The organism is Paenibacillus sp. NN59 (genome assembly GCF_057597225.1).
In genome coordinates, this window is record NZ_CP199678.1 from 634,385 (window position 1) to 865,070 (window position 230,686).

Annotated in this window: 198 protein-coding genes, 6 rRNA genes and 4 riboswitches (2 of these 208 cut by a window edge); of the genes, 152 read left to right on the forward strand and 52 right to left on the reverse strand. The window is 47.3% G+C overall.

Translation table 11 applies throughout. From position 1 onward, the window contains the following. A protein-coding gene (locus tag ACT89M_RS02890; protein WP_253498157.1) for a RidA family protein crosses the window boundary here: on the forward strand, positions 1-136 show its 3' portion. Its footprint begins 263 nt before the window's first position; the window shows 136 of its 399 coding nt (coding positions 264-399); its start codon lies beyond the left edge, outside the window; its stop codon occupies positions 134-136. A 239-nt stretch (positions 137-375) separates the two neighbouring features. Here ACT89M_RS02890 and ACT89M_RS02895 read toward each other — a convergent pair whose 3' ends face one another. Beyond that, positions 376-1,437, reverse strand: coding sequence for a copper amine oxidase N-terminal domain-containing protein (locus ACT89M_RS02895; protein ID WP_487344987.1), 1,062 nt, complete (start codon positions 1,435-1,437; stop codon positions 376-378). A gap of 250 nt (positions 1,438-1,687) precedes the next feature. Between ACT89M_RS02895 and ACT89M_RS02900 the strand changes: the two genes are divergently transcribed. Together ACT89M_RS02900 and ACT89M_RS02905 are read left to right on the forward strand one after the other, a co-directional pair. Next, positions 1,688-2,164: a GNAT family N-acetyltransferase gene (locus ACT89M_RS02900; protein WP_154891364.1), complete on the forward strand. Its 477-nt coding sequence runs from the start codon at positions 1,688-1,690 to the stop codon at positions 2,162-2,164. 38 nt (positions 2,165-2,202) lie between these two features. Then, a complete protein-coding gene (locus ACT89M_RS02905) occupies positions 2,203-3,273 on the forward strand; it encodes a Gfo/Idh/MocA family protein (RefSeq protein ID WP_154891363.1) in 1,071 nt (356 codons plus the stop codon). 107 nt (positions 3,274-3,380) lie between these two features. On the opposite strand, the gene ACT89M_RS02910 is transcribed toward ACT89M_RS02905, so the two are convergent. Continuing rightward, positions 3,381-3,614 (reverse strand): hypothetical protein, encoded by a 234-nt coding sequence (locus tag ACT89M_RS02910; protein WP_154891362.1) that lies wholly within the window; start codon positions 3,612-3,614, stop codon positions 3,381-3,383. 92 nt (positions 3,615-3,706) lie between these two features. On the opposite strand from ACT89M_RS02910, the gene ACT89M_RS02915 reads away from it, so the two are divergent. Beyond that, positions 3,707-4,423 (forward strand): hypothetical protein, encoded by a 717-nt coding sequence (locus ACT89M_RS02915; protein ID WP_154891361.1) that lies wholly within the window; start codon positions 3,707-3,709, stop codon positions 4,421-4,423. Positions 4,424-4,554: 131 nt separating this feature from the next. Here ACT89M_RS02915 and ACT89M_RS02920 read toward each other — a convergent pair whose 3' ends face one another. Together ACT89M_RS02920 and ACT89M_RS02925 are read right to left on the reverse strand one after the other, a co-directional pair. Continuing rightward, complete coding sequence (locus ACT89M_RS02920) at positions 4,555-4,923, reverse strand: hypothetical protein (RefSeq protein ID WP_253498148.1); 369 nt, start codon at positions 4,921-4,923, stop codon at positions 4,555-4,557. A 116-nt stretch (positions 4,924-5,039) separates the two neighbouring features. Beyond that, the gene (locus ACT89M_RS02925) at positions 5,040-7,745 is read right to left on the reverse strand and encodes a UvrD-helicase domain-containing protein (RefSeq protein WP_487344988.1); all 2,706 of its coding nucleotides are present in this window, start codon (positions 7,743-7,745) and stop codon (positions 5,040-5,042) included. Positions 7,746-8,100: 355 nt separating this feature from the next. Between ACT89M_RS02925 and ACT89M_RS02930 the strand changes: the two genes are divergently transcribed. Both ACT89M_RS02930 and ACT89M_RS02935 read left to right on the forward strand, forming a co-directional pair. Continuing rightward, the gene (locus ACT89M_RS02930) at positions 8,101-8,919 is read left to right on the forward strand and encodes a zinc ribbon domain-containing protein (protein WP_154985310.1); all 819 of its coding nucleotides are present in this window, start codon (positions 8,101-8,103) and stop codon (positions 8,917-8,919) included. A 60-nt stretch (positions 8,920-8,979) separates the two neighbouring features. Next, entirely contained in the window at positions 8,980-9,783 is an 804-nt protein-coding gene (locus ACT89M_RS02935; protein WP_090918573.1) for a TrmB family transcriptional regulator, read from the forward strand. A 600-nt stretch (positions 9,784-10,383) separates the two neighbouring features. On the opposite strand, the gene ACT89M_RS02940 is transcribed toward ACT89M_RS02935, so the two are convergent. Further along, positions 10,384-11,178, reverse strand: a complete 795-nt coding sequence (locus tag ACT89M_RS02940; RefSeq protein WP_308722961.1) for an NUDIX hydrolase — start codon at positions 11,176-11,178, stop codon at positions 10,384-10,386. Between the two features lie 79 nt (positions 11,179-11,257). On the opposite strand from ACT89M_RS02940, the gene ACT89M_RS02945 reads away from it, so the two are divergent. Next, the gene (locus ACT89M_RS02945) at positions 11,258-11,560 is read left to right on the forward strand and encodes a hypothetical protein (protein ID WP_090918571.1); all 303 of its coding nucleotides are present in this window, start codon (positions 11,258-11,260) and stop codon (positions 11,558-11,560) included. Between the two features lie 281 nt (positions 11,561-11,841). Here the strand turns inward: ACT89M_RS02945 and mscL are convergent, their stop codons facing one another. After that, positions 11,842-12,336, reverse strand: a complete 495-nt coding sequence (gene mscL / locus ACT89M_RS02950) for a large conductance mechanosensitive channel protein MscL (RefSeq protein WP_090918569.1) — start codon at positions 12,334-12,336, stop codon at positions 11,842-11,844. A gap of 263 nt (positions 12,337-12,599) precedes the next feature. After that, positions 12,600-12,699: riboswitch (purine riboswitch) on the forward strand. Positions 12,700-12,933: 234 nt separating this feature from the next. Here mscL and ACT89M_RS02955 point away from each other — a divergent pair. Together ACT89M_RS02955 and ACT89M_RS02960 are read left to right on the forward strand one after the other, a co-directional pair. Then, positions 12,934-13,521, forward strand: coding sequence for a xanthine phosphoribosyltransferase (locus tag ACT89M_RS02955; protein ID WP_090918567.1), 588 nt, complete (start codon positions 12,934-12,936; stop codon positions 13,519-13,521). Position 13,522: 1 nt separating this feature from the next. Next, positions 13,523-14,884: a nucleobase:cation symporter-2 family protein gene (locus ACT89M_RS02960; RefSeq protein WP_336121236.1), complete on the forward strand. Its 1,362-nt coding sequence runs from the start codon at positions 13,523-13,525 to the stop codon at positions 14,882-14,884. A 346-nt stretch (positions 14,885-15,230) separates the two neighbouring features. Here ACT89M_RS02960 and ACT89M_RS02965 read toward each other — a convergent pair whose 3' ends face one another. Together ACT89M_RS02965 and ACT89M_RS02970 are read right to left on the reverse strand one after the other, a co-directional pair. Beyond that, positions 15,231-15,569, reverse strand: a complete 339-nt coding sequence (locus ACT89M_RS02965; protein WP_090918563.1) for a DUF4870 domain-containing protein — start codon at positions 15,567-15,569, stop codon at positions 15,231-15,233. 71 nt (positions 15,570-15,640) lie between these two features. Further along, positions 15,641-15,913: a transposase gene (locus ACT89M_RS02970; protein WP_090918561.1), complete on the reverse strand. Its 273-nt coding sequence runs from the start codon at positions 15,911-15,913 to the stop codon at positions 15,641-15,643. Between the two features lie 395 nt (positions 15,914-16,308). On the opposite strand from ACT89M_RS02970, the gene ACT89M_RS02975 reads away from it, so the two are divergent. The 9 genes from ACT89M_RS02975 to ACT89M_RS03015 all read left to right on the forward strand — a co-directional run bounded on the left by ACT89M_RS02975 (position 16,309) and on the right by ACT89M_RS03015 (position 24,000). Continuing rightward, positions 16,309-16,497: a hypothetical protein gene (locus tag ACT89M_RS02975; RefSeq protein ID WP_017690840.1), complete on the forward strand. Its 189-nt coding sequence runs from the start codon at positions 16,309-16,311 to the stop codon at positions 16,495-16,497. Positions 16,498-16,715: 218 nt separating this feature from the next. Continuing rightward, positions 16,716-17,459 carry a type I methionyl aminopeptidase gene (gene map, locus ACT89M_RS02980; protein ID WP_445260131.1) on the forward strand — a complete coding sequence of 248 codons (744 nt, stop codon included), beginning with the start codon at positions 16,716-16,718 and terminating at the stop codon, positions 17,457-17,459. A 566-nt stretch (positions 17,460-18,025) separates the two neighbouring features. Further along, positions 18,026-19,078 carry a cytochrome c oxidase subunit II gene (coxB, locus tag ACT89M_RS02985; RefSeq protein WP_154892194.1) on the forward strand — a complete coding sequence of 351 codons (1,053 nt, stop codon included), beginning with the start codon at positions 18,026-18,028 and terminating at the stop codon, positions 19,076-19,078. A gap of 71 nt (positions 19,079-19,149) precedes the next feature. Next, complete coding sequence (ctaD, locus tag ACT89M_RS02990) at positions 19,150-21,000, forward strand: cytochrome c oxidase subunit I (RefSeq protein ID WP_445260158.1); 1,851 nt, start codon at positions 19,150-19,152, stop codon at positions 20,998-21,000. Continuing rightward, positions 20,997-21,623 carry a cytochrome (ubi)quinol oxidase subunit III gene (locus ACT89M_RS02995; protein ID WP_090918554.1) on the forward strand — a complete coding sequence of 209 codons (627 nt, stop codon included), beginning with the start codon at positions 20,997-20,999 and terminating at the stop codon, positions 21,621-21,623. The genes ctaD and ACT89M_RS02995 overlap by 4 nt, the downstream gene beginning before the upstream one ends. A 3-nt stretch (positions 21,624-21,626) precedes the next feature. After that, a complete protein-coding gene (locus ACT89M_RS03000) occupies positions 21,627-21,947 on the forward strand; it encodes a cytochrome C oxidase subunit IV family protein (RefSeq protein ID WP_090918552.1) in 321 nt (106 codons plus the stop codon). A gap of 171 nt (positions 21,948-22,118) precedes the next feature. After that, complete coding sequence (ctaG, locus tag ACT89M_RS03005) at positions 22,119-23,051, forward strand: cytochrome c oxidase assembly factor CtaG (RefSeq protein ID WP_090918550.1); 933 nt, start codon at positions 22,119-22,121, stop codon at positions 23,049-23,051. A gap of 32 nt (positions 23,052-23,083) precedes the next feature. Continuing rightward, entirely contained in the window at positions 23,084-23,548 is a 465-nt protein-coding gene (locus ACT89M_RS03010) for a DUF420 domain-containing protein (protein ID WP_090918548.1), read from the forward strand. Positions 23,549-23,628: 80 nt separating this feature from the next. Further along, complete coding sequence (locus ACT89M_RS03015; RefSeq protein WP_154960588.1) at positions 23,629-24,000, forward strand: hypothetical protein; 372 nt, start codon at positions 23,629-23,631, stop codon at positions 23,998-24,000. A 121-nt stretch (positions 24,001-24,121) separates the two neighbouring features. Here ACT89M_RS03015 and ACT89M_RS03020 read toward each other — a convergent pair whose 3' ends face one another. Then, positions 24,122-24,481 (reverse strand): hypothetical protein, encoded by a 360-nt coding sequence (locus ACT89M_RS03020; protein WP_487344989.1) that lies wholly within the window; start codon positions 24,479-24,481, stop codon positions 24,122-24,124. A gap of 218 nt (positions 24,482-24,699) precedes the next feature. Between ACT89M_RS03020 and ACT89M_RS03025 the strand changes: the two genes are divergently transcribed. The 6 genes from ACT89M_RS03025 (at position 24,700) to ACT89M_RS03050 (ending at position 29,395) form a co-directional block, all read left to right on the forward strand. Further along, on the forward strand, positions 24,700-25,413 hold the full coding sequence (locus ACT89M_RS03025; RefSeq protein WP_221787954.1) for a hypothetical protein: 714 nt from the start codon (positions 24,700-24,702) through the stop codon (positions 25,411-25,413). A gap of 92 nt (positions 25,414-25,505) precedes the next feature. Then, complete coding sequence (locus ACT89M_RS03030; protein WP_090919013.1) at positions 25,506-25,895, forward strand: GntR family transcriptional regulator; 390 nt, start codon at positions 25,506-25,508, stop codon at positions 25,893-25,895. 12 nt (positions 25,896-25,907) lie between these two features. Continuing rightward, positions 25,908-26,810 (forward strand): ATP-binding cassette domain-containing protein, encoded by a 903-nt coding sequence (locus ACT89M_RS03035; RefSeq protein ID WP_336121233.1) that lies wholly within the window; start codon positions 25,908-25,910, stop codon positions 26,808-26,810. Positions 26,811-26,830: 20 nt separating this feature from the next. Further along, entirely contained in the window at positions 26,831-27,733 is a 903-nt protein-coding gene (locus tag ACT89M_RS03040) for an ABC transporter ATP-binding protein (protein ID WP_090918540.1), read from the forward strand. Then, positions 27,726-29,024: an ABC transporter permease gene (locus ACT89M_RS03045; protein WP_308722956.1), complete on the forward strand. Its 1,299-nt coding sequence runs from the start codon at positions 27,726-27,728 to the stop codon at positions 29,022-29,024. The genes ACT89M_RS03040 and ACT89M_RS03045 overlap by 8 nt, the downstream gene beginning before the upstream one ends. Before the next feature lie 188 nt (positions 29,025-29,212). Then, entirely contained in the window at positions 29,213-29,395 is a 183-nt protein-coding gene (locus tag ACT89M_RS03050; RefSeq protein ID WP_145407867.1) for a hypothetical protein, read from the forward strand. Between the two features lie 297 nt (positions 29,396-29,692). Here ACT89M_RS03050 and ACT89M_RS03055 read toward each other — a convergent pair whose 3' ends face one another. From ACT89M_RS03055 to ACT89M_RS03070, 4 genes are all read right to left on the reverse strand, one after another. Continuing rightward, a complete protein-coding gene (locus tag ACT89M_RS03055; RefSeq protein ID WP_487344990.1) occupies positions 29,693-31,111 on the reverse strand; it encodes an MDR family MFS transporter in 1,419 nt (472 codons plus the stop codon). Positions 31,112-31,261: 150 nt separating this feature from the next. Next, positions 31,262-31,732 carry a MarR family transcriptional regulator gene (locus ACT89M_RS03060; protein WP_154892201.1) on the reverse strand — a complete coding sequence of 157 codons (471 nt, stop codon included), beginning with the start codon at positions 31,730-31,732 and terminating at the stop codon, positions 31,262-31,264. A gap of 323 nt (positions 31,733-32,055) precedes the next feature. Continuing rightward, a complete protein-coding gene (locus ACT89M_RS03065; protein ID WP_487344991.1) occupies positions 32,056-33,762 on the reverse strand; it encodes a CocE/NonD family hydrolase in 1,707 nt (568 codons plus the stop codon). A gap of 25 nt (positions 33,763-33,787) precedes the next feature. Then, on the reverse strand, positions 33,788-35,020 hold the full coding sequence (locus ACT89M_RS03070; protein WP_154892203.1) for an MFS transporter: 1,233 nt from the start codon (positions 35,018-35,020) through the stop codon (positions 33,788-33,790). A 200-nt stretch (positions 35,021-35,220) separates the two neighbouring features. Here ACT89M_RS03070 and ACT89M_RS03075 point away from each other — a divergent pair, with 200 nt between their 5' ends. From ACT89M_RS03075 to rrf (ACT89M_RS03100), 6 genes are all read left to right on the forward strand, one after another. Then, complete coding sequence (locus tag ACT89M_RS03075) at positions 35,221-35,970, forward strand: IclR family transcriptional regulator (protein WP_308722953.1); 750 nt, start codon at positions 35,221-35,223, stop codon at positions 35,968-35,970. A 140-nt stretch (positions 35,971-36,110) separates the two neighbouring features. Then, entirely contained in the window at positions 36,111-36,974 is an 864-nt protein-coding gene (locus ACT89M_RS03080) for a DUF421 domain-containing protein (RefSeq protein WP_308722952.1), read from the forward strand. Between the two features lie 200 nt (positions 36,975-37,174). Further along, entirely contained in the window at positions 37,175-38,398 is a 1,224-nt protein-coding gene (locus ACT89M_RS03085; RefSeq protein WP_154892206.1) for a TraB/GumN family protein, read from the forward strand. Between the two features lie 605 nt (positions 38,399-39,003). Then, positions 39,004-40,559: ribosomal RNA gene (locus ACT89M_RS03090) — 16S ribosomal RNA — on the forward strand. Positions 40,560-40,900: 341 nt separating this feature from the next. After that, positions 40,901-43,829: ribosomal RNA gene (locus ACT89M_RS03095) — 23S ribosomal RNA — on the forward strand. Positions 43,830-43,982: 153 nt separating this feature from the next. Then, positions 43,983-44,099: ribosomal RNA gene (gene rrf / locus ACT89M_RS03100) — 5S ribosomal RNA — on the forward strand. The 16S, 23S and 5S rRNA genes sit together here, the layout of an rRNA operon. 185 nt (positions 44,100-44,284) lie before the next feature. On the opposite strand, the gene ACT89M_RS03105 is transcribed toward rrf (ACT89M_RS03100), so the two are convergent. Next, positions 44,285-45,640: an MATE family efflux transporter gene (locus ACT89M_RS03105; RefSeq protein WP_308723471.1), complete on the reverse strand. Its 1,356-nt coding sequence runs from the start codon at positions 45,638-45,640 to the stop codon at positions 44,285-44,287. Between the two features lie 162 nt (positions 45,641-45,802). Here ACT89M_RS03105 and ACT89M_RS03110 point away from each other — a divergent pair, with 162 nt between their 5' ends. The 10 genes from ACT89M_RS03110 (at position 45,803) to ACT89M_RS03155 (ending at position 54,157) form a co-directional block, all read left to right on the forward strand. Further along, positions 45,803-46,537, forward strand: coding sequence for a class I SAM-dependent methyltransferase (locus ACT89M_RS03110; RefSeq protein WP_154892168.1), 735 nt, complete (start codon positions 45,803-45,805; stop codon positions 46,535-46,537). Between the two features lie 161 nt (positions 46,538-46,698). After that, positions 46,699-47,280 (forward strand): RNA polymerase sigma factor, encoded by a 582-nt coding sequence (locus tag ACT89M_RS03115; RefSeq protein ID WP_154892169.1) that lies wholly within the window; start codon positions 46,699-46,701, stop codon positions 47,278-47,280. After that, positions 47,277-48,650 carry a hypothetical protein gene (locus tag ACT89M_RS03120; protein WP_154892170.1) on the forward strand — a complete coding sequence of 458 codons (1,374 nt, stop codon included), beginning with the start codon at positions 47,277-47,279 and terminating at the stop codon, positions 48,648-48,650. The genes ACT89M_RS03115 and ACT89M_RS03120 overlap by 4 nt, the downstream gene beginning before the upstream one ends. 185 nt (positions 48,651-48,835) lie before the next feature. Further along, positions 48,836-49,513, forward strand: a complete 678-nt coding sequence (locus ACT89M_RS03125; protein ID WP_154892171.1) for an NAD(P)H-dependent oxidoreductase — start codon at positions 48,836-48,838, stop codon at positions 49,511-49,513. 436 nt (positions 49,514-49,949) lie between these two features. Then, positions 49,950-50,372, forward strand: coding sequence for a MarR family winged helix-turn-helix transcriptional regulator (locus ACT89M_RS03130; protein WP_221791533.1), 423 nt, complete (start codon positions 49,950-49,952; stop codon positions 50,370-50,372). A gap of 39 nt (positions 50,373-50,411) precedes the next feature. Further along, on the forward strand, positions 50,412-50,993 hold the full coding sequence (locus ACT89M_RS03135; RefSeq protein ID WP_154960752.1) for an NAD(P)H-dependent oxidoreductase: 582 nt from the start codon (positions 50,412-50,414) through the stop codon (positions 50,991-50,993). Between the two features lie 102 nt (positions 50,994-51,095). Further along, positions 51,096-51,407, forward strand: coding sequence for an ArsR/SmtB family transcription factor (locus ACT89M_RS03140; RefSeq protein ID WP_123066816.1), 312 nt, complete (start codon positions 51,096-51,098; stop codon positions 51,405-51,407). Continuing rightward, positions 51,397-51,543 (forward strand): hypothetical protein, encoded by a 147-nt coding sequence (locus ACT89M_RS03145; RefSeq protein WP_221791523.1) that lies wholly within the window; start codon positions 51,397-51,399, stop codon positions 51,541-51,543. Before ACT89M_RS03140 ends, ACT89M_RS03145 begins: the two co-directional genes overlap by 11 nt. Before the next feature lie 117 nt (positions 51,544-51,660). Then, positions 51,661-52,686 (forward strand): LLM class flavin-dependent oxidoreductase, encoded by a 1,026-nt coding sequence (locus tag ACT89M_RS03150; RefSeq protein ID WP_308723472.1) that lies wholly within the window; start codon positions 51,661-51,663, stop codon positions 52,684-52,686. A gap of 295 nt (positions 52,687-52,981) precedes the next feature. Then, positions 52,982-54,157, forward strand: coding sequence for an AI-2E family transporter (locus tag ACT89M_RS03155; protein ID WP_090924907.1), 1,176 nt, complete (start codon positions 52,982-52,984; stop codon positions 54,155-54,157). 97 nt (positions 54,158-54,254) lie between these two features. Here ACT89M_RS03155 and ACT89M_RS03160 read toward each other — a convergent pair whose 3' ends face one another. Further along, positions 54,255-54,626: an ArsR/SmtB family transcription factor gene (locus ACT89M_RS03160; protein WP_090924908.1), complete on the reverse strand. Its 372-nt coding sequence runs from the start codon at positions 54,624-54,626 to the stop codon at positions 54,255-54,257. Positions 54,627-55,197: 571 nt separating this feature from the next. Between ACT89M_RS03160 and ACT89M_RS03165 the strand changes: the two genes are divergently transcribed. From ACT89M_RS03165 to ACT89M_RS03195, 7 genes are all read left to right on the forward strand, one after another. Beyond that, positions 55,198-57,498, forward strand: coding sequence for a heavy metal translocating P-type ATPase (locus ACT89M_RS03165; protein ID WP_308723473.1), 2,301 nt, complete (start codon positions 55,198-55,200; stop codon positions 57,496-57,498). A 118-nt stretch (positions 57,499-57,616) separates the two neighbouring features. Continuing rightward, on the forward strand, positions 57,617-57,973 hold the full coding sequence (locus tag ACT89M_RS03170) for an SdpI family protein (RefSeq protein WP_251511690.1): 357 nt from the start codon (positions 57,617-57,619) through the stop codon (positions 57,971-57,973). Positions 57,974-58,264: 291 nt separating this feature from the next. Continuing rightward, on the forward strand, positions 58,265-58,714 hold the full coding sequence (locus ACT89M_RS03175; protein WP_308723474.1) for a MerR family transcriptional regulator: 450 nt from the start codon (positions 58,265-58,267) through the stop codon (positions 58,712-58,714). 254 nt (positions 58,715-58,968) lie between these two features. Continuing rightward, on the forward strand, positions 58,969-60,189 hold the full coding sequence (locus ACT89M_RS03180) for an MFS transporter (RefSeq protein ID WP_154892178.1): 1,221 nt from the start codon (positions 58,969-58,971) through the stop codon (positions 60,187-60,189). A 93-nt stretch (positions 60,190-60,282) separates the two neighbouring features. Beyond that, positions 60,283-60,705 carry a universal stress protein gene (locus ACT89M_RS03185; RefSeq protein WP_253497672.1) on the forward strand — a complete coding sequence of 141 codons (423 nt, stop codon included), beginning with the start codon at positions 60,283-60,285 and terminating at the stop codon, positions 60,703-60,705. A 177-nt stretch (positions 60,706-60,882) separates the two neighbouring features. After that, on the forward strand, positions 60,883-62,307 hold the full coding sequence (locus tag ACT89M_RS03190; RefSeq protein WP_308723475.1) for an aldehyde dehydrogenase family protein: 1,425 nt from the start codon (positions 60,883-60,885) through the stop codon (positions 62,305-62,307). A gap of 355 nt (positions 62,308-62,662) precedes the next feature. Continuing rightward, positions 62,663-63,430: a MerR family transcriptional regulator gene (locus ACT89M_RS03195; RefSeq protein WP_090924914.1), complete on the forward strand. Its 768-nt coding sequence runs from the start codon at positions 62,663-62,665 to the stop codon at positions 63,428-63,430. A gap of 183 nt (positions 63,431-63,613) precedes the next feature. On the opposite strand, the gene ACT89M_RS03200 is transcribed toward ACT89M_RS03195, so the two are convergent. Further along, positions 63,614-64,093 (reverse strand): GAF domain-containing protein, encoded by a 480-nt coding sequence (locus ACT89M_RS03200; protein ID WP_154892181.1) that lies wholly within the window; start codon positions 64,091-64,093, stop codon positions 63,614-63,616. A 187-nt stretch (positions 64,094-64,280) separates the two neighbouring features. Here ACT89M_RS03200 and ACT89M_RS03205 point away from each other — a divergent pair, with 187 nt between their 5' ends. The 4 genes from ACT89M_RS03205 to ACT89M_RS03220 all read left to right on the forward strand — a co-directional run bounded on the left by ACT89M_RS03205 (position 64,281) and on the right by ACT89M_RS03220 (position 67,790). Beyond that, positions 64,281-64,577 carry a hypothetical protein gene (locus ACT89M_RS03205; RefSeq protein WP_145336608.1) on the forward strand — a complete coding sequence of 99 codons (297 nt, stop codon included), beginning with the start codon at positions 64,281-64,283 and terminating at the stop codon, positions 64,575-64,577. 233 nt (positions 64,578-64,810) lie between these two features. After that, positions 64,811-65,383 (forward strand): GNAT family N-acetyltransferase, encoded by a 573-nt coding sequence (locus tag ACT89M_RS03210; RefSeq protein WP_308723476.1) that lies wholly within the window; start codon positions 64,811-64,813, stop codon positions 65,381-65,383. 247 nt (positions 65,384-65,630) lie between these two features. Then, positions 65,631-67,139 carry a DHA2 family efflux MFS transporter permease subunit gene (locus ACT89M_RS03215; protein ID WP_308723479.1) on the forward strand — a complete coding sequence of 503 codons (1,509 nt, stop codon included), beginning with the start codon at positions 65,631-65,633 and terminating at the stop codon, positions 67,137-67,139. Between the two features lie 159 nt (positions 67,140-67,298). Next, positions 67,299-67,790, forward strand: coding sequence for a hypothetical protein (locus ACT89M_RS03220; protein ID WP_221791508.1), 492 nt, complete (start codon positions 67,299-67,301; stop codon positions 67,788-67,790). 98 nt (positions 67,791-67,888) lie between these two features. Here the strand turns inward: ACT89M_RS03220 and ACT89M_RS03225 are convergent, their stop codons facing one another. Then, positions 67,889-68,350 (reverse strand): MarR family winged helix-turn-helix transcriptional regulator, encoded by a 462-nt coding sequence (locus tag ACT89M_RS03225; RefSeq protein ID WP_090924920.1) that lies wholly within the window; start codon positions 68,348-68,350, stop codon positions 67,889-67,891. Positions 68,351-68,813: 463 nt separating this feature from the next. Here ACT89M_RS03225 and ACT89M_RS03230 point away from each other — a divergent pair, with 463 nt between their 5' ends. From ACT89M_RS03230 to ACT89M_RS03265, 8 genes are all read left to right on the forward strand, one after another. Next, a complete protein-coding gene (locus tag ACT89M_RS03230; protein WP_154892185.1) occupies positions 68,814-70,145 on the forward strand; it encodes an MFS transporter in 1,332 nt (443 codons plus the stop codon). A 200-nt stretch (positions 70,146-70,345) separates the two neighbouring features. After that, positions 70,346-71,731 (forward strand): hypothetical protein, encoded by a 1,386-nt coding sequence (locus ACT89M_RS03235; RefSeq protein ID WP_487344992.1) that lies wholly within the window; start codon positions 70,346-70,348, stop codon positions 71,729-71,731. 49 nt (positions 71,732-71,780) lie between these two features. Next, complete coding sequence (locus ACT89M_RS03240) at positions 71,781-73,211, forward strand: hypothetical protein (protein ID WP_487344993.1); 1,431 nt, start codon at positions 71,781-71,783, stop codon at positions 73,209-73,211. A gap of 187 nt (positions 73,212-73,398) precedes the next feature. After that, a complete protein-coding gene (locus ACT89M_RS03245) occupies positions 73,399-74,136 on the forward strand; it encodes an ABC transporter ATP-binding protein (protein WP_487344994.1) in 738 nt (245 codons plus the stop codon). Between the two features lie 16 nt (positions 74,137-74,152). Then, entirely contained in the window at positions 74,153-75,409 is a 1,257-nt protein-coding gene (locus tag ACT89M_RS03250; protein WP_487344995.1) for an ABC transporter permease, read from the forward strand. Positions 75,410-75,619: 210 nt separating this feature from the next. Next, positions 75,620-76,030 carry a hypothetical protein gene (locus ACT89M_RS03255; RefSeq protein ID WP_154892191.1) on the forward strand — a complete coding sequence of 137 codons (411 nt, stop codon included), beginning with the start codon at positions 75,620-75,622 and terminating at the stop codon, positions 76,028-76,030. Between the two features lie 352 nt (positions 76,031-76,382). After that, entirely contained in the window at positions 76,383-76,712 is a 330-nt protein-coding gene (locus tag ACT89M_RS03260) for a transposase (protein ID WP_221789174.1), read from the forward strand. A gap of 5 nt (positions 76,713-76,717) precedes the next feature. Then, complete coding sequence (locus ACT89M_RS03265; RefSeq protein WP_308723561.1) at positions 76,718-77,623, forward strand: IS3 family transposase; 906 nt, start codon at positions 76,718-76,720, stop codon at positions 77,621-77,623. Between the two features lie 141 nt (positions 77,624-77,764). On the opposite strand, the gene ACT89M_RS03270 is transcribed toward ACT89M_RS03265, so the two are convergent. Together ACT89M_RS03270 and ACT89M_RS03275 are read right to left on the reverse strand one after the other, a co-directional pair. Beyond that, a complete protein-coding gene (locus ACT89M_RS03270; RefSeq protein ID WP_341181552.1) occupies positions 77,765-77,989 on the reverse strand; it encodes a hypothetical protein in 225 nt (74 codons plus the stop codon). 117 nt (positions 77,990-78,106) lie between these two features. Next, complete coding sequence (locus ACT89M_RS03275) at positions 78,107-79,375, reverse strand: BaiN/RdsA family NAD(P)/FAD-dependent oxidoreductase (protein ID WP_154891892.1); 1,269 nt, start codon at positions 79,373-79,375, stop codon at positions 78,107-78,109. Between the two features lie 194 nt (positions 79,376-79,569). Between ACT89M_RS03275 and ACT89M_RS03280 the strand changes: the two genes are divergently transcribed. From ACT89M_RS03280 to nadE, 3 genes are all read left to right on the forward strand, one after another. Continuing rightward, complete coding sequence (locus tag ACT89M_RS03280; RefSeq protein ID WP_186809851.1) at positions 79,570-81,264, forward strand: two-component system sensor histidine kinase NtrB; 1,695 nt, start codon at positions 79,570-79,572, stop codon at positions 81,262-81,264. A 221-nt stretch (positions 81,265-81,485) separates the two neighbouring features. After that, positions 81,486-81,920, forward strand: coding sequence for a BrxA/BrxB family bacilliredoxin (locus tag ACT89M_RS03285; protein ID WP_090924929.1), 435 nt, complete (start codon positions 81,486-81,488; stop codon positions 81,918-81,920). A 162-nt stretch (positions 81,921-82,082) separates the two neighbouring features. After that, a complete protein-coding gene (gene nadE / locus ACT89M_RS03290; RefSeq protein ID WP_090924930.1) occupies positions 82,083-82,892 on the forward strand; it encodes an NAD(+) synthase in 810 nt (269 codons plus the stop codon). Between the two features lie 36 nt (positions 82,893-82,928). On the opposite strand, the gene ACT89M_RS03295 is transcribed toward nadE, so the two are convergent. Then, on the reverse strand, positions 82,929-83,066 hold the full coding sequence (locus ACT89M_RS03295; protein ID WP_308723482.1) for a hypothetical protein: 138 nt from the start codon (positions 83,064-83,066) through the stop codon (positions 82,929-82,931). A gap of 115 nt (positions 83,067-83,181) precedes the next feature. On the opposite strand from ACT89M_RS03295, the gene acpS reads away from it, so the two are divergent. Both acpS and mutY read left to right on the forward strand, forming a co-directional pair. Further along, positions 83,182-83,592 carry a holo-ACP synthase gene (gene acpS, locus ACT89M_RS03300; protein ID WP_308723483.1) on the forward strand — a complete coding sequence of 137 codons (411 nt, stop codon included), beginning with the start codon at positions 83,182-83,184 and terminating at the stop codon, positions 83,590-83,592. Between the two features lie 89 nt (positions 83,593-83,681). Beyond that, a complete protein-coding gene (gene mutY / locus ACT89M_RS03305; protein ID WP_221791452.1) occupies positions 83,682-84,953 on the forward strand; it encodes an A/G-specific adenine glycosylase in 1,272 nt (423 codons plus the stop codon). A 61-nt stretch (positions 84,954-85,014) separates the two neighbouring features. Here the strand turns inward: mutY and ACT89M_RS03310 are convergent, their stop codons facing one another. Next, complete coding sequence (locus ACT89M_RS03310) at positions 85,015-85,626, reverse strand: superoxide dismutase (RefSeq protein WP_123066845.1); 612 nt, start codon at positions 85,624-85,626, stop codon at positions 85,015-85,017. Positions 85,627-86,043: 417 nt separating this feature from the next. Between ACT89M_RS03310 and ACT89M_RS03315 the strand changes: the two genes are divergently transcribed. The 9 genes from ACT89M_RS03315 to ACT89M_RS03355 all read left to right on the forward strand — a co-directional run bounded on the left by ACT89M_RS03315 (position 86,044) and on the right by ACT89M_RS03355 (position 95,498). Next, positions 86,044-86,469: a GNAT family N-acetyltransferase gene (locus tag ACT89M_RS03315; RefSeq protein ID WP_090924581.1), complete on the forward strand. Its 426-nt coding sequence runs from the start codon at positions 86,044-86,046 to the stop codon at positions 86,467-86,469. A gap of 315 nt (positions 86,470-86,784) precedes the next feature. Next, positions 86,785-87,369: a signal peptidase I gene (lepB, locus tag ACT89M_RS03320; RefSeq protein ID WP_186812458.1), complete on the forward strand. Its 585-nt coding sequence runs from the start codon at positions 86,785-86,787 to the stop codon at positions 87,367-87,369. A gap of 185 nt (positions 87,370-87,554) precedes the next feature. Beyond that, on the forward strand, positions 87,555-89,471 hold the full coding sequence (queG, locus tag ACT89M_RS03325) for a tRNA epoxyqueuosine(34) reductase QueG (RefSeq protein ID WP_308723484.1): 1,917 nt from the start codon (positions 87,555-87,557) through the stop codon (positions 89,469-89,471). A 21-nt stretch (positions 89,472-89,492) separates the two neighbouring features. Beyond that, complete coding sequence (locus ACT89M_RS03330) at positions 89,493-90,518, forward strand: HD-GYP domain-containing protein (RefSeq protein WP_090924579.1); 1,026 nt, start codon at positions 89,493-89,495, stop codon at positions 90,516-90,518. 177 nt (positions 90,519-90,695) lie between these two features. Then, on the forward strand, positions 90,696-90,959 hold the full coding sequence (locus ACT89M_RS03335; RefSeq protein ID WP_090924578.1) for a YneF family protein: 264 nt from the start codon (positions 90,696-90,698) through the stop codon (positions 90,957-90,959). Positions 90,960-91,015: 56 nt separating this feature from the next. Further along, positions 91,016-91,609 carry a GTP cyclohydrolase I FolE gene (folE, locus tag ACT89M_RS03340; protein ID WP_090924577.1) on the forward strand — a complete coding sequence of 198 codons (594 nt, stop codon included), beginning with the start codon at positions 91,016-91,018 and terminating at the stop codon, positions 91,607-91,609. A 236-nt stretch (positions 91,610-91,845) separates the two neighbouring features. Next, a complete protein-coding gene (locus ACT89M_RS03345) occupies positions 91,846-92,598 on the forward strand; it encodes a lipoate--protein ligase family protein (protein ID WP_373323335.1) in 753 nt (250 codons plus the stop codon). Positions 92,599-92,670: 72 nt separating this feature from the next. Beyond that, complete coding sequence (locus ACT89M_RS03350) at positions 92,671-92,895, forward strand: hypothetical protein (RefSeq protein ID WP_090924575.1); 225 nt, start codon at positions 92,671-92,673, stop codon at positions 92,893-92,895. Positions 92,896-93,101: 206 nt separating this feature from the next. Further along, positions 93,102-95,498: an S-layer homology domain-containing protein gene (locus ACT89M_RS03355; RefSeq protein WP_308723486.1), complete on the forward strand. Its 2,397-nt coding sequence runs from the start codon at positions 93,102-93,104 to the stop codon at positions 95,496-95,498. 80 nt (positions 95,499-95,578) lie between these two features. Here the strand turns inward: ACT89M_RS03355 and ACT89M_RS03360 are convergent, their stop codons facing one another. Together ACT89M_RS03360 and ACT89M_RS03365 are read right to left on the reverse strand one after the other, a co-directional pair. Further along, the gene (locus ACT89M_RS03360; RefSeq protein ID WP_308723487.1) at positions 95,579-96,877 is read right to left on the reverse strand and encodes a Fe-Mn family superoxide dismutase; all 1,299 of its coding nucleotides are present in this window, start codon (positions 96,875-96,877) and stop codon (positions 95,579-95,581) included. Positions 96,878-97,043: 166 nt separating this feature from the next. Beyond that, positions 97,044-98,063, reverse strand: coding sequence for an alpha/beta hydrolase (locus ACT89M_RS03365; protein WP_090924572.1), 1,020 nt, complete (start codon positions 98,061-98,063; stop codon positions 97,044-97,046). Positions 98,064-98,486: 423 nt separating this feature from the next. Between ACT89M_RS03365 and ACT89M_RS03370 the strand changes: the two genes are divergently transcribed. Further along, positions 98,487-99,230, forward strand: a complete 744-nt coding sequence (locus tag ACT89M_RS03370; RefSeq protein WP_090924571.1) for an IclR family transcriptional regulator — start codon at positions 98,487-98,489, stop codon at positions 99,228-99,230. 161 nt (positions 99,231-99,391) lie between these two features. Continuing rightward, positions 99,392-99,505: riboswitch (TPP riboswitch) on the forward strand. 396 nt (positions 99,506-99,901) lie between these two features. Continuing rightward, the gene (gene thiC, locus ACT89M_RS03375; RefSeq protein WP_308723488.1) at positions 99,902-101,725 is read left to right on the forward strand and encodes a phosphomethylpyrimidine synthase ThiC; all 1,824 of its coding nucleotides are present in this window, start codon (positions 99,902-99,904) and stop codon (positions 101,723-101,725) included. 78 nt (positions 101,726-101,803) lie between these two features. Here thiC and ACT89M_RS03380 read toward each other — a convergent pair whose 3' ends face one another. From ACT89M_RS03380 to ACT89M_RS03400, 5 genes are all read right to left on the reverse strand, one after another. Then, a complete protein-coding gene (locus ACT89M_RS03380; protein ID WP_090924569.1) occupies positions 101,804-102,247 on the reverse strand; it encodes a hypothetical protein in 444 nt (147 codons plus the stop codon). A 103-nt stretch (positions 102,248-102,350) separates the two neighbouring features. After that, positions 102,351-103,025 (reverse strand): aspartate/glutamate racemase family protein, encoded by a 675-nt coding sequence (locus ACT89M_RS03385; RefSeq protein WP_308723489.1) that lies wholly within the window; start codon positions 103,023-103,025, stop codon positions 102,351-102,353. Positions 103,026-103,163: 138 nt separating this feature from the next. Then, positions 103,164-103,331, reverse strand: coding sequence for a hypothetical protein (locus ACT89M_RS03390; protein ID WP_161557043.1), 168 nt, complete (start codon positions 103,329-103,331; stop codon positions 103,164-103,166). A 500-nt stretch (positions 103,332-103,831) separates the two neighbouring features. Then, a complete protein-coding gene (locus tag ACT89M_RS03395; protein WP_487344996.1) occupies positions 103,832-104,674 on the reverse strand; it encodes a zinc ribbon domain-containing protein in 843 nt (280 codons plus the stop codon). 81 nt (positions 104,675-104,755) lie between these two features. After that, on the reverse strand, positions 104,756-105,706 hold the full coding sequence (locus ACT89M_RS03400) for a helix-turn-helix transcriptional regulator (RefSeq protein WP_251511595.1): 951 nt from the start codon (positions 105,704-105,706) through the stop codon (positions 104,756-104,758). 305 nt (positions 105,707-106,011) lie between these two features. Here ACT89M_RS03400 and ACT89M_RS03405 point away from each other — a divergent pair, with 305 nt between their 5' ends. The 7 genes from ACT89M_RS03405 (at position 106,012) to ACT89M_RS03435 (ending at position 111,222) form a co-directional block, all read left to right on the forward strand. Further along, positions 106,012-106,710 (forward strand): response regulator transcription factor, encoded by a 699-nt coding sequence (locus tag ACT89M_RS03405; RefSeq protein ID WP_090924565.1) that lies wholly within the window; start codon positions 106,012-106,014, stop codon positions 106,708-106,710. Beyond that, positions 106,703-107,809, forward strand: a complete 1,107-nt coding sequence (locus tag ACT89M_RS03410) for a HAMP domain-containing sensor histidine kinase (RefSeq protein WP_308723491.1) — start codon at positions 106,703-106,705, stop codon at positions 107,807-107,809. The genes ACT89M_RS03405 and ACT89M_RS03410 overlap by 8 nt, the downstream gene beginning before the upstream one ends. 79 nt (positions 107,810-107,888) lie before the next feature. Beyond that, a complete protein-coding gene (locus ACT89M_RS03415; RefSeq protein ID WP_308723492.1) occupies positions 107,889-108,758 on the forward strand; it encodes a M15 family metallopeptidase in 870 nt (289 codons plus the stop codon). Between the two features lie 53 nt (positions 108,759-108,811). After that, a complete protein-coding gene (locus ACT89M_RS03420) occupies positions 108,812-109,453 on the forward strand; it encodes a VanZ family protein (protein ID WP_308723493.1) in 642 nt (213 codons plus the stop codon). 155 nt (positions 109,454-109,608) lie between these two features. After that, positions 109,609-109,803, forward strand: a complete 195-nt coding sequence (locus ACT89M_RS03425; RefSeq protein ID WP_154891907.1) for a hypothetical protein — start codon at positions 109,609-109,611, stop codon at positions 109,801-109,803. 684 nt (positions 109,804-110,487) lie between these two features. Then, positions 110,488-110,895 (forward strand): hypothetical protein, encoded by a 408-nt coding sequence (locus ACT89M_RS03430; RefSeq protein WP_154891908.1) that lies wholly within the window; start codon positions 110,488-110,490, stop codon positions 110,893-110,895. Between the two features lie 12 nt (positions 110,896-110,907). Further along, positions 110,908-111,222, forward strand: coding sequence for a hypothetical protein (locus ACT89M_RS03435; RefSeq protein WP_154891909.1), 315 nt, complete (start codon positions 110,908-110,910; stop codon positions 111,220-111,222). Positions 111,223-111,360: 138 nt separating this feature from the next. Here ACT89M_RS03435 and acnA read toward each other — a convergent pair whose 3' ends face one another. Further along, a complete protein-coding gene (gene acnA / locus ACT89M_RS03440; protein ID WP_154891911.1) occupies positions 111,361-114,075 on the reverse strand; it encodes an aconitate hydratase AcnA in 2,715 nt (904 codons plus the stop codon). A gap of 341 nt (positions 114,076-114,416) precedes the next feature. Here acnA and ACT89M_RS03445 point away from each other — a divergent pair, with 341 nt between their 5' ends. The 14 genes from ACT89M_RS03445 to ACT89M_RS03510 all read left to right on the forward strand — a co-directional run bounded on the left by ACT89M_RS03445 (position 114,417) and on the right by ACT89M_RS03510 (position 130,932). Next, positions 114,417-115,436 (forward strand): amidase domain-containing protein, encoded by a 1,020-nt coding sequence (locus ACT89M_RS03445; protein WP_090924557.1) that lies wholly within the window; start codon positions 114,417-114,419, stop codon positions 115,434-115,436. A 138-nt stretch (positions 115,437-115,574) separates the two neighbouring features. Then, entirely contained in the window at positions 115,575-116,675 is a 1,101-nt protein-coding gene (locus tag ACT89M_RS03450; RefSeq protein ID WP_154891913.1) for a D-alanine--D-alanine ligase, read from the forward strand. Between the two features lie 59 nt (positions 116,676-116,734). Beyond that, positions 116,735-117,058 (forward strand): hypothetical protein, encoded by a 324-nt coding sequence (locus ACT89M_RS03455; protein ID WP_090924555.1) that lies wholly within the window; start codon positions 116,735-116,737, stop codon positions 117,056-117,058. A 193-nt stretch (positions 117,059-117,251) separates the two neighbouring features. Next, positions 117,252-118,253, forward strand: coding sequence for a UV DNA damage repair endonuclease UvsE (gene uvsE / locus ACT89M_RS03460; protein WP_090924554.1), 1,002 nt, complete (start codon positions 117,252-117,254; stop codon positions 118,251-118,253). Between the two features lie 109 nt (positions 118,254-118,362). Next, a complete protein-coding gene (locus ACT89M_RS03465; protein ID WP_244159478.1) occupies positions 118,363-119,226 on the forward strand; it encodes an inositol monophosphatase family protein in 864 nt (287 codons plus the stop codon). 291 nt (positions 119,227-119,517) lie between these two features. Next, positions 119,518-119,835: a hypothetical protein gene (locus ACT89M_RS03470; RefSeq protein WP_154891919.1), complete on the forward strand. Its 318-nt coding sequence runs from the start codon at positions 119,518-119,520 to the stop codon at positions 119,833-119,835. Between the two features lie 269 nt (positions 119,836-120,104). Continuing rightward, entirely contained in the window at positions 120,105-121,430 is a 1,326-nt protein-coding gene (locus ACT89M_RS03475) for an SGNH/GDSL hydrolase family protein (protein WP_308723495.1), read from the forward strand. 487 nt (positions 121,431-121,917) lie between these two features. Beyond that, positions 121,918-123,654 carry a sensor histidine kinase gene (locus ACT89M_RS03480; protein WP_487345299.1) on the forward strand — a complete coding sequence of 579 codons (1,737 nt, stop codon included), beginning with the start codon at positions 121,918-121,920 and terminating at the stop codon, positions 123,652-123,654. Continuing rightward, positions 123,629-125,182, forward strand: a complete 1,554-nt coding sequence (locus ACT89M_RS03485; RefSeq protein ID WP_253497587.1) for a response regulator transcription factor — start codon at positions 123,629-123,631, stop codon at positions 125,180-125,182. The genes ACT89M_RS03480 and ACT89M_RS03485 overlap by 26 nt, the downstream gene beginning before the upstream one ends. Positions 125,183-125,438: 256 nt before the next feature. Further along, a complete protein-coding gene (locus tag ACT89M_RS03490; protein ID WP_090924549.1) occupies positions 125,439-126,728 on the forward strand; it encodes an ABC transporter substrate-binding protein in 1,290 nt (429 codons plus the stop codon). A 139-nt stretch (positions 126,729-126,867) separates the two neighbouring features. Beyond that, entirely contained in the window at positions 126,868-127,770 is a 903-nt protein-coding gene (locus ACT89M_RS03495; RefSeq protein ID WP_090924548.1) for a carbohydrate ABC transporter permease, read from the forward strand. A 2-nt stretch (positions 127,771-127,772) separates the two neighbouring features. Then, positions 127,773-128,612, forward strand: a complete 840-nt coding sequence (locus tag ACT89M_RS03500; protein ID WP_090924547.1) for a carbohydrate ABC transporter permease — start codon at positions 127,773-127,775, stop codon at positions 128,610-128,612. A 182-nt stretch (positions 128,613-128,794) separates the two neighbouring features. Then, positions 128,795-129,979, forward strand: coding sequence for a rhamnogalacturonan acetylesterase (locus ACT89M_RS03505; protein ID WP_308723511.1), 1,185 nt, complete (start codon positions 128,795-128,797; stop codon positions 129,977-129,979). A 557-nt stretch (positions 129,980-130,536) separates the two neighbouring features. Beyond that, positions 130,537-130,932, forward strand: a complete 396-nt coding sequence (locus tag ACT89M_RS03510; RefSeq protein WP_154891926.1) for a sensory rhodopsin transducer — start codon at positions 130,537-130,539, stop codon at positions 130,930-130,932. 141 nt (positions 130,933-131,073) lie between these two features. Here the strand turns inward: ACT89M_RS03510 and ACT89M_RS03515 are convergent, their stop codons facing one another. The 4 genes from ACT89M_RS03515 to ACT89M_RS03530 all read right to left on the reverse strand — a co-directional run bounded on the left by ACT89M_RS03515 (position 131,074) and on the right by ACT89M_RS03530 (position 135,858). Continuing rightward, complete coding sequence (locus ACT89M_RS03515) at positions 131,074-132,228, reverse strand: Ger(x)C family spore germination protein (protein WP_154891928.1); 1,155 nt, start codon at positions 132,226-132,228, stop codon at positions 131,074-131,076. After that, positions 132,228-133,703 (reverse strand): spore germination protein, encoded by a 1,476-nt coding sequence (locus ACT89M_RS03520; protein WP_090924543.1) that lies wholly within the window; start codon positions 133,701-133,703, stop codon positions 132,228-132,230. Before ACT89M_RS03520 ends, ACT89M_RS03515 begins: the two co-directional genes overlap by 1 nt. Further along, complete coding sequence (locus tag ACT89M_RS03525) at positions 133,678-134,793, reverse strand: GerAB/ArcD/ProY family transporter (RefSeq protein WP_308723497.1); 1,116 nt, start codon at positions 134,791-134,793, stop codon at positions 133,678-133,680. Before ACT89M_RS03525 ends, ACT89M_RS03520 begins: the two co-directional genes overlap by 26 nt. A 129-nt stretch (positions 134,794-134,922) precedes the next feature. Further along, positions 134,923-135,858 (reverse strand): DMT family transporter, encoded by a 936-nt coding sequence (locus tag ACT89M_RS03530; RefSeq protein WP_154891934.1) that lies wholly within the window; start codon positions 135,856-135,858, stop codon positions 134,923-134,925. 189 nt (positions 135,859-136,047) lie between these two features. Between ACT89M_RS03530 and ACT89M_RS03535 the strand changes: the two genes are divergently transcribed. After that, positions 136,048-137,409 carry an aminotransferase-like domain-containing protein gene (locus ACT89M_RS03535; protein ID WP_487344997.1) on the forward strand — a complete coding sequence of 454 codons (1,362 nt, stop codon included), beginning with the start codon at positions 136,048-136,050 and terminating at the stop codon, positions 137,407-137,409. A gap of 68 nt (positions 137,410-137,477) precedes the next feature. Here the strand turns inward: ACT89M_RS03535 and ACT89M_RS03540 are convergent, their stop codons facing one another. After that, positions 137,478-138,794 carry a glutamate-1-semialdehyde 2,1-aminomutase gene (locus tag ACT89M_RS03540; RefSeq protein ID WP_154891938.1) on the reverse strand — a complete coding sequence of 439 codons (1,317 nt, stop codon included), beginning with the start codon at positions 138,792-138,794 and terminating at the stop codon, positions 137,478-137,480. A gap of 185 nt (positions 138,795-138,979) precedes the next feature. Next, positions 138,980-140,020: an LCP family protein gene (locus ACT89M_RS03545; protein WP_090924539.1), complete on the reverse strand. Its 1,041-nt coding sequence runs from the start codon at positions 140,018-140,020 to the stop codon at positions 138,980-138,982. 228 nt (positions 140,021-140,248) lie between these two features. Here ACT89M_RS03545 and ACT89M_RS03550 point away from each other — a divergent pair, with 228 nt between their 5' ends. From ACT89M_RS03550 to bcp, 4 genes are all read left to right on the forward strand, one after another. Beyond that, positions 140,249-141,295 carry an ABC transporter ATP-binding protein gene (locus ACT89M_RS03550; protein ID WP_154891940.1) on the forward strand — a complete coding sequence of 349 codons (1,047 nt, stop codon included), beginning with the start codon at positions 140,249-140,251 and terminating at the stop codon, positions 141,293-141,295. A gap of 1 nt (position 141,296) precedes the next feature. Further along, positions 141,297-142,091, forward strand: coding sequence for an ABC transporter permease (locus ACT89M_RS03555; protein ID WP_154891942.1), 795 nt, complete (start codon positions 141,297-141,299; stop codon positions 142,089-142,091). Positions 142,092-142,095: 4 nt separating this feature from the next. Next, on the forward strand, positions 142,096-142,881 hold the full coding sequence (locus ACT89M_RS03560) for an ABC transporter permease (RefSeq protein ID WP_308723498.1): 786 nt from the start codon (positions 142,096-142,098) through the stop codon (positions 142,879-142,881). Between the two features lie 69 nt (positions 142,882-142,950). Then, positions 142,951-143,415: a thioredoxin-dependent thiol peroxidase gene (gene bcp, locus ACT89M_RS03565; protein WP_308723499.1), complete on the forward strand. Its 465-nt coding sequence runs from the start codon at positions 142,951-142,953 to the stop codon at positions 143,413-143,415. Positions 143,416-143,528: 113 nt separating this feature from the next. On the opposite strand, the gene ACT89M_RS03570 is transcribed toward bcp, so the two are convergent. The 6 genes from ACT89M_RS03570 to ACT89M_RS03595 all read right to left on the reverse strand — a co-directional run bounded on the left by ACT89M_RS03570 (position 143,529) and on the right by ACT89M_RS03595 (position 149,616). Then, positions 143,529-144,653 carry a GerAB/ArcD/ProY family transporter gene (locus ACT89M_RS03570; RefSeq protein ID WP_308723500.1) on the reverse strand — a complete coding sequence of 375 codons (1,125 nt, stop codon included), beginning with the start codon at positions 144,651-144,653 and terminating at the stop codon, positions 143,529-143,531. 25 nt (positions 144,654-144,678) lie between these two features. Continuing rightward, a complete protein-coding gene (locus tag ACT89M_RS03575; protein ID WP_308723501.1) occupies positions 144,679-145,788 on the reverse strand; it encodes a GerAB/ArcD/ProY family transporter in 1,110 nt (369 codons plus the stop codon). Between the two features lie 19 nt (positions 145,789-145,807). After that, entirely contained in the window at positions 145,808-146,044 is a 237-nt protein-coding gene (locus tag ACT89M_RS03580; protein WP_308723502.1) for a hypothetical protein, read from the reverse strand. Positions 146,045-146,050: 6 nt separating this feature from the next. Further along, positions 146,051-147,250: a Ger(x)C family spore germination protein gene (locus ACT89M_RS03585; protein WP_308723503.1), complete on the reverse strand. Its 1,200-nt coding sequence runs from the start codon at positions 147,248-147,250 to the stop codon at positions 146,051-146,053. A 20-nt stretch (positions 147,251-147,270) separates the two neighbouring features. Then, a complete protein-coding gene (locus ACT89M_RS03590) occupies positions 147,271-148,785 on the reverse strand; it encodes a spore germination protein (protein WP_308723504.1) in 1,515 nt (504 codons plus the stop codon). Between the two features lie 174 nt (positions 148,786-148,959). After that, positions 148,960-149,616, reverse strand: a complete 657-nt coding sequence (locus tag ACT89M_RS03595) for a DedA family protein (RefSeq protein WP_308723505.1) — start codon at positions 149,614-149,616, stop codon at positions 148,960-148,962. 273 nt (positions 149,617-149,889) lie between these two features. Here ACT89M_RS03595 and ACT89M_RS03600 point away from each other — a divergent pair, with 273 nt between their 5' ends. From ACT89M_RS03600 to ACT89M_RS03650, 11 genes are all read left to right on the forward strand, one after another. Beyond that, positions 149,890-151,173: a polysaccharide deacetylase family protein gene (locus tag ACT89M_RS03600; protein ID WP_487344998.1), complete on the forward strand. Its 1,284-nt coding sequence runs from the start codon at positions 149,890-149,892 to the stop codon at positions 151,171-151,173. Positions 151,174-151,277: 104 nt separating this feature from the next. After that, complete coding sequence (locus ACT89M_RS03605; protein ID WP_308723507.1) at positions 151,278-152,270, forward strand: AAA family ATPase; 993 nt, start codon at positions 151,278-151,280, stop codon at positions 152,268-152,270. Beyond that, positions 152,267-153,652, forward strand: coding sequence for a DUF58 domain-containing protein (locus ACT89M_RS03610; protein WP_308723508.1), 1,386 nt, complete (start codon positions 152,267-152,269; stop codon positions 153,650-153,652). The genes ACT89M_RS03605 and ACT89M_RS03610 overlap by 4 nt, the downstream gene beginning before the upstream one ends. After that, complete coding sequence (locus tag ACT89M_RS03615) at positions 153,594-156,254, forward strand: DUF4129 domain-containing transglutaminase family protein (protein WP_308723509.1); 2,661 nt, start codon at positions 153,594-153,596, stop codon at positions 156,252-156,254. Before ACT89M_RS03610 ends, ACT89M_RS03615 begins: the two co-directional genes overlap by 59 nt. Positions 156,255-156,977: 723 nt before the next feature. Next, positions 156,978-158,516 (forward strand): glutamine-hydrolyzing GMP synthase, encoded by a 1,539-nt coding sequence (gene guaA, locus ACT89M_RS03620; RefSeq protein ID WP_154891960.1) that lies wholly within the window; start codon positions 156,978-156,980, stop codon positions 158,514-158,516. A 167-nt stretch (positions 158,517-158,683) separates the two neighbouring features. Then, positions 158,684-160,564, forward strand: coding sequence for a flagellin family protein (locus ACT89M_RS03625; RefSeq protein ID WP_308723512.1), 1,881 nt, complete (start codon positions 158,684-158,686; stop codon positions 160,562-160,564). A 558-nt stretch (positions 160,565-161,122) separates the two neighbouring features. Beyond that, positions 161,123-161,222, forward strand: a riboswitch (purine riboswitch). Between the two features lie 187 nt (positions 161,223-161,409). Beyond that, positions 161,410-162,786 (forward strand): NCS2 family permease, encoded by a 1,377-nt coding sequence (locus tag ACT89M_RS03630; RefSeq protein ID WP_308723510.1) that lies wholly within the window; start codon positions 161,410-161,412, stop codon positions 162,784-162,786. 601 nt (positions 162,787-163,387) lie between these two features. Further along, positions 163,388-164,943, forward strand: a 16S ribosomal RNA gene (locus tag ACT89M_RS03635). A gap of 309 nt (positions 164,944-165,252) precedes the next feature. Next, a 23S ribosomal RNA gene (locus tag ACT89M_RS03640) occupies positions 165,253-168,180 on the forward strand. A 140-nt stretch (positions 168,181-168,320) separates the two neighbouring features. Then, positions 168,321-168,437, forward strand: a 5S ribosomal RNA gene (gene rrf, locus ACT89M_RS03645). Between the two features lie 209 nt (positions 168,438-168,646). Further along, positions 168,647-169,645, forward strand: coding sequence for a ketoacyl-ACP synthase III (locus tag ACT89M_RS03650; protein WP_308723348.1), 999 nt, complete (start codon positions 168,647-168,649; stop codon positions 169,643-169,645). Positions 169,646-169,782: 137 nt separating this feature from the next. Here the strand turns inward: ACT89M_RS03650 and ACT89M_RS03655 are convergent, their stop codons facing one another. Together ACT89M_RS03655 and ACT89M_RS03660 are read right to left on the reverse strand one after the other, a co-directional pair. After that, positions 169,783-171,039, reverse strand: coding sequence for an S-layer homology domain-containing protein (locus ACT89M_RS03655; RefSeq protein ID WP_186809872.1), 1,257 nt, complete (start codon positions 171,037-171,039; stop codon positions 169,783-169,785). A 327-nt stretch (positions 171,040-171,366) separates the two neighbouring features. Further along, positions 171,367-173,304, reverse strand: a complete 1,938-nt coding sequence (locus tag ACT89M_RS03660; RefSeq protein ID WP_308723347.1) for an amidase family protein — start codon at positions 173,302-173,304, stop codon at positions 171,367-171,369. A 437-nt stretch (positions 173,305-173,741) separates the two neighbouring features. Here ACT89M_RS03660 and ACT89M_RS03665 point away from each other — a divergent pair, with 437 nt between their 5' ends. Next, the gene (locus ACT89M_RS03665; protein WP_308723346.1) at positions 173,742-175,874 is read left to right on the forward strand and encodes a DNA topoisomerase III; all 2,133 of its coding nucleotides are present in this window, start codon (positions 173,742-173,744) and stop codon (positions 175,872-175,874) included. 148 nt (positions 175,875-176,022) lie between these two features. Here ACT89M_RS03665 and ACT89M_RS03670 read toward each other — a convergent pair whose 3' ends face one another. After that, complete coding sequence (locus ACT89M_RS03670; protein WP_308723345.1) at positions 176,023-177,201, reverse strand: AraC family transcriptional regulator; 1,179 nt, start codon at positions 177,199-177,201, stop codon at positions 176,023-176,025. Positions 177,202-177,334: 133 nt separating this feature from the next. On the opposite strand from ACT89M_RS03670, the gene ACT89M_RS03675 reads away from it, so the two are divergent. The 26 genes from ACT89M_RS03675 (at position 177,335) to ACT89M_RS03800 (ending at position 205,922) form a co-directional block, all read left to right on the forward strand. Continuing rightward, complete coding sequence (locus ACT89M_RS03675) at positions 177,335-178,231, forward strand: ROK family protein (RefSeq protein WP_308723344.1); 897 nt, start codon at positions 177,335-177,337, stop codon at positions 178,229-178,231. Between the two features lie 89 nt (positions 178,232-178,320). Further along, a complete protein-coding gene (locus ACT89M_RS03680; RefSeq protein WP_167375798.1) occupies positions 178,321-178,458 on the forward strand; it encodes a hypothetical protein in 138 nt (45 codons plus the stop codon). Positions 178,459-178,572: 114 nt separating this feature from the next. Then, a complete protein-coding gene (locus ACT89M_RS03685; protein WP_308723343.1) occupies positions 178,573-178,836 on the forward strand; it encodes a DUF1294 domain-containing protein in 264 nt (87 codons plus the stop codon). Between the two features lie 168 nt (positions 178,837-179,004). Further along, positions 179,005-179,439: a universal stress protein gene (locus ACT89M_RS03690; protein ID WP_090923374.1), complete on the forward strand. Its 435-nt coding sequence runs from the start codon at positions 179,005-179,007 to the stop codon at positions 179,437-179,439. A 316-nt stretch (positions 179,440-179,755) separates the two neighbouring features. Beyond that, positions 179,756-179,857, forward strand: a riboswitch (purine riboswitch). Positions 179,858-180,014: 157 nt separating this feature from the next. Beyond that, entirely contained in the window at positions 180,015-180,500 is a 486-nt protein-coding gene (gene purE, locus ACT89M_RS03695) for a 5-(carboxyamino)imidazole ribonucleotide mutase (RefSeq protein WP_090923373.1), read from the forward strand. Continuing rightward, positions 180,497-181,702, forward strand: coding sequence for a 5-(carboxyamino)imidazole ribonucleotide synthase (purK, locus tag ACT89M_RS03700; protein WP_308723342.1), 1,206 nt, complete (start codon positions 180,497-180,499; stop codon positions 181,700-181,702). The genes purE and purK overlap by 4 nt, the downstream gene beginning before the upstream one ends. Beyond that, positions 181,699-182,997 carry an adenylosuccinate lyase gene (gene purB, locus ACT89M_RS03705; RefSeq protein WP_145335839.1) on the forward strand — a complete coding sequence of 433 codons (1,299 nt, stop codon included), beginning with the start codon at positions 181,699-181,701 and terminating at the stop codon, positions 182,995-182,997. The genes purK and purB overlap by 4 nt, the downstream gene beginning before the upstream one ends. 242 nt (positions 182,998-183,239) lie before the next feature. Next, positions 183,240-184,112: a phosphoribosylaminoimidazolesuccinocarboxamide synthase gene (locus ACT89M_RS03710; protein WP_154892153.1), complete on the forward strand. Its 873-nt coding sequence runs from the start codon at positions 183,240-183,242 to the stop codon at positions 184,110-184,112. A 194-nt stretch (positions 184,113-184,306) separates the two neighbouring features. After that, on the forward strand, positions 184,307-184,501 hold the full coding sequence (locus tag ACT89M_RS03715; protein WP_308723341.1) for a hypothetical protein: 195 nt from the start codon (positions 184,307-184,309) through the stop codon (positions 184,499-184,501). A 232-nt stretch (positions 184,502-184,733) separates the two neighbouring features. Then, positions 184,734-184,979 (forward strand): phosphoribosylformylglycinamidine synthase subunit PurS, encoded by a 246-nt coding sequence (gene purS, locus ACT89M_RS03720; protein WP_090923368.1) that lies wholly within the window; start codon positions 184,734-184,736, stop codon positions 184,977-184,979. A 4-nt stretch (positions 184,980-184,983) separates the two neighbouring features. After that, positions 184,984-185,673, forward strand: a complete 690-nt coding sequence (purQ, locus tag ACT89M_RS03725) for a phosphoribosylformylglycinamidine synthase subunit PurQ (RefSeq protein ID WP_090923362.1) — start codon at positions 184,984-184,986, stop codon at positions 185,671-185,673. Continuing rightward, positions 185,651-187,894, forward strand: a complete 2,244-nt coding sequence (gene purL, locus ACT89M_RS03730) for a phosphoribosylformylglycinamidine synthase subunit PurL (RefSeq protein ID WP_308723339.1) — start codon at positions 185,651-185,653, stop codon at positions 187,892-187,894. The genes purQ and purL overlap by 23 nt, the downstream gene beginning before the upstream one ends. Next, positions 187,879-189,357, forward strand: a complete 1,479-nt coding sequence (gene purF / locus ACT89M_RS03735) for an amidophosphoribosyltransferase (RefSeq protein ID WP_090923359.1) — start codon at positions 187,879-187,881, stop codon at positions 189,355-189,357. Before purL ends, purF begins: the two co-directional genes overlap by 16 nt. A gap of 12 nt (positions 189,358-189,369) precedes the next feature. Then, positions 189,370-189,813, forward strand: coding sequence for an immunity 26/phosphotriesterase HocA family protein (locus tag ACT89M_RS03740; RefSeq protein WP_308723338.1), 444 nt, complete (start codon positions 189,370-189,372; stop codon positions 189,811-189,813). Positions 189,814-189,882: 69 nt separating this feature from the next. Further along, positions 189,883-190,923 (forward strand): phosphoribosylformylglycinamidine cyclo-ligase, encoded by a 1,041-nt coding sequence (gene purM, locus ACT89M_RS03745; RefSeq protein WP_308723337.1) that lies wholly within the window; start codon positions 189,883-189,885, stop codon positions 190,921-190,923. Continuing rightward, positions 190,923-191,540, forward strand: coding sequence for a phosphoribosylglycinamide formyltransferase (gene purN, locus ACT89M_RS03750; RefSeq protein ID WP_308723336.1), 618 nt, complete (start codon positions 190,923-190,925; stop codon positions 191,538-191,540). The genes purM and purN overlap by 1 nt, the downstream gene beginning before the upstream one ends. A 296-nt stretch (positions 191,541-191,836) precedes the next feature. Next, complete coding sequence (gene purH, locus ACT89M_RS03755; RefSeq protein ID WP_154892158.1) at positions 191,837-193,384, forward strand: bifunctional phosphoribosylaminoimidazolecarboxamide formyltransferase/IMP cyclohydrolase; 1,548 nt, start codon at positions 191,837-191,839, stop codon at positions 193,382-193,384. 219 nt (positions 193,385-193,603) lie between these two features. Next, complete coding sequence (purD, locus tag ACT89M_RS03760) at positions 193,604-194,869, forward strand: phosphoribosylamine--glycine ligase (RefSeq protein WP_308723335.1); 1,266 nt, start codon at positions 193,604-193,606, stop codon at positions 194,867-194,869. 811 nt (positions 194,870-195,680) lie between these two features. Then, entirely contained in the window at positions 195,681-197,018 is a 1,338-nt protein-coding gene (locus ACT89M_RS03765) for a hemolysin family protein (protein ID WP_154985875.1), read from the forward strand. A 47-nt stretch (positions 197,019-197,065) separates the two neighbouring features. Then, positions 197,066-198,148 carry a hemolysin family protein gene (locus tag ACT89M_RS03770; RefSeq protein ID WP_154892161.1) on the forward strand — a complete coding sequence of 361 codons (1,083 nt, stop codon included), beginning with the start codon at positions 197,066-197,068 and terminating at the stop codon, positions 198,146-198,148. A gap of 343 nt (positions 198,149-198,491) precedes the next feature. Beyond that, positions 198,492-199,439 (forward strand): ring-cleaving dioxygenase, encoded by a 948-nt coding sequence (locus tag ACT89M_RS03775; RefSeq protein ID WP_373323304.1) that lies wholly within the window; start codon positions 198,492-198,494, stop codon positions 199,437-199,439. A gap of 14 nt (positions 199,440-199,453) precedes the next feature. Further along, positions 199,454-200,059: an alpha/beta hydrolase gene (locus ACT89M_RS03780; RefSeq protein WP_090923416.1), complete on the forward strand. Its 606-nt coding sequence runs from the start codon at positions 199,454-199,456 to the stop codon at positions 200,057-200,059. A 328-nt stretch (positions 200,060-200,387) separates the two neighbouring features. Beyond that, positions 200,388-202,688, forward strand: a complete 2,301-nt coding sequence (locus ACT89M_RS03785; RefSeq protein WP_308723334.1) for a beta-glucosidase family protein — start codon at positions 200,388-200,390, stop codon at positions 202,686-202,688. A 264-nt stretch (positions 202,689-202,952) separates the two neighbouring features. Further along, a complete protein-coding gene (locus ACT89M_RS03790) occupies positions 202,953-203,819 on the forward strand; it encodes an alpha/beta fold hydrolase (protein ID WP_308723333.1) in 867 nt (288 codons plus the stop codon). Positions 203,820-204,062: 243 nt separating this feature from the next. After that, positions 204,063-205,295, forward strand: coding sequence for a threonine ammonia-lyase IlvA (gene ilvA, locus ACT89M_RS03795; RefSeq protein ID WP_253500345.1), 1,233 nt, complete (start codon positions 204,063-204,065; stop codon positions 205,293-205,295). A gap of 21 nt (positions 205,296-205,316) precedes the next feature. Beyond that, the gene (locus tag ACT89M_RS03800) at positions 205,317-205,922 is read left to right on the forward strand and encodes a GNAT family N-acetyltransferase (RefSeq protein ID WP_253497460.1); all 606 of its coding nucleotides are present in this window, start codon (positions 205,317-205,319) and stop codon (positions 205,920-205,922) included. A gap of 595 nt (positions 205,923-206,517) precedes the next feature. Here ACT89M_RS03800 and ACT89M_RS03805 read toward each other — a convergent pair. Continuing rightward, positions 206,518-207,492: a hypothetical protein gene (locus ACT89M_RS03805; protein ID WP_308723332.1), complete on the reverse strand. Its 975-nt coding sequence runs from the start codon at positions 207,490-207,492 to the stop codon at positions 206,518-206,520. A gap of 306 nt (positions 207,493-207,798) precedes the next feature. On the opposite strand from ACT89M_RS03805, the gene ACT89M_RS03810 reads away from it, so the two are divergent. Together ACT89M_RS03810 and ACT89M_RS03815 are read left to right on the forward strand one after the other, a co-directional pair. Then, the gene (locus tag ACT89M_RS03810) at positions 207,799-210,939 is read left to right on the forward strand and encodes a stalk domain-containing protein (RefSeq protein ID WP_308723331.1); all 3,141 of its coding nucleotides are present in this window, start codon (positions 207,799-207,801) and stop codon (positions 210,937-210,939) included. 216 nt (positions 210,940-211,155) lie between these two features. Then, entirely contained in the window at positions 211,156-212,058 is a 903-nt protein-coding gene (locus ACT89M_RS03815; protein WP_308723330.1) for an AraC family transcriptional regulator, read from the forward strand. Between the two features lie 117 nt (positions 212,059-212,175). Here ACT89M_RS03815 and ACT89M_RS03820 read toward each other — a convergent pair whose 3' ends face one another. Then, a complete protein-coding gene (locus ACT89M_RS03820; RefSeq protein ID WP_308723329.1) occupies positions 212,176-212,967 on the reverse strand; it encodes a hypothetical protein in 792 nt (263 codons plus the stop codon). A gap of 411 nt (positions 212,968-213,378) precedes the next feature. Here ACT89M_RS03820 and ACT89M_RS03825 point away from each other — a divergent pair, with 411 nt between their 5' ends. From ACT89M_RS03825 to ACT89M_RS03835, 3 genes are all read left to right on the forward strand, one after another. Beyond that, complete coding sequence (locus ACT89M_RS03825) at positions 213,379-213,612, forward strand: hypothetical protein (protein WP_090923327.1); 234 nt, start codon at positions 213,379-213,381, stop codon at positions 213,610-213,612. Between the two features lie 285 nt (positions 213,613-213,897). After that, positions 213,898-214,728, forward strand: coding sequence for an alpha/beta hydrolase (locus ACT89M_RS03830; protein WP_090923326.1), 831 nt, complete (start codon positions 213,898-213,900; stop codon positions 214,726-214,728). Between the two features lie 113 nt (positions 214,729-214,841). Next, entirely contained in the window at positions 214,842-215,627 is a 786-nt protein-coding gene (locus ACT89M_RS03835; protein WP_308723328.1) for a DODA-type extradiol aromatic ring-opening family dioxygenase, read from the forward strand. Positions 215,628-215,771: 144 nt separating this feature from the next. Here the strand turns inward: ACT89M_RS03835 and ACT89M_RS03840 are convergent, their stop codons facing one another. Both ACT89M_RS03840 and ACT89M_RS03845 read right to left on the reverse strand, forming a co-directional pair. Then, a complete protein-coding gene (locus ACT89M_RS03840) occupies positions 215,772-215,984 on the reverse strand; it encodes a hypothetical protein (RefSeq protein ID WP_090923324.1) in 213 nt (70 codons plus the stop codon). A 231-nt stretch (positions 215,985-216,215) separates the two neighbouring features. Next, on the reverse strand, positions 216,216-216,755 hold the full coding sequence (locus tag ACT89M_RS03845; protein WP_090923322.1) for a DoxX family protein: 540 nt from the start codon (positions 216,753-216,755) through the stop codon (positions 216,216-216,218). Between the two features lie 346 nt (positions 216,756-217,101). Here ACT89M_RS03845 and ACT89M_RS03850 point away from each other — a divergent pair, with 346 nt between their 5' ends. From ACT89M_RS03850 to corA, 4 genes are all read left to right on the forward strand, one after another. Further along, complete coding sequence (locus ACT89M_RS03850) at positions 217,102-218,175, forward strand: DUF3048 domain-containing protein (protein WP_308723327.1); 1,074 nt, start codon at positions 217,102-217,104, stop codon at positions 218,173-218,175. A 357-nt stretch (positions 218,176-218,532) separates the two neighbouring features. Beyond that, a complete protein-coding gene (locus ACT89M_RS03855) occupies positions 218,533-219,150 on the forward strand; it encodes a DUF47 domain-containing protein (protein WP_154891600.1) in 618 nt (205 codons plus the stop codon). 14 nt (positions 219,151-219,164) lie between these two features. Beyond that, positions 219,165-220,154, forward strand: coding sequence for an inorganic phosphate transporter (locus ACT89M_RS03860; RefSeq protein WP_308723326.1), 990 nt, complete (start codon positions 219,165-219,167; stop codon positions 220,152-220,154). Between the two features lie 317 nt (positions 220,155-220,471). Then, entirely contained in the window at positions 220,472-221,431 is a 960-nt protein-coding gene (corA, locus tag ACT89M_RS03865; RefSeq protein ID WP_308723325.1) for a magnesium/cobalt transporter CorA, read from the forward strand. Positions 221,432-221,617: 186 nt separating this feature from the next. Here corA and ACT89M_RS03870 read toward each other — a convergent pair whose 3' ends face one another. Further along, the gene (locus ACT89M_RS03870) at positions 221,618-222,706 is read right to left on the reverse strand and encodes a DNA alkylation repair protein (RefSeq protein ID WP_308723324.1); all 1,089 of its coding nucleotides are present in this window, start codon (positions 222,704-222,706) and stop codon (positions 221,618-221,620) included. Positions 222,707-222,831: 125 nt separating this feature from the next. After that, entirely contained in the window at positions 222,832-223,467 is a 636-nt protein-coding gene (locus tag ACT89M_RS03875) for a tyrosine protein kinase (RefSeq protein ID WP_308723323.1), read from the reverse strand. A gap of 474 nt (positions 223,468-223,941) precedes the next feature. Between ACT89M_RS03875 and ACT89M_RS03880 the strand changes: the two genes are divergently transcribed. Both ACT89M_RS03880 and ACT89M_RS03885 read left to right on the forward strand, forming a co-directional pair. Continuing rightward, positions 223,942-224,232, forward strand: coding sequence for a YerC/YecD family TrpR-related protein (locus tag ACT89M_RS03880; protein WP_017690665.1), 291 nt, complete (start codon positions 223,942-223,944; stop codon positions 224,230-224,232). Between the two features lie 3 nt (positions 224,233-224,235). Continuing rightward, positions 224,236-225,015, forward strand: coding sequence for a sirohydrochlorin chelatase (locus tag ACT89M_RS03885; protein WP_487344999.1), 780 nt, complete (start codon positions 224,236-224,238; stop codon positions 225,013-225,015). 113 nt (positions 225,016-225,128) lie between these two features. Here ACT89M_RS03885 and ACT89M_RS03890 read toward each other — a convergent pair whose 3' ends face one another. Next, a complete protein-coding gene (locus tag ACT89M_RS03890) occupies positions 225,129-225,827 on the reverse strand; it encodes an NPP1 family protein (protein ID WP_308723350.1) in 699 nt (232 codons plus the stop codon). A 566-nt stretch (positions 225,828-226,393) separates the two neighbouring features. Between ACT89M_RS03890 and ACT89M_RS03895 the strand changes: the two genes are divergently transcribed. Together ACT89M_RS03895 and rlmD are read left to right on the forward strand one after the other, a co-directional pair. Continuing rightward, the gene (locus ACT89M_RS03895) at positions 226,394-227,278 is read left to right on the forward strand and encodes a diacylglycerol kinase (protein WP_090923311.1); all 885 of its coding nucleotides are present in this window, start codon (positions 226,394-226,396) and stop codon (positions 227,276-227,278) included. A gap of 282 nt (positions 227,279-227,560) precedes the next feature. Beyond that, positions 227,561-229,186, forward strand: coding sequence for a 23S rRNA (uracil(1939)-C(5))-methyltransferase RlmD (gene rlmD, locus ACT89M_RS03900; RefSeq protein ID WP_308723321.1), 1,626 nt, complete (start codon positions 227,561-227,563; stop codon positions 229,184-229,186). A 380-nt stretch (positions 229,187-229,566) separates the two neighbouring features. Here the strand turns inward: rlmD and ACT89M_RS03905 are convergent, their stop codons facing one another. Further along, positions 229,567-230,686: the 3' portion of an MFS transporter gene (locus ACT89M_RS03905; protein WP_308723319.1), read on the reverse strand. The gene runs 236 nt beyond the window's last position; only the last 1,120 of its 1,356 coding nucleotides appear in the window; its start codon lies off the right edge, out of view; its stop codon occupies positions 229,567-229,569.

Consider the following 230,686-nt stretch of genomic DNA (forward strand, 5'->3'; position numbering starts at 1 on the left):
TGGCAAAGCACATGGCGAATTCTTCGGACAGATCCAGCCTGTAGCGACGATGGTCGAAGTCAATGCGCTCATTGATCCTTTGCTAATGGTGGAGATCGAGGCTGAAGCAATTATAGAATCTTCAGATGAGGCTTGATCATATTTTCTCTATCCGGAAAACAGAAGAAATATAACAGATAACAGATACTTACCTTAGAATGCATACTTTAGAAGTTTTGATACTTACTCATTTGTGAAAAAACCTTTCCACGCCCTGGCAGAAGACAGGAGGGAAAGGTTTTTAGCTTTTCTAGCCTTTACGCGTCATTCCACATGTACTCTACTTTACTTGCCTATAGGCTAATTCTAACTTCCTATCGGCACATCCTACCGCCTTTACTCGGCTTTGGGCTGAACTGCCGGAATCTCTACAACCACTTTCCAAGCTGTCCCGATTGGAGGCAGGCTGCGAGTCAGCATCGGGCTATAGAAACCCATCACTTTGGCACCTTCAGTCAGTTGCTCGGCTTTTACAATTTCGCCCCTCTGGTTCACTAGCGAAGTTTCTTTTTCGATATTCAAAATGACATGATCTGGTGCAGTCTCAGCCAGACGTGTACCTTTAATCTCAATCTGGGATACCGTGCCGTCCTTCATAATTACATTTTCAATCGCACCAGAGGTTCCAAAAAGTTTTTGAGGTTGCGCTGCTGTTTCAGCTGCTGTATCCAGTACGGTTACTTTATATGTCGGTGTTTGTGGAGGCAGACTTTTGGTCATCATCAAGGAGTGCTCAGCTTCTACCATCATACCGATAGACAAATCGGCTAGTTTAATCTCTTTTCCCTCTGCGGAAATGAAAGTTGTTTTCTCGCTTAGGTTCAGCACGATACCATCTGGCCCTGCGCCACCAATCTGAATGGATTGATATTTATCCTGATTTGAAATCCGGGTAATCACACCGCGCTCTGTAACCGTTTTGATGTCCTCCTCACTTCTAATCTCCACCTGATTTCCCGTTGTACTTACTTGGGCATGTAGGACTTTCTCCGCAAAAACAGCAGGTACGTAAAGTGTTCCGTCCTTGATTTCAGGTGCTGTACCGAGGGTCAGCAGCATTTTGTTTACAGAGTAACGATCTTTACCCGCAAAAACCTGAGTCCACAAGGCACCGCGAGTCAGCTCTGCGGACTTGTCTTCCTTATGCCATTTCAATTCGATTCCGAGAGCTTCGGTTAGCGCTCGAAGCGGGATCATGGCAGCCTTATCGTCTTGAGTCCAATATCCGTTAGCAACCGCTGCACCATTGACGGATACATGTACAACTCCTGTAGTACTGCTCGGGGCAGAAGTGACGGTTTCCTGCATAGGTTGTACCGTGTTATCTACTGAAGCAGCATAAGCAGCCCCGCCGCTTAGTGCCATTGATAGAGCCATGATGGTGCTTACCTTTTTCATGTTGTTTTTCATTCGTAATCATCCCTTCTCATCTGCGTTGTGTCGCGGTAAACTTTTATACAGATCACCGCATCTCATCTTTACTGACGGGATAACCTGTCTCAGTGTTGCAGTAGGATATAAACACTGTAAGCGCCGTATGTTCGTTTCAATTCGGAATATTGCGCAAGAAGCAGGTTATCAGCAGTAGGATTAGGTTAATTTCAAAGTATGCGGATCATTCCGTGCCAGATGAGGAGGAAACGAACCGATGAGTGATATGTTGGTTGCGCTTTATCGTCTGCCTGAGCAACACGGCGGGCTGGAAAAACTGAAGGCCGCATCCATTGTCATTCGCAGAGCTATTGCTCCGGAGAAACAGCAGGTGCTGAACTGGGTGAGAACCCATTTTAACCAGCATTGGGTAGATGAATGTGATGTCGCCTTTGCCCGACAACCTGTGACCTGTTATATTGCGCTGGAGCATGGAAGAATGATTGGTTTTGCCTGTTATGAAGCGACCTGTCGTAATTTCTTCGGCCCTACTGGCGTAAGCCTGGATGCCCGTGGAAAGGGTGTTGGGACTGCCTTGCTACTGGCTTGTATGCATGCGATGAGAGCAGATGGCTACGGTTACGCGATTATTGGATCGGCTGGGCCGATGGACTTCTACAAACGAACGCTGGGCGCGGTGGAGATTGAAAATTCAACACCAGGTATTTACGAAGGCATGCTGCGGGCAGACTAGACGTTAACGAAGTTTTGGAAAAGGGAGGGAGGACGAAGATGAGCACCAAGCAAATGCTGCATATCGGTATGATTGGCACAGGTTCGATCTCGGATCTTCATATGAGGTGTTATGCCAAAAATGAGGATGCCGTCATCTATGCCATCTGTGATCTGAACGAGGAACGGGCCAAAGCAGCCGCACAGAAGTATGACGCTCAGTCCGTGTATACGAACTATCGTGAGATGCTGGAAGACCCGCATGTCGATGCGGTCAGTATCTGTACATGGAATAATACGCATGCGGAATTTGCCATTGCGGCGTTGGAAGCAGGTAAACATGTATTATTGGAAAAGCCGGTGGCTACGAATGTGGAAGATGCGCTACGGATTGAGGAAGCGGTGAAAAAAAGCGGACGGACCTTTGTTGTCGGCTTTGTACGCCGGTATGATAACAACATGCAGATGCTGCGCAGATTCATTGATGCCGGCGAGTTTGGCGAGCTTTATTATGCGAAAGCGTCGATTTTGCGGCGCCTGGGTAACCCGGGCGGCTGGTTTGCGGACAAGGCTCGTTCCGGAGGTGGCCCATTGATTGACCTGGGTGTACATATCATCGATCAGTGCTGGTATCTTATGGGTAGACCGAAGCCTGTTTCCGTCAGCGGGAATACGTATCGTAAACTCGGCAATCGTGCGAATGTGGAACATCTCTCATTTTACAAAGCGGCAGACTACAGTGCTGCGATTAATAATGTCGAAGATATGGCCAATGCCCTGATCCGTTTTGAAAATGGTGCTTCTCTGGCGGTAGATGTGAGTTTTACCCTCCATGCCCGTGAGGATGAATCCTTTGTTAAGCTGTACGGTGAGCGCGGTGGATTTGAACTGGAGCCCAAAACACTGATTGTCACCGAGAAACATGATACCATCATGAACATCGAACCTCAGACAGATCATTCCGGTCTGGATATACACGGTGCATTCCAGAATCAGATCGATCACTTTGTAGAATGTTGCCTGAACGGTACGCCGCCCATCAGCCCGATTGCGGATGGGGTGACCTCCACGCGTATGCTGTGCGCCATCTACGAGTCTGCCGAAAAAGGGCAGGAAGTACGTTTGGGTTAATAGACATGTAAAATACATTTAAAAAAATGGTATATTATTTGATTTAATAATACTACCGACAAAAGAGTTCTGATGGGCATATATTCCCACAGAACTCTTTTTTAGTGCTAATCATTTTTTTTAATTACAAAATCAATAATAAATAAGATTGATCCTAAAAAAATGAAAATCGGAACAAATAGATTATCGAAGAACCCAGGATAGAGCACTGTTAAATCAACAGATACCCCAGTTTTTCCAATAGTTATAATGTAGGTGGATAAATAAGCGATAATTCGCTCTAAAGTATAAAAAAATCCAGCCGCAATCCAAAGAATTAAGCCCATTGTTCGTAATTTCATTATATTCCTCCTTTTAATAAAATTTTACATTTTTTAATTTTCCTTTATTATGAATTATGTACCAAATTATACAGGAAAAGAGGTAATATGTGTTGGATATTAGAAAAAAATTTTTGATCCCTGCTGTTGTAGCTTCTATGCTTGTGGGAGGCGCGTTTTCTTCGGTTGCTATGGCTCAGCAAAATCCTGATTTAACCGTCTCAATTAGTAAAACAGAAAAAGTAATAGATGGGCAAAGCTTTTTAATTTCTCCTGAAGCAGTTGGTAAAATAACTGACGAAGAATTGAAAGCGATATCAAAGCAAGCTAGTGGTAGTGGAGATATAATAATCTCTAATGTAACAGAAAGTACTACCTCAAATGTATCTTCTCAGCAAAATGTTATAACTCCAAATGCTTGGTATGACCTTTATATTATCTGGGATATTTCCAAACAAGTAACCCAGAGAGATACTCCTTTAGCAGCCCAACAGATAACAAGTGTGGGGCAATCGCAAGAAAGAACTATTAATACCACCTTTAAACTTAGTGCAAATGTCTCTGCCAGTGTAACGGTTCCGGCTAGTTTGAAAACTTCGATAGAAGCAGGATTGGCAAGTGAAATATCTCAAAGCATAAGTACAAAATATTCAGGACCTAAAGTAGGGAGTGGTATTTCCTCCTATGTTTTCTGGATAACGCCTTTTGTAAACCGTGGAACATGGAATGCAACTGGTAAAGGGAATTTGTCGGGGGACCCTCACGGACCATATTCTGGATCATGGCAGGAACCAAATAAATTTGTAGAATGGACTCAAGTAATTAGATAATAAATACTTAGAAAATAACCTCTCCCTAACACAAACGTGTGTTTCGGAAGAGGTTATTTTCATTAACTTTTGATTGAGGTTTAATAGGAGAATCTTTATGTGCCAAGAGCCATACATTTTTTCTAGCTCAGTCATTTATTCATCGGTGAGTTTTCATATCCCGGGTCATCGTAGTCCGTATTCTGAAGTTTTGGAAGCACGTCCATGTCCTCTATAGCCTGTCTGGTCTCCGTTGTACCATGATCGTAGAGGAAGGTGTACAGCATCGTCACGCCGTCTGTTAATCGTTCATTTCCATCGTCGTGGTCTGCCGATTTGTAAGGTACGGGTGCTCGCTGTAATGAGTAGTCGTCCCCATCCTCAAGCACTTTCATCAGATCTTGTAATGTTGCCAATTGTCCATCATCCACAAGGACTTCGAACGGAGTAGATTCGTTTCTCGTTCGTTCAATAAGGTTATGAGTTACCGACACATACAGATGTTGTTTGCTTTCCTGCATAATCCAACCCCCATTTCAATATTGAAAAAAAGACCATTTTACTGTTGAATTGGAAAAAAGACGCTTCTACTGTTAATAAACAGCAGCAAGCGCCCTGAAACGAAGAAGATGCTTCTCTATTTTCCAAATCGATTCGTCATTGGAACCTGCCGGGTGCCGGCAATCATCGTTCCTGAACATAGTGGACAGACAGGAGGGCCAGAGTTGGCCTTTTTCGACGTTTTACCGGACGCTACAGCCGGTTTCTGCCTCAACCATGCTTTGCATGTAACAGAACTACATTTCCAGACGGCCACCGTTTCTGTCCGCTCGGCTTTGTTCACACCAGATCGAGTAGAATCAGCATGCGTGGAAGCGCTGGAAGTGGAGGTTGTAGAGGCAACTTTTGGATGAAGACTTGGTGTACTAAAAGCTTTATGATCTCGAATAATTCCGCTGCCGCGTTTCTCGCTGAGGCGATCCTCATCCCGCTCATCCAGCATTTCCATTTCCCGATGATCCTTATGGTTAATTGCACTACGCTGCCGATCGTGCTGCACATAAGATGAAGTTTGATGTGCAGTACCACCCTTACCATTTTCACGTCTGCCGGCATCTTTAGCGTTACCGATGCTTTTCCAGTTTCCGTTGCTGCTTCGGTTGTTGCTATTTCCGTTGTTGTTCCTGTTATAGCTTGCGTGTCCATCATTACTAGATGACGACGTGCTGCCGCTGCGTGCCTCTTCCCGTGTTTTACGTTTGTCTGGAACCTCCATGCCAAAGGCTTCAAGCAAGAAACGCGACACATCAGCAGGTTTGCCGTGATGGCTTGCGGGTGATGTCACATATAAGTGTTGTTTCGCACGGGTAATGGCTACATAAGCGAGTCTGCGTTCTTCCTCCAAAGCCATATCCAATTCAGCATCCGTCTGCTGCACGGTGAGTGCTGCCTTCTGATCTTCCGGAATATCCTGACGCAAGGCGGTACTGTGCGGCACAATGCCTTCACTGGCTCCGATCCAGTACACACATGGGAACTCCAGTCCTTTGGCCCGGTGAATGGTCATGAGCTGCACCGCATCACTATCCTGCGCCCGGCGCAGTGATTCCATCTCGCGATGTCTGCGGGACAACTCGTCTGCGAATTGCACGAATTCTTCCACGGTTTCGAACTTTTTGACAGCCGCTTCGAATTCATCCAGTGTTTCCAGCATCGTTTCCTTATAATGAGTAAAAATAGTCGGGTCGCCGCTCTCCATATACTTATCGTAGAACTGGCGGCGCATCTCCTGAATCGCGATAATCGGCTTCAGCTTGTGCAGAGATTTGATCAGCTTGATGCGTTCCTTGACCTGCTCCTGTTGAAACGGCTTCAACTTGTCCCATTTGCTCAGATGGATTAGCGGATATTTCTTGGCCTGTTCCTGCTCACAGCGCTGGATATACTCCAGTCCTGCATCACGGGACACATACAGCGGACCGAGTGCGCTTGGCAGAGCATCCATCGCTCGTGGGTTCAGAGACAGGCGCATATGATCCATTAACGGCTTGATCAGTGACTGATCATAGAAGACCGGAGCGGCCCCGTGTTGTACAAAGGGCACATCCTTCAGCACCAATTGCTCAAATACCGCCCGGCTGCTACTGGCAGTCCGGTGCAAAATAGCTATGTCCCGATATGGAAACTGCCCTTCCTCCACCTGCTCACAGATCTGATTCACGACCCAGGCGGCTTCTTCCTCGGCGTTAGATGGTGTAGCGAACCGGGGCGCATCCCCGCGTTGTCCTGCCGCACGCAGCCGTTTGTCACGTCTGCGTTTGTTGCGTGCGACCAGCTCGCTTCCAAGTCCCAGAATACGCGCATCACTGCGGTAATTAATATCCAGCGTCACGATGCGTGCACCTGGGTATACTTTATCGAATTCCAAAATCGATTCCTGCCGTGCGCCGTTGAACGTATAGATCGTCTGGTCATCGTCTCCAACAACCATCAGATTGCGGTGTGCTCCAGCGAGCATCTGTACAATCTCGTATTGCAGTCGGTTTGTATCCTGAAATTCATCAACCATAATGTATTGAAAACGCCGCTGCAGCGGCTTTAACACCGCCGGATCCCGAAGTAGCGCAGCCGCGCGCAGCAGGATATCATCAAAGTCCATTTTGCCGCGATCCTGTTTCCAGCTTTCGTATCCGAGCAATACACGCTTGGCATCGCGCTCATCTTGCGTTTTCTCCGGCAAGTCTGCCGTGTCTGAACCTTGCATCTTCCAGGCGGACAGCATCGCCAGCAGACTCTCCGGCTGAAATGCCTCGCTCATGCCATTTTGGCGAAGAAGCATTTTCAGCACCGTATGCTGGGCCCGCGACTCACCAAAAATGTCTTCCTGTACCCCGTAATGGCGTAGCAAAGTCAGCGCAAACGAGTGAAAGGTGCGGGCCTGTACCGCTCTTGCTGCAGCAGGTCTAATCCCTGGCAAAGCAGCAATCCGGTCCTTCATCTCCGCAGCGGCCTTGTTGGTAAACGTTACGAGCAGAATGCTGCCCGCGTGTACACCGCTGACTTCCATCAGGTAGCCTGCTCTCGCAGCGAGTACAGTTGTTTTGCCGCAGCCAGCACCGGCGAGGGTGAGAATAGGCCCTCTGCCATGACGAACAGCCGAGATTTGCGGACCATTGAGTTTAATGCCGGCTTCTTCAAGCGAGCGGAAATAATAGGCGTCCTGCTGATCATCACCCACAAGCTGCCGGCTGGTTTCCAGCGGCGCCGAGGGAGATTGAGGCAAGGAGGACGCGGGGGTCACCCCGAGCGGACGGGGGTAGAACGTTGAGTTCGGACTTAACATGTTTCATCCACCTCTGTATACATTCAGGGATTGAATAATCCCGTTCAAGAGTAAAGAATTTGCCCTTTTCACAATCGCATTGTAAATTGGTAAGATAGAGTAAGTTGCGAATCCTGCGTGTTCCATTCATATGGAGTCAAAGTTCCATTATACCGAACGTATGGTCTTGACGAAAGCCCCTGTTTTGATCCAATATCCGCATAAAATGGGGTACCAGCGCGATTTTTCGCAACTTTTTGGCTTCATATCGTATAAGTTATATATCCAGAGCATCTCGCATGTTGCGAATTGCTCACCTACTAACTAATGAAGAATAATAATGATATTGTTTTGACGGGACAGAGGAGGAATTGTGATGAAACTGCTTCAGCGCATCAAAAACGGAGCAAACAAAGCAACAGAGCGTGCACAGCACGCCGTTGAGATTGGCAAACTGAACAATCAGATTGTGGGCTTGCAACAGGAACAGGAAGTCCATTTTACCGATATGGGCCGCATCTTCTATGAAGGTTATCGTGCACAGGATATGACGCTCGCTGAAAAGGAAATGGTAGATCTGTCTAATCTGTGTGACGAGTTACAGGATGAGATCGACGCTCTGCGCAGCAAGATTGCCGAGTTGAAAAATGAACGCCTGTGTGAGTGTGGACACGTTGCATCACTGGATGCCAATTTCTGTCCGAAGTGTGGACGCAAATTGGGCGAATCCAAACCGGGTGCAGCTGCATCGGGAACGGCCGGAGCGGCAGGGGTTGCCAAAACGGCAAATCATGAGACGGCAGCTGCGCAGAACCCGGTTACGGAGCAGTCGATTTTTGATGCACCGCCGGCTGTGGAAGAACATGAAGAGACCGAGCCGTATCATACGGTTATCCCTTCGATTGCGGATCTGGATACGGAACCGGGATATAACAGCACCGAGTTTACGCTGGAAGAGAAGGAAGCGTTCGATGCAGAGTGGGAACGCCGCAGAGAAGAGGAAATGCAGCGGGAACGTGAGCGTCAGCAGGAGCTGGATGAGCGTATTCGTTATTGGAAAGAAAACAATCCGATCGTGAACACCGTAGATGTGCAGACGGAAGTGCCACGCGAAATGGTGAAGTGTCAGATTTGTGCATCCGAATTGCCAAAAGGCTCCAAGTGGTGCCCGCGTTGCGGAGCCGAGCAGATTTGATGCAGTAGACGTGCTGCCGTCAGGCAGTGCTGGTTGCTGACAGCATGGGGGGACAGAAATATGGACCAACTGCTGCATCATCTACGTCATCTCGGGTTCACCGAGATGGAATCTAAAATTATGGTGGAATTAGCCCGCCAGGGATCAGCCTCTGGATATGAGGTAGCCAAACGGCTGGGTGTGTCCCGTTCCAATGTATATGCAACCTTGCAACGACTGGAATCAAGAGGATTTCTCCGGTGCAGTCCGGGAGAACCTGCGAAGTACAGCATGTTGAAACCGGAAGAGATGACACGCATGATCTCTGATCAGATGCATACTTCTCTGGATTACGTCGAGCGAAGCATGCCGAAGAGCGAACCGGAGAAACCTGTGTTTTACAATGTCGAAGGCGACAAAAATGTTCTGGAGAATCTGAGTCGTGAACTTGCCGCAGCGCAGCACGAGATTGTAGTGGATGTGTGGCGCGAGGAAGCAGAACTGCTTCGAGAGGAGTTGCAACAGGCTGAGGCTCGGGGTGTACGCTTATTGTGGTCCTGTGAAGGTGGGGAAGGTATGGTAGATCAGCCGCTTCCTTTGCCGGGATTGCCCTCACATGGCATGGGTAACGGGCGTAAGTTCTCGCTCGTTGTAGATCGCCGCTGGTGCATGCTGGGCATGCGTGGGGAGTCATGTCCTACGCAGGCCGTGGTCACAGCTCATCCGGTAATGACCGGATTGCTACTGAATCATTTTGCACAAGAACTGGTGCTGTATGAACTGGAGCAGGATATCGGCGAGGAGTTGGAGGATCGCTACGGACGTCGGTACGCAGACATTGCTGCACGGTACTGGTCTACCCCTGCACCAGATCATGAACAGTAACACTACAGTAGCAGGAGAGCTCTTACGGGAGAAATAAGAAATACCAAAAAGGACGAGGCGCGAACAGAAGGGTTCGTTGCGGCTTCGTTCTTTTTGTGTTGTTTTGTGTTACTGATCGTGGCACCTTATAGCCTCTTTGTCTAGCACATACTCGAAAACCTACGGCTTGAGCGCTAACGATCACCACAAGCCTTATTTTGGAGAAATCAACCTCTTTCAGATTCTAACGATCCTCAGGAACGCTATTTCGTCCAAAAAACATCTTTTCACCGCCAATAGAGCCATTTTTGCCTAAATAACGTCTCTGGTGATCGTTACATTTCACGAGACCCCGAAATGGGGCAAATAACGTTCCCTGTGATCGTTAGAATTTTTCTGAGCCCAAGCTCGCGCACATTCGCTTTAGGTGGTTCATGGGTACAACGATACAATTCAGAACCCAAATGCAGTGATGCTTGTTACAGCATTGGTTTGCCATCCGGTTGATAGTAAAGGAATGCTCCTGGAATACCTAAAGGGTAATGTGATTGGGAATAATGAAGGTAATCGTCTAGGGATGAGTTAAACGTATGAAGTAATGCTATTTTTGAGAAAATGAAGTTAGACCCCATGTACTCGTTTCAAAGCTTTGAGTACGTCGATATAATACGTGGAGCCATGCGGCACAAAATCCGCCGTGCTTACTTCGCATATGAGGCGTGCAGCACTGGCGGAATGCTCATAATCGCCATGATTGGACGAAAGGTCGGTTGATGTCATTGTGATTTCTTGGGTGCACTCAGACAGTGACTCACCAGTTCGTAGGGATGCGGTTAAGGGTGTGTCATCCTCTAATGGGGTAGATAACGCTTCACCTTCTTGCACGAATGTCTGTTGCGCACGCACACCAGATGCCTGCACGGCATCTTTCTCTTGGCGGAACAGGGCGAGCAAGTCATCCAGTGGCGCTTCATAGAGACTATCCACTTCGCTAGCCTGAAGAACATAGGACTCCAGTGGCTGGTTCAGGCACAGACCGTAGACAGCACTGAATTCCCGATCCAGAAACGGAATACCACGCACCTCACCCTGTAGCTGTTGCCTAGCCGTGAACAAATAAGTCAGTGCATCGAATGAGGTATGCACACCGAGCTCTTCTTCGAGTTCACGATGTGCATCCTGTAGCTGTTCACCGGCTACGAGGTGGCCTGCCGCTGTGATATCATAATATCCGGGAAAAGTATCTTTAATATCCCGTCTTCGCTGAAACAGAACCATGCGCTTGTCGCCTTCGTCACGCACGATCCAGCAATGAAAGGAACGATGCCAATATCCTTTGGCATGGACCTCGTTTCGGGGTGCTGTACCGATCCATTGTTGCTGATCGTCATAAATGTCGAAACGTTCTGGGGTCATGAAACGTATCTCCTTATATAGCAGAATTTAAAGTTCAAAATTTCACAAAGTATCTTTTTAACGAAAGGGGAACGATTGTATGGAATGCATTGTACACTTTCAGGTGATTTATCCGCAACCTCAGGAGCGTAAAGCGCTTAGGGGACTTATCTTTGTAGGGCAAGGTCAGGAGCCGGCCACGAGTCAGCTTACGACGATGTTCAAAGACATGGGATTTCATGTTCGTTTGGAAGACGAAGCACAGTTGTTGTTTAAACCGACGGATGCCAGCGCCAATTTTGAATACATTCGGGTTACTGAACTGGATACCGGGGAAGAGGTCTACAAGGAAGACAAAGATCTCAAATCGATTCTGGAACACTTGCTGCCAAAACGTTTCTAAATAAGAGACGCATGACCAGCATACAGCAATCACAGTAAATAAAAAAAAGGTCCCACCATTAAGGTGGAACCTGAACATTTGCAGGTTTGATGTACTTTATACGCGTATGCATAGCTAAAATAGTTTTCGATCAAACAAGAATGAGTATGCTTAAATGCTCTATAGATGCAGACAATAATCATTACATAAGCGTACATTGGCTTAGATGTCATTGCTGTATCAAGAATCAAACCTGCATTTGCTTTATTTATATTTGCTCTACACATTAATAGATCAGACCCTTATGCCGGAGCGTTGCTTCCTTCAGCCTCGAGCTGGGAAGTGCATTGGGAACAACGAGTAGCTGCAGCAGGAATTTCAGACAGACAGTACTTGCATGCTTTCGTTGTTTTTTTCGGTTCAGGCTTGGCATGCTCTTTACGTTTCAGATAGTTAATGCCTTTAACCAGCATGAAGATACAGAACGCCACGATAATGAAATCAATCATCACATTGATAAATTGACCGTAAGCAATGACGGTGGCGCCAGCTTCGTTGGCTTGAGCCAGTGTCGTGATGTCTTGTCCACCGGCTGTCTTTACGTCAGGGTCAAGGTTAATGATCTTTTGGCTGAAATCGATTCCGCCGAGCAGTTTCCCAACCGGTGGCATGATGATATCATTCACAAGGGACGTAACGATTTTTCCAAAAGCAGCTCCGATAATTACACCGACCGCCAGATCAATGACGTTGCCGCGAACAGCAAACTCCTTAAATTCTTTCAGTATGCCTTTCATGTAACAATCTCCTTTAACGACTAGATTCGGAACGCATCCTCCAAGGTAAGTCCCGTCAGGATACGCTTTTGTTCTCATATTGTACATAAAAAATGAAAATCAATCATCCCCCATTATGCAAAAGAAACATCGTTTCCGCAAATTCCATGAAAATACCTCTTTATTTCAAGCCGCCAATTCGGTATACTTCTAACATTGTCAGTGAGATTACACTTTTACATTCAGGTTCGCAATTATACATGGATACGAATCGTGAAGCCAAAATGAATTGAATAGCCGTTACTCGTATATGTGCAGGAATAGGCCTGCATGTCTCTACCCGATCACCGGAATGATTGGACTACGGGAAGGATGCTTCTACGTTCTGCGTGGGTTAAGGTAAGGTCTGCCTAAATACATAGGTATGGCTTCCTGAGCCTCGCCCTGTGGCGTATGCAGTGTTCGAGCGGCTTGTGTCCGTACAGGAACAAGTCCGTCTTTCCCGTCTCCGGTTCATGCCGCAGGTGTGGACAGGCGGGCTTTTTGTTTTTTTACCCGGGAGAGATATTGTGGAGCAGACTGTACATGGCGGTAGAGGGCATTTGGGAGGAAAAAACGATGCAATTGTTAAAAGACAAAGTAAGACAGGAAGGCATTGTCCTGTCCGAGCAGGTACTCAAAGTAGACTCATTCCTGAACCACCAGATGGACCCCGTGTTGATGAAGGAAGTTGGCAAAGAGTTCATTCGTCGGTTTGAAGGGGAGAACATTACACGTGTGCTGACGATTGAATCATCCGGCATTGCGCCGGGTATTATGACCGCACTGGAACTCAATGTTCCGCTGATCTTCGCCCGTAAGCAGAAGTCACTTACCCTAACGGAAGATATTTTGGTGGAGAAAGTGTATTCCTTTACCAAGCAGGAGACGAATGAAATCACGGTAGCGAAGAAGTTTATGAATCCCGGCGACCGCGTGCTGATCATTGATGATTTTCTGGCGAACGGCGAAGCTGCATTTGGCCTGGCTCGTATTGTAGAACAGGTTGGCGCGGAAGTCGTTGGGATCGGGATCGTGATTGAAAAAGCATTCCAGCCGGGAGGCCGTCTGTTGAAAGAAGCGGGTTACCGCGTGGAATCTTTAGTTCGTATTGGAGCACTGTCCGATGGACAAGTAACCTTTGCAGATGAGGAGGGCACGAACTAGTATGGCACGCGAACGTATTTTTCAACGTCACCGGCATCCGGCCAAAACCTTCTCACTTGGCTTGCAGCACGTACTTGCGATGTATGCAGGAGCTGTCATTGTCCCGCTTATTGTTAGTAGCGCACTTGGATTCACACAGGAGCAACTTACCTATTTGATTGCGATCGACCTGCTTGCTTGCGGTGTAGCTACACTGCTTCAGGTCTGGGGCAATAAATATTTCGGCGTTGGCCTGCCAGTTATGCTGGGCTGCGCCTTCCAGGCCGTATCTCCGATGATTATGATCGGGAAGAGCAGCGGCGTATCTGCCATTTACGGTGCCATTATTGCCTCCGGTCTGTTCGTTCTCATTTTCTCTGGTTTGTTTGGCAAACTCATTCGGCTCTTTCCGCCAGTGGTTACAGGTTCCGTGGTTACTATTATTGGTCTGACCCTGATTCCGGTAGCATTTACCGATTTGGGTGGGGGTCAGAATGCGGAGGACTTTGGCAGCGGTGTACATCTGTTGCTCGGTTTCGGTGTATTCATCTTCATTATTTTAATGACTCGTTTCACTACAGGTTTTGTACGCTCCATCTCTGTATTAATCGGTCTGTTCGTTGGTACAGTCGCTGCTGGCTTCATGGGTGAGGTGAAGTTTGCTCCCGTTCTTGATGCAAGCTGGTTCCATATGGTTCAGCCATTTTATTTCGGAAGACCGACCTTTGAGATTGTTCCTATTCTGACGATGATTCTGGTCGCGATTGTCAGTGTGGCCGAATCTACGGGCGTATTTATGGCTCTGGGCAAAATGTTGGACAAGGATCTGACCTCCAAGGATTTGGCGCGTGGATACCGTGCAGAGGGACTGGCTATTGTGCTTGGGGGGATTTTTAACTCGTTCCCTTATACAACGTATTCGCAAAATGTTGGGCTTGTACAGATGACTCGTGTGAAGACACGTGATGTCATCGTTGTTGCAGGCGGTTTGCTGATTGTTATTGGCTTTGTACCAAAAATTGCTGCTCTAGCTCAGCTTGTTCCCGGATCAGTGCTTGGCGGTGCCATGGTGGCGTTGTTCGGTATGGTGATTTCGTCGGGTATTCGCATCATTGGCACTCAGGTGGACCTGAACCGTCATGAGAACCTGTTCATCATTGCATGTTCTATTGGCATGGGACTAGGGGTGACGGTGGTACCGCAGTTGTTCGCAGGTGCACCAGCCTGGGCTCAGATTATGCTGGGTAATGGCATTATTGCAGGTAGCTTTACGGCAATCTTTATGAATTTGTTGTTTAATGGCCTCGGCAGTAAAGAAACAGCTGCCCAACTGGCTGCACAGCATACAGATGAGATGGCTCAGGAGAACACCAAGACTGCATAAAGGTGAGGTAAGGAGTAATGTAAGGCTGGATAGGATTATGGCTTGGAGTGGGATTTTATCCCTTCATAAACTGGCCGGAATCGCTGTTCCTTTTAGCCTGATGCTTGGTCAGAAGGGTTATTATGTAAAGCGTACATGATGAATGATTCACGTCATAAAGCATGTTGACTCAGCATATGAATGATTTATTTCTTATATTATTCACGTTATAAAATATCAATGCGATGAAGTATAAGTTAACCTTTATTTTGGACAGTTAACATAATTTACGCACAGCAAACACCGAAACAATGGGTTCAGCACAAACCATTGTTTCGGTGTTTTCTTGTTATTGCACGATACGATATTATAGGTGCCGCATCTGCTTCTCGGCAAAATCACCAACCCAAGGTAGCTTAAGCCATTTTCCTTGCAGACTTGTAACGACGGTCAGGAGCCATACGATTACACCTAGCAGGGATAACAGTGAAGCTACAAGTGGACCAAACAGTGGGAGAAAGGCCGACAGTACATGCCCAACCATAATCAGTCCGAAAACCGTCACGGATTGAAGGGCATGGAACAACACAAATCGGCTGCGCTTCTCCACGGCTAGAAAGATGATGCCGCCTACAAAAGTGAATAAATAACACAACATGCCGGCTATATTTTCATCCAGACCGCTGGACGATTTCATGGGAGACATTCGGCCCAGCCTCCTTTGTCCTTTTTATATAGGCTATGTAGGAGGTGGACAGAATTGAACCGATGAATGGATTAAGTTTGAATCTGTCTGCGAGGACTGGTTATTTTCCCTTTTTTATCTTCATCATCTTCCTTGGGCACCAGACGCTCATCTGTTTTTCCTTCATGATGATTATCGAATGCATACTCTGTCAGCTTCCATTCGGTCTTGCCGAGTACGAGATCGGCAGGAAACTCTTGCCCCCGGTGAAGGTGCTCTTCCTGCCCGGCTTCATTGACATAAACGCCGTCGACCTCAACCTTTTCATGCGAAAGGGGCAACATATCCTGTTCTTTGCGTTCCATAACAGGTCCTCCTTTTAGTTCCATATAGTTAACTGATTTGGTGATCCAAGATAATATCCCCCGAATAGTTGCGGGTTATGCTGGATAGATTAATCCGTATAGAATAAACATTTTATAAAATATGATTCGGAATTAAACTTTTTGGGCAGTAAAACCGTTATATATATTAGGAAAAATCGTCAAGTCGTAACGAGGTTCCGAATATGATACAATAAGATTATGATTCAACCTGAATCATATCGGGTATTTATAGTGTCAGGTACTTGCTATTCGGCGAGGTTCCCGACCTAAAGCTTGCTTTAAGCCGCGCACACAACTTCATGAATGGCATTTAAGACTTATTCGGCGTTCTCTAAACGGAGCATTCACTTTCAACGTTTTGGGAGGGAATTACAATGGCAACGAAAGGTCACAATGAGGTCAAAGAAAGTTTGAGGGAAATGACTCGGATTTTCCGTCCTAAAGATCCAAAAAAATTCGTGAAGGAGTATGTGAGAAAATACCGGATTACGGGTGGATATGAGGAAGAATTGACTTCTGTCGTTGAGCATGAACTTGTCAAGATGGATTCTTCCGTATCCTGAAACAACACCAACTTCTGATTATACTGTTCCAATATGAATAGAACCGTCTCTCGGGCCTTGGCTCCGGCAGACGGTTTTTTTTGCGTTTGTGGAGTCAGTTAGCAATGTATCTATATTATCTTGGATTTAGTGTCACTTTAGGGGCTTTGTTCTGAATTGCCTGCATATACATGGAAGTATACCTACAGCAGGAAGGATGAAGGCATGTGGACCCTATATTGAAAACCAGAGAAGAGATTGGCTACATGCAAGAAGCGGGACGGATATTAAAAGAATGCCATCAACATATTGAACAGTACATGGTTCCAGGCACCACAACAGCGGAGATTAACGAGCACGTTGAAGCCTTTCTCGCGGATCATGGAGCCACACCTGAGCAGAAAGGGTATAAAGGCTATCCCTATGCTACATGTGCTTCCGTCAACGATGTGGTCTGTCATGGGTTTCCTGGGAGCCAGGCACTTGCAAGTGGAGATGTCGTGACGATTGATATGGTAGTTAACAAAGACGGTTGGCTTGCTGATTCGGCCTGGACATATGCCATAGATGAACCGAGCAGATCTATTCGTCGGCTTATGAAACGTACGGAAAAGGCGCTTTATAAGGCGATAGCACAGGCCGTTCCAGGGAATACACTTGGAGACATTGGTAGCGCAATTGAACGAACGGCACGATTGTACCGATATGGAATCGTTAAACCGCTTATCGGCCATGGCATAGGGCAATATATCCATGAGCCACCGAATGTACTGCCTTATGGAAAACGAAAAACAGGAATGATGCTTACTGAAGGCATGGTCATAACCATTGAACCCATATTCACGAAGGGTAGCTCCGGGGCTGTGGTGTGGGATGAGGATGGCTGGACAGTCCGAACGCTGGATGAAAGCTGGGGCGTGCAGTATGAACATACCGTAGCCATTACCAAGGATGGACCGTTGATCCTAACGGATGGAACTTAAACGAAAATTTTCCCTCTATAATTGAATAATTGAAATGCTGTAAAGCTGGCGTGAATGCTCCATGCAAATATCGACTTGAAGATCCATGGGGCAGAATCGTCCATTTCCAGTTGGTGTGGTAATAGTTTCCTGAAAAGGCGGAGAATCTTTTTGCATAATCTTGCATGTTTTTATTGTGATAAAAGTCGCCAAGAAATCTGATATCATCACCGAAATTTGGAAAAATTTTTCAGTGGTTAATTGTAATACTTTTAAGTGAAATCGTTTGCAAACCAAGTTGTGATGCGGTTTTATACATAAAGTGAACAATTTGTGAACATGTGTCCAAAGATTGACAAAATCATACCCTCAACTTATATTTAATAAGTGATTGAAGCATATAGAATGAATTGGAAGAATGCGCAGACATGCCCTGGACAGGAAATGACGGGAGTACTGGAAGCGTTATTTTTGTAAGCATCCTATATGATGAAGAGGATTATGTGTATCGTGCTGAAACGTACATGTGTTGCTTTTGTACCGACGACAACGTAATCTACGAAAACGTAAAAAAGTGGGGTAGATCAATGATGAAACAGTGGCAGGTTGCAAAGCGAATTCTCCCCTTGCTGGCGGTGTTCTCTTTGCTGCTATCCGCATGCGGGCGGGAAGACTTGTCAGTAATGAAACCTCAGGGTCCTGTGGCGCAAGGCCAATATGATCTGATGAAGCTGTCTATTGCGATTATGATCGTGGTGCTCATCATTGTATTTGCAATTGCTGCCTATGTCCTGATTAAGTTTCGCAGACGAGCCGGGCAGAACGAAGTACCCGAACAGGTTGAAGGCAATTTCAAGCTGGAAGTAATATGGACAGCCATTCCTCTATTGCTGGTCATTATTTTGGCTGTACCAACAGTTCAGACGATTTTCGCCCAAGGTGAAGATTTGTCGAGCGACAAAAACGCAGTTAAGGTCCAGGTAACCTCACATCAGTATTGGTGGGAATTCACTTATCCTCAGTATGACATAACCACCGCTCAAGACCTCATCATCCCGACCGGAAAGAAAATTGCATTCGAATTGAAAACCGCGGACGTGCTTCATTCCTTCTGGGTGCCGTCACTTGCGGGCAAAATGGACACAAACCCGGATGGAACACTGAACAAATTCAGCTTCTCTGCTCCAAATGAAGGCGTTTACCGTGGTAAATGTGCTGAGTTATGCGGTAGATCTCATGCTTTCATGGAATTCAAAGTTAAGGCTGTTAGCCAGGAGTCCTTTGACCGCTGGGTTAACGCGATGAAAGCGCCAGCTGTTCTTCCTGAGGACACACAGCTTGCTGAGAAATTCAAAACGAACTGCCTGTCTTGCCACGCTGTAGGCGATCAGGGCGGACCTGTTGCACCTAACCTTACAGGTATTGGTGGCAAGGAATCCGTTGCAGGTATTTTGCTGAATCAACGTGAAGGTCAGGAAGAAGGTAAACCGGTACTGGATAACATGAAAGAGTGGCTTCATGATCCACAAGCGGTGAAGCCGGGCAATACGATGCCAAGTCCGAAGAGTCTGGGACTGACGGATGAAGAAATCGACGGAATTGCCGAATATTTGGCCAATTACAAATTGGACTACGAATAGAACAGCAAGGATGAAGAAGGGGGTACACAACCTTGGCTCATGCGCATAGCGTCAAGCGGTACAAGGGCTTGATGGACTGGATCACCACCGTCGATCACAAAAAAATCGCCGTTCTTTACTTGGTTGCAGGCGGACTTTTCTTCGGCATTGGCGGTATCGAAGCCATTTTGATCCGGATTCAACTGATGAAGCCGATGAACGATTTTGTATCGGCGCAAGTGTTTAATGAATTGATTACGATGCATGGAACTACGATGATTTTCCTTGGTGTCATGCCGATTATTTTTGCCATTATGAATGCTGTGGTCCCTTTGCAGATCGGGGCACGTGACGTAGCTTTCCCTTTTGTTAACGCTCTAGGCTTCTGGACATTTTTGTTCGGTGGTTTGTTACTTAATCTGAGCTGGATCATGGGAGGCGCGCCGGACGCAGGCTGGACATCATATACACCTCTCTCCGGTTCGGAGTATAGCGGAACACACGGTGTAGACTTCTATACGATCGGTCTTCAGATCGCCGGTCTGGGTACACTCATCGGGGGCATTAACTTCCTGGCTACCATTATCACCATGCGTGCGCCAGGCATGTCCTATATGCGGATGCCGATGTTTACCTGGACCACGTTTATTACATCAGCCATTATCCTGTTTGCTTTTCCTGCCATCACGGTGGGCCTTGTATTATTGACGTTTGACCGTATTCTCGGTGCGAATTTCTTCGATGTTGCAGGTGGCGGTAACCCCGTGCTCTGGCAACATATCTTCTGGATTTTCGGACACCCGGAAGTTTACATTCTGATCTTGCCGGCATTCGGCATTATCTCGGAGGTTATTCCAACCTTCTCGCGTAAGCGGTTGTTTGGATATAGCTCCATGGTATTTGCCACCATTCTGATTGCCTTCTTGGGCTTCATGGTATGGGCGCATCACATGTTTACGACAGGTCTGGGTAACGTGGCCAACGCGTTATTCTCGATCTCAACGATGCTGATTGCTGTACCAACAGGGATCAAAATCTTCAACTGGCTCTTTACGATGTGGGGCGGACAGATTCGCTTTACGGCGGCCAATCTCTTTGCTGTCGGATTTGTACCAACCTTCGTCATGGGTGGGGTTACCGGTGTCATGCTGGCTTCTGCACCGGCAGACTTCCAGTTCCATGACACGTACTTTGTTGTAGCTCACTTCCACTATGTTATTGTGGGCGGACTGGTACTCGGATTATTCTCCGGACTTCATTACTGGTGGCCGAAGATGTTTGGTCGTATTCTAAGTGAGTCACTCGGGAAGTGGACATTCTGGACATTTATGATCGGGTTCCAGCTGACCTTCTTCGTACAGCATTTCCTCGGTCTGATGGGGATGCAACGCCGGATTGTTACATACTTGCCGAATCAGGATTTTGACCTGCTTAACCTGGTTAGCTCCATCGGGGCGTTCCTTATGGGCGTAGGGGTCATTATCTTCCTGGTGAACATCGTCATCACGACAAAGAAACCAATCGATGCACCGAACGATCCGTGGGAAGACGGCCGTACACTGGAGTGGACGATTCCATCGCCGCCGCCAGAGTACAACTTCAAACAAACACCACTGGTGCGTGGTATCGATGCATATTGGAAAGAGAAGATGGCAGGCAACAAGGAGATGACTCCGGCGGAGCCGGTAGGTTCCATTCATATGCCATCTGCTACACCATTGCCGTTTGTTATGTCGGTAGGTATTTTTATCGCCGGACTTGGATTAATGTTCAGCAAAGACAAATTCGAATTGGAATTCATGAATTTCATTTTCAATAATTATATTGTGCTTATTATCGGTCTTCTCATTACATTTGGTGCGATGGCACTGCGCTCATTATATGACGATCACGGCTGGCACATTGAACCCGAGGATCAGGACGAGAAGGGGGCGAGAACATGACAACCTCACATGCCGAGCCGGTAAACGGCAAACTGCCGCACGAACCAGAGAAGGCAACGCTGGAAGGACGCAACAAGCTGATTGGCTTCTGGCTGTTCCTTGGCGGTGAGACGGTACTGTTTGGTACACTCTTCGCGACCTTCCTCGCACTTCGCGGGCAGACCAATGATGGACCTACAGCGAATGAACTGTTCCATCTGCCGCTTGTGGCAGCAGCAACCTTCATCCTCTTAGTCAGCAGCTTGACGAGTGTATTCGCCATTCAGGCGATGCACAAAGGGAACCGAAATTCACTGGCTTTGTGGCTGGGGATCACAGTTGTTCTAGGTCTGGGATTCCTTGGTCTGGAGATTTACGAGTTCTACGAGTACGTGAAACATAAAGAGTTTGGCATGACCACGAGCGCCTTCAGTTCGGCATTCTACACGCTGGTCGGGTTCCACGGAGCCCACGTTGCATTCGGTATTGTGTGGATCGGAATCATTATCGGGCAACTGTTCAAAAAAGGATTAACGGTCGTAACCGCACCGAAAGTCTATGTCTCAGCCATGTACTGGCACTTCATCGACGTTGTGTGGGTGTTCATCTTTACGGTCGTGTACCTGCTCGGAAAGGTGGGGTAACACATGTCCGCTCAGGATCAAAGTGATCAACAGCCGGTGAAGCACCGTCACCGTGCGGAAGGGCCTTCGAAGCATGTCGTCGTGTTTATTTTCTCCATTATACTCACGTTGATTGCCTTTGCAGCTGCTGCAGCCGGAGGGGTTAACACAACCTTCACCATTATTATTATGGTTGTCATGGCCATTCTGCAGGTATTTGTGCAACTTGGTTACTGGATGCACTTGAAGGACAAAGGCCACTTGATGCCAATACTATTTATGGCCTTTGGATTTTTTGTAGCCTTTACATGTATTATTATGGCCCTCTTCTGGGTCTGGTGGTAAGAGAGATGGCGGCGGCGAATGCCGCCGTCTTTTCCCCTTTTATACGAGTGAATGATGAATGATGGAGGTTTGCATCTCTGGATCGTTCCAATGTACTGTCATCAAGAGAGTATGACATCGTGGTAAGTGAAATAAATGTTCACCAAAACAGGTCACGGGGAGGTTTCCCGTATGCTCGGGTTGCAATATTTTAGTTTTGACGACTTATGGAGTCCGCTTATTCTTGCTTTATTTTTGATTATTGCGGCAGCTTATCTCGTATTAGTGGGTCCGTTCAGCGAGAAAGTACAGGGCGCAGAGCCAGCAACTACCGGACAGAAAATCATGTTTCTGGCAGGTCTGTTCGCTCTATATCTGGCACAAGCGGGTCCCTTCAATCTACTAGGTCATGTAATGTTCAGCTTCCACATGGTGAGCATGGCATTATCCTACCTTGTTGCTCCGCCATTGATGATGAAAGGTTTGCCGACTTGGGTATGGCGCGGTATTGTGCGCTGGCTGCCTACTCGCAAGCTTTCCTTCCTGGCGCATCCCATTGTAGCGGCAGTGTTGTTCAACGGACTGTTTTCCTTATATCATCTGCCGGTTGTGCATGATTATGTCATGTTGAATTTTACCGTTCACCGGTTGTATTATATCGTACTTTTTATCACATCTATGCTGATGTGGTGGACGTTACTTAACCCTCTGCCAGAGGGTAGACAAGCTTCAGGTTTGTCCAAGGTTGGATTTATCTTTTTGAACATGGTGCTGTTGACGCCTGCATGTGGATTAATTATTTTTGCTTCTGAACCGCTGTATCAGACGTATAGCAATCCGGCTGTATGGGCTGAAGCGATGAGGTATTGCGTAACGGGCGACTCTTCTGCGATTCTCCGTTCTTTCGGAGGGCCGGCGTTCTTTAATGTTCTGTCTTCCACGAAGGAGGATCAGCAGGTGGGTGGGATTCTTATGAAGTTTATCCAGGAGGGCATCTTTGTGTCTATGCTGGCTTATGTGTTTTCTCAATGGTATCGGAAAGAGAGACAGGAAGAGGATGATGATCTCTCGCCTGCTGGTGGCGGTAAAGAGCAGGGGCCGCTCAATCCGGCCGCCAAATCGTGAGTGTAATGTGACGACAAAAGGGGGAACACACGATGGATATGTATTTTTGGCTGCCTACAATCAGTACTTCGTTCATTGTGCTTAGTGCGATACTTGTGGCGATTGGCTGGGCTTTAATTATTCGTGGTAAACGTGAGGCACACCAGTCTGCTATGGTAGCGGGAGCGATCGCAGCTCTAATCTTTTTTGTAATCTACATGTCCCGCACTGTATTTGTTGGTAATACGGCTTGGGGCGGAGACCCGGATATGGAGATCTTTTACCGCATCTTTCTGATCTTTCATATTATTCTGGCCACGGTTGCCGCTGTATTTGGTATCTCGACACTGGTACTTGGCTTCAAAAAGAATTTTGGAAAACATCGCCGTTGGGGGAAATTTACCTCCATCATCTGGTTTGGCTCCGCACTAACAGGTACGGTGGTATATGTGTTGTTATATCTGCTCTATCCGGGGGGACACACAAGTCCGGTATGGGAAGTTATCCTCGGCGCTTAAATGGATGAATCTCGCAGATGATTAGTCCATACCATCTCTCTTATTCATTCATAGAATGAGTTTGAGAGGAGGGAACCAAAATGAAAAAAACAGTCAGCATCAGTCAGACGTATCCTCGTCTTACCGTGTATTCCGAAGAGAACTACAGAGGAAGAAGCCGCATTTATCGTGGTAACACTGGACTTCGCAACCTGGACAATATTTTGGACGGGGTTGAGAGCCTGCGCTTCTTTTCAACGAGTTCGAATGCAACACTTGTGGTGTTTACACGGCCAAACTTCCAGGGAGGCTTCCGTGTCTATCGCGGGAACACCAATCTGAGAGATTTGGATGACTTGATCCGCGGCGAAGATGTAGAGTCGTTGATCTCCACCAATCAGCGTCTCACTTTGGCTGAGATTCGCGCCATCCGTAGAAACCGCAGCTTGCCAACAGGCTACAACCTCGTGTAAAACATGAGCCTCTTCTGCTATCAGGTGACCGGAAAAGAAAAAAAGAAAAGAGCTGTGCCCTTCTGTGATTGATTCACAGTGTGGGGTACAGCTCTTTTCTCTTGAGGTAGAGCAGAGGCTGTTAGTCTCCGCCGCCACCGCTATCTCCGCCTCCGCCACTATCCCCACCGCTGTCGCTGCTTCCGTGATCACTGCTCGAATGATGATGAGAGCCCGAAGAAGAATCTATATCGTGATGTTTGTGATCGTGATGGAGTCGGTGGTCGTGAGTGGACCTGGTATGCGAGTCCGTCGAAAAGTCAGAGGTCATCATAGAAGAAGACGTAGCCGAGCTAGACGAATGATGATGTTGTCTGGACTGTCTGGAATGCCTTTTGCGGTCACTTTTGCTCTTAACCCGACCTGGCTCACTTCGAATGATGAGCCAGATCATCGCAAGGATAAAACCAAATACAAGTATGGGCTCAATAAGCCATCCCATAGGGTGATCATTCCTCTCAACTAAAATCGCTGTGTATATCTTATCGCAGAATGGATTCTTTTCCTATCCTGCTTTCCTGATTCAGGAAAAAAAAGGGGTTGACGGGACATGCAATAGGTCTGTATACTGTGTATATTGATATACACACTAGACACAGTGATCAAAACAAAAGCACAGTCAACCAGATGAAGGAAGACAGTTGAAAGGCAGGCATAGATATGGATGCATGGAAGCAAGCGTGGTGGCTAACCCGTAACGATTATAGTAAGGATAAGCTGCAGTGGTTATGGTCTGCCATATTTATGATCTACACAGGCAGTATGAGCGGCGTAATGCTGATTGGGCAGCAACAGAGTAATTTTATTAACCCGGTAGTAGATGCGTTTTTTCTCATTATGCTCCCGTTCCTAGGATTTCTTTTCAGCAGACGTTCCTTCCGCTACATACAAGAAGATTCCTACACACAGTTGCTTGCCTTTTATCGAAGGCTCCCGATTCCGAATGAAACTGTGATGTGGTCAAGACTGCAACAATCTCTGATTGCATTCGCATATAATGGTTTTTTCTTCTACGGATCATTATATGCAGTCAGATTACACAAGGAAGGTTTCACATGGGATCAGTATTTAGCCTTTGCGCTGAGTTGCACAGGATATGGACTCCTGATTACGGGATTATATATTTACGGAGAGTTTCTCTTCAGTGGTAAAAAATATTTGATGCTTAGCTTCATGTTCTTACCGATGGCCGTTGTGATAGCTGTTCTGATCCGCCTCTCGGGTAATTATGGATTCTGGTATGTAATACACTACAGTAAACTGTGGGGCTTGTTATCTCCGATCATGTGGATTGCGGTGGTTGCAGGTTTGGCAACATTATGGGGGTTCAGTCGAGTGACGTTGAAGAAGCTTGCCGTGAGAGATCTGAGTTAGAAGGCAGCAGAATTAGTGATAAAAAGAATAAAGGATGAAACCGGCACGTTCAGGCAAGTGAGTGAAGTGTACCGGAGGGCGAGGTGCAAGATGTGAAGATACCCATTCAAATAAATGAGAATAGCGCTGAACCTTTGTATCACCAGATTGAGAACCAATTAAGGTCGTTAATTATAACGGGTCAACTGGGGGAGGGGACACATTTGCCGTCCATTCGTGAATTTGCCGGAGCGCTGAATTGCAGTGTAATTACGGTTAGACGGGTCTATCAGGATCTGGAGAATGAAGGCCTGCTTCGCACGAAGCAGGGGACAGGAACATTTGTGGCCCAGGTTGAGGCGGGAGAACGAGAGAACTACAGGCTGAAGGCAGCGGAGGAAGCGATGCAAGCTGCGGTGCAGTCGGGCAAAGCTGTAGGGTGCACAGAAGAGGAAATGGAAGTTTTGTTCCGGGAAGCCCTAAGAGCAAATTATTCGAAGTAAGGAGGGGGAGGTATGGTGGAACCTATAGCCGTTCAATTAAATGGTGTATCCAAGATGCGTAAACGCAGGGTTATTGGGCCGATTGATCTCACGATTCCGGAAGGATATGTGGTTGCCATTCTGGGGCATAACGGCTCTGGCAAAAGCACATTGCTTAACATGTTGCAACAAATTGTACTACCGGATAGTGGTGAGATCATATGGTTTGGACAGGAGAAGCATTCGGGGATACTCCCGATTGAGCTGAGACAACAGATTAGCTTTGTGGCAGATAACAGTGGTATTGAAGAGAATCGGATGACGCCGCAGGAGGCAGCCGATTTCAGATCACATTGGTACCCGAGGTGGGATATGAAGCTGTTCAAACAGCTTATGACAGACATGGATGTGCCAAGTGATGTGAAGCTGACCAAGATGTCCAAGGGAGAACGAAGGAAGTTTGAAATAGCCGCAGCACTTGCTGCACGTCCTAAACTGCTTCTTCTGGATGAACCTTCGTCCGGTCTTGATCCTTTTGCTTGGAAGGTAATGGTGGAGCAGTTCCGTGATTATATGGAAGGTGGAGACACAACCATTCTGATTGCCACGCATATTGCAGATGAAGTGAAGCGGCTGGCAGATTACATCGTGCTGATGCACCGCGGGCAGGTTCTGGGTATGGCAGAGAAAGACCTAGTGCTTGAGCAGTGGAAGGAGATCTGGTACGAAGGGGATTTGCGGCCCGAGAATATTCCTGGTGTAGTTGAATCTTTTCAGGAAGAGAATGGTCTGATCCGTGTGATTACAACCCGGGTGAGCGAAGCGCAGGAGAGGTTGGAGTTATCCAATCACCGGGTGCTCAAAATTCGCAATTTGGAACTGGGAGAAGTACTTGAATATTGGATTGCCGGGTATGCACCCGTACAGTGGAGATAACCGAAGGGAGACGATTCTGAATGAACCGATTGGAACTAAAGCAAGTCGTCAAACAGTACGCAGACAAAACAGCTGTCAATGGAGTTACGCTTAATGTAAAAGAGGGCGAGATTTACGGATTGCTTGGAGCGAACGGCGCCGGTAAAACAACAACGATGCGCATGGTGCTCGGTCTAATCCACCCGGATGGTGGTAACATTCTGTACAACGGGAAGCCATATAATACAGAGCTGCAACAGATTATGGGATATTTGCCCGAAGAACGCGGATTGTATCCCAAGGTAAAAGTTAGCGAACAGATTAATTACCTGGCACGCCTTCGCGGAATGAAAGCCAAGGATGCCGATGAGAGTCTGAAGTACTGGCTGAAGCGTTTCGAAGTGCCGGAGTACTATGATAAAAAAATCGAGGAATTATCCAAAGGAAACCAGCAGAAAATGGGCTTTATAGCCGCGGTGGTACATAGACCGCAGATTCTCATTCTGGATGAAGCCTTTAGTGGACTTGATCCAGTTAACGTAGAGTTGCTTAAATCAACGGTTAAAGAATTGCGTGATGAAGGTACAGCCATTTTGTTCTCTACACACCGGATGGAACATGTCGAGGAATTGTGTCGTCAGATCACGATACTTCATCGTTCTAACACGGTAGTGCAAGGTGAGATTAAGGAGATTAAGAGCCGTTATCCGCGTGAGCAAGTTTACCTCAGTACTCTTGGACAGGTAGAAGGACTTGAGCAGCTGGCAGGTGTGAAACGAGTGGAGCAAAACGAACGTGGATATCAGATTCAGGTCAGTGAGGTTGCAGCCGCTCAGGAGATTTTGAAAACGGCAATGGCACAGACCACCGTGGAGCATTTTGAGATTAAGGAACCAACGCTTAACCAAATCTTTATTCGTGAGGTAGGTGAGTCGAATGAATAAAATGGGCACAATTATAGGTTTCACGTTCAAAAACAAAGTAAAAACGAAGTCATTTATGGTTACAACCATTGTACTTGCACTTTTAATTTCGATTGGACTCAATGTTCCATATTTCATTACTTTATTCAATGGAGGCCCAATTGGCGGCGGAGCTTCCGGTAAAAATCCTGTCAACATCGGTCTTCTGACAACGGAACAGCAGGATGTAGCACAGAAGCTGGAAGACTTCTCGTCTGCTCAGGGAAATCAGGCGTATCGTTTCATCGTGAGTGGGGATAAGGACGAAGCTGCATTACAGGAAGATGCGAAGGCAGGCCTGATTGATGGTTATTTGAAACTTGAAACGGTAGCAGGACAGGAGTTCCCGAAGCCTGTTTTATATTCCACAGATGACATTTCACCTCAGATCACTACAGCTATTGAATCTGCTCTGCAAAGTGTGAAGCTGGATGTCGTAGTCAAGGATGTACTGACACCTGAACAGAAGACGTTGATTACAACACCTGTGAAGCTGACTGCAGAGAGTCTAAGCGCCGATGATGGTGAGGCTGGAGCTGGTGCGGAAAAATCAATGAGTCCGATCAACTATATCGTTGTGTACTTGTTAATCATCTTGCTGTTCACATCTACGATGATGACAGGTAATATGATTGCTTCCGAGATCACAGCAGAGAAAAGCTCAAGAATCATGGAAATTTTGATTACGAGTGTATCTCCACTCAGTCAAATGTTTGGTAAAATCATTGGTATTTTCATGGTAGGTATGTTACAGATCGGAATCTTCGGCGCAGTTATTGCGGGGAATATTCTATTACCGCACAACCGCGCAGTACTGGATGATTTCAATTTGAGTGTTAGCGACATTAATATTGCTGTAATTGTATATGGATTGATCTTCTATATCCTGGGTTACTTCCTGTACGCAGTGCTGTTCGCAGCCGTTGGTTCAATGGTCAGCCGTACGGAAGAGCTGGGGCAGGCAGTTCTGCCAATCACGATGCTGTCCCTGGTATCATTCTATATTGCACTCTTCAGCATCTCTGCACCGAATATTTTATTGCTCAAAGTTGCAAGCTTCATTCCGTTCACATCACCAACAGCGATTCTTGTACGGATTGGGGCAGGCGTTGCACCGACCTGGGAGATTCTGACGTCTCTTGCCATTCTGGCTGTATCCATTCTGGTCTTTGGCTGGCTCGCAGCTAAAATCTATCGCACGGGCGTACTGATGTACGGCAAACGTCCAACCTTCAAAGAGTTGTTTAAAGCGATGAAGGCGTACAAGATTTAATATTTTAAACTACGCAGCCCTTGTGCGTTGTCATAATTAGTGAGAGTATTTTCAAAATTTATGATAAATGTATATTTATGCATATTTATTTACCTAAAACAACGTAATATAACCTCTTGGCTAGAATAATGTTGTAGTGGGCATAAAAATTAAAAACAATTCAAATACACACTATGGAGGTAGTTAATATGATTAATCAATTAAATACAAAGTCCTATAAGTTAATGAGTGCAGGAGTAGTTGTTCTATTGTTAGCATCAGTCATCAGTGGAGAAGGCTCTGTAGTGAAGGATGCCGTTCAAGGGGTGATGATGGGAGCTGGAGCTGTTTTCGCAGCTGTAGGTCTATGGATGGCTGGGAGTAAAAAGTGAATGAAGAAGTAAGGAAAGGCATAGGATATCATTTCAGAATGGTAACCCTCCTTTGCAATATAAAGTCTCGATATCTATTGACTGTGCTTACTCTGGTAAGTAAAAAAGCGGCCCATCTGGGACTGCTTTTTTACTTACCAGAGTTTTCTTCAATGGCATTAAATTTCGAAGTAATATCCGGGATTGTATGTGTTGTGTTGGCCTGGATTCGTTTTAACGCTTGATGAAAAAATGGGTGCTACTCGGCAATAGAGTAGCACCTTTTTGTTATTTACGATTTCAGTTCGTGAATCTAGTTTAAGTTGTCTTTTGCTTCTGTTTATTCGTAAGAAACAGGCCGGGGATCAAGATCAGTGCCAGAACGATCGCGGCTAAAAGAAAACCGATATGGTACGCCTGCAATTGATTTGCAATGGTTGGATGCAAGCCTTGTATGACTGTAGCAACAGCCGTCGCAATAATGGCTGAGCCGAAGCTTGAACCGAGGTTTTCAATGATATTTATCCCAACACCCGCTTCCGGAAGTTGCTTGCTGCCTAGTCCAGTGTACGCTTCGCTCATTAATGGAAGACTAATGCCCCCAACGCTGGCACCACGAATAAATAAGATTACTGAAATCCAGATCATACTTGTATGATCTGTGATGAAGATAAAAGGAATGGACCCAATAAGGGAAAGGAAAAGACTGACGATCAGCACATATTTTGCACCAATGCGGTCGATCATTTTTCCAATGAAAGGTCGGGTGATCAGCATACCAACGCCTTGAGGGATGAGTGCAACTGCTGTTTCAATGGCTGTGAAGTGTCGAAAGGTTTGAAAAAACAAAGGGAGTATTAACATCGGACCCATGATGGCGATATTAGCGAAGAATAGCCCGGCACTTGAGGCTGCAAAGTTCTTATGCTTAAACAAATTCATGGGCAGAACCGTTTGATTCATTTTAATACGATTATAAACGAGATAAATGAGAGCCGAAGCAAGGCCAATCCCCATCCACAAAATGGTTTCCTGATTATTGAAAGTGGCATAATCCGCTGCTTTGGTGATTCCGTATATTAAAGCTATGCTCATAATGGATAAAACGATAATTCCAAATAGATCGAGCTTGCTTTCTTTGTTAAAAGGCTCGTAGTTTGGAATCTTTCTGATCATTAGTGGTGCAGAGATCAATACAATGAACACGTTAATGAAGAAGATCCATGGCCAAGATGCGACTTGAACGATGAACCCTCCGATGATGGGTCCCAAAATAGGACCAAAGATCATAGGAGTGCTTACAATCGCCATGACTCTGCCTAAGTACTCTTGTCCGGTTGTCTTAACCAAGAGGGTGAACATGAGGGTGGTAATGACTCCGGCACTAAATCCCTGAAGCAAACGGAAGAAGATAAAACTGGATATATCCCAGCTAACACCTATTAGTAAAGAGATTACGCCAAAAGCAATGACCGCTCCAATGAAGACCTTTTTGCTATTAAATTGATTCATGAGCCAACCAGATACCGGAACTGCAATCGCAAGGGCTAAAATATATCCTGTAATGGCCCATTGAATGGTGCTTAATGTGGTATGAAAATCTTTTGTGAGTTGACTTACAGCGATATTCACCATTGTAGAATCTAACATAGGAGCGATTGCTCCAAGAGCAATGGCCCAAGCGGTAATCAGGATATGTCTAGGTATTCCGGTTTCTTTTGCTTTGTTTGTACGCATATTAAACTCCTTTAACTAATATTGTTTCCTCGTCAACCAAAATTCTATCCACTTTTAGTTTCCTTGTCAACAATAAAAAAGGTTTAAAAAAAGCATCCATATCTCTTTAGAGAAGGTTGCTCTTGGTTATATTCTTAATTTATAGTTGTTTCACTTCATTATATCTAAACCTTGTTTCTTTATTTCAGTGTCCAAATGTTTACTGTACAGTTCAATGAAGTCCAGCATGTGATCGAATTGCTCTTCCGTTACATGCTTGAATACGGATTCATCTCTTTCCTGAAACTCTTTATGCAGTTTCTCGTGAATGTCAAATACGACTCTGCCTTGCTGGGTGAGTTTAAAAAAGACTTCTTTCTTGTTATTCGTTTTCTGATAGTCTTCGATCAGGCCTTTTTCAATGAGTTTCTTCGTTAATTTACTTATAGCGCCCTTGGTCATATACATGGACTCCGCCAGCTTGGTTACATTGGAATCTACATTTTTCTCTATAAATTCAATGCAATGGACTTCAGAAGGCTTGTACCCTTGAAGACTGCTTTCCATCTTCGATTTATTAATCCAGACTAACTTGTTAAATAAGTCCCTGAAATTCAGCATAACCTGTTCTTGTTTGTTCATGGTTAGTCACCCCATACGAGTAATATGATAAAGTGAGACAGAACATAGAAGCACCATCTTACATAGTAGTACGTGAATTAATATCACTGACAACGTTTATCTCCTACGATAAACTATAACCTTTTATAAGGTGAAATCAAATGATGGGATTCCGGGAGTCATAATTAGTGAATGTATTTTCAAAATGGATGGGACATGTAACTGAAATAGGTGCCACTCGGCAATGGAGTGGCACCTATTTATCTTTGATTCGATGAATTGATCCGATCAATTAAAGCAAGCACGATTTGCTAAATAGACTGCATTCCTTTTAAAAATACAATCTATTTAGGGAATTCAATATAACTACAATAGTTAGAGCCTATATATAGGGTCTGAGCTGCAATCTTGTATTTGGATGTGGAAGCCCAAGGTTCTTTCACATTGGAATGTACATGGTAAGCAGGAAAATTAGAAGAAGATACTTCTGCTCGAATAAAAGAACCTTTTTGCAGTTCCCACGCTGTTGGCCACATCTCTATAATGACCTGTACAGGTTGGTTGGGTGTATAATCCACGGGTTGATCAATGTTATTCCGATATCTCAGAGAAGTTATGCCATCGACGATATTAAAACTTTGACCATCCGGAAATACCTCGCAGATCTTCACACTAAAAGCCGTATCCTCCGCATCTGTACTAACCTCTAAGCACACTTTAATACCGCCTGTTATTTGTGTATTTTCATCCAGTACAGCAGAGTCAAACCTCAGGACATCTTGGCGATCAGAAAAGTCAGGTTGGGCCAAACTACCATGTGGTGCACCCTTAAACGAAGGCATGATCCATGCGAGTAAGGCACTTCCTCCATGGGTAGGTACGGGGGAGGAAGGATCGTATACATACTTCACTGTTGACGGTTGCGATGGCTTGTCGGTTAGTTGCTGTTCAGGATTATTTGAAAAGTACAAACGCCAGGTTGTATCCTGATCCGTTATGGACTGACGTTCTTCCCACCGAGAAGCTCCAATACGATAAAAGGAAATTGGGCTGAATGTGCCGGGGTTCCCTTTTAAATGTATATCAAACCATTCCAAGGCCGCTTTTATTCGAAAAGCTCCCAGAAGGTTAGCATCAGGATACGTTCGTTCACCTGGTGAATTCCCGACATGATCCCAAGGGCCGACTACAAATCTGCTTTTACGTTTTACGTGATCTTGAAGCAGGTTGTAGCCTTTGAAGGCTCCCTCCAGATGATGGTCAAACCATCCCTCTACCATAAACACTGGAATATTGATCTTGGCAGGAATATTTAACAGCTCTGCCCATATTCCATCCTGCCAGTATTTTGATTCACGGCTCGTCTCTGAAATATAGCTTTGGTAGAAGGGAAGGGTACGGCCCAAAAGTTTCTCGTCTGCTTGGTTATGAGGCAGAATGCTGAGAGAGTCTTGATACAGCTCGCCTGCATCGGTCGTCGTTTCAACCCCGGAATTCGCAAACGCCCAGGACGTATATATGTCATGCCGAAACATACCGTTCATATACATCTGTCCGTAGCGATCCACTCCAAAAAGATCTAGAAATACGGTTTTGACTTCTTTAGGAAACGAATCAGCGATAATCCAGGTTGTAAATGAACAGTACGATTGGCCGAAGAGTGCAATGTTTCCATTTTGGAAAGATTGCTGGACTAGCCATTCCAATGTATTAATGCCATCTTCACGTTCATTCACAAAGGGAGACCACTCCCCTTCGGAAAGTCCTGTTCCTCTACAGGATTGAATAACTAGAACATAACCATGCCTGACGAATTGTGTATAGGTTGCTTCAAGCAAGTCTTGGTTATTGGGATAGGGATTACGTACGAGAATGCATGGCCAAGAATCACCTTGATTAGGCCGGTAAATCCTAGTATGAAGCTGAACGCCATCTCGCATCGAAACCATGGCTTCACTCATACCGTGGATTTCATATTTGCAAGGTGGGTTTTCCTGTTCGATCGTTTTAGTTAAACCTTCCCATTGGGGATTTACTTGGAATGATCTCATTTTTTTACACCTTCTAACGAATTTATTATGTGGTCATTCTTTTTCTGAATTGAATAGCAAATGCAAGGCAAAGGAAACCAATTGTATACGCTACCACGTTCAAAATCAATGAGGCTGAGTAGGAATGGGTTTGATCAAACATCGATCCATGTATATATACAGAAACAGCATTGGCAAATGCACCGAACATGAGAATAATAGAAAGGATTTGACTATAGTCTTTCGTTCCGAAAGATCCACGAATCAATAGAGGGATTGCAGTAAGTACGATGGCTTGTCCCATCCCGCTCAGAAATCCAGAACCATTCAAAAAGACTACATTGTTGAATACGCCTGTACTATACCATCCAGAAGCTCCAAGGAGCGTGAAAATAAGTAGTACAATGACGGGTTTAACATGATCCAACATAAAGCCCATAAGCAGTTTACCAATGGCGGCTCCAATAAGCAGGGCGGACATCACACTTGCACCTACTTGTAAACTGAAGTTTAAGCTTTGAATAAGTGCCGGTACATGTTGTGCCAGAGAGCCAGCTGCCTGAAAACAGATAATAGCTATGATAAAGCTGTAAAAGATAGGTGTGCGGGATGCCTCTTTTATCGACAGACCGTTCGCTTCCACATTGTTGACTGCTTGATTTGATTCAGCTGCTGTATGATTCGTTTCTGCACCATAAGGAAGCAAACCGTTTTCAGGTTTGAATTTCATCAGAAGGGCCGTCGGTAAAAGCACGACAAGACATATAATGCCTACGATGATATAAGTTGTTCTCCATCCATGTTCAAGAATAAGATGACTGATTATCGGATTAAAGAACGAGCCTCCGACAGCGGTCAGCGCACCTGTAATTCCAAACAAAATCCCAAGCTTTTTCTCGAACCAGTTACCGAGCAAAATAGGGATGGAGATCACAATGGAGATACTCTGCACGACTCCCAAGACTACTTTGATCCCGTAGAAAGGAGTGACACTTTGAATGAATGAACATGCTATAAAACAAAGGCCTGTTATTCCGAAAGACAGACTGAGCAGCAGTTTGGTATTGACCTTTTTAAACACTGTACCAGCAAACAATAAAGAAACTGCACCGGCAATCCCGCCAAAGGTTGCGTTGAGAGCGATTTCAGCACGCGTCAAATTTAAATCTGTGCTCATCCCTCCCCAGAATAAACCGGCTGTATTGATTGTTAATCCGAAACCAACGAAGGATATAATACAGCATCCCAAAAAAATGACCCAAGCATAGTGAATTTTCATATTGTCCCCCCTGATGTGTGCACACCCCTATCATTCCACTATATGGAATGGCATTCAACTTAATGATTAGAATTGAATTATCATTCCGTATAATGGAATGGTGTTCTTGAATGTGGAATGGGTGTGTTGTATGATTGGAATAGTAGCATACGCTTACATTATAATCAAGATAAAGATTAACGATGAAAGGTGCCTTATTAATGACCAATAAATCTAACGTAACTTTGAAAACATTAACCATTATGAAGGCTTTCATTGATGGACAAGCGGTATGGGGAGTCAATGATCTTGCACGATATCTGGAAAGTCCACCTAGTTCCATACACCGTATTTTAAAGACATTAAAAGAAGAGAACATTTTACAGACTATCCCCGAAACGAATAAGTACACGATTGGGAATGAGTGGGTACGACTTTCATCATTTATTAGTGCTAATTTTGGATTGAAATCCGTAGCTGAACCTTACCTTAAGACCTTGTCGCATGAAGTGGGACAGTCCGTGTATTTGGCACAATATCAAGAGCAGTATCAGAAGCTATCATTCATTTTAGGTATTCATAGTTCCAACATTCTTCAGTATCGCTTAGAGCTCGGAGTGCTTCAACCCATTCATATTGGAGCCAGCGGGAAAGCAATTTTAGCATTTTTAAAAGATGAACAGATTAAGGAAGTGTTAAATCAGGAAGGTGTGCCATTAGATGAAGCAAAGCAAATTATGGTGGAGATCGAGAGGATCAGAAGTGAAGGATACTCCTATACGTTCAGTGAACGTAAAAATGAGTCGATCGGATTCGGTGCTCCTATCTTTGATGCCGCGCACAATGTAGTCGGAAGCATTATTTTCGCAATCCCGTTGAGCCTGTATAAAGAGGAAGAGAAGAGTGTTATGATCGACAAAATTTTAGAGACATCCAAAGAAATTTCATATCATCTTGGACAAGTAAGATAAAAAAGTAGATGGTCTATCAGATTGCCAAGAAACTGAACATTCCAATGCATACAATCTGACGCGCATGTTAATTATAACCTTTAATAATGAAGTTATGTCATCCGAGGAATATGGACTTCATTCGGAAAGGAGCATGCGACGTGCCTGATTGGTTAGAGGTTATTATACGAACGATTTCTGCGGTAACTATGCTGTTTCTCATTACGAAGATTTTAGGTAAGCGGCAGATCTCTGAACTCTCCTTGTTCGAATATATAACGGGTATCACGCTCGGGAACCTGGTAGGTTACATCTCTTTGGATACCGACACAAGCTGGTATTTGGGCTTTCTTGCTGTGCTGGTGTGGGTTTCTTTCTCGGCAGGTGCAGAGTACCTAACGATGAAAAGTAAAAAGTTTCGAGATATTGTGGATGGAAAATCAACGATCCTTGTTGAAAATGGAGCTGTTATTCAGAAAAATCTGAAAAAGGAACGACTGACGATTGATGAGTTTTTGGAACAGCTTCGTAAGAAAGATGTTTTTCGGGTGGCCGATGTGGAATTTGCGGTAATGGAACAGAGCGGAGATATTAGTGTGTTATTAAAAAAGGAATATCAACCTCTCACCGCGGACATGTTGGGGTATCGTCTTTCTTCGGAAAAGGAACCGCGAACGATCATTATGGATGGTCGCATTCTACCTGAAACTTTAAATTCTGCTGCAGTGAGTGAGGATTGGGTCAAAAAAGAACTGCGTAAGCTAGATCTGACCTTAAGCCAAGTTTCGATCGGTCAGGTGGATAGTAAAGGAGAACTGACCGTGCAGACCGGAACGGAGGCTTTACCCAAACCAGCCCAATCGAATCCAAATGATCAGATCAAAGACTTGGTACAACGATTGCAGGACGATTTGATTATGAGAAAACAACTTGCAGCGAACGACAAAGATCGTCTTAAATATCAGGAGGCGTTAGATCAATTTCAAACGGCAATGCATGCTTATCAAAAAACGAATCCGTCGTGAAAAGGTACATAACAAAACCATTTGAAACCCTGGCTAAAGCCAGGGCTTTTTTTATAAACTATAGTAATCTATGAATATTTGGAAAATTTTCTGGAACGAACTTCACATTAGAACGTAATATAGAAGGTGAAAGTGATCTCGTTGATCTTTGTCTACATCAAAAGTGTAGAAATTAGAAGAAGAAGGGAAATACATAATATATGAAGCAATGGAAACGCGTACTCTTATCTCTTACCGTCTCAGTAGGATTGCTCGCATCAGCAGTTCCGGCAATGGCTGCTCCGCAAGACACGGCTGTTAAAATCGATAATAAAGCTGTTACATACACTGCGGGTGCACCAATTGTTGAAAAAGGAACGACTCTCGTTCCACTCCGTACAACGCTGGATGCACTTGATGCCAAACTGGCGGGTACAACCGATGACAGTATCACAGCAATCGTCAATGGCAAGACCATAACGCTGAAAAGCAAACTTGTTCGCATCAATGGTGTTACTTACGCACCAATTCGTATCGTTGGCGATGCCGCAGGGTATGAGGTTCGTTGGGATAAGGCTACAAGAACTGTGTTGCTCGTATCCAAGGGTGACGGCACGGTTGAAACCGCTCAAAACGGTGGACGCGGCTTCATGTGGGAAGTGCAGAATAACGGCAATACCGTATATTTGGTAGGGTCGATGCATGTAGCAGACAAAAGTTTTTACCCATTGCGTCCTGAATTTGAAGAGGCGTTTGCTGAAGCTGACTATCTTGGCGTAGAAATAGATCTGAGTAAAGCGGCAGACGAAGAGCAACAGAAGTTGGTGTTAAGTCTGGGTTCATATCAGGATGGCACAACGTTGAAGGATCATATTTCCAGTGAGACATACAGCAAGCTTGGTGATATTTTGAAGAAAAAGGGGTTAGAGCCTAATGCGTTTGATGCATTTAAGCCTTGGGTGGTGGAAACTACGCTGGGAAGTCTGAAGATGTCATCAGTTGGACTGGAAGCAGCGTCCGGTGTAGATTTGTATTTTATTCAAAAAGCGATTGAGCGTAAAATCCCTGTCATTGAACTTGAATCCTACCAGTCTCAATTAGGAATGTTCGATAATTTCTCAAAAGAATTACAGGAAAAAACATTGCGTTCCACAATCGATAACTTCGATGTACTGGACAATTCCGCGAATCAGATGGCTGAGATGTGGAAAACAGGTAATGACGAGCAATTGCTGGAGTTGACCAACACCTTCTCCGATGATGAAGAGTATAACAAAGCGATGTTGATAGACCGCAATATCGGTATGGCCGACAAGATCGATGGTTACCTGAAAAACGGCAAAGGCGAAGAGTACTTTATCGTAGTTGGAGCAGCACACTATTTAGGGGACCACGGGGTTGTGAAGTTGCTAGAGGATAAAGGATATAAGGTAGAGCGCAAGTAAGGTGAAAACAGTTAGGTAAGGTATCTAATGGTTTACTCTTTATGGTTCACCTTAGTTGTTTCAATAAAAGGAATGCACGTAGGAGCCCTTTCAGACGCTTAGTTTGAAAGGGTTTCTTTCTATGAGTAAGCGTCTTTATTATCTAATGATAATTGGCCGGTTACAGTTGGTGGAGAGTGAGGGTAGTGAGTGATAGACTGTGCTGATCTTTAGTTGATAATCATTTGGATAAAAGTGGATAACTAAATTTAATAAATAAAACTTTACAAGTGGAGTCGATACGTGGTATATTCTTATTCCGGCCAAGAAAACACAGCTTACACGGTGCGGCAAGCAAATGAAAATAAGCTTCGAAAGAAACTTGAAAAAAAGAGCTTGCAAAGTTGGTTCGGACATGATATTATATAAGAGTTGCTGAAACGAACTGGTTTCGGTAGCGAGAACAAGTTTGATCTTTGAAAACTGAACAACGAGTGAGTATCGATCTTGCTTGCAAGATCAAAAAAATGAGATTTTTAATCTCGTCAGATTCAAAATGAGCTTATCGCTCTTTTCAATACCCCGATGAGTTTCACAGCGTTTAATGACGCTGACGAAATTCATCTTTATTGGAGAGTTTGATCCTGGCTCAGGACGAACGCTGGCGGCATGCCTAATACATGCAAGTCGAGCGGACTTGAAGAGAAGCTTGCTTCTCTGATGGTTAGCGGCGGACGGGTGAGTAACACGTAGGCAACCTGCCCTCAAGCTTGGGACAACTACCGGAAACGGTAGCTAATACCGAATACTTGTTTTCTTCGCCTGAAGAGAACTGGAAAGACGGAGCAATCTGTCACTTGGGGATGGGCCTGCGGCGCATTAGCTAGTTGGTGAGGTAACGGCTCACCAAGGCGACGATGCGTAGCCGACCTGAGAGGGTGATCGGCCACACTGGGACTGAGACACGGCCCAGACTCCTACGGGAGGCAGCAGTAGGGAATCTTCCGCAATGGGCGAAAGCCTGACGGAGCAATGCCGCGTGAGTGATGAAGGTTTTCGGATCGTAAAGCTCTGTTGCCAGGGAAGAACGCTTGGGAGAGTAACTGCTCTCAAGGTGACGGTACCTGAGAAGAAAGCCCCGGCTAACTACGTGCCAGCAGCCGCGGTAATACGTAGGGGGCAAGCGTTGTCCGGAATTATTGGGCGTAAAGCGCGCGCAGGCGGTCATGTAAGTCTGGTGTTTAATCCCGGGGCTCAACCCCGGATCGCACTGGAAACTGTGTGACTTGAGTGCAGAAGAGGAGAGTGGAATTCCACGTGTAGCGGTGAAATGCGTAGAGATGTGGAGGAACACCAGTGGCGAAGGCGACTCTCTGGGCTGTAACTGACGCTGAGGCGCGAAAGCGTGGGGAGCAAACAGGATTAGATACCCTGGTAGTCCACGCCGTAAACGATGAGTGCTAGGTGTTAGGGGTTTCGATACCCTTGGTGCCGAAGTTAACACATTAAGCACTCCGCCTGGGGAGTACGGTCGCAAGACTGAAACTCAAAGGAATTGACGGGGACCCGCACAAGCAGTGGAGTATGTGGTTTAATTCGAAGCAACGCGAAGAACCTTACCAGGTCTTGACATCCAACTAACGAGGCAGAGATGCGTTAGGTGCCCTTCGGGGAAAGTTGAGACAGGTGGTGCATGGTTGTCGTCAGCTCGTGTCGTGAGATGTTGGGTTAAGTCCCGCAACGAGCGCAACCCTTATATTTAGTTGCCAGCATTTCGGGTGGGCACTCTAGATAGACTGCCGGTGACAAACCGGAGGAAGGTGGGGATGACGTCAAATCATCATGCCCCTTATGACCTGGGCTACACACGTACTACAATGGCCGGTACAACGGGCTGCGAAATCGCGAGATGGAGCCAATCCCAACAAAGCCGGTCTCAGTTCGGATTGCAGGCTGCAACTCGCCTGCATGAAGTCGGAATTGCTAGTAATCGCGGATCAGCATGCCGCGGTGAATACGTTCCCGGGTCTTGTACACACCGCCCGTCACACCACGAGAGTTTATAACACCCGAAGTCGGTGGGGTAACCGCAAGGAGCCAGCCGCCGAAGGTGGGATAGATGATTGGGGTGAAGTCGTAACAAGGTAGCCGTATCGGAAGGTGCGGCTGGATCACCTCCTTTCTATGGAGAATCGTCTTCTGCAACGAAGACATTCAAAACTAAAATCTAGCCAGGTCGGCTAGTTACTCACTCGTTGCTCAGTTTTGAGAGCTCAAACTCTCAAAACTTCTCGTTTGTTCGACCGACACATCCGTGAACGGCCCGAACCAAACGATTTGTTCTTTGAAAACTAGATATCGAAACGAAACAAACGCGAATTAGAACATTCCTTTAAGCTGATCTTGTGTAAACAAGTGAAGTGTTTTATAAGGTAGATTGCTGGAGCGAGTGATCGAAATGGAACGACTTTTGGCTTTGCGCAAGCAAACCAAGGGAAGTGACAGCTCGAACACGAGCGCAATGGTTAAGCTACTAAGAGCACACGGAGGATGCCTAGGCGCTAGGAGCCGATGAAGGACGTGGCGAACAACGAAACTGCCTCGGGGAGCTGTAAGCAAGCTTTGATCCGGGGATGTCCGAATGGGGAAACCCAGCTGGGGTAATTTCCAGTTACTCATAACTGAATACATAGGTTATGTAGAGGCATACCAGGGGAACTGAAACATCTAAGTACCCTGAGGAAGAGAAAACAATAGTGATTCCGTCAGTAGCGGCGAGCGAACGCGGAGAAGCCCAAACCAAGGAGCTTGCTCTTTGGGGTTGTGGGACGTCTCACATGGAGTTACAAAGGAACCGGTTAAGCGAAGAGGTCTGGAAAGGCCCGCCAAAGAAGGTAAAAGCCCTGTAATTGAAAGTCTGTTCCCTCCGAGACGGATCCCGAGTAGTGCGGGGCACGTGAAACCCCGTATGAATCCGGCAGGACCATCTGCCAAGGCTAAATACTTCCTAGCGACCGATAGTGAAGCAGTACCGTGAGGGAAAGGTGAAAAGCACCCCGGAAGGGGAGTGAAATAGAACCTGAAACCGTGTGCTTACAAAAAGTCAGAGCCCGTTTTAGGGGTGATGGCGTGCCTTTTGTAGAATGAACCGGCGAGTTACGTTCCCGTGCAAGGTTAAGGTGAAGAGCCGGAGCCGCAGCGAAAGCGAGTCTGAATAGGGCGACTATAGTACGTGGACGTAGACCCGAAACCGGGTGATCTACCCCTGTCCAGGGTGAAGGTGCGGTAACACGCACTGGAGGCCCGAACCCACGCATGTTGAAAAATGCGGGGATGAGGTGGGGGTAGCGGAGAAATTCCAATCGAACTCGGAGATAGCTGGTTCTCCCCGAAATAGCTTTAGGGCTAGCCTCGGAAAACAGAGTCGTGGAGGTAGAGCACTGATTGGGTGCGGGGCCCGCAAGGGTTACCAAGCTCAGTCAAACTCCGAATGCCATAGACTTACTTCCGGGAGTCAGACAGTGAGTGCTAAGATCCATTGTCAAAAGGGAAACAGCCCAGACCATCAGCTAAGGTCCCCAAGTGTGTGTTAAGTGGGAAAGGATGTGGAGTTGCACAGACAACCAGGATGTTGGCTTAGAAGCAGCCACCATTGAAAGAGTGCGTAATAGCTCACTGGTCGAGTGACTCTGCGCCGAAAATGTAACGGGGCTAAACACACCACCGAAGCTATGGCTTGATGCTTTGCATCAGGGGTAGGGGAGCGTTGTATAAGGGTTGAAGGTGTACCGTAAGGAGCGCTGGACATTATACAAGTGAGAATGCCGGTATGAGTAACGAAAAGATCAGTGAGAATCTGATCCGCCGAAAGCCTAAGGGTTCCTGAGGAAGGCTCGTCCGCTCAGGGTAAGTCGGGACCTAAGGCGAGGCCGAAAGGCGTAGTCGAAGGACAACAGGTCGAAATTCCTGTACCACCGTAAATCGTTACGAGCGATGGGGGGACGCAGTAGGGTAGTGACGCAGGCTGATGGATGCCTGTCCAAGCAGTAAGGCTGGTTAGTAGGCAAATCCGCTAACCGTAAGGCTGAGCTGTGATGGGGAGTGAAAATTACAGTAGCGAAGGTCATGATCTCACACTGCCAAGAAAAGCCTCTAGCCAGATGAAGGTGCCCGTACCGCAAACCGACACAGGTAGGCGAGAAGAGAATTCTAAGGCGCGCGGAAGAACTCTCGTTAAGGAACTCGGCAAAATGACCCCGTAACTTCGGGAGAAGGGGTGCCCCGGTAGTGTGAATAGCACGAGGGGGCCGCAGTGAAAAGGCCCAAGCGACTGTTTAGCAAAAACACAGGTCTGTGCGAAGCCGTAAGGCGAAGTATACGGGCTGACGCCTGCCCGGTGCTGGAAGGTTAAGGGGAGTGGTTAGGGAGTAATCCCGAAGCTGTGAACCGAAGCCCCAGTAAACGGCGGCCGTAACTATAACGGTCCTAAGGTAGCGAAATTCCTTGTCAGGTAAATTCTGACCCGCACGAATGGCGTAACGACTTGGGCGCTGTCTCAACGAGAGATCCGGTGAAATTTTAATACCTGTGAAGATGCAGGTTACCCGCGACAAGACGGAAAGACCCCATGGAGCTTTACTGCAGCTTGATATTGAATTTGGGTACGATCTGTACAGGATAGGTGGGAGCCTTTGAAGCGTGAGCGCCAGCTTGCGTGGAGGCACCGTTGGGATACCACCCTGATCGTATCTAGGTTCTAACCTGGTACCGTAAACCGGTGCGGGGACAGTGTCAGGTGGGCAGTTTGACTGGGGCGGTCGCCTCCTAAAGAGTAACGGAGGCGCCCAAAGGTTCCCTCAGAATGGTTGGAAATCATTCGAAGAGTGCAAAGGCATAAGGGAGCTTGACTGCGAGACCTACAAGTCGAGCAGGGACGAAAGTCGGGCTTAGTGATCCGGTGGTACCGCATGGAAGGGCCATCGCTCAACGGATAAAAGCTACCCTGGGGATAACAGGCTTATCTCCCCCAAGAGTCCACATCGACGGGGAGGTTTGGCACCTCGATGTCGGCTCATCGCATCCTGGGGCTGAAGTAGGTCCCAAGGGTTGGGCTGTTCGCCCATTAAAGCGGTACGCGAGCTGGGTTCAGAACGTCGTGAGACAGTTCGGTCCCTATCTGTCGTGGGCGTAGGAAATTTGAGAGGAGCTGTCCTTAGTACGAGAGGACCGGGATGGACGTACCGCTGGTGTACCAGTTGTTCCGCCAGGAGCACCGCTGGGTAGCTATGTACGGACGGGATAAGCGCTGAAAGCATCTAAGCGTGAAGCCCCCCTCAAGATGAGATTTCCCAGTATGTAAGACCCCTTGAAGACGACGAGGTAGATAGGCTGGGGGTGGAAGTGCAGTAATGCATGGAGCTGACCAGTACTAATCGGTCGAGGGCTTATCCAATAGCAAGTTTTGATCGCATACGTTTCGTTTCGAATCTAGTTTTCAGAGAACAACACTCTGAATGGTGAAATGAAAATCGGTACATCACGGAATGTGTGTATGATTTTCAATTCCAAAATGGATATGGAAGAAGCTATGCTTCGACCAATCGCGTTTGGTGGCGATGGCGGAGGGGTTCCACACGTACCCATCCCGAACACGACCGTTAAGCCCTCTAGCGCCGATGGTACTTGGACCGCAGGGTCCTGGGAGAGTAGGACGCCGCCAAGCAAAGCAAAGACACACTTGATGAAAATCAGGTGTGTCTTTTTTGTGTCTTGCACAGAATGGTACTGAGCCCCTGACCCTGGCGTTCTCTTTTGGAGAACTACGCCGGGGTTAGGGGCCAGTGTTTAATATCGTGACGGTGGGGTGAAAATACAGCGAACGTTATGTTTGTTTTTAAACCATAATATTTATTTTGCCTGTAACAGATTGAGCCGCTCGGTCAAGGAGCGTTTGCGATAATAGAGTGCTATCGTGATTAGAACAATCATTTCAGATAATGGTACAGCTAGCCATACTCCAGTAACACCCAGAAACGAAGGGAGAATAGCAATCAAAGCAATCATGATAATCATCTCGCGTGCGGCTGTAATCCAGATCGCCATTTTAGCGTTACCTATGGACTGGAAGTACGTGCTCATGACAAAATTTACTCCCATGAATACATAAGCAATGGTGAAAATACGCAAACCGTAGACCGCATTATCAGTTACACTGCTACTGAAGTTACCAAAGATTTGCACAAAATAAGGTGCTCCAACTTGAACGATGAGAAGCAGAACCACACCGCAGGTTAAGGCTGTTTTGACGGCAATACGAATCGTTTCCTGCACTTGTTCTGCTCGCTGTGCACCATGATAATAACTGATTAGGGGCTGCGCAGCAGAAGCCAGACCAAGGAATGCCATTAAGACAACCCCGTGGATGTAATTTAAAACCGTAAACGAGGCAACACCATCCGTACCTCCAATCCGTTCCGTTGAGATGTTATGTGAGACCGAAAAGACGGACATACCGAGTTCAGCCAGGAAGCTGGGAAAGCCAATAAGTGCGATCATGCAAAGCAATTTGGTACTCCATGTGAACCTTGTGAACGTAAGATTATTGGACTTTTTGAAAAAATGACTGAACAGCACGAGCAGTGCCAAAGCGGCTGAAACAATCGTGCCAAGTGCAACCCCGCGTACTCCCCACTCCAGCACATATAACGTAATATAATTGATGACAATGTTAGCTACAGCAAAGGTAATCTGGGCATACATTGAGGTGTTTGGACCGCCATCGTTGCGAACAAAAACGGATAAAGCATTTTCGATCGTAAAAACAAACCCGAAAAGTAACATGATATTCATATAGTCGGATGCGAAGGGAAAAGTATCTGCATTTGCACCCAATGCATATACGAGTTTATCTTTGAATGTGAAGGCCGTGTAACCAATAACCACTGTGACCAGCGAAATGAGAATAATGGATTTGGTAAACACTTCTTTGGCCTTCTGATTTTCTTTCCTGCCCATATGATTAGAGTATAACGTAGCTCCGCCCATGCCGATCCATAGAGACATTGCCACGAACAGGGTGTAGACAGGGGAAGCGATGCCGATGCCTGCCATAGCGGTTGACCCCAGTTTATGCCCAACCATAATGCCGTCGATAATAAAGTTAAATGCGATGACCAGCATCCCCAGAACAGAGGGCACCAGATAGCTGATAAAAGCTTTGCCTACCGTTTGCCTCTCAAGTGGATGTGTCCAATTTGTACTCATAATGACCTCCGTTAGTAAGTTTAAAAAGTTTATACCTATATATTATACTGAACGTTCGTTCTGTATAATAACACGAGTACAATTCAAATGGCAACTTTTCCGAAATTCATACCGTTTATTTGATACAGTATGAGAGAAGACCGGGGAGGGAGGTAAGATCACATGAAACAAAATAAATACGATGATAAGGCATTTTTTCAGAATTATAGTAAGATGGCTCGCTCCGTTGAAGGGTTAGATGCAGCTGGGGAATGGCATGAATTACAAACCTTATTACCCGATTTAAAGGATAAGCGAGTACTTGATTTGGGTTGCGGTTTTGGCTGGCATTGCCGATATGCGCGTGAACAACAGGCGAGTTCTGTCATCGGTGTAGACTTATCCGAAAATATGCTGCGGCGTGCGCGTGAGTTGACGAATGATCTACAGATTGAGTATCGGCAGACGGCCATCGAAGATATTCATTTTGACCAGAATCAGTTCGATGTGGTTATTAGCTCGCTTGCTCTGCATTACATTAAACATTTGCATGACGTGTATCGTAAAATTAATCATTGTCTAGTCACAGGTGGAACGTTCATTCTATCTGTTGAACATCCGATATTCACCGCTCGTGCGGAGCAAGATTGGCATTATGATGCTCAAGGGGAGAAACTGCATTGGCCTGTGGATCATTATCATGAGCAAGGACAGCGGATCGCAAACTTTTTGGATCATGATGTGGTGAAGTATCATCGGACGATGGCTACACATCTGAATGAATTGATTGGTGCGGGGTTCATCATTCAACAAGTGGCAGAATCCAAACCTTCTTTGGAGATGATGGAGCAGGTCCCAGGGATGTCTGATGAGAATCGAAGACCGATGTTTCTGATGATTGTAGCAATGAAGAAATAATGATGAATCTTATATGTACATTATTCAACGTTTTACGATGGCGTGTTCAGTGTATCTGGACATGCTGTTTTTTGTTTTTTTGCTAAAATATAAAGAATATTGTGTAAATTAGGGAACCGGATGACAGTCCGTTTAGTCGTATTAAGTGAGGTGAACATTCGTTGGACTATTCGTTTCTGGCAGAGGCCCAGACCATCAACAATGACACACTTGCCAGCCTGATGCATGATTACGGCAATGATGTGTGGAATTATGTTTATTTTTTAACTAGAAATACGGAGCAAGCAGATGATTTGTCACAGGAAGTGTTTGTCCGGGCATACACAGGAATCGCGAACTATCGGGGAGATTGCTCGATCAAAACATGGCTTCTAACAATTACGAGGAACACAACGTTTACATACCGAAAGTCGAGGTTTTTCCGAAGCAGCTTATGGGGAGAAACGTTGTCGTTAGAGTCAGATCAAGGAGATCAATCCGGATCGAGAAAAACGATGCGAGAACGATCAGCTTATCCATCTGCCGAGATAGAAGTGATTCGTAAAGTACATATCAATGAAATTTGGGATATCGTGCTGGCACTACCGGAGAAGTTTCGGGAGATTCTTCTGTTGCATCTGAGGTATGAACTTACAACGGTGGAGATCGCAGATATGTTACGAATTAGCCAAGGAACCGTGAAATCACGGCTATCCCGGGCTAAGGATAAGGTTCGAAAGCAGTGGGAGGAGAGAAGCGAATGAAACATGAGGATGATCAATGGGAAAAGGAGATCCGTAAGGGGCCGTTTGCAATGTCTCCTTTTACAGAAGATCACAAGCGTAAGGTGCTACAGCAGGTGCAGCGGATACGAACGGTAAGCAGGAAGGAAGAGGAAATGAGTGAAATGAGCCCTTTAGAGTCGTCATTGGAGCGATCTGGTTCACACTTTGATTTATCCAGGAGATACACAGATCCAGACACAAATGCAGTTAATGATAGAGCTAAAGCTAAAGATATATCTAAAGATACATTCAAAGTTGGACCAATACTTCAACGTCATAGAAAAAGTCGTAGAGGCATTCTCGTTGCAGGGTTGAGTGCACTGGTTATCGCGGGCGGGATCTTTATGTGGAACTGGGACGAAGGACAACTTGCCAAACCGTTGATTGAACAGATCAATCCGGCTTCAGCTTTGTTGTTTACAGATCACCTGAATATCGATATTCTTACGGAACAGATGAAAAAGAATGTTGCAATGACGATGAGAGATGATCTGGGCAAACAGCTACGCATTACCAAAGTACAAGATCTGCCTGTGTCTGGCAGAATATACGTCGAAGCAGGCCAGGAGAAAGGAACAGATTACGCCCAAATCTGGCTGGACGCCAAGACGGGCAACCTTCGTGAAGTGCAGATGAGAGCCGAGATGCAGCCAAGTAAGCTGGAACATCGATATATGCGTCAGGTGTCGTCACTTTTGGAGAGTATCGGTAGTGCTCCTACGCTCAAACCCATACTTGTTAGGCGTTTTGTAAACATGAACCAAGGGGAGATATTACCGATAATACGTACTACACTCGCATTACAGAATGAAACAAGTTTTGGGTATATTGAATGGGAGCAGGATAAGGTCACATCGGTATCCGGGGAAATTAATTCGGATGAGGTATCTCAGACTGCTTTGGCAGATGCTAAGGAATCGGTGGCTGCTTTGTCGGGGAAAACGAATTTAAATTTGGAAAGCATACATCGAACGAAGGATAATAAGCTGGGTGGAGAGTTTTTCTTTTTTCAATTTTCTCAAAATTACTTTGTTGAAATGACTGAAGGAAAAGAAGGGGTGGGTTATACAGTTCGAGATGTTAATAATTATGAGTCATTCATTGGAGATAGCAAAGAAATGGAGGCTTACCATGAAAAATTATATAATATGGACGAAACTATAATAAGAGAAAAAGTAGGGCCAATCATTAAGAGCATATTTAACATTAATTTGGATGCCTACAAACTTCATCGAAAAGCCGATGCATTAGGCATGGTAACTTTTGAATTAGAGTCTGCCAACGATATATTCGAGGTCGAATATAAAGAAGATGGACGCATCACCATGATTAGCAGGGGGAAATCGTAGTAGGATATAATCCGTTATTTAAGTATGTTAAATACAACTTACTTTTAGGAACCAGGGCACAATAAGGTACGTACTTTTCAATCTGGAGCATAACATCTAAACTGATACCTGAGCCATAAACAGTAAACGAAATCTATAGCTATGCAGATTCAGCATATAATATAAAGCAAAGGACGTGGAGAAGAGTGGATGTTACTGTAAAGACAAAGAAAAAAGAAGAGATTTTGCAGGCATTTAAGTTTCGTCATGCAACAAAGCTATTTGACGCGTCACGCAAAATTACAGAAGAAGACTTCGCTTTCATCCTTGAAACAGGTCGTTTGTCTCCAAGTTCCATTGGATTCGAACCATGGAAGTTTCTCATTGTACAAAATCCCGAGTTCCGTCAGCGCTTGTCCGAGGTGTCGTCCGGTGCACAGCGGCAGCTAGCCACAGCCAGTCACTTCATTGTGATCTTGGCTCGCACGGATGCCAGCTACAGCTCTCCTTATGCTGAGTACATGCTGAGAGAGGTTCAGGGCATGCCCGATGATGTATTCAAGCTGACAAGTGAAGCTTACGGTAAATTTCAGAACAATCAAGGTCTGCTTCAAAACGCGAAAACATTATTCGACTGGGCATCTAAACAGACATACATTGCCCTTGGCAATATGATGACAGCAGCGGCTCAGATTGGCATCGATTCTTGTCCGATCGAAGGATACAATTATGCAGAGGTGCATCGTATTCTGGAAGATGCAGGACTGTTAGAGAACGGCGCATGGGATGTGTCAGTGATGGCGGCCTTTGGTTATCGTGCAGAAGAGCCTCATCGTGAGAAATCACGCCAATCAGTTGAGCAAATTACACTCTGGATTAAATAACGATAAGGTAAAGAACGAAAGTAACGGCTATTAATGTGCAAACTAATCTTCTGTGACCTAAGCTGTTGTAACCATGTACGGCCCTTGTACTCCCATACCTTCAAGTATGAGAGTACAAGGGCCGTGTCACTTTGTTTGGAATTATGAATTGTATATAAGTTGAACTATTCTTTTACACAATAACGGAGAGGACAGAAAAAACCTGAAAAAGCGGAGCTAAAAGCTTTCTGAAAGAAAGCTAGCATCGGAAGCATACGCTTCGCCTTGATCACCGGATTTTCCCCTTTGGAAAAGGGAATCCGAAAAATCTGGGGATAACAGCTACTCTCCAGGTTATTCTGTCATCGGAGTGGGCCGTGTAAAATCTTTAGTTTAACTTATATAGTCTAAAAAATGAGGAGTTGAAAATACATAGATATCTATGTATAATACATTTATGTTAAAACACAACGCTTTTGCAATGATTGCACGAATCAGAGATCATGTGAACAAACGAATTGTTCATGAATTGGAACAGCATGAGGTAACAGGCATTGTGCCTTCTCATGGAGATGTCCTGATGTTTCTGTACCGGGAAGAGACATTGTCGATCAAAATGCTGGCTGAACGTGTTCAGCGTACGCAGCCTACAGTAACAGTGCTCGTCAACAAGCTGGAGAAGCTAGGGTATGTCGAACGTAGCAAGAGCGCTGAAGACAGCCGGGTAACGATGATTCGCCTAACGGACCAAGGGAAGCAGCTTGAGCCGATCTTCCGCGAAGTGTCGAATCAGATTAATCAGATAATCTATGCCGATCTGTCTGAAGAGCAGTCGGAGCAGTTGGAGAATTTGCTGTCTATGATTGTCAGACGTCTTTAAATTTGTTGAACCCAATTGCAATTGAGGAGGAAATAAAACATGAAACATCTTATCGTATACGCTCATCCACACACAGACAGCTTCAATAAAGCCATTTTGACTGCAGCCGTAACTGCTCTGGAAGCAGAGGGGCATGAGGTCGTTGTACGTGATCTGTATCAACTCGGCTTTCAGCCTGTACTGACTGAGGCGGATACAGCTGCAATGCGTGCAGGACAGACTCCCCAAGATATCGTAGCGGAGCAGAAATATGTGACAGAGGCAGAAGCTATTACGTTTATTTATCCAATCTGGTGGACGGGGCTTCCGGCGATTCTGAAAGGATACGTTGACCGGGTGTTTGCTTACGGATTTGCTTATGCATCTGGAGCGGCAGGAATCGAGAAACTGTTAACGGGTAAAAAAGGTGTTATGATCAGTACACACGGAACGCCGAAGGACGTGTATGACCAGATCGGTATGACGGATGCGCTCCAGCTGACTTCCGACACAGGGATTTTTGATTTTGTAGGAATCGAGCCGGTAGGCCATCTGCTCTTCGGTGGTATTGGTTATCTGGATGATGCTGCATATCAAGCCATGCTGGATGAAGTGAAACAGACGGTAACAACACGTTTCTAACATGGAATTGATCAGATGTGAATTGCCAAGCCGACTCTTGATGAGTCGGTTTGTTAGTTTATGGGGTTTGGCAAAAGGTCAAAAAGGGGGTATAATCGACCCATGGAACCTATACTCATTTTCAAAGCACTATCTAATGAGACACGCAGACAGATCCTGTTGTGGCTGAAAAACCCGGAGCAGCACTTCTCCCCCCTCGAGCTATCCCAGCATCCGGATGGCGGTAAGAGTGGGATCTGTGTTGGCACGATTCAATTGAAGGCTGGACTGGCACAGTCTGTAATCTCCAGCTATTTGTTGACGATGCTCAAGGCAGGGTTGTTGTTATCGGAGCGCAGAGGACAATGGACGTACTATCGACGCAATGAAGAAACGATACAGGCTTTTGCCGAGTACGTACAACATGAGTTATAAGCCGGATGCCGGAACGGAAGCTAAGGATGCAATACGCAGCAAGCAGGAGATTCCGTCCGGATGTGAACGGCTAGAGGTTGTAAGAACACGTGGTGTGTACCACATGGACTCCCGGCTTTCTTCGCTACATGTATGAAAAGAATCTGTCTTCGAAACATAAGAGTTATGTTTCATTTTTTAAGCAAAATGTTGTTTATTTATATCTATATATCTGGATATACAAAAATATATTCACAGAGGAGTATGAACTTTAATGAGTATTGAACATCAACATAAAGAACATATCACTGACGTCAAACTTTCCGTGCTTGACCTTGCTCCCGTTGTCGTGGGATCAACCCCTGCAATTGCACTTCGCAACAGTCTGGAACTGGCACAACATGCCGAGCGCTGGGGATATCATCGCTACTGGGTGGCTGAGCATCACAACATGCCAGGCATCGCTTCGTCTGCAACCTCGGTTGTAATCGGACACTTGGCGGGTGGGACGAAGTCCATTCGTGTAGGTTCTGGTGGCATTATGCTGCCGAACCATGCACCACTTGTCATTGCAGAGCAGTTTGGTACGCTTGAATCCCTGTATCCTGGACGCATTGATCTGGGTCTGGGCCGTGCGCCCGGAAGTGATCGCCGTACATCCGTTGCGCTACGCAAAGATCTGAACAGCGGAGAAGATTTCCCAGAGCTGCTGGCAGAACTGCGTGCATACTTTGATGCATCGGCAACTTCTTATCATGCACCCGTACGCGCAGTGCCCGGCGAAGGGCTGAACATCCCGATTTACCTGCTGGGCTCCAGTGATTTCAGCGCACGATTGGCAGGCCAGCTGGGATTGCCGTTTGCTTTTGCCAGCCACTTCTCACCAGATTATACCCGAATTGCTCTGGATACTTACCGCAATAGCTTCCAGCCGTCGGAAAGTCTGAAGGAGCCTTATGTCATCGTAGGGGTGAATGCCGTGGTGGCAGATACCGATGAAGAGGCTGCGTGGCTGGGAACGACGATGCAACAACAGTTCCTGAACATCATCCGCGGCACAACAGGGCTTGTACAGCCGCCAGCTGTGATGGATGACAAATGGACAGAACGCGAACAGGCTACTGTAGCTCAAACACTGAAAGCTGCGGTGAACGGTTCACCGGAGAAAGTGAAGGGCCAGCTGGAGTCCTTTATTCGCCAGACGCAGGCAGATGAACTGATTATTACCTCGATGATCTATGATCATCAAGCACGTCTGCACTCGTATGAGTTGATCGCACAGCTTGCGGGAAACGTATAAAGGTTTTATATGACAGAAGAATGTGAATAGCATCGGATCAGAGAGAGACGGTTCGCCTCCAAGCAGAGGTGGATCGTTTTTTTGTATGGGGAATTTTTCAATTGGTCGGTGTGGGGCAGGTTATGCATTTTGGGGTAAAATGACTTTACTTGCCGAATTTGAAACGGTCAACGGGCTCATACGTATAAATCGGGAGTATTATACATATGTTGGCTTGTACAAGAGTTAATTGTACCCGTCAGGCAGAAAGGTGATTATAACGGAAGAAAGATACATAAGAGAGGACGACAAGCCTATGGAGCAACCTGAGCAACAACCTGAGGTACAAACTCGGGTGTGGCCTGAGCGATTCAAACGATTTTTTCTGAACAACAAATTTGTGCTGTTTCTGTTAGTTCTGCTATTGGTAGGACTGAACATTATGGTGCTGACCAAGGTATCCTTTGTGTTCCATCCGCTAGCGGTGTTACTCAAAACAATTCTTCTGCCTATTATTCTGTCGGGTATCCTTTATTATCTGCTCAATCCACTTGTGGATGTGATGGAACGATGGAAAATCAAGCGAGGCTGGGGGATACTGATTCTCTATCTTGCCATTGGTGGCATCTTGACTATTGTGGTGCTGGCAGTTATTCCTGTGCTACGTAATCAGATTATGGGGCTGATCGCCAATTTCCCGACTTACAGTGAAAACGTAAGGGAACAATTCGAGGAATTGACAGGCAATAAGCTGTTCAGCCAGGTGCAAGATACGATCAACATGAACTGGCAGGACTGGTGGGGCACGATTTCCACGAAAGCTACCGAGATCCTCAATTCTACCTGGACGAAGCTTGGCGGGTTCCTTGGTGCATTTACCGAGACCGTGTTATCTATCGTAACCGTGCCATTCATCTTGTTCTATCTTCTCAAAGACGGCAAGAAGTTGCCGGACAAGATTTTGTCTTTTTTGCCAATCAAAAGTCGTACCGGTGCCATGCATGTGTTGCATGATATCAACCACCAGATCAGCTCATTCATCCGTGGACAGATTATCGTTAGTTTCTGTATCGGTGTGTTGCTTTACATCGGGTACATGGTCATTGGTTTGGATTATGCTCTGATTCTTGCAATCATTGCTTCCTTCACGAGTGTTGTACCTTATCTGGGTCCAGCAATTGCGATTACTCCGGCTTTGATTGTAGCTCTGGTGACTTCGCCAGTGATGTTGTTGAAAATGATTGCCGTGTGGACAATTGTACAGTTGATTGAAGGTAAACTTATCTCGCCGCAGATCATGGGTAAAACACTCAAAATTCATCCGATCACCATTATCTTTGTCATTCTGACTTCAGGGAACTTGTTCGGGGTAGTCGGCATCCTGCTTGCGGTTCCGGGATACGCGGTACTTAAAGTGGTGGTGTCACATATATTCAACATGTTCAAAGATAAGTCGGGTCTTTATGATCCGAACAATAACCGTTTGCTGTAACTATTAAAACGGTTCCCTTACACAACAGAAACCCCCGTCCATCGGCATAAGGCCGAATGACGGGGGTTTCTGTTGGTTTGAACAGGCTGGCAGTATCCTAGCCGTGTTTGATATGTTGGAGCGTTTGCAGGAAAATCTGCTCAATGTGAGCATCATCCAAAGAATAAAAAACGGTCTTGCCTTCCTTGCGACGCTTCACAATCCGCATGTTGCGGAGAGAGCGCAGCTGGTGGGAGATGGCTGACTGACCCATGTCGAGCAATACCGTTAGATCATGTACACATAATTCTTTCTGTAACAGTGCATCAATAATACGTAGACGTGTTGGATCACTAAATGCTTTGAACCAATCCGCCATCTCGGAAGAGGTCTCCCGATCTATAAGTGAGGTGCGAATGGTTTGCACATCGGCTTCCGTACCTAAGCAGGCATCATCGCAATCATGTGGAGCTTTAACCGGTTGTTCCATTCCTATCACCGCCTATGTTTAACAACTTGATAGCTCTATTATATCCAAAAAACGCCTAAAGCGAAATGATTACTAATAGGGAGTGTATTGAAACCGACTGAAGTGCATCTTTTACCGCCTTTTCGCCCCCTTCTGCGTCACTTTCCCTTGACGTGCCCCGGCACGCCTGCGGTAAACTTCCTGGCTTGGAACGAAAATTCGGCAAAATCTGCTTCCTTCAGCGTTTTCAGACACGCCCTGCATATTCTGTATCCAAAATCAACACCTTGTGTTGACACTCCGGTTTGGGCATGCATATAATAGGGTTAATTGAACATATGAATGATTGCTCATATATCATTAAATACAAGATTATATAAAAAAAGATGAACTATTTTTTACACAAAAACGGAGAGGACAGAAAAAACCTGGAAAAGCGGAGCGTTCGCCTTTATCACCAAATTTCCCTCTGAAGATGAAAGGGATAAAAGAAATTTGGGGATAACAGCGATTGGAAGGTTATTCTGTCATCGTAGTGCTCGTGTAATACCTTTAGTTCAACTTTTTTCGGACTGCAAAGGGGAGAATTCACATGGGAACCGAACAGGAACAGGTGAAAAGGGAACTGCTGCTTGACGGACTGGATTGTGCCAACTGTGCACTGAAGATTGAAAATGGTGTGAGTAAAATTAAGGGCATTAATGAATGCTCCGTTAATTTTGTAACCAAAACGTTATCCATGTACACCAACTCCGATATGGAAGAGCAGGTAGTGGAGGAAGTGAGACGCAAGGTGTTGCGGCTGGAGCCACATATTCGTATCTCGGAAAAAGGGTCGGGTAGTCTTGCCCACACGAACGTAAGCCAAGCGGGTGGCACGCATAAGCATCAACATCAGAGCCATGCTCATTCACATGAACATTCACATGGACATACTCATGATCATGGACACAGTCATGGACATGATCACAGCTATACGCATAATCACGCCGAAGGCAGTGATGCTCATGCAGGGCATTCACATGAGCATGGTGCCGGACAGACCAAAACGTTACTAGCCCGCCTTGCTACGGGGTCTGTGTTGCTGGCCGCAGCGATCTGGTCACCGCTCGATGGCTGGGCACAGCTTGCGCTATACGTAGTGGCTTATCTCATCGCTGGTGGCGATATCGTGCTACAGGCATTCAAAAACATCATTCGCGGTCAGGTGTTTGATGAGTACTTCCTGATGACGGTTGCCACGCTAGGTGCGTTTGCCATCGGAGAGTATCCTGAGGGTGTCGCGGTCATGCTCTTCTATCAGCTCGGAGAGCTGTTCCAGGGCATGGCAGTGAATCGCTCGCGCAAGTCGATTCAGTCCCTGATGGATATTCGCCCGGATTATGCGAATATACTCACGGGAGCAGGGGAGGAAACGCGGCGTGTCTCCCCGGAAGAGGTTCGCATTGGCGACCGGATTGTGGTTAAAGCCGGTGAGCGTGTGCCCCTCGACGGTATCGTAAAGGCAGGCCGCTCCATGGTAGACACATCCGCGTTGACGGGGGAATCTGTTCCACGGGAACTGGAGCCTGGAAGTGATGTACTCAGCGGATTTGTGAACAAAAACGGCATGTTAACCATAGAGGTCACCAAAACCTTTGGTGAATCCACCGTATCCAAAATCCTCGATATGGTGCAGAATGCCAGCAGCCGCAAGGCGAAAACGGAGCATTTTATCAGCAAATTTGCCCGGTATTACACACCTGTTGTGGTCATTCTCGCTGCTCTGATTGCCTTCGTTCCGCCACTGCTACTTAGCGGTGCAACGTTTGCAGACTGGATCTATCGTGCGCTGGTGTTCCTCGTTATTTCATGTCCTTGTGCACTTGTTGTATCGATTCCGCTTGGCTTCTTTGGCGGGATTGGTGCAGCTTCGCGTAACGGTATTCTGGTCAAAGGAAGTAATTACCTGGAAGCTCTAAATGACGTTAAAGTGGTAGTGTTCGACAAAACGGGCACATTAACCAAAGGTGTTTTCAAAGTCACGTCTGTTCATCCTGAAGGTACGCATACGGAAGAGGAACTGATGAAGCTGGCCGCGATTGCCGAAGCAAACTCCAATCATCCGATTGCGGAATCCATTCGTGCCGCTTGGGCGAAAGATATTCCCTTGCAAGGTGTGGATGGATATGACGAAGTAGCCGGACATGGGATCAAAGTAAATGTGAACGGTCAGGAAGTGCTCGCAGGCAACGCGAAGTTGATGGAGCAGGCAGGGATCATGTATACGAAGCCGCAAACGGTAGGAACGGTTGTGCATGTAGCTGAAGCCGGAGAGTATGTCGGACACCTCATTATTGCGGACGAAGTGAAGGAAGATGCAGCGTCTGCGATAGAGGCACTCAAGCAGCTCGGCATACACAAAACGGTCATGTTGACCGGCGATGCCAAAGCGGTAGGCGAGGCAGTTGCACGCCAGCTTGGCGTGGATGAGGTTCATGCCGAACTTCTACCGCAGGATAAAGTCGAACGACTGGAACAACTGGAACAAAACAAATTACCGAAGGAAAAAATGATCTTTGTCGGTGACGGGATTAACGATACACCCGTGCTGGCCCGTGCAGATGTCGGTGTTGCCATGGGCGGACTCGGATCGGATGCAGCAATTGAAGCAGCGGATGTGGTGATCATGACGGATGAACCGTCCAGAATCGCCAGTGCCATCCGTATTGCGAAGCGTACACGCCGCATTGTCTGGCAGAATATCGGATTTGCGCTGGGAGTCAAAGCAATCTTTCTGTTGCTGGGTGTATTCGGGATCGCCACCATGTGGGAAGCTGTTTTCTCCGATGTGGGTGTGACGGTGCTTGCGGTACTGAATGCGATGCGGGTTCTACGAATTAAGGACGTTTAAATGGTTTGAAACGTACAGCACGGCTCTGCGTATATACGTAGAGCCGTTTTACTTTATTTATGGCAGACTGTGAACCGAATTGGCCTGAGAGCTAAAGTGAAAAGAAGGAGCGAGTATTTTGGCAGGAGCATTCGTGGGGATTATATGCGGCGTATGTTATTTCATTTTGGGATTGATGGTGTATAAGAAGCCGCCAAAACAAATTAACGGAATATATGGGTATCGTACACCACGTGCAATGAGCGACCGGGCGCTGTGGGAAGAAGCGCAGCGGTACAGTTCGGCACTGATGATGCAATTTGGAGTTATTATTACCGCCTTTGGCGTGATCGGTTTCTGGCTTACGGATGTGCGTGCGTTGGTACTGAGTCTAGTCGCTGTTGGTTTCTATACCATCAGGCTGTTTACCCGGGTGGAAGGCCGTTTGAAGCAAATGCAAAGGGCACAGCAGGAACAGGACAAGCAAGAGAAATAAGAGAAGTGAGATGAGTAAGGAAAGTAAGATAAGACAAGGTCAGAACAAGTAATGTCAGTAAGTACATGCAGAGCAACATGCTTAATGACCTGTATTATCACCGAGATCCGCGGATGCGGGTCTTTTTTTGTCTTTATTTTCTGCTTCTGTTTCAAATACGGAATGGAATGATCGATTATATCTATCATTTTAACGGTTAAATTCCAAGCTAAAATCTAACGTTGACGTTAACGTTAGAATTATATATAATTATGTACATAATATTAATGACATATAAGCGAGGTGGAGTCGATGAATTTGTTCAAAATTGATGATGTCGCCAAAGCCTGCGGACTGACGAAGCGTACCATTCGATATTACGAAGAGATTGGTGTGATGCCTTCACCTCAGCGGACAGACGGCGGAACGAGGCTATATTCACAGGATGACATCGACTATTTGAAAAAAGTGGTTCGAGCCAAAGAGGTGCTTGGCTTTTCGTTACAAGAACTTCATGCCTATGTAGCTACGACAGATGTGCTGAACGAGCAACGTTTCGACTATCAGCAGACCACTGAGGTGAAAGAGCGGATCGAAAAGCTCACCCTGATGGAAGCCACATTGGATGGTCAGTTGCAGTTGCTGGAGCAGAAGCTTCAGAGCATTCATGCTGTACAACAGGAGCTGGAGGAGCTTCGTGGGCGCGTTAGAACGGGCATACAGACGTTGCAAGCCAACGCTCGTGAGAGAAACGAAGATTAAGACGAGTAGCCAACAGAGAAGGCAACAAGAAGCCGAAGTGAAAAGATACGCATAGGGAGCTTTTGCAAGTCTTTATGTGGGAGTGCAGAGCAGTATGGATGAATGCAATACACCGGGATTTCCGGTGTCCTTGTGCTGTTTTTGCAACTCGTTTTCTGAAAAAAAACAAGAAAACTCATGAAAATACAACTAATCAATTGTTCTTAATTATTTTCACCGTCTCAACATTACACATTACATCGGAGGAATGACCTATGAAAAGAGAACCATCACTACCTGACGAATTTCCCTCATCCCGTGGAGGTCTGCTGTCCCAACCACGAGCAGTCTGGGCTGTAGCCTTCGCCTGTATCATCTCGTTTATGGGCCTGGGCTTAGTTGACCCGATTCTGCCAGCCATTGCGGATCAGCTACATGCGTCCAAAAGCCAGGTGTCCTTGCTATTTACCAGCTATAACGCGGTAACAGGGATCGCCATGCTGATTACGGGTGTGGTTTCCAGCCGGATTGGCGTGAAATGGACACTGCTCAGCGGTATATTGCTGATTATTGTATTTTCGTTCCTTGGCGGTACATCGGACACGGTCGGAGCGCTGGTTGGTTATCGCGGGGGCTGGGGACTCGGGAATGCCTTGTTCATCGCCACCGCGTTGTCAGCTATTGTTGGCTTGTCCACGTCAGGGACAGCCAAGGCTATTATTTTATACGAAGCAGCACTGGGTCTAGGGATTGCCGTTGGTCCGCTACTTGGCGGGGAACTGGGTTCGATCTCTTGGCGCGGCCCGTTCTACGGGGTAGCTGTACTGATGGCAATTGCGTTTATCAGCATCATGTTTATGTTGCCCAAAATGGCTAAACCGAAAACACGCAGCACGTTATCCGATCCGTTCAAAGCGCTCGGGTACCCTTCACTGAAAACATTGGCGATAACCGCCTTTTTATATAACTTTGGATTCTTTACGTTGATGGCGTACTCCCCTTATGTCATGAAACTGGACGAACACGGCCTTGGGTATGTTTTCTTCGGATGGGGATTGATGCTGGCGATTACGTCCGTCTTTGTGGCACCGAAGCTGCAGCGCCGATTTGGCTCCGTGCCTTCCATGAGTGTCATGCTCACGTTGTTTGCGCTGGACTTGCTGGTGATGGCTGTGGGTACGGTAATGGGCTCATCGGTGACGGTTATTGTTGCGGTGATCGTAGCAGGGATTTTCCTTGGAATAAACAATACGTTGATCACAACGGCTGTGATGGAGGCCGCTCCAGTGGAGCGCTCCGTAGCCTCTGCGGCGTACAGTTTTGTGCGGTTTATGGGCGGTGCACTAGCCCCTTGGCTTGCGGGTAAATTGTCTGAATGGTTTTTGCCAGAAACGCCGTTTTACTTCGGTGCGTTAATGGTGCTGATCGGTGTTGCTGTATTGTTGATGCGTCGTCGTCACCTGCGGGATATTGATGCGTCCATCACAGCTCATTAAGAGTTGGTTTATGCCTACAGGAAATTAGTACGAGCGCAACGCGTGGATAGATGTAGATGTTTAGAACCGATAAACAGACTGGAGGATATGGGTATGCTAAAACGAATATTGGTCGCTGTAGATGAATCGGATCATGCGAAAAAGGCGCTGGAACAGGCTCTGATGCTGGCTGAACAGATGAAACATCCTGTCAGTCTGACGATTATGCATGTGAATCCTTCTATCTCAATGAACGAACCAGCGCTTGGCGTTGATTTGGAGGAACGTATCGCTGAAGAGGGGAAGCACATTATAGAGCCAGTGGTTGAACAAATGGTTGGTCGCGGTGTGGACTACGAGACATTGCTGGTTGCAGGTGATCCTGTAACTGAAATCTGCCGGATGGCGAGTGAGCGGAAATGTGACCTGGTTGTGATGGGCACCGGTGGCAAAAGTGTGCTGGCTGAGATTGTAGTCGGCAGTGTCAGTCATGGTGTGCTGAAGCATGCCGAATGTCCGGTACTGACGGTGAAATAAAGCAACGATTTTTCTAAAGATCATCCACCGCACGGCCCTACCAACAACCAGTACCGAGTAACTTATATCGTTTCGTCAACTGGGTGGAAGAGGGCGAAATGGTGTATAACTAGAGTAGAGTTATGTAAGGATGGTAGTTACTCGCGAATCGAATGAACGGGAACGGAGGATGCGTTTATGAAAAAACAACATCTGTTTATCGGCGGTAAGTATACCGAATCGGTACACTATACAACACTTCGAGCACCTTATTCCGGGGAAACGCTGGCAGAAGTGGCTTCGGCCTCGGCGGAGGAGACTGAAGCCGCCATTGCGGCGGCTGTGAAGGCACGTAAAGCGATGCGCCAAATGCCTGCACATCAGCGTGCAGACTTGCTGTACAAGCTGTCGGCCATGCTGGAGGAACGTAAAGAAGAGGCAGCCCGCATCGTTGCATTAGAGGCGGCAAAGCCGATCACGGCGGCAAGAGGCGAGATTGATCGTACGATCGAGACCTATCGGTTTGCTGCCGAAGAGGCAAAACGTTTGACTGGAGAGACCGTTCCGATGGATGCGGCAAAAGGCGGCGAAGGTCGTATTGGTTATACGATGCGGCAGCCGCTGGGGGTGATTGGGGCCATTACACCGTTCAATTTTCCGATGAATCTGGTTGCTCACAAGGTTGGACCCGCACTGGCTGCTGGAAATACCATCGTGCTTAAACCTGCGGAACAGACTCCGCTGTCTGCCTATTACATCGCAAACCTGCTCCAAGAGGCAGGGTTGCCAGACGGAGCACTGAATGTGGTGAGCGGTGATGGTAAAACAATTGGCGATGTACTTGTGAGCCATCCGGATGTAGCTTATCTTACCTTCACAGGTAGCCCGGCCGTAGGAACAAACATCCGCAGCAACGCAGGACTGAAACGTGTTACGCTGGAGCTGGGTTCCAATGCGGCTGTCATTGTAGACAAAGATGCGGATCTCGACAAGGTCATCCCGCGCAGCGTTACGGGAGCTTTCACATATCAGGGCCAGGTATGCATTTCGTTACAGCGCATCTATGTGCATCAGTCGATTGCCGAGCCATTTATTAAGCGCTTTGCCGAAGCTGCTGAACAGGTTGTGATCGGTGATCCGCTGAACGAGGATACGGTCGTATCAGCACTCATTACATCTAAGGATGTACAACGTACTCTGGACTGGATTGAAGAAGCGAAACAGGCAGGGGCAACCGTGGTCGCAGGTGGTGAGGCTGAAGGAGGCGTATTGCGTCCAACCGTGCTTGCGAATGTGCCACGCGATGCAAAGGTTTCTTGTCAGGAAGTGTTTGCACCGATTGTTGTGATTAACAAGGTTGATTCCGTAGAAGAAGGCATTCAGCATGTTAACGACTCTATGTATGGACTTCAAGCTGGGGTATTCACGAATGACATTCAAACGGCACTTCGAGCTGTGGATGACATTGAAGCGGGCGGTGTAATGATTAATGATATCCCGACATTCCGGGTAGATCATATGCCGTATGGCGGTGTGAAGCAAAGTGGCATCGCGCGTGAAGGTGTGAAATATGCAACGGAAGAAATGACGGAATTGAAGTTTGTCATGTTTAACAAAAATTAAGTGAGTTCATCGCTTGTAATAAACCGATTATATGAAATTTTCGAAGATCCTGTATCCATCTCATGGTGCAGGATTTTTGCTTGTAATTTTATATCACAAACGATCGATATCCGCTTAAAATTTCCTAAAAAAAACGATCATTTTTCTGCACTGACTATAGGTTCACAATGGGTGAGAAGGGTATAAAATAGGTAACATCCTGCAAGCAACTGTCTGAACCCGTTGAATTTCATAGGGCATGGGTGCACGCATTTTCAACTGCGTTTTCAATTCTTTTGTATCTTTTTAAATATATCGGAAGCAATACGGCGGGTGAACACACAGAGGACGCATAACAGGTAGGAGGTGAATTCATATGGCGTATTCTATGACGGATGTATCGGGTATGTCAGGTGTGAGCCTAAGTGAGTTAAGTCATTATGCGGAGCTGGGGTTATTGTCCCCTGCCTTTCGTGGACTGGATGAGGATATTTATTATGAAAAAAAAGAGTTGCTGACGCTGCAGCAGATTCTGTTCTGCAAGGAAGCAGGAGTAGCGGAGGAAGAGATCGGCTCTATGCTTAAGGAAGAGCCTGTGGAGATCATCCGTGTCATGCGGCAACATCGTATCCGAATTTTGGAGGAAGCACTTCGCCTGCACGGTTTGATCCAAACGCTGGATCGAACGGTTTCTTATCTGCAAGGGGAAGAGACGATAGAGGAGCACGAACTCTACCATGGCTTCGAACATAATACGCGTCATGCCAGATTGCCAGAAGCAGGTCAAACACAGCACTTGCCTGAGACCCTGCCGTCACGTGAATCGAAAGCGGAGAAGATCGAGTTGAAATCCAAAGAGGATTTTTTGGACTCACAGACCAGAATCGATCAGATTCATCTGGATCTGAAGCAGGCGCTGGAGCTTGGGCTTGAACCGGGCAATCCGGCTGTGCAGGAGATTATTGGAAGACACCTTGAATGGATCAAAGGATATTACACACCTACGGCTGAGATTTATCGGGATTTGGCCAATCTGTACGTGGAGCACCGCGATTTTCGGAACATGTATGACGGTTATCATCCAAGACTGGCAGAGTTTCTGCGAGAGGGAATGATCATCAAAGCGTCACAGGATCTATCCTGAATGCATAAAGTAACATGGGCGGGCAAGATGATTGGTAAGAACATTGGTAAGAGCATTCGTAAGAAAATAACAACAAAAAGCGCAGACCTCCGGGAGGGCTGCGCTTTTTGTTCGTACATATGGATATCACCGGGTGAGGACAGAGTCCTCTTGTTCACATGAATTGGAGATGAATCGGACGGCTTACAGTTGCTCGACGAGCAAGCTAACCGCTTTTTCCAGGAAGATACGATCCTCATCGTCAAAACGGTTTTTGATCGGGCTGTCGATATCGAGTACGCCATATAATTGTCCGTCTTTGATGATCGGAACAACGATCTCACTGTTGGATGCAGCATCACAGGCGATATGGCCTGGAAAAGCATGCACATCATCAACAACGAGTGTGCGTCTCTCCGCAGCAGATGTGCCGCATACCCCGCGTCCAAGTGGAATACGGATGCAAGCAGGCAATCCCTGAAACGGTCCGAGGACCAGTTCTTTTCCATCATACAGATAGAATCCGACCCAGTTGGTGTCGGTTAGAAATACATTGAGCAGCGCAGCAGCGTTAGCCAGATTGGCAATCGCACTAGGTTCATCGCGGATCAGAGCACTTAACTGTCCCAGGACGGCGGTGTGCTGCTCGCTTCGTGTTCCTTCATAGGAAACAGCTTGAAACATGGTGAATCACCCTCCCGAGCAAAAATGGTACTTATTTTCAAGATAGTGCAGTAGATGCGGTTAGTCAAGCGGAATGATTTTGGAAAGAGATGACAGTACCTGGATTATGCACCTGTTTCTTCGCTTCTTTCGCGGGGTAATTACTTAGCAACCAAGAAGGGCTACAACCCGGGAAGGAGCTTAGCTTATGCATGCAGAAGTACAGAATCTATTCGTACGAATTCATCTTCTATATTTTGCCCAAAATCAGGATTTAAACGTAAGCGACGCGTTGCCTTTGTTAGAAGAGCGAGGATATCGCGTGGGTGAACGTGAGATCAAGCAGGAGCTTGAACACCTGACGCAAGAGAACTTCCTGACTGCCCACGGAGATCAGTGGAGCCTGACCGGGACAGGCATTGAGGAGTATAAGGAAATTGTTGCTGTGCTTGGTCGGGTGAGCGAAGAATTGTTGCCCGACAGTAAGAAGGCCTCTCCGGCGTAAAACTGTTGCAGATCAAGTTTTGCGAGCAACTGAGCAAATAAAGATTGATTCTCGGCATAGAACAGGACAACCTGTGCTGGTGGATTCATAGGTACATCAAGACCGGGAGCGGATGCGCCCGGTTTTTTGATATGATCAGAGGAGTGAACAGTTGCCAATTGGTGCAGGTTATGGTTAGATGGCTAATGAATCTTATGGTCTGCAAGAGAAGGATCGGATCGGAGTGTCAAGTGATGTATAAATGTAAAGGAAGAATCCCGGAACTGGAGACACCGCGGTTACGCTTACGGAAAATGCGCCGTAAGGATGCTGCGCAGATGTTCGTACACTGGTCCGACCGGGAGGTCACACGGTACATGAATCTCGCGCCCATGATTGGGACAAGCGAGGCGGCCGATATGATTGGGCTGCTGAATCATATGGCAGGGGAAGAAGACGCCATTCGGTGGGGCATTGAACTGAAAGCTACCGGCAAACTTATCGGTAGTTGCGGATTCAATACCTGGCAGCTGGAAGGGGCATTTCGGGGTGAGATCGGATATGAGCTGGGCCGTGAGTACTGGCGTTACGGCTATATGTCTGAGGCATTCACAGCGCTGCTACCCTTTGGTTATGAGACGATGGGATTGAACCGGATTGAAGCACTTGTGGACCCGCGTAACGCGGCCTCAGGAACTTTCCTGACAAGTCAGGGATTTACAAGAGAGGGCCTGCTTCGCCAGGTACAGCATACGTCTACGGGATACAAGGACATGGTGATGTACTCGCTATTATATGATGAGTTCCTTCGCAATAAGAGAAGGTAGTGGCAAGGAAGGTAGGAAAAGATACTTAATTTATTTTGAGATTACACATTAACGAAGAAACAGAACAAAGCTGGAGAAGTGGAACGTTCACCTTTATCACCAGATTTCTCTTTATAGAAAAGAGATGGAAAAATCTGGGGATAACTGTGATCGAAAGCTTGTTCTGTTTTGGAGCAGAAAGTAAAATCAACTGTTAATTATGTATAAGATTAAAGAGAGAAGGGTTTGTGTGAATACAACAGGAGGTTTGAAGCGCAGTTTCATTCTTGCGGGTTTGTTGCTGGCAACGTTTCTGTCCGCGATCGAAGGCACGGTAATCGGTCCGGCGGGTCCAACGATTGTCAGCGAATTGGGGAGCGTGCAACTGCTTAGCTGGATTTTTACCGCATACCTGCTCACGATGGCAGTCAGTACTCCGATTTTTGGGAAAATCAGTGACATTTATGGACGTAAACCCGTGTTTCTCATCGGTTGTGCCTTGTTTTTGCTGGGCTCACTCTTATGCTGTCTTTCGCAGAATATGGAGCAACTGATCATCTACCGTGCCATTCAGGGGATTGGTGCAGGCGCTGTAGTACCGGTTACCTTTACGATTATCGGGGATATTTACCGCATTGAGGAACGGGGCAAAATCCAGGGCTGGATCAGCTCGGTATGGGGGATCTCGTCTCTCGTTGGCCCGTTGCTCGGCGGTTATTTCGTGGATAACCTCGGCTGGCAGTGGATCTTCGGATTTAATGTACCGTTTGGTTTGCTTGCCATGTGGTTTGTATTCCGTTATCTCAAAGAGGACATTTCACCGCGTACCGCTAAAATTGATTATGTTGGTGCGCTCACCTTCACCGTTGGTATTACCGCTATGCTCTTTGTTTTGTCGGCAGGCGGGCAGTATTACGCGTGGAGTTCTCCATTGATTGTGGGACTGAGCGTGGTCGCTGTTTTGTTTCTTATCTTGTTTTTTGTGGTGGAAAAAAGAGCCCAGGCCCCGATGGTTCCACTTCATCTGTTCCGTATTCGGGACATCCGGGTGGCGAATATCGCCGGCCTGCTGACCAGCACATTGATGATCGGCTTAACCAGCTATCTGCCACTCTGGGTGCAGGGAGTACGTGGAGGCAATGCAACCGAGTCCGGTTTGCTGCTCGCGCCTATGTCCGTTGGCTGGCTGATCGGTAGTGTATGGGCAGGCCGATTGTTGCTCAAGATTGGATCACGGCTGACCAGCTTAATTGGACTTACCGGGATCGCCATTGGTTCAGGTGGGCTGTTCTTAGTTGGTGGAACCTCGCCACAAACTGTGTTGTTTATTTTGACCTTCATTTATGGTCTTGGTTTTGGTTTTGCCTTTACGATCTTTACGATTATCGCGCAGTCGTCTGTGAGGTACAAAGAGCGTGGTTCTTCAACGGCACTGCATACGTTCATGCGTACACTCGGCCAGACGATCGGGGCGGCGGCATTTGGAACGTGGCTGAATTTCCGTATCTCGACACTGTCGAGTGAACAAAATTTAGCGGCATCAGGTATATCGGAGAAGGATCTGAATGAGCTGCTTGCACCGCATACCGATGTTGCGTTATCGGACGAGAAGTGGGCGTTGCTACGCAGTGTGCTGGAGGGTAGCTTGCACTCCTTGTTTGTCATCATGTTTGTTATTGCGATCGTTTCATGGGTCACTACGCTGGCCTTGCGCAAAAGGCTAATTGTTCCTGAGGATGCAGATGCCCCGCCGCAAGTGGAAGCCATGCAGAAGTAACTGACATGCTGGGAGAAGGAATGGAAATACACCGCAAAACAAGGGGATTCAAGGATCGATGCATATTTTCGCTATGTACTAAAAGCAGCTGAACATCAGCTGCTTTTTATATTTCAATGGGTTTGGTATGATGAATTGGAAAAAGGAGGATGATGTGACTTGAGCAACCCGAAGTGGCTAGCCCTGCATTCCGTTTCCTTTCCTGTCCGTATCTTCTCAGCATTGCTGACTTGTATTTCAATCTCTGTCATTATGGTTTTTATTAACTATGTACCGGTTGCCGAGCGAATGGAGAATACGTACTATTATCCGCTATGGTATTCATTAGTTATAGCTGTACTGATTACTCTAGCAATCGCCATTTTTCTTATTCTTCCGCTGTCACTTTTGACGGATGCGGTGACTCTGTCCTTAGCGCGACGATTCAAAGGAGTTGCGATGCAGGTTGTTTCCATCATGATTGGTTATGTGCTGTTAGCAGGATCAAGCGGTGTTCTGTTCTCTGTTTTTGTGTTTCGGGAAGATACGTTTCTTTACATGGGGGCAATCCGCCAGATGTTCATCTTCACCCCGATCTTTCTGGGCTGGCAATATATTTTGAGGGCTGGGTCTCATTGGCTAAAAAATAATAAACAAGCAAAAACCGGATGAGCCTTGGTCAGACCCATCCGGTTTTTGCATCTCTACCACTCTTTTAAGTTATCCAACGTAAACCTGGTTACCTGGCTCGGATGTGGCGTGCATACGTTCTAGCTGCTTGCTGACAGACTTTCTGCACCATGCGCCAGTCTTCCTAGAAGCTCGGACAGCAGTTCTTTGTCCTCTTCGCTTAGACCGCTGACTGCGCGATCAATCTTGACCGCATATCCTGGATAGATGTCATCCATCGTGCGCTGGCCTTCTTCTGTCAGTTCGACAAAAATGATTCGTCTGTCTTGCGGACAATGTTTGCGGCGTAGAAGCCCTTTTTGCTCCAGCTTGTCAATGACATAGGTAACGTTCCCACTCTGCAACAGCAGTTGAGCCCCTACCTGCTGGATTGGTTGTGCTCCTTTCATATATAACACTTCGAGCACTCCGTAGGCAGTCGGGTTAAAGCCATGTACTTTACTTCCAGATACAGCGTGTTCATTCACACTTTTGAACGTATGAGCCAGGGTGCGGTACAGATGAAGTGAACGTTCTGTCCCGATCTCTTGTAATTCCAGCATGCTGATCCCGCCTTTCAGTGTATTTATATAAGTTGACGTGATATATGAAGGTTCTCTTTGCTGTATAAGTTTGAACTAAGGTTAATTTACCCGTACATCAAGTTAAACCTATACAAAGCGTTTAGTAAAAGATCAGATCAACTTATATGAGTTGGATCATTATATCAATTGACGAATCAGAGGATCGTCATATATTCATTGTAGACCTCAATTTGGCCGAAAAACATGCGATATGTCACAAGATTTGCATTTTTAGCATTTAAAATTTGATCATTTGTCACGATTTTGGATACATATTTCGATTGGAGCAACCAAATGGATTAGAGTGCAGAATACCAGGGGAATGAAAAATCATCCTGTGGATGTTCTATCATCTCCGACTCGGGCAGGAGGTTCTACCCGAGTCTCTTTTATATAATCATTTTCATATTAAACATTCGGAAAATGATGGAGGAGAAGTGAGATGACGAATTACACTTTAACGGGTCAAGGGACACTGAAACAGAATCGTGCATTCATGACATTAATGGTATCTCAGGCGATATCCAACTTGGGGGATTGGCTACACCTGTTGGCTATTTTCACACTGGTAGGGCTTCGCTGGAATGCAACGCCTTGGGAGATCACGTTTGTAATGTTATCTGCGGCACTGCCGATGCTACTCACAGGGCCGTTTGCCGGTGCTCTGGCAGATCGCCTGAACCGAAAGTGGATGATGATTACAGCGGATGCTGCCCGAATTATTATCGTGGGTGCATTTATTTTTGCGGATCAGATCTGGCATGTTTATGTGTTGCTTATTCTTAAATCTTTATTTGATATCATGTTCTCACCCGCCAAGAACGGTAAGTTAAAAGAAATTGTGCCGCATCACCAGCTTGCTCAAGCGGTTTCCATTAGCTCGGTGATTGAACAGATGTCCAAAATTATCGGACCGGCGCTGGGCGGATTACTTGTAGCCGGGTTTGGGATTACGTGGTGTTTTGTGCTGGATGCATCGTCATTTCTGATTTCTGGCCTCATTTTATTGTGGATTCCTGGACATCGGGTGATCCAACGGACGAATTCTGACGTAACAGAAGTAGAGGAAGAGACAGCAGGATCGATTCAAGTCAAACAATCCTTTTGGAAAGAAACACTTGAGGGCATCCGTATGCTAGCTTCTCTGCCTCATGTCGGAACGTCACTTTTTTTACTGGCATCCGCGATTTTGTTTCTGCAATTTGCTGATTCACAGACTGTAGTTTTATTCAGGCAACTACCTGGCATTTCCGGTGATCTGCTTGGATGGTGCGTTGCCGCAAGTGGTGTTGGAACGTTAATCGCAGCGATGAGTGTCCGGAAATGGAAAACAGCGAGCCACGGGTTAAAAATGGGGCTAGGAACCGCTGTAACAGGTCTTGTCATTGGAACGGCTGGATTAGTCGTGGTTGTATGGCCTTCAGCAGGAATAGGCGCACAGCTGCTTCTTATTTCGCTGTTTGCCTTGGCGGGTGTGGGTATCGGGTTTGCAGTCGTGCCTTTTCAGATTCTGCTGCAAGAACAGACCCCTGAGCCGATGACAGGCAGGGTATTTGGTACCGTAGGCAGTGTGATGACAACGAGCAACATTCTCGGCCCTGTGGCTGGCGGGTTATTAGTGACTTCGTTTGGTGTTGTGCCTGCTTTTGTAAGTTCAGGCATTCTGTTGACACTGCTGGGTCTGCTGTATTTGTTGAAGCCAAGAGCGAAGAGCGGAGAAGATCTGGAGGCAGTTCTTCCGGCGAAATCCGTGGCAACCGGAGAGGTGTCGTAAGGCCGTTTTTGAGAGGTAATCATTGCGCATGAAGGCGGAAATTGATTTAAATTTAAAATGTTTTTAGTGAAAAATCGTTTGAGGAAACGCCTTCACGTTTAATGAGGAACAGGCAGAAATCCCTGTATTCTAATTAATCCTAGGGGAAAACTCAGATGTCTTGTTCCACCAACGCTAGCGCGGAAAGGGGGTGAAGCAACTTGAACTTAAAAGGGAAATTACCCAGATCGTTTACTCGTCTGGCAAGCATTCCGTTAGCCATTTTGGCCGGAACATTGGTTATGGGCTTCGGTTCATCTCATGCATATGCAGATGATGCTCAGAATCAGGCGGGTTCAAGCAAATCGTCCAGCGGATTGTCACTGAACCTGTTTTCACGCGATGCAGATGGCAGTCTTGATCTGACTCCATCAATATCGATATCCACACCACTACTGGGTGTAGAAGTTCCTTCGATCCAAACGAATGCATCTACCGGCAAGCTAAGTGTATCTGAGTTGAAGGTCGATACACCGCTTGGATCGGCAGGAACATCGCAGATTGGCATCGATGCGAAGCAAGGAACGGTGGATATGCCTTCTGTGCAAGCAGATACGCCTGTCATTCAAGCAGATGTGTCTAGCAGTCAGGTGAATCTACAAGAGGGAACAGTCTCCTTGCCGGGTATAAAAGCCGAGGTTCCTGAGGTCATCAAAGCAGAGACGTCTGCTGTCCACACAGACCTGCGGCAAGGTAAGGTTGAACTTCCTTCCGTGAAAGTTGATATTCCTGAAGTTACATCGCTCGATGTCAGGGCATCAGGTGTGAACCTGAGCCAAGGCAAGGTACAGCTTCCAACGGTGAAAGCGAACCTACCTGCTACGGGTATAGCAACGGAAGTTGATCTTGGTAAAGGGAAGATTGAACTTCCGGTTGTGAAACCGGAGCAACCAGCGAAGACTTCAGATCAGCCAAGTACTGTACAAGTACCTAAGGATGAGAAGCGATTTCCAAGTACAGCAACTGATTCACCTTCGTCTCAGGGTAAAGTGAGTGGACAGAACACGGCACAAAATGAAATACAGGTTACAGGTCAGGTGATTGATCGTGAGATCAATCCGGGCTCAGTCACCGAACCTACTATTTCTCAGGCTGTGCCTGTGGAACAGGATGGTCTGAACCAGCGTGCTGAGGAGACGAATGCAAACGTATCTTTACTGGATAATGAGTGGTTGCAAATGGACACATTCTTTAGCAGATCAACAGCCGAGGACCAGGATCAGGGGAATCTGAATATAGATCAGGTAATACCTGAAAAGCAGGATGAAGCCTCTGCACCATGGCAACCACGGACAGAACGACCGGCTAACTGGTCAGTTATGGCAATAGCCCCTTCTGCAACGACTACCTCTACAGGTACAAGCTCCGGTTCGCCCGGTGTGACGGGGGGCGGAGCATCCGTTCCAGCTGTAGCACTGCCTCTGGCGTTAACAAGTCCGGTGATGCCGGGTTACGACTTTGCTTTTGACATGGAACGTTTGGATGGTTTCAGCCAGTGGTCACAGGCACCACCAGGTCAACCGCCGAAACATACCTCTTTCTCATAAACAACAATGGCGTTAATTCAACCAAAAATGAGAAGGAGTGTATATTATCATGAAAAAAGTGAATCGTTGGGTAAAATTGTCGGTATTGTCGGGTACGCTGGTAGCTGGATTGCTGGGAGCTTCACAGGCAACCTATGCAGATAGCTATAACAGCAACAGCAGCGGTAATTTGGATCTGAATGCAGGTCTGCGTCTGGAACTGGGATCATTGCTATCAGGACAACGTGACGCTGGTTACGGGAATACTGGCAGCTATGGGGGTTCATCCAGCACAAGCGGTGCATTAAATCTGGATCTAGGGCTCAATGCCGGTGTATCCGCCGAGAACATGAACCGTTACAATAGCCAATCTTCGGACAATAGGAGTGAGCGAAGCAGCTCTGGCAAACTGGGCCTCGGTCTGAATGCCAATGTGTCGGGAGAAGCAGCAACGATGAACGAGTATTCACGAGATGGTCAGGCACGCAACAGCAACACGAACAGCAGCTATGCCAGCGAAAGCCGCGGCATGCTGGATCTGGGTCTGAACGCGAAAGCGGAAGGAGAGAGTGCAGCCATGGCTCAATCCGACCGCAACAGTAACGTGAACGACCGCGAGCGTAATGCAAGCAGCAGCTATGCCAGCGAAAGTCGCGGCGTGCTCGATCTGGGTCTGAACGCGAAAGCGGAAGGAGAGAGTGCAACGAAGGCTCAATCCGAACGCAACATTAACGTGAACGACCGCGAGCGTAATGCAAGCAGCAGCTATGCCAGCGAAAGCCGCGGCGTGCTCGATCTGGGTCTGAACGCGAAAGCGGAAGGAGAGAGTGCAACGAGGGCTCAATCCGAACGCAACATTAACGTGAACGACCGCGAGCGTAATGCAAGCAGCAGCTATGCCAGCGAAAGCCGCGGCATGCTGGGTCTGGGTCTGAACGCGAAAGCGGAAGGAGAGAGTGCAACCATGGCTCAATCCGACCGCAATAGTAACGTGAACGACCGCGAGCGTACCGCAAGCAGCAGCTATGCCAGCGAAAGCCGCGGCATGCTGGGTCTGGGTCTGAACGCGAAAGCGGAAGGAGAGAGTGCAACCATGGCTCAATCTGAACGTAACAGTAACGTGAACGACCGCGAGCGTAATGCAAGCAGCAGCTATGCCAGCGAAAGTCGCGGTGTGCTCGATCTGGGTCTGAACGCGAAAGCCGAAGGAGAGAGTGCAGCCATGGCTCAATCCGACCGCAATAGTAACGTGAACGACCGTGAGCGTAATGCAAGCAGTAGCTATGCCAGCGAAAGCCGTGGCATGCTCGATCTGGGTCTGAACGCGAAAGCGGAAGGAGAGAGCGCAACGAGGGCTCAATCCGAACGCAACATTAACGTGAACGACCGCGAGCGTAATGCAAGCAGCAGCTATGCCAGCGAAAGCCGCGGCGTGCTCGATCTGAACGCTAATGCGGATGCAGAAAGTGAAACGATGACTATGGTGGAGAGTAATCGATAATATGAGTTTTCACTGAACATGAAGAAGCAGGGGCTCCGGAACCCCTGCTTCTTTTTATGGGATTAGAACCATTAGAAATAAATGGCCAACTTTTTGCTCAATTTGATCAAACATGATACTCAAAACTCATTTACAATATAAATAGTTCATCACGTATAAAAAGGATAAGAACAGGAGTGGTTAAGCCATGCAGCATGCATCGCAGGAAGAAACAGCTTTACCCGATTCCATCCTGAACGTACATATTCGCGAAGCGGGTTACGCCCCGGGGCAGTCTACGATCCGGAATATTCGGATGCACGTGGCGCCGGGAGAGTTGGTCGGGATTATCGGACCCAATGGTGCAGGTAAAAGTACAACCATCAAGACATTGCTTGGCCTGCTGGAGCATGCCGACTATGATGTAACCATTGGTGGGGAAGGGCGTTATGCCTACATTCCCGAACAGCCTGTTTTTTACGAGTACATGACCTTGTGGGAACATCTTGATCTGGCTGCCGCAGCGTATGAAATAGAAGAAGAAGTATTTGTTCCGAGAGCAGAAGAACTGTTAGTCCGTTTTGGTATGGATCATGTCCGTAATGATCTGCCAGCGAGTTTCTCGAAGGGCATGCGTCAGAAAATGATGCTCATGATCGGATTTCTCTCCTCACCGGATATCTATATTGTGGACGAGCCCTTTATCGGTTTAGATCCGCGTGCAACAAAGGATTTTCTGAAATTACTTGATGATGAGCGCCGCCGAGGAGCGGGCGTGTTAATGTCTACACATGTGCTTGATACGGCAGAACGGATCTGTGACCGTTTCATTCTGATTGCTGCCGGCAGGTCGGCTGCGGAAGGAACGTTGGATGAGATTCGGGCTACGGCGGAAATGCCGGAAGCGTCGTTGTTTGATTGTTTTGACACGTTAACATCCGATTGAAGAGAGGAGAGGCCTGATGGTGGAGCCCAAACGTTATACCCCGCATCTTCTATATCAGAGAAGAAAGAGAGAGCATCTTCGGGAACAGTGGCGCAATCTCAAGCTTGTGGTGGACTGGACAGTCTGGCTGTATCTGCTAGTTCCAGGAATGTTATATTTTATCGGCTACTACGTCAGTCTGTGGACAAAAGCATTGCCAGCATGGGCAAGCGGGGGCATATCATTCCCTTTACTAGCAGGGATTATCGAACTGATCATCCTGACGGGTGGAGTTCTTCTTTTTATCGAAGAAGCGGATGTATTGTTCCTGAAATCGAGAAGGGTCTGGATGCGAACACTGATGATGCGAGGACTTGTGCGGGTGACGGTGTTACAACTTGGAAAAATGATACTTATTACTGCAGTGGTTGCACCGCTATTCGTTCGTGTGTATGAAATGTCTCTTTTACAGATTGTGCTGACATGTTTCTGGTTGGGAACCGTAGCGTCACTTCAAGTCATTGCTATACATACTATCAAAGTTCGATATACGGGATGGCGGCGCTGGCTCTCATTGGCCTCACTTGTGATCGCCATGGGATGGATGACTGTCCGCACGTCGGCTTGGATGTTAGGGGACATGTATACGTGGAAAATCATGCTCAGTATTGCCGCCGTTCTGCTACTGCTCATTACGATGATCCAGATGAGATTACGTATGAAAGGTACATTTGAAGGCGATGTGCGTGAGGATTTGCGAAGCAGGCTCAGGTTAACAGCACTGATGTTAAGTCAGGCCGTGAGCAAGCCGAAGTCTCCACAGACACGAACAATTATTTTTCGTAAACCTCGCAAACTATTTCGTAAACGCTCCATTCCGAATCGGACAGCAGAGATCGCGTTTAAAGCATTTTTTCGGAATTCCGAGACGTTGAAATTGTATTTGCAACTGGGTGGGTTGTCTATTGCAGCGGTAGCCTTGCCACCGTTTCCGGTCAATGTCATCGTATGTGGGTTACTGGTCATTATGCTAACCGTGATGTTGTACCGTGCTTGGGATGGATTGGCTACGTCGGAGTATGTACAGCTTGTCACGTATGATTCTGCTGCGCTGCATGAAGCAGGCTCTATTATGGCGCGTATGTTATTGCTCCCACTTGTTGCAGTGATGGGGTATGTCATGGGAGTGTTTTGGCTGGACTGGCTTTCCGGTTTTCTGACGGCTGCGTGCACAGTGGCATTGGGTTATGGTTCAGTGTCCGTTGCAGGCTTGATTAGACAGACTCGTTCATGATTTGTTTTTGTATCACTAGGCTTGAAAGGAATTTGCTATCCGAGGCGCATATCACTTGGTTGAACTGCCCATGCTATAGAAGAAAAGGAATGTGAAGCACATGAATATTAGGTCGTCCTGTTTATGTATCTCTGGATTCATGGATGTTTTGATTTTCAATAGGTTTCACGGACTGAGGTTAGAAATATCTATAGTGAGGAGAAGTTGAGCATGATGGATAACGGTGAGCTTCAAGTACATTTTTCCGATCCTTCGGCACTGTTTGAGGCAAAAGCAACCTTGGAGGAATTAGGCTATAAGCCATATCAATCTGCACCACTTGAATTATATATTCCGACGGATCGGCAGGACCCGCAATCCGCAGTAGAGATTGTGCAATCACATGGAGGGAGTGCGGTGTTTGCTTCTTCTGTTGATCAACTGGATCAGTTCCAAAACGTATCCATTCCGGCACATCTGGTGAATGAGGACTGGAACGAAGGCTATGCACGCGGCGCAAGCCAAACGGTAAATTACGGTCAAAACGTTGATCAAGGAGTAGACCAGGGCGAACATAATTATAGTGATGATCCTGTTTATGATGACTCGGCGGATGGATTTTCCGGTAGCGTTAAAGCTTGAGGAAAAACTGCACACACGAATACATTTCCCCCGTACCTATCGCAGCAAACTGCAGGGTTCATCTGAAACTTACCTTGGAGCTGTAAAAAGTATCAAGCAAAGCAAAAGGCACCCCTTCGGTCATTGATAATGACATGTAGGGTGCCTTTTTGGTACAAGCCAATGATGCAGGTTGAGTGAGTGTCCCATGGGTTATCGCTGTATCTGAACATTTTCTAACGATCACAGAGAACGCTATTTGCTCGATTTAGAGGTGTTTGAAACTCTAACGATCTCCAGCTTTAAAGCCCCCTAATCCAATTGGACACTCAAAGCTACCTCAGATACACTAAATGAAATGAGGAGAGTGTTCATGAAAAGACGATTTAGATGCCCAGTTGAGGCGAAAAAGGAGTATGTCGTAGAGGTGCTTTCTGGCCTCCGGACAGAGGTCGTGGCACGAAAGTACGGCATGTCTCCTAAAACGCTGACGACTTGGGTTCGTCAATACGAAGATGAGGTGGGGGAACTGGTGGCTAAAAAACAAAAAGAAACACAACAAATACAGCAAGATGCAGCCAACTATCAAGAATTACAGGAGAAATACAATGAAGCTTTGAAACTTCTTGGCGCAAAAGAATTAGAAAACCAGATTCTTAAGGATCTCGTTAAAAAAAAGTATCCCGACTACAAACCGCGATAGGTTGGATTGAGCGAGGATATCCTGTCCGTACGGTGCTCCGGATCTGCGATGTTCCTCGCTCAACATATTATTATCACTTGAAACACCCTGAACGCCAGCAACCCATAAGTAGCGGACGAAAAATCCCTGGATACTCTTACAACCAGCAAGGGAATCGTATTTCGGACACTCGGATTGTCGGGTTTCTTCGTCGTTTGATTCAAGGGCCAAATGCAGCGTTTGGCTACCGAAAACTAACCGTGTTGTTACGCCGAAAGTACAATCTGGTAATTAACAAAAAGAAAGTATATCGGCTCTGTAAGTCTCTCAGTATCCTTCTCCCTCAGCGCGAACAAATCCATACCGTACCGAGAAAAGTAGCTAATAACCGAACGGTAGATGGGCCTAACCAATTGTGGCAGATGGATATCAAGTACGGTTATGTTGCGGGGAAACGCCGGCACTTTTTCCTCGCAAGTATTATTGATGTTTTTGATCGTCGAATCGTCGCTCACCATCGCGGTAAAGCCTGCGACACGCAGAGCATCCTGCATACGCTCCGGCAGGCTATGGTAACGCGACGTATCCCTAAGACCGAGCCAAAGCTCGTGATTCGTACCGATAACGGCCCTCAGTTTATAAGCAAAGCGTTTTATAACTTCTGTGAAGAAGCAGGTTTAGAGCATGAGCGGACACCCGTTCGAACACCGAATAAAAATGCTTTTATTGAATCGTTTCATAGTGTTCTGGAACGTGAGTGTTACCAGCGACATTGTTTCGAAAGCTACGAAGAAGCCTTTTCCGAGGTAGACCGTTATATCCGTTATTACAACAAAGACCGTATTCACGGCAGTCTACACGACTGGTCGCCGACAGATTACCTGCGCCTGGTCAACGAAGGAACCATAGAGCCCAAATCCATTGCATTATGATGCATCAATCTGAGAAAAAGCTAGCTAGTGTCCAATATTAAGGGGTTGAACCGCCAGAGACGTTATTTTAGTAGAAATGGCTCATTTCAAGCTGTAAAGGCCTGTTTGGTGCCAAATAGCGTTCCTGGTGATCGTTAGAATTTAAAAATGATTAATTTCCACGGAATAAGGTTCGTGGTGATCGTTAGCGCTGAACCATGCGTAAAGCGACTCGCCAACTACCAGCATCGCACCGCACCGAACCACAACAACCGACACAGGCAACATATTGATGTGCACATTAAAGCCACGTCTGCAACGTGCATACAACACCGATACCTGAGAGATGGCAAGCAACATTTCACCACAACAGTCTGCCCCAGACACAATTCGATCACTCCATGCACTGGCCCTTGATCCTGTATGTCAACATCGCGTGGCACAGGCACTTGTCCCGACCATGAACGCCGAAAGCAAAAAGCAGAACACCAACCACCAGCTTACCTACGCATTAACATGTCTGTACTCCGCGGCATGCATGCCCGCAGTATACCCTGTAGAGAATGCAGCGGTAATGTTATAACCTCCGGTATAACCGTGAATATCGAGTACTTCTCCGCAAAAGAATAGTCCGGGCAGCAGCTTGGATTCCATTGTTTTAGGGTATATTTCCTTTAAGTGAACTCCACCTCCGGTAACAAAGGCTTCTTTAAGTGATCTTGTGCCGTCAACGCGGAAGGTGAAGGATTTCATCAGTTCGCACAGATGGTTTAACATACCTTTAGGGAAATGGTGAAATGTCAGGTCATCCCCGATCTCCGCGCGTTTCATCAATAGTGGAATCAGACGCTCTGGCACCCATGTTTTCAAAATATTTTTGACAGCCTTGCGTGACTCCTGCTCTAGGCCTTGCTTCACTTGTGCTTCCAGCGCGGCAGGGGTAAAGTCAGGGAAGAGGTCGATACTCATGGTGACCTGTGTATTCCCTGATTTCATCTGAACTTTGCGAATAAACTGACTGCAGCGTAGGGCAACCGGGCCGGATACACCAAAATGGGTGAAGAGCATATCTCCACGGTGAGAAATGACAGTTTTGCCTTTGGCATCGAGTACGGACAGGGCAATGTCACGAAGAGACAAGCCCTGTAATTCCTTGGACTGAATCCAGCTCTCTCCAGATACGATCGGCACCTCGGTTGGATACAATTCTGTGATAGTATGACCAGCCGCCTCAGCCCAAGGATATCCGTCACCTGTGGAACCGGTTTGCGGCACGGATTTGCCGCCTGTTGCAATAATGACGGAGCGGCCGTGAATGATTTTGCCTGAAGCGAGCTTAACACCTTGCACTTGCTGACCGTTATGAATAAGCTCTTTAACAGGTTCTTTCGTACGAATCTCGACGCCAAGAGAAACAATTTTCCCGACAAGCGCATCAACAACCGTCTTGGCTTTGTCCGTGACAGGGAACATTCTTCCGTTGTCTTCTTCTTTCAAGGCAATGCCGAGATTTTCAAAAAAACGCATGATGCCCTGGTTGTCCAGATTTTGAAACGAGCTATATAAAAAACGTCCATTACCCGGAATATGTCGAATAAGCTCATCCGTTTCTTTGGCATTGGTTACATTGCAGCGTCCTCCGCCGGAGATGCCCAGTTTGCGGCCTAATTGATCCCCTTTGTCCAGCAACAGCACAGATGCTCCGTGCTCGGCAGCTGCCACACAAGCCATCAGACCAGCGGAACCGCCACCTATTACGATAACGTCATACATACATAATTACCTTCTTTTTGATTGATTTTGTCTGTTTTTTATAGACAATGTCTGTTACTGCCTCTTTCTGAAATCAGACAGGGTGATTCGGTGTTCTATTTTGCAGTCTTAAGCGATATATTGTAATAAGCTGTCGCCTATGTTTTAATCAGAATTAAATGAGGGAATGTACAGGCAGAGGAGGAGATGACATTGTGGTTGCGTTAAAGGACATTCTTTTACAAGTACTGCTGGCCGGATCGGCAGTATTCCTGATTCCCTTATTATATTTGGGTCTCTCCAAACAACAGGTCATGCGGATGGATCATGCAGGTAAAGTCAATTTCAGCTTTGCTGCAACAAGTGTCATCAGTATGTTACTCTGTCTGATTTTTGCATTATCTGTAGGTTCCGAGACCGTTCCTATATCCCTGAGTATCATCCCGGTTACTCTTGCGATTCTATATTGTAAAGCCCACATAGGCGCTGCCTTGTCTATTCTACATATTCTCTTCTATTTTCTATTAGCACATCCCTATGATCTGTACGGATTTCTTCTTCATACGGGAATACTTCTCTATCCTATTGTATGGTTGTCTGCCAAACGATTCAAGCATAATACGTGTTCACGCAAAATGAATACGGTCATCGCGTTGATTACCGCTGAACTAGCTGTTGCGAGTCTGTTATGGGTGGTTTATGTCTATCCTTACACCACATATTCCAAGCTTCATCTGATTTTGTCAGCACTTGGATATACAGCAGGTGCACTGGCTGCTGGGGGCATGAGCCAGCTGTGGCTGGATCGGATGGGACGTTATCGCGGAATGGAACAGCAACTATCTGAAGAACATCACCATTACATAAGTGAAACGGAGAAACTGCACCAGATTTTGAATGCAGTACCTCTTTCTATAGCCACGGTAGATGTCGAAGGCAAAGTTGTGTTTGTAAACGAACTGATGAAACAAACGGCAAAAGAACAGCTTCCATGCACATCAGCACATAACTTGATTGGGCAGCACGCCAGTCAATTTGTCGAGCAAGAACAGGCGGATAAGATGGAACACAGTATTCAGCAAGCGGTTGTTCATGGTGAAGTAAGTGTGCTGACCGTGCGATACGGATCGCATGTATTTCTTTCCCGAACGGTGCCGATCTATGCTTATGCTGCAAAAGGCTCGAAGGAAGTCTCGGGAGCTATGATCACTATTCAGGATGTTACCGAGCTTGAGATGTTGCGTAGCGAACTTGATAATGTGGATCGTCTAAGCTTGGTGGGACAGATGGCGGCGAGCATCACGCATGAGGTGCGCAACCCGATGGCTGTGGTGCGAGGGTTCCTCCAGTTAATGCAGGAAAAGAGTCCTGAATCCCTGAATCATTATTATCGGATCGTTATGGAGGAATTGGACAGAGCCAACAGCATTATCAATGATTTTCTGTCCCTGGCTCAGAACCGTATAGCAGAAAAAGAAGAATCACAATTACACGATATCATTCATGAGCTAAGTCCTTTGTTATGGGCAGACGCCAATCTGCGAGGTCAGAGCATCGAACTGATGCTGGCCCATAATGTGCCGAAGCTACATCTGAATGCAAAAGAAATTAAACAAGTCGTATTGAATCTTGCTCGTAATGGAATGGAAGCCATGACGGAAAAAGGTGTGCTTACCTTGGAAACACGGATGGTTGATGACCGGGTGGAACTGTGTGTACACGATACAGGGCCGGGAATACCACCAGTGAAGCAGGAAAAGCTATTTGAACCATTCTATACAACCAAAGCTAAAGGAACCGGACTGGGATTATCCATGTGTCTGAGCATTGTCGAACGCCATAATGGCACAATTACCGTTGAATCTGAAGAAGGACAGGGAACGACCTTTAAAGTTGCCTTCCAGTGTTAGCTCATCAGCATATTTTGCCAGACCATAAGCCATAATAAGTGAGAGAAAGCTGTTCCGCAGGTGTTGTCTGAACCTTGCTTTCATTGCATGGGGATGTATAATAGGAATAGCACAGCGTGTATCCATTTTTTTCGATATGGACGCATTCGTTGGTGCATAGCTATTGTCCTCTAACTCTTCAAACGAGATCATAGAACAACCATTATAAGGAGTGAAACTGAATGTCGATGTCATTTGATCAATACATGAGAGATATGGTTCAGCCAATGCGGGATGAGCTGACTCGTCTGGGAATCCAGGAGCTGCGTACACCGGAAGAGGTTGAAGCAAGCTTGCCTGATGCTAAAGGAACAGCACTGGTTGTAATTAACTCTGTATGCGGATGTGCAGCAGGTCAATGTCGTCCAGGGGTTGCTCAAGCACTTCAGAACGATTTAACACCAGATCATCTCTACACCGTATTTGCTGGTCAAGACAAGGAAGCTACGGCGAAAGCGCGTGAATTCTTTGCACCATACCCGCCATCCTCACCGTCCATCGCTTTGCTGAAAGACGGAGAACTCGTTCACTTTATCGAGCGTCACCAAGTGGAAGATCGTTCTGCAGAGGAAATCGCGGCTGACCTGACAAGTGCGTTTGAACGTTACTGCCGTTAATCCGCTTCATAGAACGCCCCGCACTTCGGATGCCCGATGCCGGGGCGTTTCATTTTGGACAGATCAGGTTATTGAACCATTCGAACCTTTCTAGCTGGACATCAACATACCTTTCAAACGAGCATCAAAATTCTATTTTAGTAGAAACGGGGTGTACGAACGATGAGTTTGCAACAACAGATCATCGCTGAATTGAAGGTTAAACCGAGTATTAATGAAGCTGAGGAAGTACGCAAGCGTGTGGATTTTCTGAAGACGTATGTCAAAAATTCCGGTACCAAAGGATTGCTGATCGCCATTAGCGGCGGTATTGACAGTGCTGTGGCAACGGCACTTTGCAAACAAGCTACGGACGAGCTTACCGCGGAAAACAATCAAGAGTACAAAACGCTGGGTGTGTTCCAGCCTTATGGAGAGCAAGCAGATATCCAGGATAGTTATGCTGTAGCCAAAGCATACGATCTGAAGCATGTTGTGGAAACAAACATCGAGGATGCCGTGAATGAAATCGCGCTGGAAGTAGAGCAGGGCTTCAAATCTCTTGGCAGTCCGCGTCATATGACTCATCAAGGCAAGGGCAATGTGAAAGCAAGAACACGTATGGTGATGCAATATGCGCTTTCTTTTGAAGAAAACCTGCTGGTCGTAGGTACGGATCATGCATCCGAAGCGATTACGGGCTTTTACACCAAATGGGGCGACGGAGCCGTGGATATCACACCACTGAGCACTCTCAACAAACGTCAGGTTCGTCAGCTGGCTGCTTACCTGAAAGTGCCGCAATCCATTCTGGACAAAGCACCTTCGGCCGGACTATGGGAAGGGCAAACGGATGAGGACGAGCTGGGCATCTCATACGAGGCGAACAGTGATTACCTTGAAGGCAAGCAGATTGACCCGGCTGCGCAAGAGCGTTTGGAGGCCTTTTACACACGCACACATCACAAACGTAATGCGATTCCTGGTATCTAAGGTTGGGGATTTAAAAGTGTAATCGAGTAGCGTACTTCATTTTGCAAATGAGTCGTTGCTAACAAAAAGAGTCAATGCCTTGAGCAGCGGCTCTTTTTGTTGTTCTATCTTACCGCCATTTCGTAGGGAGAAAATTTTAGCAAAAGTGGAAACGCGGATAACAGGTACTCGCATCCATGCACGCCTCCTGCTACAATAGAATATGTGTTCGGAAAGCTATGGATTCGTTGAAGTAAGGATTACTAAAGATTATCTTTTATAGCCTAAAAGATTAAGCGGGTGAATCGTTATGATATATGGCATTGGCAACGATGTATTAGAGATAGAACGGTTACGCAGGTTGCTGTCTGGCCGCCAGGCAGAGGCATTTATGAAGCGTATTTTAACTCCGGCTGAACAGGAAATTGCAGCTAGGCGCGGGAAACGGATGGCGGAGTTTGTATCCGGGCGTTTTGCGGCCAAAGAGGCGGTATCCAAAGCATTCGGATGCGGGATCGGCGCTGTCATGGGTTTTCATGATATCGAAGTGTTGCCAGATCCGTCCGGTCGTCCAGTCGCTACTTTGTCCAGTCAGGCCTGGGAGCGGCTTCGGCTACCGTGTGGTCAGAGATACCAGATCCATCTAAGCATTACACATCAGACGGAGCTGGCCGCGGCATTCGCGATCATTGAGCAGGGCGCGGGTGAACCGCTTGAGTGATATACGTATAGATGCGTCATTTAAAATGAGGCGAGGAATTGCCTCTCGCTGAAATCGGGAGAAACGTGTGTACAGGAAAGGAAGGGCATATGGGTTTACAAGAACAGAAACGACATTTCAGCGTGAATCTGCTGGATTGGTACATGATTAATCGTCGGGATTTGCCGTGGCGTCGCCACAACAATCCGTATTTTACTTGGGTTTCGGAGATTATGTTGCAACAGACGCGTGTAGATACGGTGATTCCGTATTTTAACCGATTTATCGGGAATTTCCCGACCGTCCAGGCTCTTGCCGAGGCACCGGAGGAAGAGGTGCTGAAAAATTGGGAAGGGCTCGGATATTATTCAAGAGCGCGTAACCTTCAGGCAGCAGCAAGGCAAGTTATGGAGCTGCATGGCGGAGAGATGCCGCAGGACAAGCAGAGCGTCTTTGCATTAAAAGGAGTCGGCCCGTATACAGCCGGCGCTATCCTCAGCATTGCCTTCAACCAGCCACAACCAGCGGTGGACGGCAACGTCATGCGGGTGCTGTCCCGATATTTCCTCATTGATGAGGATATTATGAAGGGTAGCACCCGGGTTTTGATGGAAGAGCTCGCGGGAGAGCTCATTCCGGAAGGGCGAGCGCGTGACTTCAATCAGGCGCTGATGGAGCTTGGCGCGCTGGTATGTACACCCAAAGCGCCGCATTGCTTGACTTGCCCGGTGATGGAGCAATGTTCCGGCAGAATTGCCGGAAGGGAGCTTACGTTGCCGGTCAAGACCAAAGCGAAGCCGCCACGCCCTGAGCAGCGGCTTGTTGCCCTGGTGGAAGGCCGCGGTGCTCATCGCGGCCGTGTGCTTGTGCGCCAGCGCCCAGAGACAGGCCTGCTGGCCCGGATGTGGGAGCTGCCGCATGTGCTGGCGGCGCCTGCCGCAGCAGGTAAGGCGGCAGCGCCGCTGGCGGATGAGCCGGCCATGGCTTTGTTGGCCGGCAGTCTGTGGGCGGAAGGCTTCGCTGCCCGCCCGGAAGGGCTGGCTACCCATGCGGAGCATGTGTTCAGCCACATTGTCTGGAGCCTACAGGTGTACAAGTGCACCGAGCAGGACCAGAGCAGTGAGCTTCCGCTGATCGCCGCGGAAGCCAGAGCCGCCTATCATGCACAGGCGGCATCAATGGCAGAATCAGCCCCAGCTGCAGAATCATCTTCATCCACCGCCGCTCAAGCGGCGCAGGAAGCGATGACAGGCAAAGGCGATGGCCTCACTTATCAATGGATCGGCCCGGAGGATATGGAGAAGCTGGCGTTCCCTAATGTATTTCTGAAGCTTCTTCGCAACTATTTTGCTGGAGCCTATGATGAGGCAACGGAGCAATAAACAAAAAAGAGCCTGAATCGATCACAAGGATCGATTCAGGCTCTTTTATTCGAACAGCGTCTTATTTCGCTGCTGCGTAACGTTTGTTTACTTCATCCCAGTTGATTACGTTCCAGAATGCACCGATGTAATCAGGACGTTTGTTTTGATATTTCAGGTAGTAAGCGTGCTCCCATACGTCCAGACCCAGAACTGGAGTCAGACCTTCGAAGAGCGGGCTGTCTTGGTTAGGTGTGCTAGTGATGGACAATTTGCCATCTTTGCCTACAACGAGCCATGCCCAGCCAGAGCCGAAACGAGTTGTAGCTGCTTTAGCGAAGTCTTCTTTGAACTTGTCAAAGCCGCCCAGTTCGCTGTCGATTGCTGCTGCGATGTCACCTGTTGGTGCGCCGCCGCCGTTTGGTCCAATGATTTCCCAGAACAAGCTGTGGTTAGCATGTCCGCCACCGTTGTTACGAACCGCTGTGCGGATGCTTTCTGGCACGCTGTCCAGGTTAGCGATCAGATCTTCCAAGCTTTTGTTTTGCAGTTCAGGAGCGCTTTCCAGAGCTGCGTTCAAGTTAGTTACGTAAGTGTTGTGATGGCGATCGTGGTGGATTTCCATCGTTTGTGCATCGATATGTGGTTCCAGTGCATCGTTAGCGTAAGGAAGTGCTGGTAATTGAAAAGCCATAGTGAAATACCTCCTGAGATTTTGTGATTTGTTGTTAAGGTACATATGTAATAATACCCTTGCCATTATTATTAAACCGCATTCGGGATAATTAATCAACATTTTTGTTTATTAAGTCCCCCGAACCGTTAATCAAAAGCGAGGCCAGAGATAACAAACATATTTTACCCATTATGAATAAAATTATGAGATTTCGACGGGAAAAATCGTTAAAATTAAAGCGGAATCAATGTAAACGTTTACAATAAAGCGCTTTCAGAAGAAAATGCGTGTTTTATGGAGAAAAGTATGGTTTAATTGACGAAGAAGCGGTATTTTCTCGTTTTTTGTCATTATATGAACATCGGGTTTTTGGTAAAAGGGGATTCCCTTTTTGGTAAAACCTCATCTAAGCTAACGAAAAGGGAGATTTAAAACATGCACGTTCGTTCCTTTCAGTTGAGTGATGCAAGCCAGATGACGGAGCTTCTCCAGGTTGCACTATCGGAAGAGTGTTATGAGAACACGATGGGCCCGTTTGCCCGTCAATTGTCATGGGATTCTGACCTGATCATGGTTGCGGAAGAAGAGGGAGACCTCGTGGGCGCTTTGATTGGTACGATTGATCAAAACCAGGGTTGTATCTACCGTATTGCGGTTCATCCAGACTATCGTCGCCGCGGCGTCGGTAAAACACTTGTCGAGGCTATGGAACAGCGGTTCCAGCAGCGTAAAGTCAGCCAGATTTGGGTGGCTGGTGATGAGCACAACAAAGCAGCCATGCCTTTGTATGAAGCAATGGGATATGGGGCCAATAAGATTCTGAGTGCTTTTCAGAAACTTAGTATTTTGTCCAAGGCTTAATCGATGTAGGTAAATTCGGTGTAGTTAGACAAAGAAATAAAGGGATTTTCATTTCATATTAGGCATATCTGTTCACGCATCATGGCGTGAGAGATATGCCTTTCTATTTGTATGAGGAGGAAGGGAATGATATGCATCCTGTTTCCTTTTTCCCAAAGCGTGTATAAAAGATTGTAATTGTCTGTATGCTGGTGGGCATCTCCAATTGTTTCGCTCTTGCAAATAGAGTAGACTGAAAAGGAGTACGACCAAGGTTATACGATAAATCTACAAACTGATAAATGAGGTGTCTCTTTGAATTCTAATATGCCTTCTATGGAGCATTCGACGTTTGAGGAGCAAAATCAGAAGCCTGTCCCCAAGCAGGCAGGGAAGTCCTGGTCAGCCGAATTGTGGGACTGGGTGAAGACCATTGTGGTGGCTTTTGTGATCATGATGCTGCTTAACCTGTTTGTATTCAATCTGTCGATGGTCAAAGGACAGTCTATGCAACCCACGCTGGTCGAGTCTGATCGTCTGTTTGTGAACAAGATGGTCTATCATTTCGGTGAACCGGCCCGGTCGGATGTGATCGTTCTTCGTGATCCGAGTGAAGATGCAGGCAAGAAAGATTTTCTGGTGAAACGAATCGTTGGACTTCCTGGAGATACAATTGAGGTCAAAGACCATCATCTATATGTAAATGGTATTCAGCAGGCAGAGAGTTACACCGACATTGAGGTACAGGACCCTGATTTTGGGCCGCTTACCCTGGCATCGGATCATTTCTTCGTCATGGGAGATAATCGTCATGAAGGCAAAAGCAAGGACAGCCGTGTGTTTGGGAGTATAACTTCCAGCGAGATCGTCGGTAAAGCCGAGTTTATTTTTTGGCCATTCTCCGAGATGAAAAAGCTGTAAAATGTTGGACCACAACAACTTCGAAGCGCAATTTGCGTTTAACCATACAGGCACGTAGACTTTACATTTAAATCGTATGCAAGACTTATATCGTTATAGTTCAGCGCCTGGTCTCTTAAGTGAGGCGGGCGTTCATTGTTTAAAGATAACGAGATTACGTGCCTTATAGAAAAGAGGGAAGAACAATGACGAACGTACGGACCGGGGCAGCACAGGCCGCCTCCGTATGGGAAGCGTTAAAGCAGGAGATCAAGGCGGCAGGCCCGGAAATGGGTATAGATGATATTGGATTTGCTTCAGCGGACCCCTTCATCTCTCTGAAGTCATTGCTGGAGCAATCTCGGGATAAGGGATATGCGTCAGGATTTGAAGAACCGGATATTGATAAAAGAGTGCATCCCGCCCTCCCGGATAGCGAGCCAGCTTCCCTGATCGCCATAGCTGTAGCTTATCCGTCCAAAATGGTCAATCCGCCGAAGTCGGAGCCTGGCGCGTACCGCGGCATTTTTGCTCGTTCGGCTTGGGGGCAGGATTATCACCAGGTGCTTCGCGCAGCGATGGACAAGCTGGTGAATTTCATCCGTGAACGCGTACCGGAAGCGATCATTGAAAGTATGGTGGACACAGGTGCGCTCGTGGATCGCGCCGTCTCCCAACGGGCGGGGATTGGGTTCAGTGCCAAGAACTGCTCGATTATATCGCCCAAATTCGGTTCGTGGATATTCCTTGGGGAGCTTGTCACGAACATTCCGTTCCCGCCAGATACTCCCGTCACTGAGGATTGCGGGGAATGCACGAAATGCATTGATGCCTGTCCTACAGGTGCGCTGGTTGGCCCTGGCCAATTGAACGCGCAGCGTTGTATATCTTTTCTGACCCAGACAAAAGGGTTCTTAGATGAAGAGTTTATGTTGAAAATAGGCAACCGTCTGTACGGTTGTGATACATGTCAGATTGTATGTCCGAAGAATCGGGGCAAAAATTGGGATCATCATCCCGAGTTTCATCCCGATCCGGAGGTTGTAAAGCCTTTGCTGTTGCCGCTGCTGGATATCGGTAACCGTGAATTCAAAGAACGTTTCGGTCAAAGCTCTGCCGCTTGGCGGGGCAAAAAGCCGATCCAGCGCAATGCGGTCATTGCACTGGGCAATTTCAAAGACAAAAGCGCTGTACCGAAGTTAACGCAGGTACTGAAGCGTGATCCGCGTCCGGAGCTGCGGGGGACCGCCGCCTGGGCGCTGAGCAGAATTGGAGGAGAAGACGCCATGAGAGCTATTGGGGAAGCTGCCGCGATCGAACAAGATGGGAACGTGCTAAGTATGCTGCAGAAGGCCGAGGAGAGATTATTATCGTCCGAGACCTTACCCGATCGACCGCAGGCGGAGCAAGTGAAGAAACAACAAGCAGATACAGTGGAAGCTGTGCAATACACACAAGCAGCCTCTTTTTCTCAGGCAAGAGATACGGAGTTCGGGGAGGAGACACAGCGGACTGCGAACGTTATTAAAAGTGAAAGTGACGGTGAGCCTGAGCAGTCCGTCGCCTCGGGCAGATCCGAAGCAGCTGCATGGAAGCCATCTGCAGTAACCGGGCTTCACGGCAAACCTGTGTATTATGATGAGGTGTTGACACCGATCGGGACACTTACCTTATGTGCAACGGATGAGGGACTGTGTCATATCGATTTTGGCGCTTTTCATGTTCGGGAAGCTCATCTGCAACAATGGGCCCGTACGTGGGTCGGTGAATACCGATATGAGAAAAACGAAGAGAAGCTCAGCGAAGCTGCGGGGCAGCTAGTGCAGTATTTTGCTGGGGAAAGAACGACATTTGACTTGCAGCTTAAGCAGTATGGTACTGCATTCCAGCTACAAGTTTGGGAGGTTCTGTCCGATATATCTTATGGAGAAGCCTTAACCCACCAAGAGGTTGCGGAAAAGATCGGCAGGCCCAAGGCTATACGTGCAGTTTTGGATGCTATTAGCAAGAACCCAATCCCGATTATTATTCCTTGTCATCGATTGAGCGGTAAAGATGGCACTCTGGTAGGTTACGTAGGCGGTCTGCAAACCAAGGAGCAATTGCTCACATTGGAGCAGTAATCGTAAGAGCGGGGGACGTTCATGAAGTATGTAAACGTGGAAAGCGTGGAGGCGGGGGAAATTTTGGGCAAGACGGTGTATTCCAGTAATGGGACAGTGTTGTTGTCTGCCGGAGTCCAGCTCACCGTGTTTATGGTCAATACGCTGAAGCGTATCGGGGTAACCACGCTGTACATCCAGGATGAAGCGTATAAAGATGTGGATACAGAAGATATTCTGGATGAAGCCACGAAAAGGGCCATTATCAATGAGATGAGCGTTACGCTGGAAGCGGTACGGTCCGGGAAAGACTGGAGTCCGAAGAAAGTCGCGCTTAGCATAGACAAATTATTGAATGATGTGCTAAACGGGCGAGAATTGCTGGTGCAGTTAACCGATATCCGAACCCAAGACAATGCACAATATGTTCATGCGATGAATGTTTGTTTGTTGTCTTCGGTTATTGGGCTGAATATGGGGCTTAACTACAATCAGCTCAAGGATCTGGCTGTAGGTGCCCTTTTACATGATATTGGGAAAGTAGGCGAGCCTCCGGGTACTGTTCCTACTTCAAAGCTGCATCACACATGGCGTGGCTTTGAAGTGATCAAGAACAAGCGTGAGTTCAGTCTGCTCGTTGCGCACACTGCACTTCAACATCATGAACATGAGGACGGCAGTGGTACACCAAGGGGAATCAGAGGGAAGGACATCCATCTTTTTGCCAAAATTGTAAGTGCAGCCAACATCTATGATAATCTCATTAACGGTCTGTCAGGCAGCAACATGCTTCCCCATGAAGCGTGTGAGGCAATGATGGCGATGTCCGGAACGAAGCTGGATCGCGATATTCTGATTGAGTTTAATAAAAGTGTATCCGTATATCCTAACGGGACTGCTGTTCGGCTGTCTACGAAAGAGACCGGCGTCATTGTCCGCCAGCACCGCGGGCTGCCAGGAAGACCGGTTATTCGGGTGGCTCACGGCAACACGCGTTATTCGCTGGATGTTGTTGAGATTGATTTGGCCAAACAGAACACGATCTTTATTGAAGGAGTACTGACGTAAGTGATATAACTGGAAAATGCGTTTGCTCAGGACGTGTGGAAATGCTATGATAATTCTCAGGAAATCCGGTCGGTGTTATGTTTGCATCATGGTATTAATCTTCATCATTCATGATGTGTACAAGCACAGATCATCCGTTTTTTAAGATTGCATATTGCATACAGAGGTGTCTAAGAGATGGATATTGTAATACCGATTATTACATTGATTGTGGGTCTGGTCGGTGGATTTTTCATCGGGGTGTTCTACCTGCGTAAACAGCTTGAGAAAATGCAAAGCGACCCTGACATGTTACAGAAAATGGCGAAGCAAATGGGCTATAACCTGAATGGCAAGCAAATGCAGCGTGCCCAGCAGATGATGAAGAACCAGCAACCAGGCGCAAAAATGCCTCAGCCGACTCAACATCCTGCGCGTAAAAACTCGGGCCGCCGAAAATAATAGCTGTGGGTGATTAAATCGCTTGCAGGATGTGGTTCGAAAGGAGGCGCTTGGCAGTGGCTGGCGTGAAAGATTATTTGAATTCCAAAGTATCCGACAATCGGGAGAAGATCGAGTATCATGTCGAACAAATTCTCAAATTGATCGGAGAAGATAGCACACGTGAAGGGCTTCTGGAAACGCCTGCGCGTGTAACCCGGATGTACGAAGAGATTTTTGGTGGATATGAAGTGGATCCCCGTGACGTGCTGGGTGTCACCTTTGACGAGAATCACGAAGAGCTGGTCATCGTGAAAGATATCGTGTACTACAGCCAGTGCGAGCACCATATGGCACCGTTCTTTGGTAAAGTCCATATTGGCTATATACCAAGCGGGAAAATTGTGGGTCTAAGCAAAATGGCACGCCTGGTTGAAGCGGTAACACGCCGTCTTCAAGTACAGGAACGTATTACATCGCAGATTGCGGACATCTTGACCGAAGCAGTTGCACCGCATGGTGTGATGGTTGTCGTAGAAGGTGAGCACTTGTGCATGTGCTCCCGCGGCGTGAAGAAACCGGGCAGTAAGACGGTAACGTCTGCTGTACGTGGATCTTTCCGTGATAACCCTGCACAGCGTGCGGAGTTTCTGTCTCTGGTCAAAGAGTAATTATAAATAAGCCGAGTTCCTTTGGGGAACCGGCTTATTTATATAGGGCATTTTTTTTCGTATTTGTCGGAGGGACTGAAACTACATATGAATTCGATAGTCGGAGGTTATGGACGATGAATATACCTTCCCAATTCAACCAACTGCCTGAGTCAGAGAAGAGCGAGTTGACTGTACAAAGAATATCCGCTGAGCAGCATTCATCGCTGCGTTTGCAAATTTGGGAGACACCGCTTATGCGCCTTGGCAGCAGTGTACTTGATGCTTTTGCATGGGAAGAAGTGATGTGCAGACGTGTGGGAGCAGGCCATCTGCCTGTTGCTCATATATGGCGACACCCAGATGCTTTTGTGGCCGGCTTACGCGACCGAAGGCTGCCGCGGGCAGTCGAAGCGATGGATGTTATCAAAGGTCAGGGGACAGCCGTATGTGTACGGCCTTCTGGTGGGGCCGCAGTTCCGTTGAATCCGGGTGTTGTGAACGTGTCGCTGATCTTGCCCAATCCAGGGCACGCAATTAATATTCATGACGATTTTCGCGAGATGGCTTCGATCATTGCCGAGTCGTTAACTCCTTGGTCAACTCAGGCGCAGACAGGAGAAGTACAGGGGGCGTTCTGTCCTGGGGATTATGATGTCAGCGTGGGTGGATTGAAATTTTGCGGTATTGCTCAGCGGCGTCAGGCCAAAGCGTACATCATCACGGCATTTATCATTGTGGAAGGTCAGGGGGATCGGCTTGCTGCGGAGGTGCGTAAATTCTATGAAGAGGCCTCGGGAGGGATAGCTGAAGGATATCCTGAGGTAAAGCATGGAACTATGGCAAGTCTGCAGGAGCTGGCAGGGGTGCCTTCCACGGCTGCGTATACGGCTTCGCTGGTACGCACATTGCGCAACAGGTATCCTCATGCAGCGACAGAACGGGTGCTTTCTGTTGATGCGGATGATGTGTTGCGGACGGCAGAACAGATGAAACAGCGCTACGACTGAGTTCTTTATCAATAGGCTTGGAATTGGTGAAGAGAGATGGTATGATGTGATTTCGGAAGGAGAGGATTTAGAGTGGAAACATTGCGATATACATACCTGTATGAAGTCATTTCAACAGGTGAAAAATCAGAATTCAGCCAAATGGCAACAAGTAAAGAAGAGGCGGCTGCCCTGATTGTGGCACGTATTGCCGATCTGGAGTTCACAGAAGAGTCCGATATCAAACTGGGCGATCTGATCGCCATCAGCAAACAGGTTGGCGACAACTATGTAGCGTGCGAGGGCTGTGCTTCTTAACATATGTATGTTATGTATGGATTGTAATATGAAGTCGATATTGAGGCGAATCTCTAATGAGAGGTTCGCTTTTTTTTGCGTGGATTTCATTTTTGAGTCAGATAACATCTATAAAGCATGAACCATGTCGTATTATGTTCAGAAAATGTTCAGAATACATTGTTATACTCATCCAAAAAGCCTACAAGGAAGGGAAGGTTTATACGATGAGAAAGTCAGTGCAAAACAAGTTTTCATGGATGTCTCGTCCAATGAAATTCTTTTTGATGGTTGTGTTAACACTTGGTATGGCGAATAACGTTTATTTCTCAGGAAAAGCACATGCTTCAGTCGGAATAGATTTTGTCGGTGGTGATCCAGATTATCCCCTTCATGGAAAACTCACTGCAACAACATTCAACTTAAAAGTGAAGTTAACGGAAAGTGCACGTTTATATTATGATAACAGGGTGGTGGATTGGGCAAATACGAATCCAGATTTGTCATCGATAAAGGAAAATGCCCTAAGTAATGGTACCTATGTTGATTTACAGGCAGGTGAGGAAAGAGACCTCTATTTCAATCACCTTCAACCCTCTACAGATCACTTTATATATTTTACAGCAGATGGGCCAAACAATGAATTGGTTGACCTAGGGAGTGAACTTTATCAGACTAGCGCAGGCTCACCGGTTACTCCTTCCCAAGTGAAGGCTGTTGCTGGTGATGCTCAAGCGAAGATTAGCTGGAGTTCAGACTCTTCCGTTACGGATGCTGTTTATATGTATCAAGGTTCCAAAGAGCCAATTGATCCTGATAGCTGGATTGATATCACAAGTATGTTAGACGGTGAAAAGGTCATCCATGGTTTGACGAATGGATTGCCTTATGTTTTTGCAGTTAAATCTACATTCAACGATGATCATACCCAGTCCGATTATATCGTCTCTAACGTGATCACACCTGGTTTACCTGCTGCACCTGCGGCACTAACTCCGCAGGTTATTAATGGACAAGTTCAGTTAAACTGGAATAGTGTACCTGAGGTAGACGGTTATGTCGTATATATGTATCAGGGCAGTACTGCGCCACAAGATCCTGAGAATTGGACTAAAGTAGCTGGGCCGATGGATACATTGCAGTATACCGTTTCAAATCTAACGAGCGGTCTACCTTATGTATTTGCTGTTCGATCTTCAAGCAACGCGGGAATGTCAAAGTTTAAAGTATCCGCATCGGTAACACCGCAATCTCCTGGCAATAGTGGGGGAGAAGTTGTTGTGACACCTTCTCCATCACCATCTAGCTCTTCGCCTTCATCACCGGTTTCATCGACTCCACAGAAGGAGATTATTAAAGTGGATGTGGCAAATGGCGAGCTGGCCTCCACCATTGATTCCTTGGAAATCAGCCGGACTCGTGGAACAGATGGTACGATAAAAGACGAGCTTGGATTAAATCCAGGTAAAGCACAGTCGGTTATTAATCAGTTAAAGAAAACCGGCTCACGTACAGCTGTTGTTCTGATTCCAGATGCGAAAGATGAAGTCTCTCAGTGGGACGTGAAACTAGCGCGGGAATCGACTAAGTTGTTCACTGAACAAGGAATCGAGTTGGTTATTTCCAATCCAAACGTGAAAGTAACCATTCCAGCCACATCTATGAAAGACAGAACAGATGATGTATATTTCCGTCTCGTGCCTGTAAAGAAACAGGAGACACGTCTGGCTATCGAACAACGATTGCTGGCTAACGAGACGATTACTCAATTCGCCGGCACCAAAGAAATTCAGGTGTTGGGACGTCCGATGACGATTGAAACGAATCTGCAAAGCCGTCCTGTAACGCTTGTCCTGCCGGTAGACAGCAAACAGCTTGCAGGTGTGAAACCAGCGGATCTTGGCGTGTATATCGAACACAGCAATGGAACAAAAGAGCTGGTACACGGTAAAGTAGTGACATTGAATAAAGATAATAACCAGCAAGGCATCGAGATCAATGTGGATCAGTTCAGTACCTTTTCCGTGGTACGGGTCAAAGACTGGGCTGATGACACGGCAAAAGCCAAACCTTATATTCGCGGCTATGCAGATGGTCGTTTCCAACCGGAGTGGTTCGTAACACGTGCCGAGATGGCGGCACTCATTACGCGTGTAACAGGCACTGTAGAGTCTGAGAGTAAAGCATCATTTACTGATGTTAGTGCTGGCCACTGGGCTTATGACAGTATCTCTGTTGCTACTCAAGCCGGTTACTTCACAGGTTACGCAGACGGTAGCTTCAAACCGGGGCAAGGAATTACACGAGCAGAGATGGCGAGCGTATTACAACATTTGCTGAAAGCTGAACAAGCAGTGACATCCGAAGCAACAACTGCATTCACGGATGTGAAGCAACACTGGGCACGGGAAGCGATCGCTCGGCTTGATGCTGCAGGAGTTCTTACAGGATATACGGATGGTACCTTCCGTCCTGAGAAACTGGTATCGCGTGCTGAAGCAGTGACTATGATCAATAAATTGATTGGTCTTCAGCCTGCAGCAACAGCGCTAAAATCCTGGTCGGATGTACCCGATACCCATTGGGCTTACCAAGCGATTCAGGCCGCATCCATAAAGGATTGACGACCAGCACGTTTCAAAGAGATATCTTTCAGTCTTTGACTGGAGATATCTCTTTTTATATTTGCTGGAACCAGATTACCTTAGTAAGGCGGCCATAGGAGCTTGCGCGCGGTTTCGTACCGTTCAGCGACAGCGGGCCAGTAGATGACATTCCACCAGTCTTCAATGTACTTTTTGCGTTCGTTTTGATGCTTGAGATAGTAGGCATGTTCCCATACATCTAGTGGCAGGAGTGGAACGATATCCGATTGGGACAGATTTTGATGTTTTTCAGCCTGCAAAATTTCCAAACGATGTGCTCGCGGACTCCAGACCAGCATTGCCCAGCCGCTACCTTCCACCTTGTTAGCTGCCTCGGTAAATTGATTTTTGAATGCTTCATAGCTGCCAAAATCACGTTTGATCTGCTCTGCAAGCATTCCGGTAGGCTTGCCGCCGCCTGCTGGGTTCATAATGGTCCAGAAGATGGTATGCAGATAATGTCCTGCTCCATTAAAAGCTAGCTCTCGTTCCCAATGTTTGATGAGCTCAAAATTATTCTTTTTCCGGGATTCGGCGAGTTTCTTCTCCGCAACGTTCAAACCGTCCACATAGGACTGATGGTGCTTGTCATGATGAATGCGCATTGTCAGCTCGTCAATGTGCGGTTCCAGCGCATTATACGCGTAAGGGAGGGGAGGTAACGTGTGTCCGCCAATAGGAACCGGCTTTTCTCTTACCGGGGCAGATGCAGGCAGCGTTTCCGCAGGAGACGTCCCAGCCGTTGATGGTTGGAGTGACGACGATTGTACCTGTGCAGATGCGGCAAGGGAACCATTGGCATTGGTTTGCCCGGCTAAAGATGCTTGTGACTCCGCTGCTTCTAGACGTGTGTCTTGGGCGACTTTGGAGTTAATGTTGTGTAGTGCATTCTCTAGCAACATCGATGAGGGTGGTTCTGTTTCACGCAGAATGCCGGGCTGGCTCAGGGTTTCTAATACCCCCAGGAAATACTCCGATTCGCGGATGATATGCAAGATGAAGGTTTGAGCAAGTGGGACCGCACGCACCGCTGCACTTTGCTCCAGCATAATATAAAGCTGCTTGATAAACTCTTTGGACTGATGTTTTGCTGTCTGGACGAGTTGATCGATACTTCGCATGATATAGGGGGCAGGCGGCTGGGTTGCAGGCAACAGCTGTTTTATCAACTGATTCGCCACTCGCTCACTGTACGCAAAGGCTGATTCCCATTCTTCCAGAAGTTTAACGTAGGAGGGCTCAAGGTCAGGAACCAGTGTGCGAATGATGAGCGTATGTTCTTTCTCTTGCTCTTTCCAGAAACGGATTTCTTCCAGCGTCCGTAGAGGAAGCAGATGACCGTATCCATCGCAGTTCATATGCGTTATACCTCCAATCTTTCAGATTATTTTTCGAACCCGCTCTTCGTCCAATTACCTTTGCTCTGTCTCAACAGTGTATTCTTGGGACGCATTGTCCTATGTGTATAAAAAAAGAGCCCCGGAGGGCTCTAAACACATCGAAATGCTGTATATCATTTTAATATTACTGCCGGTTTTGTTGCACATCCTCACTGCTTGTTTTCGTCACATGACTAAGGAAAATCGAAACACGGCGTAGATATTCCTTCGGATGCTCCCGGAAGATCAGTTCATGATGCGCGCCTTGTACAATCCATTCTTCTGAATAAGGATTCGTCTGATTAGCGGCAAGTTGTTCGGCAATCGGATAAGGGGCCTTCTCATCTTCTGTACCATGAATAAAGAAGATTGGGAACGGATAGTCCTTTTTCTTCACTTCCTGATACGGGATTTGCTGCAAGCCGGTACCGTTCAAGATCGGGAAGAGCAACTTCATAATCTCGAGCGTAGGCTGACGCGGCAGATTGATCTGATTATGAATGTTGTGGTACAGCGTATCCGGCTCCAGCAGGAATGTACTGTCCAGAATCATGGCATCCACTTCTTTGGTTAGCAGTCCGGTTTGCAGAGCCGTGCCTGCTCCCATGGAAAATCCCCAGACGACCAGCTCCTGTGCTCCGCGCTGTTTAGCAAACTGAATAGCTCCCAGCAATTGCTGAGACTCAGCTTTACCACCTGTTGCTACCGCTCGGTTGACCTGAGAGGCAAAGCCGTAATCGAACATCACCACATTAAACCCGAGCTGGTGCGCGTAATGGGCGAGGTCATACATAGGCACCCAGGTTTCCTCCCGATTGGCTCCATAACCGTGGCTGAAGATGATGGTTTTGCCCGTATCGGTATTCGCAGGGATATACCAGCCTTGCATGGTTCTGCTACCGTCGGCCGCAGGGAATGTAATGTCCTCATATTTCATGTTTTTGGCCTGCATCGGGTTCGAAAACACCGGTGCGACCGTAGGGTTGGAGAGCACCCAAGCAATATAACCGTGTAAGGCAATAAAACAAAACAACAGAAAAAATACAACGGAGAGCAGCAACGCTACGACAATATGTTTGAACCGAATCAGCCTCGGTGACAACGAAGAGGGCAGATCGGACACTTTGGTATGCAGCGGGGCTTCGCTCTGGGATGTCGGATACATGCACGCCCCTCCTTTGAGTTTCGGTTGAGGATTAATATGGACAAGATCATAACGATATGAAAAATAGCATATAGGTACTTTTTAGCACGTATTCATGACGATGGCATCCTAATGCTAAAGTCACGCTTTTGATATTTTATCTGAATTGGTTTCTATCTTTATCGTATGTCCCGATATAGTCAAAGTCAATTGATTGGAGGTATTTGTTACGCAATTGTTATATAGTTCTTAAGATGTAGAGGTAACAATTCCATAGTGTGTAAATTACAGGAGATTACGATGTGCCAATTGGATATCCTTGTTCATTTTTTTGTTTTCAGATCATCTTCAAAACGGTTCTTTTTGGTTTACAGATGAGACCGTTTCTCATATAATTTATGTAACCAAGTTTCATGTGATGAAACATGAGGAGGGCATCATGCCATGGAAGACCGCAAGTTAACCGTCCGGGCTGTAGAACGGGCGCTGGATATATTATTATGTTTTACCACGCGCAGTGATCTTGGACTCACTGAAATTGCTAGTCAGATCGGTTTACACAAAAGCACGGTACATCGATTGATGGCTACACTGGAGGATCGGGGGTTCGTAATACGTGATGCGGCAACCGAGAAGTATCGGCTAGGTATTCGAATCTGGGAGCTGTCAGCGCATATGTCACGTAGTGACGATCCTGCAATTTTGCTGTTACCTGCAATGGAGAGGCTGCGTGATCGCTTGGGCGAAACCGTAAGTCTCTACCTTCGTGATGGCGGTGAACGGATTCGGATTCAGGCTGTGCAGAGTGATCAGGCGATTCGGCGGGTTGCACCTGTAGGGGTCAGACTGCCGCTTTCCGTAGGAGCCTCCAGCAAAGTATTAATGGCTTTTGCCGCTGATGAGGATCGGGAGGAACTGATGAACGGCCCGGAATGGCCAGTATTTATCGATCCGGCCGTCTATCTGGCACAGATGGAAGACATTCGAGTGAGTGGCTACGCAACCAGCTATGAGGAACGCGAGCCGGGAGCTGCCGCTGTGTCTGTGCCAATTATGGATCGCAGAGGCAACATTGCAGCAGCGCTTTCCGTGTCTGGACCTGTTAGCAGGCTCTCGCAAGAGACATTACATGAGTACGCGCCTGTGTTGAAAGAAGCAGCTGTACAAATGGGACTTATGTTGCCATAGGGGAAGGCTCTTGCATGAAGTTTTGCTCGAAGGGAATTTCCTCTCTGGAATATTAAGGTTGAATTTAAGCCCAGATTACGCTACTCTGTAATGGACGACCCAGCGGGGTCGGTTGAATGTCATATTTTAAGTTGAACAGCGGCTTGATTGTCGCAATACGTTTACGTTACTGGGGGAGTCCGAATTGTCCGGACTGAGACGGGATCGCATGAGATCCCGGACCCTTTGCACCTGATCTGGATCATACCAGCGTAGGGAAGTAATCGGCCATATGACCACAGACACCACAGACGTTAACCCGGGATCCATGCTGTATTGCAGCAGGTGGCCCTTGTTGCGTGTATGGTGATGGACATTAGTCGGTTCCTTCGGAACCGGCTTTTTTTATTTACAGCGGCAAGCAGAGATTCAGTTGTTGTGTTTCACCTTGGAAGTGACAGCACAATAATTGCGGCATATATGCCTAGACTTCTAAGAGAAGTGATCTCGTGTTTCGTGCTCATGCTGATTGTGCATAAAAGTTGTCTTTTGGATCATTCTAGCTGCTTATGCAGGGTCAATCCTGCTGTGCTTCTGTGCTCTGCTTTTTCCAGACAGGTGTGGTAAGTCAAAGCTGTCACATTGGTGGACGATATGGGCAAATGAAGATCACAGAGGAGGAAACAGGAGACATGAATACAGGTAACCAAACGGGGCAACAGACGGGAATAGAGGAAACAGGGCGCGATGGTCATCCGGTGGAAAAGAAAACCGGAGCGGCTGGAGGGGTACAACCCTTCCCGGGCAGCCGCAAAGTCTACATTCAGGGCTCACGACCGGACATTGCTGTACCGGAGCGTGAAATTGCCCTTCATGATACGAATACTCCCCAAGGAGTGGAGCATAATGAGCCGCTGCGTGTCTACGATACGAGCGGCCCGATGACCGATCCCGAATTCCAGATGGATATTCGGAAGGGATTACCTGCGCTCCGAAATCACTGGATTATGGAGCGCGGTGACGTTGAAGCATATGAGGGCCGCGCAGTGAAGCCGGAGGATAACGGATTGAAGGCGGGAGGACGGAGAGCCGGGGCAGAGGAGTACCCGGGATTCCGCGGTCAACCGCTACGTGCTCAGGCTGGACGCTCTGTCACACAGATGCATTATGCAAGGCAGGGCTTGATTACGCCCGAGATGGAGTACGCCGCTATTCGTGAAGGCGTAGAGCCTGAATTCGTGCGGCAGGAGCTGGCGAGCGGCCGGGCTATTCTTCCATCCAACATCAATCACCCGGAGAGTGAGCCGATGCTGATTGGGCGTCATTTTCACGTGAAGATCAACGCCAACATAGGTAATTCCGCTGTATCTTCCTCTATCGAGGAGGAGGTGGAGAAGATGACCTGGGCTGTTCGCTGGGGATCGGATACGGTAATGGATCTCTCCACAGGCAAAGACATTCATACCACACGGGAATGGATCATCCGTAACTCCCCAGTGCCGATTGGTACGGTGCCGCTCTATCAGGCACTGGAGAAGGTAAATGGCGAGGCGGAGGCCCTCACTTGGGAGTTGTACCGGGATACGCTGATTGAACAGGCGGAGCAGGGCGTGGACTATTTTACAATTCATGCGGGTGTGTTGCTCCGATATATTCCGATGACAGCGAAACGGATGACGGGAATAGTGTCTAGAGGCGGGTCAATTATGGCGGCGTGGTGCCTGGCACATCATCAGGAGAACTTTTTGTACACCCATTTTGAAGAAATCTGCGAGATTATGAAAAGGTATGACGTTGCTTTCTCCCTCGGGGACGGACTGCGTCCAGGTAGCATCTACGATGCCAACGATGAAGCACAGATGGCGGAGCTCGCCACACTTGGGGAATTAACGCAGATTGCATGGAAGCATGATGTGCAGGTGATGATTGAAGGGCCGGGGCATGTGCCGATGCACAAGATCAAGGAGAATGTGGATTTGCAGATGGAGATCTGCCAGGAAGCGCCGTTTTATACGCTCGGGCCACTGACCACAGACATCGCACCGGGATATGATCATATTACGTCTGCGATTGGGGCAGCGATGATTGGCTGGTTTGGTACGTCTATGCTCTGCTATGTCACTCCAAAGGAGCATCTGGGGCTTCCGAACAAGGATGATGTACGTGAAGGAGTTATCGCTTATAAAATAGCTGCCCATGCCGCAGACCTAGCCAAAGGCCACCCACGCGCTCAGCGCCGGGATGATGCACTGTCGAAGGCACGCTTCGAGTTCCGCTGGAGAGATCAGTTTAACCTGTCACTTGACCCGGAACGAGCGCTATCCTACCACGATGAGACCCTACCCGCAGAAGGGGCGAAGGAAGCACATTTCTGCTCCATGTGCGGACCGAAGTTCTGCAGTATGCGCATCACGCAGGACATCCGTGCCTTTGCCGCAGATCGCGGCCTGAACGATGATGAAGCAGTAGCCGCCGGGATGCAGGCGAAGGCTGAGGAGTATCGGGCGCGGTCGTAAGCTTCCGCAACCGAAAAAGTGACCCGACAGGACTGAAGTGCCTGAGCTTGGGTCACTTTTTTATGTTTAAGTTGTAGGTTACTCGTAATATCCTTTTGCATACACGGCTGCGGTTGAGAAGCAGAGATGTTTCATTTCATCCTGTTGAATTTCAGGTGGCATCTCCAGGAACCATGGCTCCTTCATATCTTCTCGGGTCATGGGTACCGGACGCCACAGGATCAAACCGATCTGATCGAACTGGAAACTGCAACCAAGCTCGGGATCTTCACGGTCATATGGCGCAATAGCGTCCAACTGCGGTATCAAAATGTCAGCCTCGGTGCCAAGCAGATCAAGTTCTCCCAGCATACACTTATACTCATCACTTTCATGAAATTCAATAAAATGTACTTTGCCTTGAGCATCATATTCCACGTTGGGATCAAAGCCGAAAGCTTCCGTTTGTTCAACTTCATTTTGTGTCATGCCTAAACGGATACCCCCGATGGATTGACCTGGTTCTACAGTGAGATGTTTCATGGTTACATTCCCTCCAAAATAAAAAGTCTACATAGTTGTGGCTGACCAACCTTGTCATGAAGCAGGGTACCGCTTACTAGAACTGCAAACAGTGCGAAAATGCTTATACTTTCTTCGTGATACCGATATCCCGCTCCAGATTCGCGCCTAATAATGAAAGCGGCGTATAGATGGTCATACTTGTATCGGAAGATGCCTGCTCAGCGGCAGGAGCCATGGAGAGCTGAGCAGCGACAAGACAAGTATCCTTGCGTTCAAGAGCAAGCTGCTGCAATGCTTCTTCTAACGCGGTGATGTAGCCTTCCTGGTCACCTCGCATGATCATGTCGAATAGACCAGGGAGCAACACGGATTCGAGCTCAGGCTTGTCCTTTCCTGCCAAGTGTCGATCCATATAGTCACGATATCGAGCCATCGTGGGTTCTACGGTGGCGGGATTGGTAAACGCGAGCAAATACCGCTTCGGATGTTTTACCATCATCGCGAGCAGTGAATCGTCAATACCCGTTACCTTAATCGGTAACGGTTGTATTTGTTCCAGTACGGCAGCGAACAAGGTGCATGTCACAAGAATGGCGTCAGCGTGACAGCGGCTCATCCATTGCAGTGTCTGATTTACTTTTTCCCGAACAAGCGCACTATTGAAATCCTCATCATGCTTGAGCCGATCAAGACCGGGGTCTACATAATGAACCAGTTCGATATTATAGGAAGTCAAGGCTTGTTCAATCAACCTGATATTGGAGTAATGCGCGTGGAAACAGGCAATGGTGCTCATAGGCAATCCCCTTTATGTAGAGTGACTACAAGACGCGCCTGGATCACACAATGTACGTGAACCATCGGTAAGAAACTTCGCGCCTGAAATGTCACCTTTTACACGTAGTATAGGGAGTAGCCGCAAAGATGTAAAGCGTTATCTCATGTTCATGGATACGTTCTTTTTCGCCATTTTTTGCTGTAAAATTTCATGGAAGGATAGGCCTTGAGTGTTCTCATTTTCCTTTTTCGGAGCAGCGGTCGCCGTGTTGCGCGGATATTGGTGGTGATACGGGATCATTTGCTGAATAGGCATGCGGATCATCTTGGTTCCTCCTTACATGCATGATGGACATGCATCGTTAGTGTGTATGTATTTTCAACATTCGTTTTGTTGGTGAAAATAAAATGAATTCACCTTGTACACATATAGGTACATATGACTTGTTACATGAAGAAGCGGCAATCCAATCGTTATTCCGACTCGGATGTAGTGATTTTACCCGGTATTCAGAAGATGTAAACGGTTTTAGGGAAATTCAGGAATAAAGAACCTGATATGAAAGGCGAGGTATGGGAGCGTGGTATCGGTTGTTATGTGAATGGTCCTAATTTTAGGGAAGTCAATGGTGCTTGCCTCTAAGACATATGTCCAAGTGACTAGGTATGGTATATGCTAACTAACTTGGTTCTATGGTCGGGGTATATTGATCGGAAAATGTCAAAAAAAGCTGCCAATACCACTTGGCAGCTGCAGTTTCCTCATTTGATTCTCTCTTTAAATTCTTCTTTTTTGAAGAGGGATATCCGTTAGTATTACTTCCGTTACCTACGTTCGTTTACCGCAATATATACATCCACCTGTGTATGTTCCGGGTCTAAACTGCGTTCATCGTAGTACTCAAAATCGCCGGTAAATGTTCGGTCACTCTGATGCCTCCACGTCCATACTGCCCCCCACACCTCACTGACCACCTCAACCATGGGTCCGGTTCTCGAAGTAAACACTGCATAGGTAGCAGGCGGTAACTGTACCTCGTCGAAACCTTCAGGTAGTCGTTCTTCCTCGCCGATTTCATGTCCGATCAAAATGGTATATTCTCCAGCAATGCCATCCGCGTAATCCGTGTAACAGCCATAGCGTGCAGCCTCAGTAGCCGGAATGTGTTCGGAGGCAAAATAACGGCCCCACAACGCACCGATGCTGCCTTGACCGCTCATCTCAATTGCGTTGGTTGTACGTGCGGACAATCCGGCTAAGCGTTTGCCTGGAAGGGTGACATAGCGAACAGGCTCTTTGGTCAGCAGAGTATCGTTCACCGCAGAAGCAACGTCAGATGATGCTGCCCCAGCATGAATAGGTGCATGAGCGACAGTCGCTGTCCCGTCCGGACCGTTTCCTACATTTCCTTCATTACGCCAGCGTTTCAGAAAAGGTAGTTGGTTGCTTAGCATCGAGCGGGCTGATTCCTCGTCCATGCCTTCTTCTTTGAGAATAGTGGTGCACATCTCGATCATGCCTTCTAGCGTCATGCCTGGTTGTTCGAACTTGCCATCCTTGTAACAATAAATGCAGTATTCACGGGTGGTGCTGCCATCCATTTCTGTACCAAATTGATCGGTACTTGTGAGTGGCATTCCACAGCTTTGACATACGGTAACGTTCATTATTCATTCCTCCTCGGTTATATGTACAACTTCAACCTGAACATAGTTGAAGTATACGGGGAGGAACTGGACAGCTGTCTGTCAGGTTTGAGCTGAGGTTTTATAATTTTGCACAATCTGCTCTGCCATCCGGCATACATTGTCCCGAATATGCAGAGGTTCCAGCACCTCCACGTCCGCGCCAAAACCGAGAATAAAGCCATATAGCCAGTTATCCTCAGGGAAAGCGATCTGGCTGATATAATACCCGTTCCCGTCAGGCAGTACATTCTCAATCCCAAACCATTCTTCCGCGAGATGACGGGCACGGGCATGGAATTTCAGCGTAAGTCCAATGTGATTGTTCGGACGGCTCCATTCCTGCTGCCACGGTCTGTCCTGAAGGTTGATGGATTGACGTTCAAAATGTTGTTCGGCAAGCACAACCTCTTTCATGCGCACTAGCTTGAACATACGGAATTCATTCCGTTCATGGCAAAAGGCGTACAGATACCACGCGTGCCTTTTCAGCACAAGGGTGTGTGGATCGACCGTGCGACAGGTCTCTGCGCCTTCGGCGCTGCAATAGGCAAAATGAATGCATTGAAGTTGATCGATTCCCTGATCGATGACCTTTAATTTCTGTTGCAGTGCTTCAGGGTGAGTCCACGTTGAATAATCCACGATGAATCGGTGTGTGCTGGCCTGAAAATCTTCATTTTTGGCTTCCGGCACGATACTGCTCAGCTTCTCTACCAATAACTCACGCGCAGTATTCGTATGAGTGGTTGAGATGCTACGCAGCGCCGTGACGATGGAAGCGAGATCCTTGTCGGTTAACAGATTGCGATCCAGCCGGTAACCTTCTGCCAGCCCGATGCCACCGCTCGCGCCCTGATAGGTCACCACCGGAATTCCAGCTTGGCCTAATGTGTCGATGTCCCGATAGATTGTACGTATGGATACTTCAAACATCTCTGCCAGGTCTTTGGCCTGTAATCGCCTGCGATTAATGAGCAGTACCACAATGGCTAACAAACGCTCCAGTTTCATAGATATATCTTCCTTTTTTATTAGTGTCTATATAAGTGGAATATTTCTTTTACACTTGAACGGAGAAGACAGAAAAAACCTGGAGAAGCAAAGCGGTCGCCTTTATCACCGGATTTTCCCTATAGAGAAGGGAATCAAAAAAATTCTGGGGATAACAGCGATCGGAGGGTTATTCTGTCATCGGAGTGGACTGTGTAAAACTTGTTCTGCTTATATAACATTGCTTTCAATTGTGTATGTGGGAGTTATCTGTTAGATTCATAGGTATTATATGCTCAGCATCCCATATAGGAGTGAAATAAGCAATGAAGCGAATTACGATTCTGATTGCGGACGATGAAATAGAGATCGCGGATCTGGTTGCTTTACATTTACAAAAAGAAGGCTATCATACCGTCAAGGCTTCTGACGGACAGTCGGCACTACAGGCCGTTCAGACACACGCCATCGATCTGGCGGTACTGGACATTATGATGCCGGGTATGGACGGGTATGAGGTGACCCGCAAAATTCGGGAGCAGCATCATTTTCCAATCATTTTCCTGAGTGCGAAAACCTCGGACATGGATAAAATTACAGGACTCGTGATGGGTGCCGATGACTATATGACCAAACCGTTTAATCCAATGGAGCTTGTGGCACGCGTCAACTCTCAGCTACGGCGTGCTTTGCAGTTCAGTCAGTCCACAGCTACGGCGCAGCGTTCTGTTTTGGAAAAAGGCGGACTTGTTATTGTCCCCGACCAACATAGCGTAACGCTTTACGGTAAACCGCTGGAGTTAACACCGAAGGAATTTGACATTTTAGTGTTACTTGCCAGCAATCCCAAACAGGTATTCAGCACAGAGATCATTTTTGAAAAGGTATGGGGCGAGGCTTATTTCGAGAGCGGTAATACCGTCATGGTACATATTCGAACACTGCGCAAGAAACTCGGAGAAGATGTGAACAAGAACAAGTTCATCAAAACCATCTGGGGTGTGGGGTACACGTTCAATGACTAAACGGAGAAGTTTTCGCACAACGATGATTATGATGCTTGGTCTGAGTATGTTGGCTTCTGGCGTCGTAACATTTATCGTGTATAAGCTGTTACAGATGTACTACGCAGGGGTGAGGCGGGAAGACCCGCTGGCGGAATATCGCAATATGATGAGAAGTATTGGCGATTTATATGTTTTTATGCTGCTCTTTATCCCGCTTGCGATTTTATTTTTCTACTTGTTTACCAGGCGCTATGTCACGTATTTCAAAGAGATTTCCGCGGGCATTAATCACTTGGCTAACGGGCATTTTGATCATCAGGTACAGATTGTAGCCAAAGACGAATTGGGTACGATTGCGGAAAGCGTCAATATGGCAAGCCAGAAGCTGCGAGAAGCGGTGAAACGAGGGGATTTTGCCGAGAACAGCAAAGACCAGCTCATCGTAAACCTTGCGCATGATCTGCGCACACCTTTGACCTCCGTACTGGGATATCTGGATTTGCTGATGAAGGATGAGCAGTTGACAGAGGAACAGGCGCGGCATTTCATCGCGATTGCGTTCACCAAGTCCCAGCGGCTTGAGAAGCTAATTGATGATCTGTTTGAGATTACACGAATGAACTACGGCATGTTACCTGTACGCAAAACGAGGCTGGACCTAAGCGAGCTGTTGAAGCAGATGAATGAGGAACTTTATCCTGTTTTTGAAAAAAACAATCTGGTCACCCGTTTACATATCGATAACGATCTTACCGTATCCGGAGATGGGGAGCTACTCGCTCGTGTATTCGAGAATCTGCTAATTAACGCTGCCAGACATGGCAAGGACGGGATGTACGTTGACATCAAAGGATTTCACGATGGAGGTCACGTTGTCATTCAGGTGACGAACTATGGGGGACATATTCATCCCGATGATCTGCCGCACATCTTCGACATGTATTACACCGGAGATCGGGCACGGACCGTGCAAGAGGGAGGTACGGGGCTTGGACTGTTTATCGCACGTAATATCGTGGAGCAGCATGAAGGTATAATATCGGCTGTAAGTGATGTGGTGCACACGATGTTTGAGGTTCGTCTACCTGTTTTCCAGCAGGTTTCTCATGAAACTTAAGAAAAATTTAAACATTGCCCTGCGTTTTCTTTAAATTGTTTTGTCTATCCTTGAATCATGAGAGGAAGGAGGAACAATCATGAAAAAGTGGGGCTTTCTACTATGCATCATTTTGATTGGATATATCGTAACGCAATCAACGGCAGCTTTACAGCAAAAAGAGGGAGTGCCGATTGTTATTTTGAATACCGATGAGAAATACAGGGGGTACCAAGAAGTCACAACTCAAGATATGAAACAGCAAATACATAAAGGCAATCTTGTTTTAGTCAATTCCAAACATCCGATTCACCCGGAGGGTATTCGCTCCGATGTTGTATATGTAGCTGATGAAGAAGACTTGCTTCAGGGTTATGGCATCATGGATCAGACGTTGATGTTGTCTCGTGAGGTCACAGCAAAATTTCAGAAGATGGTTGAGGCTGCGGGTAAAGAGGGTGTGCGCTATTTCCTGATGAGCAGCGGGTACAGAGATTTCGAGAAGCAGGACGAGCTGTATCGGCAAAAGGGTTCAGACTATGCGCTGCCTGCGGGTTACAGCGAGCACAATCTGGGATTATCCTTAGACGTGGGGTCAAGCCTGGCCTCGATGAGCGAAGCTCCTGAGGGGGCATGGCTGGAGAAGAACGCGTGGAGATACGGTTTTATTTTGCGATATCCGAAAGATAAAGTGAACGTGACCGGTATTCAGTATGAACCCTGGCATTTCAGATATGTTGGCATGCCGCATAGTGCAGTGATGTACAAGAACCATATGGTTTTGGAAGAGTATCTGGAGATGTTAAGAGAAAAGAAAGACGTAAGCGTCGATCTGGACGGCGTTACATATGATATCCATTATTATCAGGTGTCGCAGGATGCGAAAATATATCTGCCAGAGAATGATGCCTATGACATCTCCGGTGATAATATGCAAGGAGTTATTGTTACGGTTGAAAAATCGTCTTGATGATGAGTATCAACCTAAGAGGACGGCCTGACGGAGGAGGAGGGAGAGACAGCATGAGACAGAACGAGCCGGACGAGCAGGTTAGGCAACAGGGTCAAAAAAATCACCCAAAAATCAAACTTTTTGATGACAACCAACGTCATAAGAATCATAGTCCCCATCGCAATGGGATCAAACCCAGTCCGCTTCGAATCGTCTGGATTGCCCTATTCGTGGTCTACCTCTATATGCTAACCAAGCTGATTTTATTTAAAGGAGGGCCCGTGGACGTAGGACTGGTATGGGACAGACTGATGGCGTTACTGCGTCAACCAGATCTGATTCATACACGAACTGTAAATCTGACGCCATTTCAGGAGATCAAGCGAGACTGGCATAGTCTCTCCGTTCATCACCGATCGGGAACAGCCATTCACTTGGTGGGTAATATACTTGCATTTGTACCGTTTGGTGTATGGATTACGGGTCTGGTACGCCATTCTTTTTTCGCCGGGATTCATGTGCTGTTCCTATCCTTTTTACTTAGCCTGGGGTATGAAGTGACACAGTTGCTGACGGGGATGGGCATCTTTGATGTGGATGATCTTATGCTGAATACACTTGGTGGAATGATCGGATATGTGTTGTATATCGTGTTACTGGTATTGAACAGGCTATTCACTGGAGGAAGATCGAGAGTAGTGGTGAATAACTAGGCGACTGGCGATGAAATCACAGGAGAGTAACTGTGAGAATCGCGATGTAAATCACTGGGAGAGTAATTAAGCGAAAGAGTGATCGTGATAACTGTGGGAGAGAGGCCCATGTTTCGTGGCCTGCCTAAGGAGGGATTACACTGATTATTATCGCTGTGCTGTTGATTAGTGCAGGGTTTATGTTTCTGGTATATCCGCAGAGTACAACAGGTGCCACAGATCAGCAAATCAAGGATCGTCGTTTTCTAGCGAGGTGGATAGGAGCAACTTTGATCGTCATGTCGTGTTTATTTCTGATGATGGGAACCATGCAACTGTTCGATCAATCCTCACATTATATTGGACATTAAGCGAATCTCCCTATGAACGCACAGCTTGTAGCGATGCGTGAGAGGGAGTTTTTTTATAAAGACACGAAGGTGGCGGGGATTTTTAAAAACCCTGGAAACTCGAAAACCAAAAACCAAAAACCAAAAACCAAAAACCAAAAACCCAAACCCAAAAACCCAAACCCAAAAACCCAAACCCAAAAAACCTAACCCTATAATTATCAATGTTCTGTCTCTCTCGTAGCGCTAACGATCATGACAGAGCTTATTTGGTTGATTTAGCCAGCTTATAACTTCTAACGATCACCAGAAACGCTATTTTCTCAATTTTAGCTGAAATCGGGATAAATCGGGGAGGATTTACTTCAATAGCGTTCCTACGGATCGTTAGAATTTCACAAGGCCTATTTGGCGCCCAATAAGGCTCCTCATGATCGTTAGAGTCGTTAGCATTTTGGCTGCCGGTGTCATTGACGTTGATTTCTTAACTTCAGAAACGTTCCTGCGACGGATACAATTTTGCTTTGTTCGCCAGCGGGGGATTTTCACCTTAAAGTTACACTCTAGAGCATTGATTTGAGTAGTTTTTAGCGGAGCATTTTGTGATACTTCTTCATCGTTGTAGTGGAGAGACATCTAATGAGATAAAGAAAAGACGATTCACCTATTACCTGTATGTTCACTATACTTGAAGGAGGGTTCGAATTGATTCTGTTAGCTAAACAGCTTGCCGGAAGAATGAGAGCGCTGATCGCTATCGAAAGTGAGATCGCAGACGCAACACATAGACAAGAAGAGGAACAGGCCATACGAGCGTTGGAAAAGGAGAGATCCACACAGATTCGTAGCTTCACACGTGATGAATTATTGGTTATCAAAACGGTTATGAATATTGGCCGATGCGAAAGAGGTTATCGTTATTATGCCAACTCAGAGAATCCAGATTATTATGAGATCATTCACCTGTCCATTGAGCTGAACGAGCATGAGTTGATGCAGAAGTATTCATATTATCTGGTACATAAAACAGAACACGAGCTTGCAGATAGAATTGAGTATTATACGGCTGTTTCTGAACAACTGAAGGAAGGTATGGCTATTCTGAAACTCTAGGAGGCAGATCGGATGATTATGAAAATTTCGTATTACACTCCTGACGGTTTCTATTATTATGTCCCTGACGAGTATGCAGAGCAGATCGAAGCGTGGAGAAATGAATTTTCTGATTTTTTGCAAAGCATTGAAGGTAAACATCCGTTCACTCAATATATGGAATCGATTAATTTCGATGATGAACTGGAATATGGGGTGTTTATTCGCAGTTACGGCGGGGATGATTTTATGGATTGGATCAACGTCGAAAAGTTGAAAAGCAGGGGAATCTATCGTATAGCTGCACCACCAGACGATTCAGAGGTGGGAATCAGGATTGATTTTTGAGTAGATTGGGGTCCCAACTCAACTCAAGCTGAGTTCCCAACTCAATAAATCAAAAATCAAAAGCCCCGCTTCATCGTGCAGGCTGCACATGAAGCGGGGCTTTGCTATCTCATTTTATCCCATGAAAGATTAAGGGGATTACGCTTTTTTCATCATTTGACGCAATACCGTTTGCAGGATACCGCCGTTGTGGTAGTAATCCACATCAACCATACTGTCCAGACGAGCAATAACAGGGAAGTCGAACTGTGTACCGTCTTCACGAGTTACGGTTACTTTCAATTCTTGACCTGGTTTCACATCGTTGCTCAGACCTGTGATGTCAAACGTCTCACGTCCGTTCAGGCCGAGGCTGGACCAGCCGTGACCTTCCTGGAATTGCAATGGCATAACGCCCATACCTACCAAGTTACTGCGGTGGATACGCTCGAAACTTTCCGCGATAACGGCTTTGACGCCGAGCAAGAACGTTCCTTTGGCTGCCCAGTCACGGGAGCTTCCTGTACCATATTCTTTACCTGCGATAACGATCAGGTTCTGTCCTTCATCCTGATACTTCATGGAAGCATCGTAGATGGACATCTCTTCGTCTGTTGGCAAGTATTTCGTAATACCGCCTTCAGTTCCTGGAGCTACCTGGTTACGAATACGGATGTTGGCGAATGTACCACGCATCATGACTTCATGGTTACCACGGCGTGAACCGTAGGAGTTGAAGTCTTTGCGCTCTACGCCATGCTCTTTCAGATACAATCCAGCTGGACTGGACGGAGCAATGTTACCTGCTGGTGAAATATGGTCCGTTGTTACGGAGTCACCCAGCAATGCCATTACACGTGCAGCGCGGATATCGGAGATATCGTTCAGCTTGTCACCAAGCTCTTGGAAGAATGGCGGGTTCTGGATATAAGTGGAGTTCGGGTCCCACTCGTACAGTTCGCCTTCCGGTACAGCAATTTGGTTCCAACGCTCATTGGCAGTAAATACGTTCTCGTACTTGTTGCGGAACATCTGTGCATTCAGGGAGCTTGCAATCGCATCCTTGATCTCTTCGGAGCTAGGCCAGATGTCTTTCAGGAATACAGGTTGATTATTTTGGTCGTGACCGATTGGATCGGTTTCGAAGTCAATATCAACTGTACCTGCCAGTGCGTAAGCAACAACCAGCGGTGGAGAAGCCAAGTAGTTCGCTTTTACTTGTGCGTGTACACGGCCTTCGAAGTTACGGTTACCGGACAATACAGCCGCTACAGTCATATCGTTGGCAGAGATCGCTTCGCTCACTTCATCCGGCAGTGGACCGGAGTTACCGATACATGTTGCACAGCCGTAACCGGCTACGTTGAATCCGAGTTGGTCAAGATAAGGGATCAGACCTGCTTTTTCCAGATACTCGGTAACGACGAGGGAACCTGGAGTCAAGCTGCTTTTCACATATCCTGGTTTAGTGAGACCAAGTTCAACCGCTTTTTTTGCGAGCAAACCAGCACCGACCATAACGCTAGGGTTGGATGTATTCGTACAGCTTGTGATCGCCGCGATGACTACAGCTCCAGCTTTCATCTCAGTAGTGGAACCGTCAGGGTGCTTCACAGGCACTTTTTGTTCAATCTTCTCATCGCTCAGTCCATATCCGCCTTTGTCGACAGGAGTACGGATGATACTGTTGAAGCTTTCTTTCATTTGTGTCAGCTCGATACGGTCTTGTGGACGTTTTGGTCCTGCAAGACTTGGTACAACGGACCCGAGATCCAATTCAATTACATCCGTGAATTCCGGATCAACGGTGCTGGAAGTACGGAACATGCCTTGAGCTTTGTAATAAGCTTCAACCAGTTCTACTTGCTCGTCGGAACGTCCAGTGCTGCGCAGGTAGTTCAACGTTTCGCTGTCTACCGGGAAGAAACCGATCGTTGCGCCGTATTCCGGTGCCATGTTGGCAACTGTTGCACGGTCAGCAAGACCGATGTTGGCAAGGCCTGGTCCGTAGAACTCAACGAATTTGCCGACAACGCCTTTTTTACGAAGCATTTGAGTAACGGTGAGCGCGAGGTCAGTTGCTGTTGCGCCTTCGCTCAGGCTACCTGTCAATTTGAAACCGATAACGTCTGGTGTTACAAAATAAAGCGGTTGGCCAAGCATACCTGCTTCGGCCTCGATACCACCTACACCCCAGCCGACAACGCCGAGACCGTTGATCATAGTGGTGTGGGAGTCTGTACCCACGAGGGAATCCGGGAATACAACCGTTTCGCCATCAACTGTTTTGGTTGCAGCCACGGAAGCAAGGTACTCCAGGTTAACCTGGTGAACGATCCCTGTGGATGGTGGAACAGCACGGAAGTTGTTGAATGCCGTTTGTGCCCAACGAAGGAAGCGATAACGTTCTTCGTTACGCTCGAATTCAACTTTGATGTTGTAATCAAGTGCATCACTGGTTCCGAAAGCATCAACCATAACGGAGTGGTCAATAACGAGATCAACGGGAACGAGCGGGTTGATCTGTTTTGGATCTCCGCCTGCTTTTTTCACGGTGTCACGCATTGCTGCAAGGTCAACAACAACCGGTACACCCGTGAAATCCTGCAATACGATCCGCGCAGGGATAAACGGAATTTCCTTATTATTATCACGGCCTTCAGCCCAGCCAGTCAGTTGTTTAACGTGTTCTTCGGTGATAGCACGTCCGTCGTATTGACGAATCGCTGCTTCAAGCAGAACTTTAATCGAGAAGGGAAGCTTGGAAAGGTCGCCGTGGCCGCCTTCCTGAAGAGCGTCAAGACTGTAGTAGCGGTAAGACTTGCCTCCAACCTCAAGCGTACGAGCGGCGGAGAAATGGTTCTTGGCTGACATACATGTACCTCCTTAAAATGTGTCGGTGAGATGAAGAAAACGTTCATTTCTAAATGAAGAACAGGCCTTCACCGTTCCGTGTTCTTGTTCAGTGGTTTCATCAGATGAAACATAATTTCAAAATCATAACTTTAGTTCTAAGTATACCGTTTTCACATCCGTACGTAAAGGGCTTTTTGCCTGTTCAAGCAAGCGTTTGAAAGGATGAAGGCGTTTTCTACATTCTGGTATGAGCGTGGATGATTTTGATCTTTTCAGGTCACAGATTTAGCTGCGTTATTTGAGCTGTGCACATACAACCGAGGTTCCTTTCATATGAATAATAGGAGCAGACTGAACTCATGCCAAAGGGGGACACAAGCTTGGAACGCGAATGGAAGAGTGCCTTATATACGTACGTCAACCAGTACAATCGCTGTGAGATCGATTACCGTCCACAGACGAGTGAACGGATCGTAACCGATCCCGAATTTGTGGTGGAACGGGGAGAACGCATGGCAAGGCTGGATGAATGGTATCGCAAACGGCGCGCCGTACCTCTTCGCAGCGAGACCAGCGCCAAGCTTGTGCGTACACTCATTGATGGATCTGAAGAAGCAGTGGTGGAAGTGCAACTGTACAGCAGGTTGTTCTATGAGAAGAGTGGCATCACTCACCGGGAAGATCGGATCGAACGGGAGCGATTAACCTTTTTGCGCGAAAATGGCCATTGGAGTATAGCGCGTGTGGAAAGAGAAGTGCCGGAGCGCCGTCCAGCGGGGGAAGGACGGCCGTATCAACAAGCTGATTTTGTACAGGCGGTGAATCGGCCGCTTCTGAATCGGGAAGTATTGGGTCAAGGCAGAAGTGCCAAAAGGCATATATATCGTCGGGATCTGGCCGTGGCCTACGCAGATCGATGGTGGAATGCAGGCAATCCGGCATATGAAGAATTCGATGTGGACTGCACGAATTATGTGTCCCAGTGTCTCTTTGCAGGGGAAGCACCCATCCACTATACTGGTAGAAGAGAAGCGGGCTGGTGGTATAAAGGGTATGTGAACGGCGCGGAAATGTGGAGTTATAGCTGGGCTGTATCCAACAGTCTGGCAAGATATCTGTCGGGAAGTAGCTGGGGGCTGACGGCCACCGAAGTGGATCGTCCTGAGCAGCTTATGCTCGGAGATGTCATTTTCTATGATTGGGACGGCGATGGAAGGTTCCAGCACAGCACGGTTGTTACCGCTTTTGACGCGGGGGGGATGCCGCTGGTGAACGCACATACGGTGAGCAGTCGCCATCGTTACTGGGATTACCGGGATTCCTATGCCTGGACGGAGCGGACGGTATATCGACTTTTTCATATCGCGGACGAATTTTAACAGGGAAAGATTTGCGAGATTCGGTGACGCAGACAGCCCGTTCCGTGTAAAATAAGAACAGAGACCGGAAGCAGCAGGACAATAGCCTGTAACGGCTGCGCAGATAGCATCACGTACAGATATAATCGGAGGTTACGCATGAGTATGGATAAATTAAAAGTAGGCGTCGTATATGGCGGAAAATCAGGTGAGCACGAGGTATCGCTGCAAACGGCGTTTGCTGTAACAAATGCATTTGATTACGAGAAGTATGAACTGGTTCCTTTTTATATCTCCAAGCAGGGGACATGGAAAAAAGGAGCCGTGATGAATGCACCTTTTGCACGTATTGAAGATCTTAAACTGGAAAACTTTGCGGGCGGCACACAGGACGCACTGAACGCATTATTCGCACGATTGTACGGTGGAGCGGAGGCACTGGACATTATGTTCCCGTTGCTTCACGGCACGTTTGGTGAAGATGGCACGATCCAGGGTATGTTCGAGATGGCGGATATGCCGTATGTTGGCGCAGGGGTGCTAGCTTCGGCAGGCGGCATGGACAAAGTAGTTATGAAAAAACTGTTCGCTCAAGCCGGGATTGACCAGTGTGCCTTCACGTATTTTAACGCGACACAATGGAAACAGACGGAACACGAAATGATCGTACAGGTCGAAGACCAGCTGGGTTACCCGTGTTTCATCAAACCGGCTAACCTTGGCTCTAGTGTAGGCATTTCCAAAGCGCGTAACCGCGATGAACTGAAAACAGCGATTGAGTTTGCACTCCGGTATGATACCAAAGTAGTCATTGAGGAATTTGTGGAAGCACGTGAGGTTGAAGTTAGTGTGCTCGGAAATGATGAACCGATGGCTTCGGTTCCAGGCGAGATTGTATCCTCTGGTGAGTATTACGATTATGCAGCCAAATACATCGATGGCCAGTCCCAGATGCTGATTCCTGCACCGCTCGACCCTGAGGCAGCAGATCGCATTCGTGAAGCGGCTTTGCAGGCGTTCCGTGCCATTGAGGGTAACGGTATCTCTCGCGCAGATTTCTTCATTCGCAAGTCGGATGGAGCGCTGCTGATTAACGAAGTGAACACGATGCCTGGCTTCACCCCGTACAGCATGTACCCGCTCTTGTGGCGCGAGACAGGTGTGTCATATGCTGAATTGCTGGATCGCATGATCGAACTGGGACTGGAGCGGTATAACCGCAAACAGGCACTGAATTACGAAAACGGCGTTCAGGCATAGCCTGGACGATCCGCTATCCAAGCTAGATTTCCACTATCAGGAGATTGGGAGGAATGTGCATGGGATTTCAGACAGAGTTTAATTCCGTATGTAAATTCAAGAGCGAACAAGAGTTATTTGAACTGCTGGAATACGGCCGCGGCAAAATGGTCAAACAAGGCTTTCGGGTATTTCCTACCGGGCAGAAGGTCATTGCTTACACTCCGGACAATGTAGCGGTGGCTATTGTGAAAATTGTGGCTTCCATTGCGGAAATCAATTTTCAGAACCAAGAAGTAACGGAAGTAGAGATGCAGCTTATTCGCAAGCTGACCGAGGAAGAATCACGCATCCAGACGGCGCTTGCCGATGAGATGTTCTTTGGGGAACAGGCTGAGGGTTAGAGTCTACCGTTGGGTACGATCATAGAGCCTTATAGGGTCTATCTCCTGTAAGAGAGCGATCGGACGGATTTGCAATCACGGGATTACGCTCCCCTGTTTAGGGTAAAACTTGGTTATATACCATGTCGGCTTAGCTTCGCGGCTGTCTTCAGTCGTGCAAGTCTGTCCGTCCTAAACAGAGAGGAAGAAATTCATGCTTGTACGTTTCGGTTACGTGGCGATGTCGGTGCTGGTGGAGAATGCTTCGCCTTCCAAGACGATGACAATGGCTAGTTTTAATAAAATCGGCGACAGGGAAGCGGCGATTCGCAAGCTGGAACGCATTGCAGCCGAGAACCTGCACAATACCTTACGTTTGCTCCGGCACAATAAAGGAAGTCATATTCATGTATATCGCTTTTCTTCGAAATTAATTCCACTGGCTACCCATGAAGATTTGAGTGACTGGGACCCGTTTCCGGCACTGAAACCGGATTTCGAAGCCATTGGCGACTTCGTGAAGGAAAATCAGATGCGCGTATCCTTTCATCCAGATCATTTTACCGTACTAAGCACCCCTCGCGAAGAGGTGTTGCGTAACTCGATGAAGGATCTTCGTCATCATGTCCGAATGCTGGATGCCATGGGCCTCAATGCGACAGCGAAGAATAATATTCATATTGGTGGTGCATATGGGGACAAGCCTTCAGCTGCACGGCGTTTTGAAGAAAATTTCCTGAAGCTGGATCGGGATATTCAGGAGCGACTGACGCTTGAAAATGATGATAAAACGTTCAATTCACCTGAGACACTCGCGGTATGTCAGAACATTGGGTTACCGATGGTGCTGGATATTCATCACCAGTGGGTGAATAACGAAGGCGAGCAGCCATGGGAGCTGTGGCCGGATATTTTAAAGACCTGGCAATCACCGCTTGCCCAGGCCGATGCACCTCCAAACCAGCCATTAGTCCCCAAAATCCATGTATCCAGCCCGAAGAGCGAAAAGGACCCTCGTGGTCATGCGGATGGAGTGGAAGTTGAGCCCATACTTGATTTTCTGCGCCATATTGCAGCGGATACACCGGCCCTTGATGTCATGATTGAGGCGAAGCGCAAGGATGAAGCCCTGGTGCAGCTGATGCAGAAACTGGCCTTTTATCAGGATGAAGGTGTTGAATGGGTGGACGAGTCCACGGTACGAATTCATCCGTGAAGCCAAAAGGGGCTTGGACAGCAAGAAACTTTACGAATGCTCAGACGTATACTTCTAACAAGTATTTTTAACTTTTTCGTAGATTGATATAGAAAGTAGAGTGAACGCTTTGAGTGAAAAGGAAAAGGTACCTTATGTCGTGACAAGCAAAAGCTATACTGCCGTTGCCATTAATGCTGCGTCCAAAGCGGGCGAGTGGATCAAGAGCCGTCTGGGTACGGTAAGTGAACTCGGAACGAAGTATTCTCCTCAAGATCTGGTGACCGAAGTGGATAAAGGGGCAGAGCAGATGATTCGGCGCCTGATTCTGACCCATTTTCCAGACCACGCCATTCTGGGGGAAGAGGGAGTTGAACCGGGGCCGGAAGCTTCAGCAAGAGCGCTGAAAGAGGCAGCAGAGGAAGAGTACCTCTGGATTGTTGATCCGGTGGATGGAACGACGAACTTTGTGCACGGATTCCCATTCTATTCAGTTTCCATTGCGCTTGCACATAAGGGCGAAGTAATTGTGGGTGTCATCTACGATCCTTCCCGTGACGAATTATTTGTTGCGGAAAAAGGAAAAGGAGCCTATGTGCACGGAAACCGGATGACAGTATCGGGTGAGGAAACACTAACGCAGAGCCTCGTGGCGGTAGGCTTCCCGGCGGATACAACGTTTGCGTTGCCACTGAATATGGCCGCTGTTCAGGCCCTTGCTCCGCAGGTGCGCAATCTGCGTGCAGGTGGTTCTGCTGCCATTCATCTGGCTTATGTTGCTGCTGGGCGCCTGAGTGCTTATACGGAAGTGGGGCTCAAGCCGTGGGACATTGCCGCAGGTGCGCTACTCGTTGCGGAATCCGGTGGTAAGGTGACCGATACGATCGGAACACCATATACGCTAGCCGTGAATCATATCGTTGCCAGCAATGGCAAGATTCATGAGGCGTTGACGGATGTACTTAAAGAAGCTAAGGCTACCGGACTGGAGTAATCTGAAGGCAGCTTTGGTTTGGTATAAGTTACTTATATAATTTGAACTATTCTTTTACACGTTAACGAAGGGGACAGAAAAAACCTGGAAAAGCGAAGCGTTCGCCTAAAAGCTTTCTGCAAGAAAGTTGCATCGGAAGCATACGCTTATCACCGGATTATCCCCTTTGGAAAAGGGAATTCAAAAAATCTGGGGATAACAGCTACCCTCAAGGCTATTCTGTCATCGGAGTGGACTGTGTAAAATCTTTAGTTTAACTTATATACTATTATATCAAAGGAGCGAATAACGATGGATGAATCCAAAGAACTGGAACGACGGCTTAGCGACATGCTGACGGAAGGAGATATGGAAGCCTCCGGTGATGCTGAAGAGCAAGAACGTCAGCTCATTCCTCCGAAGTACGAGGTGCGTATTCAGACAGAACGAGATCCGATTGTGGAGGAAACGTTAAAGTTTCGTACGATGGCTCGTGAACTGGATGATCGATATGACCGGTATTTGGAACGTGCTGCCGGACAGAAATCGAAGGCGGACGGCGGACTGAAGCCAGGTCAGCGTGCGGATCGAGAGCAAGTTAGAAATTCAGGATCGGATAGCGAAGCGTAACATACAGGAAACATATGACCATTAATGGACATACCATCATAAGGATATACATTCTCAATAGGATTGCTCTCATACGATAGAGACGGATTCTAACAATAATAGACTTCCCGGCATAGGGAAGTCTATTATTTTGCGCGCACATTTAGGCAAGAGGACAAAGCTATATTTGAAGTGATAGAATAGAGGTACACAAGCATATGTCATCGGAATGAATGGTGTACTATATAATCGTGTAAATGCTGGATTTAACTAAAGGAGTGTTCACAAGAATGAAGCGTAAACGTATTTGGAAAAACACCGCCGCAGGGCTGAGTGCCAGCATGCTGGCAGGTATGCTGCTACTTACACCGTCCACATTACCGGCACATGCTGCTGACGCCAAAACGGGCGTATTACCTGTGGCTTCAAATGAAGCATCGCTTACGGCAACCAAGAAAGATGCTACTGCGGTAACCAAAGAGTTCCGGATCGTCACATTGGGTGACTCCATTACTGTAGGATATGAGCCAAAGATGACCACATTGCCTTACGGTTACGTTGAGCGTTTGCAAGAACAAGGCTTGCTCCATGGGCGTACACAAGTAGATAACTTCGGCATCGCTGGACTTAAAACGAGCGGTTTGAAGAACTTCACCGATGCGATCAAGGAAGGCAAGACGCTGACTTCTGAAGCCATTCAACCGAGTCTGCCTGATCCAAGAGCGGGACAGATCGGAGCTAATACGGCTGCGATCCGTGAAAGCATTGCACAGGCTAACCTCGTTGCGATGACGATTGGCGGCAATGATGTTTCGGAGCTCCTTGGTACAGCGACTACGATGAGCGACCAAGAGCTGCAAGAGAAAGTGAAAGAGCTGCTATCAACGTATACAACCAATGTTACTGCTATCATTAATGATATTCATGAGATTAATCCATCTGCCCGGATTGTTATTGCTGACCAGTATCAGCCGATGCCAGAAGTAGCGGGCAAAGAGCTGTATGCCAAGCTGATGCAGGCTTCCCAAGGATTCACACAAACGATTGATGGCATTGCTGCTCAGTTCACAGCTAAGGGTGCAGATGTGAAAGTAGCCCATGTAGCCAAAGATTTTGTGGGCGGTGAAGGTACGATGACACATATGATCAAAAATCGTGATTTCCACCCGAATCAGCTTGGATATGCTGCTATTGCTGAAGAGTTTGCGAAAACAATCTGGGGTGACTACACGAAACTGACCGCGCCAGATGCAGGCCAGCCGATGAACATCATCGTAAGTGGCAAGATGTTGAACACACCGTATAAACCGGTTATTCGTAACGGCAAAAACTTCGTCGCGATCCAGGATATCGTAAATGCGGTGGGTGCCAAAACCGTTTGGGATAACAAAACGTCAACGGCAACCATTACCTACGGTGACCGCACAGTAGCTGTGAAGATCGGAGCGAATGCCGTGAAAGTGAACGGCGCATCCGTTGCAGTGGACACTCCGGCCTTCCTGAACAAAGTAGGCAAAGAAGCCAAAACGTATGTACCTGTGGCTATGGTAGCCGAAGGTCTGGGCTTTGATGTGCAGTATATCGCGAAGCTCAAAACGGTATTTGTAAATCCATAAAGTTTTTAATAGGGTTAAAAGTGATAAGGTGAACTCGTAAGGAGTGACCTTTATTCCAAAGATATCATGAGTGGCGAGGAGGGACTTGTTCCTGACTCGTCATTTTTTTGTTTTTGTGCTATACCTAACATTGCTCTCCTGAGTAACGCAACTCTCCTGGCATTATAATTCACTCACACGCTAACCAACGTTGCCACGCAGATAAACAAGTTCCACTAAAAAGTGTTATAGTCAGCTACCTTGATGATTGTATACCTTCTCAGATGACCCAAAATGTTGTATAAATATGACTTGTCATCCGACCATGGATGTGTAAATATGAAAATAACTTACAAGTAAACTGCATATGCAATCCAATTCAGACCCTTATCAGCTTCATCGTAGGCCGGTATCCCTCTAATCCAGCAACCCTTCGCCAAGCAAAGGAGAGCTCCGAGTGAGTAAATTTAAAAACGCTTTCACCACACTGCCCATTCACCACAAAACGATGTTGCTGATTGGATTTTTAATGCTGATCAGCTTTGCTTTCTACGTATCTGTCATGCAGTACGTGTTGAATATTTATGAACGTCAGATCTACGAGAAGTCATCGCAAGTACTGAATATGTCGTCCGTCGGCATCGAGAACAAGCTACGCGAGTTATCCAATCTGTCCTTCAAGGTAATGTCGGATGAGCCGCTGCAACAGTATCTATTGCAACTGGAGAAGGCGGAGACCGGATATGAGCGGAATAGTCTTCGTAAAAAGATTACAAACCGACTCGTTGCCTACGCTGGTTCCGAGAAATATGTGTACTCCATGATCTTTATCGACAATGATAACAATGTCATGGCGGCAGGTAATCGCGAAGGCATCTCAGAGACGAAGCAACAGGAACTGATTTCGCTCGGTGAGCAGTATGCCGGTTCCAACGTATGGCTGGCAAGTGGAGATCAACAGGCGAGGTTGCTGTCGGTCAGACAGGTGAAGTCCTTTACAGGCGGATCATTTACGCTGGAAAAGCTGGGGACCCTGATTATCCGTGTACGGCTGGATCGTATCGTACAGGATCAGATGCAGGAACCGGCAGAGGACTCACAGTTGCTGATCGTTGATGGGACGGAAGTCATCTACCCAACCGAATCGACCGTAAGCAAATCCGAAATTGCGGAAGAAATGAAGCGGACTCAACCTTACGGAATTGCCACGTTGGAGCAGGGCAAATATTTTGTTGCAAGAGCACATTCATCCTATACCAGCTGGAATTATTTATATACCACGCCATTTGATCAGATGTTCAAACAGATTCAATTTGTCAAACAGTTAGTCATGGTCATTTTTATTATGATCTTCCTGGTGGCCCTTGTGATTGGAGCTAAATTCTCTCGCAGCATCACCCATCCGATTGCTCAATTAATCAAGAAAATGCGTAATATTGAAAAAGGGGATCTGGATAAACTTGAGGAAGCAGCCCTTGGCAACATTCCCGTATCTCCGCAAAATGAAGTCGGACTGTTACATCGAACGTTCAAGATGATGTTACAGCGGATTCGAGAGCTGATTGATGAGAATTATGCGAAGCAACTCGTCATTCGTGAAACAGAGTTGAAAGCGCTTCAAGCACAGATCAATCCACACTTTTTATATAACACGCTTGAATCCATTAACTGGCTTGCCAAAGTGCAGAAACAGCATCAAATCTCCGAGATGGTCGAAGCGCTTGGCTTCCTGCTACGTAGCTCGGTCAATATGTCCGAGAAGTGGATTACGCTAGAACGGGAGCTGGACATCGTGCGTAGCTACGTTACTATTCAGCGTACCCGGTTCGAGGAAAGACTTGATTTTGACATGCATATTGCGCCTGAGGTCGGAACAGCTCGAATTCCCAAGTTAACATTACAGCCGCTTGTAGAGAATGCCATTCACTATGCACTTGAACCAAGTATCGAACCTTGTCAGATTCGAATCCGTGCCAGAGCAGAAGGGGAGTATATTCGGATCGAGGTGGAGGATAACGGGCCGGGCATGACCTCCGAATTTATGGAACGTTTACAGGAAGGTCAGATTCAGACCAGAGGACAGGGCATAGGGCTTACGAATATTCAGGAACGTCTAAGGTTGACCTTTGGCGATGAAGGCACCATGAGCATAAATAGCAAGCCTGGATCAGGAACTGTAGTATCGATCAGCATACCTTGGATCAGAGAGGACGATGACGATGTACAAAGTGATGCTCGTAGATGATGAACGTGTCATACTGGAGGGGATTTCTCAGGTGGTTGACTGGGCAGCTGCAGGGACAGAGCTTGTAGATACGGCCAGAAATGGAGTGGAAGCACTGGGCAAAATCGAAAGCGTCAAACCCGATATCATTATCACCGACATTTCCATGCCGGGTTTGGATGGACTGGGGCTGATCGAGAAGGCGTCCGAGGCATATCCCGCGGTACGATTTATCATGTTGTCCGGCTACAAGGAGTTTGAATATGCTCGGAAGGCGATGCAATATGGGGTTAAGCACTATCTGCTGAAACCCTGTAACGAGAATCAGATTCATGATGCCCTGGTTGAACTCTTGCAGGAGCGTCAGGATGCGCAGGTGAAAGAACATGTTGCAGGAGAGATCAAGCAGCGTCTGCAGCGGGTACTTCCCCATGTGAAGGAACAGTTTCTGCTGGAGTTCATGACCAATCGTACGTATGGACCTGGGGATTTGGCGTATTATCAGGATCTGTTCAATATGGAGCTTCAACAGAGTAGCGTCCGTTTACTGTTGCTTCGGATTGTGGATGAGCATGATTACAGCCATTTATTTGCGATTAAAAATATAGCGGCTGACCTGCTTCCGGGTGTACTGTTAAGCACAACGATTGAAGGTAAGCTCTTGATTGTACTAGCAGAACCAGCAGATGTGCATATGTTGCAGGAGCGGATTGAAGCGGTTCGCCAGACGTTTACCCGTCTATACAGATTAGAGCTGACGGCTGCGCTCAGCGAAGCGGATCATATGACCCAGTCCCGGCGGTTGTTCCGCGAGGTGATGCAGTACTTGAATCATCGCTTTTTCATTGGAGAGGGCAAACTTATAACCAAGAATGATGTGGTGCTGGCAGGGGAGTGTGACGGTGTGAATGTGGAGCAGGATGCCGAGCAACTGTGCCAGTTAATTAAATCGGGGAATACGGAGGAGGCTGCAGCCGAGGTACATCGTCTGTTCGAGCAACTGGCAGACCAAAAGCTGGATATTGAGGTGACACGTGCTTATGTGGTGCAGTTATACTCTGCCATGATTCAAGTCTGCCCGCCAGAGGAGGCAACCGATTTCACGCAGCGGATGGCGGAACTGACGCATATGGATACGCTAGCTGATTTAAATACATTTGTAGCAGACAGTGCTACCCGTTTAACTGCTGGTTATTATAAAAATTACATCAGTCGTCAATCATCGGCAGTGGAGAAAATGATGGACATCGTGGACCGTCACTATGGTGAGGCTGACCTTTCCCTGAGTGGAGTAGCACATCAAATGTTATATATGAATCCAGACTATCTCGGCAAAATTTTCAAAAAAGTCACCGGCGAAAATTTCTCCAATTACGTTAATCGTCTTCGCATCGAACGGGCGTGTGAACATATCCGCAGAGGCGGGGATGTGAAGGTGTTTGAGCTGGCCGAATTGTTCGGTTTTGGAGGTAACTCGCAATATTTCAGTCAGGTATTCAAAAAATGGACCGGCATGACGCCTACGGAATACCGCAGATTCGGCATCTAACAGGGGATTAGAAATGGCAAAGCTATGATAATACGAGGTCATACCATATCTCAAGAGGAGGATAACCGGCGCTTGGAGCGTCAGGGATGTCCTCCTCTGTTTTTTGAACCAACAAGACGGTTTTGTGTATTCAACTTGGATCGTACTTTTGCGAAAATGACAATATCAAGTTTGTGAAAGCGTTATCAGTATATCGTTAACAAGATGGAGATAACCCGTTCACAATACCATATCAGCATAAAAAGGGGAGATTGGCATGGTGAAAAAGGCAATATTCCTGATGATGGCTGCGTTACTTGTGTTTACAGCAGCGTGTAGCTCAGGTGGAGGCAGCGAACAGGGGTCCGGGAGCAAGGGTGATTCGGTAAATCTGCGTATCGCATGGTGGGGCTCGGATACACGGCATGAATATACACAGAAGGTCATCGACCTGTATAAAACGAAAAATCCAAACGTCAAAATTGATGTGGAATATGCTTCTTTTGACGACTACTGGAAAAAGCTCGCCCCGCAAGCCGCAGCCAACCAGCTGCCAGACATTATTCAGATGGATATTTCCTATATCAGCCAATATGCACAGAACGGTCAGCTTGAAGATCTCGCACCGTATCTGGGCAATCAGATCAAGGTGGATGATGTGGCTGAGAATGTCATCAGCACAGGTGTAATTAACGGCAAGCAATATGGTGTACCTGCCGGGGTTAACGTACTAGGGTTCCAATATGATCCTGCGTTGCTCAAGAAAGCTGGCGTAGATGCCATGCCTGAAAATCTGACATGGGAATCTTACGAAGCGCTTGGTAAACAAGCAGCAGAGAAGGGACTGTATCTGGATGGCGGCGTAGCTCCGGATATCTTCTTCCACTATTTCCTGCGTACCAAAGGCAAATCGCTCTACAACCCGGAAGGAACCGGGCTTGGATATGATGACGATGCTCTGTTCGTAGAGTTCTTCGGATTAATGCAACGCATGATCGAGCAGAAGGCAGCGCCATCACCGGATGTGGCTAACCAGACGAAAGGCATCATTGAAGAGTCGGATCTGGTGAAAGAAAAAGGCATCGGTGTATGGCAATGGTCGAACCAGTTTGTCGCTCTGCAACAGGTAGCTAACCGTCCGCTTGCCTTTGCACCAATGCCGGGACCGGATATGGAAAAAGGACTTTATATGCAACCAAGTATGTACTGGGGTGTAACGTCCAACTCCAAGGTGAAGGAAGAAGCAGCGAAGTTCATTGACTTCTGGGTGAATGACGAAGAAGCGAACAAACTCATCAAAGGGGAGCGCGGTGTGCCGATCTCCGGAAAAATCAAAGAGGCTATTGCTCCTGAACTGAGCGATGCAACGAAACAGGTATTTGAATTCGTGGCATCGATGGAGCCAAAAGCTTCTCCAATGAGCCCACCACCACCGGTTGGATCACCTGAGGTAATCTCCTCCTTGGCGGATGTAGTGGAAGAGCTGAACTTTGGCAAAATTACAGCCGAACAGGCAGCACAGACCTTCCGCAAAAATGCAGAATCCGTGCTTGCCAACAACAAATAACAATTGAATGATGGCTTGCTCGTCCCGCTTGCAGGGATGGACGGGAACCGGGCTGCTCGCTGAAGGCGAGGGCCTTTCCCCGTCCTGTCTGCAACATGAAGACGGCAGCAAGCTGATCCATGAAGGAGGTACGTTCCACTTGAGGCAGTATTCTTCATTGCGCAGAAACTTGACGGGATATGCTTTTATCAGCCCATTTATTATTGGTTTTCTTGGATTTACGCTCATCCCGATGTTCGTTTCTCTCTACATGTCGTTTACGAGTTACAACCTGTTCACCTCTCCCAAATGGATCGGGATGGACAACTATACCAAGATGTTTTTTGATGATCCGAAATACTGGAATTCGGTTAAGGTTACGTTTTTATATGTATTCATCGGGGTGCCGTTAAGGCTGATCTTTGCCCTCTTTGTCGCAATGATTCTGAACACGGGCTCTCGTATGGTGGGAACGTATCGTACATTGTACTATCTGCCTTCCATCATCGGCGGTAGCGTGGCCGTATCTATTATGTGGCGTAACCTGTTCAGTAACGAAGGTGTCATTAACAGTGCGATGACCGCCATCGGCATTGGGCCGATCAGTTGGTTCGGTGACCCGGATGCGGCGCTTGTAATGCTGATCTCCCTGTCCGTATGGCAGTTCGGTTCATCGATGCTGATCTTCCTGGCAGGACTCAAAAACATCTCTCCCGAGATGTATGAGGCTGCAGGGGTAGATGGCGCGAATCCGGTTCGGAAGTTTTTCAGCATAACGCTACCCTTGCTCAGTCCAATCGTGCTGTTCAATCTGATCATGCAGACGATCGGTGCATTTATGACCTTCGTGCCTGCGTACATCATCTCCAAAGGGGAGGGCGGCCCGATGGACGGGACGATGCTGTACTCGTTATATCTGTTCCGTCAGGCGTTTATGTTTAACAACATGGGTTATGCTTCTGCCATGGCTTGGGTGATGTTGATCATGATTGGTGTGCTTACAGCGGCTGTGTTCCTGACATCCAAGTTCTGGGTATTTTATGAATCCGAAGGAGGGAAGTAATCATGGTGTGGAGAAATGTAAAATGGCCAATCTATCACCTATTCGTTGCCGCACTTGCCCTCCTGATGCTCTACCCGGTGCTGTGGATGTTATTCAGTTCTTTCAAGGAGAGTCGCACGATCTTTGTAACGGCAGAAAGCCTGTTTCCGACCGAATGGATCTGGTCCAACTATGTGGACGGCTGGAAAGGAACGGCTGGAAGGCCGTTTATGGACTACATCACCAATTCACTGATCATAGTGGTAATCTCTACGATTGGGGCAGTGCTTTCCTCGTCACTGATCGCGTTTGGTTTTGCCAGACTGAATTTCAAAGGACGTACCTTCTGGTTCTCTCTGATGATGCTTACGCTGATGTTGCCGCACGACGTCGTACTGGTTCCGCAGTATATTATCTTTACCAAGCTGGGCTGGCTGAACACGATTCTGCCGATTGTTGTACCTACATTCTTCGGGATGCCGTTTTTCATCTTCCTGATGGTTCAGTTTATTCGCACGATTCCGAAAGAGCTGGATGAGGCCGCAACGATTGATGGCTGTAACAAATTCAGGCTGTATATTCAGATCATCATGCCTTTGATCAAATCCTCGCTGGCAACAGCGGCAATCTTCTCCTTTTACTGGAGATGGGAAGACTTGCTCGGGCCGGTGCTGTATCTGAATTCGCCTGACAAGTACACCGTATCCATGGCGCTCAAAATGTTCCTCGATAGTGAATCTGCCTCCAACTGGGGGGCGATGTTCGCGATGTCGATTGTCAGTCTGGTGCCGGTTGTGGCTGTATTCTTCATCTTCCAGAAGCAGATTGTGCAAGGCATGAGTACGAGTGGTTTGAAGGGGTAACGAGGCGAGCGCATCAAACCAATAATACATGGAGGAGAAAATTAGTGGATGCAGCAGACTTGGAAAACGCAGAACATGCAGAAAAAGTAGAACAAAAGAGATCCTCGTGGAAGTTTAGTTTTGGCCCGATCACAGCTCAATCTGATCGTAGATCAGAAATCGTATCGGAATCCACGTTAAGCATGAGGAATTCCGATAAGGAAGCTTGCAGAGAAGGCATCCATACGAATGTAAGAAAAGCAGATGGCTATGTGGCCGTTTCGTCTACAACGATATACGATGAGAGCCAAGGATTCGGATTTGAATCCGATTCACTGGTGTATGAAAAGCAACGGGTTGAAGAACAGGAAGATGGGTCGCCTTCTTCAAATGGGGGTTATCCATCGCAAGGGCAGGCAACAATGTCTGCCCGCTTGCGTTCCAGCTTTTGCATCCCGCTTAAGGCATCGTTTGTCGTCGATGTGCCCGACGGGACGTATCAGGTGTTACTGATTGCCGGAGATCCGCTTGCGGATACAATCACGCGTGTCAAAGCAGGAGAAGGTCGGCTGATGTTACCCACGATTCGCACGGTGGCTGGGCAATGCGCAGAAATGCGGTTTGCCGTTGTTGTTCGCGGGGGAAAGCTTCGCCTGACCTTCTCGGGACCTGCACCTCGGATCAATGCAATGGAAATAACGCTGGCCAATCAAACGATGACCGTGTTTCTCGCGGGGGATTCAACGGTAACAGATCAGCCAGAGAGCGGATACCCGTATTGCGGCTGGGGACAACTACTGCCTGCACAGTTCAAACATGACGTTGCCGTGGATAACCATGCACAGTCAGGGCGGAGTTCCCGTAGTTTTATTCATGAAGGCCGCTTGGATGCAATTAGGGAGCAAATAAAGCCCGATGACTTTCTATTTATTCAATTTGGACATAACGACGAGAAGCCTGACCCGGAACGGGGGACAGATCCTTTTACCACTTATAAGCAGTATTTGAAAAAATATATTGATGCCGCACGCGAGGCTGAGGCGCGTCCGGTGCTGATCACACCAGTGCATCGCCGATACTTTGCGGAAGACGGCACATTGACCGATACACACGGCGATTATATCACTGCCGTACGTGAACTTGCGGCAGATGAAGAAGTGCCGCTAATCGATCTGGCCGAACGCAGCCGCCTGATGTTTGAGCAGGCGGGTGAAGAAGGAACCAAAGATTATTTTATGTGGGTGTTGCCTGGCGAATATATCAACTTCCCAACCGGGATGGAAGATAATACACATTTTCAGGAGCGAGGCGCACGCCGCTTGGCAGAGCGGGTAGCTGAAGCTATCCGCGAGATGCATTTGCAACCATTGGAAATGTATTTGCGTTGAAACGCGAGCTATACAATTGCTTATATATTATAAGCGAGTAGAGCGAAGCAACGAGCACAAAAAAATGGCCCAACGAAGCGAAGGCCATGCCCTTTAAAAGCAGTGGAGGGTGAGCGAGGCAGAGAGGAGGGCGGAATCGGGAAAAGGGAGCAAAGCGCCCGCGTTTGGCACGGGATTTCCCCCTTGGAGGGGAATAGAAGAAATCCCGGACCAACAGCGGCCCAAAGCCCGATCCGCCCACCGAGCGCCCGCCCGCGAGCCACCGAGGGGTTTAAATGAAATGCGAGTTCAGCGAAGCAACGAGCACAAAAAAATGGCCCAACGAAGCGAAGGCCATGCCTTTTAAAAGCAGTGGAGGGTGAGCGAGGCAGAGAGGAGGGCGGAATCGGGAAAAGGGAGCAAAGCGCCCGCGTTTGGCACGGGATTTCCCCCTTGGAGGGGAATAGAAGAAATCCCGGACCAACAGCGGCCCAAAGCCCGATCCGCCCACCGAGCGCCCGCCCGCGAGCCACCGAAGGTTTTAATTTTCAGGGCGTATCGCAAAAAGGAGGAGAATCATGCCAGATCAATCAAGCCTTCCGAAATCCTCATCCCACGGTCATACGTACTGGGTTATACCGGATGGGTACATCCCGCCGGATAGCTCAGGTGCACTGGAGAGTCATGAGAGCATCTGTGTGTTAAACACGGGGGGTGAGGATGCAACGCTGGAGATTACAATTTACTTTGAAGACCGCGATCCGCTGGAACATATGCAAGCGGAAGTCCCGGCTAGAAGAACAAAACATATCCGTACCGCATCGCTACGTGCCGGGGATGAAACTATCCCTTCCGGTGTACCATATGCCATCACGGTTTCAAGTAATGTACCCGTCATCATTCAGTACAGCCGCCTGGATACAACCCAGCCGGAACTGGCCTTAATGAGTGTCATGGCGTACCCTTTGGCATAAACGAAGTGAGCCAACAAAAAATAAATGAATATTGTACGGTGCCTTAATCATCTTGCCAAGCTAACAAGCACTGACCAAGCACAGAAAGACCTGTAATCTGCACCTGGTTTGATGCCGGATTACAGGTCTTTACTCTTCGGTTTACTCCCCATATTTATACGTACTGGCATTCAGAATCTTCACGTCGACCTCAACTTTGTCGAGGCGAATACGAGCAAGGGGTTCTGCCCGCTGGGCAACCTCAGCTCTCCACCAATCGGGATGATGCCGGTAGAGATGCTCTACAAGACCGAATGAATCTACTTTGCGCGCTTTGGTTGTGGCAAATGAGCTTCGTATTTGAGCTTCCATCTGCTTGCCTGCCTCTTGCTCCATTACACGGGGAGAACGAAAAGAGCCATGATCCTCAGCAATGGTACCTTTCACCGAAGTGAACAGATCAAAGGTGATACCGCTAGCACTTTTTTTCGCCTTTATACGCGTTTTGGGTTTGTGAAGAGTCAATGTAAGGTCAGGAGTATTGCCATGCTTCCCATAAACATACAGCGGATATTGGTACACATGGTCATAATTCACGTAACGGGCGCCGTCTGCTTCGGCACCAGAGACTTTCCCCTGACTTTTTCCATTGCTCACGACGTAAAATCCATCCATTCGAATCAGCGGCGGGGTCTCTTCGCCGTTATGCCACGTCTGATTTTTAGTGGAAACGGAAGGCAGCAACACCACAGATGCAGGTTCTCTCAGACTATCAAGTAACTGATGCAGGCGAATGGGCTCATACCCGGAATGCTGCCTGTACAGTCTCATCGGTTCGAACAACTCAATCGTTTGAGCCGACTGGTTCAGGATCGCGGAGGGAGAGAGCAAAGTGGACAGATCTTGTTCTGTCACATAGATCCATGGTGTATATCGCAGTTGCCCGGAATGAAGTAACGTGTTAAAAACATCCTCCAGTCGCCCTTCCAACGCATTTTTGGATAGCACAATTGCTTTCACGTGAGTCCACAACGTTTGCTGCTGCGATGTCTCATACAGATTGTTGATTGCCATACTTAACGTTGTACCGGTACCTTTTCCGATCCATATTTGACTACCTTCTCTTGGTGTCGGCCCTTCCTGCTTTGCAATGCTGGAAAAATCGATTAACTGGGCGTATGTCGTATATTGATTATCCGCATAATCGATGCCAATGGCTGTAATAAAGTTAATGCTTTGCACTTCCTTGGAATCCCAGCATCCTGTCAGCAGCATGACACAAACCGCAACGATGCTACTTACGCAAGTCCATTTCATCAAGGTTTGTCCTTATGGCGGGTAGAATCCTGTGTGCGTAACACAGCTGGGCGTTTGGTGCGTGTCATGGAAGGTGGCATGGATACGGCCTGTGTGAAATCTCCCGGAATGTAAGGTGATACAGGGGAGAGGTAGGATACGCCGTAACACTCCAGAGATACGAGATGAACTAACAAGGCAAACAGAGCAACCATAAATCCGAATAACCCCAAGATCGAAGAAGCAATTAACATTCCGATGCGAACCTGGGATGTGGCTCCCCCCAGAACCGTATTCACCAGAATGTAGCTGGAGATGACGGAGATCGCTACCGTGACAATTATAGTGGGAGATGTAATCCCGGCACGAATGGCCGCATCCCCGATAATTAAGCCGCCGACTACGCTGACGGTCTGTCCCAACGCACGCGGTAGCCTTCTTCCAGCCTCATTGAACAGTTCAAACATAAAGATCATTAGGAAAGCTTCAAGCGTAACCGGCATGGGCAATCCCATCCGCGTTCCTGCGATCGTTGCGAGCAGGGGCAGTGGAATCTGCTCCAGATTAAAGCTGGTCAGACCGATGTAGAAGGCCGGAAAAAAACAGGCAATGAGCAGCCCGGCAATTCGTAATATCCGTTCAAAGGTCACGATGAAAAAGGGAGTGCTCTCGTCTTCAGGTGATTTTAACTGATTGAACAGTGTTGTCGGTGCGATGACGGCTACAGGTGACCCATCCGTGAGCACAGCAAAGCGTCCGTTAATTAAAGAGTCTGCGACATAGTCCGGACGTTCAGAATTATCTGTAAGCGGAAAGATGCTTCTCACGCCTCCCATGACCGCGCGTTCCATGATGGACGTGCCCATGATTCCGTCGACGTTAATCTGATTCAGATTGCTACGAGCAGTCTCTAGAATTTCGGGGTTAATAATATCTCTAACGTATAAGAGACCGATCGTTGTCTGTGTGCGATCTCCTTTTATGATTTTCTCATAACACATGGATGACGTTTTTAACCGTTTGCGAACCAGGGCGATGTTGGTGGATAGTTCTTCGGTGAAACCATCGCGCGGTCCTTTTACGGACGTCTCGATGGCAGACTCTTCTGGTGTGCGTCCCGGAATATTGGCAATATCCAGACTGCAAGCCTGTACACCATTTTCAAAAATAAGTAGAAGCTGCCCGCTAAACAGGAGCATGTTTATGTTTTGGAGATCGGAAATGTCATCTATGGGTTTCAGGGTTAGCCCAAGCTCCTTGGGTACAGCCTCTTCCATAATCAATGTATGTTTTTCTAACCGTGGAATGATGAACTGATTGATTTGTTTACTGTCCACCAGCCCGTCGCAATAGAGCAGAATGACAGAACGAACGGTCTCATCTTGGGCAGAAAACGTCTGGATAACCACATCCGCACAGGATTCAAAGTTTTTTCTCAGGGAGGCAAGCAGGTTCTCGTAGGATGTTGTGTCAATCGGGTGTTTCTCCTTCTCCATGGCGTTGTTTCCTCCTATGCTGGCGTGAATGGATGAAGGCAACGATTGTTGCCAGAACCGCAAATCCGCTCAGATACACGAGATTATATGGAAAGATGTAATCAACCAGAATCTTCGTGAAAGTAATATCATCCAGAGGGTACAGCATGGATAGAATAAAAAATATAGCCAAAGACGCACAAGTAACCATCCTTCTGGAAGTGCTCTTAATATTCCATATTTCTACCACAATATACATGGCCAGACTAATCCGGGTGAAAGAACCTGCGAGCCACTGATAGATGGAAAAGAAATCGGTCTGCGCAATATATTTGCCCAGGGAGGCAATGCGCCATTCTTCAAAAGCAGGGTATCTCATTTTGGCTGCTTCATAAGGGTCAAATTCTACGATCGCTCCAATGAGCGGACCTGTCGTTAAACCAACCATGATCAATGCAAGCATTAGATACTGCCATAGCTTGATACGTTTCGCGAGATGAGGCTGAATGTACCAGAGGAAAAGCAGTTCAAACATGCCTGCGAGACTGTAAATCATGCCCTGAAATACAGGTGACCATCCATGCTCCATCACAGGCAGAAGACGGTTGTAATCTTTATACTGGGAATTGACAATGGCGACGTAGAAGCCGAGCAACACAACTAATGGCAGGATCAGTCCTGCTGTGAAGGCGAGCGAACGCATACCCTTATAGGCAGCATATCCGCACAAAGCCATAAGTGCGATTGTTGTTGCGATCACAGGTGTTTCGGTCAGATAGTTCGTTTTGGCCCAAGTCGTGGTATCACGTAACGTAAAGTAGATGACGCATAGAAAAAAGAGACTGTTTCCCACCCGCAACAGAAAACCTACGGGTTTACCAAGATGGGAAGACAGCCAATCATGTAGAGTCTGATGTTGTAGAAAGCGTGACACGTAGGCCAGCATTAGTACAAAGATCACGAGTGGGCCGGTAGATAGCAAAACTGAGATCCATGAGTCCCTTTTGGCCGCACTCAGAAGGGCGGGAATAATTAATACATGGCTGATGAGGCCTACAGATAACATGATTAACATCATGGCTTGCAAGAACGAAGGTTGTGTACGCTTCATGCGGAGGAACTCCTTTTCAGAGTAGAGTATCCTCAGCAGTGTTAACGTGTTTGGGAAGCTTCATACAGGATCATCGCCTCAGGTACGTTAATCATCGTACCTTTTGCGGTATTTCTGGCTTGACGGGTATCATGCTTTAGCATGACTGACCAGCGCGCGTTTGCGACCGCTCATGTTGGTGCCAAGTACACCGATAATGATCAGGACTGCACCTACATAGTGATAACTCCGGACAGGTTCATGTAGAATCAGAGCCCCCCCAGCGATCGAGATGAGTGTAGACAGATTACTGAACACACTGACACGTGAAGCCTCCAGATGAGTCAGGGCGTAACTGGACAACAGGGTGGATACCATGGTAGATAAGATAGCCAGATAAGCGAGTGCGCCCAAGTAGGATAGATCTCCAAGCGGCTGAACATAATCAGCCATTGAGCCTGTGAATGCATGACGTATTAGTGCAATCGCATTAAACACAACACACCCTACCATTAAGGTCACCCAGGTCAGTTCCAGCGGTTTATATCGCCGAGTAAGTGGTCTGGCCAGTACCCCGTATCCTGCAAAACTGATGGCTGATAGAACCAGTAGCACAATGCCTTGCATATTACTCATCGACATGCCGCTACCTTTCATGGCAAAGATAAAGATGACGCCAGCGACAGAAAGCAGCAGAGACATTTTTTGTACAATAGACGTACGTTCCTTCAGAAAGACCGAGGCCAGAACAAGGGTGAACACAGGCACCATCGCCTGAATAATTCCCGCTTCCGAAGAATTGGAGGTTACCAGTCCGAAGGCTTGAAAGGCAAAGAAGAGTACGGGCGAGAGCAGTCCAAGCGGAATAATTCGCCACAGGTCGGCTAAACGGAGATTGATTTTAATCCAGCCGAACAGCACAGGAATGCTGACCACAATGAGTGACAGAGCAAAACGATGTGCAAGCACATCTAAGGGATGAGCAATGGTGACGGTCATTTTCACAAATAAAAAAGATAGTCCGATAATGGCAGCATATACAACAGATGCAATATAAGCATAGGTTCGGTTATGTGTAGTATTCATTCCTTTTACCTCCAGTAATGCGATATGAACTAGATTTACTGTTACCTATCAAGCGATGGAACATATTAGCCTTATTTAATATACTTCTACATCCGCTGTGCTACAATACGGAAAACAAACGATTGTACCGGTACAGTTTTGTGGATAAGGGGTGGAATGGTGAAAAAATATGAGGTAATCGCTCATGCATTGCAACAGTGGATACAGGAGCAAATGGTTCAGCAGGGAAGCCACCAGTGGGATGACAAAGGAATAAGGTTGCCAGCGGTTCGCCGTGTTGCGGAGCAATATCAATGCAGTGTGAGTACAGCGATTCGTGCGTATGAATGGTTGGAACAGCGACATTTGGTGTACGCCGTGCCCCAATCCGGTTATTATGCCGTTCAGAACGGCTTAGGTATACAGGATATGGATTGGCAAGAGCCGCTAGATTTTGCGTCCGCGGCTCCTGATCCAAGGGTATTTCCTTATGCGGATTTTCGGCATTGCGTGGAAGTGGCGATGAAACAGAAGCAAGATGAGCTTTTTTTATATGGCACGCAGCAAGGATTGCCCTCGCTGATTGAGCTATTACAGAAACAGTTTGCGGATTATCAGGTATTTGCGCGAGCGGAACAGTTTTTCATCACATCGGGTGTGCAGCAGGCGCTTGCGGCGCTGGCCTTGATGCCCTTTCCCGGTGGAAGAACCAAAGTCATGGTGGAACTGCCTACATATCACAACATGCCTACCTTGTTGAAGAGCTTGAACGTACCGATTGCTGGTGTACGAAGAACGTTTGGTGAAGGACTGGACTGGGATTCACTTGAACGCCAGTTTGCGGAGGGGGATATCAAGTTTTTCTATGTGATCCCACGGTTCCACAATCCGATCGGGACTTCCATGAAGGCGGCGGAAAAGAAGAGACTTCTTCGGTTAGCACAGCGATATGATGTTTATCTGGTCGAAGACGACTATCTGGCCGATTTGGAGGACAACGCGAGACAAGATCCTTTATGGGCTTATGATACACATGACCGCGTTATTTATCTGAAAAGTTATTCCAAGATTCTGTTCCCCGGGCTTCGTATGGGTGTAGCCGTAATGCCTTTGGCCTTGATCGCCTCTTTCGGTTCAATGAAAAGAATGCTGGATATCGACACCTCACTGTTATCTCAAGCTGCGCTTGAGGTGTACATTCATAGCGGAATGTTTGCCCACCATCGCAAAATCATTCGTAGCCGCTATGCCGCGCGGATGGAAGTTGTGCAAGAACAGCTGGAGGCTTATTCCGATTTCGAACCATTTCGTATTGCGCCACGAACCGGTGGGGAACATACCGCCCTCCCTTTGCCAGGGAATATACCTGTCCGTACCTTGCTGTCCCGTTTACAGAACCGCGGAATTATTGCTGATACAACAGAGCGATATTATCCCGAAGGAACGTACCGCGCATTTACGGATCAGATGTTGCGACTGAACATCTCTAATGTTCCGAAACAGCGTATTGCAGAGGGGATGCAGATCATCCGGGAGGAGATATTGAAGCTGCAGATCAGATCGACAACGTGAAGATAGACCAGCCTTTAATGGGCTGGTCTATCTTGAATTTTAAATGATGTTGCCGCCGGCTCCAACTCTTACTCCTGTGCCATTACTTTAAAAGAAGCTTCAGCCGCTTCAAGCGTGACAGCAATGTCTTCGTCCGTATGAGCGGTGGTCAGGAACCAAGCTTCATACTTCGAAGGAGCCAGATTGATGCCACGGTTTAACATGTGGCGGAAGAAGGACGCGAAGCGTTCGCCGTCCGTGTCTTGTGCATGATCATAATTCGTCACCGGATGATTGCAGAAATGCGTGGAGAACGCACCACGAATGCGGTTGATCGTCAGATCAATGCCATGACGGTCCGCGGAAGCTTGCAAGCCAGTGGTCAGATCGATGGCGAGACGTTCCATTTCTTCATATACGCCAGCACCTTGCAGTACTTCAAGACAAGCGATACCCGCCGAGATTGATGCCGGATTGCCTGCCATCGTTCCGGCCTGATACGCCGGGCCGAGTGGAGCAACCTGCTCCATGACATGTTTACGTCCGCCGTAGGCACCGATCGGCAAGCCGCCGCCAATGATTTTCCCAAGTGCAGTAAGGTCAGGTTCAATCTCCGCATGATTGTCCAATCCGGCATACGTCTGAGTGGAACCGTAGTGGAAACGGAAAGCGGTAATAACCTCGTCATAAATAACAAGTGAACCGTTCGCGCGTGTCATTGCACAGAGACCTTCCAGGAAACCTGGCTCTGGCATAACCATACCGAAGTTACCAACGATCGGCTCTACCATAACCGCGGCTACATCGTCACCCCAACGTTCGAGCGCTTCCTTCAGACCATCCAGGTCGTTGTATGGAACGGTAATGACTTCATGAGCAATACTGGTCGGAATACCTGCACTGTCGGGAATGCCAAGCGTAGACGGGCCTGAGCCTGCAGCGACCAGTACGAGATCGGAGTGACCATGATAACATCCGGCAAATTTCACGATTTTATTTCGTTTCGTATATGCCCGAGCTACGCGAATCGTCGTCATCACGGCCTCTGTACCGGAGTTCACAAAGCGAACCTTGTCCATGGACGGGATCGCTTCTTTCAGCATTTTGGCAAGCTTGATTTCAAGCTCCGTTGGCGTACCGTACAGGACACCATTTGCAGCAGCTTCCGTAATGGCTTTCGTAATATGAGGGTGGGCATGTCCAGTCACAATCGGTCCGTATGCCGCGAGATAGTCGATGTATTTGTTGTCGTCGACATCCCAGAAGTGAGCGCCTTGCGCTTTTTTCATAAAAACGGGTGCCCCGCCGCCCACCGCTTTGAATGAGCGAGAAGGGCTGTTTACGCCGCCTACAATATGTTCCAACGCTTCTGTATATAACAACTCCGAGTTCGTACGTGTATTCATGAGATAACTTCCTTTCGTAATTCCATTAGTTTAAACCAGCAAAACAATGGCATGATATGATTATTTTCGCATACTTTGGCGAACAGGCATAGCGAAAGGGCAGCATATAGGCTGCCCTTCTGAGAATGAATGAGATCATCGTTATTGTATATACCAAGTTAGCTCAGGCTATATTACCGGCCCATTTACTCTGCCGGTTGCTGTGTGTTCTTCTCATTACCGCTGGCGGTCTTGTCTTCTTTGGCTTTTTCGTCTTCCGTCTTGGCTGGTGGGTGAATGATGTCTTGAACATGCTGTTTTAATTTTTCTTCACTGGTTACCGACAAGACTTGTGCTCCCCCAGGAGTGCGTTCTTCTTTCAACAGGTTCATTGGTGGAACCTGCTCACTGCCATTCATACTGCTCTGGTAACCAAGCCCGCCCAGTTTCCACATGTCGGAAAGCGTCAGGTTGGTATCTACATACGGGCTAACTTGTTCCAGAATGGAAGGTAGTTTGGCAATCGTTGTTGTGGACTGCATTTTGGCCGTCACGGCTTTGAGCAGCTCCCGCTGACGTTCCGAACGTGCGAAGTCGGACATCGCATCATGACGGAAACGAACATACATCAAGGCTGTTTTGCCATCGAGATGTTGGTAGCCTTTTTTCAGATCAATATCGTACTCGTTGTTGTCGGCTTTACTCACATAATGCATGTCCTTCTCGACATCAAAGTCTACACCGCCAACCGCGTCAACCAGTTTGATGAATCCCTGGAAATCGGTATACACATAATATTGAACAGGGATACCGAGCAAGTCACTTGCGGCTTCCATCGCTACGTTCGGACCGTGGGTAATCGCGGTGTTAATTCGATCTTTACCATATCCGTCGATATTGATGTAAGTGTCCCGCAGAATGGAGAAGAGATTGATTTTTTTGGTCAGCGGGTCAAGTGATACCACCATCATGCTGTCGGAACGTGGCACTTCACCCTTTTTCAGACCGCGGGCATCAACACCCATAACCAATATGTTCACGGTCTCGGTACCTTCCCATTTCGGAGGGTCGGGTGTCTTCACTTTCTCTACATTTTCAATATTGGCAAATGGCGAATCCTCGCCTTTTTTCTGCAATCCATCCAACTGATTAAGAATAGAACCGAAATAGTAGGCCACTGCCCCTCCAACAATTAACACGAAGGCGGCAAGAGAGATCCATAGGGTTCTCTTCGTCTTTCTGGTCATGCTAGCGCTCCTTTGTATTTGAGATAAAAAATAAACGATTTCAGTACATGTAAAGTTACGTTGAGTTAGCGTATAAGTCGAAGCTTTCCGTTCGCTTCCCCTCCGAAGCTCAAGGCAGAGGAGGCCACTTCGAACTATTTTTTAAAGCTTGCTGAATTTTGACTGTTACTATTATAATTTCTTTTTGGGCTACAAGCAATTTCAACAAAATCCAAGTGAGGTATAAACATGCTGGCGATTGATGTAAAAGATTTGCGAAAGTCGTTTAACGTCCAGAAAAGCCGCGGTGGGCTGAAGGGCGCGTTTCAGGATCTGTTCAAACGTCAATACCAGGAAGTATTGGCTGTGAATGATATTTCATTTCAGATACCGCAAGGTGAAATCTGCGGATATATTGGAGAGAACGGTGCCGGCAAATCAACAACGATCAAGATGTTGACCGGCATTTTGGTGCCTACATCCGGGCATTTATCGGTAGGTGGGTATGTTCCGTATCAGGAACGGGAGAAGTTTGTCAAAAATATTGGTGTAGTGTTTGGACAACGTAGCCAGTTATGGTGGGATATCGGTGTTATTGAATCTTTTCATCTCCTACGCAAAGTATATCGTGTAGGAGAACAGGACTTCCGCAAACGGCTGGACGAGCTGGTTGAGCGTTTGCAATTGCAGGAGTTGCTGAGTCGCCCGGTGCGTAAACTCAGTCTCGGTCAGCGGATGCGCTGTGAACTGGTGGCGGCCTTGCTGCACAATCCAGGCATTGTGTTTCTGGATGAGCCGACCATTGGTCTGGATATCGTGGTAAAGTCGGAAATCCGCGAGTTCCTGAAAGACATGAATGAGCAACATGGTACAACCATCCTGCTTACGACACATGACTTGCAGGATATCGAAGCCTTATGTTCGCGAGTCATCATGTTAGATGCGGGAAGTATCATCTATGATGGAGGTCTGGATCATCTCAAGTCCCAGTGGGGCACAGAGCGTGAGGTTCGGTTCAAATTCGGTACAGGTCATACGATGAATCAGATGCAGGAATGGACAGCGGCGATGCCCGTGCGGTGGACCGTGGAGAACGAATTGTCGGCCTCCGTGTGGATTCCGCTGGAACTGAACGTTTCGGATGTTCTGGCACGTGTGGTCGGTCAGGCAGATATTACGGATATTCAGATCATTGAGACCAACACGGATGAGATTGTGCGTAGTATCTACCAGTCCGGTTCGGCTGAGCGCCCGGAGATTGTGTCGGCAGATAAAGAAGCGGTAGGTGCTACCTAAGATGAACAGTGCATTTATCGATTTCATGCGTATTCGTTTTCTGACGATGCTCGCGTATCGAGTGAATTATTATTCCGGCATTTTGATATATACGCTGAATATTGGCGTGTATTACTTTACGTGGCAAGCTATTTATGGAAGCAGCGGAGAGATTGGCGGTTTTACGGCAGCACAGATGACAACGTATGTTGCTGTCTCTTGGATGGCGCGTGCGTTTTACTTTAACAATCTGGACCGGGAGATTGCCGCCGACATTCGGGATGGCTCCATTGCGATTCAGTTTATTCGGCCGATTAACTACGTGATGGTCAAAATGATGCAGGGGCTTGGCGAAGGTATTTTCCGCTTCTTGTTGCTCATGATTCCGGGTATGATTATTGCCATCGTGCTGTTCCCGGTGGAACTGCCAACAGCGCCTTCGGCGTGGATCGGTTTTCTCGTCATGCTGTTCTTCAGTTTCATCATTAATTCCCAGATTAATGTCATTACGGGACTGGCCGCGTTTTTTGTGGAAAATAACGAAGGCATGATGCGTATGAAACGTGTGGTCGTTGATCTGTTTTCGGGCCTGATCATTCCGATCAGTTTGTATCCGGACTGGTTGTCCACGATCATGAAGGTATTGCCGTTTCAGGCGATCACGTATCTGCCCGGCTCGGTTTTCACTGGCAGAGTGGAAGGTACAGGCATCTGGAATGTGCTCGGGATTCAGGTGCTCTGGTTTGTCCTGCTACTTATACCCATGGTGCTAATCTGGCGGCAGGCGCGCAAGCGTCTGTTCGTGCAAGGGGGATAAGCGAATGTACTATATGGGTCTAATCTGGGAATATCTGAAAAATTACATGAAGACACGTCTGACGTACCGCGCCGACTTCTGGGTAGAGATTATCTCGGATCTGCTGTTTCAGGCGACCAATCTGATCTTTATCTTTGTCGTTTTCCGGCATACCGACAACCTTGGCGGTTGGAGTGAGGCGGAAGTATTATTTGTTTACGGGTACTTTATGGTGCCATACGGCATTTTTAGCTGTTTTATCAACCTGTGGGGGTTCAGCGAGCGTTACATTGTCAAAGGTGAGATGGATCGCATTCTGACAAGACCGGCACACAACCTGTTTCAGATTCTGCTGGAAAATGTAGACCCGCCCTCTCTCGTAGGTTCGTTCATCGGGTTAATCATCATGACCATCAGTGGAGCAGAGATGGGGCTCGTACTGGAATGGTGGCACATCCCTGCATTGATGATATTGGCATTAAGTTCAGTGCTAATCTATGCGGGCATCTATACCACATTGACGTCACTATCCTTTTACTCGGATGCGCCGACAGGTATTTTGCCGCTGATGTACAATATTCAAGGATATGGACGTTATCCGGTAACGATCTATAACAGAGCCATTCAGGTGTTGCTCACCTGGATCATCCCGTTTGCCTTTGTCGGCATCTATCCGGCAGCGCTGTTCCTTGATCGAGCTGAGATGCATCGGATGGCTTTGCTCACTCCAGTTATGGGGCTGGTCTTTGCAACGATTGGGCTTACCCTGTGGAACTTCGGTGTGAAGCGGTATCGGGGAGCGGGGTCATGACCTGCTTACAGGATTACATCACGCAAATCTGAAGAATCATATAACTTGAATTCCAAGGAGGACATGAAAATGACTTTAGCAGAAGGTGTACAAGTTCCGGATTTTGAACTGCCATCAAGCACAGGTGAGTCTGTGAAGCTGTCTGATTTTCGCGGCAAGCGAGTTCTGATTTACTTTTATCCGAAAGATATGACCTCGTCTTGCACGCAACAAGCCTGTGACTTTCGGGATCGACATGAGGATTTTCAAGGGCTGAATACAGTCATCCTGGGGATCAGCACTGATCCGATGAAGCAACATGACAAGTTTATTGCCAAATACGGACTGCCTTTTATCCTGTTATCGGATGAGGAGCACACGGTTGCGGAGCAGTTTGGTGCGTGGCAGCTGAAGAAGATGTACGGCAAGGAGTACATGGGCATTGTGCGTTCCACCTTCCTGCTGGATGAAGAGGGCAAGCTGATCAAACAATGGACGAAGGTACGTGTGAAGGGACATATCGAAGAGGCATTGGAGACGGTAAAAGGGCTGTAATCCATCGGTTCCGATCTTGTGAAAATAAAACGAGCCATGCACGAAGCGTGTATGGTCAAAAATAATAAACAGGCTACATCTATGGACACCACTTCCATTGAGATGTAGCCTGTTTATTTCTGCGAAAGAGTACTTGCATTATTACGTTGTTTAAATCGATTTTTCATAAGGTGAATCAGTAGTAGGAAAGCTGGAATGACAATACTGACCGTAAAATCCCAATCGAACCAGGCGTACATGATGCCGAGGGTGTAGAAGAGGACATCCGGCGAAATCACAATAGCCATACCGAATAATAAGAGCATCGTTGGCAGAATTAACGGCTGGTAAGATTTGAGACGACACAGTTGTGCAAGTCCAAGAATGAATCCAAACGTGTATAGCGAAGTTTTAAAGTAAGTAGACACGAGCCAAGCTGTCGAAGAGATGGCTTCGATTCGTTGAACGAAGCCGCCAATGTTAATCTTTTGTGCAAGAATATACGATACATAAATATTATGCTCTGTCAGTTCAACCCCAAGTACAAGTAGCGAGGTAAGGAGAATGAGGGTTAGCATGATTCCTGCAAGTAATGCGGCTAATAACAGGTCTCGCCGCTTATGCACGCCGTGAGTAATATAGGGGTAAATCATGGTGATGATAATGAGTTCTCCATATGAAGCTGTAGCCCCTCGAACGCTCCCGCTTATAAATGAAAACAGGGGAGTATCAAAGAAAGGCTGGATGTTCGAAACTTCCATTTTGGGAAGCAAACAAAGCATTAGGATAATCAAGCTGATCATAACAAAGGGGGCCAGAATCTCTGCCATTTTACCGAACGTGCCCAATCCTTTCAGTGCGGACCAACCTAGGGTTATAACAAAAAGAAGAATGATAGCCCGAATGGGGGTATGGAGATAAACCTGAGTTGTCATAAAATCTCCGACTTCACGGATACATATAGCTGAACCCATCAGAAAATAAAACAGATATGCGACAGCCAAAATTGCACCTATCCATTTACCAAGTGCTTTGGAACAGATCTCGATGAGTGTAAGTCCGGGGTAAGCTTGATGTAGCTTATAGGAAAGCCATAAGATGGACATGCCGATTCCTTGGGAGACGATCGAGCAGATCCAAGCATCCTGTCTTCCAGCGTAAGTAAGTAATGTCGGGTAGATTAGCATCATATCTCCGATCATGCACACAAAGGCAAGGACTGCAAATTGCCGCACGGTAAGTCTCTCTTTGATGAGCATGATCTGTAGCCTCCTTCGATTATCTTTAAGTTCTGCCTTTATTGAATAATAATTTGGACTTGATTTGATGAATGATTAACAGCAGGACAGGTAAGACCAGACTCACCGTTAAATCCCACTCCAGCCAATAGGGAATGACCGTTGTGTTAAAAAAAACGATATTGGGTGTCACAAGGTTAGATAGCGCATATACAATCAGTACGCATGGCAGAATGAGAAAATGGTAGCTCTTGAGGCGAAAAAGTTCAGCGATACCAAGAACAAAGGCATATAGATATACGGTGGATTTAAAATAGGTGGAAATCAGCCAGGACGAGGCCATGAGCACTTCAATTCGTTGAAAGAAGTTGGCTATATTGATTTTTTGGGATAATACAAATGAACCAAAGATCGTGTGCTGTGTTAGAAAAAGTCCCATAACGAGCATGGAGATCGTCACCAGAATAGCCATGAGCAGATTGCCAAATCCGGCAGATATCATAAGATCACGAGTACGATGGGCTTGTTGATTTGCATAGGGGAGGATCATCAGAATGGGAAGGGCTTCACCAACCGGATAGATAAAACCGATCACAATCCCATGCGTAAACTGGCTGAAGGTGGTGTCCGTAAAGGGTACAAGCTGGTTTAATTGTACCTGGGGCAACAAAAAGACCACTAAAATAAACATAAAAGTAGTAATAATAGGTACGAGTATTTCACTGCTTCGACCAATATTCTCTAGTCCGTTATATAGAGCCCAACCGATGGGGATTACAAAAATAAGAAGTACAGCCCGAATGGGGGTATACAAAAAAATCTGACTGGTCATGAAATCACCAACGACCCGTGATTGTGCTGCAGAGCTAAAAATAAAATACATCAGGTAGAACAGGGCTAACACCGTACCTGGCCAAAATCCAAGGATTTTGCGAAATACGCCTATCAAATTTTCATTGGGATATGTGTCTGCAAGTTTGACGAAAAGATACATCAACCCCATGCCAAGAGGAACACCGATTAAGGCATAAAGCCAAGCATTTTGCCCCGAAAAGGTTGCGATAACCGAGGGGTAGATCATCATCATGTCACCGGCAATGATCAAAATGGTCAAGATACATAATTGTCTAATGCCAAGGCGACCTTGTTCCAGCATGTTGTCAACTCCCTTTTGGCTAGCTCCCTGTAATATAGGCCAGTAATTGATTCACGGGTTTGTAAATCCAGATGATAATGTATAGCGGGCTTGGAAACTCCCATAGATTCACCGCGACAATACCAAAAAAGATGCTTGTCAGCAGTAAACAGGAATAGACGGTGACTTCTTTCCATTCCTTCTTTTTCCATAATTTGGGTAGATCAATCACCCCCATCAGGCACCCGACAATGACAACTGCAATCGTTAGCAGCAAGCGTGCTCACTCCTTGGCTTTTTTATTAAATGAATTATCCAACGTCCCTATACGACGGATCTGTACGTTTGCTTCATATGTGACGTCTAAATTTTGAAAGTACTTATCCCAGTTCTTTTCTTCTCTTTTGTAGATTTTCGGATATTTATGATAGATGTCTTGTCCAAAACCGAAGATGTCCACTTTATATTTGCTACGAACGAGACTTACTGTACCTTTCATCAGTTCGATAATCCGATCCTGTGCCAGTTGCTCCAATTGCTTGATGGCTTCCATGGAACCGATCTCCATCTCACAATCTACGGAACCAATGACAGAGACCGTGTTCACTTTCAGACTGATTTGAGGTTCGCCCCGCACCATTTTGACTTTGTGATCCGTGGAGGTACGCAATGTTTTTAGTGTGACATAACCCCCTTTTGGACATTGGGTGGGGCCAATCGTTGTTTTCACGTTGTCACGAATATAGTTGTAGCCTTTAGAGTCATCCTGATTCAGCCAACCGATCAATTTGTCTTTTTGAAACACGCTGAGACCAGCGAATTGAAGAGTAGCCGGAGGTTCGATACTCTGGACATTTTTGGTCTCACCGCTTTTCTCTTGATCTCCAATAAGCTCAATACCAGTAATAACAGGGGACATGCTGGGTGTGAGAATATACTGCATCAGCTTGTCACTGGTCACGGTTGTCGTTGGAGCCCAGCTTTTAGCAGAAATATCGAGTGCATTGAACAGTTTTTCTGACGGAAGATTTTCTAGTGGTGTGAGTACGTTCAAAATGTTAGAGGCCGTTGTTTTACGAGCTACCATTACATAATAGTCCGGACGCACGTCAGGCTCTCTCAAAAGAGCTTCGATCACATCATATATACCGTTTTTGCGTGCAAATTCTTCTCCGAAAACCAACACCCGGATATGAGCCATAAAAATGGCACGAGGGCTTGTCTGGGTAAGCTTCTGAATAGCCTCCAGCAGTGTACGAGCGCTGGCTTGATATTGGGTAACGGGTGTTCCATTGCCGCCTTGACCTTTGGCGACTTCACGAGGCACAACAACCTGTGCACTAACCCTGATCTGGTCACCGTCTCGATCTACACCCAGACCCAGCATAATCCCGAGTTGATTCAGCTCCTGGCGATCCCAACACCCGCTTAGTAACGGCAGTATAACGATGAGGGATAGCATGATACGTAAACATTTCATCATAACCTTTTCTCCTGCCTTCACTAACGCTTATTTTTTTTACGTTTCTGCCTCGTTACGTTGGAAGTGCCGTTTGATAATGGGCGAGTTCTCATATGTGACCAGGGAACACGGAACAGCGTATCTTTCAGATCATTCTGAATGAAGGGCGCAAAAGGAGACATGTAAGAGATCCCAAAAGAGCGCAAGCTGCAAAGGTGAGTCAGCGTAATGAGCAGCAGAATCAAAATGCCATAGAAACCAAACGCTGCCGCTGCTATCATCAGAATAAAACGCAAAATACGAACCGAAATAGATAATCCGTTCTCCGGAATGACATAGCTGGAAATGGCAGTGATAGAAACAATAATAACCATCGCTGCAGACACAACGCCTGCCTCTACCGCGGCCTGCCCGATAACAAGTGTGCCTACGATGGATACGGCCTGTCCGACCGTTCTCGGAATTCGAATGCCTGCTTCTCGCAAAATTTCGTAGGTCAGTTCCATCAGAACGGCTTCAATAAAAGCTGGAAAGGGGACACCTTCCCGTTGTGCAGCCAGACTGATCAACAAGGTGGTTGGTAACATCTCCTGATGAAATGTCGAAATAGCGATATAAAAGGATGGAGCTAGCATGGCGATCAGAAACGATAAATAGCGTAGCAAGCGAACAAGAGAGCTGATGTCGGCACGCTGATAATAATCTTCAGGAGATTGAAAAAAGTGCATGAATAATGCAGGCACAAGCAGTACAAAGGGTGTACCGTCTATAATGATTGCAACACGTCCTTCGAGCAGTGCTGCAGAAACCGTATCTGGACGTTCGCTATTGTAAACTGTCGGAAAGATTGTCGTGGTTTTGTCCTGAATCAGTTCTTCGATGTACCCGCTCTCCAGAATACTATCGATATCAATTTCATCCAGCCGTCTGCGGAGCTCATCAACAACATCTTCGTTGACCGTATGTTCGAGAAATACTATTGATACACGAGTTTTGGTGACACGCCCAATTTCACGCTCCTCGATCCAAAGCTGCGGGTCACGAATCCGCTTGCGAATCAGTGCGGTATTCGTACGCAAATTTTCCGTAAAACCTTCCATTGGACCACGCACAACGGTCTGGGAAACGGGTTCACCTACAGGACGGTCTTCCCAACCGGCAGCGCCGATTTTGAGTCCCCGAGTAGAGCCATCCAGCAGCAGAATGGCTTCACCGGCCAGCATCGCTTTCAACACATCATCCATGTCATCAATGAACAGTACTTCGCTAGCGGTAAGAACATCGTTCTGAAGGTAACTCAGGTGTTCATTGTCCGCTGAGAAATCAGGCAGGTTGCGCTCTTGCATCAAGGGTTGCAGGACAGCCTGATTGATCAACTGCGTATCGACGAGCCCATCAATGTATAACAGCATCGAAGGCCATTTGTGCAGGCTTTGTAATGGACGGATCATCAAGTCATTGCTATTTCCCATCATCTTTTTGCAATAAGCAATATTATCAGCCAGATTCGGATGAATGGCATGCGTTTCGTGTGCAATTTGAGTATCTGTAGCCATCCATTTCTCCCCCTCAAACATCCTTTATTTGCAAGTAGTATGACCGGGAGTGTTTTAGTTTATGAAAAAAATATGAATGAAAGGATATTTGGTCTTCATATCCCAATAAAAGCAAACAAAAAGAAGCCGTATGTTCACGGCTTCTATATTTATAAAGTGGAGATGGACTCATCATTAGTCTGCATTTTGTTTTTGACGCTGACGAGCAGGGGAATGCTTGTGACGGGAACGAGCGAACAAGGCGTTGCGGTAACGATAGACGATGCCAGCAATCACAAGCAATGCAACTAGGGCAAGAATGTATGCTGTATATTGATGGGCGAGTGTGAATACAGCGCTCCAGCTAGGACCGAACACCTTACCGATCCCAAGGAATAACACAACCCAGAACAAGGCTCCAGAGTAAGCATATAGGGCGAATTTGCGAAACGGAATTGCAGCAATACCAGAGAAATACCCTGTGAAATGACGAACACCGGGAATGAAATATCCGATAAAAATCAGACCGTATCCATACTTAGCAAACCATTTTTGCGTTTTGTCCAGCTTGTCCGGTTTAAGTAAAAACCATCTTCCATACTTCACAATAAAAGGTAGACCGGCTTTGGCTCCGATGAAATACGTAATAGTCATGCCAATCGTTGTCCCGAGAAACGCTAAGACGACAAGTGTACCGAAATCAAGCTGACCTCTGTAGGACAAATAACCCGCATATGCCATCGTCGTTTCGCCTGGGAAGGGAAGTGCAATAAACTCCAGTAGCAGGCCGAAGAACAATACACTGTATCCGTAAGACCCAAATAGCTGCTGGACCTTCTCAAGTAATTCCAATAGATTCACACTCCTGATGGTGTCATATGAATCAGGCTTTAGAAGTAGATGGTTGCCCGTTTCATGTTCGTTATTTCCTAATGCTACCGAATTGCTGATTAAGAATCAATGATCCCATATCGAAGCCAAGGTTATTTGTTGCAAAATAATAGATAAAATGATGTCTTTTTTGCGATCTGCCTCCATATAATTCTAACAAATCTGCTGAAGTCTATCAGCAAATTCAATAGAGTGCTGGAGGGTGAATTACAAATGGCGCAGGAATCTCACGAAATGATGCAACGAAATGGGCAACTTATGGAGCAGCAAACTTCAAATCGTTCCTGTGGGAAGGTACGTATGTGGAAGTGTTTATCGATATGGTTCACTCTCGCTACATTACTGCTGACAGATATGTTCGGAGCAAGCGTGCCGTCTGCCGCAGCAGCGGGGAAAAGTAAAACATCAGACAAGGTTGTCTATTTGAGCTTTGACGATGGCCCGGGCAAACATACGTCTGAGGTATTGAATATTTTACGCGATGAGGATGTTCCTGCTACTTTTTATGTGCTGGGAGAGCATGCAGAACGTATGCCGGGAATGATCAAACGAATCGTAAGTGAAGGACATGCCCTCGGCAATCATACATATAACCATGAATATAACGAGTTGTACCGGAACTTTGAAACGTTCTGGCAGCAGATTAAGCGCACGGAAGATATCATTAACAACATTGTAGGCTTTCGCCCTGCACTTGTCAGAGCGCCTGGTGGAACATACGGACATTTTGACCATACGTATTTTGATCTGTTGAAAAAGGGAGGATACGCTGTCATGGACTGGAACGTAGACAGCGGTGATTCCAAGCGGAGAAATGTGCCCGCTAGCGACATTGTCGCTCGTGCAACAGATGTGCCAGCAGGAATGTCTTCTGCTGTTGTGCTGATGCATGATGGAGGTGCGCATGCCGAGACAGTAAAGGCACTGCCGGATATCATTCAATACTACAAACAGCAGGGGTACCGTTTTGAAGTGATGCAGGCTTCAGACAAACCTGTTCAATTCCAGGTCAAACCTGCGGTGAAATATAAGTATCGCCAGTCTCCATCTGCTAGCTGGATTACCAAACATGTAAACACAAACGCTGCGCAATGGATCGTAGCCAAACCGCTCAAAATTGAATTGGGATATATGACCGTCGAACTCAAGCCGGACGAATATCGCTTCAAAGACCAGACGATAATGGTTCCCTTGCGAAGTTATATGAACAAGCTGGAAGGCAGTATAAGCTGGGATCAAACCTCAGGTACTGCAACCACATGGTGGAAGGATCGCATAGTCCAAATTAATCCGGCGATGGGTACATTGACGTCCAAACGATTGCATAATCAGGATGGCCTGACGGTTCAAGCTGTGATGGAGAGCCGTGAAGGCACGATCTGGGTATCAGCAGGTGATTTGATAGAGCAGCTTGGAGCAAAGCAGTATACAGTCCAATCCAAGGACAGTGAGTGGGTAATCACCGTGGAGCCACCTTGGACGTCTATGGAGCATGGACATTTTTATAGCATAATTTGAAAGAAGCAGAAGTTTATCTGACTATTCTCTCTACTTCCGGGCAACAATGAATCATAGATTATGATAATCACGATTCATAGGCAAGGAAGGAGAGTGTGGTTCAGATGACCAGAGTGCGAATAGAGCATGATCATGCTACCGAACTGTTAAAAAGGCTCAGCAATCGAATTGCTGATGTAATCATTGGCAAGAAACAGGAAATTCAATATATCATTGCTGCAATGCTTAGTGAAGGCCATGTTCTGTTGGAGGATGTACCGGGTACAGGAAAAACGATGCTGATTCGCACCGTGGCTTCATCATTAAGCTGTGCGATGGGGCGCATTCAATGTACATCCGATGTCATGCCAGCCGATGTGACGGGTGTATCTATATATCACGCCCCTACAGGAGAGTTCAGCTTCAGACCGGGGCCGCTGATGAACAATATCGTGCTTGCGGATGAGATTAATCGGGCATCTCCCCGTACACAGTCTTCGTTATTGGAAGCCATGGAGGAACGCAGTGTGACCGTAGACGGTACAACTCACGTATTGCCGAAGCCGTTTCTGCTGCTTGCAACACAGAACCCGTTGCAGTTTGAAGGCACCTATCGTTTGCCGGAAGCACAGTTGGATCGCTTCATGATGCGGATTACACTGGGATATCCCGAGCCGGAGCAGGAGGTAGAACTGCTTTCTCGTGAGCGTAGCAAGGATATGTTAGAGAACATGCGTCCGATTATGTTGGCTGAAGAAGTGGTGGCCATGCAACGTGAAGTGAGGCAGGTACATGTGGATGCCGTGATCAAGCAATATCTTGTCGCTGTCGCTGTGGCTACGAGAAGTCATGACGCCGTAAGACTGGGCATCAGTCCCCGTGGAACGCTGGCCTGGATGACAGCTGTACAGGCATATGCCTACTTACAAGGTCGCAGTTACGTTGTGCCAGATGATGTGCAATCCCTCGCTGTACCGGTTCTCGCCCACCGAATTCAGTTGAAATCAATGAACAGAGCGGACGGAAGCGCAGTGCAAGAGCAAGTCATCCGTGAAGTATTGTCGTCTGTGCCTGTACCCGTGGAGATGAGTGGGCAGGGAAGGGGACGACGCGCATGAGAGGGTTTCGCGGAAGTATAGCTCATATGTTAATGGCTGTTCTTCTGGGTGGTCTCTATTTCTGGCATGGTGGAAAATCAGCGTTGTTCTTGGCAACGGTATCCGTGCTTGTTGTGGTATATGGAATACTCCTACGTGTGTTTGGTCCCCGTCAGATTGTTATCAACAGACACTTACGACAAGGGCAGATCACAGCAGGAGAAAGCATCCGCGTTCGGGTTGAGTTACAGATGAAATGTCCGCTTCCATTATTATGGCTCATGGTATGTGATAACACCCCTGGAGGTATACATCGTAAATTGCTTTTTCCAGGCTTGAAAAGACGATGGTCTTATCAGTATGAGATAACAGGTCTTACCCGAGGAGTACATGTTTGGCAGGAAGGGCGAGTATACTGGGGGGATATTTTTGGGTGGAGTAGAGCCTACGCTACAATTAAGGGTGAAGAGCCTGTTGTGGTGGTGCCCGATACCGGGAATGCTACAACATCAATCTGGCCGGAAGTCTGGACGGATCATGGCGAAGGCGTGGGAGTGCAACATCCATTGCAAGGTATACCCGGAACAGAGATTCGTGAATATCAACAAGGGGATTCGTTTAACCGAATTCATTGGAAAAGCTCGGCGAGAAGCGGAAAGTTGCATACGCTGATTCCTGATATGCTGCAAAGTACCTCACTCGCAATCATGGTATACGAAGAATACTCAGGATATGAGGGGCTTGGAGTGGGAGAACGTAGTCAGAAAAGTCAGGAAGTGTTCGAACGAGCAGTGCTTGGTGCGGCGAGTTGGGTACGTGAGGCAACAGATGCACAAACGCCTTGTGAGCTTTGGTTAAGTGGGGATGAACTCGCAAGTAAACAGGACATGCCGTTAGAAGAGGACGCAAGGCATGAAGCACAAACAAACCGTAGTCGTAATGATGCTGGTGGAAGCCGGAGTGTTCATGGGCAACAAGCCAACAGTTTGGATCATGCGTTAAGACGGCTTGCTTATGCACGTTTACATCAGGAACAGGGATCGATTGGAGAGCAACTTGGCGTTGACAGATTGGAGCATCTTCCATACGGGTCAAGTATTCTGGTCTTTACCGGACAGCTGGATGAACGTTTGGTTGCATGGCTTGAATATGCGTCGGCACTTGGCTTCCAGGCGAGAGTCTATCTAACCATGAACGGACAGATGAGGGGCACGGCGGGTGACGGGAAGGAACAATCTGGTGCATCAGCTGTGCTGAGTCCGCCAGTAGTAGAGGCAAATCGTTCGCAAGTGTGGACTGAACGCCTTGTATCCAAAGGGGTAAAGATTGTCTATCAGGAGTCTATTGGAACCGTTGGGTCTTGGCATGGCGGAAAGGCAGGGATTGTTGATGTGGGAGCGTAAAATGAAACAGCAACCCGAATCTGCAGTTCTGTCTGGACAGTCAGTGCAGACACAGCGATCGGAATTAAATTCGCCGTTATTTTCATCTATGTATCTAACAACTCCTATGTTATATCTATGGCTTATCACAGCGGGATTGCTCGTATTGTGTATGGAATGGATATATCCTGTGACATCTGATGGTCAAGCAGGCAATGAGCGATTTTCGGCTGTCATGGCTGGCTATTCAGCCATCCTTCTATCCGTTGGCCTGCTGCGTACAGGCTGGATGGGCAGCATCGCGCTACGCATCCCTATGATATACGTTGCACTGTGTGTAATGTACGGAGGCAGTCATCCGATCGAATGGGGCTTATCCTACCCGGGGATACTTAATGCTGATCTGGGACAGTGGATCGATACAGGACGTTTTCGTGTGATGAGCAGGGAAACCAGAGGATTATTTATGTTGTGCGGCTGGAGTATGCTGCTCGCCTCGGTACAATATCTGGTATTACTTCGTCGCAGCATATCTCTGTTTGGCACGGGAACGTTAGTGTATCTGATCCTGCTGGAGAGTGTTGTCGGATATGATGCTTATGGCTCGGTGGTTCGTTCCGTATGCTGGCTACTGTGCATTCAGGGCATGCTTCACCTGCTGCGCCTTTCGGAAGGCACAGGTCATGAACGAAATGCGCAGGATCAGGGAATTGCACATGAAAGTAAAAATCGAGACATGATCCAAGGTGTAATTCGAGGTACACAACAAGGGATAAACGGAGGTGCAAACCAGGGTGAAAACCAAAGTGAAACCCAGGGTGTATATCCAAGCTCTCACAAAAAGGCGGCACGAAGTAAAAAGAACAGCGCTCATCGGATACGGAGTAAGATTTATCTATATTGGATAGCTGTATCTGTGGGCACGGCGGTCTGTGTGGTGTTGATATCTACACTTCCTGCACGGCTCAGTGTTGTGTCACCTGCCGGACAACTCTCTGTTTTGGATACGGTCGAACGTTTGGCTAGATGGGCAGGATACATTCCTTCAGGCAGTGTACCGGCTTCGCTGAGTGTGACGGGATATAGCACCGTTGATGCGCCTATGGGGGCACCCTTGGTACAAGGGAATGAACCTGTATTTGTGGCAAAAACGCCTGTCTCTACGTATTGGCGTGGGGAGACTCGTTCTTACTATAATGGCAGTGCCTGGAGTGATACGGAGCAGCGCTTCCGTTATGTCAACTCATCGGATCTGCTACGTTCCGATGGATGGGAGGAGCATCCGTACTGGCAGCGTGTTCGTCAGATCATCACGATGGAACGGGAGTGGCGTGGTCCGAATCCACTTTTTACGGGAGGGTTGCCGGTAAGTTTGTCTTTTCAAGATGGCGATGTCCTTAATAAAAAGAATGAAAAGCGACTGCTCTCTAATGAAGATACGGGCACATTGTGGCTTGCAGGAGGAAGAGACAGGAATGAGCTTGTCCAGCATTATACGGTAGATGTGATGGTGCCGAATGTGACACCGGAACAGCTTCGGCAACGTGCAGGGATGAATGGGAAGAGTGCTGGGAACGATGGGCAGGATAGTAAGGACGACAAGAAGAATTTTAACGTGAGCGAACTGAATCATGCTGGCGGGAATAATACATCCGATCCTGCCTCTATTCGCAGAAAAGATCTACAGCTTCCAGATACATTTCCGCAAAGGGTAAGGGATCTTGCTACTGAGATCATCGGTTCAAGTACAACACGGTATGATGCTGTGCAGGCCGTGCGCAGTTATCTGAAAGCGAACGCCCGTTACTCTCTGGATACCCGAATGCCGCCACGAGGGACGGATTTTGTGGATGATTTTTTATTTGTGACCCGTGCGGGGTATTGTAACCATTTTTCCACCGCCATGGTGGTGTTACTTCGTGCCGAAGGGATACCGGCACGTTGGGTGAAAGGCTACGCCCCAGGACAAGCTGACCCGCAGAACCCGGGGCAAGTGGTTGTCACCCAGGGGGATGCCCATTCCTGGGTGGAGGTGTATTTTCCCGGCGTGGGCTGGGTGCCGTTTGAGGCTACGCCGGGGTTTGATTCGGCGCAGGCTCTGGATGCCAGCGCCGCAGGGGTCGCCTCGGCGCAGCCAGGCGACGAAGCCCCGCTGCCGGGTGCAGGCAGCGGGCTGGAGCGTGCGGGCGCGTGGCTTGCCGCGCACACACGTGCCCTTGTCGCGGCGCCGTGGCCGGCCGCGACGGCACTTGCGGCAGCGGCGCTGCTGTGCGCCGCTGCATGGGCCTGCACGCGGCGGCTTCGCCCCGCACTGCGGCTTGGACTGCTGCTGGCGTGGCCGCGCAGCAGCTTCCCGGACCGCGAGCGGCTGCTGCAGGCTGCCGCTCCGGTCTGGCACGCGCTTGCGCGCCGGTACGGCCCGCGGCCGCCGGGCATGACGCTGCGGGAATACGCAGCGTCACCCGCCGTGGCCGCAGGCACGGACGGCGCGGACATCGCGCGCTTTGCAGCCGACTGGGAGCGGCTGCTATACGGGCCAGACCGTCCGCTGCGTGCGGACAGTCTCGATTTCTTGCGCCGGGCACTTCGCCTGGCCCGGCGTCCCCCAAGACGCCAGCGCTAAGTTCCTGACGAGTCTCGTTTGCCCAAGGGTGAACGAGATTTTTTAATTTACACCACCACTCTCTCTATCGAGGTGCCACGGAGCGGATGCTAACGAACCTGGTTGGAGGTGAATCAGGAAGATTACGATATTTCAATTTCCAAACTTCGTGGGGCCGCAATTGGACTTCGCAATTTCTAACGATCACCAGTGACGCTTATGTAGTCCTTTTTTGCCACTCTAAAATTCTAACGATCACCAGAAACCTTATTTACTTCAAATGATGTGGTTTTCGGAGGGTTTTGGTAGTTTTAGTCCAAATAGCGCTTCTGAGGATCGTTAGATTTTCAAACACAGCTTAGGATGCGAAATAAGGTTCGCTGTGATCGTTAGCGTGTTGAGATGCTTTTGCCGCTGCCTCTTGGCACATTTGCTTTGCTACTTTAATACCAACTTACCATCTTCACTGATAACGATGACTTTACGATGGCTTTTAATCTACGCACCCGACGGATGAAATCGGTTCTTTTATCCAATTATAAGAGTACACATGAGGTGGAGCATAAGTGCATGGTATATTGAACAAAATTTCATCCTGTACACTCTCCTTAAAGAATGGCATCGACTGTCGCTTTATGTCACATCTTCCCGTTACTTGCCTGAAAAATGGAGTTTCGTCTTTCCTTGACGGTAGGTTTTGTCGTTGCGTATAATTAGTTTCATTGAATTGAGGGAGGCACGGTAATGAATAAGCAAAATGAAATTGTGGTTGTCCTTGACTTTGGAGGCCAATACAACCAGTTAATCGCCAGAAGAATCCGGGATCTTGGCGTATACAGCGAGCTTTTGCCGTATAACACACCAGCGGAGAAAATTGCGGAACTTGCGCCAAAAGGAATTGTATTCTCCGGCGGCCCATCCAGCGTATATGCTGAAAATGCACCACACGTTGATCCGGGTGTCTATGACCTGGGCTTGCCCATCTTTGGTATCTGTTATGGTATGCAGCTCATGGCTCAGCAGCTTGAAGGGAAAGTAGAACGTTCCGAGAAGCGTGAGTACGGCAAAGCAGATCTTGAGTTTGCTGCCGGTGCAGCACTTGCTCAAGGTATCGAAGGTGAACATACCGTATGGATGAGTCATGGTGACCACGTTGTCACATTGCCTCCGGGCTTCAAACTGGATGCAGGAACGGAAAGTGCGCCAATCGCAGCGATGAGTAACGATGAGCGCAAATTGTATGCAGTGCAGTTCCACCCGGAAGTACGTCACTCCGTTCGCGGTAACGACATGATTCGTAACTTCCTGTTCGAAATCTGTGGTTGCGAAGGCAACTGGACGATGGAAACCTTCATTGATGACACGATTAGAGATATTCGTGAAAAAGTGGGCGACGGCAAAGTGTTGTGCGCGCTCAGCGGCGGTGTGGATTCTTCCGTTGTCGCAGCATTGTTGCACAAAGCAATCGGCGATCAGCTGACATGTATGTTTATCGACCACGGTCTGCTGCGTAAAGGTGAAGCAGAGAGCGTAATGGAGACATTTGTTGGCAAGTTCGATATGAAGGTTGTCAAAATCGATGCACAAGAACGTTTCATGTCCAAGCTGGCTGGCGTGGATGATCCGGAGCAAAAACGTAAAATTATCGGTAACGAGTTTATTTACGTATTTGATGAAGAGTCCAAGCAATTCGATGACTTCGAATTCCTGGCGCAAGGTACACTGTACACGGACATCGTGGAAAGTGGTACAGCAACAGCTCAAACTATCAAATCCCACCACAACGTGGGCGGTCTCCCAGAAGACATGAACTTCAAACTGATCGAACCATTGAACACCCTGTTTAAGGATGAAGTTCGTAAAGTAGGTACGGAGTGTGGCTTGCCAGACGAAATCGTACACCGTCAGCCTTTCCCTGGTCCGGGTCTTGCGATCCGTGTACTTGGGGAAGTGACGGAAGAGAAGCTGAAAATTGTTCGTGATTCCGACTACATCCTGCGTGAGGAAATCGCCAAAGCCGGTCTTGACCGTGAAATCTGGCAATACTTCACCGCCCTGCCTAACATGAAGAGTGTTGGCGTTATGGGTGATGCGCGTACCTATTCCTACACTGTAGGTATTCGTGCCGTAACATCCATCGATGGTATGACTGCAGACTGGGCACGTATCCCTTGGGATGTGCTGGAGAAAATCTCTGTACGGATCGTTAACGAAGTGGACAACGTAAACCGTATCGTCTATGACGTAACGTCCAAACCACCTGCAACGATCGAGTGGGAATAGAATAAAATTATATTATTGCATTGAACTTGTGCTCTCTACTATCCTTGTAGTATTAATGGATGTAGAGAGTATTTTATTTAGTAAATGGAATTTTTTATAGTTTCGATTCAAGTTTCTTTGATTTTTACCGATAATATTGTTGAGTAGGGGGATGTTAATTGAGAATAATGCACAATATTGCTGCAATGAAAAGTCTGAATCAATTAAATAACAATACTAAAGCCAGTTCAAAATCATTATCAAAATTGTCAACGGGTTTGAAAATTAATCAAGCAGCAGATGATGCTGCTGGACTTGTAATCTCAGAAAAAATGCGCGCGCAGATCCGAGGATTAGCTCAAGCGAGTAGAAATATAATGGATGGTGTTTCTTTGGTTCAAACGGCCGAAGGTGCACTTGGTAGTATCCAAGATCCTAATCTTCTAAGGCTTAAAGAACTTGCTGTCCAGTCTGCAAATGGAACATTAACGGACGCCGATCGTAAAATGATCCAATTAGAGACAGAACAAATTAAGCAAGATATAAATGAAATCGCTAATAATACATATTTTAATGGAATTAATTTGCTTAACGATGAGGCTAAAATACTCGAACCAATAAAGGGTGAGGTAAAGCTTAATTGGACTTATAATGCAGGTAGCAGGGAACTGTCTAAAACTGCGGATGGAGGTTATGTTGGAGTTGGTGGATCTGGTAGTTATTTCAAGATAAATGGTGAAGGAGTACCCATATGGTATGAATCGTTTACTTCCCTAAGAGTAGAAAGTATAAAGGAAACTAGAGATGGAGGTTATATTGTTTTAGCTAACAAATCATTGGCACCTGATGATGAAAAAATACAGATTATTAAACTAGATAGAAATTTAAACCGACAATGGGACTCTAGCATATCTGGAATATATACGATTGAAGGAAAAGAAGTTATTGAAACCAAGGATGGATCGTTTGTTGTTGCAGGAATTGGTTCAGGTATACAAAATTGGGACGGTATTGTTGCTAAATTTGATAGCATGGGTGTACAAATAGCGACTTCTGTTAATGGATCATCTCAATCCGTTCCTGTGGGGTATGGAGGAGACGAGTTTAGTAAAATTATTGAAACGGCTGATGGGGGATTTTTAGCTGTCGGTAAGTCTAGTCTGAAAATTGGAAGTGTTTATTCAGATGACTCAAGTTGGATTATGAAATATGATAAGGATTTAAGACCGCAATGGGATCTAAGGGTGGGATCTACAGGGGATGATGAAGGACTGGATGCAATTGCAACAAGTGACGGTGGGGCAATCATTGTAGGTTCATATAATGATTCCACAAAAAGAAGTGGATTAATATACAAGGTAGATCAAGCGGGGAATATTGTTTGGCAAAAAAACATGTCTAACCAAACGTCTCAAGATAGTGTGTTACATAGTATTGTACAAGGAACCGATGGCAACTACGTAGTCGCAGGAAGAATGGATGGGAAATATCACATATCCATGTTTAATTCTAGTGGAACGGAAATTGCTGTATTTGCTATTGAAGGTGGCTCTGACTATTCACATAGTTACAGTTTGATAAGCAATGCCGATGGAAGTTACACAATGTCCAGTCTAGATACACTGGCTAGCAACGACATTATTAATTTTAACTTGGAGAATATATCTGGACCTCGTAGAACTCTTGAATTACAAGTAGGTCCTAATCATGGGGAAACGTTTCATATTTCTTTAACAGATGCTCGGACAAAAGCACTTGGTATTGATGATATCAATCTTGATACAAAGGATAACGCAAATGCAGCACTATTAAAAATTGATCAAGCGATGCACCTCGTTTCTAGAGAACGTTCAAAATTTGGAGCTTACCAGAATACCTTGGAACATATATACAATAATATATCGAACTATGAACTTAACATTACTTCGGCAGAGTCCCGAATCAGAGATGCAGATGTGGCTACTGAAATGATAAAGTTTACGCAAAAAAATATTTTGTCCCAAGCAGCGCAAGCTATGCTCGCACAAGCTAATTCACAACCGCAGGAGATATTACAATTATTAAAATAAGGAGTTCATCGCTGCTCTAACTTCGTCTAAACCTTCTTTCATTTTCAAAATAAACGATGAACGTACAATGTTTACGTTTCGAACTGAAATTGCTCCGATTGGAGATCAAATCAGCATAGGTTTGATAAAGAAAGTTTCACTTTTGAACATGTCATAGTCATACCGAGTTTAACATATCTATTTACGGCTTACCTTGAGAATCGAGGGCTTTTCTTTTAATCAGAATGAAGGGTGAGCTTGTAAAGAATTAAAGAACTGAAAATGTTGCCCTCCCTTATCATAAAAAAATATATTAAAGAAGCCACCTTGTGTATTGTGATAATAAATGGGGTGGCTTTTGATGTTTCTCAGCAGAAGCTCTGATCTTAAATGGTATATTGAAAATATGTACATAATCTCGTCAGAATTCACAATCAATTGTATTTGGAATTGGGTTGTAAATCGCTGAATTGGTTTGATTTGTTAAATAATACGAACGTTTTTAGTTGTTTTGAATATAATATTCGTTTTTATCATTGACAAAATTGAAGCTCCCTCCTAAAATGATGATGGGAAACAAACAAATAGCGCATACTAATTCGTATAATCCTGGGGATTGGCCCGGGAGTCTCTACGAGATCACCCTAATGATCTGGCTACGAAGAGGAGCAGGCTAAGCACATGAATTCTACATGACTGCGGCGGGATATCACCCGTGCACATTAGAATTTTTTTTGTTCTTGGTCAACGGGCCGTCTGCCTGCTTCTGGTCAAGCTGAACTCTGGGGAAAGTACTTCTCAGGGTCATTTGTCGTTTTTCAATATAACTTATGGCTTCAACATCTCTAAGGAGGAGTTAGTGAATTATGGATCGTTTCTTTAAACTCAAAGAAAACGGAACAACTGTTAGAACGGAGATTGTTGCGGGTCTGACCACCTTTATGACAATGGCTTACATTCTTTTTGTAAACACATTGTTCTTAGGACAAAATGGGGCAGGGATGTCCGACAATGCAGTATTCTTTGCAACAGCCGTCGGCGCTGGATTGATGACAATTATTATGGGGTTGTTCGTGAACGTTCCGATCGCTCTTGCTCCGGGTATGGGGTTGAATGCATACTTTATGACTGTGGTTTTGAGCTCCAATGGTGCAATTAGCTGGCAGGCAGCCCTCGGTGCTGTGTTCCTTTCGGGTATCGTGTTCATTATTCTGACCGTGACTCGAGTTCGGCAAATGTTGCTTGTTGCAGTTCCACAATCCATTAAAATGGCAATCACCGTAGGTATCGGTCTTTTTATTACGATTATTGGTTTTAAACTCGCCAATCTGGTGGCAGTAACCGTGAATGTTGCACCGGATGCAGATTTGAGCCAGCCGATTCCAGGTAGTAGCTTCAACTTGTCTCTTGGAAACTTTATTACACATCATGATGCATTGCTCGCTTTGATTGGTTTGCTACTGATTGCGGTCCTTATGGTAATGCGTGTTAAAGGTGCTTTGTTGATTGGTATCGTAGCAACAACGCTGATTGGTATTCCAATGGGGGTAACCAATTTGAGTGGTCTGTCCAGTGCAAGCTGGCTGCCTAACTTCAGTGACCTAGCTGTCGGGCAACTTGATCTGAAAGGTGCAATTAGCCTTGGATTGTTCGAAATCATCTTCATTTTCACATTCGTTGAACTGTTTGATACCTTCGGTACGATGGTTGGGACGGCAACACGTATGGGGATTATGAAGGATAAAGCTAAAGGTGAGAAAACGATTGGTAAAGCTATGCTCGTCGATGCTGTCGGTGTCAGCGCAGGTGCGGCACTGGGTACAAGTACGATTACGGCTTATGTTGAAAGTGCTTCGGGTGTTGAAGCTGGTGGGCGTACAGGATTAACCTCGGTAACGACAGGTCTGTTGTTCATTCTTGCTTTGTTTATCGCGCCACTTGCTTTGGTTGTTCCTTCTGCGGCAACGGCTCCAGCTCTGATTATTGTAGGTGTACTTATGATGAGCCAAGTTCGTAGTATTGAGTGGGATGATTTTTTGCAGGCTTTCCCTGCATTCCTTACTATTGTACTGATGCCATTTACAGGCGGGATTGCGAACGGGATCTCTGCAGGTATCGTATCCTATGTTATTTTGGCTGTGTTCAGTAACTTGGTTACTGAGCGTAAAGTGAAAGTGCATTGGTTGATGTGGGTGCTGGCCGTTATCGTTATATGCCGTTACGTGTTTATCGGTGGAGAATAAGTTTGGTTTATATATGAAGAAAGCGGAGCTACGATATCACATCGAGCTTCGCTTTTTTTGTTTCTTCTATATAAGAGTTTGAAACGTGAGATAAAAAGTGGATCAGTTCAAAACCTTTTAGTTGCTCCGACTCAGAGAAAAAGAGTCGTGTATGAAATGATATGGTCATTCAGGTGGATAAGATAATTCCAGACAAAGTTAACCTGAAATGCATGTTCTCGTGAGAATGATAAATTGTTCAGATGTTTTTAAAATAATGCTTTACAAGTGGTGGCGATACGTGGTATATTCTTATTCCAGCCAAGAAAACACAGTTTACACGGTGCGGCAAGCCATTGAAAACAAGCTTCGAAAGAAACTTGAAAAAAAGAACTTGCAAAGTTGGTTCGGACATGATATTATATAAGAGTTGCTGAAACGAACTGGTTTCGGTAGAGAGGACAAGTTTGATCTTTGAAAACTGAACAACGAGTGAGTATACATTCTGCTTGCAGAATGAACAAATGAGATTTTAATCTCGTCAGATTCAAAATGAGCTTATCGCTCTTTTCAATACCCCGATGAGTTTCACAGCGTTTAACGACGCTGACGAAATTCATCTTTATTGGAGAGTTTGATCCTGGCTCAGGACGAACGCTGGCGGCATGCCTAATACATGCAAGTCGAGCGGACTTGAAGAGAAGCTTGCTTCTCTGATGGTTAGCGGCGGACGGGTGAGTAACACGTAGGCAACCTGCCCTCAAGCTTGGGACAACTACCGGAAACGGTAGCTAATACCGAATACTTGTTTTCTTCGCCTGAAGAGAACTGGAAAGACGGAGCAATCTGTCACTTGGGGATGGGCCTGCGGCGCATTAGCTAGTTGGTGAGGTAACGGCTCACCAAGGCGACGATGCGTAGCCGACCTGAGAGGGTGATCGGCCACACTGGGACTGAGACACGGCCCAGACTCCTACGGGAGGCAGCAGTAGGGAATCTTCCGCAATGGGCGAAAGCCTGACGGAGCAATGCCGCGTGAGTGATGAAGGTTTTCGGATCGTAAAGCTCTGTTGCCAGGGAAGAACGCTTGGGAGAGTAACTGCTCTCAAGGTGACGGTACCTGAGAAGAAAGCCCCGGCTAACTACGTGCCAGCAGCCGCGGTAATACGTAGGGGGCAAGCGTTGTCCGGAATTATTGGGCGTAAAGCGCGCGCAGGCGGTCATGTAAGTCTGGTGTTTAATCCCGGGGCTCAACCCCGGATCGCACTGGAAACTGTGTGACTTGAGTGCAGAAGAGGAGAGTGGAATTCCACGTGTAGCGGTGAAATGCGTAGAGATGTGGAGGAACACCAGTGGCGAAGGCGACTCTCTGGGCTGTAACTGACGCTGAGGCGCGAAAGCGTGGGGAGCAAACAGGATTAGATACCCTGGTAGTCCACGCCGTAAACGATGAGTGCTAGGTGTTAGGGGTTTCGATACCCTTGGTGCCGAAGTTAACACATTAAGCACTCCGCCTGGGGAGTACGGTCGCAAGACTGAAACTCAAAGGAATTGACGGGGACCCGCACAAGCAGTGGAGTATGTGGTTTAATTCGAAGCAACGCGAAGAACCTTACCAGGTCTTGACATCCAACTAACGAGGCAGAGATGCGTTAGGTGCCCTTCGGGGAAAGTTGAGACAGGTGGTGCATGGTTGTCGTCAGCTCGTGTCGTGAGATGTTGGGTTAAGTCCCGCAACGAGCGCAACCCTTATATTTAGTTGCCAGCACTTCGGGTGGGCACTCTAGATAGACTGCCGGTGACAAACCGGAGGAAGGTGGGGATGACGTCAAATCATCATGCCCCTTATGACCTGGGCTACACACGTACTACAATGGCCGGTACAACGGGCTGCGAAATCGCGAGATGGAGCCAATCCCAACAAAGCCGGTCTCAGTTCGGATTGCAGGCTGCAACTCGCCTGCATGAAGTCGGAATTGCTAGTAATCGCGGATCAGCATGCCGCGGTGAATACGTTCCCGGGTCTTGTACACACCGCCCGTCACACCACGAGAGTTTATAACACCCGAAGTCGGTGGGGTAACCGCAAGGAGCCAGCCGCCGAAGGTGGGATAGATGATTGGGGTGAAGTCGTAACAAGGTAGCCGTATCGGAAGGTGCGGCTGGATCACCTCCTTTCTATGGAGAATCGTTTCCCGCGTGGAAACATTCAAATATGCAGCTCAGCTGCAAACCACTCACTCGTTGCTCAGTTTTGAGAGCTCAAACTCTCAAACAGCTTGCTTATTATGAAGCTTGTTCTTTGAAAACTAGATATCGAAACGAAACAAACGCGAATTAGAACATTCCTTTTTAGCTGAACTTGTGTATAACAAGTGTCAATAAAAATGGTAGATAATGCAGTTGCGATGGTATCGGGTGGGAGCGACTTTTGGCTTTGGACGTAGTCCAAAACAAGGGAAGCGAGCAAACGAAACCGGAGCATATGGTTAAGCTACTAAGAGCACACGGAGGATGCCTAGGCGCTAGGAGCCGATGAAGGACGTGGCGAACAACGAAACTGCCTCGGGGAGCTGTAAGCAAGCTTTGATCCGGGGATGTCCGAATGGGGAAACCCAGCTGGGGTAATATCCAGTTACTCTTGTCTGAATACATAGGGCAAGTAGAGGCATACCAGGGGAACTGAAACATCTAAGTACCCTGAGGAAGAGAAAACAATAGTGATTCCGTCAGTAGCGGCGAGCGAACGCGGAGAAGCCCAAACCAAAGAGCTTGCTCTTTGGGGTTGTGGGACGTCTCACATGGAGTTACAAAGGAACCGGTTAAGCGAAGAGGTCTGGAAAGGCCCGCCAAAGAAGGTAAAAGCCCTGTAATTGAAAGTCTGTTCCCTCCGAGACGGATCCCGAGTAGTGCGGGGCACGTGAAACCCCGTATGAATCCGGCAGGACCATCTGCCAAGGCTAAATACTTCCTAGCGACCGATAGTGAAGCAGTACCGTGAGGGAAAGGTGAAAAGCACCCCGGAAGGGGAGTGAAATAGAACCTGAAACCGTGTGCTTACAAAAAGTCAGAGCCCGTTTTAGGGGTGATGGCGTGCCTTTTGTAGAATGAACCGGCGAGTTACGTTCCCGTGCAAGGTTAAGGTGAAGAGCCGGAGCCGCAGCGAAAGCGAGTCTGAATAGGGCGAATGAGTACGTGGACGTAGACCCGAAACCGGGTGATCTACCCCTGTCCAGGGTGAAGGTGCGGTAACACGCACTGGAGGCCCGAACCCACGCATGTTGAAAAATGCGGGGATGAGGTGGGGGTAGCGGAGAAATTCCAATCGAACTCGGAGATAGCTGGTTCTCCCCGAAATAGCTTTAGGGCTAGCCTCGGAAAACAGAGTCGTGGAGGTAGAGCACTGATTGGGTGCGGGGCCCGCAAGGGTTACCAAGCTCAGTCAAACTCCGAATGCCATAGACTTACTTCCGGGAGTCAGACAGTGAGTGCTAAGATCCATTGTCAAAAGGGAAACAGCCCAGACCATCAGCTAAGGTCCCCAAGTGTGTGTTAAGTGGGAAAGGATGTGGAGTTGCACAGACAACCAGGATGTTGGCTTAGAAGCAGCCACCATTGAAAGAGTGCGTAATAGCTCACTGGTCGAGTGACTCTGCGCCGAAAATGTAACGGGGCTAAACACACCACCGAAGCTATGGCTTGATGCTTTGCATCAGGGGTAGGGGAGCGTTGTATAAGGGTTGAAGGTGTACCGTAAGGAGCGCTGGACATTATACAAGTGAGAATGCCGGTATGAGTAACGAAAAGATCAGTGAGAATCTGATCCGCCGAAAGCCTAAGGGTTCCTGAGGAAGGCTCGTCCGCTCAGGGTAAGTCGGGACCTAAGGCGAGGCCGAAAGGCGTAGTCGAAGGACAACAGGTCGAAATTCCTGTACCACCGTAAATCGTTACGAGCGATGGGGGGACGCAGTAGGGTAGTGACGCAGGCTGATGGATGCCTGTCCAAGCAGTAAGGCTGGTTAGTAGGCAAATCCGCTAACCGTAAGGCTGAGCTGTGATGGGGAGTGAAAATTACAGTAGCGAAGGTCATGATCTCACACTGCCAAGAAAAGCCTCTAGCCAGATGAAGGTGCCCGTACCGCAAACCGACACAGGTAGGCGAGAAGAGAATTCTAAGGCGCGCGGAAGAACTCTCGTTAAGGAACTCGGCAAAATGACCCCGTAACTTCGGGAGAAGGGGTGCCCCGGTAGTGTGAATAGCACGAGGGGGCCGCAGTGAAAAGGCCCAAGCGACTGTTTAGCAAAAACACAGGTCTGTGCGAAGCCGTAAGGCGAAGTATACGGGCTGACGCCTGCCCGGTGCTGGAAGGTTAAGGGGAGTGGTTAGGGAGTAATCCCGAAGCTGTGAACCGAAGCCCCAGTAAACGGCGGCCGTAACTATAACGGTCCTAAGGTAGCGAAATTCCTTGTCAGGTAAATTCTGACCCGCACGAATGGCGTAACGACTTGGGCGCTGTCTCAACGAGAGATCCGGTGAAATTTTAATACCTGTGAAGATGCAGGTTACCCGCGACAAGACGGAAAGACCCCATGGAGCTTTACTGCAGCTTGATATTGAATTTGGGTACGATCTGTACAGGATAGGTGGGAGCCTTTGAAGCGTGAGCGCCAGCTTGCGTGGAGGCACCGTTGGGATACCACCCTGATCGTATCTAGGTTCTAACCTGGTACCGTAAACCGGTGCGGGGACAGTGTCAGGTGGGCAGTTTGACTGGGGCGGTCGCCTCCTAAAGAGTAACGGAGGCGCCCAAAGGTTCCCTCAGAATGGTTGGAAATCATTCGAAGAGTGCAAAGGCATAAGGGAGCTTGACTGCGAGACCTACAAGTCGAGCAGGGACGAAAGTCGGGCTTAGTGATCCGGTGGTACCGCATGGAAGGGCCATCGCTCAACGGATAAAAGCTACCCTGGGGATAACAGGCTTATCTCCCCCAAGAGTCCACATCGACGGGGAGGTTTGGCACCTCGATGTCGGCTCATCGCATCCTGGGGCTGAAGTAGGTCCCAAGGGTTGGGCTGTTCGCCCATTAAAGCGGTACGCGAGCTGGGTTCAGAACGTCGTGAGACAGTTCGGTCCCTATCTGTCGTGGGCGTAGGAAATTTGAGAGGAGCTGTCCTTAGTACGAGAGGACCGGGATGGACGTACCGCTGGTGTACCAGTTGTTCCGCCAGGAGCACCGCTGGGTAGCTATGTACGGACGGGATAAGCGCTGAAAGCATCTAAGCGTGAAGCCCCCCTCAAGATGAGATTTCCCAGTATGTAAGACCCCTTGAAGACGACGAGGTAGATAGGCTGGGGGTGGAAGTGCAGTAATGCATGGAGCTGACCAGTACTAATCGGTCGAGGGCTTATCCAATATGCAAGTTGTAAATCGCGTGCGTTTCGTTTCGAATCTAGTTTTCAGAGAACAACACTCTGAATATGCGCTGAACCATTCATCCACACCGCTGTGATGGACCGAATGGAACGCGAATGCATTTGTTTCACAAATGCTCGTTTGGTGGCGATGGCGGAGGGGTTCCACACGTACCCATCCCGAACACGACCGTTAAGCCCTCTAGCGCCGATGGTACTTGGACCGCAGGGTCCTGGGAGAGTAGGACGCCGCCAAGCAAAGCAAAGACATACTTGATGAAAATCAGGTGTGTCTTTTTTTTACATACTTATCCTGTTTAATTGTTGAATAGTTCAAGAAATTGGGCTGTTTTTTTGTATTGTCAGCGTCTGGTTAATAAATAGTAGTCTCCTACAGAATAAAATTAGTACCAAGTACTAAGACTTAGTGCTATAATAATAAAAAAACATTCGAGGTGATCTCTGCTATGAATCATCAATCTAAAGCAACAATAACAGCAATGGGTACATATGTACCTGATCGGATACTAAGCAATGCAGATTTGGAAAAGATGGTCGATACAAGTGATGAATGGATTGTACAGCGAACAGGCATGAGAGAGCGCCGGATTGCAGGAGAACATGAATTTGTATCAGAACTGGCTACAAAAGCCGTGGAGGATATGGTGCGTCGTTACGAGGTGAAGATCACCGATGTTGATATGATTCTTTTTGCAACAAGTACACCCGAGTATGCTTTCCCAAGTTCGGCTTCACGAGTCCAGGCAAACCTGGGTATTCTCCAGACGGGAGTGCTTGATCTGAACGCGGCTTGCGCCGGCTTCACATACGGTATGCAATTGGCAGATAGTCTGGTGACCAGTGGGATGTATCGTAAGGTACTCGTTATCGGGGCTGAGACGTTATCCAAAATAACAGACTATACCGATCGAACAACGTGCGTGTTGTTTGGAGATGGAGCCGGTGCGTTTCTGGTAGAACGTGCTTCTGACCAGGGTGACTTTAAGTCTGTCATTTCTGGGACACAAGGGGAAGGTGGTATGCACCTATACAAAAGCGGACTTTCTACAGAGATGGATGGTCATCAGTTGAATGCCGAAGGAAATTTGGTGCAGAACGGAAGAGAGGTCTACAAATGGGCAGTCCGCATGGTCCCGGAACAATTAGCTGAGCTTATTACGAGAGCTGAAATGTCACCTGAGCAGATCGATTGGTTTGTTCCGCACAGTGCCAATATGCGCATGATTGAAGCGATGTGTGAACGTGGGCCGATTCCGCTCGAACGTACATTAACGAGTATGGAGTACCGGGGGAATACTTCTGCGGCCTCAATTCCACTTGCATTGCAGATTGCAGTGGATGAAGGGAAGCTGAGACATGGGCACAACGTTGCGCTGTTTGGTTTTGGAGGCGGGCTAACGTACTCGGGTCTAGTTGTTCGATGGGGTGTGCCGGATAGGGCGTAAATGTAAATCTACCAAGGTATCTGATGAATTAGACTTCAGTTCAGTTTTCATAGCTAGCATCAAAGGAAAAAAAGGTAGAACTCAGTAATCTGAGCTCTACCTTATATTTGCTATTTCCCAATTATTACTCATCAACGTTACTGTTCAAACTCTTCATAACTTTCATCTTCCCATAATGTATTGAACACACTAAAATCAGTCCATTTACCCGAGAAATAAAAAAACAAATCTAACTTTTCGAAAAATTCATTACCTTCAATTTCCCCCTGATCTACAATGGGTTTGCCTGTCCTGCGTAAAATGGGGTATACCTCTGCATAATCTGCCCCGTCAAACGCGATCATAATAGGTGCATCAAGTACGCTTAATTGTTCATAAGAGTAGGTTATACTCTCGCCGTTCACAATGACTTTCAGATCAACCGGTTCTGTTGCGCTGATTGCCAGATAGGCGGTAGAAATGTTGTCTGTACTAACAAGTGCCACATTATCAGATATAAGACTGCCATGCGCAGAATTTCTATAGACGTACTCACGATTTAACTCTCTTGGAATCAGTTCGTCTTTGGTAGGCTGATGTTTGTAGCCTTTCCCGCCATAAAAATTGTAGATGCGTTGCAGGATAACCACAGTTTCAGCTAACGTTACCTTTTGATTCGGATAAAATTTCCCTTTGGCATCGGGTTTCATAATGCCTGCTTCGGCGAAGTTGAGTAAAGCACGGATTTTTACATAGTCAAGCTCAGACCCAATATATGGATTCTGTTTTTTTGGTTGAATTAAACCAAATTGCGCAGCTAACAGTTGATGGGCAAAATCCCATTTTTCATATTCTTCAGAAGAAGAGAAACTCTTTATCGGGATATCTTTAAATGATTTCATATGAGCTAATGCTTTTTTATCATTTACTTCGTCCAAATGGTTCCCAGTTTCAGGGAATAGTGTACTCATGGCGATTAACAAATCCCAGCGAGACAATTCTTTCGTGGGTAGATAAGTGAATGTATAGTTGTGATAATTAATCTGGTCTGCCGCTGCGATCATACCCGAAGGATTACTCGGAATGCTACCGTACACATCTCTAAAAATGGAATAATAGGTGCTCCCTTCTGGTACGCCTGGAATTTCGATTTTTTTATCGGGTTCAACACGAAATTCCTTGAATAAGGTATGTATCATTTGGGTTAATTCGGCTTTGGACACCGTTTGGTTTAAACGATCTGCTTCCTGTTCGTAGCTTTGCATGACACCGTGAGAGGCCATGAATTCTACAGCGGGCTTAGCCCACTTATATTTCTTGGCATTAGTAGTTGTGGCAGCACTGGCCGTTGATGTGGCAAAAAGGGAGAAACTGAGCACGGTAATAAGTAGCATATGCCATCTTGAATAATTCATCCAAAACCTCCTGTTATTGTGTGGTTCAAACGATGTATAAGTAGTAAACTTCCTCATACATATTGTAGACTACAAATCAATATCTGGGCAATTTGAAAATATAGATCGAAAAACACCCCGATTCACAGAATCGTGAATGGGGGTGCATGTTTAATGAAGAATGTTCAATACAGGGACAGGATTGAAATATGAGAACTTGTTTCGATTGATAAGAACTTGTTTCGATTGATAAGAACTTGGCTTGATTTATGAGGACTTATCACCGAATTGGTTATCAGCAACAGAAGTATGAGTGCTCTTGCTCGTATATCATCAGTCATCAAGAAGTTAAGGCGTTAACTTGGGTGCTTGGCGATGGTGTGTACCTTGTTCGTAGCTGTAAGCCAGCTTGATCAGTGTACCTTCGTCAAAGGCGCGGCCCAGGAATTCCAAGCCTACAGGCAAGCCATCCGTTGTGAAGCCAGCCGGTACAGTAATAGATGGGAAGCCGGAGAATGGGCTTAGACGATTGTTGGCACCAGAAGTTTGTCCTTTGCCGATCACGCCAGCAGCTTGTGTTGATGTAGGATAGATGATTGCATCCAAATGGTTATCCGCCATGACTTTCAGTAAGGAATCACGAGTAATTTGAGTACGCTTGAGGACGATATCTTTGTACTCTGATGTATCTAGCGTATCCCGTGCGTCCCGTGCTTTCATGGATTGTTCTTGGGATTTATCAAATTGACCGGATGCGATGATCTCGGACAGGCTATGATACGGCGCGTTGTCACCTAGAGAACCCAGATAGTCATTCAGCTGGAATTTGAACTCATAGCCACTGAGGCTAGGATATTTATTGATCTCTGCAAAGTTAGGAATGGAGATTGGTACCGCGGTAGCGCCGAGTGATTTCAGTTCTTCAACAGCGGCATTGATGACGTCGGCAACCGCTTTTTCCTCCGCTTTGGTGCTTGGGATGAGTTCGGGAGCTACACCGATTCGAGCACCCTTCAGTCCGTTCGCGTCCAGGAAGTCTGTGTAACTGGAAGGGATTTTGCCTACCGCGTAAGCCGTGGCAACATCTTTTTTATCATAACCAACGGTAGCATCCAGCATGATTGCCGCATCACTTACGGTACGTGCCATCGGCCCACCAACGTCTTGTGTCAGTGCGAGTGGAATAATGCCTTCTCGGCTGGAGAGGCCAATGGTTGGACGAATGCCAACAAGGCTGTTAAAGCTGGACGGTATGCGGATGGACCCACCTGTATCGGTGCCCATACCTGCTGCAGCGAAGTTCGCGGCAATGGCCGCACCTGTTCCGCCACTCGATCCGCCCGGATAATGATCAAGAGCGTAAGGGTTAAGCGTTTGTCCTCCCAGTGAGCTTGATGTTGTGATGCCAAAAGCAAACTCATGCAGGTTGGTTTTGCCCAAAATAATGGCTCCCGCTGCTTTCAGCTTCTTCACCTGCTCTGCATCATGGGCCGGAATAGAGTCCTTCAGACAGATACAGCCAGCCGTGGTGGGCATGTCTTTGGTATCAAAGTTATCCTTCACCAGGATCGGGATACCGTGAAGCGGGCCTCGAGGTCCCTGAGCTGTGCGCTCTTCATCTAGTTGCTCTGCGATTTTAAGCGCATCCGGGTTCAGATTGAGGACAGCATTAATGCTGACACCTTGATCATCGTATTTCGCGATACGATCCAGATAATGTTGCACTAGCTCTTTGGATGTCAGTTTACCTTGTGCCATGGCGTTCTGCATATCCATGATCGTGGCTTCTTCGGGCACAAACGGTTTTATGTAGATATAGATACGATCTTTCAAAATAGAGACGTCGTTCGCTGTAAGTACAGCGTTAGGTAAGAAAAGAGAGTCCGTATAGCCTTTCATTAGTCCGGCGGCATTCAGGGCGCCGACGGCACTGGCATACTCGGACTGCTTCGGCACATCCTTGAAGGATGCCGGAGCAGTGTCCAGCTTGAGCCATTGCTGCAAGGCAAGTGCAGCATCTTGGCGTGATATTGTCGCACCGGAGAGCTTGTCCATGGTAAAAGGTACACCTGCAAGTGTAGCGGCTTCTTCCATGGCCTGAACGAAGGTTGCGGCACTGACCGGCGCTTTCCCTGTAAGGGCGGCGACGGTGGAGGTTTGGCTTGGAGGAGTTGCAGCGGCGGCGAAAGCCGAAGGTACAGCAGTTCCTCCCCACGTTGCGGCAACCACGGTTCCCGCGAGTAATAAGGTCCCGCCTTTTTTCAATACAGATCCATGATAAGTCATGCATCCACGCTCCCTTCTGTGTCTAAGATGATGTGTGTGTGTTAGCAATCTTTGTATAATGCTTTTGCACATCTTATATTGGTGTGAGGTAATCTTACAAATCTATTATTTATTCAAAAAAACGCATACATATTGGTTTTGTGTAAAGATATCTCACGTTTTCTCGTTGAGTCTTGGAAGTGAAAGACTATTTTTTTATTGGAAAGTCTAAGAAGGAATATTATCTAACATAGATATTACACTACTTGGTCGGATGATAAGTTGAATGTATTGGCAAAAAGAGATGCCCTTGAAACCCTGTTCTGTTAAATATACATTTGTCGAAAACATGATTCTGATTGAGATGATATAATGTAAAGATGGAAATATATGAAGACAAGGAAGACAGATCCGTTGTCTCCGATATTAGCGTTTGGAAAGAAAGGAAGAGATACGAAGTGAAGACATTGGTACTCGCAGAGAAGCCATCTGTAGCCCGGGAGATTGCAAGGGTGATGGGCGCGCGTGATAAACATAAAAGTTATATGGAAGGTCCGAAATACATTGTAACGTGGGCACTGGGACATTTGGTAGGTTTGGCTGAACCTGAGGATTATGACAAAAAGTACGCGACGTGGAATCTGGAAGATTTGCCGATTTTGCCAGAGCGAACCAAGCTGAAGGTGCTCCGGGAAACGAATCACCAGTACAAAGCCGTGCAGCAACTGATGAAACGTCAGGATGTGGGTGAGTTGGTTATTGCAACGGATGCGGCCCGTGAAGGAGAACTGCTTGCAAGATGGATTATGCAAATGGCGCAGTGGAAAAAGCCGTTCAAACGACTGTGGATTTCATCCCAAACGGATAAAGCGATCAAGGACGGATTTGCCTCGCTGAAGCCGGGAAGTCAATTCGACCGTCTCTATGAATCCGCACGCTGCCGTGCCGAAGCAGACTGGATGATTGGTCTTAATGTGACACGTGCGTTAACCGTACGGTTCAATGCCCAATTGTCCGCTGGACGTGTACAGACGCCAACTTTGGGAATGATCATGGATCGGGAAAATGAGATTAACGGTTTCCGTTCGCAGGAATATGAGACGTTAAGCGCGGATTTTGGAGATTTTCAGGCGGTATGGCGTGCATCTGGCGGGGATTCCAGAATTTTTGACAAACAGGATATGCAGCAATTGAAGGCACGAGTGGAAGGGCGTAAAGGCTCGATTTCCCAGGTGAAAAAAAGTGAGAAAGTCGAGCCGCATCCGCTGGCCTATGACCTTACGGAACTGCAAAGGGATGCGAACCGTAAACACGGTTTTTCCGCTAAACAGACCTCTAACGTACTCCAGCGTCTGTATGAGCAGCATAAGCTTGTTACCTATCCGCGGACAGATAGCCGTTATCTGACTTCCGACATGACGGGAACGTTAAAAGAACGACTCGAGAGTGTAGCTGTTGGCCCGTATGCATCACTTGCACGCCCTTTACTGCGCAAAAACCTGAATGTCACCAAACGGATTGTTGATGATAGCAAGGTCACCGACCACCATGCCATTATTCCAACCGAGCAGACGGTATTGCTGAATCAGCTGAGTCCAGAGGAACGTAAGCTCTACGATCTGATTGTTCGCCGTTTCATCAGTCTGTTCTATCCAGCAGCGAGGTATGATTCAGTAGCTGTTACGGTACAGGTAGGTAAGGATTCCTTCCATGTGAAGGGTACAACAGTCAAGGATAGTGGCTGGCGTGAAGTGTACGGCGGTGATTACACGGATGATGAAGATGATGACCGTTCCAATGATGCAGGTGACCATGAGCGTGCACTGTTGCCAGACTTACAGCAAGGTCAGTCAGTGACACTTGGGCGCTGCCACATCAAGAGTGGACGTACGATGCCGCCGAAGAGGTATACGGAAGCAGCGTTGCTCTCCCAGATGGAGAAGCACGGACTGGGCACACCTGCGACACGCGCAGATATCATTGAGAAACTGGTCAGCTCGGATACGATTGATCGTCAAGGGAACAGTCTGCATCCAACGGGCAAAGGCAAACAGCTGATTGAGCTTGCTGCCCCGCAACTGCGAACACCGGAACTGACCGCTCGTTGGGAGGCTGAACTGGAGCGTATAGCACGTGGACAGGGTAAACCAGGCCCGTTCCTGGATGGTATTCGTTCCATGGCAAAGGAACTTGTATCCACCGTGAAAAGCAGTAAAGCCGAGTACAAACCCCATAATGTAACCAACAGCCACTGCCCGGACTGTAATGCCAAGTTGCTAGAGAAAAAGGGGAAACGTGGCAAGTTCCTCGTATGTCCTACGGAGGACTGTGGTTATCGTCGCTCCAATGAGAAGCGGTTGTCGAACCGCCGCTGCGCGCAGTGCCATAAGAAGATGGAGATTAAGGAAGGCAAAGCTGGACTGTATGTACAGTGTCTGCCATGCGGAATCACCGAAACGCTGGATAAAGATAAGCAACACGTGAACAAACGCGAGCAGCAAAAGCTGGTGAAACAATACGCGAAGCAGGAATCCATCGGCTCCAACCTGGGAGATTTACTCAAGGCGGCTATGGAGAAACAAGGAAAATAGGCATGCGGCAATGACAACATAAGGTGAGAGAATAGGAGTTAAACGATCTCGGACTATTTAATCGGGGCGACCGCATCTCAGGTAGCCTTATGTGAGTTGAAATTTCTATGAGATGAAATGAGAGAAGCCTACTAGTCAGGTGTCATGTTCAAGAAGGCTTGACCACAAATCGATTACGATACTCTTTTGGTGTAAAACCCGTATGTTTTCGGAACACTTTGATGAAGTAACTCTGATCGTGAAAGTTAAGCAACGTATGAATCTCACTCAGGCGATAGTCTGAGAAAACGATAAGATTTTTGGCTTCTTCAATCCGTTGCCTTTGTATAAAAATGCGAAGTGCCTCTCCAGTCTCTTCCTTGAATTTACGGGAAAGATAGGAGGGGCTTATTTGCAGATGCGCGGACAGTACGGACAGACTTAAGTCATCGTATAAGTGATTGAATATATATTCCTGGCATAACAGAATGTCTTTGGAGTTATGAGCCCGATGGACTTTGGCTACACGTTCGGTAAAATCACCAAGGATCTTATGCAGAATCGGATGAATCGAATCAATCCGGGACAGCGTTTCAATGTGCTGAATATAGGTGTCGCTAAGCGTAAGTGCCGACTCCGAATACAATCCGCCATCAATTGCAGCACGGGTTCCGAGCGTAATGGCCGCGATGATCAGATTCTTTTTGCTCCGTAAACTATTCTGTTTCGATAAAGTGCCGTAGACCCCGTTCAACTCCATATGCTGCTTCAGATACAAAAGCATCTTATGTTTGTTCCCCAGACGCACCTGATCAAATACCTTTTTCTCCGACAGGTAGGATTTGTGAAACAATCTCCGCTCTCTCTGTTCCAGAAGAGATAGTTCAAGTACACCTTCCGCATGATTATTTATATTTAAGACATGTTTGTTGTCCTCAAGAACTTGATTTCGATCCAATATTTCATGATGTAAAAGATAATGGGCCATAATCGCCACACTCAGCAGTTGATGGAGATCATTGGGTTCAATGGATGTGGTTGAATTCAGTTGTTGATCCCATGCAAACGGAACATGCTCAACATATGACTGTGCTTTGGGCCAGAGAACAAGCAAACCTTGTCCTTCAAGAGTGGAGACTGGCATCAGGATCATCTTATCCATTTGTATATTGTAATCCATGAGCTGGATTTTCAGATGAACAGGAGTGGACAGAAGCTGGTTCACCAATTCCGGGCTCAAAGTAGGATGACGATCGATACCTCGCTTAAGGTAGAACGCAGGAACCCGGGTGGTATCATATAACGTTTGTAAGATCCATTGAAGTCTGGTTTCGGTTATCGTTGGCACTGAACTCTCCATCTCCCTAAAGATCATAATTAATTACTATTAATCGCAAATAAATACCATAAATATAAATGGAAACGCTCTATATTTCAATTAAGATGTTGACGAATGATATGTAGAGCAGGGGGCTGAAAGCATGTATTTAGTTATTGATATTGGTGGAACTTTTATTAAATACGGAATCATGAGCGAAAGCGGAGAGCTGTTGTCGAAGGGAAAACGTGGCGTTGGGCGGAGTGGCTTGCAGGAACTGCAGGATGCGCTTTATGCCATCGTGGATGCACAAGATTTGTCACAGATTCAGGGCATTGCCCTGAGTTGTCCGGGAACAATCGATGTGGAGACAGGAATGGTGTATCACGGTGGTTCTTTTCCATTTTTGCATGAGGTGAATTTAGCCAAACTTCTTGAAGACAGATATGCGATCCGTGTGTCCATTGAAAATGATGGGAAGTGCGCAGCGCTTGCCGAACTATGGCTCGGCAGTGTCAAAGATACCAAGGATTCCGTCGTTATGGTGCTGGGTAGCGGCATCGCGGGAGGAATCATCATGGGCGGTAAACTGCAACGTGGCAAAAACTTGTCAGCCGGAGAGGTTAGTTATGTGATGAGCCGGATTGATCCGGTAACGAAGGAAGCGGCCTATTTTGGACTGGAGAGCTCGGCTGTAGAGATGGTCAGACAGATTGGTAAGTTAAAAGGGCTGGATGACCCTGCCGATGGTGAGGCCGTGTTTGAATTTATTAATCAGCGAGATGCGGAGGCGTGCGGTGTATTTGACACCTTTTGCACACAGATTGCGGTTCAGATCATGAATCTGCAATACATTCTCGACCCTGAAGTGTTTGCCATTGGAGGAGGCATTAGTGCACAGCCTGTTGTGCTGGAGCGAATCCAATGGGCAATAGATGAACTGAAGCGAATTAACCCATTGCATAAGGCGAGCCCACAGATTACAGCCTGTACGTTTGGAAATGATGCCAACCTGTACGGAGCGTTATATCATTTTCTAAACAGTCACCGGAACAACTAGACGTGGGCCCTAAAGCCTAAAATACAGGTGCCTCCTTCGTATAAGAAGCTTCGTTTTCAGGCAACGTAAGCGGAGGAGGTGAGCCTGAGATGCCGCATAACAAACCGGAAAAACGCAATAACCAGCAGAATAAGGACAGCATTCGGGAAGAGAATATCGCAGTGACCCCGGAGAAATCAGCCAAAAGGGTACCGAGCCTGAACGGGATTCCGAAACAGGAATCGTAAAATTCTCGTTTATGTAAAATAGTGCGGTTCTCTGCCCGCGTTGATCATCTGCCTGTCTTGGGATTATAATGGAGACAGGGAGATGTCCCGGGACAGGGGGACCGCTAAACGCATATGCATACCGGACTTATCGTATGGTTTATCTTTATTAATGTTGTCGCATATCTGGTCATGTCTGACGACAAGAGACGTGCACAGCAGCGGCGGGATCGCACGCCTGAACGAACGTTATTTTTGCTAGCCTTTATCGGTGGTGCGCTAGGTGTCTGGATTGCGATGTATCGGAAAAGGCATAAAACGAAACATCCCAGCTTTACGACGGGCATTCCGTTGCTCGTGTTTCTGAATGCAGTGATGTATGGTTACTTTTTGCAGTGATGGTTTAGGGAAGAATGAGTTTATTATGTAAATTGTTTCTTATCAAGTGGTTCATTTTAACCTGTGAAGGTTTAAGAAGTTACATGGTTCCAGGCTCTGTAAGGGATTTAGATGTCAGACCGAGGCTTGCTTCGGGTTCTACATATATAAGGAAGGGACGGGATTTACATGTTATTTTCCAAAATCTTAGTAGCTTATGATGGGTCAAAAGCTTCAAATAAAGCACTGGATCGTGCAATCGAGTTTGCCAAGGCATCGCCGGGGGCTGTGCTTGATGTCATTCATGCATTTGATTTTCCGCGCGTATTTATTGGGGAAGGTCTGGCGCCGTTGCCGCCTTCACTCAACAACGATTACTACAATCTGGCTGTGCAAACGACGGATGAAGCCAAAGAGCGTATTCAGGCTGCCGGTGTTACGGCAAATGTAGATCTGATCCAAGGAGCTGCAGCAGAGGTGTTGCTGGACTATGCCAAAGAAAACGGCTCGGATATCATTATCATTGGTTCCCGAGGTTTAGGCGGAATCCGTGAATTCGTGCTGGGCAGTGTCAGTCACAACGTAGTACAGCATGCTCAGATTCCTGTATTGATCGTAAAATGATATTGAAATAAGAGGGAGGATGTACTTGTACTCCATTCCCGTGTGAACAAGCCGGTTGTCTTCGAGAAATTGAAGAGAAGCCGGCTTTCTTTATTTTATTTTGAAGCAACAGGATGGGGTATTTCAAGCGAATTTGGGGTTTATTGTATAACACTGTACTAATTCCCGAACATTAGATTTGTCAATATGTTAAATGTTCGTCTTTAAGTTGACATACGCTGTAGGGGATTGTTAGAATGTTAGATGTGTCGATCAGGTTAAAATAAGGTCGAGTAGGAACGAAAGCTGTATGATTGTGGAACATGGTATACGAAGATGTAACGAATAGATATTTGCTCGTATAACGCCGGGAATAGGGCCCGGAAGTATCTACCCGGAAACCGTAAATTTCCGGACTACGAGGAGATACGGCTGAGAGTCGCATGGTTGATTGCGGACAGCAAGCCCCTTTTGGCATGCCCAAAGGAGGGATACGTATTTCTTGGAGTCCGGTGTCCGGAGAAAATGTAATATTTTCGCGGGTAGCGGACTTTTTTGTTTTTTTTAAAATGCTCAGATGGGAGTGGGATGTATTCATGTCAGTGCAAGTTGCTGTAATTATGGGCAGTAAGTCTGATTGGGAAACGATGAAACATGCGTGCGAGGTGCTGGACGAGCTTGAGATTGGTTATGAAAAAAAGGTCGTCTCCGCACATCGTACACCGGATTTGATGTTTGAATATGCAGAACAGGCGATTGACCGCGGATTCAAGGTCATTATCGCTGGTGCAGGCGGAGCGGCTCATCTTCCAGGTATGGTGGCATCCAAAACGATGCTTCCCGTCATCGGTGTTCCGGTTCAATCCAAAGCATTGAACGGTCTCGATTCCTTGCTGTCCATTGTGCAGATGCCTGGCGGCATCCCGGTAGCCACGGTTGCCATTGGCAAAGCGGGTGCGACAAATGCAGGCTTGCTCGCGGCACAGATCATTGGCGCATTTGACCCGGAGGTGCAGCGCCGCTCCGAAGCTCGCAGAGAACGGATTAAACAAGAAGTACTGGAAAGCAGTGATGAGCTATGAGTAACGAGGTAACCAGACAGGATAAGGGAACAGGGCAGGGACAACCCGTCTTATTACCCGGACATACAACAATCGGTATTCTTGGCGGCGGGCAGCTTGGACGCATGATGACGCTTGCTGGAACGGCGATGGGGTATCGTTTCGTTACGCTTGATCCAACACCGGATTCACCTTGTGGCCAGATTGCGAAGCAGATTGAAGCTGGATACGACGATGTACAGGCAGCAAGAGAACTCGCGCGGCAATGCGATGTGATCACGTATGAATTCGAGAATGTGGATGCAGAAGTGGCGGCTTTACTTGAGCGTGAGTCATCCGTACCGCAAGGGAGTTCCCTTTTATACACGACCCAGCATCGCTTGCGTGAGAAACGTGCGATTGAAGCGGCTGGTGTCAGAGTTGCCCCGTACCGCGAAATTACCAGTTTGGATACGATGAATGCTGCGGTGAGTGAATTAGGAGTTCCATGTGTGCTGAAAACAGTGACTGGCGGATATGACGGCAAAGGTCAGCGGGTGATTCGTGTCGCAGCGGAAGCTGAAGAGGCTTATCAAGAGCTTGCATCGACAGGAGCAGAGCTGGTGCTGGAGCAATTCATCAAGTTCGAATGCGAGATTTCAGTCATTGTTGCTCGTAGCACGAGCGGAGAGATCAAAACGTTCCCGCCTGCGGAGAACATTCATGTGAATAACATTTTGCATGCTTCCATCGTACCTGCGCGAGTGGCTACAGACATTCAACTGGAAGCACAGAAACTGGCCGCTGCAGTTGCGGAATCCCTGAAAGCTGTCGGATTACTGGCGGTGGAACTGTTTGTAGCCGCTGACGGCAGACTGTATGTGAACGAGCTGGCTCCAAGGCCGCATAATTCCGGACACTACACGATGGAGGCTTGCGCCACATCACAGTTTGAGCAACATGTTCGTGCCATCTGCGGATTACCGCTGGGGGATACAACGCTGTTAAGTCCCGCCGTTATGGTCAATGTGCTTGGTGAGCATCTGGAAGGAATCATCGCAAGAACAGGGCAACCTGATGAAGAGGCGATGGAACTCGGTGTTATCCCTAAGCTTCATATATATGGCAAGAGCGAAGCGAAGACAGGACGGAAGATGGGGCATGTGAACCTGCTCTGTCAGGATGTCGAAGAAGGATTGCAATGGATCGAACAAACTAATCTATGGAGGCATACAAATTCATGATTGAACGTTATAGCAGACCCGAAATGAGAGCCATCTGGACAGAAGAAAACAAATTCCAATCGTGGCTGGAGGTTGAAATTTGCGCATGCGAGGCATGGGCTGAGCTTGGAGTTATCCCGAAGGAAGAAGCAGCTTTGCTTCGCCAGAACGCTTCTTTTGACATTGATCGTATCTATGAGATTGAAAAGGAAACACGCCATGACGTTATTGCGTTCACACGTACGGTATCCGAGAGCCTGGGTGCAGAGCGGAAATGGGTACACTACGGCCTGACTTCCACGGACGTGGTGGATACGGCACTGGGATATGTACTGCGTCAAGCGAACGAAATTTTGGAAAAAGACATCATTAATTTCATCGAAATTTTGCGTGAAAAAGCACTGACATACCAGCATACGCCAATGATGGGACGTACGCATGGTGTACATGCGGAGCCAACAACTTTCGGATTGAAAATGGCGTTGTGGCATGAAGAGATGAAGCGTAACCTGGAGCGTTTCCGCCATGCGGCGGATGGCGTACAGTTTGGTAAAATCTCCGGTGCCGTTGGAACGTATGCCAACATCGATCCATTTGTTGAAGAGTTTGTCTGTGAGAAGCTGGGTACCAAGCCTGCACCAATCTCCACGCAAACGTTGCAACGTGACCGTCATGCGGAGTACATGGCTACGCTGGCACTGATCGCAACTTCTCTGGACAAGTTCGCTACAGAAGTACGTGCACTGCAGAAGAGCGAGTTCCGTGAAGTGGAAGAAGCGTTTGCCAAAGGTCAAAAAGGATCTTCCGCAATGCCGCACAAGCGCAATCCGATCGGCAGTGAAAACATCTCCGGTCTGTCCCGTGTTATCCGCGGACATATGGTATCTGCATACGAGAACGTAACACTGTGGCATGAGCGCGACATCTCGCACTCTTCCGTAGAACGTGTCATTCTGCCGGACGCAACGATGTTGCTGAACTACATGTTGAACCGTTTCGGTAACATAGTTAAGAACCTGACTGTGTTCCCGGAAAACATGAAACGCAACATGGAACGTACCTTCGGCGTGCCATTCTCCGGTCGCGTTATGACGAAACTGATCGACAAAGGCTTCAGCCGTGAGCAAGCGTATGATACCGTACAACCACGTGCCATGCAGGCATGGGAAGAACAACGTCAATTCCAGGACATAGTGAAGTCCACACCGGAAATTACGGCTGTGCTGAACGAAGAGGAAATCGCAGATGCATTTAACCCGTCCTGGCACCTGAAACACGTAGATACGATTTTCAAAAAACTCGGCTTGAACGACTAATCGATTAATATATGCCCTTAATAAGGCTAGAGAACGAATGATGGGCTAGCAGGGAACGTAGAGGACAGAAATAAGCTGAAGAAGCGGAGCGTTCGCCTTTATCCCCGGATTTTCACTTTGGAAAAAGTGGATCGGAAAAATCTGGGGATAACAGCGATCGGAAGATTGTTCTGTCATCGAAGTGGAGTTTGCACCATCAGGATTCGTTCTTAGCCTTACATCTCCTGAAAGAAGGTGACCCTATGGCACTGTCCACGGCGGCAGATCTTGTTAAAGCACCTCTGTTATACAAAGGAAAAGTACGCGAGCTATACGATCTGGGTGAGCATTTTCTTATTGTGGTAACGGATCGCATCTCGGCATTTGATTATGTGCTCGACCCGGCGGTTCCAGAGAAAGGTAATGTGCTGAATCAACTCAGTAGCTTCTGGTTTGAACTGACAGGTAGCATGATGGAAAACCACGTGGTTCATACCGATGTGAATCAACTGGGTGATCTGGTCACCGAACCTGAATTGCTCAAAAACCGCATCATGGTTACACGCAAAGCAGAGCGCATCGATATCGAATGTGTGGTGCGCGGATACATCACTGGTGGTGGCTGGAGACAGTACGAGACAACCGGAGAAGTGAATGGAATTAAACTGCCGGAAGGCCTGCGCAAAAATGCCAAGCTCGAAGTGCCCATCTTCACACCAGCTGCCAAAAATGACGTTGGTCATGACGAGGACATTCCGATGGAGCGTATGAAAGAGCTTGTGGGAGATGCGCTTGCTATCGAGCTTCAAGAGAAAAGCTTACGCCTCTATGAGTTTGCTCGTGATTACTGTGATCAGCGCGGTATCATCCTGGCAGACTGCAAATTCGAGTTTGGCATCGTGGATGGCAAGGTGATCCTGATTGATGAAATCTTCACTCCGGATGCCTCCCGCTTCTGGGCAAAAGAAAACTATGCTCTCGACATTGAGATCGACAGCATGGATAAAGAGCCTGTCCGTACCTATCTTGCAGGCACCGATTGGGACAAGAACAGCAAGCCCGACCCGCTTCCGCAAGAGGTCGTGGAAGCGACAACGGCAAGATACGTCGATATTTATAAACGTTTAACGAAATAATAAGTGGAAGACGTTTGAGCACGGGCTTCGGGAAAGCTTGAGAAGGAACGTTTTGCGTGCGGCTCTGGGAAAGTTTGGCTTTCGATCGCTGTTGCCCCCGGAATGTTTGGATTCCTATCCTTTTTTCAAAAGGACACATTCCGGTTGCAAAGGCAAGCACTTCGTTTCTCCAGCTCAAATCTTTCCCTCCGCCAGTGTTCAAACTGGTGGATGAGGTAATTAAGGCGCAGGCTTCACTAGATATGAAGCCTGCAAAGATTACAAGAATCAAAGACAAGGTTACTCAAATACTTGAAAACCTGTCCCGCGTATGCGGAAAGCTATGGATTGGTTCAGGTTTACCGCTTGTACAGTTGCCACTGAGCAACGCAAAGGGTGTAGGCCTTTAAAAAATAGCGCCGCAGGAACAAGCGGAGGGGTGGAATGGTTCACGAAGGAGCGAAGCGTCCGCCTTTGTTCCCGGGTTTTGACCGCGGCGCGGGCCAAAACGAATCAGAAAACCTGGGAACAACAAGCGGCCGGAGGAACCATCCACACCGAAGCGATAACCCGAGGCCACAGCACTTTTTTAACAGCATAAAGCATTTATCCCGTTCATTACTGAGGAGGAACATACAGATCATGATCAAAGCAACCGTATATGTCACTATTAAACAAAGCGTACTCGACCCGCAAGGCGTAGCTGTTCAAGGAGCCCTGCACTCCATGGGATTTAACGAAGTGGAAAGTGTACGGATCGGTAAAGTCATGGAACTGAATCTGGATACAACAGATCGTGTGGAAGCGGAAAAACGATTGAAAGTGATGTGTGAGAAGTTGCTCGCCAACACCGTTGTTGAAGATTACCGCTACGAATTGGAGGGTTAATCTCATGAAATTTGCAGTTCTCGTGTTCCCTGGCTCCAACTGCGACATCGACTGTTACAAAGCGGTAGAAGACGCGATTGGACAAGAGGTTGATTATGTATGGCATACGGCTACGGACTTGTCCGCGTATGATTGCATTCTGGTTCCGGGTGGTTTCTCGTACGGAGACTACCTGCGTTGCGGAGCAATTTCCCGTTTCGCACCCGTAATGAACGAAGTGGCTAAAGCTGCAGAGCAAGGCAAATATGTACTGGGCATCTGTAACGGATTCCAGATTCTGACGGAAGCAGGTCTGCTCCCGGGAGCATTGATCCGCAACACGTCCCTGAAATTCCGTTGCCATGACACGGTGCTGAAAGTGGCTAACGCAGACACACCTTTCACACGTGACTATGCACCAGGCGAAGAGATTGTCATTCCGATTGCTCACGGTGAAGGTAACTATTACTGTGACGAAGAAACACTGGCAAGTTTGCAAGCAAACAATCAGATTGTATTCACATATGGCAACAACCCGAATGGTTCCCTGGGTGATATCGCAGGGGTTTGCAACGAGGCGGGCAACGTAGTGGGCATGATGCCGCATCCAGAGCGTGCAGTGGATTCACTGTTCGGCTCGGAAGACGGCAAACGGATGTTTACATCAATTTTGAAAGCATGGAGGGATCGGCATGACGCAGCAGCTATCCGCTAAGGAGCCAACAGCAGAACAGGTCGCAGAACATAAACTATACGCACAGATGGGCGTGTCTGACAGCGAGTATGAGCTGATCTGTGAGTTCATGGGCCGCAAGCCAAACTACACGGAAATTGGTGTATTCAGCGTAATGTGGTCTGAGCACTGCGCATACAAAAACTCCAAGCCACTCTTGCGTCGTTTCCCGACAAGTGGTCCACGTGTCCTGATGGGACCGGGTGAAGGTGCCGGGATCGTAGATATCGGTGACAACCAGGCCGTTGTTTTCAAAATTGAAAGCCATAACCACCCTTCCGCGGTAGAACCTTATCAAGGGGCGGCAACAGGTGTAGGCGGCATTATCCGTGATATTTTCTCCATGGGTGCAAGACCAGTGGCGCTTTTGAACTCCCTTCGTTTCGGTAAGCTGGAGAGCGATCGCGTAAAATATCTGTTCGAGCATGTGGTAGCGGGTATTGCGGGATACGGTAACTGTATCGGGATTCCGACCGTTGCAGGTGAAGTGATGTTTGATGAGAGCTATGAAGGCAATCCGCTCGTGAATGCGATGTGTGTGGGTCTGATTGATCATGACAAAATCCAGCGCGGTGTAGCCAAAGGTGTAGGTAACCCGGTTTATTACGTTGGCCCACCAACAGGTCGTGACGGTATTCACGGTGCAACGTTTGCATCCGTTGAGCTGACCGAAGAATCCGAGTCCCAGCGTACAGCGGTCCAAGTCGGTGATCCATTCATGGAGAAGCTGGTTATGGAATCCTGTCTGGAATTGATCGATACGGGCATCGTGCTCGGTATTCAAGATATGGGTGCGGCAGGTCTCACATGCTCCAGTGCGGAGATGGCAAGTAAAGCAGGTAATGGTCTGGAGTTGTATCTGGATCAGGTGCCACAGCGTGAAGAAGGCATGACACCTTACGAGATGATGCTTTCGGAGTCTCAGGAGCGGATGCTGTTTGTCGTTGAGCCGAAGGATGAGGCGCAGGCGATGGAAATCTTTGAACGTTGGGGTGTCATCTGTGCCAAAGTTGGTAAAGTTACAGACGATGGTCGTCTGAAACTGATCCACCACGGCGAAGTGGTTGGCGATATGCCTGTAACGGCTTTGGTTGACGAGTGCCCGGTATATGACAAGCCATCTTCCGTACCTGCGTATTATGAAGCGAGTGCTTCCATCGACACGCTTCGTTATGACGAAGTGTCGGATCTCGGCGGTGCATTGAAACAAGTGCTGGCTTCCCCAACGGTGGCGAGTAAAAAATGGGTCTATGACCAATATGACTACATGGTGCGTACAAGCACAGCCGTTCGTCCAGGTTCGGATGCAGCAGTGGTGACGATTCGTGGCACGCGCAAAGGTCTTGCGATGACAACGGACTGTAACGGTCGTTACGTTTACCTTGATCCTGAGGTGGGTGGACGTATTGCCGTAAGTGAAGCAGCGCGTAATATCGTATGTTCCGGTGCGGAGCCGCTCGCGATTACGGATAACCTGAACTTCGGTAACCCGGAGAAACCGGATATTTTCTGGCAAATGGAAAAAGCCGTGGACGGTATGGCAGAAGCTTGCCGCGTATTGGATACTCCGGTTATCGGCGGTAACGTGAGTTTGTACAATGAAAACGCCAAAGGCTCCATCTATCCAACGCCAGTGGTCGGTATGGTAGGTCTCGTTCATGATACGGATCATATCACGACACAGGCTTTCAAATCCGAAGGAGATGTCATCATGCTCCTCGGTGAAACCAAAGCGGAACTCGGCGGCAGCGAACTGCAGTACGCCGTACACGGCGTGACAGAAGGCCGTCCGCCGGAGCTTGACCTGAACACGGAGAAGACTTTGCTCAGTACTGTGCTTGAAGCCATCCAATCCGGACTTGTTCGCTCCGCGCATGACTTGTCCGAAGGTGGTCTGGCGGTTGCACTGGCAGAGTCTTGCATCAGCGGTAACGTAGGCGCGCAAGTGAATGTAGAGACTGCACTCCGTGCAGATCATGCGCTGTTCAGTGAGAGCCAATCCCGTATTCTGTTGTCGGCTTCTCCAGAGCAAGCGAGTAAGCTGGAAGCTTTCGTACGTGAACGCGGAGTGCCAGCAGCTGTGATCGGACGTGTTGAAGGAAGTAACCTGACGATTGAATTGAACGGAACATCAGCCGTGAACGAACCTGTAGGAGGTTTGGCGAAGGTCTGGGAGGATGCGATTCCATGTCTCATGAACTGATGACGGAACCGTTGTGGACAGGCGATTATTATAACGAAGGGTCCGGCAAGGAAGGACTCGACAAATTAAAGGAAGAATGCGGCGTATTCGGGGTGTATCGGCACCCTGATGCGGCTTCCCTTTCCTACTACGGCCTGCACGCATTGCAACATCGCGGGGAAGAAAGTGCGGGCATGTGTGTTAGCGACGGCACACAGTTTAACTATCACCGCGGTATGGGACTCGTGAAAGAAGTCTTCACCAAAGATCTAATGCAGACACTCACCGGTGATATTTCGATTGGTCATGTACGCTATTCGACAAGTGGAGATAGCAAATTGACCAATGCACAGCCGCTCGTATTCAAATATCGTGATGGCGACCTAGCCGTTGCAACGAACGGCAACATCGTGAATGCACCAACGATTCGGCGTGAGCTGGAGCAGAGCGGTTCTATTTTTCAGACGACGAGCGACACTGAAGTTATTGCTCACTTGATCGCACGTTCTTCGAAAGGTCTTGTTGAGGCGGCAAAAGATGCATTCCAGCGTATCGTCGGTGGTTATGCCTTTCTGATTATGACAAATGATAAGTTGTTGGTTGCTTCTGACCCGCATGGGCTTCGTCCACTAACGATGGGTAAGCTTGGGGACGCGTACCTGTTTGCGTCTGAAACGTGTGCACTTGAGACGATCGGCGCAGAGTTGATCCGTGACATAGAGCCAGGGGAACTGCTTGTGCTGGATGCAGACGGATTACATGAAGATCGTTTCGATGATCATAAACACCGCAAGGCACTTTGTGCAATGGAATATATTTATTTTGCCCGACCTGATAGTGATATGAACGGTGCTAATCAGCATGCTGCTCGTAAACGCATGGGTAGTCGGATGGCCATTGAGGCGTTTGTGGATGCGGACTTGGTTACGGGGGTACCAGATTCCAGCATCTCGGCGGCGATTGGATACGCTGAACAAACAGGTATTCCATATGAGATGGGCATGATCAAAAATAAATACACCGGACGTACATTTATCCAGCCAAGCCAGGAACTGCGTGAGCAGGGCGTGAAGATGAAACTAAGTGCCGTGCGCCGGGTTGTAGAAGGTAAACGTGTAGTGATGATCGATGACTCGATCGTACGTGGGACAACATCCCGCCGGATTGTGAATATGTTGCGTGACGCAGGGGCAACGGAAGTGCATGTGCGGATTACTTCGCCGCCATTTAAGAATCCGTGCTTCTATGGTATTGATACACCGGATAGCCGTGAATTGATTGCATCTGCTCTGTCCGTTGAAGAGATTTGCCGTGAGATCAATGCAGACTCTCTCGCATTCCTCAGCCCGGACGGACTGATTGCTTCCATTCAGGGAGATAATCAGGATGACTATAAGGGCGGACTGTGTCTGGCATGCTTCGATAATGACTATCCGACCCGACTCGACTTTGACGGCGAGGAGAAGTTCGGCTGCAGTTGTTAGGAGGCAAGGCTTATGGGAAGAAAAAGCTATAATGAGGGCGATGTTTTTCTGATTCCAATGCATGATGGACGGTTTGCCGTGTGTCAGGTGATATGTGCACTGAGAGACCGCTTCAAAAAGGCATTTTCATTCGGCGTGATGAGCATTCAGCGTGACGAAACTGTAAGTTTGGAAGACGGCGAATTCCTTATCTATTCTTATGGCAAACGTAAGAGCAACGTGATCTTCACGTCACCGAAGCTGCTGAAAGATGGCACATGGAGCATCGTTGGTAACATTCCGCTGACTCCGGCGAAAAAAGAACTGCAAGTATTCCAGTGTGCCGGTGCGGTATACAACGGTGACGAATTCATTCGAATGGTTCCACCAGAAGAGTACAGTCAGTACATTATAATGGGTGTAGCTGGATTTGAATTGGTACAGATTCATCTTTTGGAGATGAGTAACAATAAATGAGTTGGACTTTTGATTTACACGGAAATATGTTCAACTCAATTTATACAAGATACGAAGGGTGTGAGGGTTGTGTCCGAAGCATATAAAAAGGCCGGCGTCGATATCGCGGCAGGGAACGAAGCGGTTGAACGGATGAAAAAACACGTAAAGCGTACCTTTCGTCCGGAAGTGATGACGGATTTAGGTGGATTTGGTGCCCTGTTCGGATTGAACAAAGACAAATATGATGAGCCGGTTCTGGTTTCCGGTACAGATGGTGTGGGAACCAAGCTGAAAATCGCATTTGCCATGGATCGTCATGATACGATTGGTATTGATGCTGTAGCGATGTGTGTCAACGATATCGTTGTACAAGGTGCAGAGCCACTCTTTTTCTTGGACTACCTCGCTTGCGATAAGGTCATCCCGGAGAAGATTGAAGCGATCGTTGCGGGTATCGCGGAAGGCTGTCATCAGTCCGGCTGTGCGCTCATCGGCGGTGAAACGGCTGAGATGCCAGGCATGTACAGTGAAGGTGAGTATGATATCGCAGGTTTCACCGTGGGTATCGTGGACAAAGCAAAAATCATTAATGGCACAACCATCGCACCTGGAGATACGGTCATCGGTCTCGCTTCCAGCGGCGTGCATAGCAACGGCTTCTCTCTGGTCCGCAGATTGCTGCTTGAAGAAGCTGGCCTGGATCTGCACTCCGAAATGACGGAGCTGGGTGGCAAACTGGGCGATGCCTTGCTGGAGCCAACGAAAATTTATGTAAAACCATTACTGTCCCTGCTGGAGAATGTCAAAGTTAAAGGGATGGCGCACATCACGGGCGGTGGATTCATCGAAAATATCCCGCGTATGCTGCCAAGCAACGTGAACGTAGATATCGATTATGGTTCATGGCCGATCCTGCCAATCTTTAATCTTTTACAGCAAAAAGGCGATGTATCGAGCCGTGATATGTTCACAACGTTTAACATGGGTATCGGACTTGTCTTGGTTGTGAACGAAGCGGATGCAGCAAAAGCATTGGAGCAACTAAAAGCTTCCGGTGAAGAAGCGTACATCATTGGCCGTGTAACTGAAGGAGATGCGCGAGTAACCTTCACGGGAGCGGATGTTTAATGACGAACTACCGCATTGCTGTATTTGCCTCAGGGACGGGAAGCAACTTTCAGTCTCTGGTTGATGCGGCACGGAATGGCGAGCTGGGTGCATCGGTGGAATTACTCGTCTGTGATAAACCTGCTGCACGTGTTGTACAGCGAGCACAGGATGCAGGGGTAGAATGTCACCTGTTTACACCGAAAGATTATGCTTCGCGTGAAGCATACGAGGCAGAAATTATCGAAGTGCTCGAATCCAAACAGATCGATCTGGTTGTGCTGGCGGGTTATATGAGACTGCTGACCTCCGTGATGGTGGAGCGTTACGCGGGTCGACTGATCAACATTCATCCATCGCTACTCCCGGCCTTTGCCGGCAAAGATGCGATTGGACAAGCACTTGATTATGGTGTGAAAGTGACAGGTGTAACCGTTCATTTTGTGGACGGCGGCATGGATACGGGGCCGATTATAGCCCAGCATCCTGTGCCTGTCCAACCAGGGGATACGGCGGAAACGATCAGCAAAGCTATCCATGCTGCCGAACAGCAGTTATACCCTGAAGTGGTATCTTGGTTCGCGCGAGGTCTGGTCCAGTTAAACGGACGCCACGTCACCGTTAACAAACCGGTTTGATATAAGTTGAAATTTTTTCCACACATGAACGGAGAGAACAGAAATAAGCTGGAGAAGCGGAGCGTTCGCGTTTATTACTTGATTTTTACCATTATAAAATTGTTCGAAAAATCCAGGAATAACAGCGATCAAAAGATTATTCTGTTCTCGCAGTGGCTCAGTGTGGGAATCGTTTATCAACTTATATAACAGAAGTCGAAAATTGGTACGCATTTTGTGATATTTCTCGGGAAATAAATCGGCTGTGTTTCGTCAGGAAACGCGAAGCTTATGGGATAATAAAGGAGGAGCATATTGTGAGTATCAAAAGAGCGCTGGTCAGCGTATCGGATAAAACAGGCATCGTGGACTTTTGCCGCGAGCTGTCGCAAATGGGTGTGGAGATTATTTCGACAGGAGGTACAAGTAGCCTGTTGTCGAAGGAAGGCGTACCTGTCATCGGAATTTCGGACGTAACCGGATTCCCGGAAATTATGGACGGACGTGTCAAAACATTACATCCGGCAGTTCACAGCGGCTTGCTTGCTGTTCGTGATAACGAAGAGCATACACGCCAAATGCAGGAGCTTGGTTTGGGTTACATCGATCTGGTTGTTGTGAACCTGTATCCTTTCCAGGAAACCATCGCTAAACCGGATGTAGCCTATGAAGATGCGATTGAGAACATCGATATTGGTGGTCCAACGATGCTTCGTTCAGCGGCTAAAAACCATGCTTTTGTTAGCGTTGTTGTTGATGCGGCCGACTACAGTCAAGTGCTGGAGGAAGTGCGCAACGGCGGAGATACGACGCTGGAAACACGCAAACGGCTTGCGGCAAAAGTGTTCCGTCATACGGCGGCTTACGATGCACTCATCTCCGATTACCTGTCCAACGTTAATGGCGATCCATTACCAGAGCGTCTGACCGTTACTTACGAAAAGCTCCAAGATCTACGATATGGCGAAAATCCGCATCAACAAGCGGCATTCTACCGCAAACCGCTGGCTGCGCAGGATACATTGACTACAGCTGAGCAATTGCATGGTAAAGAGTTGTCTTACAATAACATCAACGATGCCAACGCAGCACTGCAGATTGTCAAAGAATTTGAAGAGCCAGCAGTCGTTGCCGTAAAACATATGAACCCTTGCGGTGTAGGAATTGGCGAAAGCATCTATGAAGCCTACAGTAAAGCTTATGCTGCTGACCCAACATCGATTTTCGGTGGCATTGTGGCAGCAAACCGCATCATCGACAGCGATACGGCGAACAAGCTGAGCGAGATTTTCCTGGAAATCGTACTCGCTCCTGATTTTACCCAAGAAGCACTGGATATCCTGACGAAAAAGAAAAATATTCGTTTGCTCAAAACAGGTGAACTGAACGCAGCTCGCAACCGTGAAAGCCAATTCGTGGTGACATCGATTGACGGTGGTATGATCGTGCAACAATCAGACGTACACTCCATTGAAGCGAGCGAGCTCAACGTGGTTACAGATCGTGCACCTTCCGAAGAAGAAATGAAACAGCTATTGTTTGGCTGGAAAGTTGTTAAACATGTGAAGTCCAACGCGATTGTACTTGCTGCGAACGACATGACGGTAGGTGTAGGTGCAGGGCAAATGAATCGTGTCGGCGCGGCCAAAATTGCAATTGAGCAAGCTGGCGAGCAGGCAAAAGGAGCTATTCTCGCTTCCGATGCATTCTTCCCGATGGGTGATACACTTGAGTTGGCGGCAAAAGCGGGTATTACAGCAGTCATTCAGCCAGGCGGCTCGATCAAAGACGAAGAGTCTATCAAGGTAGCCAATGAATATGGCATCGCCATGGTATTCACGGGCGTACGTCATTTTAAACACTAGGACAAGTAATAAGCAGTTTGAAGAGTTAAAGTCCGAACAGAAGTATTAAAATACTCTTCATCAAAAAGTGGCAAGTGTTATAAAGGAGTGTCACCTGTCATGCTGATGACGTATGGGGCACTCCTTTTTTCAGGAAATAGATCAATAAAAAATAGACACTTAATGTTTTTGAAGTGTAGGAACATCACAATCCAGTAAAGCGTGGAGGGAAACAGACGAATGGATATTTTGGTAGTCGGCGGCGGCGGCCGCGAACATGCAATTATCTGGGCACTGGCGAAGAGTCCAAAGGCAGGTAAGATTCATTGTGCTCCCGGGAATGCGGGGATTGCACAGCTGGCAGAGTGTCACCCGATTGCGGTACACGAATTTGACAAACTCAAAGCACTGGCAGTTGAGCTAAAAGTAGACCTCGTCGTTATTGGACCGGATGATCCGCTTGCAGACGGCATTGTAGATGCATTTGACTCGACAGGTATCCCGGTCTTCGGCCCACGTCGTAATGCAGCGGAAATCGAGGGCAGCAAGACATTTATGAAGGATCTGCTACACAAATACAATATCCCTACGGCTGCATATGAGAAGTTCGACAACTACGAGCAAGCTCAGACCTATCTGGACGAGCAAGCGATTCCGATTGTTATTAAAGCGGACGGACTGGCTGCAGGTAAAGGGGTCACCGTTGCATACTCCCGTGAAGAGGCGAATCAGGCCCTTCGCAGTATTATGGTTGATAAGGTATTTGGTGAAGCTGGGGCCAAAGTGATTATCGAAGAATTCCTCGCCGGACAGGAGATGTCGATTCTGGCCTTTGTTGACGGTGAGACCGTTCGTCCGATGGCTGCTGCGCAGGATCATAAACCTGTGTTCGACAATGATCAGGGACCTAATACGGGCGGCATGGGTACGTACTCCCCACTTCCACATATTCCAGCCTCCATTATTGAAGAAGCGGTGGAAACGATCATCAAGCCAACAGCCAAAGCGATGGTAGCTGAAGGTCGTCCATTCCGTGGGGTATTGTTCGCAGGTTTGATGATCTCCCCGGATGGCAAACCCAAAACGATTGAGTTCAACGCTCGTTTTGGAGATCCGGAAACCCAAGTCGTGCTGCCACGTCTGAAAACGGACCTGCTCGACATTTTCTGGGCAACCGTTCACGGGAAGCTGGCTGATCTGGAGATTGAATGGAGCGATGAAGCCGCTGTTTGTGTTGTGCTTGCTTCTGGCGGATACCCGGGCCCGTATGCCAAAGGGATTGTCATCGAAGGACTCAATCAAGTCGAAGAAGCGGTTGTGTTCCACGCGGGTACAGCGCGTAACGAAGCTGGGGACTGGGTGACAAACGGCGGACGTATTCTCGGTGTTGTAGGCCTAGGTGCTGACATTGCAGAAGCAAGAGCCAAAGCGTATGCTCAGGCAGAGCACATTCAATTTGAAGGCAAACATCAACGCTCCGACATTGCAGCCAAAGCTTTGGTGTAACAATTAAGCCAGCCCGTAGGATGGGTACCGCAAGGTATTTGCATCCTTCGGGTTTTTTGCGCGTATTACATATATTATGTGTAAAAAAGACAGCTGCAATCCTTAACATAGCCTTGAGAGTGACAATTAGCCGCTATGCCAGTGAGCCTCTGGATCTGTTTGATACCCAAATGAAACGGGTAGTTTTTTAATAAACTGCATTATTCTATAACAAGAGGACTGTATCAATTCGGAAGAGCCTTTTACATAAAAGCGGGAAATGTAGGTAGTCTGTCTGTAGAAAGATAGGCGATAAATCCATCTCTTAATTACAGGATCACACTGGTTAAAATGCCACAGGATAACATACATATAGACTATTCTGTGAACAATAGACTGTAAGCTTGTGCCAAACCATAACGTGCAACTGGATGGTTTGAATCAAAACATGATATACTTTTCGGAAACAGGAATCGATACGTTGGGAGGTGGATATCTATTGGGTAGGCGATATTGTAAATTGTCCAAATGGCGAATCTAGGTGGAGTTGATCAAGGAACAATGGACAGCATGAGGGGTAACCCGTTTTGATTGAAGTCGTTTCTACACGTCATGGGCGTTATTGACTTCATCTTGGATTCCTGTTTTAGATTTACAAGGTCATTATGCGACTTATACAGAAGTGATCATGAACTGATTTTTATATATTTTTTATTCGTCACGGGCTCTTGGCATCACACATTCAACAGCGTATGAACAGTTAACGGCATGAACGTTAATGTATCACGCTGTAACTATCTTGGAGGTGAATCCCTGACTATCGGGGAAGTCTTTGGACATAATTACCATATTAAATATCGCATTACTTATCATCTTGATTGTACTGACTGCATTTTTCGTTGCGTCGGAGTTTGCTGTTGTGAAAATTCGTACATCAAGGGTGGATCAACTGGTTGCCGAAGGCAATAAACAGGCAGTGCTTGCCAAAAAGGTCGTCTCGGACCTGGATTATTATTTGTCCGCCTGTCAGCTAGGTATCACCGTTACAGCCCTCGGACTCGGGGCCTTGGGGAAACCGACTGTGGAGAGATTGTTATATCCGGTGTTTAGTTATTTTGACGTACCTGCCTCGGCCTCGGCGATTGCTTCTTATGCGATAGCTTTTATACTCGTTACGTTTTTGCATGTCGTTGTTGGTGAGATGGCACCCAAAACGTTGGCGATTCAATTTTCCGAAAAGTTGACTTTGTTACTCTCGCCGCCGCTGTACTGGTTTGGTAAAGTCATGTATCCATTCATCTGGGCACTCAATGGTGCATCGCGTGTAATTTTGCGTGGATTCGGTGTAAAACCAGCCGGACATGATCAGGCTTATTCCGAGGATGAGATTAAGATCATTATGAACCAGAGCTATGAAGGCGATGAGAGTAACCAGACCAAGCTTTCCTATTTGGAAAATGTGTTTGTGTTCGATGAACGTGATGCCAAAGACATCATGGTTCCGCGTACCGAACTGATTACACTGAATCAGGATATGACTTATGACGATATTATTCCTATATTGGATGAGCATAACTACTCCAGATATCCCGTCATCGAGGATGGAGATAAAGACCGCATTATCGGTGTCGTGAATGTGAAGAAGATTTTGCCGGACATGGTTGCGACCCGGGCACATCAATTGAGTGAATTCGTGCGTGAGATCCCATTTGTATCGGAAGTGACATCCATTCAGGATGCGATGATCAAAATGCAACAGGAACGTGTGCATATGGCTGTCGTCGTGGATGAGTATGGCGGTACTTCGGGAATCATTACGATGGAGGATATCCTTGAAGAGCTGGTTGGCGAGATCCGGGATGAGTTCGATGCTGATGAAGTAGCGGACATTCAGGAGACCGGGGAAAACCAGTATCTAATTAGTGGCCGTGTGCTGCTGGATGAACTGGAGCGTCAATTCGGAATTATATTCGAAGGTAATGAAGAGATGGATACGGTTGCCGGATGGATTCAGTACCAGAAGGGTGTCGGTGTGGAAAAAGGAGATACCGTTGAACACGGCGACTATGTCTGGACGGTAGTGGATGCCGAAAACTATCACATCAAGCAGGTGCTGCTTGAACGTGTTAACGGTATTGAGGCCCAGGAAGCCGCCAGCGATCTGGCTTAAACATTTCAAAACTTAATGGAGGTGAATCCCTCATCTGAGGGAAATCATTGGACGGAATAATAGCCTTAAACTTATTTTTAGTAGCTGTATTTATCGGTTTGACCGCGTTTTTCGTAGGAGCCGAGTTTGCTATTTTGAAAGTGCGGATGTCCCGTATTGATCAATTGATCTCGGAAGGCAACAAAAAAGCAGTGGTCGCCAAAAAAGTAGCACATAATCTGGATTATTATCTGTCTGCCTGTCAACTGGGTATTACGATTACTGCGCTCGTACTGGGTGCTTTGGGCGAACCGACCGTAGAGAAAATGTTGCATCCGTTATTCCAGAGTCTGGAAGTGCCTGCTGCACTGTCAACCGTACTCTCTTACGCGATTGCATTGGCATTTATCACCTTCTTGCATGTCGTAATCGGCGAGCTTGCACCCAAGACACTTGCCATTCAGTTTGCTGAAAAGATGACGTTGTTGCTTGCACCACCGCTCTACTGGTTCGGTAAAATCATGAACCCGTTCATTTATGCGCTGAATGGTGCAGCACGTTTATTGCTTAGCATTTTCGGTATCAAACCGGCCGGGCATGATACGGTTCACTCCGAAGAGGAATTAAAGCTGATCATGGCGCAAAGTTATGAGAGTGGCGAGATTAACCAGACGGAGCTGGATTACCTCAAAAACATTTTTGCCTTTGATGAGCGTTTGCTTCAGGAGATCATGATTCCCCGAAATAAAATCGTTACGCTGAATAAAGAAATGCCGCTGGAACAGATTATTGAAGTGCTGAATCAGCATGAGTATACGAGGTATCCTGTCATTGCAAACGGGGATGCAAACCATTTTGTCGGGTTTATTAATACCAAACAGACGTTAACGAGTGTAGCTGCGGGCAGAACGTTCAGCATGAACACGTTCATGCACCCAATGCCGAGCTTCTCGGAGCGTTCACCGATCAAGGATGTACTCGTTCAGATGCAACATAGCCGCGTGCATATCGCTTCTGTCAAAGACGAAGCTGGCGCAACGATCGGAATGGTGACCATGGAGGATATTCTCGAAGAGATTGTCGGGGATATCAAGGATGAATATGAGCATAAAGATCTGGTTAATCCACCGAAGAAATTAAAATTGGTGTAAGAATCAGAATCAGAAGTAGGCTTCATTTTGGTGAGATACACGTTATTAAAGACAGGTTCCCGTACTTCGGTTCGGAGACCTGTTTTTTTATGTGAAAAGCAGTTCAGAGCGATACGTTTTAACAAAAACAAACGAGTCTATTTAAGGTTCATTGAAGTAATATCTTAATTTTGAAATAAATGCTTGCATATTACTCGTATATGGATTAATATGAATTTAAAGAATCTTAATTTAAAGATAAATAATGAAGCTAAAGTAAGTTAATCCTCAGAAGCAGTAAATAAAACAACCGTACAACAACCAAGATAATGAATAATAAACGAAAACTAAGGGAGTGGAGATTATGTTCAGAACTTCAGGCATTCATCATATTACCGCTTTTGTCGACGACGCACAGAAAAATGTAGACTTCTACGCAGGGGTGCTGGGACTTAGACTGGTGAAAAAAACGATCAACTTTGATGCACCGGATGTGTATCACTTGTACTACGGCAATGAACAAGGCGCGCCAGGTACGATCATTACGTTTTTCCCGCAGCAAAATTCAAGAAGAGGTGTGATCGGCTCAGGTCAGACCGGAGTTACCGTCTATGCGGTACCGATGGGCAGCCTGTCGTTCTGGAAAGAACGTCTTGCATCCTTCGATATTCCATATGAAAATAAAACGAGATTCGGCGAACAATATATTCGTTTCTTCGATAAAGGGGGATTGCTCCTTGAACTGGTTGAGCGCGAAGGCGGCGAGCCGAGCCAGTGGACATTTAACGGGGTGACACCTGAACATGCGATCAAAGGTTTTGGCGGTGCGGTGCTCTACAGTCATGTGCCTGAGAAAACGATGGATGTGCTTATCGGCAAGCTTGGCCTGGAACAGGTTGGTGAAGAGAATGGCCTGATTCGTCTGCGGGCGAGCGGTGATCTGGGACAGATCATCGATATTCAATCAACAGGTATCCAGCGCGGTATCGGTGGAGCAGGAACGGTACATCACATTGCATGGCGTGCCAAAGATTATACGGAGCATGAACAGATTCAACAGGATCTGGATCAAACAGGGTATCATCCAACACCCGTGATTGACCGTCAATACTTCAACGCGGTATATTTCCGTGAACCAGGAGGTATTTTGTTCGAGATTGCGACAGATCCTCCGGGCTTTGCACGGGATGAACCGCAAGAGACGATGGGCGAGAAATTGATGCTGCCTGAATGGTACGAACCACAGCGTGAGCAGATCGAACAGTTGCTGCCACCAATTCAAGTACGGGAATGGAAAGGGGAGTCTAAATGATGAGTACAGCGACGATGAAACATATCTACAAAGCAGGTGCGCAGGCAGATGCGGCGACAATATTGTTGCTCCACGGTACAGGTGGAACGGAGAATGATCTGATCGGACTGGCAGAGATGATTGCTCCGGGGGCGGCGATTCTTGGAGTGCGAGGTAACGTGTCCGAGAATGGGATGCCACGTTTCTTCCGCCGCCTTGCAGAAGGTGTCTTTGATGAAGAGGATCTGATTGCACGGACAGCAGAGCTGGGAGCCTTTATCGATGCTGCTGCGGTGGAATATGGATTCGATCGATCGAACGTGTATGCGCTGGGCTATTCCAATGGTGCCAACATTGCCGCAAGTCTGATGTTCCATCAGGCAGATGTATTCAAGGGAGCAATCCTGCACCATCCGATGGTGCCGCTTCGCGGACTGACACTGCCTGATCTGAAAGGACTGCCCGTGTTCATCGGTGCAGGAGAGAATGATCCAATTGTGCCAAGACGTGAAACGGAGGAACTGGCTTCACTGCTGAGCGGGGCGGGTGCCGATGTGCATATGCATTGGGAACGTCAGGGGCATCAACTGACACGTACCGAGGCAGAAGCCGCGGCAGCATGGTATACAACACAGGTGTAATACAGGTACAGTACTTGTGGATGTATTGCATTACGAGATCTAGCACATATCGACATATATAAGAAGTTCGCAGGCAGCCTGATCGTTGAGATCGGGCTGTTTTTTCATTTTATTAATCTATATAGGATAACAGCGATTGAAGGTTATTCTGTCATCGGAGTGCACCGTGTAAAATCTTTAAGTTAACTTATTTGCCTCACGAAAAACGAGCACATCTGTTATGTAAACGTGCCAAACCGGGTAAGGATTTGAAATAGTGAGAGTCCACGCAGTATGCTTGTTATATAGCTTCGACACTACACGAATATCATGAACTGGAGGGGTTAATGTGGAACGTAACATCAAAGATTTGGTACAGCAGATGACACTGGAAGAAAAAGCGGGAATGTGCTCAGGGCTCGACTTTTGGCATCTGAAAGGGGTGGAGCATCTCGGCATTCCATCTATTATGGTAACGGATGGTCCTCACGGATTGCGCAAACAGGACAGCAGTGCAGATCACTTGGGTCTGACCGCAAGTGTACCTGCAACCTGTTTCCCGTCTGCGGCAGGGCTGGCGAGTTCGTGGGATACCGAGCTGGCGCGTCAGGTGGGCGTGGCTTTGGGTGAAGAATGTCAGGCCGAAGATGTGGCGGTACTGCTTGGACCGGGTGTAAATATTAAACGTTCTCCCTTGGGCGGACGGAACTTTGAATACTTTTCTGAAGACCCACTCTTATCTACTCAGATGGCTACCGCTCATATTCAGGGCGTGCAGAGCCAGGGCGTGGGTACGTCTCTCAAACACTTTGCGGTGAATAACCAGGAAGAGCGCCGTATGTCGATTGATGCGGTGGTAGACGAACGGACGCTACGCGAGATTTATCTGGCCAGCTTCGAAGGCGCAGTGAAGGATGCACAGCCTTGGACGGTCATGTGTTCTTATAATAAAGTGAACGGTACGTATGCGGGTGAAAATGAGTGGCTGCTGACGGACATATTGAAGGATGAATGGGGCCATGAAGGTCTGGTTGTCTCGGACTGGGGTGCAGTGAATGAGCGGGCGGATGCCCTTGTAGCTGGACTGGAGCTGGAGATGCCAGCAAGCGGCGGTATTGGAGAACGTAAGGTGATCGATGCGGTAGAGAGCGGAAAGCTGCCCATGGACAAGCTGGATCTTGCGGTGGAGCGTTTGCTGACCTTAATTTTCAAAGCGGTGGATCATAAGAAAGAAGGCGCTTCGTACGATAAAGATGAACATCATCAGCTTGCACGTAAAGTGGCATCCGAGAGTATGGTTTTGTTGAAAAATGAAGCCGGGCTTCTTCCGCTAAAGCGTGAAGGTAGCGTAGCCATCGTAGGTGCTTTTGCACGTAAACCTCGCTTTCAGGGAGGGGGGAGCTCCCACATTAATCCGACCAAGGTCGATGATATTGTGGACGAGATGACTCTTGTGGCAGGCGATGGAGTGACCATCTCGTATGCACCAGGGTACCGGATTGAAGAGGACGATGTGGATGAGACACTGTTGCAGGAGGCTGTTCAGGCTGCACAAGCGGCAGATACCGCTGTCGTATTTGTTGGATTGCCGGATCGATACGAATCCGAAGGGTATGACCGTGCCCACCTGCGTCTGCCAGACAACCACATTCGTCTGATTGAAGAGGTTGCCAAGGTGCAGTCTCGTGTAGTGGTTGTGCTAAGCAATGGTTCTCCAGTGGAGATGCCTTGGCTGTCGCAGGTCCAAGCTGTGCTTGAAGCTTATCTTGGCGGACAGGCCGTAGGAGGCGCAATCGCCGATCTGCTCTACGGTGAGGTGAACCCGTCCGGTAAACTGGCAGAGACCTTCCCGGCTAAGCTTAGCCACAATCCGTCCTATCTGAACTTCCCTGGTGAGGCAGATCGTGTGGATTACCGTGAGGGGATCTTCGTCGGTTACCGTTATTATGATAAAAAAGAGCTGGACCCGCTATTCCCTTTTGGATACGGCTTGAGTTATACCACGTTTGAGTACAGCGATTTACAAGTAGATCGCACAGCGCTAACGGATCTGGACGAGGTGCAGGTACAAATACGCGTCACCAATACCGGGGAGCGTGCAGGGAAAGAGATCGTACAGCTGTACGTTAGTGATGTTAAGAGTACAGTGATTCGTCCGGTTCGGGAGCTGAAATCTTTTGCGAAGGTGGCACTGGAGGCTGGCGAGTCCAAAATAGTTCATTTCACGCTGAATAAGCGTTCGTTCGCGTATTACAACGTGGATATGAAAGACTGGCATGTCGAGACGGGGGAGTTCGATATACAGCTCGGTAGCTCTTCGCGTGATATTCGTATGCAGACTCGGGTAAGCGTAGAGTCTACTGCCACGTTCATTCCAACGTATACACGCAATAGTACCCTGGGCGATATTCAGCGCGACCCCGAGAATAAAAAGCTGATTGAGCAGGCTTTGCAGCAATTCCAGGAAGCGAGCGGTTTTGGTGGCGGTGACGATTCCGGTGATCATGATCATGCGGACATGATGAACGCGATGATGAAATATATGCCGCTGCGTGCCCTTGTGGCTTTTAGCGGTGGCGCGATGACCGAGGATACGATGAATCAGTTACTGGATCAGATGAATAACAAGGATCACGGTATTCGCGGATAAGAGAATTTCATCCCGATTCTGCTCCATGACCTGTGATCTGTGAAGAAGTAATGAGGCTATGCGCGAGGAAAAGGGCGCGAGGCTGTAAGTTTTATATTGTACGTTCAGCTACTGCAAGGCTGAGAGGGATACCCGATCCGGTGATGGATCGGGTGTTCTTTTTTTACAGGGGAAAAGGTATAATTAGTAATTGATAATCATTTTCATTTAGAAGCATGATGAGAGACGGGATACTGTGGATCAGTGGGGAGGGAAGGTGAAGCAATGAGTCATGATGCTGGATTACATACGTTGGGTTCAAGTGCGTATATTCAGACCCGGGATGGCCGGAAGTTGCATTACATGTCGAAGGGCGCTGGAGAAGTGACGGTCGTTTTTGAGTCGGGGATGGGCGTTTCCAGATCTACATGGGGGCTGGTTGTGCCGACGATTGCGGAGCATGCACGTACCGTTGTGTATGACAGGGCAGGAGCGGGACGAAGTGATGTTGATTTTTCTCCACGCACGCTCACCCGGATTGCGGTAGACCTGAATGACCTGCTAAAAGCGCTCGGGACAGGGCCGATTATTCTGGTGGGGCATAGCTGGGGAGGGCCAATTGTACGTGTAGCGGCCGCTAGTAATCTGTCACGTCTGCAGGGTATCATTCTTGTTGACCCGTCGGATGAGCATTGTGAGTTATATTTTTCCCGTATGGCGAAGGTCGGTTTTGCGATAAATGGGGCACTTATTCCCGCTCTGGCTCGTGTGGGCCTGTATCGGTTTCTTGGCATCAAAGACTTTCTTAGTCAGCCTGATGACGTTGTAGCAGATCACCGCCGGGAGGACTTTACGGTACAAGCTGCTCGGACGATGGCTGCGGAGGGAAAGAATTTTTTGCAAGATTTAAAGGGGTTACAGGAGCAACCTCCCGAATTGGGAGACTTGGAAGTTAGCATTATTTCGGGTACGTTGCCGGGCAAGGGAGAACGTAAAATCAGACCTGCCATTGTTGAAGCTCACCGTCAGACGGTGAGTAAGCTAGCCAATGCAAGGTGGGTAGAAGCAGCGCGTTCGGGTCACATGGTGATGTTTACAGATCCTGAAGTGATCGTCAATGAGATCATGCGAATGATACGCGATGCGGAGTAAGAGATAAGAAAGTGGAAAATGAGAAATGTAAAGTATTTGAGTACAGTCGTTATAGCGAGTAGAAGATTGTTCCTCCCGGTGTCGGGCGCAAGGACAGAGCAAAAGTGATACAATAAAAAGAAAAAGCAATGGATGACATTGTTAGACCATATAAGCGGAGTGTGGAGACAGATGAAACCAGAGAATCAAGAAACAACAGGAACGGGAGCCGGAAACGAAGGTTCTAGAAATGTCCATGTAGGCATGGAAGATATCGTACGCGCACATCATGTGCTGCGTGAAGTGATTGTCAGAACGCCGCTACAGCGGGATGCTGTACTTTCGGCTAAATATAACTGTAATGTGTATCTGAAACGGGAAGACCTTCAGGTGGTGCGTTCTTTTAAAATTCGAGGGGCTTACAATATGATACGCAGTCTGACCCCTGCCGAAATGGAGAAAGGCATCGTCTGCGCCAGTGCCGGCAATCACGCACAGGGTGTAGCTTTTAGCTGTAATGCACTGGGCATTCACGGCAAAATCTTTATGCCAAGCACAACACCGAACCAGAAAGTGAAACAGGTACGACGTTTTGGCGGCGATAATGTAGAAGTTGTCCTGATCGGTGATACGTATGATGATGCGTATGCGGAAGCGATGCGGGCATGTGACGAGCAGGGCATGACCTTTATCCATCCGTTTGATTCACCGAAGATTATTGCAGGGAACGGTACAGTTGCGATGGAGATCATGGAAAGCCTTGATGAGAATGCAGACTATGTATTTGTCACCATTGGCGGCGGCGGATTAGCGGCTGGGGTAGGAACCTACATGAAAACGGTTAGTCCTGAAACACAAATCATCGGCGTTGAGCCGCTTGGGGCAGCTTCCATGAGTGAAGCAATGTTCCGCAAACAAGTGGTTACGCTGGATGATATCGATAAATTTGTGGATGGGGCAGCGGTGAAACGGGTCGGTGATTTGACTTATGACATCTGTAGCAACATCCTGGATGATATCGTGAAGGTGCCAGAAGGCAAAGCCTGCACAACCATTCTGGAATTATATAACGAAAATGCGATCGTGGTGGAGCCTGCGGGCTCGCTGGCTGTAGCTGCACTGGAGCAATACCGCGAACAGATCGCAGGCAAGACGGTAGTTTGTGTCATCAGCGGCGGTAACAATGATATTGACCGGATGCAGGAGATCAAAGAGCGTTCCCTGATCTACGAAGGTCTGAAATATTATTTCATGGTGAATTTCCCGCAACGTGCTGGGGCGCTACGTGAGTTCCTGGAGGAAGTGCTCGGTCCGAATGACGATATCGCCAGATTTGAATATACGAAAAAACATGACAAGGAAAATGGCCCTGCCTTAGTCGGCATCGAGCTCATGTACAAGGAAGACTACCAGCCACTCATCGAACGTATGAACCGCAAAGGTATCGCCTACACTGAGCTGAACAAAAACTTAAATCTGTTCAACATGTTGATCTGAGAGAGAGGTGTCTTTTTACAAGTGAAACCTACTATAGGGTCAGAGCAACAGAAGAAAGTGCCTCAGATCCGACCTGCACGGAAGGAAGATGTGGATCAGATCATCCCGCTGCTGGTGCAGGCGATTGGGGATATCGCTTATGCACTTGCGGGGGAGGCGGACCATGAGCGGGCAATGGACGTCTTACGTGAGTTTGTTACACAGGAAAATAACCGGATCAGTTATCAAAATATAACTGTGATGGAGCAGGATGGTGAGATTGCTGGCATGCTGGTAGCGTACGCCGGTGATGATGTGGATCGTCTGGACCAGCCGCTTCTGAATCGTCCCGGACGTGATGGCGATGAGAAATATGCTCTGGTAAAAGAAACCCGCCCTGGGGAGTATTATCTCGATACTCTTTCGGTAAGTGAGCCATTTCAGGGGCAGGGCATCGGCCGTGCACTGATGGCTGCTTTTGAGCAGCAGGGAAGAGAACTCGGGCACACGCAGGTTGCCCTGATCGTGGAGCAGGACAATGGCCGCGCCATGCAGCTCTATGAACGGCAAGGCTATGTTCAAGATGAAGTGATTCTCATCGGTGGACATGAGTATTACCATATGGTCAAAGAGCTCTCAGTTCTATAGATTGGCTGGAATGCATTCGAGCTTCGCACTCAAAAGGAGCCAACGCTTGAGTGATGGATGCTTACGTATGTAACAGTGAGGGACACCATCTGTATCGTGAACCCGTAACAACTATATTTAGTCAGTTAACAGCAGATACGCCAAAAAAGACGAAGCAACGCCGAGGGCGGTGGGTTCGTCTTTTTTGGATAAAGCGGCGGTGGAGCAATATAAGCTGACAGGCTAACGATCTCAGATGACGCTATTTGGTCGATTTCAACTCATTTAAAATTCTAACGATCAGGAGAAACGTTATTTCCCCATTTCAGACGAGAAATCATTGATTTTTGCTCATTTCAGAAGAAATAGCGTCTCTGGTGATCGTTAGATCACTGAACACCTCTAAGTCGGCCAAATAAGGTCTGTGGTGATCGTTAGAATTTTTTTCATCCGTACAACCTTCTACGCGACTAGCACAAGGAACGGTGTATGAAAAATGTTGACTATTCCAAGCTTACCATTGCATGCACACATCTATTTAACCTAACTCCCTTGCTCTACCTCCAGCTTATCCAGGCCATTGGCTGATTGTTACCGTTAGATTGATCTAAAACTTTTATATACCGTACTCCGGCAGATATTCATCCCTAGATACGTTCTGTTCCAGCCATTTGTCGACAGCCTCTGTTCTTTCAAACTTGGATTCAGCGACGACATCCATGAACGCATTCAGTTTTTTCAAAAAAGCACTGTCCTCGGAAGTATTCCGCTGTAAGACAGCTTTGTACCCTTTTTGAGCATTGGGCACCATTACGTTGGTGTCGTAATCGAACAGCGGGGTATTATCGAGCCCGTAAAAGGTGTACAAGGTGTATTGATTCATCAACATCTGTACCTGGTTTTTCCGGTTAGACTTAGGAAAATCATTCAGGAACCGCTCTTGATTCAGCGCACGGTTCAGCATATCCTGATATCCGATCATCAGCCCCCCATCTTCAGAGGCGATATTGCTCGTTTCGACTGCCATGATGCGAATGTACTGTTTGATATCTTCATTTACATAAGAAGTGTATTTTTCAAATGCGGCATAATTCATGATTGGATAGAGATAACCCTCGATCATCGTAAGACGATAACCGCTGTCTCTGGCCTGTTGCAGCAGTGAACGGAGACTCGTGTCCTTGGTGCGGGACATCAGCTGGGTGAAGCTGTCATTCCATTTGTATATTTCCTGCATCTGATCCTGAACATTGGGAACAAGCATGCGATCCGTTATGGCCGTTAGCGCTTTGAAGCGGGCATTTTCCAATTGAAGCACCATCAAGGTTGCATGATAAGGAGTCACCTGGCTGATTTTAGACTCCAGATAACGGTCTGCCGCGGGCAGGCCATTTTTTTTATAGAGCATGGTCTGAAAAGATTTGTAGATTGCGGTTGAATTGGCCGATGTTACTTTGCTATCCGTAGCAGGGGCAGCAGAAGCGATGCCAGTGACTGGGGAAACCGCTGTTTGTAACAATAGAGTAATAGCCGTAGCGGTAAGCAGCGTACGCATACCTTTCTTTTTATAAAAATACAAAGATGATGTCATGGATATAAACCTCCTGTAATTTTGGAATGAACAGATAAGGATGAAAAGTAGACTTGATTCACTATTACACACAGATTAAAGCAATTGGCACAAGAAGTGGTTTCGGAATGATGACAAAATCTTCTGTTAATTTTAACCTTTACAGGTGGATGCAAGGCCAATGTTTCTGCGAAAATAATTTTTGGGGAACCGGAAACCTTTTAACGATTCGGAACGTCTTAGTTGTGCATAGGTAAATACAGGAATTACTGAAATGAACAGCTAACTATAAGAGTGTACCAATTATAGGAGAATGGGGATAGGTTTATGAGGAAAGCGGGAGGAAATCAAGTCAAGAAAGTGATGTCAGCGCTGGCTGTATCAGCCATGCTTATGTCTGCACTGCCAACATCGGTGATGGATGCAGCTGCAAGAATCAGCATTTATATTAACGGTACTGAGGTGCCGGCGGTTCAAGCCCCTGTGATGAAGGCTGGACGTGTACTCGTTCCACTCCGGTCGATTTTTGAAGGAATTGACGCGGAAGTGCAGTTCAACAATAAAACGAAAACCATTACAGCAACCCGTGGGGATCAGGAAGTGAAATTAACACTTGGTTCCAAGGCTGCATATATCGATGGTCAACTGAATGTGATGGATGTTCCTGCGAGTACGATTAAAGGTAGTACGATGGTACCCATTCGTTTTGTGAGCGAAGCTTTTGGGGAAAAAGTATTCTGGAACTCACGCAGTCAGCGTGTGGATGTTAAAACCACATATACACCTGAAACGCCGGTTGATGATACGCAGTTTTCTGCTTGGAATATTTATGGATCCGTATCTGGCAGTAACGGAGATGGCCGTGACCTGACGGTAAGCTTCACACGTGCAAAGTCAGAGAGAACAGTGTCAGCTTACAGGGTGATGCTGGTCAAAAGTGGGGATATCAACAGCTTTAAAGAATCCGTTGCTACAGCCGTATCTCCGGCGAACTACACTTCAATTACACCAAACGGCACCAATCCGAAGCTGACACTTAACGCTCAGACACGCGACGTTAACGGTGATTTGCTGAATAGCAATGAATCCTATCGATTGTATGTACTGACTGTAGGTAACAGCAACAATAACAACCAAAACTATCTAGGCTGGTCTTCACAGGTTCTGAAGCTGAACCAGGTGAAACCTTCTGTTCAAGCTGTGACGGGACTGCGCATTGCCGATGTTAGCGATAATGGCGACGGAAGGGATCTGGAGATCAACTTCACACAGCCAAGCACCAATTCGAATATTACGAGTTACCGTGCATTTGTTGTGAAGGCGAAGGACGCATCCTCATTTAACCAAGCTGCTGCGAGCAAGGTATCCAGCGCGAATTACACGATCATCAATAAAGGGAATTCCAGTACAGTCAAAAGCATACTGAACTCTTCATCGCGGGATACGTCGGGCGAGTTGATCAAAAACGGAACCGCGTATGTTGTATACATTATGTCTGTAAGTGCGAATACAGCAACAGATAGCAAGCTGTCTGCGGCTTCGTCTTCCCTGACGTTGTCCTTGAATTCAACTCCGGCTCCGGTCATTACACAAGTGAGAGACATCTCGGATTATGGAGATGGACGCGATATTCAGGTGAGCTTTAACCGTGTATCGGATGAATCAAAGGTAACGAACTATCGTGTGTTTGTTGTACGCAACTCGGTAGCCAGCAGCTTTAACTTGCCTACAGCAAGTAATCTGTCTTCCAGTTTATATTATACCGTGAACAAAACAGGTAATAACCTCGTGGTTACATTGCCATCGAATATGCGGGATACCAGCGGTTATAACATCACAAACTTGCAGGATTATCGCATCTTTGTCATGGCAGCAGGCACTCAGCAGAACAACTATACCCATGCGTTGTCAGCTTCCTCCAATGTCTTGAGACTGACCTCCAATAGCAATGCAGGTGTGGCAACGAACCTGTCTGTTACAGATATTGCGGATAACGGAAATGGAACTGACATGCGCGTGTCGTTTAGCAAAGCAAGCGATGAGTCCAATGTTTCTCACTATCGAGTATTCGTCGTACCTGCCAATAACGTAGGAAGCTTCAACCTGAATGCTGCAAATGCGTCGAACAATTATACACAAGTGAATAAAACAGGTGGTAACCTGACCGTAACACTTTCGAGTAACTCGGTGGATACGAATGGCTATAGAATTGCGAACTACAACGCTTATCGTGTATTTGTTCTGTCCGTAAATAGTAACGGGAACTGGAGTCAGAACGCACTTTCCTCATCTTCGGCTCAAATTACGCTAACACCGAATGCAACGGTTATCGCACCGACCAGTGTGAGTGCAACCGATGTTGCGGATAACGGGAATGGCAGTGATCTGCGTGTAACATTCAACCGGTCAACGGATGAGAATAATGTGAATCATTATCGTGTGTTTGTTGTGAAAAATACGGCTGTAGGAAGTTTTAATCTGAATGCTGCATTGAATAACGGCTTCTACACGTATAGAAGTAAAAGTGGGAGTAATCAGGCTTTCACATTAGCAAGTGATGCTAGAGCAACGGATGGTAGCCTTATTGGCGATAATGTTGATTATCGGGTATTCGTCCTGGCGGTGAATAATAATTCATCTCAATCGAGCGCGCTGTCTTCAGCATCGCCTGTGGTTAAATTAGGTAGTGCTTCTCCTGTAGTAGCAGTGGGCAGTGTAAGTGTAGCGGTTAAAAATCAGGGACAACAAGCGGGTAACGCTTCTGATGTAACCGTAAATTTTGCCAAAGCATCGAATGAAACAGGCATTGCCAAATATCGTCTGTTTATTGTCCCGGCTGATCAGGTACCTGGTTTTACGCTAAATACAGCGATGAATATTAATTATTATAATGATTTGGATAAAAGCAGTGCAGGCACTACTTTCGCATTGAGCGATGGATACCGGGATATTAATAACAGATCTATCGAGATCGGGAAAAAGTATAGAGTGTTTATTATGTCTGTATCCGACAGTACAACTCGTTCGTCAAGTCTTTCAGTGGCTTCCGACGAATTTAGTATTAGTAACATAGTACAATCTGTTCAAGCAGCCGTTATTACGGGTCTACAGAAATCAAGTACTGTAACTGAAGCAATCTACAAGTTGACTTTCACCAAACCATCTAATGAAGCTGGCATTTCCTCATATCAATTGTATATTGTGAAGGGAAGAGGGGCTGTTGATCCGGCTACAGCTACTTCCAGCAGTAACTATTCAGTAGGAGATCCCAAAGCGGTTGAAGTTACTTTGAATACCAATGTTAAAGATACTACAGGGGCTAGTCTTGTGGAAGGAGAAGAGTACACCGTATATATTGTGTCAGTTGCGTCTAATACAACAACCAATAGAAGTACGATCTCTAATCCATCTGAAGCATTTAAGCTCGAAAAAGCTCCAGCAGCTACACAATCAACTCCTCCGCAGTAAACTACGGCACAAAGTTAGCAATAGAATTGTAATGCTTCAACTCCCTTTCCCTCCTTGGAAAGGGAGTTTTTTCTTTGCATCCGTTAATGCCGAGGAAAGTGAACCGCTCTCGGTACGACATATGTCCTTATTTTTCCATATTTAGACACGCTCAAATAGGTTCCTAAGGCCATTGCTGGTCTTGGATCAAACCATGGATAATAGGAGTCATAGAGCGTGACTAGCTCATGGGCCGAAAGGAAGGATGCAATGTTACCATTTCGTTTGACGGGGCAGCCGGATTCCCGGATGCCGCTATACTTGTACGGTGTAGGTACACAGGAAGAGAAAGGACTGCATCGACCAGGGGGATTTCCGGTGTATCAGTTATTTTTGGTGCGTAATGGTGGAGGACAGTTTAATATCTCTGGCAAAGGAACGATCATAATGGGCGCAGGGCAACTGTTTGCTCTGGAGCCGGGCATTGCTCACGAATATACCCCGCATACAAGAACGGGTGGAGAACTGGGGTTTATTGGGATCGGCGGCGAATCAGCAGAATCAGTACTTCGGACGACAGGCATCATGTGCGAAAGACCTCGCACATTAACCGCGTTTGAGCTGATTTGGTCACAGATGACGGAACTGTGGAAGGGGTTGGATCAGGGCGGGATGTCGATGTGGCAAATGTCCACTTTGATTTACCAGCTGATTCTGGACTTGGCTCAGGCTATGGCTCCAGTTGGTTATGTTTCACATGTACATGGGAGTTCCGAAGCTGGTCTGGAGGGACTCAACCGGGCAATCGTTTTGATGCAGGCTCATTATCAGGACGATCTGTTATTGAAACATGTGGCCGAGGCAGTTGGTTACTCTGTGCAGCATTTGAATCGTTTATTTCATCAGCATTATGGCGTGACTGGACATCAGTATATGCAACGCTGGCGTTTACAAAAGGGACTGGAGTGGCTTAATGAACATCCTGAGGCTAGTGTGAAGGAAGCTGCGGAGAATGTAGGCATGGAAGTGAATTATTTTATTCGTATGTTCAAGCGTGAATTCGGGGAAACGCCAGGCAAAGGTATGAAACTACGCAATCAGCTCAGACTGGAGCAGACCCTTCACCCCCGTCAAAAATAAAATACGAATCTGCAATAAAAAAAGAGACCTGACGGTCTCTTGAATGGAATTTCTTATAAAGTAAAAGAATATCTATGTGTACCACGAAACAACCACATTCGACATTGCCTCCTTCAATCATGCCTGCTTTTTTTGCCCGAAAATAGGCCGGATTAAAGCAAGACCAACAATACCAATAACGGCGCTAACCCATGGAGCCATGTAGAACACAGGAAGTTTATCCCGAAGTGGATAACCCACAAAAAGAACAAGTACAACGATCACGATATAAATGATAATGCCTCGAACGTTAACTTTGGGCATGACATGTTTGTCTGTCCCCTGGTCGTCCGGACGTTCTGCTAATCGGCGCAGCATCTCTACGAGCGCAATTCCGCCTACAGCGCTAATGATGAGAGAGAACAGGCTGATATGTTCGAATGCCTCCGTATCGCCGTCTGTTAAACCGAAGAATAGTCCTGCACATCCTTGAATGAACAGGACAACGGATATGGCTGCCCAGGCAATCATCACATACCATGTTGGTGTCCGTTTCACAGGTTCTGGTGTATCCGATTGATCGTCAGATTGAGGGACACTTCCGCTACGGTTTCCCCTGCTTGAATCTTTCCCTGTGCTTGCCCCTGATTGCGCATATGTATCTGCTGAGCCTACTCCAAGTTGGGTATAAATATCTTCTTCCAGATCAGAGCCGTACAATTCGCGTGCCGATTTGTTATCTTTCTGTGCTTGTACGATGGCTTTTCCCGCAGCGAGAATCCATTCTTCCTGTGTTTTCTCGTCTGCTGGCGCTTGCCTTGCGATGGTGCTGATCTGGTTATACAATTGTAAGTTGTCTGGTGTCATACGGCTCATCTCTGTGATTTGCCGATTTTGTATTTCTTTCAGCTTTTTATAGGAAATCCCCATTGCTTGCTCCCCCTGTCTCACACGTTCTGCTCTTCCATTCCATGAAGACCCTGACGATATTTTAGTATACGGGAAGGGCTCTCGTTTCGCAAAGTCATTCCTTATAAAACAACTGCTTGTGATTTACCCATAGCCCGATACAGGCTAACACAACACAGGTGCATAAGAGCACCAGTTTTCCATGATGCTGAATCCATCCGAGTAGATGTGCCATGAGTTCATTCCTTTCGGTAACAGGCCTCCGGGACAGGCGTGCCTGAGATTTTGGTTTTATTTTCCCCTGTGGAGTTGTGAATATACATGGCTTGGTTGGAAGAAGCAACGATTCTGTGAACCGTGAATAAAGAGCTGCCCAATCCATCACAATAGTAGCATTTCCAAACTGAAATGATGGATAGGAGTGTGGTTAGCATGGATAAACAATCAGATCTCACACGAAAGATGCTGCTCAACAGTAATTCCCGTGGTGCCATGGATGAAGTGGTACCGATGGAAGAGGCAGTGGAGGATACTGAGTTCGGCGAAGAGTTGAATGATGATAACTGGCAGGGAAGAAGCTTCTGGGACAACGAGGGAGCAGGTCAGCAACATGAGTGGAACGGACGTATTGAGACTCATGCGATGTTTCGCAGGAGCTATGAGTAGGATCGTACAGATATAACGCAAGAATACAGGAATGAATCAGAAATTTTCGGAGCCCTGCTGAATATAGCGAGGCTCTTTTTTTACGGATAATGCTTACGAAAAGAGAACAGCTTTACATGACCTAAGGTGTTCATTTCTCGCGTTGACTTGCGGGTGAGGGAATGATAATATACTAATATCTTCTTAATACTTACTAAACTTATCGGATTAAACATAATTAATCAAAATACGTTGAATATATAACAAGGAATTAGGCGCAAGGTCATCATGAAAGGGGAAATCCGTATGGAACGTCAGATCAGCATTCGTCACGGGGAAGAGGAGTTAACTGCGACCATTCACTATCCGGTTGTCAAAGATATTAAAGAGGAGACACGTCAGCAACGTGTGCCTCTAGCTGTCATATGCCACGGTTTTGTGGGGAGCCGAATTGGAGTGGATCGGTTGTTCGTGAAGACAGCTCGTGAACTCGCGGAAGACGGATATCTGGTGCTACGTTTTGATTACATCGGTTGCGGAGAGAGCAGTGGGGAGTACGGAGCAGAAGGATTAGAGTCGATGATACTGCAGACTCGTTCTGTGCTGGATTATGCTGTGAACTGCAGTGATGTCGACCCTACACGTGTGACTCTGATCGGACATAGCTTGGGCGGAGCAGTTGCGCTGTTGACTGCTGTACGTGACAAACGGGTTAAAAATCTTGTCATGTGGTCGGCTGTCGGTTATCCGTTCAACGATATCGTGAAGATTACGGGCAGGGATGTGTATGACGAGGGTGTGAGAGCAGGGGCTTCCGACTATCTTGGCTATAAATTTACGCCTAAATTCTTTGACTCTTTGGCGGAGCATCAACCATTCCAGGAAGCTGTGAAGTTCAGCGGAGATGTGCTGGTTGTGCACGGTACTTCCGATGAAGTCATCCCTGTGGACTATGCGTTCTTGTATCAAAAAGTGTTCTGGATGCGCCAGGAAGGGCGCTGCGACAAGGAAATCATTTTCCAGGGCAATCATACCTTCTCATCTGGTAAAGAGCGCGAACAACTGATTACACGTACGAGAGAATGGCTCGGGGAGCGTCAGAAGATTGAAGAGAACTGGCAACACTGGATGATCTAAGCGATAAGCCTTACGTCATCAATCAAAAGTCACGGGTATTAACTTGGAAAAGCGCTTGCTTCGGGGTAAAATAGAGAGGTAAGCATCCTATCCGTGTCTGGAGGTTGGCAGCGATGACATTACCTGCACTATTCATTGCGCATGGTTCTCCTACGCTGGCGTTGGAGAGCAGTGATTACACTCAATTTTTGAACGAGCTTGGAGACAGGCTGCCGGCTCCAAAGGCCATCGTTGTATTCACCGCACACTGGGACAGTCCCGATCCTTCGGTGACGATGGATGAGTCCCATCAGACCTTGCATGATTTTTACGGATACCCTTCAGCGTTGTATAACATACAATACCCTGCAGTCGGGCAGACCGATGTTGCGAGCGAGATTTGTGCGTTATTCTCCCGTAGTAACTTGCCACATCGACCTGTTCGTGGGCGTGGACTGGATCATGGCGTATGGGTGCCACTGCTGCATATGTACCCTGAAGCAAGCATTCCAGTGATTGCTGTATCGGTGGATTCGCTACGTTCTCCGCAAGAGCAGTATGATATCGGGCGTATGCTGGAGCAACTCAGGCATGATAACGTGCTGATCATCGGCAGTGGTGGAACCGTGCATAATTTAAGAATGCTGGCACAGGATGATGAGCCACAAGACTGGGCTATCGAGTTTGATGATTGGCTCGGAGAGCGTCTAGAGCAATGGAATACCAGAGAATTGTTTCTGTATGAAAAAAAAGCTCCTCATGCGCGGACGGCCGTTCCGTCTTATGGCATGGAACATCTTGCGCCATTGTTCTACGCAATGGGCACAGCAGATATGTCTCGCACAGCGAAGCGATCATTTCAGTCGTATGCCTGCGGCACGTTAAGTTTGAATTGCTGGCAATTTGGTGACGGCATATAACTTGGGGCAGATGATAACAGAAACATCAATTCAGATGGCGAAATGAAGAATACAGTCGTATGATTATAAATAAGCAAAAAGGTTCCTGCGGTCAGTTGATTGACTGAGTGGAACCTTTTTTTGGGTTTGGGTGTTCAGCGGTGATTATTTGCGAAGTTCGAACAACTCACATTCGGTGCGTGAGTGATAGGCGAGTTCACTCACACTGGATTGGACAACAACGGTTCTCTCGTCAAAACGAATGATGATACCTCCAGAGTCAATCTGGTGGTTATCTTTGAATACCCGGATTTTATGTTTTAAGGTCATGGCTTCCTGAAAATCGGCGTCGGTTTCGAGACGGCGCTGCGTCGGCATAGGGATACTCCTTTGTACTGTTAGACTTTATAACCATCATAATATGGGATTCTACTGGTGAGCAAGTGTAGAGACTCGGATGCACAATGGTTGAAGAAGATGGAAGAGCGATTGGCAATAAGAGCAGATCAGCATAGGTTGTCAGGTTATGAAGCAATGAATGAAAAGAATGCAATACAAAGCCCTGCTCCAAGGGGGGAAGCAGGGCTGAGTTTCTTATATTTTTAATGATTAAGCAGTTTTCTTAGTGGGTGTAATGGTTGGTGTGTCTGTTGGCTGAATGGTTCTGTCCTTTTTGAACAATCCGCGAAGGTAAGGCAGTACCCAGTGATCCAGACCAATTTTACCAGCATTTGCACCAGCTACGACGATGAAGATTTCCAATAATACCAGTTGAGCATTTGTGCTTACTGTACCCGAGAAGAGGAACGCGAAGTTCATGACCATCGCCATCAGAGCTGCCAGCGTTGTGAAGCATCCAAGAATGAGTCCCAGACCTACCAGGAATTCACCGAGCGGGATCACGAAGTCGAACAATCCGGCATTTGGAATAGCGAACTTTTCAAGGAACGTTGCCCACCAAGCTTGAACCGCTGGATGATCGCCTGTTGCTTTTTCAAGTGCTCCAGTGAGGAACCCGCCAGCTTGGAATCCGCCGGTCAATTTGCTCCATCCGTGAGTCATCCAGTCATAACCGATATACACCCGAAGTACTGTCAAAATCCACATTGCCACTTTGTTTTCTCTAAGCCATTGATTGAAGCTGAACATATAAACCACTCCTTTTATGGAATCTAGTGTGTGTTGTTTTTGTTTTTCTAAGTGATCACCTTTGATGTCTTTATTGTATATTCCGAAAGGTGTTTTGTTTGTGATTAAAATCACAATCTAGTTCAAATTTTAAGTAAGGTTTAAGAAGTTCACATTTAGGACATATTTATTTGCTCATTTCAAGATTCAAAGATAACTTGTGAGATAAGACAAGGCTTAGAAGACGCAGACAAAACGGAAACGTTGTGATTAAATGGAAAGAAATACGTGAGATGGTTGCCTGCATGAGAGGAATATCACATGACGAGCAGAAGAAAGTCAGCCAAATCGTTCAGGGGGTCCTATATTGAAGTTTTTTTCTTGGAACAAAGCTATATCAGCAGCATCGATCTGTCTTCTTACCGTTAGTCTTGTTGCTTGCCAGAATAAAGAGATCGCCCAAATTCCCCAGCCTGAGCCCACACCTGCGCCCGTTCAAGAAGAGAAGCCTGTGGAGGAGCCTGCGCGTTCTACCTTCATAGCTCCTTTTACGGGTCTAGCTGTGGAGAAAGCGTCTACGCAGCGGCCACTAGCGGTCATGATCAACAATGCACCTGCCGCCCGTCCTCAATCTGGTTTAAGTGCGGCGGACATTATCATTGAGGTGCTTGCCGAAGGTGGGATTACGCGGTTCATTGCTATATTTCAGAGTGAAGGTGGAGCAGAAACCGTCGGCCCAATACGTAGCATTCGTCCATACTTGATTGAGCTTGGCGAAAGTTATGATGGGGTGCTTATTCATGCCGGAGGCAGTCCGGAGGCGTATTCTATTTTGCAAAAACAGCAGAAACAACATATGGATGAAATTTCGAATGGCGGTCCTTACTTCTGGCGTTCCAAAGAACGCAAAGCCCCGCACAATCTATATACTTCTGTAGACAAGCTTAGAGAAGGTACGGATAAGAAAGGATACAGTCATGAATTTAAATCTCCTGTGTACAAGTATGACGAGGCAGGAGCGACCTCCACTGGAGAGAGCGTGAAGCAGTTTGAACTCCATTATTTATTGAATAGTTACAAAGTTGCGTATGATTATGATGAAGTTAGCGGACGATATATGAGAATGGTGAACGGGAAGCCAGATCAGGATAAAGATAACGGCAGTCAGTTAGGTGCAGCCAATATCATTGTTGCTGGGGCAGACCATAAGGTGCTCGACGATGTAGGCAGGTTATCCGTAAACGTGGATCATGGCGGCGAGGCGATGCTGTTTCAGAAGGGCAAGATGATTCGCGGGCAATGGGTTAGAAAAGAGGGAGATATTATTCGTTTTGTGAAGGATGGGCGTGAAATGAATCTGGTGCCCGGGAAAACTTTCATTAGCATTGTGCCGAACCATCCACAGTTTGCAGATCATGTGAAGCTGGCAGAACAAGAATAAGCCATATACAACGATTGGCACAACGAAATGAATCACTTTTGCAGGCTGAAATGAAAGAGAGCCATGAAAAGGGTTAAGATTGGTGATGATGTGTTGTCGTATCATAGCGCTTTTTGTGAAAATTGTTACGGGTCACGCGTCGACTTATGTGGAGTTTTGTAAACGCAGTGTAAAATCGGAGTCTGATTTTGCCATAATTCCAAATAATTAAGATTCATTTCAGGTTAATATGAGAAGAATATAAAAAAGGATCGCAGCTTTTGTACAAACCATGAAACAAATATGATAAGATATCAAAGGTTGTCATTTCATGTTTCATCGGTTATCGGCGCAATTTCTCGAAGAGGGGATAGAGCTATGAAGATTAAGAAGAAGAAGGACATATTTTTTGAAACACTGGAGAATATGGCAGATACGGTTGTTCAAGCGGCAGATTATTTCTCCCAGCATGTTTCCAACCTTCAGGATGTAACTCTTTTTGCTAATGAAATGAAAAAGTACGAGTCGCAATGTGATGACTACGTGCACACGATCATTACAGAACTCAACAAAACATTTATCACGCCGATCGAACGCGATGATATTATGGAACTGACAACAACTCTTGATGACGTATTGGACGGCATTGAAGCTACAGCTTCCCGTTTCTATATGTACAATTTGGTGGACCCGGACGAATATATCGTTCAATTTGCAGAGATTTTGCGCCAATCGGCTTACGAAATTCAGAAGGCGATTCATTTGCTGTCCCAGAAAAAATTGCTGGCGATTCGTGAATATACGATTCGTCTGAATGATTTGGAAAACCAAGGCGACGAAGTATTGCGTAACTGTATCAAGAATCTCTTCGCTACGGTGTCTGATCCGATTGAATTGATCAAGCGTAAAGAAATATATGAACGCCTTGAAACAACAACGGATGCTTGCGAGCATGTTGCGAACGTTCTTGAATCCATCATCATGCGTAATTCTTAAGGAGCCAGAGAATAATGGAAACAACGATTTGGGTATTAGGTATAGTCGTCTTCCTTGCACTGGCGTTTGACTTCATCAACGGTTTCCACGACACGGCTAATGCCATTGCCACATCGGTATCCACACGTGCACTGACGCCGCGCCGCGCCATTATTTTGGCGGCCGTGATGAACTTTGTTGGTGCGATGATGTTTACGGGTGTTGCGAAGACGATTGGGGGGAGCGTGACGGACCCCACCAAGCTTGATAACGGGATCGAGGTTGTCATCGTCACCTTGATTGCCGCGATCATCTGGAATTTGGTTACCTGGTGGTTTGGAATTCCTTCATCTTCTTCACATGCGTTAATCGGAGCGCTCGCAGGTGCAGTGCTCGTTGGAGCAGGCTCGGACAAAGTGAAATGGAGTGGATTCATTGATATCGTCGGAGGTTTGCTGTTGTCACCTCTGATTGCTTTTGCCATTGGTTATATCGTCATGATGATTCTTAAATATGTGTTCGCCAAACGCAGTCCGCACAATGTGAATAAAGGCTTCCGTACGGTACAGATCTTCACGGCTGCCCTGCAGGCATTCACTCATGGTACCAACGATGCGCAGAAAGCGATGGGGATCATTACTTTTGCACTCGTCGCAGCCAAGGTACAGGATCATCTTGAAGTACCACTGTGGGTTAAAATTTCAGCAGCAACAGCTATGGCCCTGGGGACATCGGTGGGTGGTTGGAAAATCATCAAAACGATGGGGACTAAAATTTTCAAAATCGAACCAATTAACGGCTTTGCTGCCGATTTATCTGCTGCATCCGTTATTTTCACAGCAACATTGTTGCACCTTCCGGTAAGTACGACACACGCAATCACATCCGCGATTCTGGGTGTAGGTTCAGCGAAACGTTTCTCGGCTGTAAAATGGGGACTGGCTGGACGTATCATCATTACGTGGTTCATTACGATTCCAATTACCGGAGCACTTGCAGGTCTGTTGTACTGGATTATTTTCTAAACAGTTGTCAACAGAAGGGCCGGGTATCCATCGATTGGATACAGTAAGTGAAGGACGAACCTGTTCATAACGATGTGAATATCGGGATATGTGGATAAATATACAATGAGTAGAAGAAATGCCTGTGCACGAAGATGTGGACAGGCTGGATATGTGGATAGCCATCCGTGGAATGATAAACCAAAAGAAACCTTCCTGTGGATACAGGGAACTGTGGATAGGGGAAATAAGAGAAGCCAACAGGGTTGGCTTTTTTTGTTTTTCAGAGTGTACAATGAAATCAGAACTTCGATAAGAGACAAGGATGTGGTCTATCCATGATTCGTACACTTGCGATTACACGGGATCATCAAGTCACGGTGAATATGCCGCTTGTACAGTTGGATTTAAACGATTATGCCTGGGTATGGGCAGATTTCAACCAGCCTACCGAAGAAGAAAGTCGGCTGCTGGATACATATTTTCATTTTCACCCACTCGCCATTGAAGACTGTCTGCATGTATTGCAACGTCCCAAGCTGGATTACTATGAGAATTTGCAGTTTCTTGTGTTACATGCGCTGAATCCAGCCACGCTTGAGGCAGAAGAGGTAGATCTGTTCCTTGGACAGAACTTTCTGGTGTCATTCCATCATGGAAGATTGGAAGAAGTGGACGAAGCCTGGGACAGACTGCTAAAACACGCGCATGAGCGTACCATTTGGGCAAGAGGGCCGGTGGCGGCAGCATATACAGTGATGGACAAACTGGTTGATCATTATTTTCCATCGCTATTTGCTATCGAGGATGAACTGGCTGAACTGGAAAATCGGGGTGGTCAGGAGTCCGTAGAAGAATTGATGAATCAGGTGTTTGACCTGCGTAGTCGACTCCTGAAGCTTAGACGCACTGTTGTACCTATGCGGGATCTTCTCTACCGGGTCATTAATTCGCAACATGTACAGCGAACAGGGGAACATACGGCATATTTTACCGATATTTATGACCACTTGCTCAAACTGACGGATATGATTGAAGCCGATCGGGAGATGACGGCAGACTTGCGCGATAGCTATATCTCACTGAATTCGAATCGAATGAATCAGATTATGAAAACACTGACGGTCATTACGACGGTATTTATGCCACTCACTCTAATTGCAGGTATCTACGGCATGAACTTCGCCCATATGCCGGAGCTTCAGTGGAGGTATGGGTACGGTGCTGTGCTATTACTGATGTTTGTCCTTGGAGGCTGTATGGTGGCCTGGTTTGTGAAGCGCGGCTGGTTTAAATAAACAGGATAACTTGATAAATAAAGATAAAAAGGCCGTCAGGCGAACCTTGCGGAAAACGAATCCGTTGCTCCCAAGGTTGTTTGTTGCCTGACGGCTATTCTCTGTCTATTCTTCTATCCACATGTGCATAAGTGATTCAATCATAGAGACTTGTGCATAACTAAAGTGAAATTCCCATTTCGAAGTTCAGTCTAACGTAAGCACAAAAGAAGCGGATTCCGTATTTTGCCCGTTCACAACGATCGTGAGCGTATGCAGCCCTTCGTAATATTTCCGTGTCGTAATGAGTTTGAATGATTGTTTGGTATTGACGGTACTGCGACCACTGGCATACATCTTGTCCGAGCACTTAAAGCGTTTGGGTGCCTGTTTGCCGTTAGCCTTCATATAACCAATCTCATATTCAAGCCTCAGCATCTGTGGTTCGCCGCTCGTATTAACCACATCGAATGAAAAATGAAGATCCTCTCCCGTAGCAATCTGCTCCCGATCCAGCTTCAGGTTTTCAATATGAACAGCCTCCTGCTTGTGATAGCCGAACAGGCTCAGTGCAACAGGGTGCCCCTTCTTCAGCAGCGAACGACTTGCGTGGCGGATAATCCAGTCGGTATGCGCGTTCTGACCGTACCAAGCTTGAGCTAAGTCTAGAACGAGATCAGGGTGATCCTTGGAAATATCGTTCAGGTGGTTCGCTACACTTTTTCGTACATAGAGGGATTCATCCTGCCTGAGTGCATGCAGAATCGGAAGCGCGGGCGTCGGATCAACGATCAAATCGCCAAGCTTGGCTCCCCATGGCAAACGAGGGCGACTGCCTTCGCTAGCAAGCCTGCGAATATGCTCGTCACTGCTTTCTGTCCATTCCATCAACTGTTTCAACGTCTTAAGCGGGTAACGCTGGATGAACGGGCGCACCGCAAATTCAGAACTTGAATAAGGTGTGAATACCTTAAGATATTTCATCGATAACTCGTAGTTTTCTGGGGCAAGTCCATTCACTTCAATGAAATCAGGCACAAAAAGGTACTCAACCCCGCGCAACTGTGGAGCTGCCTGTTCAAGGATATGTAAGGCTTGTTCGTAATCGGCGGGCAGAACATGGGTCAAAGATTCCGTAATCCGACGTATCCTTGCCTTGAACTCCAGCGCTTCCCAGCCTTCAGCGAAAACCAGTTCGCGGAATCGCTGTGTTTGTAACTCTGGATAGAATTGATGCAACTGATTGGCGGTTCGATCAATGAGAGCAGGTGTATATTTATCTTTGAACAGTTCCATGGTCTGCCTCCTTATATGTAGTCTCTAGTATACCCCATTTTCCAGAATAAGAACATAAGTTCTTGCTTTTAGTTGCTCAAAAAGGTTAAGGCACCCGCCTTTGTAAGGGGAGTGCCTGAATAGAGTTAACTTTTGCGTCTTTTGGGACGCGGTTTGGATGTTGCGTTTTTCCGGCGCGCTGGGGAAGAGGTGCGTTTCCGCTGTGTACCTGTCGTTTTTTTGCGGCGTTTGCGCGGGCGAGGTTTCGAGTATTCTTCATAATCAGCGTCGGCTTCGCTGCTACTGTTTTTATTTTTTCCAAAAGGCAGAATGCCCATCACCAGTTTCATCATCGGGGCCATCTGCTGAATACCGCCAACGACCTTTTGCATTTTGGCCACGCCGCTCATAATGCCGTCAATGCCGCCGAAGCGGTCAATCATGCCTTTTAACTCACCTAAGTTGGCAAGGGAAAAGCCTGAGCTGCCTGAAGAGGCAGGTGTTTGAGCCGGAACGACTGGAGTAACGGGCACGACGTCGCTTCCATAAAGCCCTCCGCTGGGTGCGCCCTGCCCATAGGGCACAAGACCGGAGGCTTCAACCTCGGCGAAGCCCGGGTAAGTCGGATGAACTCCGGGGTACATCGGCTGGATCTGTGCTTCATTGAGAGAGCGTGGCACATTTCCATACGGTGCATAAGCTGAGGTGCGAGCCTGCTGCTGGCTTTGAGGAGCCGGACGTTGCCGTGTTCCTGGCGGGCGATGATAGTAATGCTGTGGCATGAACGATCACGTTCCTTCTATATTAGATTTTTCGGAATTGCGTTCCACCGAGAAATCAATCCTGTAAAAATCATGGTATAACAAGCAGGGTGGAACTCCCTTTTGATATACTGTATGTCATTCGCGGAGAGGCGGCGTAGGCGGGTATCACGGAAAACGGGATATTTGCGGAAATGGGCGCAAGTCATACCAGAGCCTTTAAGGTGGTTTTCAGGAAGAAAAATGAATTTCGGACACAAATTTGTAACAATTTACAGGTATAAAATCCTAGATAAATAATCGGAAATGTTCCTCCTAAAGGGGCGATTATTGCAGTTTTTATGCTCGTTGTCCGCCTACGGAGGACAATAGTATGTTTTGTAAGCGGTAACATGTGTTTTTGTTCTGTAGTGCGTGAAATCGTTAACGCTTGAAATACCAACTTAGGCTAGGTACAATGGATGTACACAGTAACCGCTAGGGGATGATGATAAAATGCAGCTGAAAAAGCTAAATGATAAAAGCATTGAACAACTATTTGAGGCAATCCTGACACTTAAGGATATTGAAGAGTGTTATGTCTTTTTTGATGACCTCTGCACCGTGAACGAGATCCAATCCATGTCCCAGCGGCTGGAAGTAGCACGTATGCTTGGCAAAGGCAACACATACAACCAGATTGAAGCAGAGACGGGCGCGAGCACGGCCACGATTTCGCGTGTTAAGCGTTGTCTGAATTACGGGAATGACGGTTATAAAATGACGCTGGAACGCCTGGGGCGCTAAGTCATGAAGAAGCCGGGTGTACTCATCATTAGTCACGGTTCTCAGGAGAAAACCTGGGTGGAATCCGTCGATGACGCGATTTCCCGGTTGAATCTGCCTGATCCGTTACCTGTTGAAGCTGGATTTCTGGAATTGGTAGACGGGCGTTTAATTCAGGACGGTATTAACCGACTGGAAGCGCAAGGTGTAACGGATCTGTTGGTTGTACCGTTATTTGTTTCCTCTGGCAGCACCCATGTGGATGAGATCGAGTATGCAATCGGGGCGAAGGATGCACCTGAGCGTGAAACCGATCTTGAACCTTTTGAGGTGAAGGCGCGGGTTCATTTTGGCTATCCGGTGGATAATGATCCTGATATTGCGGTGATGGTGTGGGACAAGGTTCGGTCACTATCACAGCAGCCTGAGCAGGAAACGATTTTGCTTGTCGGACATGGCAGTATTCATGATGGATTCCGCCAGCGTTGGGAAGCAGGCATTTCTTCGCTCGCGGAACGAGTGCAGCAGATCAGCGGCGTTGCTCATACAGACTATGCATTGCTTAATCCGGAAAGTGTATACGACAAGGCGAAATACTGGTCCGAAGAGCGCGGCAGTCGCGTCATTGTGGCACCGCTGTTTTTGAGTGCTGGTTATTTTACCCAGCATGTTATTCCAGGTCGACTTAAAGAGTTGGAATATGCATATAGTGGGGAAACGTTGTTGCCTCATCCTTTGCTTGGGCAGTGGCTGGAGCGCCAGATTCAGTTTTTGCTGAAGAAGTGTGATGAGGTTGAAGATTGAAGTCAGTTTAAGATTAAAAGATTGAAGTTATAAATAGAATCTTCTATTTGTGCATAACGTAAAACCACGCCCTGGGGCGTGGTTTTTTTTGTGTGAATCCATGATCTAACCAATTATCTAAACCAAGCTTTATTCAGATTGTTCGCAAAGTTGTTATCGTTAAATGGTACATTGGCGCTGCCAAAGTCCGTTGTATTCAGGGCATTACGTGCAGCTGGAGTCAGATCATCCCAACCGATTAGCGGCTGAGTTCCCCCAACTACGTTGGTTACACCAAGCTCGTGGTTGAGCGGCCAGGTGCTATTATAGGAGATTTTCGGATGGTCGCCTTGCATATTGCTGTTGCTTGGTGTCACTTTGGTGAACTGCCCGTGACCTGAGTAGGCGATCGAGAGTACTTTCGGGTTGGCAACCGCCGGGTTGTCTACCCATACGACGATGCCCTCCCAGTCATGCCGATGTCCAAATCCCGGAGATGGGTTGTCTTTAGGGAAGTACCATGCGTACATGATCGCCCATACGCCATTATGCCAAGCAGAACGTGAATAGACCTGACCCAGGTTGGAGCCGCATCCGCCATTGTGTGATCCGGACGTTGCCAAACCTGCGCTGGTGTTACCTTGTGCATCAACGGCGGGGAAAGGCACGCATCCATGATAGACCTTCAGAAAAGGTTGAAAACGTTTGGCTGTGATTTGCGTGGTTGTTACGGGTGTGACTTCTTGAAAACCGACGACCTGGTCATGATTAATGACGGCTGCTTCCGCAACGGTGCCTATCGGTAAATAGGCGAGGAGGGTAACCATTAGCATCAGTACCAGTTTTTTGGTTGTTTGCATTGTGCAATTCTCCTTTGTAAACGTAGTAGAGTGAGGTCAGTTATGTATGGATGTGTTCTGTATATCCATGGTACTGGAAAAATATTGATTTAGGTTATATTTTTATATTGAGATTTGTAAATTTGCTGTATATTTTTGTCATAATGTAATTAGTTGTGGACAGCAGATAAAATGGAGATTAATTCCGTTGCAAGCGGGCAGAATGGAAGATCAGTGGTTTTTTTGCAAAAGAAGATGGAAAGATCGGTTTCAAGATGACTTTGGCATGTTTATTAGGGTAAGGGACTTCGGGCGTTTGATTTATGCAAAAATCACGGCTGGAATAGGCTAGGACATCTTTACATTTGATGATATGATAGAAGCAATAGCTTTTGGAATGGGACGTCATTCCTCTGGCATAGTTATATATAGTGTTTGGGCAGGATTAACGAAAGTTTATGGTTGTGTTAATTATAATGATGCCCCTCGGTGGACTGATGCAGCGTAAGAAGATGAGGTCATTCGGACTCATGGATAATGTGGAATAGGTGGCGTATCAGATGAAAAGAGCTCGATTAATATATAATCCGACTTCAGGCCGGGAAGAAATGAAGAAACGTCTAGCTGATATTTTGCAACGTTTGGATCAAGGCGGTATTGAGGCTTCGTGTCATGCTACAACGGGGGAAGGCGATGCGACCCGGGAAGCTGAACTGGCGATTGAACGCGGATACGACATGATTATCGCTGCGGGCGGAGACGGTACGTTATATGAGGTCATTAATGGTATGGCTGAGCGGGACAATCGCCCTCCGCTGGGTGTGTTTCCTCTGGGGACGACCAATGACTTTGCGCGTGCGCTCGGGATTCCGAGACAATGGGAAGATTATGTGGATCTGGTTATTCAGCAGCAGACGCGCCCTCTGGATCTGGGAAAGGCAAACGATAGGTATTTTATCAACATCGCAGGCGGTGGATCGTTAACCGAACTGACCTATGAAGTACCGAGTCGTTTGAAAACGATGATCGGGCAACTGGCCTATTATATGAAGGGGATTGAGAAAATGGCAAGCCTGTCCCCGCAGGAATTAATCATTCGTGCGAATGGTCAGGAAGAAATTCATGATGAATTCATGCTGTTCCTCATTGCCAATACGAACTCCGTTGGCGGCTTCGAGAAGCTGGCTCCGGGGGCAACCATTGATGATGGGTTGTTCGATGTCATTGGTGTACGCAAGTGTAATCTGGCGGATATGATTCGTCTTGTTACTTTGGCGCTGCGCGGAGAGCATCTGAACGACAAAAAAGTCGTACATTTCCAGACGGATCACATGGAAGTCAATTCACCAGGCTATGTACAACTGAATCTGGACGGTGAGCTAGGCGGCACGTTGCCTGCGACGTTTACGAATCTAAAGCATCATCTGCAGCTGTTCCATCGGTAAATAAATGTTACAATGAAATAACGTTTCTGAGATTCGTTAGAATTTTGGAACGTTATTTTTGGCGTGAAGAAGGAAATTTTTTATTAAGATTACGAAAATTACGGAACAGATCGAAACAGATGGGAACAGTTTAAAAAAGCCTAGATTACTCAATCCAGATCAGCTCAACTCGATCGAACTCGATTCAGATCAACACAATCAACAATGCAACACAGTCAACATAATAATTTAACTCACCGTCATTGCAGGCGGTGTACTATATAAGAAAGAAGTGAATGTACGTTGTCTAATACGAACCGCAGCGGTCGTGGAAAAAACCGCCGGAATTCGGCTGCTCCTCAAGGGAAAGGGAATGCTTCAGCTTCTCGTCAGCCAAGTCAATCCATGCAATCAACTCGTCCATCTACAAGTCAGTCAGGTAAAGAGGTGCGGCCACGCAGTGCATCTCTTTCTGGTGTGCGCTCCAAAGGCAGAACGCGTGAATCCGCACCAATCGAAGGATTGCCCGTTAGCAAAAATGATGAAACCGTCATTGAGATCATCGGCATGAATCATGACGGCGAGGGTGTAGGCCGTGCGGATGGATATACACTATTTGTGCAGGGTGCTCTTCCAGGGGAAACGGTGTGCGTGCGCGTCATGAAAACCAAGAAGCAATATGGCTACGCTAAGTTGCTGGAGATTGTCAAAGCCAGTCCAGATCGTGTATCTGCACCGTGTCCGATCTACGATCAATGCGGCGGATGCCAGATTCAGCATATGAGCTACGCTGGTCAACTGGCGTGGAAACGTCAGCTTGTGATCGATAATCTACAGCGGATCGGGAAGCTGAACGTGTTGACGGAGGATGAGACGAACGAAGAAGATACAGGACACGCGATTCGTGTCTTGCCAACGATGGGGATGGACGAGCCGTGGCGTTATCGGAACAAGGCACAGGTGCCGATTGGTGTAACCGAAGGCGGTTTGGTGGGCGGTTTCTATGCGAAAGGAAGTCACCGAATCATCGACATGGAGACCTGTCTTATTCAACACGAGCATAATGATGAAGTTGTGGCGAAGGTGAAGGAGATCGGCAGCCACCTCGGCATCAGTGCATACAACGAAGAAACAGGCCGTGGTCTGTTGCGTCATGTCGTGGTGAAAAAGGCGTTCCGTACAGGCGAGATGATGCTCGTTCTGGTGACGAATGGCAGGGATATTCAACATAAAGACGAGTGGATCGGCAGTATCCGCGAAGCGATTCCTCAGGTGGCGAGCATCTGCCAGAACGTGAACAAAAAGCAGACAAACGTTATTTTCGGCGATGAGACCCGTGTCCTGTGGGGCCGGGATGTAATTTATGATTTTATCGGGGATGTGCAATTCGCGATATCTCCGCGTTCATTCTACCAGGTCAATCCGGTGCAGACCGAAGTGCTGTATGGAAAAACGGTAGAATACGCCGGGCTGAGTGGTAAAGAAACCGTAATCGATGCCTATTGCGGTATCGGAACGATCTCTCTTTTCCTGGCGCAACATGCAGATCAGGTATACGGGGTAGAGATTGTGCCCGAAGCCATTGAGGATGCGCGCAGTAATGCGATGCTGAACGAGATGCGTAACGTCAAGTTCGAAGTTGGTGCCTCCGAGGACGTCATCCCTCGCTGGAAAGAACAAGGTATCGAAGCCGACGTCATCGTCGTCGATCCCCCGCGCAAAGGCTGCGACCCGCGTCTGCTGGATACCATCCTTGAGATGAAGCCGGAACGTGTGGTATACGTGAGCTGTAATCCGAGTACGCTGGCACGTGATCTGCGCGTGTTGGAGGATGGCGGATACCGTACGGTGGAAGTCACGCCAGTGGATATGTTCCCGCATACGGTGCATGTGGAGTCGGTGGCGATGTTGGTTAGGATTAAAGAATAAGCAGAAGGGTTCGAGAATTTATAAAAGATTCTCGAACCCTTCTGCTTTAATTTCAATTCGATTAATGGGTCGGTGCAAGATCGCTGGAGTCAACTCCCTGAAGGATAAAAATGATTCGAGAATTTGTTTTAATTCGGTGAACACTGAAGTATTATTGTTGTTTTTCAAAGACTCTTCAATGTTGCATTCCTTTTCTATTAACTCGTTCAGTCTTATATTAGTTTCAGACGGTTCTCCAACCGTGAATGGCTTGCAGGCTAGGGTACAGGCAAACTCCTTGCCACGGTCTGCGGTAGGGTTTGATAGATGGGCCAGGTACTGAGAAGCAGCTTGAGCAATCAGGACATTACAGCTGGCTCTGTAAAAGGATGACAAAGCATTTACCCCTTTTCAGAATGAGAGGTTGAATTTTTCCTCCATGACCAGGCCACCACCGGAATAAGCAGCAAGGACATCAATCCTCCGGCAAGGGAAAGCATGGAGTAGCCAACGCCAGCCATAACCATGCCTGACAAAGCGCCGCCGGACGCGCCAGCCAGCGCAATCAGAACGTCAACCGTGCCTTGTGTCTTCGCGCGAACCTTCGGCGTTGTGGAGTCGATAATGGCTGCCGTTCCGCTAATTAGTCCAAAGTTCCAGCCTAGGCCGAGAAGCGCCAACGCTACAATAAGCAAACCCATGGATTCGCCTGGTGCAAAAGCCGCGGTTAAACCTGCCAGCAGCAGCGTAACGCCTGATGCACAGGACATAAAGGTACGGCCAAGCTTATCCACCAGCACGCCGGTCAGCAGGGAAGGCAAATACATGAATGCGATATGGATGCCAATCACCAGACCTGCATCTCCAAGCCCATGACCATGCTGCTTCATATGAACGGGCGTCATGACCATGATACCCACCATTACGATTTGGGTAAGCACCATAACCGTTGCCCCCACAATGAGTCCTTTTCGGTTATGAGAGCTCTCCGGGCGGCTTGTGTCTACCCTTGCCTGAAGACTTTTGCCGTCTTTCACTTGCGAACCTTTATTCAATCTTTCCTCTTCGTCAATCGCCTTGGCAACGATAAACGGATCAGGATGAAGAAACAGCAGCAGTACCAGGCCTGCTATCAAATATGCAACTGCCGCTAGAATAAACGGCCCCGACAAAGCAGGAAGACCGATGGAGGTTGCCATGCGGCCAGTCGGCTCTACCAGATTGGGACCTGCCACCGCGCCAATTGTCGTAAACACCAGCGCTGTACTGATTGCTTTGGCCCGCTGATTCGGCAGCGCCAGGTCCGTACCCGCGTATCGGGCTTGCAGATTGGTTGCCGTGCCAGCTCCATAAATCAACAAAGACACAAATAGCAGCGCTATTTGATCCCAAAGCGCGGCAAACACAACGCCAGTCGCTCCAACTCCACCCGCCATAAATCCGACACCTAGCCCGACTCTGCGTCCAAATCGCTGTGATAACCTTCCCACGATCAGCGCCGCCGCCGCAGAGCCTAGCGTA

Bases quoted from the DNA above. Each gene is read 5' to 3' on its own strand.
- ACT89M_RS03025 (WP_221787954.1), top strand. From the start codon at position 24,700: ATGGATGCATGGAAGCAAGCGTGGTGGCTAACCCGTAACGATTATAGT.
- acnA (WP_154891911.1), bottom strand. From the start codon at position 114,075: ATGTCAGCCAAGAACCATTTCTCCGCCGCTCGTACGCTTGAGGTTGGA.
- ACT89M_RS03310 (WP_123066845.1), bottom strand. From the start codon at position 85,626: ATGGCTTTTCAATTACCAGCACTTCCTTACGCTAACGATGCACTGGAA.
- ctaD (WP_445260158.1), top strand. From the start codon at position 19,150: ATGGACTGGATCACCACCGTCGATCACAAAAAAATCGCCGTTCTTTAC.
- ACT89M_RS03160 (WP_090924908.1), bottom strand. From the start codon at position 54,626: ATGGAACAACCGGTTAAAGCTCCACATGATTGCGATGATGCCTGCTTA.
- ACT89M_RS02930 (WP_154985310.1), top strand. From the start codon at position 8,101: ATGAAACTGCTTCAGCGCATCAAAAACGGAGCAAACAAAGCAACAGAG.
- ACT89M_RS03250 (WP_487344995.1), top strand. From the start codon at position 74,153: ATGGTGGAGCCCAAACGTTATACCCCGCATCTTCTATATCAGAGAAGA.
- ACT89M_RS03650 (WP_308723348.1), top strand. From the start codon at position 168,647: ATGAATCATCAATCTAAAGCAACAATAACAGCAATGGGTACATATGTA.
- ACT89M_RS03255 (WP_154892191.1), top strand. From the start codon at position 75,620: ATGATGGATAACGGTGAGCTTCAAGTACATTTTTCCGATCCTTCGGCA.
- ACT89M_RS03380 (WP_090924569.1), bottom strand. From the start codon at position 102,247: ATGAAACATCTCACTGTAGAACCAGGTCAATCCATCGGGGGTATCCGT.
- ACT89M_RS02970 (WP_090918561.1), bottom strand. From the start codon at position 15,913: ATGGAACGCAAAGAACAGGATATGTTGCCCCTTTCGCATGAAAAGGTT.
- purK (WP_308723342.1), top strand. From the start codon at position 180,497: ATGAGTAACGAGGTAACCAGACAGGATAAGGGAACAGGGCAGGGACAA.
- ACT89M_RS03395 (WP_487344996.1), bottom strand. From the start codon at position 104,674: ATGAACGTTACCGTATGTCAAAGCTGTGGAATGCCACTCACAAGTACC.
- ACT89M_RS03105 (WP_308723471.1), bottom strand. From the start codon at position 45,640: ATGAGTACAAATTGGACACATCCACTTGAGAGGCAAACGGTAGGCAAA.
- ACT89M_RS03470 (WP_154891919.1), top strand. From the start codon at position 119,518: ATGGATGAATCCAAAGAACTGGAACGACGGCTTAGCGACATGCTGACG.
- ACT89M_RS03445 (WP_090924557.1), top strand. From the start codon at position 114,417: ATGCCAAAGGGGGACACAAGCTTGGAACGCGAATGGAAGAGTGCCTTA.
- ACT89M_RS03885 (WP_487344999.1), top strand. From the start codon at position 224,236: ATGAAGAAGCCGGGTGTACTCATCATTAGTCACGGTTCTCAGGAGAAA.
- ACT89M_RS03360 (WP_308723487.1), bottom strand. From the start codon at position 96,877: ATGAACTGCGATGGATACGGTCATCTGCTTCCTCTACGGACGCTGGAA.
- ACT89M_RS02895 (WP_487344987.1), bottom strand. From the start codon at position 1,437: ATGAAAAAGGTAAGCACCATCATGGCTCTATCAATGGCACTAAGCGGC.
- ACT89M_RS03275 (WP_154891892.1), bottom strand. From the start codon at position 79,375: ATGTATGACGTTATCGTAATAGGTGGCGGTTCCGCTGGTCTGATGGCT.
- ACT89M_RS03355 (WP_308723486.1), top strand. From the start codon at position 93,102: ATGAGAAAGTCAGTGCAAAACAAGTTTTCATGGATGTCTCGTCCAATG.
- ilvA (WP_253500345.1), top strand. From the start codon at position 204,063: ATGGAAGATATCGTACGCGCACATCATGTGCTGCGTGAAGTGATTGTC.
- ACT89M_RS03010 (WP_090918548.1), top strand. From the start codon at position 23,084: ATGGATATGTATTTTTGGCTGCCTACAATCAGTACTTCGTTCATTGTG.
- ACT89M_RS03605 (WP_308723507.1), top strand. From the start codon at position 151,278: ATGACCAGAGTGCGAATAGAGCATGATCATGCTACCGAACTGTTAAAA.
- ACT89M_RS03085 (WP_154892206.1), top strand. From the start codon at position 37,175: ATGAAGCAATGGAAACGCGTACTCTTATCTCTTACCGTCTCAGTAGGA.
- ACT89M_RS03165 (WP_308723473.1), top strand. From the start codon at position 55,198: ATGGGAACCGAACAGGAACAGGTGAAAAGGGAACTGCTGCTTGACGGA.
- ctaG (WP_090918550.1), top strand. From the start codon at position 22,119: ATGCTCGGGTTGCAATATTTTAGTTTTGACGACTTATGGAGTCCGCTT.
- ACT89M_RS03370 (WP_090924571.1), top strand. From the start codon at position 98,487: ATGGAAGACCGCAAGTTAACCGTCCGGGCTGTAGAACGGGCGCTGGAT.
- ACT89M_RS03000 (WP_090918552.1), top strand. From the start codon at position 21,627: ATGTCCGCTCAGGATCAAAGTGATCAACAGCCGGTGAAGCACCGTCAC.
- ACT89M_RS02925 (WP_487344988.1), bottom strand. From the start codon at position 7,745: ATGTTAAGTCCGAACTCAACGTTCTACCCCCGTCCGCTCGGGGTGACC.
- ACT89M_RS02960 (WP_336121236.1), top strand. From the start codon at position 13,523: ATGGCACGCGAACGTATTTTTCAACGTCACCGGCATCCGGCCAAAACC.
- ACT89M_RS03560 (WP_308723498.1), top strand. From the start codon at position 142,096: ATGTACTATATGGGTCTAATCTGGGAATATCTGAAAAATTACATGAAG.
- ACT89M_RS03225 (WP_090924920.1), bottom strand. From the start codon at position 68,350: ATGCTGGAATTACAAGAGATCGGGACAGAACGTTCACTTCATCTGTAC.
- ACT89M_RS03490 (WP_090924549.1), top strand. From the start codon at position 125,439: ATGGTGAAAAAGGCAATATTCCTGATGATGGCTGCGTTACTTGTGTTT.
- ACT89M_RS03895 (WP_090923311.1), top strand. From the start codon at position 226,394: ATGAAAAGAGCTCGATTAATATATAATCCGACTTCAGGCCGGGAAGAA.
- ACT89M_RS03675 (WP_308723344.1), top strand. From the start codon at position 177,335: ATGTATTTAGTTATTGATATTGGTGGAACTTTTATTAAATACGGAATC.
- ACT89M_RS03365 (WP_090924572.1), bottom strand. From the start codon at position 98,063: ATGTATCCGACATCCCAGAGCGAAGCCCCGCTGCATACCAAAGTGTCC.
- ACT89M_RS03810 (WP_308723331.1), top strand. From the start codon at position 207,799: ATGAGGAAAGCGGGAGGAAATCAAGTCAAGAAAGTGATGTCAGCGCTG.
- ACT89M_RS03420 (WP_308723493.1), top strand. From the start codon at position 108,812: ATGAGACAGAACGAGCCGGACGAGCAGGTTAGGCAACAGGGTCAAAAA.
- ACT89M_RS03540 (WP_154891938.1), bottom strand. From the start codon at position 138,794: ATGAATACACGTACGAACTCGGAGTTGTTATATACAGAAGCGTTGGAA.
- ACT89M_RS03050 (WP_145407867.1), top strand. From the start codon at position 29,213: ATGATTAATCAATTAAATACAAAGTCCTATAAGTTAATGAGTGCAGGA.
- mscL (WP_090918569.1), bottom strand. From the start codon at position 12,336: ATGAAAGGCATACTGAAAGAATTTAAGGAGTTTGCTGTTCGCGGCAAC.
- ACT89M_RS03610 (WP_308723508.1), top strand. From the start codon at position 152,267: ATGAGAGGGTTTCGCGGAAGTATAGCTCATATGTTAATGGCTGTTCTT.
- ACT89M_RS03155 (WP_090924907.1), top strand. From the start codon at position 52,982: ATGGAGCAACCTGAGCAACAACCTGAGGTACAAACTCGGGTGTGGCCT.
- ACT89M_RS03020 (WP_487344989.1), bottom strand. From the start codon at position 24,481: ATGGGATGGCTTATTGAGCCCATACTTGTATTTGGTTTTATCCTTGCG.
- ACT89M_RS03860 (WP_308723326.1), top strand. From the start codon at position 219,165: ATGGAAACAACGATTTGGGTATTAGGTATAGTCGTCTTCCTTGCACTG.
- ACT89M_RS02905 (WP_154891363.1), top strand. From the start codon at position 2,203: ATGAGCACCAAGCAAATGCTGCATATCGGTATGATTGGCACAGGTTCG.
- ACT89M_RS03875 (WP_308723323.1), bottom strand. From the start codon at position 223,467: ATGCCACAGCATTACTATCATCGCCCGCCAGGAACACGGCAACGTCCG.
- ACT89M_RS02965 (WP_090918563.1), bottom strand. From the start codon at position 15,569: ATGTCTCCCATGAAATCGTCCAGCGGTCTGGATGAAAATATAGCCGGC.
- ACT89M_RS03835 (WP_308723328.1), top strand. From the start codon at position 214,842: ATGACATTACCTGCACTATTCATTGCGCATGGTTCTCCTACGCTGGCG.
- ACT89M_RS03110 (WP_154892168.1), top strand. From the start codon at position 45,803: ATGAAACAAAATAAATACGATGATAAGGCATTTTTTCAGAATTATAGT.
- coxB (WP_154892194.1), top strand. From the start codon at position 18,026: ATGATGAAACAGTGGCAGGTTGCAAAGCGAATTCTCCCCTTGCTGGCG.
- ACT89M_RS03130 (WP_221791533.1), top strand. From the start codon at position 49,950: ATGTTAAAACACAACGCTTTTGCAATGATTGCACGAATCAGAGATCAT.
- ACT89M_RS03685 (WP_308723343.1), top strand. From the start codon at position 178,573: ATGCATACCGGACTTATCGTATGGTTTATCTTTATTAATGTTGTCGCA.
- ACT89M_RS03845 (WP_090923322.1), bottom strand. From the start codon at position 216,755: ATGTTCAGCTTCAATCAATGGCTTAGAGAAAACAAAGTGGCAATGTGG.
- ACT89M_RS02935 (WP_090918573.1), top strand. From the start codon at position 8,980: ATGGACCAACTGCTGCATCATCTACGTCATCTCGGGTTCACCGAGATG.
- ACT89M_RS02940 (WP_308722961.1), bottom strand. From the start codon at position 11,178: ATGACCCCAGAACGTTTCGACATTTATGACGATCAGCAACAATGGATC.
- ACT89M_RS03390 (WP_161557043.1), bottom strand. From the start codon at position 103,331: ATGATCCGCATGCCTATTCAGCAAATGATCCCGTATCACCACCAATAT.
- thiC (WP_308723488.1), top strand. From the start codon at position 99,902: ATGAATACAGGTAACCAAACGGGGCAACAGACGGGAATAGAGGAAACA.
- ACT89M_RS03330 (WP_090924579.1), top strand. From the start codon at position 89,493: ATGAAGTATGTAAACGTGGAAAGCGTGGAGGCGGGGGAAATTTTGGGC.
- ACT89M_RS03185 (WP_253497672.1), top strand. From the start codon at position 60,283: ATGCTAAAACGAATATTGGTCGCTGTAGATGAATCGGATCATGCGAAA.
- ACT89M_RS03520 (WP_090924543.1), bottom strand. From the start codon at position 133,703: ATGGAGAAGGAGAAACACCCGATTGACACAACATCCTACGAGAACCTG.
- ACT89M_RS03480 (WP_487345299.1), top strand. From the start codon at position 121,918: ATGTTGCTGATTGGATTTTTAATGCTGATCAGCTTTGCTTTCTACGTA.
- ACT89M_RS02945 (WP_090918571.1), top strand. From the start codon at position 11,258: ATGGAATGCATTGTACACTTTCAGGTGATTTATCCGCAACCTCAGGAG.
- ACT89M_RS03205 (WP_145336608.1), top strand. From the start codon at position 64,281: ATGCATGCAGAAGTACAGAATCTATTCGTACGAATTCATCTTCTATAT.
- ACT89M_RS03545 (WP_090924539.1), bottom strand. From the start codon at position 140,020: ATGACCAGAAAGACGAAGAGAACCCTATGGATCTCTCTTGCCGCCTTC.
- ACT89M_RS03740 (WP_308723338.1), top strand. From the start codon at position 189,370: ATGGGAAGAAAAAGCTATAATGAGGGCGATGTTTTTCTGATTCCAATG.
- ACT89M_RS03060 (WP_154892201.1), bottom strand. From the start codon at position 31,732: ATGAACAAACAAGAACAGGTTATGCTGAATTTCAGGGACTTATTTAAC.
- corA (WP_308723325.1), top strand. From the start codon at position 220,472: ATGATTCGTACACTTGCGATTACACGGGATCATCAAGTCACGGTGAAT.
- uvsE (WP_090924554.1), top strand. From the start codon at position 117,252: ATGCTTGTACGTTTCGGTTACGTGGCGATGTCGGTGCTGGTGGAGAAT.
- ACT89M_RS03575 (WP_308723501.1), bottom strand. From the start codon at position 145,788: ATGCTGGAACAAGGTCGCCTTGGCATTAGACAATTATGTATCTTGACC.
- ACT89M_RS03070 (WP_154892203.1), bottom strand. From the start codon at position 35,020: ATGAAAATTCACTATGCTTGGGTCATTTTTTTGGGATGCTGTATTATA.
- ACT89M_RS03455 (WP_090924555.1), top strand. From the start codon at position 116,735: ATGGGATTTCAGACAGAGTTTAATTCCGTATGTAAATTCAAGAGCGAA.
- ACT89M_RS03145 (WP_221791523.1), top strand. From the start codon at position 51,397: ATGAGTTATAAGCCGGATGCCGGAACGGAAGCTAAGGATGCAATACGC.
- purS (WP_090923368.1), top strand. From the start codon at position 184,734: ATGATCAAAGCAACCGTATATGTCACTATTAAACAAAGCGTACTCGAC.
- ACT89M_RS03035 (WP_336121233.1), top strand. From the start codon at position 25,908: ATGGTGGAACCTATAGCCGTTCAATTAAATGGTGTATCCAAGATGCGT.
- ACT89M_RS02910 (WP_154891362.1), bottom strand. From the start codon at position 3,614: ATGAAATTACGAACAATGGGCTTAATTCTTTGGATTGCGGCTGGATTT.
- ACT89M_RS03245 (WP_487344994.1), top strand. From the start codon at position 73,399: ATGCAGCATGCATCGCAGGAAGAAACAGCTTTACCCGATTCCATCCTG.
- ACT89M_RS03260 (WP_221789174.1), top strand. From the start codon at position 76,383: ATGAAAAGACGATTTAGATGCCCAGTTGAGGCGAAAAAGGAGTATGTC.
- ACT89M_RS03135 (WP_154960752.1), top strand. From the start codon at position 50,412: ATGAAACATCTTATCGTATACGCTCATCCACACACAGACAGCTTCAAT.
- ACT89M_RS03335 (WP_090924578.1), top strand. From the start codon at position 90,696: ATGGATATTGTAATACCGATTATTACATTGATTGTGGGTCTGGTCGGT.
- purD (WP_308723335.1), top strand. From the start codon at position 193,604: ATGGATATTTTGGTAGTCGGCGGCGGCGGCCGCGAACATGCAATTATC.
- acpS (WP_308723483.1), top strand. From the start codon at position 83,182: ATGATATATGGCATTGGCAACGATGTATTAGAGATAGAACGGTTACGC.
- ACT89M_RS03285 (WP_090924929.1), top strand. From the start codon at position 81,486: ATGTCGATGTCATTTGATCAATACATGAGAGATATGGTTCAGCCAATG.
- ACT89M_RS03075 (WP_308722953.1), top strand. From the start codon at position 35,221: ATGACCAATAAATCTAACGTAACTTTGAAAACATTAACCATTATGAAG.
- ACT89M_RS03295 (WP_308723482.1), bottom strand. From the start codon at position 83,066: ATGCGAGTACCTGTTATCCGCGTTTCCACTTTTGCTAAAATTTTCTCC.
- ACT89M_RS03505 (WP_308723511.1), top strand. From the start codon at position 128,795: ATGAGGAATTCCGATAAGGAAGCTTGCAGAGAAGGCATCCATACGAAT.
- ACT89M_RS03805 (WP_308723332.1), bottom strand. From the start codon at position 207,492: ATGACATCATCTTTGTATTTTTATAAAAAGAAAGGTATGCGTACGCTG.
- ACT89M_RS03400 (WP_251511595.1), bottom strand. From the start codon at position 105,706: ATGAAACTGGAGCGTTTGTTAGCCATTGTGGTACTGCTCATTAATCGC.
- purQ (WP_090923362.1), top strand. From the start codon at position 184,984: ATGAAATTTGCAGTTCTCGTGTTCCCTGGCTCCAACTGCGACATCGAC.
- ACT89M_RS02900 (WP_154891364.1), top strand. From the start codon at position 1,688: ATGAGTGATATGTTGGTTGCGCTTTATCGTCTGCCTGAGCAACACGGC.
- ACT89M_RS03600 (WP_487344998.1), top strand. From the start codon at position 149,890: ATGATGCAACGAAATGGGCAACTTATGGAGCAGCAAACTTCAAATCGT.
- ACT89M_RS03210 (WP_308723476.1), top strand. From the start codon at position 64,811: ATGTATAAATGTAAAGGAAGAATCCCGGAACTGGAGACACCGCGGTTA.
- ACT89M_RS02955 (WP_090918567.1), top strand. From the start codon at position 12,934: ATGCAATTGTTAAAAGACAAAGTAAGACAGGAAGGCATTGTCCTGTCC.
- ACT89M_RS03140 (WP_123066816.1), top strand. From the start codon at position 51,096: ATGGAACCTATACTCATTTTCAAAGCACTATCTAATGAGACACGCAGA.
- ACT89M_RS03065 (WP_487344991.1), bottom strand. From the start codon at position 33,762: ATGAGATCATTCCAAGTAAATCCCCAATGGGAAGGTTTAACTAAAACG.
- ACT89M_RS03500 (WP_090924547.1), top strand. From the start codon at position 127,773: ATGGTGTGGAGAAATGTAAAATGGCCAATCTATCACCTATTCGTTGCC.
- nadE (WP_090924930.1), top strand. From the start codon at position 82,083: ATGAGTTTGCAACAACAGATCATCGCTGAATTGAAGGTTAAACCGAGT.
- ACT89M_RS03570 (WP_308723500.1), bottom strand. From the start codon at position 144,653: ATGCTCATCAAAGAGAGACTTACCGTGCGGCAATTTGCAGTCCTTGCC.
- queG (WP_308723484.1), top strand. From the start codon at position 87,555: ATGACGAACGTACGGACCGGGGCAGCACAGGCCGCCTCCGTATGGGAA.
- ACT89M_RS03530 (WP_154891934.1), bottom strand. From the start codon at position 135,858: ATGAATACTACACATAACCGAACCTATGCTTATATTGCATCTGTTGTA.
- ACT89M_RS03120 (WP_154892170.1), top strand. From the start codon at position 47,277: ATGAAACATGAGGATGATCAATGGGAAAAGGAGATCCGTAAGGGGCCG.
- ACT89M_RS03585 (WP_308723503.1), bottom strand. From the start codon at position 147,250: ATGATGAAATGTTTACGTATCATGCTATCCCTCATCGTTATACTGCCG.
- purN (WP_308723336.1), top strand. From the start codon at position 190,923: ATGACGAACTACCGCATTGCTGTATTTGCCTCAGGGACGGGAAGCAAC.
- purL (WP_308723339.1), top strand. From the start codon at position 185,651: ATGACGCAGCAGCTATCCGCTAAGGAGCCAACAGCAGAACAGGTCGCA.
- ACT89M_RS03475 (WP_308723495.1), top strand. From the start codon at position 120,105: ATGAAGCGTAAACGTATTTGGAAAAACACCGCCGCAGGGCTGAGTGCC.
- ACT89M_RS03405 (WP_090924565.1), top strand. From the start codon at position 106,012: ATGAAGCGAATTACGATTCTGATTGCGGACGATGAAATAGAGATCGCG.
- ACT89M_RS03690 (WP_090923374.1), top strand. From the start codon at position 179,005: ATGTTATTTTCCAAAATCTTAGTAGCTTATGATGGGTCAAAAGCTTCA.
- ACT89M_RS03175 (WP_308723474.1), top strand. From the start codon at position 58,265: ATGAATTTGTTCAAAATTGATGATGTCGCCAAAGCCTGCGGACTGACG.
- ACT89M_RS03880 (WP_017690665.1), top strand. From the start codon at position 223,942: ATGCAGCTGAAAAAGCTAAATGATAAAAGCATTGAACAACTATTTGAG.
- ACT89M_RS02920 (WP_253498148.1), bottom strand. From the start codon at position 4,923: ATGCAGGAAAGCAAACAACATCTGTATGTGTCGGTAACTCATAACCTT.
- ACT89M_RS02975 (WP_017690840.1), top strand. From the start codon at position 16,309: ATGGCAACGAAAGGTCACAATGAGGTCAAAGAAAGTTTGAGGGAAATG.
- ACT89M_RS03180 (WP_154892178.1), top strand. From the start codon at position 58,969: ATGAAAAGAGAACCATCACTACCTGACGAATTTCCCTCATCCCGTGGA.
- ACT89M_RS03240 (WP_487344993.1), top strand. From the start codon at position 71,781: ATGAAAAAAGTGAATCGTTGGGTAAAATTGTCGGTATTGTCGGGTACG.
- ACT89M_RS03435 (WP_154891909.1), top strand. From the start codon at position 110,908: ATGATTATGAAAATTTCGTATTACACTCCTGACGGTTTCTATTATTAT.
- lepB (WP_186812458.1), top strand. From the start codon at position 86,785: ATGGAGCATTCGACGTTTGAGGAGCAAAATCAGAAGCCTGTCCCCAAG.
- ACT89M_RS03410 (WP_308723491.1), top strand. From the start codon at position 106,703: ATGACTAAACGGAGAAGTTTTCGCACAACGATGATTATGATGCTTGGT.
- ACT89M_RS03790 (WP_308723333.1), top strand. From the start codon at position 202,953: ATGAGTCATGATGCTGGATTACATACGTTGGGTTCAAGTGCGTATATT.
- ACT89M_RS03200 (WP_154892181.1), bottom strand. From the start codon at position 64,093: ATGTTTCAAGCTGTTTCCTATGAAGGAACACGAAGCGAGCAGCACACC.
- ACT89M_RS03780 (WP_090923416.1), top strand. From the start codon at position 199,454: ATGAAACATATCTACAAAGCAGGTGCGCAGGCAGATGCGGCGACAATA.
- ACT89M_RS03775 (WP_373323304.1), top strand. From the start codon at position 198,492: ATGTTCAGAACTTCAGGCATTCATCATATTACCGCTTTTGTCGACGAC.
- ACT89M_RS03630 (WP_308723510.1), top strand. From the start codon at position 161,410: ATGGATCGTTTCTTTAAACTCAAAGAAAACGGAACAACTGTTAGAACG.
- ACT89M_RS03890 (WP_308723350.1), bottom strand. From the start codon at position 225,827: ATGCTAATGGTTACCCTCCTCGCCTATTTACCGATAGGCACCGTTGCG.
- ACT89M_RS03450 (WP_154891913.1), top strand. From the start codon at position 115,575: ATGAGTATGGATAAATTAAAAGTAGGCGTCGTATATGGCGGAAAATCA.
- ACT89M_RS03315 (WP_090924581.1), top strand. From the start codon at position 86,044: ATGCACGTTCGTTCCTTTCAGTTGAGTGATGCAAGCCAGATGACGGAG.
- ACT89M_RS03870 (WP_308723324.1), bottom strand. From the start codon at position 222,706: ATGGAACTGTTCAAAGATAAATATACACCTGCTCTCATTGATCGAACC.
- ACT89M_RS03230 (WP_154892185.1), top strand. From the start codon at position 68,814: ATGACGAATTACACTTTAACGGGTCAAGGGACACTGAAACAGAATCGT.
- ACT89M_RS03385 (WP_308723489.1), bottom strand. From the start codon at position 103,025: ATGAGCACCATTGCCTGTTTCCACGCGCATTACTCCAATATCAGGTTG.
- ACT89M_RS03510 (WP_154891926.1), top strand. From the start codon at position 130,537: ATGCCAGATCAATCAAGCCTTCCGAAATCCTCATCCCACGGTCATACG.
- ACT89M_RS03150 (WP_308723472.1), top strand. From the start codon at position 51,661: ATGAGTATTGAACATCAACATAAAGAACATATCACTGACGTCAAACTT.
- ACT89M_RS03660 (WP_308723347.1), bottom strand. From the start codon at position 173,304: ATGACTTATCATGGATCTGTATTGAAAAAAGGCGGGACCTTATTACTC.
- ACT89M_RS03820 (WP_308723329.1), bottom strand. From the start codon at position 212,967: ATGGGGATTTCCTATAAAAAGCTGAAAGAAATACAAAATCGGCAAATC.
- ACT89M_RS03045 (WP_308722956.1), top strand. From the start codon at position 27,726: ATGAATAAAATGGGCACAATTATAGGTTTCACGTTCAAAAACAAAGTA.
- ACT89M_RS02995 (WP_090918554.1), top strand. From the start codon at position 20,997: ATGACAACCTCACATGCCGAGCCGGTAAACGGCAAACTGCCGCACGAA.
- ACT89M_RS03015 (WP_154960588.1), top strand. From the start codon at position 23,629: ATGAAAAAAACAGTCAGCATCAGTCAGACGTATCCTCGTCTTACCGTG.
- ACT89M_RS03515 (WP_154891928.1), bottom strand. From the start codon at position 132,228: ATGAAATGGACTTGCGTAAGTAGCATCGTTGCGGTTTGTGTCATGCTG.
- ACT89M_RS03345 (WP_373323335.1), top strand. From the start codon at position 91,846: ATGCGCCTTGGCAGCAGTGTACTTGATGCTTTTGCATGGGAAGAAGTG.
- ACT89M_RS03525 (WP_308723497.1), bottom strand. From the start codon at position 134,793: ATGAAGCGTACACAACCTTCGTTCTTGCAAGCCATGATGTTAATCATG.
- ACT89M_RS03855 (WP_154891600.1), top strand. From the start codon at position 218,533: ATGAAGATTAAGAAGAAGAAGGACATATTTTTTGAAACACTGGAGAAT.
- ACT89M_RS03485 (WP_253497587.1), top strand. From the start codon at position 123,629: ATGTACAAAGTGATGCTCGTAGATGATGAACGTGTCATACTGGAGGGG.
- ACT89M_RS03055 (WP_487344990.1), bottom strand. From the start codon at position 31,111: ATGCGTACAAACAAAGCAAAAGAAACCGGAATACCTAGACATATCCTG.
- mutY (WP_221791452.1), top strand. From the start codon at position 83,682: ATGGGTTTACAAGAACAGAAACGACATTTCAGCGTGAATCTGCTGGAT.
- ACT89M_RS03550 (WP_154891940.1), top strand. From the start codon at position 140,249: ATGCTGGCGATTGATGTAAAAGATTTGCGAAAGTCGTTTAACGTCCAG.
- guaA (WP_154891960.1), top strand. From the start codon at position 156,978: ATGAATAAGCAAAATGAAATTGTGGTTGTCCTTGACTTTGGAGGCCAA.
- ACT89M_RS03195 (WP_090924914.1), top strand. From the start codon at position 62,663: ATGGCGTATTCTATGACGGATGTATCGGGTATGTCAGGTGTGAGCCTA.
- purE (WP_090923373.1), top strand. From the start codon at position 180,015: ATGTCAGTGCAAGTTGCTGTAATTATGGGCAGTAAGTCTGATTGGGAA.
- ACT89M_RS03040 (WP_090918540.1), top strand. From the start codon at position 26,831: ATGAACCGATTGGAACTAAAGCAAGTCGTCAAACAGTACGCAGACAAA.
- ACT89M_RS03680 (WP_167375798.1), top strand. From the start codon at position 178,321: ATGCCGCATAACAAACCGGAAAAACGCAATAACCAGCAGAATAAGGAC.
- ACT89M_RS03710 (WP_154892153.1), top strand. From the start codon at position 183,240: ATGGCACTGTCCACGGCGGCAGATCTTGTTAAAGCACCTCTGTTATAC.
- ACT89M_RS03625 (WP_308723512.1), top strand. From the start codon at position 158,684: ATGCACAATATTGCTGCAATGAAAAGTCTGAATCAATTAAATAACAAT.
- ACT89M_RS03555 (WP_154891942.1), top strand. From the start codon at position 141,297: ATGAACAGTGCATTTATCGATTTCATGCGTATTCGTTTTCTGACGATG.
- ACT89M_RS03825 (WP_090923327.1), top strand. From the start codon at position 213,379: ATGGATAAACAATCAGATCTCACACGAAAGATGCTGCTCAACAGTAAT.
- ACT89M_RS03590 (WP_308723504.1), bottom strand. From the start codon at position 148,785: ATGGCTACAGATACTCAAATTGCACACGAAACGCATGCCATTCATCCG.
- ACT89M_RS03415 (WP_308723492.1), top strand. From the start codon at position 107,889: ATGAAAAAGTGGGGCTTTCTACTATGCATCATTTTGATTGGATATATC.
- ACT89M_RS03840 (WP_090923324.1), bottom strand. From the start codon at position 215,984: ATGCCGACGCAGCGCCGTCTCGAAACCGACGCCGATTTTCAGGAAGCC.
- purF (WP_090923359.1), top strand. From the start codon at position 187,879: ATGTCTCATGAACTGATGACGGAACCGTTGTGGACAGGCGATTATTAT.
- bcp (WP_308723499.1), top strand. From the start codon at position 142,951: ATGACTTTAGCAGAAGGTGTACAAGTTCCGGATTTTGAACTGCCATCA.
- ACT89M_RS03190 (WP_308723475.1), top strand. From the start codon at position 60,883: ATGAAAAAACAACATCTGTTTATCGGCGGTAAGTATACCGAATCGGTA.
- ACT89M_RS03830 (WP_090923326.1), top strand. From the start codon at position 213,898: ATGGAACGTCAGATCAGCATTCGTCACGGGGAAGAGGAGTTAACTGCG.
- ACT89M_RS03655 (WP_186809872.1), bottom strand. From the start codon at position 171,039: ATGAATTATTCAAGATGGCATATGCTACTTATTACCGTGCTCAGTTTC.
- purB (WP_145335839.1), top strand. From the start codon at position 181,699: ATGATTGAACGTTATAGCAGACCCGAAATGAGAGCCATCTGGACAGAA.